Origin of the sequence: Mesorhizobium carmichaelinearum, assembly GCF_900199455.1 — a bacterium.
Classification (GTDB): domain Bacteria; phylum Pseudomonadota; class Alphaproteobacteria; order Rhizobiales; family Rhizobiaceae; genus Mesorhizobium; species Mesorhizobium carmichaelinearum.
Genome location: NZ_FZQR01000005.1, coordinates 114,200 through 334,500, shown reverse-complemented (window position 1 = coordinate 334,500; position 220,301 = coordinate 114,200). Strand labels below are relative to the sequence as shown.

Annotated in this window: 237 protein-coding genes and 6 pseudogenes (1 of these 243 cut by a window edge); 107 read left to right on the top strand and 136 right to left on the bottom strand. The window is 63.7% G+C overall.

Going from position 1 to position 220,301, the window contains the following annotated elements; all coding sequences use genetic code 11:
• The first annotated feature begins 580 nt into the window (after window positions 1-580).
• Window positions 581-781 carry a hypothetical protein gene (locus CKW40_RS14765; protein ID WP_095200609.1) on the top strand — a complete coding sequence of 67 codons (201 nt, stop codon included), beginning with the start codon at window positions 581-583 and terminating at the stop codon, window positions 779-781.
• 476 nt (window positions 782-1,257) lie between these two features.
• Here CKW40_RS14765 and CKW40_RS43760 read toward each other — a convergent pair whose 3' ends face one another.
• Complete coding sequence (locus CKW40_RS43760; protein ID WP_095200607.1) at window positions 1,258-1,629, bottom strand: hypothetical protein; 372 nt, start codon at window positions 1,627-1,629, stop codon at window positions 1,258-1,260.
• A gap of 353 nt (window positions 1,630-1,982) precedes the next feature.
• Window positions 1,983-2,246: pseudogene (locus CKW40_RS14750) on the bottom strand (amidohydrolase family protein); the annotation flags it as partial.
• Between the two features lie 128 nt (window positions 2,247-2,374).
• Here CKW40_RS14750 and CKW40_RS14745 point away from each other — a divergent pair.
• Window positions 2,375-2,602, top strand: coding sequence for a hypothetical protein (locus CKW40_RS14745; RefSeq protein WP_095200719.1), 228 nt, complete (start codon window positions 2,375-2,377; stop codon window positions 2,600-2,602).
• 117 nt (window positions 2,603-2,719) lie between these two features.
• Window positions 2,720-2,941: a hypothetical protein gene (locus tag CKW40_RS14740; protein WP_095200606.1), complete on the top strand. Its 222-nt coding sequence runs from the start codon at window positions 2,720-2,722 to the stop codon at window positions 2,939-2,941.
• A 52-nt stretch (window positions 2,942-2,993) separates the two neighbouring features.
• On the opposite strand, the gene CKW40_RS14735 is transcribed toward CKW40_RS14740, so the two are convergent.
• The 5 genes from CKW40_RS14735 to CKW40_RS45360 all read right to left on the bottom strand — a co-directional run bounded on the left by CKW40_RS14735 (window position 2,994) and on the right by CKW40_RS45360 (window position 7,978).
• A complete protein-coding gene (locus tag CKW40_RS14735; RefSeq protein WP_095200605.1) occupies window positions 2,994-4,238 on the bottom strand; it encodes an amidohydrolase family protein in 1,245 nt (414 codons plus the stop codon).
• Between the two features lie 337 nt (window positions 4,239-4,575).
• The gene (locus CKW40_RS14730) at window positions 4,576-5,127 is read right to left on the bottom strand and encodes an isochorismatase family protein (protein WP_095200604.1); all 552 of its coding nucleotides are present in this window, start codon (window positions 5,125-5,127) and stop codon (window positions 4,576-4,578) included.
• Window positions 5,128-5,195: 68 nt separating this feature from the next.
• Window positions 5,196-5,801, bottom strand: a complete 606-nt coding sequence (locus tag CKW40_RS14725) for a mobile mystery protein B (RefSeq protein WP_095200603.1) — start codon at window positions 5,799-5,801, stop codon at window positions 5,196-5,198.
• The gene (locus CKW40_RS14720; protein WP_095200718.1) at window positions 5,798-6,256 is read right to left on the bottom strand and encodes a mobile mystery protein A; all 459 of its coding nucleotides are present in this window, start codon (window positions 6,254-6,256) and stop codon (window positions 5,798-5,800) included. Before CKW40_RS14720 ends, CKW40_RS14725 begins: the two co-directional genes overlap by 4 nt.
• A 111-nt stretch (window positions 6,257-6,367) precedes the next feature.
• Complete coding sequence (locus tag CKW40_RS45360) at window positions 6,368-7,978, bottom strand: WD40 repeat domain-containing protein (protein WP_095200602.1); 1,611 nt, start codon at window positions 7,976-7,978, stop codon at window positions 6,368-6,370.
• Window positions 7,979-8,300: 322 nt separating this feature from the next.
• On the opposite strand from CKW40_RS45360, the gene CKW40_RS44335 reads away from it, so the two are divergent.
• Window positions 8,301-8,405, top strand: coding sequence for a putative RiPP precursor (locus CKW40_RS44335; RefSeq protein WP_198421149.1), 105 nt, complete (start codon window positions 8,301-8,303; stop codon window positions 8,403-8,405).
• Between the two features lie 4 nt (window positions 8,406-8,409).
• Here the strand turns inward: CKW40_RS44335 and CKW40_RS14710 are convergent, their stop codons facing one another.
• From CKW40_RS14710 to CKW40_RS14670, 7 genes are all read right to left on the bottom strand, one after another.
• Window positions 8,410-9,603, bottom strand: a complete 1,194-nt coding sequence (locus CKW40_RS14710) for an SdrD B-like domain-containing protein (protein ID WP_095200601.1) — start codon at window positions 9,601-9,603, stop codon at window positions 8,410-8,412.
• A 130-nt stretch (window positions 9,604-9,733) separates the two neighbouring features.
• The gene (locus tag CKW40_RS14705; protein ID WP_095200600.1) at window positions 9,734-10,504 is read right to left on the bottom strand and encodes an exodeoxyribonuclease III; all 771 of its coding nucleotides are present in this window, start codon (window positions 10,502-10,504) and stop codon (window positions 9,734-9,736) included.
• Window positions 10,505-10,691: 187 nt separating this feature from the next.
• Window positions 10,692-11,330, bottom strand: a complete 639-nt coding sequence (locus tag CKW40_RS14700) for an alpha/beta hydrolase family protein (RefSeq protein WP_095200599.1) — start codon at window positions 11,328-11,330, stop codon at window positions 10,692-10,694.
• A 286-nt stretch (window positions 11,331-11,616) separates the two neighbouring features.
• The gene (locus CKW40_RS14695) at window positions 11,617-12,741 is read right to left on the bottom strand and encodes a tetratricopeptide repeat protein (RefSeq protein WP_095200598.1); all 1,125 of its coding nucleotides are present in this window, start codon (window positions 12,739-12,741) and stop codon (window positions 11,617-11,619) included.
• Window positions 12,738-13,646: a non-homologous end joining protein Ku gene (ku, locus tag CKW40_RS14690; RefSeq protein WP_095200597.1), complete on the bottom strand. Its 909-nt coding sequence runs from the start codon at window positions 13,644-13,646 to the stop codon at window positions 12,738-12,740. Before ku ends, CKW40_RS14695 begins: the two co-directional genes overlap by 4 nt.
• 424 nt (window positions 13,647-14,070) lie before the next feature.
• Complete coding sequence (ligD, locus tag CKW40_RS14680) at window positions 14,071-16,566, bottom strand: DNA ligase D (RefSeq protein WP_095200595.1); 2,496 nt, start codon at window positions 16,564-16,566, stop codon at window positions 14,071-14,073.
• 257 nt (window positions 16,567-16,823) lie between these two features.
• Window positions 16,824-17,150: a hypothetical protein gene (locus CKW40_RS14670; protein WP_244571186.1), complete on the bottom strand. Its 327-nt coding sequence runs from the start codon at window positions 17,148-17,150 to the stop codon at window positions 16,824-16,826.
• A 111-nt stretch (window positions 17,151-17,261) separates the two neighbouring features.
• On the opposite strand from CKW40_RS14670, the gene CKW40_RS14665 reads away from it, so the two are divergent.
• Entirely contained in the window at window positions 17,262-17,561 is a 300-nt protein-coding gene (locus CKW40_RS14665; RefSeq protein ID WP_244571185.1) for an EthD family reductase, read from the top strand.
• An 84-nt stretch (window positions 17,562-17,645) separates the two neighbouring features.
• Here CKW40_RS14665 and CKW40_RS14660 read toward each other — a convergent pair whose 3' ends face one another.
• The 6 genes from CKW40_RS14660 to CKW40_RS14635 all read right to left on the bottom strand — a co-directional run bounded on the left by CKW40_RS14660 (window position 17,646) and on the right by CKW40_RS14635 (window position 23,493).
• A complete protein-coding gene (locus CKW40_RS14660; protein WP_095200716.1) occupies window positions 17,646-17,954 on the bottom strand; it encodes an EthD family reductase in 309 nt (102 codons plus the stop codon).
• 100 nt (window positions 17,955-18,054) lie between these two features.
• Window positions 18,055-18,435, bottom strand: a complete 381-nt coding sequence (locus tag CKW40_RS14655; protein ID WP_095200594.1) for a hypothetical protein — start codon at window positions 18,433-18,435, stop codon at window positions 18,055-18,057.
• Between the two features lie 102 nt (window positions 18,436-18,537).
• Window positions 18,538-19,761 (bottom strand): GNAT family N-acetyltransferase, encoded by a 1,224-nt coding sequence (locus CKW40_RS14650; RefSeq protein WP_244571184.1) that lies wholly within the window; start codon window positions 19,759-19,761, stop codon window positions 18,538-18,540.
• 28 nt (window positions 19,762-19,789) lie between these two features.
• On the bottom strand, window positions 19,790-21,022 hold the full coding sequence (locus CKW40_RS14645; protein ID WP_179297971.1) for a GNAT family N-acetyltransferase: 1,233 nt from the start codon (window positions 21,020-21,022) through the stop codon (window positions 19,790-19,792).
• Between the two features lie 3 nt (window positions 21,023-21,025).
• Window positions 21,026-22,327 (bottom strand): MATE family efflux transporter, encoded by a 1,302-nt coding sequence (locus CKW40_RS14640; RefSeq protein WP_179297970.1) that lies wholly within the window; start codon window positions 22,325-22,327, stop codon window positions 21,026-21,028.
• Window positions 22,324-23,493: a glycosyltransferase gene (locus tag CKW40_RS14635; RefSeq protein WP_095200714.1), complete on the bottom strand. Its 1,170-nt coding sequence runs from the start codon at window positions 23,491-23,493 to the stop codon at window positions 22,324-22,326. Before CKW40_RS14635 ends, CKW40_RS14640 begins: the two co-directional genes overlap by 4 nt.
• Before the next feature lie 438 nt (window positions 23,494-23,931).
• Here CKW40_RS14635 and CKW40_RS14630 point away from each other — a divergent pair, with 438 nt between their 5' ends.
• Both CKW40_RS14630 and CKW40_RS14625 read left to right on the top strand, forming a co-directional pair.
• Window positions 23,932-25,101, top strand: a complete 1,170-nt coding sequence (locus CKW40_RS14630; RefSeq protein ID WP_179297969.1) for a DUF1972 domain-containing protein — start codon at window positions 23,932-23,934, stop codon at window positions 25,099-25,101.
• Window positions 25,098-26,390, top strand: a complete 1,293-nt coding sequence (locus CKW40_RS14625; RefSeq protein ID WP_095200590.1) for a glycoside hydrolase family 5 protein — start codon at window positions 25,098-25,100, stop codon at window positions 26,388-26,390. Before CKW40_RS14630 ends, CKW40_RS14625 begins: the two co-directional genes overlap by 4 nt.
• Before the next feature lie 203 nt (window positions 26,391-26,593).
• On the opposite strand, the gene CKW40_RS14620 is transcribed toward CKW40_RS14625, so the two are convergent.
• Both CKW40_RS14620 and CKW40_RS14615 read right to left on the bottom strand, forming a co-directional pair.
• On the bottom strand, window positions 26,594-27,913 hold the full coding sequence (locus tag CKW40_RS14620; RefSeq protein WP_095200589.1) for a VpsF family polysaccharide biosynthesis protein: 1,320 nt from the start codon (window positions 27,911-27,913) through the stop codon (window positions 26,594-26,596).
• Between the two features lies 1 nt (window position 27,914).
• Complete coding sequence (locus tag CKW40_RS14615; protein ID WP_179297968.1) at window positions 27,915-30,002, bottom strand: GumC family protein; 2,088 nt, start codon at window positions 30,000-30,002, stop codon at window positions 27,915-27,917.
• Window positions 30,003-30,335: 333 nt separating this feature from the next.
• Here CKW40_RS14615 and CKW40_RS14610 point away from each other — a divergent pair, with 333 nt between their 5' ends.
• Together CKW40_RS14610 and CKW40_RS14605 are read left to right on the top strand one after the other, a co-directional pair.
• Window positions 30,336-31,835, top strand: coding sequence for a glucosamine inositolphosphorylceramide transferase family protein (locus CKW40_RS14610; RefSeq protein WP_095200587.1), 1,500 nt, complete (start codon window positions 30,336-30,338; stop codon window positions 31,833-31,835).
• Between the two features lie 95 nt (window positions 31,836-31,930).
• Window positions 31,931-33,139, top strand: coding sequence for an FAD-dependent oxidoreductase (locus CKW40_RS14605; protein ID WP_179297967.1), 1,209 nt, complete (start codon window positions 31,931-31,933; stop codon window positions 33,137-33,139).
• 304 nt (window positions 33,140-33,443) lie between these two features.
• On the opposite strand, the gene CKW40_RS14600 is transcribed toward CKW40_RS14605, so the two are convergent.
• The 5 genes from CKW40_RS14600 to CKW40_RS14580 all read right to left on the bottom strand — a co-directional run bounded on the left by CKW40_RS14600 (window position 33,444) and on the right by CKW40_RS14580 (window position 38,358).
• Window positions 33,444-34,298: a sugar phosphate isomerase/epimerase family protein gene (locus CKW40_RS14600; RefSeq protein ID WP_095200586.1), complete on the bottom strand. Its 855-nt coding sequence runs from the start codon at window positions 34,296-34,298 to the stop codon at window positions 33,444-33,446.
• 1 nt (window position 34,299) lies between these two features.
• Window positions 34,300-35,076 (bottom strand): ATP-binding cassette domain-containing protein, encoded by a 777-nt coding sequence (locus CKW40_RS14595; RefSeq protein WP_095200585.1) that lies wholly within the window; start codon window positions 35,074-35,076, stop codon window positions 34,300-34,302.
• On the bottom strand, window positions 35,073-36,065 hold the full coding sequence (locus tag CKW40_RS14590; protein ID WP_095200584.1) for an ABC transporter permease: 993 nt from the start codon (window positions 36,063-36,065) through the stop codon (window positions 35,073-35,075). Before CKW40_RS14590 ends, CKW40_RS14595 begins: the two co-directional genes overlap by 4 nt.
• 168 nt (window positions 36,066-36,233) lie before the next feature.
• Complete coding sequence (locus tag CKW40_RS14585; protein ID WP_095200583.1) at window positions 36,234-37,223, bottom strand: sugar ABC transporter substrate-binding protein; 990 nt, start codon at window positions 37,221-37,223, stop codon at window positions 36,234-36,236.
• Window positions 37,224-37,296: 73 nt separating this feature from the next.
• Complete coding sequence (locus CKW40_RS14580) at window positions 37,297-38,358, bottom strand: LacI family DNA-binding transcriptional regulator (RefSeq protein WP_095200582.1); 1,062 nt, start codon at window positions 38,356-38,358, stop codon at window positions 37,297-37,299.
• A gap of 202 nt (window positions 38,359-38,560) precedes the next feature.
• On the opposite strand from CKW40_RS14580, the gene CKW40_RS14575 reads away from it, so the two are divergent.
• The 6 genes and pseudogenes from CKW40_RS14575 (at window position 38,561) to katE (ending at window position 43,137) form a co-directional block, all read left to right on the top strand.
• Window positions 38,561-39,592 (top strand): hydroxyacid dehydrogenase, encoded by a 1,032-nt coding sequence (locus CKW40_RS14575; protein ID WP_095200712.1) that lies wholly within the window; start codon window positions 38,561-38,563, stop codon window positions 39,590-39,592.
• Between the two features lie 171 nt (window positions 39,593-39,763).
• Window positions 39,764-39,928, top strand: a pseudogene (locus CKW40_RS46190) (exopolysaccharide production repressor protein); the annotation flags it as partial.
• A gap of 69 nt (window positions 39,929-39,997) precedes the next feature.
• Window positions 39,998-40,120: pseudogene (locus CKW40_RS14565) on the top strand (hydroxyacid dehydrogenase); the annotation flags it as partial.
• Between the two features lie 97 nt (window positions 40,121-40,217).
• Complete coding sequence (locus tag CKW40_RS14560; protein ID WP_095200581.1) at window positions 40,218-40,322, top strand: hypothetical protein; 105 nt, start codon at window positions 40,218-40,220, stop codon at window positions 40,320-40,322.
• A 338-nt stretch (window positions 40,323-40,660) separates the two neighbouring features.
• Complete coding sequence (locus CKW40_RS14555; protein WP_019859538.1) at window positions 40,661-40,876, top strand: CsbD family protein; 216 nt, start codon at window positions 40,661-40,663, stop codon at window positions 40,874-40,876.
• Window positions 40,877-41,028: 152 nt separating this feature from the next.
• The gene (gene katE / locus CKW40_RS14550) at window positions 41,029-43,137 is read left to right on the top strand and encodes a catalase (RefSeq protein WP_095200580.1); all 2,109 of its coding nucleotides are present in this window, start codon (window positions 41,029-41,031) and stop codon (window positions 43,135-43,137) included.
• A gap of 111 nt (window positions 43,138-43,248) precedes the next feature.
• Here katE and CKW40_RS14545 read toward each other — a convergent pair whose 3' ends face one another.
• The gene (locus tag CKW40_RS14545) at window positions 43,249-43,428 is read right to left on the bottom strand and encodes a hypothetical protein (protein ID WP_095200579.1); all 180 of its coding nucleotides are present in this window, start codon (window positions 43,426-43,428) and stop codon (window positions 43,249-43,251) included.
• A 109-nt stretch (window positions 43,429-43,537) separates the two neighbouring features.
• On the opposite strand from CKW40_RS14545, the gene CKW40_RS14540 reads away from it, so the two are divergent.
• The 6 genes from CKW40_RS14540 to CKW40_RS14520 all read left to right on the top strand — a co-directional run bounded on the left by CKW40_RS14540 (window position 43,538) and on the right by CKW40_RS14520 (window position 46,726).
• Complete coding sequence (locus CKW40_RS14540; protein ID WP_143748293.1) at window positions 43,538-44,065, top strand: hypothetical protein; 528 nt, start codon at window positions 43,538-43,540, stop codon at window positions 44,063-44,065.
• 263 nt (window positions 44,066-44,328) lie between these two features.
• Window positions 44,329-45,018: a Crp/Fnr family transcriptional regulator gene (locus CKW40_RS14535; RefSeq protein ID WP_244571191.1), complete on the top strand. Its 690-nt coding sequence runs from the start codon at window positions 44,329-44,331 to the stop codon at window positions 45,016-45,018.
• A 101-nt stretch (window positions 45,019-45,119) separates the two neighbouring features.
• Window positions 45,120-45,329 (top strand): hypothetical protein, encoded by a 210-nt coding sequence (locus CKW40_RS14530; protein ID WP_244571183.1) that lies wholly within the window; start codon window positions 45,120-45,122, stop codon window positions 45,327-45,329.
• Window positions 45,330-45,573: 244 nt separating this feature from the next.
• On the top strand, window positions 45,574-45,750 hold the full coding sequence (locus CKW40_RS43755) for a hypothetical protein (RefSeq protein WP_179297966.1): 177 nt from the start codon (window positions 45,574-45,576) through the stop codon (window positions 45,748-45,750).
• 6 nt (window positions 45,751-45,756) lie between these two features.
• A complete protein-coding gene (locus CKW40_RS14525; protein ID WP_095200576.1) occupies window positions 45,757-46,230 on the top strand; it encodes a hypothetical protein in 474 nt (157 codons plus the stop codon).
• A gap of 304 nt (window positions 46,231-46,534) precedes the next feature.
• Window positions 46,535-46,726 (top strand): hypothetical protein, encoded by a 192-nt coding sequence (locus tag CKW40_RS14520; protein WP_095200575.1) that lies wholly within the window; start codon window positions 46,535-46,537, stop codon window positions 46,724-46,726.
• A 21-nt stretch (window positions 46,727-46,747) separates the two neighbouring features.
• On the opposite strand, the gene CKW40_RS14515 is transcribed toward CKW40_RS14520, so the two are convergent.
• Entirely contained in the window at window positions 46,748-46,969 is a 222-nt protein-coding gene (locus CKW40_RS14515) for a hypothetical protein (protein WP_095200574.1), read from the bottom strand.
• 120 nt (window positions 46,970-47,089) lie between these two features.
• The gene (locus tag CKW40_RS14510) at window positions 47,090-47,383 is read right to left on the bottom strand and encodes a hypothetical protein (protein ID WP_095200573.1); all 294 of its coding nucleotides are present in this window, start codon (window positions 47,381-47,383) and stop codon (window positions 47,090-47,092) included.
• 269 nt (window positions 47,384-47,652) lie between these two features.
• Between CKW40_RS14510 and CKW40_RS14505 the strand changes: the two genes are divergently transcribed.
• Entirely contained in the window at window positions 47,653-47,898 is a 246-nt protein-coding gene (locus CKW40_RS14505) for a hypothetical protein (protein WP_095200710.1), read from the top strand.
• 10 nt (window positions 47,899-47,908) lie between these two features.
• Here the strand turns inward: CKW40_RS14505 and CKW40_RS14500 are convergent, their stop codons facing one another.
• On the bottom strand, window positions 47,909-48,091 hold the full coding sequence (locus tag CKW40_RS14500) for a hypothetical protein (protein ID WP_095200572.1): 183 nt from the start codon (window positions 48,089-48,091) through the stop codon (window positions 47,909-47,911).
• A 126-nt stretch (window positions 48,092-48,217) separates the two neighbouring features.
• Here CKW40_RS14500 and CKW40_RS14495 point away from each other — a divergent pair, with 126 nt between their 5' ends.
• Entirely contained in the window at window positions 48,218-48,493 is a 276-nt protein-coding gene (locus tag CKW40_RS14495) for a hypothetical protein (RefSeq protein WP_095200571.1), read from the top strand.
• Here CKW40_RS14495 and CKW40_RS14490 read toward each other — a convergent pair.
• Window positions 48,477-48,689, bottom strand: a complete 213-nt coding sequence (locus CKW40_RS14490) for a hypothetical protein (protein WP_143748292.1) — start codon at window positions 48,687-48,689, stop codon at window positions 48,477-48,479. The genes CKW40_RS14495 and CKW40_RS14490 overlap by 17 nt on opposite strands.
• Window positions 48,690-48,808: 119 nt before the next feature.
• Here CKW40_RS14490 and CKW40_RS14485 point away from each other — a divergent pair, with 119 nt between their 5' ends.
• Window positions 48,809-49,153, top strand: coding sequence for a low affinity iron permease family protein (locus tag CKW40_RS14485; RefSeq protein WP_095200569.1), 345 nt, complete (start codon window positions 48,809-48,811; stop codon window positions 49,151-49,153).
• Between the two features lie 11 nt (window positions 49,154-49,164).
• Here the strand turns inward: CKW40_RS14485 and CKW40_RS14480 are convergent, their stop codons facing one another.
• Window positions 49,165-49,359 carry a hypothetical protein gene (locus CKW40_RS14480; RefSeq protein WP_095200568.1) on the bottom strand — a complete coding sequence of 65 codons (195 nt, stop codon included), beginning with the start codon at window positions 49,357-49,359 and terminating at the stop codon, window positions 49,165-49,167.
• Window positions 49,360-49,761: 402 nt separating this feature from the next.
• On the opposite strand from CKW40_RS14480, the gene CKW40_RS14475 reads away from it, so the two are divergent.
• Window positions 49,762-50,490, top strand: a complete 729-nt coding sequence (locus tag CKW40_RS14475) for a Crp/Fnr family transcriptional regulator (protein ID WP_095200567.1) — start codon at window positions 49,762-49,764, stop codon at window positions 50,488-50,490.
• 96 nt (window positions 50,491-50,586) lie between these two features.
• On the opposite strand, the gene CKW40_RS14470 is transcribed toward CKW40_RS14475, so the two are convergent.
• The 3 genes from CKW40_RS14470 to CKW40_RS43750 are packed head-to-tail and all read right to left on the bottom strand — an operon-like array spanning window position 50,587 to window position 51,673.
• Window positions 50,587-51,024: a hypothetical protein gene (locus tag CKW40_RS14470; RefSeq protein WP_143748291.1), complete on the bottom strand. Its 438-nt coding sequence runs from the start codon at window positions 51,022-51,024 to the stop codon at window positions 50,587-50,589.
• Window positions 51,021-51,347, bottom strand: a complete 327-nt coding sequence (locus tag CKW40_RS14465) for a hypothetical protein (RefSeq protein ID WP_095200709.1) — start codon at window positions 51,345-51,347, stop codon at window positions 51,021-51,023. The genes CKW40_RS14470 and CKW40_RS14465 overlap by 4 nt, the downstream gene beginning before the upstream one ends.
• A gap of 11 nt (window positions 51,348-51,358) precedes the next feature.
• Window positions 51,359-51,673, bottom strand: coding sequence for a hypothetical protein (locus CKW40_RS43750; protein WP_179297949.1), 315 nt, complete (start codon window positions 51,671-51,673; stop codon window positions 51,359-51,361).
• Between CKW40_RS43750 and CKW40_RS14460 the strand changes: the two genes are divergently transcribed.
• Entirely contained in the window at window positions 51,585-52,328 is a 744-nt protein-coding gene (locus CKW40_RS14460; RefSeq protein ID WP_095200565.1) for a helix-turn-helix domain-containing protein, read from the top strand. The two genes, CKW40_RS43750 and CKW40_RS14460, sit on opposite strands and share 89 nt — an antisense overlap.
• 54 nt (window positions 52,329-52,382) lie before the next feature.
• Here the strand turns inward: CKW40_RS14460 and CKW40_RS14455 are convergent, their stop codons facing one another.
• From CKW40_RS14455 to CKW40_RS14425, 7 genes are all read right to left on the bottom strand, one after another.
• Window positions 52,383-53,375 (bottom strand): Gfo/Idh/MocA family protein, encoded by a 993-nt coding sequence (locus tag CKW40_RS14455; RefSeq protein ID WP_095200564.1) that lies wholly within the window; start codon window positions 53,373-53,375, stop codon window positions 52,383-52,385.
• Window positions 53,372-54,397 carry an ABC transporter permease gene (locus tag CKW40_RS14450; protein WP_244571182.1) on the bottom strand — a complete coding sequence of 342 codons (1,026 nt, stop codon included), beginning with the start codon at window positions 54,395-54,397 and terminating at the stop codon, window positions 53,372-53,374. The genes CKW40_RS14455 and CKW40_RS14450 overlap by 4 nt, the downstream gene beginning before the upstream one ends.
• A gap of 5 nt (window positions 54,398-54,402) precedes the next feature.
• Window positions 54,403-56,298 (bottom strand): sugar ABC transporter ATP-binding protein, encoded by a 1,896-nt coding sequence (locus tag CKW40_RS14445; protein WP_244571181.1) that lies wholly within the window; start codon window positions 56,296-56,298, stop codon window positions 54,403-54,405.
• 61 nt (window positions 56,299-56,359) lie between these two features.
• Window positions 56,360-57,328, bottom strand: a complete 969-nt coding sequence (locus tag CKW40_RS14440) for a substrate-binding domain-containing protein (protein WP_095200563.1) — start codon at window positions 57,326-57,328, stop codon at window positions 56,360-56,362.
• A 112-nt stretch (window positions 57,329-57,440) separates the two neighbouring features.
• Window positions 57,441-58,358 (bottom strand): dihydrodipicolinate synthase family protein, encoded by a 918-nt coding sequence (locus CKW40_RS14435; RefSeq protein ID WP_095200562.1) that lies wholly within the window; start codon window positions 58,356-58,358, stop codon window positions 57,441-57,443.
• Window positions 58,355-59,290, bottom strand: a complete 936-nt coding sequence (locus tag CKW40_RS14430; RefSeq protein ID WP_095200561.1) for an amidohydrolase family protein — start codon at window positions 59,288-59,290, stop codon at window positions 58,355-58,357. Before CKW40_RS14430 ends, CKW40_RS14435 begins: the two co-directional genes overlap by 4 nt.
• Window positions 59,287-60,990, bottom strand: a complete 1,704-nt coding sequence (locus tag CKW40_RS14425; RefSeq protein ID WP_095200560.1) for an IlvD/Edd family dehydratase — start codon at window positions 60,988-60,990, stop codon at window positions 59,287-59,289. The genes CKW40_RS14430 and CKW40_RS14425 overlap by 4 nt, the downstream gene beginning before the upstream one ends.
• A gap of 272 nt (window positions 60,991-61,262) precedes the next feature.
• Here CKW40_RS14425 and CKW40_RS14420 point away from each other — a divergent pair, with 272 nt between their 5' ends.
• On the top strand, window positions 61,263-61,931 hold the full coding sequence (locus tag CKW40_RS14420) for a GntR family transcriptional regulator (protein ID WP_095200559.1): 669 nt from the start codon (window positions 61,263-61,265) through the stop codon (window positions 61,929-61,931).
• Window positions 61,932-62,448: 517 nt separating this feature from the next.
• Here CKW40_RS14420 and CKW40_RS14415 read toward each other — a convergent pair.
• The gene (locus CKW40_RS14415) at window positions 62,449-63,159 is read right to left on the bottom strand and encodes a hypothetical protein (protein WP_095200558.1); all 711 of its coding nucleotides are present in this window, start codon (window positions 63,157-63,159) and stop codon (window positions 62,449-62,451) included.
• A 150-nt stretch (window positions 63,160-63,309) separates the two neighbouring features.
• Between CKW40_RS14415 and CKW40_RS45580 the strand changes: the two genes are divergently transcribed.
• From CKW40_RS45580 to CKW40_RS14395, 5 genes are all read left to right on the top strand, one after another.
• A complete protein-coding gene (locus tag CKW40_RS45580) occupies window positions 63,310-63,555 on the top strand; it encodes a DUF2306 domain-containing protein (RefSeq protein ID WP_342202931.1) in 246 nt (81 codons plus the stop codon).
• A complete protein-coding gene (locus CKW40_RS45575) occupies window positions 63,507-63,842 on the top strand; it encodes a DUF2306 domain-containing protein (RefSeq protein ID WP_342202930.1) in 336 nt (111 codons plus the stop codon). Before CKW40_RS45580 ends, CKW40_RS45575 begins: the two co-directional genes overlap by 49 nt.
• 447 nt (window positions 63,843-64,289) lie before the next feature.
• Entirely contained in the window at window positions 64,290-66,266 is a 1,977-nt protein-coding gene (locus tag CKW40_RS14405) for an acyltransferase family protein (protein WP_095200557.1), read from the top strand.
• A 329-nt stretch (window positions 66,267-66,595) separates the two neighbouring features.
• On the top strand, window positions 66,596-67,024 hold the full coding sequence (locus CKW40_RS14400; protein ID WP_143748290.1) for a hypothetical protein: 429 nt from the start codon (window positions 66,596-66,598) through the stop codon (window positions 67,022-67,024).
• Window positions 67,025-67,148: 124 nt separating this feature from the next.
• Window positions 67,149-67,454 (top strand): hypothetical protein, encoded by a 306-nt coding sequence (locus tag CKW40_RS14395; protein ID WP_095200555.1) that lies wholly within the window; start codon window positions 67,149-67,151, stop codon window positions 67,452-67,454.
• Between the two features lie 56 nt (window positions 67,455-67,510).
• Here CKW40_RS14395 and CKW40_RS14390 read toward each other — a convergent pair whose 3' ends face one another.
• The 3 genes from CKW40_RS14390 to CKW40_RS14375 form a co-directional block, all read right to left on the bottom strand.
• A complete protein-coding gene (locus tag CKW40_RS14390) occupies window positions 67,511-68,104 on the bottom strand; it encodes a DUF6456 domain-containing protein (RefSeq protein WP_095200554.1) in 594 nt (197 codons plus the stop codon).
• Between the two features lie 243 nt (window positions 68,105-68,347).
• Window positions 68,348-68,566, bottom strand: a complete 219-nt coding sequence (locus CKW40_RS14380) for a hypothetical protein (protein WP_095200552.1) — start codon at window positions 68,564-68,566, stop codon at window positions 68,348-68,350.
• A 7-nt stretch (window positions 68,567-68,573) separates the two neighbouring features.
• Window positions 68,574-69,191 carry a YdaU family protein gene (locus tag CKW40_RS14375; protein ID WP_095200551.1) on the bottom strand — a complete coding sequence of 206 codons (618 nt, stop codon included), beginning with the start codon at window positions 69,189-69,191 and terminating at the stop codon, window positions 68,574-68,576.
• An 86-nt stretch (window positions 69,192-69,277) separates the two neighbouring features.
• Between CKW40_RS14375 and CKW40_RS14370 the strand changes: the two genes are divergently transcribed.
• Together CKW40_RS14370 and CKW40_RS14365 are read left to right on the top strand one after the other, a co-directional pair.
• A complete protein-coding gene (locus CKW40_RS14370; protein WP_095200550.1) occupies window positions 69,278-69,559 on the top strand; it encodes a DUF982 domain-containing protein in 282 nt (93 codons plus the stop codon).
• Between the two features lie 99 nt (window positions 69,560-69,658).
• Complete coding sequence (locus CKW40_RS14365; RefSeq protein ID WP_095200549.1) at window positions 69,659-69,961, top strand: DUF982 domain-containing protein; 303 nt, start codon at window positions 69,659-69,661, stop codon at window positions 69,959-69,961.
• A 194-nt stretch (window positions 69,962-70,155) separates the two neighbouring features.
• On the opposite strand, the gene CKW40_RS14360 is transcribed toward CKW40_RS14365, so the two are convergent.
• Window positions 70,156-70,839, bottom strand: a complete 684-nt coding sequence (locus CKW40_RS14360; RefSeq protein ID WP_095200548.1) for a GcrA family cell cycle regulator — start codon at window positions 70,837-70,839, stop codon at window positions 70,156-70,158.
• A 129-nt stretch (window positions 70,840-70,968) separates the two neighbouring features.
• A complete protein-coding gene (locus CKW40_RS14355; protein ID WP_244571180.1) occupies window positions 70,969-71,346 on the bottom strand; it encodes a hypothetical protein in 378 nt (125 codons plus the stop codon).
• Window positions 71,347-71,420: 74 nt separating this feature from the next.
• On the opposite strand from CKW40_RS14355, the gene CKW40_RS14350 reads away from it, so the two are divergent.
• Complete coding sequence (locus tag CKW40_RS14350) at window positions 71,421-72,125, top strand: XRE family transcriptional regulator (RefSeq protein WP_095200546.1); 705 nt, start codon at window positions 71,421-71,423, stop codon at window positions 72,123-72,125.
• Between the two features lie 364 nt (window positions 72,126-72,489).
• Here CKW40_RS14350 and CKW40_RS14345 read toward each other — a convergent pair whose 3' ends face one another.
• Window positions 72,490-72,792 (bottom strand): hypothetical protein, encoded by a 303-nt coding sequence (locus CKW40_RS14345; protein WP_095200545.1) that lies wholly within the window; start codon window positions 72,790-72,792, stop codon window positions 72,490-72,492.
• A gap of 173 nt (window positions 72,793-72,965) precedes the next feature.
• Here CKW40_RS14345 and CKW40_RS14340 point away from each other — a divergent pair, with 173 nt between their 5' ends.
• Both CKW40_RS14340 and CKW40_RS14335 read left to right on the top strand, forming a co-directional pair.
• Window positions 72,966-73,328, top strand: coding sequence for a hypothetical protein (locus CKW40_RS14340; protein WP_095200544.1), 363 nt, complete (start codon window positions 72,966-72,968; stop codon window positions 73,326-73,328).
• Between the two features lie 97 nt (window positions 73,329-73,425).
• Entirely contained in the window at window positions 73,426-74,004 is a 579-nt protein-coding gene (locus CKW40_RS14335; RefSeq protein WP_244571179.1) for a flagellar basal body-associated protein FliL, read from the top strand.
• A 74-nt stretch (window positions 74,005-74,078) separates the two neighbouring features.
• On the opposite strand, the gene CKW40_RS14330 is transcribed toward CKW40_RS14335, so the two are convergent.
• The 3 genes from CKW40_RS14330 to CKW40_RS14315 all read right to left on the bottom strand — a co-directional run bounded on the left by CKW40_RS14330 (window position 74,079) and on the right by CKW40_RS14315 (window position 77,837).
• Entirely contained in the window at window positions 74,079-75,095 is a 1,017-nt protein-coding gene (locus tag CKW40_RS14330; RefSeq protein ID WP_095200543.1) for an ABC transporter permease, read from the bottom strand.
• Window positions 75,092-76,669 (bottom strand): sugar ABC transporter ATP-binding protein, encoded by a 1,578-nt coding sequence (locus CKW40_RS14325; RefSeq protein ID WP_179297964.1) that lies wholly within the window; start codon window positions 76,667-76,669, stop codon window positions 75,092-75,094. The genes CKW40_RS14330 and CKW40_RS14325 overlap by 4 nt, the downstream gene beginning before the upstream one ends.
• 220 nt (window positions 76,670-76,889) lie before the next feature.
• The gene (locus tag CKW40_RS14315; protein WP_095200542.1) at window positions 76,890-77,837 is read right to left on the bottom strand and encodes a substrate-binding domain-containing protein; all 948 of its coding nucleotides are present in this window, start codon (window positions 77,835-77,837) and stop codon (window positions 76,890-76,892) included.
• 335 nt (window positions 77,838-78,172) lie between these two features.
• Here CKW40_RS14315 and CKW40_RS44605 point away from each other — a divergent pair.
• From CKW40_RS44605 to CKW40_RS14300, 3 genes and pseudogenes are all read left to right on the top strand, one after another.
• Window positions 78,173-78,250, top strand: a pseudogene (locus CKW40_RS44605) (type II toxin-antitoxin system HicA family toxin); the annotation flags it as partial.
• Window positions 78,251-78,255: 5 nt separating this feature from the next.
• Entirely contained in the window at window positions 78,256-78,657 is a 402-nt protein-coding gene (locus CKW40_RS14305) for a type II toxin-antitoxin system HicB family antitoxin (protein ID WP_095200704.1), read from the top strand.
• 36 nt (window positions 78,658-78,693) lie between these two features.
• Window positions 78,694-79,392, top strand: coding sequence for a RibD family protein (locus CKW40_RS14300; protein WP_095200541.1), 699 nt, complete (start codon window positions 78,694-78,696; stop codon window positions 79,390-79,392).
• A 12-nt stretch (window positions 79,393-79,404) separates the two neighbouring features.
• Here CKW40_RS14300 and CKW40_RS14295 read toward each other — a convergent pair whose 3' ends face one another.
• Window positions 79,405-80,289 carry an SDR family oxidoreductase gene (locus CKW40_RS14295; RefSeq protein WP_095200540.1) on the bottom strand — a complete coding sequence of 295 codons (885 nt, stop codon included), beginning with the start codon at window positions 80,287-80,289 and terminating at the stop codon, window positions 79,405-79,407.
• An 88-nt stretch (window positions 80,290-80,377) separates the two neighbouring features.
• On the opposite strand from CKW40_RS14295, the gene CKW40_RS14290 reads away from it, so the two are divergent.
• The gene (locus tag CKW40_RS14290; RefSeq protein WP_095200539.1) at window positions 80,378-81,211 is read left to right on the top strand and encodes a helix-turn-helix transcriptional regulator; all 834 of its coding nucleotides are present in this window, start codon (window positions 80,378-80,380) and stop codon (window positions 81,209-81,211) included.
• Window positions 81,212-81,240: 29 nt separating this feature from the next.
• Here CKW40_RS14290 and CKW40_RS14285 read toward each other — a convergent pair whose 3' ends face one another.
• Genes CKW40_RS14285 through CKW40_RS14275 form a run of 3 tightly spaced genes read right to left on the bottom strand, consistent with a single transcriptional unit; the run spans window position 81,241 to window position 83,702 of the window.
• Window positions 81,241-81,687: an SRPBCC family protein gene (locus CKW40_RS14285; RefSeq protein ID WP_095200538.1), complete on the bottom strand. Its 447-nt coding sequence runs from the start codon at window positions 81,685-81,687 to the stop codon at window positions 81,241-81,243.
• Complete coding sequence (locus CKW40_RS14280; protein ID WP_095200537.1) at window positions 81,684-82,466, bottom strand: IclR family transcriptional regulator; 783 nt, start codon at window positions 82,464-82,466, stop codon at window positions 81,684-81,686. Before CKW40_RS14280 ends, CKW40_RS14285 begins: the two co-directional genes overlap by 4 nt.
• 36 nt (window positions 82,467-82,502) lie before the next feature.
• Window positions 82,503-83,702: an adenosylhomocysteinase gene (locus CKW40_RS14275; RefSeq protein WP_095200536.1), complete on the bottom strand. Its 1,200-nt coding sequence runs from the start codon at window positions 83,700-83,702 to the stop codon at window positions 82,503-82,505.
• Window positions 83,703-83,882: 180 nt separating this feature from the next.
• Between CKW40_RS14275 and blh the strand changes: the two genes are divergently transcribed.
• From blh to CKW40_RS14250, 5 genes are read left to right on the top strand one after another with little or no spacing between them, the layout of a single operon-like run.
• Window positions 83,883-85,178: a bifunctional sulfur transferase/dioxygenase Blh gene (gene blh / locus CKW40_RS14270; RefSeq protein WP_095200535.1), complete on the top strand. Its 1,296-nt coding sequence runs from the start codon at window positions 83,883-83,885 to the stop codon at window positions 85,176-85,178.
• A gap of 26 nt (window positions 85,179-85,204) precedes the next feature.
• Window positions 85,205-85,510, top strand: a complete 306-nt coding sequence (bigR, locus tag CKW40_RS14265) for a sulfite-sensing transcriptional repressor BigR (RefSeq protein WP_095200703.1) — start codon at window positions 85,205-85,207, stop codon at window positions 85,508-85,510.
• Window positions 85,507-85,917, top strand: a complete 411-nt coding sequence (locus CKW40_RS14260; RefSeq protein WP_095200534.1) for a YeeE/YedE family protein — start codon at window positions 85,507-85,509, stop codon at window positions 85,915-85,917. The genes bigR and CKW40_RS14260 overlap by 4 nt, the downstream gene beginning before the upstream one ends.
• Window positions 85,918-85,946: 29 nt before the next feature.
• On the top strand, window positions 85,947-86,348 hold the full coding sequence (locus CKW40_RS14255; RefSeq protein ID WP_439330980.1) for a DUF6691 family protein: 402 nt from the start codon (window positions 85,947-85,949) through the stop codon (window positions 86,346-86,348).
• Window positions 86,345-87,127, top strand: a complete 783-nt coding sequence (locus CKW40_RS14250) for a sulfite exporter TauE/SafE family protein (RefSeq protein ID WP_095200532.1) — start codon at window positions 86,345-86,347, stop codon at window positions 87,125-87,127. The genes CKW40_RS14255 and CKW40_RS14250 overlap by 4 nt, the downstream gene beginning before the upstream one ends.
• 21 nt (window positions 87,128-87,148) lie before the next feature.
• Here the strand turns inward: CKW40_RS14250 and CKW40_RS14245 are convergent, their stop codons facing one another.
• The 9 genes from CKW40_RS14245 to CKW40_RS14205 form a co-directional block, all read right to left on the bottom strand.
• Window positions 87,149-87,736 carry a class I SAM-dependent methyltransferase gene (locus CKW40_RS14245; protein WP_439330979.1) on the bottom strand — a complete coding sequence of 196 codons (588 nt, stop codon included), beginning with the start codon at window positions 87,734-87,736 and terminating at the stop codon, window positions 87,149-87,151.
• Window positions 87,737-87,972: 236 nt separating this feature from the next.
• Window positions 87,973-89,214: an arsenite efflux MFS transporter ArsK gene (arsK, locus tag CKW40_RS14240; RefSeq protein WP_095200530.1), complete on the bottom strand. Its 1,242-nt coding sequence runs from the start codon at window positions 89,212-89,214 to the stop codon at window positions 87,973-87,975.
• Window positions 89,211-90,602, bottom strand: coding sequence for an NAD(P)/FAD-dependent oxidoreductase (locus CKW40_RS14235; RefSeq protein ID WP_095200529.1), 1,392 nt, complete (start codon window positions 90,600-90,602; stop codon window positions 89,211-89,213). Before CKW40_RS14235 ends, arsK begins: the two co-directional genes overlap by 4 nt.
• Window positions 90,603-90,645: 43 nt before the next feature.
• Complete coding sequence (locus tag CKW40_RS14230) at window positions 90,646-90,966, bottom strand: ArsR/SmtB family transcription factor (RefSeq protein WP_095200528.1); 321 nt, start codon at window positions 90,964-90,966, stop codon at window positions 90,646-90,648.
• Window positions 90,967-91,031: 65 nt separating this feature from the next.
• On the bottom strand, window positions 91,032-91,454 hold the full coding sequence (arsC, locus tag CKW40_RS14225) for an arsenate reductase (glutaredoxin) (RefSeq protein WP_095200527.1): 423 nt from the start codon (window positions 91,452-91,454) through the stop codon (window positions 91,032-91,034).
• Window positions 91,451-92,137, bottom strand: a complete 687-nt coding sequence (locus CKW40_RS14220) for an aquaporin (RefSeq protein ID WP_095200526.1) — start codon at window positions 92,135-92,137, stop codon at window positions 91,451-91,453. Before CKW40_RS14220 ends, arsC begins: the two co-directional genes overlap by 4 nt.
• A 7-nt stretch (window positions 92,138-92,144) precedes the next feature.
• On the bottom strand, window positions 92,145-92,477 hold the full coding sequence (locus tag CKW40_RS14215; protein ID WP_095200525.1) for an ArsR/SmtB family transcription factor: 333 nt from the start codon (window positions 92,475-92,477) through the stop codon (window positions 92,145-92,147).
• Window positions 92,478-92,543: 66 nt separating this feature from the next.
• Window positions 92,544-94,457, bottom strand: coding sequence for a diguanylate cyclase (locus CKW40_RS14210; RefSeq protein ID WP_095200702.1), 1,914 nt, complete (start codon window positions 94,455-94,457; stop codon window positions 92,544-92,546).
• Between the two features lie 270 nt (window positions 94,458-94,727).
• Window positions 94,728-95,561 (bottom strand): SDR family oxidoreductase, encoded by an 834-nt coding sequence (locus CKW40_RS14205; protein WP_095200524.1) that lies wholly within the window; start codon window positions 95,559-95,561, stop codon window positions 94,728-94,730.
• A gap of 97 nt (window positions 95,562-95,658) precedes the next feature.
• Between CKW40_RS14205 and CKW40_RS14200 the strand changes: the two are divergent.
• Window positions 95,659-96,543: pseudogene (locus CKW40_RS14200) on the top strand (LysR family transcriptional regulator); the annotation flags it as partial.
• A 14-nt stretch (window positions 96,544-96,557) separates the two neighbouring features.
• On the opposite strand, the gene CKW40_RS14195 reads toward CKW40_RS14200, so the two are convergent.
• Entirely contained in the window at window positions 96,558-97,463 is a 906-nt protein-coding gene (locus CKW40_RS14195; RefSeq protein WP_095200522.1) for a LysR family transcriptional regulator, read from the bottom strand.
• 93 nt (window positions 97,464-97,556) lie between these two features.
• Between CKW40_RS14195 and CKW40_RS14190 the strand changes: the two genes are divergently transcribed.
• The 6 genes from CKW40_RS14190 to CKW40_RS14165 all read left to right on the top strand — a co-directional run bounded on the left by CKW40_RS14190 (window position 97,557) and on the right by CKW40_RS14165 (window position 103,317).
• Entirely contained in the window at window positions 97,557-98,438 is an 882-nt protein-coding gene (locus CKW40_RS14190; protein WP_095200521.1) for an aldo/keto reductase family oxidoreductase, read from the top strand.
• 385 nt (window positions 98,439-98,823) lie between these two features.
• On the top strand, window positions 98,824-100,731 hold the full coding sequence (locus CKW40_RS14185) for an alpha/beta fold hydrolase (protein ID WP_179297963.1): 1,908 nt from the start codon (window positions 98,824-98,826) through the stop codon (window positions 100,729-100,731).
• A 107-nt stretch (window positions 100,732-100,838) separates the two neighbouring features.
• The gene (locus tag CKW40_RS14180) at window positions 100,839-101,174 is read left to right on the top strand and encodes an ArsR/SmtB family transcription factor (RefSeq protein WP_095200519.1); all 336 of its coding nucleotides are present in this window, start codon (window positions 100,839-100,841) and stop codon (window positions 101,172-101,174) included.
• A complete protein-coding gene (locus tag CKW40_RS14175; RefSeq protein ID WP_095200518.1) occupies window positions 101,171-101,665 on the top strand; it encodes an SRPBCC family protein in 495 nt (164 codons plus the stop codon). Before CKW40_RS14180 ends, CKW40_RS14175 begins: the two co-directional genes overlap by 4 nt.
• Window positions 101,655-102,479, top strand: coding sequence for an alpha/beta fold hydrolase (locus CKW40_RS14170; RefSeq protein ID WP_095200517.1), 825 nt, complete (start codon window positions 101,655-101,657; stop codon window positions 102,477-102,479). The genes CKW40_RS14175 and CKW40_RS14170 overlap by 11 nt, the downstream gene beginning before the upstream one ends.
• An 88-nt stretch (window positions 102,480-102,567) precedes the next feature.
• Window positions 102,568-103,317, top strand: coding sequence for a pseudouridine synthase (locus tag CKW40_RS14165; RefSeq protein ID WP_095200701.1), 750 nt, complete (start codon window positions 102,568-102,570; stop codon window positions 103,315-103,317).
• Window positions 103,318-103,410: 93 nt separating this feature from the next.
• On the opposite strand, the gene CKW40_RS14160 is transcribed toward CKW40_RS14165, so the two are convergent.
• Window positions 103,411-103,800: a hypothetical protein gene (locus CKW40_RS14160; protein WP_143748289.1), complete on the bottom strand. Its 390-nt coding sequence runs from the start codon at window positions 103,798-103,800 to the stop codon at window positions 103,411-103,413.
• A 211-nt stretch (window positions 103,801-104,011) separates the two neighbouring features.
• The gene (locus tag CKW40_RS14155) at window positions 104,012-104,299 is read right to left on the bottom strand and encodes a hypothetical protein (protein ID WP_095200515.1); all 288 of its coding nucleotides are present in this window, start codon (window positions 104,297-104,299) and stop codon (window positions 104,012-104,014) included.
• 63 nt (window positions 104,300-104,362) lie between these two features.
• On the opposite strand from CKW40_RS14155, the gene CKW40_RS14150 reads away from it, so the two are divergent.
• The 3 genes from CKW40_RS14150 to CKW40_RS14140 all read left to right on the top strand — a co-directional run bounded on the left by CKW40_RS14150 (window position 104,363) and on the right by CKW40_RS14140 (window position 106,715).
• Window positions 104,363-105,109: an SDR family NAD(P)-dependent oxidoreductase gene (locus tag CKW40_RS14150; protein ID WP_095200514.1), complete on the top strand. Its 747-nt coding sequence runs from the start codon at window positions 104,363-104,365 to the stop codon at window positions 105,107-105,109.
• Window positions 105,110-105,151: 42 nt separating this feature from the next.
• On the top strand, window positions 105,152-106,216 hold the full coding sequence (locus CKW40_RS14145) for a sigma-70 family RNA polymerase sigma factor (RefSeq protein ID WP_095200513.1): 1,065 nt from the start codon (window positions 105,152-105,154) through the stop codon (window positions 106,214-106,216).
• 97 nt (window positions 106,217-106,313) lie between these two features.
• Window positions 106,314-106,715: a VOC family protein gene (locus CKW40_RS14140; RefSeq protein ID WP_095200512.1), complete on the top strand. Its 402-nt coding sequence runs from the start codon at window positions 106,314-106,316 to the stop codon at window positions 106,713-106,715.
• 20 nt (window positions 106,716-106,735) lie between these two features.
• Here CKW40_RS14140 and CKW40_RS14135 read toward each other — a convergent pair whose 3' ends face one another.
• Both CKW40_RS14135 and CKW40_RS14130 read right to left on the bottom strand, forming a co-directional pair.
• Window positions 106,736-107,167 (bottom strand): nuclear transport factor 2 family protein, encoded by a 432-nt coding sequence (locus CKW40_RS14135; RefSeq protein ID WP_095200511.1) that lies wholly within the window; start codon window positions 107,165-107,167, stop codon window positions 106,736-106,738.
• An 82-nt stretch (window positions 107,168-107,249) separates the two neighbouring features.
• Window positions 107,250-107,831, bottom strand: coding sequence for a histidine phosphatase family protein (locus CKW40_RS14130; RefSeq protein WP_095200510.1), 582 nt, complete (start codon window positions 107,829-107,831; stop codon window positions 107,250-107,252).
• A gap of 197 nt (window positions 107,832-108,028) precedes the next feature.
• On the opposite strand from CKW40_RS14130, the gene CKW40_RS14125 reads away from it, so the two are divergent.
• The 7 genes from CKW40_RS14125 to CKW40_RS14100 all read left to right on the top strand — a co-directional run bounded on the left by CKW40_RS14125 (window position 108,029) and on the right by CKW40_RS14100 (window position 112,170).
• Complete coding sequence (locus CKW40_RS14125) at window positions 108,029-109,561, top strand: alkaline phosphatase family protein (protein ID WP_095200509.1); 1,533 nt, start codon at window positions 108,029-108,031, stop codon at window positions 109,559-109,561.
• Window positions 109,562-109,653: 92 nt separating this feature from the next.
• Window positions 109,654-109,803 carry a hypothetical protein gene (locus CKW40_RS43745; protein WP_179297962.1) on the top strand — a complete coding sequence of 50 codons (150 nt, stop codon included), beginning with the start codon at window positions 109,654-109,656 and terminating at the stop codon, window positions 109,801-109,803.
• 92 nt (window positions 109,804-109,895) lie between these two features.
• A complete protein-coding gene (locus CKW40_RS14120; RefSeq protein ID WP_095200508.1) occupies window positions 109,896-110,345 on the top strand; it encodes a universal stress protein in 450 nt (149 codons plus the stop codon).
• 105 nt (window positions 110,346-110,450) lie between these two features.
• Window positions 110,451-110,726: a type II toxin-antitoxin system TacA family antitoxin gene (locus CKW40_RS14115; RefSeq protein WP_095200507.1), complete on the top strand. Its 276-nt coding sequence runs from the start codon at window positions 110,451-110,453 to the stop codon at window positions 110,724-110,726.
• Window positions 110,723-111,241, top strand: coding sequence for a GNAT family N-acetyltransferase (locus tag CKW40_RS14110; protein ID WP_095200506.1), 519 nt, complete (start codon window positions 110,723-110,725; stop codon window positions 111,239-111,241). The genes CKW40_RS14115 and CKW40_RS14110 overlap by 4 nt, the downstream gene beginning before the upstream one ends.
• A gap of 87 nt (window positions 111,242-111,328) precedes the next feature.
• Window positions 111,329-111,886, top strand: a complete 558-nt coding sequence (locus CKW40_RS14105; RefSeq protein ID WP_095200505.1) for a sugar O-acetyltransferase — start codon at window positions 111,329-111,331, stop codon at window positions 111,884-111,886.
• Window positions 111,887-111,984: 98 nt separating this feature from the next.
• A complete protein-coding gene (locus CKW40_RS14100; RefSeq protein ID WP_095200504.1) occupies window positions 111,985-112,170 on the top strand; it encodes a type II toxin-antitoxin system TacA family antitoxin in 186 nt (61 codons plus the stop codon).
• Window positions 112,171-112,179: 9 nt separating this feature from the next.
• On the opposite strand, the gene CKW40_RS14095 is transcribed toward CKW40_RS14100, so the two are convergent.
• Window positions 112,180-112,929, bottom strand: a complete 750-nt coding sequence (locus CKW40_RS14095; protein WP_095200503.1) for a sulfite exporter TauE/SafE family protein — start codon at window positions 112,927-112,929, stop codon at window positions 112,180-112,182.
• Between the two features lie 21 nt (window positions 112,930-112,950).
• Complete coding sequence (locus tag CKW40_RS14090; protein ID WP_095200502.1) at window positions 112,951-113,160, bottom strand: hypothetical protein; 210 nt, start codon at window positions 113,158-113,160, stop codon at window positions 112,951-112,953.
• A 148-nt stretch (window positions 113,161-113,308) separates the two neighbouring features.
• On the opposite strand from CKW40_RS14090, the gene CKW40_RS14085 reads away from it, so the two are divergent.
• Window positions 113,309-114,181 (top strand): LysR substrate-binding domain-containing protein, encoded by an 873-nt coding sequence (locus CKW40_RS14085; protein WP_095200501.1) that lies wholly within the window; start codon window positions 113,309-113,311, stop codon window positions 114,179-114,181.
• A gap of 25 nt (window positions 114,182-114,206) precedes the next feature.
• On the opposite strand, the gene CKW40_RS14080 is transcribed toward CKW40_RS14085, so the two are convergent.
• Window positions 114,207-114,938, bottom strand: a complete 732-nt coding sequence (locus tag CKW40_RS14080) for an SDR family oxidoreductase (RefSeq protein WP_095200500.1) — start codon at window positions 114,936-114,938, stop codon at window positions 114,207-114,209.
• Window positions 114,939-115,073: 135 nt separating this feature from the next.
• Here CKW40_RS14080 and CKW40_RS14075 point away from each other — a divergent pair, with 135 nt between their 5' ends.
• The 7 genes from CKW40_RS14075 to CKW40_RS14045 all read left to right on the top strand — a co-directional run bounded on the left by CKW40_RS14075 (window position 115,074) and on the right by CKW40_RS14045 (window position 121,070).
• Entirely contained in the window at window positions 115,074-115,970 is an 897-nt protein-coding gene (locus tag CKW40_RS14075; RefSeq protein ID WP_095200499.1) for an AraC family transcriptional regulator, read from the top strand.
• A gap of 262 nt (window positions 115,971-116,232) precedes the next feature.
• Window positions 116,233-116,736: an Lrp/AsnC family transcriptional regulator gene (locus CKW40_RS14070; protein WP_095200498.1), complete on the top strand. Its 504-nt coding sequence runs from the start codon at window positions 116,233-116,235 to the stop codon at window positions 116,734-116,736.
• The gene (locus CKW40_RS14065) at window positions 116,733-117,893 is read left to right on the top strand and encodes a saccharopine dehydrogenase family protein (protein ID WP_095200497.1); all 1,161 of its coding nucleotides are present in this window, start codon (window positions 116,733-116,735) and stop codon (window positions 117,891-117,893) included. Before CKW40_RS14070 ends, CKW40_RS14065 begins: the two co-directional genes overlap by 4 nt.
• Window positions 117,894-117,996: 103 nt before the next feature.
• Entirely contained in the window at window positions 117,997-118,785 is a 789-nt protein-coding gene (locus CKW40_RS14060; RefSeq protein ID WP_095200496.1) for an ABC transporter substrate-binding protein, read from the top strand.
• A 142-nt stretch (window positions 118,786-118,927) separates the two neighbouring features.
• Entirely contained in the window at window positions 118,928-119,599 is a 672-nt protein-coding gene (locus CKW40_RS14055; RefSeq protein ID WP_095200495.1) for an amino acid ABC transporter permease, read from the top strand.
• Window positions 119,596-120,270: an amino acid ABC transporter permease gene (locus CKW40_RS14050; protein ID WP_019859628.1), complete on the top strand. Its 675-nt coding sequence runs from the start codon at window positions 119,596-119,598 to the stop codon at window positions 120,268-120,270. Before CKW40_RS14055 ends, CKW40_RS14050 begins: the two co-directional genes overlap by 4 nt.
• Before the next feature lie 71 nt (window positions 120,271-120,341).
• Window positions 120,342-121,070: an amino acid ABC transporter ATP-binding protein gene (locus CKW40_RS14045; RefSeq protein WP_095200700.1), complete on the top strand. Its 729-nt coding sequence runs from the start codon at window positions 120,342-120,344 to the stop codon at window positions 121,068-121,070.
• Window positions 121,071-121,124: 54 nt separating this feature from the next.
• On the opposite strand, the gene CKW40_RS14040 is transcribed toward CKW40_RS14045, so the two are convergent.
• From CKW40_RS14040 to CKW40_RS14010, 7 genes are all read right to left on the bottom strand, one after another.
• Window positions 121,125-121,370: a type II toxin-antitoxin system ParD family antitoxin gene (locus CKW40_RS14040; protein ID WP_095200494.1), complete on the bottom strand. Its 246-nt coding sequence runs from the start codon at window positions 121,368-121,370 to the stop codon at window positions 121,125-121,127.
• A gap of 69 nt (window positions 121,371-121,439) precedes the next feature.
• Complete coding sequence (locus CKW40_RS14035; RefSeq protein WP_095200493.1) at window positions 121,440-123,830, bottom strand: tetratricopeptide repeat protein; 2,391 nt, start codon at window positions 123,828-123,830, stop codon at window positions 121,440-121,442.
• Window positions 123,831-123,958: 128 nt separating this feature from the next.
• Window positions 123,959-124,348 (bottom strand): DUF6314 family protein, encoded by a 390-nt coding sequence (locus CKW40_RS14030; RefSeq protein WP_095200492.1) that lies wholly within the window; start codon window positions 124,346-124,348, stop codon window positions 123,959-123,961.
• 64 nt (window positions 124,349-124,412) lie between these two features.
• A complete protein-coding gene (locus CKW40_RS14025; protein WP_179297961.1) occupies window positions 124,413-126,068 on the bottom strand; it encodes a tetratricopeptide repeat protein in 1,656 nt (551 codons plus the stop codon).
• Window positions 126,065-128,125 (bottom strand): tetratricopeptide repeat protein, encoded by a 2,061-nt coding sequence (locus CKW40_RS14020; protein ID WP_179297960.1) that lies wholly within the window; start codon window positions 128,123-128,125, stop codon window positions 126,065-126,067. Before CKW40_RS14020 ends, CKW40_RS14025 begins: the two co-directional genes overlap by 4 nt.
• Window positions 128,126-128,390: 265 nt before the next feature.
• Window positions 128,391-129,506, bottom strand: a complete 1,116-nt coding sequence (locus tag CKW40_RS14015; protein WP_095200489.1) for an alkene reductase — start codon at window positions 129,504-129,506, stop codon at window positions 128,391-128,393.
• 44 nt (window positions 129,507-129,550) lie between these two features.
• On the bottom strand, window positions 129,551-129,841 hold the full coding sequence (locus CKW40_RS14010) for an ArsR/SmtB family transcription factor (protein WP_013894257.1): 291 nt from the start codon (window positions 129,839-129,841) through the stop codon (window positions 129,551-129,553).
• 207 nt (window positions 129,842-130,048) lie between these two features.
• Here CKW40_RS14010 and CKW40_RS14005 point away from each other — a divergent pair, with 207 nt between their 5' ends.
• The gene (locus CKW40_RS14005; protein ID WP_027044330.1) at window positions 130,049-130,303 is read left to right on the top strand and encodes a type II toxin-antitoxin system Phd/YefM family antitoxin; all 255 of its coding nucleotides are present in this window, start codon (window positions 130,049-130,051) and stop codon (window positions 130,301-130,303) included.
• Window positions 130,300-130,554 (top strand): Txe/YoeB family addiction module toxin, encoded by a 255-nt coding sequence (locus CKW40_RS14000; RefSeq protein ID WP_095200488.1) that lies wholly within the window; start codon window positions 130,300-130,302, stop codon window positions 130,552-130,554. The genes CKW40_RS14005 and CKW40_RS14000 overlap by 4 nt, the downstream gene beginning before the upstream one ends.
• 110 nt (window positions 130,555-130,664) lie before the next feature.
• Here the strand turns inward: CKW40_RS14000 and CKW40_RS13995 are convergent, their stop codons facing one another.
• The 10 genes from CKW40_RS13995 to CKW40_RS13945 form a co-directional block, all read right to left on the bottom strand.
• Window positions 130,665-131,363 (bottom strand): RES family NAD+ phosphorylase, encoded by a 699-nt coding sequence (locus CKW40_RS13995; RefSeq protein ID WP_095200487.1) that lies wholly within the window; start codon window positions 131,361-131,363, stop codon window positions 130,665-130,667.
• The gene (locus tag CKW40_RS13990) at window positions 131,357-131,767 is read right to left on the bottom strand and encodes an MbcA/ParS/Xre antitoxin family protein (RefSeq protein ID WP_027030275.1); all 411 of its coding nucleotides are present in this window, start codon (window positions 131,765-131,767) and stop codon (window positions 131,357-131,359) included. Before CKW40_RS13990 ends, CKW40_RS13995 begins: the two co-directional genes overlap by 7 nt.
• Window positions 131,768-131,833: 66 nt before the next feature.
• Window positions 131,834-132,229: a hypothetical protein gene (locus tag CKW40_RS13985; protein WP_143748288.1), complete on the bottom strand. Its 396-nt coding sequence runs from the start codon at window positions 132,227-132,229 to the stop codon at window positions 131,834-131,836.
• Between the two features lie 266 nt (window positions 132,230-132,495).
• The gene (locus CKW40_RS13975; RefSeq protein ID WP_095200485.1) at window positions 132,496-133,929 is read right to left on the bottom strand and encodes an aldehyde dehydrogenase family protein; all 1,434 of its coding nucleotides are present in this window, start codon (window positions 133,927-133,929) and stop codon (window positions 132,496-132,498) included.
• Between the two features lie 176 nt (window positions 133,930-134,105).
• Complete coding sequence (locus CKW40_RS13970) at window positions 134,106-134,489, bottom strand: ACT domain-containing protein (RefSeq protein ID WP_095200699.1); 384 nt, start codon at window positions 134,487-134,489, stop codon at window positions 134,106-134,108.
• 27 nt (window positions 134,490-134,516) lie between these two features.
• Window positions 134,517-134,984 (bottom strand): GNAT family N-acetyltransferase, encoded by a 468-nt coding sequence (locus tag CKW40_RS13965; RefSeq protein WP_095200484.1) that lies wholly within the window; start codon window positions 134,982-134,984, stop codon window positions 134,517-134,519.
• A gap of 533 nt (window positions 134,985-135,517) precedes the next feature.
• Window positions 135,518-136,258: an SDR family oxidoreductase gene (locus CKW40_RS13960; RefSeq protein WP_095200483.1), complete on the bottom strand. Its 741-nt coding sequence runs from the start codon at window positions 136,256-136,258 to the stop codon at window positions 135,518-135,520.
• Between the two features lie 17 nt (window positions 136,259-136,275).
• Window positions 136,276-137,265 (bottom strand): aldo/keto reductase, encoded by a 990-nt coding sequence (locus CKW40_RS13955; protein ID WP_095200482.1) that lies wholly within the window; start codon window positions 137,263-137,265, stop codon window positions 136,276-136,278.
• A 38-nt stretch (window positions 137,266-137,303) separates the two neighbouring features.
• On the bottom strand, window positions 137,304-138,722 hold the full coding sequence (locus CKW40_RS13950) for an MFS transporter (RefSeq protein WP_095200481.1): 1,419 nt from the start codon (window positions 138,720-138,722) through the stop codon (window positions 137,304-137,306).
• Window positions 138,723-138,737: 15 nt separating this feature from the next.
• Window positions 138,738-139,133 carry a (R)-mandelonitrile lyase gene (locus tag CKW40_RS13945; RefSeq protein WP_095200480.1) on the bottom strand — a complete coding sequence of 132 codons (396 nt, stop codon included), beginning with the start codon at window positions 139,131-139,133 and terminating at the stop codon, window positions 138,738-138,740.
• Window positions 139,134-139,287: 154 nt separating this feature from the next.
• On the opposite strand from CKW40_RS13945, the gene CKW40_RS13940 reads away from it, so the two are divergent.
• The 4 genes from CKW40_RS13940 (at window position 139,288) to CKW40_RS13925 (ending at window position 143,124) form a co-directional block, all read left to right on the top strand.
• Window positions 139,288-140,181, top strand: a complete 894-nt coding sequence (locus CKW40_RS13940; RefSeq protein ID WP_095200479.1) for a LysR family transcriptional regulator — start codon at window positions 139,288-139,290, stop codon at window positions 140,179-140,181.
• 75 nt (window positions 140,182-140,256) lie between these two features.
• Window positions 140,257-140,634: an ester cyclase gene (locus CKW40_RS13935; RefSeq protein WP_095200478.1), complete on the top strand. Its 378-nt coding sequence runs from the start codon at window positions 140,257-140,259 to the stop codon at window positions 140,632-140,634.
• 181 nt (window positions 140,635-140,815) lie between these two features.
• Entirely contained in the window at window positions 140,816-141,880 is a 1,065-nt protein-coding gene (locus CKW40_RS13930; protein ID WP_095200477.1) for a YeiH family protein, read from the top strand.
• A 197-nt stretch (window positions 141,881-142,077) separates the two neighbouring features.
• The gene (locus CKW40_RS13925; protein WP_095200476.1) at window positions 142,078-143,124 is read left to right on the top strand and encodes an alpha/beta hydrolase family protein; all 1,047 of its coding nucleotides are present in this window, start codon (window positions 142,078-142,080) and stop codon (window positions 143,122-143,124) included.
• A gap of 221 nt (window positions 143,125-143,345) precedes the next feature.
• On the opposite strand, the gene CKW40_RS13915 is transcribed toward CKW40_RS13925, so the two are convergent.
• The 6 genes from CKW40_RS13915 to CKW40_RS13890 form a co-directional block, all read right to left on the bottom strand.
• Window positions 143,346-143,843, bottom strand: a complete 498-nt coding sequence (locus CKW40_RS13915) for a free L-methionine (R)-S-oxide reductase MsrC (protein WP_095200475.1) — start codon at window positions 143,841-143,843, stop codon at window positions 143,346-143,348.
• Window positions 143,844-144,015: 172 nt separating this feature from the next.
• Complete coding sequence (locus tag CKW40_RS13910) at window positions 144,016-144,330, bottom strand: GYD domain-containing protein (protein WP_095200474.1); 315 nt, start codon at window positions 144,328-144,330, stop codon at window positions 144,016-144,018.
• 258 nt (window positions 144,331-144,588) lie between these two features.
• On the bottom strand, window positions 144,589-145,467 hold the full coding sequence (locus CKW40_RS13905) for an AraC family transcriptional regulator (protein WP_095200473.1): 879 nt from the start codon (window positions 145,465-145,467) through the stop codon (window positions 144,589-144,591).
• Window positions 145,468-146,044: 577 nt separating this feature from the next.
• Window positions 146,045-146,203 carry a hypothetical protein gene (locus CKW40_RS43740; RefSeq protein ID WP_179297959.1) on the bottom strand — a complete coding sequence of 53 codons (159 nt, stop codon included), beginning with the start codon at window positions 146,201-146,203 and terminating at the stop codon, window positions 146,045-146,047.
• A 146-nt stretch (window positions 146,204-146,349) separates the two neighbouring features.
• On the bottom strand, window positions 146,350-147,981 hold the full coding sequence (gene groL / locus CKW40_RS13895) for a chaperonin GroEL (RefSeq protein WP_095200472.1): 1,632 nt from the start codon (window positions 147,979-147,981) through the stop codon (window positions 146,350-146,352).
• A 92-nt stretch (window positions 147,982-148,073) separates the two neighbouring features.
• A complete protein-coding gene (locus tag CKW40_RS13890; RefSeq protein ID WP_095200471.1) occupies window positions 148,074-148,409 on the bottom strand; it encodes a co-chaperone GroES in 336 nt (111 codons plus the stop codon).
• Window positions 148,410-148,656: 247 nt separating this feature from the next.
• On the opposite strand from CKW40_RS13890, the gene CKW40_RS13885 reads away from it, so the two are divergent.
• Both CKW40_RS13885 and CKW40_RS13880 read left to right on the top strand, forming a co-directional pair.
• Window positions 148,657-148,911, top strand: coding sequence for a hypothetical protein (locus CKW40_RS13885; RefSeq protein WP_095200470.1), 255 nt, complete (start codon window positions 148,657-148,659; stop codon window positions 148,909-148,911).
• The gene (locus tag CKW40_RS13880) at window positions 148,908-149,174 is read left to right on the top strand and encodes a DUF1488 family protein (protein WP_095200469.1); all 267 of its coding nucleotides are present in this window, start codon (window positions 148,908-148,910) and stop codon (window positions 149,172-149,174) included. The genes CKW40_RS13885 and CKW40_RS13880 overlap by 4 nt, the downstream gene beginning before the upstream one ends.
• Here the strand turns inward: CKW40_RS13880 and CKW40_RS13875 are convergent, their stop codons facing one another.
• The 4 genes from CKW40_RS13875 to CKW40_RS13860 form a co-directional block, all read right to left on the bottom strand.
• Window positions 149,175-149,399, bottom strand: a complete 225-nt coding sequence (locus CKW40_RS13875; protein ID WP_095200468.1) for a DUF6500 family protein — start codon at window positions 149,397-149,399, stop codon at window positions 149,175-149,177.
• 62 nt (window positions 149,400-149,461) lie between these two features.
• Window positions 149,462-149,653, bottom strand: coding sequence for a hypothetical protein (locus CKW40_RS13870; protein WP_095200467.1), 192 nt, complete (start codon window positions 149,651-149,653; stop codon window positions 149,462-149,464).
• 5 nt (window positions 149,654-149,658) lie between these two features.
• A complete protein-coding gene (locus CKW40_RS13865; protein ID WP_179297977.1) occupies window positions 149,659-149,865 on the bottom strand; it encodes a hypothetical protein in 207 nt (68 codons plus the stop codon).
• 616 nt (window positions 149,866-150,481) lie between these two features.
• Window positions 150,482-151,540 (bottom strand): diguanylate cyclase domain-containing protein, encoded by a 1,059-nt coding sequence (locus tag CKW40_RS13860; protein ID WP_095200466.1) that lies wholly within the window; start codon window positions 151,538-151,540, stop codon window positions 150,482-150,484.
• Window positions 151,541-152,114: 574 nt separating this feature from the next.
• Here CKW40_RS13860 and CKW40_RS13855 point away from each other — a divergent pair.
• The 5 genes from CKW40_RS13855 to CKW40_RS13835 all read left to right on the top strand — a co-directional run bounded on the left by CKW40_RS13855 (window position 152,115) and on the right by CKW40_RS13835 (window position 158,473).
• Window positions 152,115-153,158, top strand: a complete 1,044-nt coding sequence (locus CKW40_RS13855; RefSeq protein ID WP_095200465.1) for a LacI family DNA-binding transcriptional regulator — start codon at window positions 152,115-152,117, stop codon at window positions 153,156-153,158.
• Between the two features lie 64 nt (window positions 153,159-153,222).
• A complete protein-coding gene (locus tag CKW40_RS13850) occupies window positions 153,223-154,470 on the top strand; it encodes an ABC transporter substrate-binding protein (protein WP_095200697.1) in 1,248 nt (415 codons plus the stop codon).
• Window positions 154,471-154,645: 175 nt separating this feature from the next.
• Window positions 154,646-155,575 (top strand): carbohydrate ABC transporter permease, encoded by a 930-nt coding sequence (locus CKW40_RS13845; protein ID WP_095200464.1) that lies wholly within the window; start codon window positions 154,646-154,648, stop codon window positions 155,573-155,575.
• Window positions 155,575-156,432 (top strand): carbohydrate ABC transporter permease, encoded by an 858-nt coding sequence (locus CKW40_RS13840; RefSeq protein ID WP_095200463.1) that lies wholly within the window; start codon window positions 155,575-155,577, stop codon window positions 156,430-156,432. The genes CKW40_RS13845 and CKW40_RS13840 overlap by 1 nt, the downstream gene beginning before the upstream one ends.
• Window positions 156,433-156,484: 52 nt before the next feature.
• Complete coding sequence (locus tag CKW40_RS13835) at window positions 156,485-158,473, top strand: glycoside hydrolase family 127 protein (protein ID WP_095200462.1); 1,989 nt, start codon at window positions 156,485-156,487, stop codon at window positions 158,471-158,473.
• Window positions 158,474-158,566: 93 nt separating this feature from the next.
• Here the strand turns inward: CKW40_RS13835 and CKW40_RS13830 are convergent, their stop codons facing one another.
• The 11 genes from CKW40_RS13830 to CKW40_RS13775 all read right to left on the bottom strand — a co-directional run bounded on the left by CKW40_RS13830 (window position 158,567) and on the right by CKW40_RS13775 (window position 166,379).
• On the bottom strand, window positions 158,567-159,661 hold the full coding sequence (locus tag CKW40_RS13830; RefSeq protein WP_095200461.1) for an acyltransferase family protein: 1,095 nt from the start codon (window positions 159,659-159,661) through the stop codon (window positions 158,567-158,569).
• 382 nt (window positions 159,662-160,043) lie between these two features.
• Window positions 160,044-160,436: a DUF1801 domain-containing protein gene (locus CKW40_RS13825; RefSeq protein ID WP_095200460.1), complete on the bottom strand. Its 393-nt coding sequence runs from the start codon at window positions 160,434-160,436 to the stop codon at window positions 160,044-160,046.
• 34 nt (window positions 160,437-160,470) lie between these two features.
• Complete coding sequence (locus CKW40_RS13820; protein WP_095200459.1) at window positions 160,471-160,899, bottom strand: DUF1801 domain-containing protein; 429 nt, start codon at window positions 160,897-160,899, stop codon at window positions 160,471-160,473.
• Between the two features lie 11 nt (window positions 160,900-160,910).
• Window positions 160,911-161,132, bottom strand: coding sequence for a hypothetical protein (locus CKW40_RS13815; RefSeq protein WP_095200458.1), 222 nt, complete (start codon window positions 161,130-161,132; stop codon window positions 160,911-160,913).
• Between the two features lie 39 nt (window positions 161,133-161,171).
• Window positions 161,172-161,564 (bottom strand): VOC family protein, encoded by a 393-nt coding sequence (locus CKW40_RS13810; protein ID WP_095200457.1) that lies wholly within the window; start codon window positions 161,562-161,564, stop codon window positions 161,172-161,174.
• Window positions 161,565-161,640: 76 nt separating this feature from the next.
• Window positions 161,641-162,072 (bottom strand): SRPBCC family protein, encoded by a 432-nt coding sequence (locus tag CKW40_RS13805; RefSeq protein WP_095200456.1) that lies wholly within the window; start codon window positions 162,070-162,072, stop codon window positions 161,641-161,643.
• Window positions 162,069-162,392: an ArsR/SmtB family transcription factor gene (locus CKW40_RS13800; RefSeq protein ID WP_095200455.1), complete on the bottom strand. Its 324-nt coding sequence runs from the start codon at window positions 162,390-162,392 to the stop codon at window positions 162,069-162,071. Before CKW40_RS13800 ends, CKW40_RS13805 begins: the two co-directional genes overlap by 4 nt.
• 89 nt (window positions 162,393-162,481) lie before the next feature.
• Entirely contained in the window at window positions 162,482-163,213 is a 732-nt protein-coding gene (locus CKW40_RS13795) for a gamma-glutamylcyclotransferase (RefSeq protein ID WP_095200454.1), read from the bottom strand.
• A gap of 222 nt (window positions 163,214-163,435) precedes the next feature.
• Complete coding sequence (locus CKW40_RS13790) at window positions 163,436-163,957, bottom strand: Hsp20/alpha crystallin family protein (protein ID WP_095200453.1); 522 nt, start codon at window positions 163,955-163,957, stop codon at window positions 163,436-163,438.
• Window positions 163,958-164,960: 1,003 nt separating this feature from the next.
• A complete protein-coding gene (locus CKW40_RS42890; protein ID WP_143748287.1) occupies window positions 164,961-165,254 on the bottom strand; it encodes a hypothetical protein in 294 nt (97 codons plus the stop codon).
• A gap of 216 nt (window positions 165,255-165,470) precedes the next feature.
• Window positions 165,471-166,379 carry a LysR family transcriptional regulator gene (locus CKW40_RS13775; protein WP_095200696.1) on the bottom strand — a complete coding sequence of 303 codons (909 nt, stop codon included), beginning with the start codon at window positions 166,377-166,379 and terminating at the stop codon, window positions 165,471-165,473.
• A 97-nt stretch (window positions 166,380-166,476) separates the two neighbouring features.
• Here CKW40_RS13775 and CKW40_RS13770 point away from each other — a divergent pair, with 97 nt between their 5' ends.
• Complete coding sequence (locus CKW40_RS13770) at window positions 166,477-167,703, top strand: MFS transporter (RefSeq protein WP_095200695.1); 1,227 nt, start codon at window positions 166,477-166,479, stop codon at window positions 167,701-167,703.
• An 82-nt stretch (window positions 167,704-167,785) separates the two neighbouring features.
• A complete protein-coding gene (locus CKW40_RS13765) occupies window positions 167,786-168,478 on the top strand; it encodes a DUF2270 domain-containing protein (RefSeq protein WP_095200451.1) in 693 nt (230 codons plus the stop codon).
• 35 nt (window positions 168,479-168,513) lie between these two features.
• Here CKW40_RS13765 and CKW40_RS13760 read toward each other — a convergent pair whose 3' ends face one another.
• Window positions 168,514-168,693, bottom strand: a complete 180-nt coding sequence (locus CKW40_RS13760; RefSeq protein WP_179297948.1) for a hypothetical protein — start codon at window positions 168,691-168,693, stop codon at window positions 168,514-168,516.
• 246 nt (window positions 168,694-168,939) lie between these two features.
• Here CKW40_RS13760 and CKW40_RS13755 point away from each other — a divergent pair, with 246 nt between their 5' ends.
• Entirely contained in the window at window positions 168,940-169,128 is a 189-nt protein-coding gene (locus CKW40_RS13755; protein WP_095200449.1) for a hypothetical protein, read from the top strand.
• A 16-nt stretch (window positions 169,129-169,144) separates the two neighbouring features.
• A complete protein-coding gene (locus tag CKW40_RS13750; RefSeq protein WP_095200448.1) occupies window positions 169,145-169,513 on the top strand; it encodes a response regulator in 369 nt (122 codons plus the stop codon).
• Between the two features lie 185 nt (window positions 169,514-169,698).
• Here CKW40_RS13750 and CKW40_RS13745 read toward each other — a convergent pair whose 3' ends face one another.
• The 7 genes from CKW40_RS13745 to CKW40_RS13715 all read right to left on the bottom strand — a co-directional run bounded on the left by CKW40_RS13745 (window position 169,699) and on the right by CKW40_RS13715 (window position 177,159).
• The gene (locus CKW40_RS13745; protein ID WP_095200447.1) at window positions 169,699-170,634 is read right to left on the bottom strand and encodes a sigma-70 family RNA polymerase sigma factor; all 936 of its coding nucleotides are present in this window, start codon (window positions 170,632-170,634) and stop codon (window positions 169,699-169,701) included.
• Complete coding sequence (locus tag CKW40_RS13740) at window positions 170,631-171,389, bottom strand: SDR family NAD(P)-dependent oxidoreductase (protein WP_095200446.1); 759 nt, start codon at window positions 171,387-171,389, stop codon at window positions 170,631-170,633. Before CKW40_RS13740 ends, CKW40_RS13745 begins: the two co-directional genes overlap by 4 nt.
• A 90-nt stretch (window positions 171,390-171,479) precedes the next feature.
• Window positions 171,480-172,361 carry an ABC transporter permease gene (locus tag CKW40_RS13735; RefSeq protein ID WP_095200445.1) on the bottom strand — a complete coding sequence of 294 codons (882 nt, stop codon included), beginning with the start codon at window positions 172,359-172,361 and terminating at the stop codon, window positions 171,480-171,482.
• Window positions 172,358-173,311: an ABC transporter permease gene (locus CKW40_RS13730; protein WP_439330983.1), complete on the bottom strand. Its 954-nt coding sequence runs from the start codon at window positions 173,309-173,311 to the stop codon at window positions 172,358-172,360. The genes CKW40_RS13735 and CKW40_RS13730 overlap by 4 nt, the downstream gene beginning before the upstream one ends.
• A gap of 14 nt (window positions 173,312-173,325) precedes the next feature.
• Window positions 173,326-174,975, bottom strand: coding sequence for an ABC transporter substrate-binding protein (locus CKW40_RS13725; RefSeq protein WP_095200444.1), 1,650 nt, complete (start codon window positions 174,973-174,975; stop codon window positions 173,326-173,328).
• A gap of 45 nt (window positions 174,976-175,020) precedes the next feature.
• Entirely contained in the window at window positions 175,021-175,794 is a 774-nt protein-coding gene (locus CKW40_RS13720; RefSeq protein WP_095200443.1) for a DUF427 domain-containing protein, read from the bottom strand.
• A gap of 12 nt (window positions 175,795-175,806) precedes the next feature.
• A complete protein-coding gene (locus CKW40_RS13715) occupies window positions 175,807-177,159 on the bottom strand; it encodes an LLM class flavin-dependent oxidoreductase (RefSeq protein ID WP_179297958.1) in 1,353 nt (450 codons plus the stop codon).
• Between the two features lie 194 nt (window positions 177,160-177,353).
• Between CKW40_RS13715 and CKW40_RS13710 the strand changes: the two genes are divergently transcribed.
• Window positions 177,354-179,165: a dipeptide ABC transporter ATP-binding protein gene (locus tag CKW40_RS13710; protein ID WP_095200441.1), complete on the top strand. Its 1,812-nt coding sequence runs from the start codon at window positions 177,354-177,356 to the stop codon at window positions 179,163-179,165.
• Between the two features lie 179 nt (window positions 179,166-179,344).
• A complete protein-coding gene (locus CKW40_RS13705; RefSeq protein ID WP_095200440.1) occupies window positions 179,345-180,298 on the top strand; it encodes a helix-turn-helix domain-containing protein in 954 nt (317 codons plus the stop codon).
• A 157-nt stretch (window positions 180,299-180,455) separates the two neighbouring features.
• On the opposite strand, the gene CKW40_RS13700 is transcribed toward CKW40_RS13705, so the two are convergent.
• The 3 genes from CKW40_RS13700 to CKW40_RS13690 are packed head-to-tail and all read right to left on the bottom strand — an operon-like array spanning window position 180,456 to window position 182,365.
• Complete coding sequence (locus tag CKW40_RS13700) at window positions 180,456-181,301, bottom strand: class I SAM-dependent methyltransferase (protein ID WP_095200439.1); 846 nt, start codon at window positions 181,299-181,301, stop codon at window positions 180,456-180,458.
• 51 nt (window positions 181,302-181,352) lie between these two features.
• Window positions 181,353-181,652 carry a hypothetical protein gene (locus CKW40_RS13695; protein ID WP_095200438.1) on the bottom strand — a complete coding sequence of 100 codons (300 nt, stop codon included), beginning with the start codon at window positions 181,650-181,652 and terminating at the stop codon, window positions 181,353-181,355.
• Window positions 181,653-181,699: 47 nt separating this feature from the next.
• Complete coding sequence (locus tag CKW40_RS13690) at window positions 181,700-182,365, bottom strand: LysE family transporter (RefSeq protein ID WP_179297957.1); 666 nt, start codon at window positions 182,363-182,365, stop codon at window positions 181,700-181,702.
• A gap of 341 nt (window positions 182,366-182,706) precedes the next feature.
• On the opposite strand from CKW40_RS13690, the gene CKW40_RS13685 reads away from it, so the two are divergent.
• Window positions 182,707-184,464 (top strand): winged helix-turn-helix domain-containing protein, encoded by a 1,758-nt coding sequence (locus tag CKW40_RS13685; RefSeq protein WP_095200436.1) that lies wholly within the window; start codon window positions 182,707-182,709, stop codon window positions 184,462-184,464.
• A 1,110-nt stretch (window positions 184,465-185,574) separates the two neighbouring features.
• Here CKW40_RS13685 and CKW40_RS13675 read toward each other — a convergent pair.
• Complete coding sequence (locus tag CKW40_RS13675; protein WP_244571178.1) at window positions 185,575-185,910, bottom strand: DOPA 4,5-dioxygenase family protein; 336 nt, start codon at window positions 185,908-185,910, stop codon at window positions 185,575-185,577.
• Here CKW40_RS13675 and CKW40_RS13670 point away from each other — a divergent pair.
• From CKW40_RS13670 to CKW40_RS13655, 4 genes and pseudogenes are all read left to right on the top strand, one after another.
• A pseudogene (locus CKW40_RS13670) lies at window positions 185,858-186,409 on the top strand (integrase core domain-containing protein); the annotation flags it as partial. The gene CKW40_RS13675 and the pseudogene CKW40_RS13670 overlap by 53 nt on opposite strands.
• A gap of 462 nt (window positions 186,410-186,871) precedes the next feature.
• On the top strand, window positions 186,872-187,345 hold the full coding sequence (locus tag CKW40_RS13665; protein ID WP_095200434.1) for a hypothetical protein: 474 nt from the start codon (window positions 186,872-186,874) through the stop codon (window positions 187,343-187,345).
• A gap of 94 nt (window positions 187,346-187,439) precedes the next feature.
• Complete coding sequence (locus CKW40_RS13660) at window positions 187,440-188,273, top strand: SPFH domain-containing protein (RefSeq protein WP_095200433.1); 834 nt, start codon at window positions 187,440-187,442, stop codon at window positions 188,271-188,273.
• On the top strand, window positions 188,270-188,806 hold the full coding sequence (locus CKW40_RS13655) for a hypothetical protein (protein WP_095200432.1): 537 nt from the start codon (window positions 188,270-188,272) through the stop codon (window positions 188,804-188,806). The genes CKW40_RS13660 and CKW40_RS13655 overlap by 4 nt, the downstream gene beginning before the upstream one ends.
• A 99-nt stretch (window positions 188,807-188,905) precedes the next feature.
• Here the strand turns inward: CKW40_RS13655 and CKW40_RS13650 are convergent, their stop codons facing one another.
• Window positions 188,906-189,625, bottom strand: coding sequence for a class I SAM-dependent methyltransferase (locus CKW40_RS13650; RefSeq protein ID WP_179297956.1), 720 nt, complete (start codon window positions 189,623-189,625; stop codon window positions 188,906-188,908).
• 165 nt (window positions 189,626-189,790) lie between these two features.
• On the opposite strand from CKW40_RS13650, the gene CKW40_RS13645 reads away from it, so the two are divergent.
• Window positions 189,791-192,472, top strand: coding sequence for a glycosyltransferase (locus tag CKW40_RS13645; protein WP_179297955.1), 2,682 nt, complete (start codon window positions 189,791-189,793; stop codon window positions 192,470-192,472).
• Window positions 192,473-192,506: 34 nt separating this feature from the next.
• Here CKW40_RS13645 and CKW40_RS13640 read toward each other — a convergent pair whose 3' ends face one another.
• Genes CKW40_RS13640 through CKW40_RS13630 form a run of 3 tightly spaced genes read right to left on the bottom strand, consistent with a single transcriptional unit; the run spans window position 192,507 to window position 196,985 of the window.
• Window positions 192,507-193,277 carry a glycosyltransferase family 2 protein gene (locus tag CKW40_RS13640; RefSeq protein WP_095200430.1) on the bottom strand — a complete coding sequence of 257 codons (771 nt, stop codon included), beginning with the start codon at window positions 193,275-193,277 and terminating at the stop codon, window positions 192,507-192,509.
• 39 nt (window positions 193,278-193,316) lie between these two features.
• A complete protein-coding gene (locus CKW40_RS13635; RefSeq protein ID WP_095200429.1) occupies window positions 193,317-194,231 on the bottom strand; it encodes a UbiA family prenyltransferase in 915 nt (304 codons plus the stop codon).
• A gap of 3 nt (window positions 194,232-194,234) precedes the next feature.
• The gene (locus CKW40_RS13630; RefSeq protein ID WP_095200428.1) at window positions 194,235-196,985 is read right to left on the bottom strand and encodes a DUF2339 domain-containing protein; all 2,751 of its coding nucleotides are present in this window, start codon (window positions 196,983-196,985) and stop codon (window positions 194,235-194,237) included.
• Window positions 196,986-197,123: 138 nt separating this feature from the next.
• Between CKW40_RS13630 and CKW40_RS13625 the strand changes: the two genes are divergently transcribed.
• The 3 genes from CKW40_RS13625 (at window position 197,124) to CKW40_RS13615 (ending at window position 201,253) form a co-directional block, all read left to right on the top strand.
• Entirely contained in the window at window positions 197,124-197,915 is a 792-nt protein-coding gene (locus tag CKW40_RS13625) for a sulfotransferase family protein (protein ID WP_143748285.1), read from the top strand.
• Between the two features lie 422 nt (window positions 197,916-198,337).
• Window positions 198,338-200,761, top strand: coding sequence for a glycosyltransferase family 4 protein (locus tag CKW40_RS13620; RefSeq protein WP_179297954.1), 2,424 nt, complete (start codon window positions 198,338-198,340; stop codon window positions 200,759-200,761).
• A 78-nt stretch (window positions 200,762-200,839) separates the two neighbouring features.
• Window positions 200,840-201,253 (top strand): hypothetical protein, encoded by a 414-nt coding sequence (locus CKW40_RS13615; RefSeq protein WP_095200425.1) that lies wholly within the window; start codon window positions 200,840-200,842, stop codon window positions 201,251-201,253.
• A 192-nt stretch (window positions 201,254-201,445) separates the two neighbouring features.
• Here the strand turns inward: CKW40_RS13615 and CKW40_RS13610 are convergent, their stop codons facing one another.
• Together CKW40_RS13610 and CKW40_RS13605 are read right to left on the bottom strand one after the other, a co-directional pair.
• Window positions 201,446-204,556, bottom strand: coding sequence for an efflux RND transporter permease subunit (locus CKW40_RS13610; RefSeq protein WP_095200424.1), 3,111 nt, complete (start codon window positions 204,554-204,556; stop codon window positions 201,446-201,448).
• Window positions 204,556-205,620 carry an efflux RND transporter periplasmic adaptor subunit gene (locus CKW40_RS13605; protein WP_095200692.1) on the bottom strand — a complete coding sequence of 355 codons (1,065 nt, stop codon included), beginning with the start codon at window positions 205,618-205,620 and terminating at the stop codon, window positions 204,556-204,558. Before CKW40_RS13605 ends, CKW40_RS13610 begins: the two co-directional genes overlap by 1 nt.
• A gap of 130 nt (window positions 205,621-205,750) precedes the next feature.
• On the opposite strand from CKW40_RS13605, the gene CKW40_RS13600 reads away from it, so the two are divergent.
• From CKW40_RS13600 to CKW40_RS13590, 3 genes are all read left to right on the top strand, one after another.
• Complete coding sequence (locus CKW40_RS13600; protein ID WP_095200691.1) at window positions 205,751-206,329, top strand: TetR/AcrR family transcriptional regulator; 579 nt, start codon at window positions 205,751-205,753, stop codon at window positions 206,327-206,329.
• Between the two features lie 46 nt (window positions 206,330-206,375).
• Window positions 206,376-207,677 carry a beta-ketoacyl-ACP synthase II gene (fabF, locus tag CKW40_RS13595; protein WP_095200423.1) on the top strand — a complete coding sequence of 434 codons (1,302 nt, stop codon included), beginning with the start codon at window positions 206,376-206,378 and terminating at the stop codon, window positions 207,675-207,677.
• Window positions 207,678-207,744: 67 nt separating this feature from the next.
• Window positions 207,745-208,560 (top strand): oxidoreductase, encoded by an 816-nt coding sequence (locus CKW40_RS13590; protein WP_095200422.1) that lies wholly within the window; start codon window positions 207,745-207,747, stop codon window positions 208,558-208,560.
• A 98-nt stretch (window positions 208,561-208,658) separates the two neighbouring features.
• Here CKW40_RS13590 and CKW40_RS13585 read toward each other — a convergent pair whose 3' ends face one another.
• From CKW40_RS13585 to CKW40_RS13570, 4 genes are all read right to left on the bottom strand, one after another.
• Complete coding sequence (locus tag CKW40_RS13585; protein WP_095200421.1) at window positions 208,659-208,904, bottom strand: MoaD/ThiS family protein; 246 nt, start codon at window positions 208,902-208,904, stop codon at window positions 208,659-208,661.
• 233 nt (window positions 208,905-209,137) lie between these two features.
• Complete coding sequence (locus CKW40_RS13580; protein WP_095200420.1) at window positions 209,138-211,402, bottom strand: xanthine dehydrogenase family protein molybdopterin-binding subunit; 2,265 nt, start codon at window positions 211,400-211,402, stop codon at window positions 209,138-209,140.
• A 2-nt stretch (window positions 211,403-211,404) separates the two neighbouring features.
• On the bottom strand, window positions 211,405-211,881 hold the full coding sequence (locus CKW40_RS13575; RefSeq protein WP_095200690.1) for a (2Fe-2S)-binding protein: 477 nt from the start codon (window positions 211,879-211,881) through the stop codon (window positions 211,405-211,407).
• Window positions 211,881-212,741 carry an FAD binding domain-containing protein gene (locus CKW40_RS13570; protein ID WP_095200419.1) on the bottom strand — a complete coding sequence of 287 codons (861 nt, stop codon included), beginning with the start codon at window positions 212,739-212,741 and terminating at the stop codon, window positions 211,881-211,883. Before CKW40_RS13570 ends, CKW40_RS13575 begins: the two co-directional genes overlap by 1 nt.
• Window positions 212,742-212,975: 234 nt before the next feature.
• On the opposite strand from CKW40_RS13570, the gene CKW40_RS13565 reads away from it, so the two are divergent.
• Both CKW40_RS13565 and CKW40_RS13560 read left to right on the top strand, forming a co-directional pair.
• A complete protein-coding gene (locus CKW40_RS13565; protein WP_095200689.1) occupies window positions 212,976-213,419 on the top strand; it encodes an SRPBCC family protein in 444 nt (147 codons plus the stop codon).
• A gap of 360 nt (window positions 213,420-213,779) precedes the next feature.
• A complete protein-coding gene (locus CKW40_RS13560; RefSeq protein ID WP_095200418.1) occupies window positions 213,780-214,928 on the top strand; it encodes an amidohydrolase in 1,149 nt (382 codons plus the stop codon).
• Window positions 214,929-214,943: 15 nt separating this feature from the next.
• On the opposite strand, the gene CKW40_RS13555 is transcribed toward CKW40_RS13560, so the two are convergent.
• A complete protein-coding gene (locus CKW40_RS13555; protein ID WP_179297952.1) occupies window positions 214,944-216,911 on the bottom strand; it encodes a putative bifunctional diguanylate cyclase/phosphodiesterase in 1,968 nt (655 codons plus the stop codon).
• A gap of 314 nt (window positions 216,912-217,225) precedes the next feature.
• Between CKW40_RS13555 and CKW40_RS13550 the strand changes: the two genes are divergently transcribed.
• Window positions 217,226-218,260, top strand: a complete 1,035-nt coding sequence (locus CKW40_RS13550; RefSeq protein ID WP_095200416.1) for a class I SAM-dependent methyltransferase — start codon at window positions 217,226-217,228, stop codon at window positions 218,258-218,260.
• Window positions 218,261-218,594: 334 nt separating this feature from the next.
• On the opposite strand, the gene CKW40_RS13545 is transcribed toward CKW40_RS13550, so the two are convergent.
• The gene (locus tag CKW40_RS13545) at window positions 218,595-219,269 is read right to left on the bottom strand and encodes a peroxiredoxin-like family protein (RefSeq protein WP_095200415.1); all 675 of its coding nucleotides are present in this window, start codon (window positions 219,267-219,269) and stop codon (window positions 218,595-218,597) included.
• A 731-nt stretch (window positions 219,270-220,000) separates the two neighbouring features.
• Here CKW40_RS13545 and CKW40_RS13540 point away from each other — a divergent pair.
• Both CKW40_RS13540 and CKW40_RS13535 read left to right on the top strand, forming a co-directional pair.
• The gene (locus CKW40_RS13540) at window positions 220,001-220,231 is read left to right on the top strand and encodes a hypothetical protein (protein WP_095200414.1); all 231 of its coding nucleotides are present in this window, start codon (window positions 220,001-220,003) and stop codon (window positions 220,229-220,231) included.
• Window positions 220,232-220,292: 61 nt separating this feature from the next.
• A protein-coding gene (locus tag CKW40_RS13535) for a DUF1835 domain-containing protein (protein WP_095200413.1) crosses the window boundary here: on the top strand, window positions 220,293-220,301 show its 5' end (the start). Its footprint extends 981 nt past the window's final position; the window shows 9 of its 990 coding nt (coding positions 1-9); the start codon lies at window positions 220,293-220,295; the stop codon falls past the right edge of the window.

Sequence of the window (220,301 nt, the reverse complement as noted above, 5' to 3'; positions counted from 1 at the left end):
CCGGTTCCAGCCGCAACGTAGCCTGCATCAGATGCAACCACGTGGCCGTGATGACGTTCTCCCACGCATTCCCTGATGAGCCTCCAGCAAGGATGATCGCGACATGGCACCCAGACCCTCCGCCACCAGGCACCCGTTCATGCTGATGTTTGTCGTTGTCACGCTGATGACGCCCTTTGCCGGCCTCGCCTGGCGCACGCGCGAATGGATGGGCTGGTAGGCCTTACCCAGGAAGCCGCGCAGAGGGCATGCCTGGGTACCTTCCCCGGCCGCGCTATGGCTGCCTGATTATATCTCATCTAGCTAAAATAGCGGAACATCCAATGGACATTGCCGGAACCGAACAAGGCCTATCGGACCTTTTACGGACACCACCTAAGACCTTGGTCCCACAGGGAAAACCGAGCGGTTCGATGTCGCTGGAGCGAGCCCGTCAAGGGAGACATTCGGCATGAGCGCCTCTCCAGTGAAACGCCCTCGTGGGTCCAGCGCAATCTCCGCGTAATGCCCAGGAGATAGCCACCCGCGACACACCATCAGCTTCCGCTCGCCCGAAAAACGCGCTGGCAAGCGCGCCGACATGGACCGGTACTGGATTGATCGCAGCGGATGGCATGGCGGCGAATTCGGCTTTGCCATGCCGGTGCGCAGCCGCGACATGGCAGAGCCGCTCAGCCGGCGCGAGGTCTACAAGTTCGAATTCCTGGCGTTTGGCATGAGCCTGTTTGCTCCGCCGCCCGGACTGAACGAAGTTCCTCACAAAGGGCCTTTGGTCCGATGATATGTGGAGAATGGCACATCAATGTGGGCATGTCGGACGGCACCATTTTGCTCTTTTCGGCGCCCGCCTTGGCCCCTCGAGAGGGCAAGGAATTATATCTCAATTGGCTAAAATAGTGGAACATCCAATGGACATTGCCGGAACCGAACAGGACTCACCGGACCTTTGCTCCAGCCACCTAAGACCTTGGTCCCAAAAGGAAACGCAAAAGGCCGAGGCGGCTCTTCATCGGGAACATCCCGCCTCTGCCGTCGTTTGCCGCAAGGTCTGCGGGCCGGACTCGATTTCGGAGGAAGAGCGATGCACCATCGGTCCATCATCATCAGAACAGGCCACGGCCCGGGTACGGCGATCGCGGTGTTGATGGTCGGACTGGCGGCGGTGGGGATAGTATTCCTCGTGCTCGGCGGTTTGCTCTATTTCGGCGAGGCTTCTTCGGACTCACACGCCCTGTCTTCGGTGCCGGCGCGATCGTTTCAGCAAGCCGATCGCGGAGCGTCGAACTGATCGAAAGCCGCTCCGTAACGTTCCGCCGCCTTCTCATGGACATAAATTGGAGGATCCAAAGTGGAAACCATTCTGCTGTCGGCACTTCTCATTGTCTCTGTCCTGTCCCCGTCAACATCGCCCCGACGCAGGCCGCCAGCCTCGTCATCACCACGGACAATGGCATGCATAACGGCCGGCATCACTGGCGCGATCATCGCTGGCGCAAACATCACAACCGGCATTGCTTCGTGAAGATCAGAAAGCATTGGCGCCATCTCCACTGGGTTGTCGAGAAGGTACGGGTCTGCGATTTCGACCGCCGCTGAGCCATGCCAAAAATCCAATTGCCAACGCCTCATCGTCGATTCCGTCCGAACGCGAGAGTTTTGGCGGCGGCGGCGGTCTGGGGCATGGCGGCTGCCGTTTTGGTGATGATGGTTGCGGGCGCCGCCGGCTTTTAGAGCAATTCCAGGAAAAGTGTGAGCGGTTTTCCGTCCGGAATTGCGTCAAAACAAAGAGTTAGAGCGGTTCGCCGTTTCCATGAAACGGTGAAATGCTCTAGCCGGCAGCCAACGAAGCTTCGCCGCCATCTTGCAATTACATTAGATATTGCTAATGTAGAGATGCTGGCTCCCGCCAGAAGCCGGCGGGGCTCGGCGTGTCTCCCTTGCACTGACCGCCGGGCCCCATCATCCTTCGCCAAGCCATGGCTTCAGCGCGCCAGTATCGTCCCGTCGCTCGCCACCGCCCTGCCCTGGCGATAGACCGTGCGGTCCTTCGGCACGGCCACCACTGCCTCGGGCACGTGCTGTGCCCGCATGGCGACGAAGTCGGCGCCGGCGCCAACCACGATGCCGTAGCCCTCCAGCCCCAGCGCCTTGGCGCCGGCATGGGTCACGACATCGAAGGCGGCCGCCAGTTCATGGTCCTCGTAGAAGCCGGACCGGTAGCCGATCATGTTGGCTCGCGAAAGCACCGGCGACGCCGCCCCTCCATGTCGACCGAACGCAACATTACCAAACCGTAATGTTGCCGCAAGACGTCAGACAGATCGCCTCGTCACAGTGTCCAAGGGCGACTGGGGGCCAAGTGGAGGAAAATGAAATGTACAGGAAGCTTCTTTCCGCAGCGATTCTGGTGGCGTTCGCGACCGCTCCCGCGCTTGCGGCGACAGAATATTTCGTCGCCCAGAAGGCGAGCGATAAGACGTGTTCCGTCGCCACGACAAAGCCTGACGGCAAGACCGTCATGATGGTCGGCAAGACGTCCTACAAAACCGAGGCCGAAGCGACGGCAGCGATGAAGGCAGCCGCCGACTGCAAGAAAAAGTAGGGTTCCCGAGAAATGCCCGACGGCGCCGCGTGCGCCGTCGAAGCCTCTTGTTCGAACATGATCTTTTCCGAAAACGGTTTCCGTTTCGGTTCGGCGTGACCCAAAAGGAATAAACCTATGAACAAATCCATCCTCGCGGCTCTCGGCCTTGCGTTCGCGCTGGTCGTCTCGATGCCGGTTCTCGAAGCCCGCGCGGCTGCCACCACTGCCGCCGTGACCGCTGGGGCCACGACGGCTGCCCCGGCCGCCGTTCAAAAGGTCGCCGCCAAGAAGTACAAGAAACACAAAAAACACAGGAAGCATTCCAAGAAGCACAAGACAGCAGCCAAGGCCTACTGATACCCACGCGGTCATCGCCTGCGAAGACCCATCCCGGTTCCATCGGAATGGGTCAGGCTTGGACGATGCCCATCATCCGGCCATCCCTGGCCACCGCCCTGCCGCGGCGATAGACCGTGCGGTGCTTCGGCACGGCCACCACCGCCTCGGGCACGTGCTGCGCCGGCATGGCAACGAAGTCGGCGCTAGCGCCTATCACAATGCCGTAGTCCTCCAGCCCCAGCGCCTTGGCGCCGGCATGGGTCACCACATCGAAGGCGGCGGCCAGTTCGTGGTCCTCGTAAAAGCCGGAGCGGTAGCCGATGATGTTGGCTCGCGAAAGCATGTCGCCATCGCCATAGGGCCACCAGGAATCGCGGATGTTGTCGGAGCCGCTGAACACTGTGACGCCGGCCTGCCGCAGTGCCGCCACCGGCGGGAAGGCATGGTTGCCTGGCGCGTTGGTCATGATCGCCACGCCTGCCGCCGCCAGCATCGCACCGGCCTTCGCCAACGCATTGGCCGGGATGTCGCCCAGCCCATAGGCGTGGCTGACGGCGACATGGCCCACCATGCCGAGCGCCTTTGTCCGCGCCGCGATCTCCTCGACCTGGAACAGGCCGAGCGTGCCGCCATCATGCAGATGGATGTCGACGCCGGCGCCATGTTTCTGTGCCAGGGCGAACACCACATCGAGATGGCCCTTCACGTCGCGGTCGAAGCTGGCGGGGTCGAGCCCGCCGACGAGGTCGCAGCCGAGCTTCAGCGCCTCATCCAGAAGCTCCGCCGTGCCGGGAGACGAAAGAATGCCGCTTTGCGGGAAGGCGACGAGCTGGATGTCGATGAGGTCGCGGTATTTTTCGCGCACGGCCAGGATGGTTTCGACATGTTTCAGCCCGACCGAGGCATCGACCATGACATGGCTGCGCATGGCCAGGCTGCCATTGCCGATGCAGAGTTCGAGCTGGTTCTTCGCCCGCTCCGCCATCGGCGCCGCGGCGGCAAGGTTCTGCGCCTGGAAGGCGACGCGCTCGCGCACGTCGAATCCTTTTGTGCAGGGAATATGCGGGCGCCAGGCATCGCCATAAAACGAGGTGTCGAGATGGATATGCCCTTCGACGAAGGCCGGCACCACAAGCTGGCCGCCGAGATCGATAATGATGGGATCGATGGCGGCAAGATCAGCCGGCGGTGCCTTGCCGGCCGGCGCGACGGCACTGAAGCGGCCGCCGGTGACGCTGAGATCCACCCGCGAGCCATCGGCCAGTTTCGCGTTGCGGAAAATCGTCTGTTCGCTCAAAATTGTCTGCTCGCCCATGGGCGCCATCCCTGTTGAAAGCGCCAGTCCTCGCCGCCCGCCCGCCGCGGGTCAATGCGGCTGGGACGAAAAACTGTTTCACGAAATTGCCCCCGGCGCATGTTCCGGCGAGGCAGAGCGCGAATCCGCACGGCGGCTCTTGCCTATTCCGCTTTCACGGAAGTTTCGGCGGCCCCGCAATGTGCCATTGTGTTATCGCGGCGGTACGAGCCGCCCTGGTTGACGCGGGCGCCCAGCCATCCCAACAATGCGCCCCCCCCGCCCGCGTCGACCATGGCAGGAGCTTGGCATTGTGATCCGTCCGGCAGGCCGAGCTGTCATGACCTTCGCTGCCGCTTCAGCCGCCAACCAGCACCTTCGTCGTCACCAGATTGACACCGGCCTCAGCGAATTCACCATTGTGCCGGGCGATGATCTGCTCAGCCCTCTCGCTGGCACTGTCCAGCGTGCTGTGGGCATCGGAAACCACGGTGACGCCGAGCCCCCTGGCGACCGCGCTCTTGACGGTTGCCGCGACGCAAAAATCGGTCTGCGCGCCGAGGATCACCACAGCACCCGCGCCCTGCCCGGCGACCCAGTCGCCGAAGGCCGGATTGCTGAAGGCATCGCGCACGGATTTGGCAAAGGTCGGTTCATCATCGGCTTGCCCAAGGGCGCCCCACACCGGCCAACCCGGCTCACCCGGCGCCAGCGGGTCGCCCTCGGGTCCATCATGCCTGACGAAAGCGACCTTACGCCCACCCCGCCTTGCCCAGTCGATCACCGCCCGGGTCCGCTCGACAATCGCAGGCGCGTCATGGATCGGCGGCTCGTGTACCCCGTCGAACATGCCGGTCTGGAGGTCGATGACGATGAGCGGCGCGTTGTCCGCGAGGCTGGGTGCTGACATGATTTTTACATAGCACGGCGGGCTAACCGATCAAGGTTGGGCTGGCGTGATGACGGTGCCGGTCACGGCTATAGCCGCCCTGCCAGTCCGACGAAAGTCAGCAGCGGACCGATGTCGTGCCGGTCGGCTGCCTTCAATGCCGAGATATAAGCCGCCCGCCTTTCGTTCATTTTCAGCAGATCCGCCCCGGCGGTCCAATCGATCGGATCAACGCCGTAGAGCTTCTCAAGCATGGCGTCCGCCAGGATACGGGCATGGCGGCCATTGCCATTCGCAAACGGATGGATGAACACGACCCGGTGGTGAAGCCGCACGGCTGCTTCGATAGGCACATATGTGCCCCGGTCCATCCAGTAGAGCGCATCATCCAGCGCTGCGCGCAATTGCACCCCGATTTGCATGGGATCGACGCCGATGTTCTTGCCGGTGGTCCTGAAGGTTCCAGCCCAGTTCCACACCTCGCCGAACAGCCGCCGATGAAGTTCGATGGCGAAACCGTCAGTGAGGATGTCCTTTCTTCGTGTCCGGGAAAGCCACAGCAGGCCGGACGTGATGTTGGCCTGCTCCAGCTCGTTGAGCTCGGCCTGGGTTGTGATGTGCCTATGCTTCAGTCCGCCGAGCTCGTTGGGATCAAGTGGCGTCGCGCCCTCGGGATAATCGGGCGCAATCGTCATTTGTCCTGCCAGAAATCGGACGGCATTTCATACATCAGTTTGCTCGTCAGGCGGCTCACTTCCTGATCCGTCCGGTTGCCGACCACCGCCTGGTCTTCGAGTGCCATGTGTTTGCCGGCCGTGGCGACAATCGCCTGCGCCTTTTTCCGTGCCTGGGCGACAATGATGGCCTCGATGGTGTCGGGCGGGACGAACGCATAGACGAACCGGCACCCCATCGCCTCGGCCGTGGCCTGCATCGACTTCAGGGTGACGCCGCCTTCGAGTTCGGCCTGTTCTACCTGGGCAATGCGGGCGCGGGTTACGCCCATCCGCCCTGCAAGCTGGGCGCCGGACATACCGATCGCCTTGCGCACAGTCCTTATCCAACCTTCCGCAGGAATCTGGATGTTCCCGGCTTGGGCGAGATCCACCACAGCCTGGTACTGTTGGCGAACGGCCTGTTTAACGCTCATTGTAAACTCATATATTGACAAACGATGGCAATCTGTAAATACCAATATATACAAAACTACCTGAAATGTCAACTTATATATTGACATGCCAGGTACGGAGCTCTCCAGCATTCACCCCGGCGCGCCGGCAAACAGCACCACGCCATCCCCACCCGACGCCGGCCAATCCCTGATGGTGCGGTCGTAGCCGCCGGTCAGCACCGTGCCGTCTGGAGCGAAGGCCACGGCGTAGATCGGCCCGGTCTGGCTGTCGAACATGGCGATCTGGTTGCCGGTTTCCATGTCCCACAGCCGCGCCGTGCCGTCGAGCGAACCCGACAGCAGGCGCTTGCCGTCGGCGGACAGCGCCAGCGTGTAGACCGTGCCTTCATGGCCTTCGAAACGCTTCACCTCGCGGCCGCTGTCGAGATCCCAGACCTTGATGGTCTGGTCGCCGCTGCCGGTGATCACATGGTGCCCGTCGGCGGTGAACACGGCGCCATAGGTGCCTTGCTCGTGCCCATGCCAGCTGCGCAGCAGCTTGCCGCTTTCGATGTCCCAGAGCTTCAGCGTCCCGTCGATGCTGCCGCTGAGCACCTGCTTGCCATCGGGCGAGACGGCGACGGCGCTGACCGACCAGTCGTGTCCGGTCAGCACATGCAGCACGGAATTGTTGACGAGGTCCCAGACGATGACATTGCCGGTATCGTGTCCGCTGACGGCGCGCTTGCCGTCCGGGCTGATCGCCAGCTGCCTGACGCCGCCATTCTGGCCGGACTGGAAGACATGCAGCACGGCGCCATCGGCAAGTTTGCGCAGCACGATCTCGCCATCGTCGCCGCCCGTCAGCGCGCTGACGCCGTCAGGCATATAGAGCGCGGTGCGCGCCATGTCCTTGTGGACGCCGAGGTTGCGGATCAGGTTCTTGCCGCCAATGTCCCACAGCTTGATCACGTGGTCTGTGCTGGCGCTCATGATCGATCGGCCGTCCGGCGCCACCGCCAGCCAGACGACCGCGTCGCGATGGCCGTCGGGCTGCGTCGGCGCCGCCGGCGGCGGTGGCGGCAATGGCGCCACCGTGGGCGGCGGAATGACCGCGACCTCCGGCGGGGCAACGGGCGTTGGCGCAGGCACGGCCACGGGCGGCACAGGCGGCACCGGTGCGGCCGGCGGGTTGGCGGCTACAGGTGGCGGAGTGGGTGGCGCCTCTGGCGGGGCTGGCGCAGGTGGCTGCTCCGGGGCCGGCGGCGCGCTGGCGACATCCTGGCCCTTCGGCTCGGCGGGTTTGGGTTCGGCAAGTTTCGGTTCATCGGGCTTGGGTTCGACCGCCTTGGGTTCGGCTGCCTTGGGCTCGCTGGGCCGGCTGGCAATCTCGCCGGCACCCCACGGGCCGAACCGGTCGACGGCCAGCACCGCAAGCACAATCAATGGCAAGGCCAAAAAGAGCTTGCGCAGGCCGGGCCTGCCGGTCTCCTGCACTTCGGCCGCGCGGCCGAACAGCGGTGCTCCGGCCAGGTGCGCAGGGCGCCCCGGTAACAGGCCGGCCCAGAACAGCAAGGCGCCGGCCAGGCAGGCAAGTGCCGCCACGGCGAAAGCCAGAAGCCGCAAGGAGGCTGCACTCGACAGCAGCCCGGAAACGCCATGCCAGGCAAAGGCACCGGCGAGCGGATAGATCCGCACCAGACAGGCTAAGGCAACCGCGACCAGCACAAACGCCAGCACCTTGTCAGCCAATCTGTTCATCGCGCTCTCCGCCCGCGGATTTGGATGAGGTTAGCAGCGCCGGCTATATACCGCAAAGCGCCAGCCTCGCCTCCTGCCCTCATGTATATCGCCTGATATATCCTGGCTTGGGCTGGGGATACGCATAGAAACAACGGCTTAAGCGTGCCGGCGCGCGCTCTACATTGCCGATTTATGCCCGATCGGACCGAAGCAATCGGCAATCCTGAAGCCAAGATCTTCAATGTTCTGGTTGGGATAACCTGGACTATCCCCAGCGCAACATTGACAGAAGACCATGATGTGTCACACTCGCGGCGGGATATAGTGGAGAGCTTGCATCATGAAGAAGATCTACGAGCGGCCGGCTCTGATCAAGAAGGGCAATCTGAAGGCTATCACGGCTGCGACCAACGGTCCGGTCGTGACCTCAAATCCGGTACCGTAACAAGTCAGCCCGTCAGCATCAGGTCGTCCAGCACCATCTGCCAAGAGTGTTTCGTCGACAGACGGACACGGGTTACTGCCTTGAGCATCGGGGCGTAGTGCAGCGGCGTCAGCGCCGACAGCGCCAGTTGATCGCTGGCGACCAGTTGCTCGCCCAGCCAACACTCGATCAGCGCGATCTCCCCTTCAGACTTCAGCCAAGCTGCGCTCAACAGCACCGAGTGGAACCCGAACGGGGTTTCGCGGCTGAACTCGGCCGGGTAGCCGCTGCTGGTATAGGCGACGTGATCGCCCGAGACATTGCCGTTGACATAGCCTTCGCTGCCCTTGGTGTGGTCCTGCGCCATGGCGTTGAGGTTGCGCCATTGTAGTCCGGCATGGCCGCACGGGATCTTGCGTAAGCCACGGCCGGTGACGTCGTCGAAGCCGATCGTCCGCAGCGGGGCCTCGTTCGGCACTGTTTGCGATGACAACAGCCCGAGATCGGCCGGATAGGGCGAAAGCGCAAGCTGCCGGTCAAGCCCGCCGCCGCCGATCACCACCGTGTCGGCCTCGCCGGCGAGGTCGAGCCGGAAGGGTGAACCCGGCGCCAGCACCAGGCTCTCCAGCTCTTGCCCGTCCGCCATCACCGACAGCGTCGCGGTGCCGTCCGCCGCCATCTTGCCGGCCAGGCTGCGCGCCGGCGCCAGGCCGACCGGCTGGGGCAGGTCCTGCGACACCAGCCCGGCGGGCGAGCCGGCCGCCCGCCGGAAATCCTGCGATTGCGTCTCGTTGGCGCTGGGCGAGCGCCAGCCCGGCGGCACCGAAACCGCGAACCGGTAGGTGCCGGGCGCGCGGATCACGGCATTGGCCGAAGACGTCGACATGGCGAAGTTGGCAAAGCCGCCATTGTTTGTCCTGGTTGAAGCGACGAAGCCGCCTTGTTCGTCCAACAGCCGCACCATGATGCCGGCCATAGGCCGGTCGCCGACGCCGTATGTGCCGTCGCGGTCGACATCGAAATAGACGAAGGACGAGTAGTTGACGGTGCCGGTGCTGCGCTCCCAATTGGTACGCACCGCATAATCGTCGGCCGGATCCGCCCGGCGTTGGGCGCGGCGCCGGACACGCGCCTTGCGCAAAAGCCAGACGACGCATGCCGCGACCACAAGGATGGCAGCAGCCGCGAGCAGGATTTCAACGAGGCCGAAATCATGCATGGCGGGCGACCGTAGAAGGCGGCCGCTCGCGGCTGTCGGACATGCAATGCATCAAACGCCCCCCGATGCTGATCATCGCCAAACTAGCGCGAGATGTCGCCTGCGCAAAAGGACCGCGACGATGACGTCCTCACTTCAACTCCACCCACACCGGTGCATGATCGCTGGCGCCGTCTTGTCCGCGCACATCGCGGTCGATATCAGCCCCTTTCAGCCGGCGGGCGAGCGTCTTCGACAGCAAGATGTGGTCGAGCCGCAGGCCCGCATTGCGCGGCCAGCGGTTCCGCCGATAGTCCCAGAAGGTGTAGAGCGTCTCCTTCGGATAGACCTTGCGCAGCGCGTCAAGCCAGCCTTGCTCAAGAAGGGCGGCAAAGGCAGCCCGGCTTTCCGGCTGCACCAACGCGTTGTCGTCATAGGAGCGGGTGGCATAGATGTCGCGCGGCTTGGGCACGATGTTGTAGTCGCCGGCCAGCACCAGCGGCAGGCCGGTGTCGAGAAGTTGCGCCGCATGCGCCTCCAACCGCTTGTGCCAGGCGAGCTTGTACTGGAATTTCGGCCCCGGTTGCGGATTGCCGTTCGGCGCATAGAGGCAAGCGATGACGATGCCGTTGACCGCCGCCTCGATGTAGCGGCTCTGCCGGTCGGCATCGTCGCCGGGCAGGGCATCGCGGGTCAGCACCGGCTCCGCGCCGCGCGCGAGGATGGCAACGCCGTTCCAGGTTGGCTCGCCCTTCCACACCGCGCCGTAGCCGGCGTCGGCCAGCGCAGTGCGCGGAAACTGCATATCGCGCGCCTTGAGTTCCTGCAGGCAGACGACATCGGGCTTTGTGGCCGCCAGCCATGCCAGCAGGTTGTCCAGCCGGCTGTTGATGTTGTTGATGTTGAAGGTGGCGAGTTTCATGAGGGTCTGCAACGTTGGCGATTGGCGAAACCGGCGACGACAGCGTCCTTCGCCCCGTTTACGGGGAGTTGAGGAGTGATCCGCGCAGCGGACGAAAAGCCAACTGCTTGGCTTTTCGAACGACGAACGGCGGCAGCCAGATGAGGGGCGGCGCCGACAATCGAAAAGCGTGCGAGGCGTACGCGCCCTAAATCCTCTCCACCCAACCCCTCACCGTCTCCGCCAGCGTCTTCAGATGATCAGCCGTCGAGAACCCCGACACACTCTTGCGCGGCTTGAGATCATGGTCGCCATCCTCGAGCCAGATCACCTCAATGCTGTCGGAGAGCCCATACCCCGCGACCTCGTCGCGCGTGCCGAACTCGTCGCGCGTGCCCTGAAAAATCAGCGTCGGCGTCTTCAGCCCGGTCAGATGTTTGGTGCGCAACTGGTCAGGCTTTCCCGGCGGATGGAAGGGATAGCCGAGGCACAGCAGACCCGAAATCTCGCCCTTGGCAAACATCTCGTCCGCGACCATGGAAGCGACGCGCCCGCCCATCGACTTGCCGCCGACGATGAGCTTGCCAGTCACGCCCCTGGCCCTGAGGTCGGCGATCGCCTTGACGTATTCCGGGTTCACCGTTTCAGCACGCGGCGGCGGCTTGCGGTGGCCGTAGCGGCGGGCGGCCATATAGTGGAATTCGAAGCGCGCGACCTGGAAGCCGGCTGCGGCCAGCACCTTGGCGGTGGCGGTCATCGAGGGCGAATCCATCGATGCGCCGGCGCCATGCGCGAGCAGGATGGTGACGGGGGCGGTGTCGAAGCCATCGAAGAGGAAGTGGGTCATGGGGTGATGTCCTGCGCGACGGCGACGCTGCCAATCTCCCCCCTTGTGGGGGTTGAGGAATGGCCCGCGAAGCGGATGAAAGCCAATTGCTTGGCTTTCAAATGACGAACGCCCGGCAGGGCAGAGGGGGGCGCCAAGGAATGCCGGCCTTCGGTCAAATCTCTCGAGGGCGAGACCGTCCGAAATGAGCCGATCCGTCGGCGGGACAGCGCCCCCCTCTGTCCTGCCGGACATCTCCCCCACGAGGGGGGAGATTGGCTGTCATCGCGGCCTTCGCCAATCATGATCACCCCGCCGTCCGAGCCAGCTGCATGTCCACGAACTGTACGCCCTTGGCCGCCACCCCAGCCCATTCCGACTCCGCGTCAAGCTCCAGATACCGTACCCACAGCCGCCGCGCTTCTGGCAGATTGCCGGCATCGAATTCCAGCCGCGCCAAATTGAACACCGGATCGGCATAGCTCTTGTCGAGCGCGATCGCCTTCTGCAGATGCCTTCGCGCCGAGGCGTCGCGGCCTTGCTCGCTCATCAGCCCGGCGAGGTTGAACCAGGCCTCGACGAAAGCCGGATCGAGCTTTATCGCCCTGGCATAATCATGCGCGGCATCCGCCGCGTGGCCGCCGGCGCGCAGGCAGTTGGCCCGGTTGAACGCGGCGATGGCGTCGCTCGGGTCGATGGCGAGACAGCGCTGGTAAAGCGCGGCGGCGCCATCATGATCGCCGCCCTCCTCCACCGCTTCGGCCTCGGAAAACAGCTCTTCCAGCGTGTCGTCGCCTTGTACCGCGCTGCCCAGATCGAACAGCAATTGGCCGTCAAGCTCGCTCTGGCCGCCTTCGAGATAGATCGCGTCGGGCCGGCCGTGCTGCGAGCCGACATTGAGCGATTTGGCGGTGAGCGAGGCGACCGGGCCGGAGCGGTGCACCGAGCGCGCGATCGCGCCCCAGGTGGCGCCCCCGGCGATCAGCCCGGCATATTTGCGCGCCAGGATCAGGTCGCGGAAGGAATAGGGTTCCGCGTCATGCTCGAAGGCATCGAACAGCGACAAGTGGTCGAGGTCGGCGCCTGACAGCCGCGATTGCTCGATCAGCGACTGCCTGGACAGCGACGATGCCTCCGGCGCCTTCATCAGCCCGAGCAGGCGCAGGAACCCGTTCTCGCTGAGCAGAATGCGCCCGGCCGCACGCTCGGCGGCGACGTGGTGTTCGATTCCGGCATCGCCGTTTTTCGTCAATCCGGCCTTGGCCAGCAATGTCCGGCCGAACACGACATGCGTCGTGCGCCGGGTGATGCCGCGCCTGAGTTGGCCGTGCTGGCGCTCGACCTCGCGGGCGGCGAGCCGCAGCGGAAACGCCGCCAGCGCGCCGATGGTGCCAAAGACGGCCCCCGGAACCGAAACGGCCGGTGCCGTCATTTCTTGCTCTTGCCGACCGCCTTGAGCAGACTGGCCTTCAGCGGATTCTCAGGCGCGCCGCCCGCTGCCGCCTTCTTGGCGGCGGGCTTGGCCGCCACTTCGTCGGCCTTGCTCTTCGACTTGGCCGGCGGCTTCGACTGCGACAGGCTGGCCTTCAGCGCATCCATCAGATTGATGACATTGCCGCGCTCGGGCGCGGCCGCGATGATCGGCTTGTGACCCTTGAGCTTCTCGCGGATCATCGCCATCAGCGCGATCTCGTAGCGGTCCTCGTAGTTCTTCGGGTCGAAGGTGGTTTCCTTCTGCTTGATCAGCGCTTCGGCCAGTTCAAGCATTTCCTGGTCGGGGTTGCCGGCCGGGATGTTGCCGAAATATTCAGCCGTGCCGCGCACTTCGTTCGGATTCCTCAACGTGCACACGAACATGCCGTTCTCGCGCGCGCCGATCGTCACCACCCGCTCGCGGCTGGACAGCACCAGCCGCGCGATCGCCAGCTTGCCGGATTTGCGCATGGCTTCGCGCAGCACGGCAAAGGTCTCTTCCGCCATCGCGCCATCCGGCGCCAGGTAATAGGGCGCGTCCTGGTAGATGACATCGACCTCGCCCTCGTCGACGAAGGCCTCGATGTTCATGGTGTGGTTGGATTCGATACGCACCGCGTCGAGGTCGGCATCATCGATGATGATGTACTGCTTGTCCTCGTACTCATAACCCTTGACCAGATCCGAGCGCTCGACCAGCCCGAGTTCGGGATCGACCGGCTTCATGTTGATGCGGTTGTGGGTCTTCTTGTGCAGCTGATTGAACGAGATGCGCTCGCTGGTCGTCGTTGCGGGGTATAGCCGCACCGGACAGCTGACGAGGCTGAGCTTGAGGTAACCTTTCCAACTTGCCCTGGGCGCCATGATACACTCCTACGCGGCCATGCACTGACATTCTTGACTGAGCATGATCTTACCCAAAAACCGGTTCCCACTTTTTGGGATCATGCTCTCTGCAGCGCTTTTCGTCCGAAGGACGATCAAGCCTGCGCAAATCCTACACCGACACCGCACAATACCGGCAAATCCCTGACGAAATGTTTTAGGCCGCCGGAAGGTCGCGGGGAGGAAGATAATTCAAATTGTCGGAAGCGTCGATGGCGGAGCGCCAGTTCCTCGCCCCCGCGAAGGCGGGGGAGAGGTGGCTCGGCGAAGCCGAGACGGAGAGGGGGAATGGCGCGAACCTGTCCTTGGGCGGGCTCGGGGAGCCATATTCCAACCGTCGGCGCAGCCCCCTCTCCGACCGCTTCGCGGCCACCTCTCCCCCGTTTCACGAAGGCGAGGAACCCTAGGTCTTCAAGGCCGGCAAATCCCGCGCAAACTCCTCGATATCCGCCCACGGATCGCCCGACGTCTCCAGCAGCCCCGGCAGCGAGGAATAGTTCAGATCCTGCGGCGCATCGATCGCCTCCAGATCGCTCCAGCTCACCGGCGTCGAGGCCGGCAGATTGGTCCGCGCCCGCAGCGAATAAGGCGCGGCGGAGGTGTGGCCGCGGGCGTTACGGTGATAGTCGATGAAGATGCGCTTCTTGCGGTTTTCCTTGCCCATGGTGGTGGTGAAGGTGTCGGGCGCGGTTGCCGCCAGATGGGTTGATATGGCGCTGGTCGCCTGGTGCAGCTTCTTCCAGTTCTGCTTCTTCGTCACCGGCACGGTGATGTGGATGCCGCTGCCGCCGGAGGTCTTGGCGAACGGCACCAGCCCCAGCCCCTCGAGCTCGCCCTTGATGTGGACGGCGGCTTCGACCACCTCGCGCCAGGAAATCCCCTCGCCCGGATCGAGGTCGAAGACGATCTGGTCGGGTTTGTCGAGGCTCAAGCGGTGCGTGCCCCAGGTGTGGAACTCGACGACCCCGAACTGCGCCAGCGCCAGATAGCCTTTTGCCCCCTCGACCGAGAGATAGGATTTGGTCTCGCCCTCGGAGTTGGTCGCCTGGAACGTCACCACCGAAGGCGGCATGCCGGTGAAGGCGTGGCGTTGGAAGAAACAGTCCTTTGGCAGGCCGGTCGGGCAGCGCACCAGCGACACCGGGCGGCCAAGGATGTGCGGCAGCATGAAATCGCCGACCAGCGCGTAGTATACGGCGATGTCGAGCTTGGTCGGCCCGGTCTTGCCGAACAGCCGCCGCTCGGGATTGGTCACCCAGATGGTGGCAAGGTCCGCCTCGGATATCAGCCTTTTGCGCTTGGCCGAGACCGGCGTCGACAGCCCGACATCCCTGAGACCGCGAAACACACCATGGCGCAGCGCATTGTCCGCCGTGCGGTTGGCATAATGGATGCGCGCCGAAAACAACGGCTTCACCCAGTGCATCTCGCGCATGATTTCACGCGGCACGCCTTCGGGTGGCGACGCGCCCGATGTCAGCGGCTCCAGCCGGGCGAGCAGGTCGGCCGCGGTCTCGGCATCGAAACCGGTGCCGACCTTGCCGCGATAGTGCAGTTCGCCATCCTCCCACTCGGCCATACCGAGTGCGGCCAGCCCTTCCGCCGCTTGCGAAATCGTGTAGCCCGCGATGACGAAATCGTCCTTTTGCAGCGCCTTGCACTTGGTCCAGCTCTTGGTGCGGCCGCTCTGGTAGATCGCACTGGCGCGCTTGGAGACGACGCCTTCGAGCCCAAGTTCAGTCGCCTGGTCGTACAATCCCTGCCCCGAGCCTTCGACATGGTCGGAGAACTGGATGGCGGAATTCGCCCCCAGCCCGCCAAGCAATTCGCCCAGCAGCGCCTTGCGCCGGATGAGCGGCACCTTCATCAGATCCCAGCCGTCGAGATGCAGGAGGTCGAAGGCGTAGAAATGCAGCTTGCTGCCGGCGCCCTCGGCCAGCGCGTCCTGCAGCAGCGCGAAGCGGCTGATGCCCTTGGCATCCAGCACCATGATCTCGCCATCGATGATTGCCTCGCGGCACGGCAGTTTGGCGAAGGCATGCGGCAGGTCGCCATAGCGCTTCGTCCAGTCGATGCCGCCTCGGGTGATCAGCCGCACCTGCCCGTCGCTGAGATGCGCCATGGTGCGGTAGCCGTCGAATTTGATCTCGTGCAGCCAGAGCTCATTCGTGTTCTCGGCAAGGCTTTCGCCGCCCGGCGGCTTCGGCACCTGTGTCGCCAGTTGCGGCTCGATGCGGCTGAGCGCCGGCGCCTTGACGGCGCCCGGCAGCGTGCCGGGTTTCAAGGAACCCGGCTTGGGCGCGGATTTTGCGATCGGTTTCGCCACTGCCGCCAGTTCCTCGATGCAAAAACCGGATTTCACGCTTTCCGGCCGCGCTTCGAGGATGTTCAGCGCGGTGTCGGCGGCGAGGTCGCGCTCCTTGAAGAGCAGCCAGTTCTTTTTGTCCGCGTCCTCGCCGGGCTTGGGCTTCAGCCGGGTCAGCATCCAGCCGCCATTGAGCTTTTCGCCGGCGAGGCGAAACTTGAAGGCGCCCGTGCGAAGGCTTTTGTCGACATCGTCCATCGGCGCCCAGATGCCGGTGTCCCAGACGATCATCGGCCCGCCGCCATATTCGCCCTCGGGAATGACGCCCTCGAAGTCGATATATTCGAGCGGATGGTCCTCGGTCTCGACCGCCAGCCTCTTGTCGGCCGGGTTGAGCGAAGGCCCGCGCGGCACCGCCCAGCTCTTCAGCACATCGCCGACCTGCAGGCGCAGATCGTAATGGTCCGCCGTGGCATGGTGCTTGTGCACGACGAAGCGGTTGCCGTCGCCGGTGATCAGCCCGCCCGCCGGCTCCGGCGTCTTCGAGAATTCACGCTTGGCGCGATAGGTCTTGAGTTTGGGAGGGGTGGTCATGGTCAAAGACCGAAGCGCGCGACAGTTGGAAACAACAACCGCCTCGTTCCTTCACGCCCCCCTCTGTCCTGCCGGACATCTCCCCCACGAGGGGGGAGATTGGCAGCCGTGACGCCGACTCTCCCCTTACAACTTTGGAAATTGGCGAAGGCCGCCGCGACATCCGATCTCCCCCCTCGTGGGGGAGATGGCCGGCAGGCCAGAGGGGGGCGCCGTAGAGCGCTACGTTTGCACCACTCGCGATTGTTCACTTGGCCTCAATCGTCGGCGGCCGGCGTCAACTCGAGCTCGGCCGGCGTAAGCCCCTGCCGCAGCTGGGCGAGGCGGAATTCATCGACCCAGTAGGCCTCGCCGTCGACCAGCACCCGTGCCCGGTAGGCACCGTCCGAGAAGCTTTGCGCGGTGATGTAGATCTTGTGGGCGTCGAGCGCCTTGCGCACCGCGGCGCGCTTGGCATTCTGGCCGATGACGGGACTGAACATGACGCTGCCCTCGGTCGCCCTGGCACGCCGGCGACTGGCCTCAAGGATGACGGAGACGCGCCGTCCTGTCAATTTGGCGGTGCCGGGCCAACCCTTGGTCATGCCAAAAACCCGCATCCCTGTCGAAATCCGCTCATGGCAAACGACATTGGTGCGGCGCCGACGAGGCGCGATCACGTCAAACGACAGGGAGCACCATCATGGCCAAGATGCTTGTCATCTACAAAAACCCCCGCCGATCCAGCGGCCTTCGACCGGCACTATTTCGACATCCATCTGCCGCTCGCAAAACAGCTTCCCGGGCTGCGGCGCTATGATGTCAGCAAACAGCCGATCGTGAACATGTTGCAAGGCGAGACGCCCTACATCGTGGCGACCCTCTATTTCGACAGCCTGGACGCCATGCGTGCGGCCTTTGCCACCGAGATTGGCAAGGCCTGCGCCGTCGACCGTCGCAAATACGCGCCTGATGACCGTGTGACGATGCTGCTTTTCGATTCCGAGGCGATGTGAATCGTTGGTTCGCGGGCAGGCCTCAGGGGCAGAAAAAACCCGCCATCTTGCGGCGGCGGGTCACGTTGAAAGGCCGTTTGCGTCTCAGACATCCTCGCTGTCGAAGATCAGCATGTCGGCGCCGCCCGTCGCGAATATCTGGAGATCGGCTGCGGCCGCCTGCCCTTCGGCGCTGGCGAATGCATTCTGGATGGCGGCCATGTCGTCGAACTGCAAGGTGGCGATCAGATGGACCTTGGCTGGTCCCGCCGGCGTCATGACAGGGCCGCGGTTGATTTCGTAGCGCCGCAATCCCGGGATGGTCTTGGCCAGCGGAATGTGTTTTTCGCGATAATAGGCATCGAACGCCGCCGGATCGCTGGGCGTGCCGTACATCACCACCAGGCTTGCCATCATTGCCTCCTGCAATCTTTGCGCGCGGGAGCGTGATGGCTTTGGCGGGAGCTTGTCAATCTGTCTGGGCGACAGGTAGGGGGTCAGTTTGAAATTTCGGTCAAGATGGATGGCCGAAGACGGCGGTTATAAATGCGAGCGCAGCGAAACTGCCGATGAAGACAAGAGCGCCGAGCGCAATCACTCTGCGCGCTGTCAGGAAACGTGGCGACCAATAGTCAGCATACCGCCGCGCATCACGCTTTCCCCATCGCTCGCTCCATGGAAGATTCTGCTCATCAATCGATCCGTAAAAATCGGTCCGCGAAAAAATGCTCAGCATTGCAATGATGATGGCTGCGGCGCTCAGGAACGCGACAACGACGCAGACCGTTACTGGAATAAACAGGTGAGGATTGTTCGCCCATTCATACTTCAAATTTTCTGCCTCTCTGCCTCGATCAGCGACGATATTACTGATTTCCCAGAGTCTGCCAATCAAGCCAGCGGCCCGGGGTCAGCCACAAGTCGCATGGGATACGCGACCGGGTTGGCATGAGTCTCTACCTTCTTGGAAGAGCTGACCCACTACCGGGCGGCAGCCTCAGTTCTTCAATCGCCGCAAGCGGCGCATTACGCCCTGCACGACCTTGTACAGCCCCGGCTTGGAGCGCACGAAAAGCTCGGTCTTGCCGCGCAGCTTGATATAGGCGGTCGAACCCCTGCCCTTCAGCGTCACCGCCTCGCACAACTCGGCCAGCACCGCGCTCGAAGCGCCGATATGCTGCTTGTAGCCCTGGCTGCCGACCGAGAGGTCGAAATAACCGAGCCCCTGCTCGCGCGCCCACACCATCAGCTTGCCGATCGTTGTCAGGCCTGGCGAGACGTTGGGAACCGCGTCCTGGTCGATCCCGAGCAGAAGCGCGTGCAAGGTGCCCTTCATGACCAGCACGTAGATGACGGCGAGATAGGCTTCACCGACACGCAGCCCGAACAGCCGCACCGAGCCGTCGGACAGGCCCTGCAGGGCGGCGTTGCGGTAGAACTCGACGACCGGTGCCTGTGTCAGCAGGTCGAAACGCCCGAGTTCGCGGAAGCGGTTGAGCCTGAGTTCCAGAAGCGTGGAGAACTGCTCCTCCACCGCGTCAGGCGTCTCGGCTTCGACCAGATCGAGCTTGCCCAGCTGTTGGAAGCGGCGGCAATGCTTGTGGAAATTCTTGGCAAAGGACGATTTGCAGATGCGCTTGATCAGCGTCTCCGGATTGCCATCCAGGGCCAGGCCCGAGGCAATCTGGATGGAGTCGCGCGCCACCGAAAGCAGCGCCAGCGGATTGTCGATGCTGTGAATCTGTCGCGGGATTCCCGCGATGTGGAAGCGGTCCGTCGGTGGCAGCACGGCGCACACCGCCGCCCAGGCGGCGTCCGCACTCTGCCTGGTCCATGGTCTCGCATCGGCCAACAGCGGCGCCGAATAGTCGCACACGCCGCCGCTCAGCCATTCGATCACAGTGTGGCCCCGAGCCCGGCGGCGCATCAGTGGCAGCAGCATGACCGGCGCACCCGTGGCGGCGTCATTCACCTCGACGACGAGCAGCTCCGCGTTTTCGGGCATCAGCCGTTTGGCGATCCCTTCCACCCAGGCAAAGCCCTGGTGGCCGGTGCACAGGCCAGTCTCCTCAAGGCGCAACCAGAGGGGCTTTACGGTGTCGAAGCTGGTGTGCAGCCGTGCGGCAAAGCGCGCGACGGCGCCCAAACCGGCGACATCAGGGAAAAGCGGTTGGCCCGGTGCATCTTCCACCGCGACTATTCGCATTGCCTGGCCTGCCACGTACTTCTCCCGTCGTTCAGGCCCGCTCTCAACGTCCTCCACGCGAACGCCGCAAACCTCGCATCAGTGCCTGGGCCACATTGAGCAGCCGTGGTTTGGATCGCACGAAGGCCTCGGTCCGGTTGCGGACATCGATTGCGGTGTTCGCCGCCCTGCCCCGCATCGTGTAGCCGTGGCAGAGTTCCACCAGAACCGAACCCTTGGCGCCCATATTTCCCTTGTAGCTCTGGTTGCCGACCGACAGGTCGAAATAGCCAAAGCCCTGCTCGCGTGCCCAGCTCATCAACCTGCCCATGATCAAGAGGCCCGGTGAGACATTGGGCACGACGCTCTGGTCCATAGCTATCAGCAGAGCATGAACAGTCCCTTGATGGACAAGCAGATATTGAACCGCGATCAGCGCCTCGCCGACGCGCAGCCCGAACAGCCGCACCGAACCGTCCGTCAGGCCCTGTAGAGCTGCGTTGCGGTAGAAATCGACAACGGCCTCCTGCGTCAGCAGATCGAAGCGGCCAAGCTCGCGAAACCGGCTGAGCCGCATCCGGACCAGTTCGTCGAAGATATGCTCCACCTCGGCCGGCGTAGCGGCCTCGACCAGTTCCACGCCGCCGAGCCGTTCGAGGCGACGCCAGTCCTTGCCGAATTCCTTGACGAAGGATGGCCTGCAAAGCCGCTTGAGGACGGTTTCCGGGTCGCCGTCGATGGCAAGACCAAAAGTGGTTTGGATGGAACCGCGCGCGGCCGCGAGCAAGGCCAGCGGATTGGCGACGCCGCCGATCCGCTGCGGTATTCCCGTGATATGGAAGCGGTCCGCCGGCGGCAGCACGGAACGCACCGCCGCCCACGCAGCCTGCGCGGATTGTGCGGTCCACGCGCTCGCATCGGCCAGCAGCGGTGCCGAATAGTCGCAGACGCCACAGCTCAGCCATTCGATCACCCGATGGCTGAAGGCTGGCCGCAGCATCAGCGGCACCAGCATCAAGGGCGCGCCCGTCACCGCGTTGTTCACTTCAACGATGAGCAGTTCGGCACCTTGCGGCATCAGCCGCGCGACGATCCCCGCAGCCCACGCATAATTCTGGTGACCGGTGCACACACCGCTTTCCTGGAAGCGCAGCCAGAGCGGCCTGACCGCTTCGAGACTTGTGTGCAATCGCGCCGTGTAGGCGTCGTTCGCGAGAACGGCTACAGGATGGGAGGCTTCCCCTTCGGGCAAGCCGTCCACCGCAGCAATTTGCACTGCCTGGCCTGCCAAATCCATCTCCTATCGTCTCGCCGCGGCGAACGTGACCGCCCGCCGCCAGGAGCCCAAGCGGCTGTTACGCTGCTGGTCCGGGTGCTCGATGTTCCACATGCGGTGATGCACGAAATACCATGATGCCGCGAGCACGAAGATCTCGGAGACCGCGGAACCCAGCAGCGCCCACGGCGGCGACGCGATTGCCAGCAGGATCGCGATCAGCGCCAGCCCGACGATCGCGCCGCCCAAGGTGATGAAGGCGACGATGCGGAAATCGCCGAGGATCTCGAGCACGATGCGAGGCATGATGTAGAGCATGATCGGGATAAAATTCGCTGTCACGAAAAGCCCGATGAACCCGACCGAGGCATCCTGGAGAGCCTGGGATTTGATCATCGGCAGGACGAACAGGATGGCGCATCCATAGGCCAGGCCGCCGAGCCCCATGACCACCGACCAGATCTTCGCCTGCGCCCAGACGCGGCGCGTTTCACCCAGCCGCATCAGCTTGGCGAGCTCCGGCTGCGTCATGTTGACGAAGGCAAGACTGATGATGCGCAACGGGGCGAACAGCACGATCACCGCCGCCAGCGGTGCATAGGCGGCAGGCCCGGCAATGCCCGCGACCAGCAGCGCCAGGCATTGACCCTGGATGTTGGTGGTGGTGGCGCTGAACGCCGACCAGCACAGCTGGCGCCACAGCCTGGTATAGCGCCGGCGCGTCGGCATGCGGAAGGAGACGCGGACCGTGCGGCGCGCCAGCCGGACCAGAACGAAGATGCCGACCACATTGGCCGCGGCAAGCGCATAGAACACGGTCTGCAGCGCGGCCCCGGCGAACCAGATCGCCAGTCCGGCGAACACGGTGCCGGAGATCGTGAAAGCGGCATCGCTGATGGAGACGATCACCTGCTGGCGGCGCGCGAAGAATGCCGTGCGCATATGGCTGCGCAGCGACCATGCGCCGACGAAGCAGCCGGCGGCAATGCCGCTCGGGTCGCCCAGGAGATGCATCAGGACAGCCGTGCCGACGGCCATCAGCAGCGCCACGACCAGGGCCGCCGTTCCGAAGGCCACGTCATGGGCATCGACGCCGGCGCTGTTGGTGCTCTTGCCCATCCATATCGAGGCGGGAACCGCGGTGAGCGACCTGATGTAGGACAGGCCGACGCCGCCCATCACCATGGCGATGGCGAAAAGGCCGTAGCCTTGCGCCGACAGCATGTGCAGCAGCGCGATGTTGAGGGCAAAGTGAAAGCCGCTCTGCATCGCCTCGCCGCCGATCATCAGCACGAGGCGTCGTACCAGATGGATCGGGAACTTCACGGCCGTGTCTCCGCCTGGCGGGTGCTTGCCGTCCTGCCCGGCCTTGCGATCGCGGCCTTCAGCTTGTCGGCGGCGATCGCCGCGATCGCGGCGGCGGCAACCGGCTCGCTGAAAATCGTCTCGTAGCGCTTGCGCCCGGCGGCGACAAAACCGCGCCAGGCCTCGGGGGCGAGGATGATCTCCCGCAATTTCGCGGCCAACGCCGGTGCATCTCCCGGCGGAACATGCCAGCCGGTCTCGCCGTCGGCGACCACCTCAACCAGACCGCCGATCGCCGACACCAGCGGCGGACGGCCATAGGCCATCGCCTCGATGGCGACGCGGCCGAGCGATTCCGGACGCCGCGACGGCACGGTGACGATGTCGGCCCAGCGGTAATGCTCCGAAGGGTCCGGGATGAAGGGCAAGGCGCTGACCTGTCCGGTGAGCCCCATCGTTTCGACCAGTTCGGCGAGCGCGCGCTCGCGCTCGACGCTTTCGAAGGCGCCGCCGACCAGCCGCACCTCGATCCTCGACTTCAGTTCCGCCGGCAGCGAGGCGATCGCCTGCAAAAGCACTTCCTGGCCTTTGATCCGGTTGATGCGGCCAAGCAGCAGCACCCGCAGCGGGCGCTTGCCGTCATAGGTCATCGCTTGCGCCGCCGCCGGGCCGGCAACGCCATTGTAGACAACGTAGGAGCGTGCGGATCTGGGCTCGCCGAAGGTGGCGCGCGTCGCCTTCGAGTTGAAGATGAGGTCGGCATGGCTCCAGTGCATCAGGCCGACGAGGATGCGGCGCAGCACGCCTTCGGGAATTTCATGGATGTGCAGCAATGCCTTGCTGGGCAGCAGGCGCGAGGCCAGCGCATAGTCGGCGACGATCGAGGTGTTGACATAAACGAGGTCGCAAGCGCTGAGCCGTCGCCAGGCCCGCCACAGCGCCACCGGCAGCCGCGCCATCTCGACGGTCGCCAGCCTCAGCATCGCCTGGCGCCTGAGCACCCAGAGCGGCTCGAAGACGATGCGGCTGGCATGAGGTTCCAGGATTTCGACGATCGGCCCGCTGCGCGGCAAGACCACTTCGATGTCGGCGGACGGAAACGCGGCGCGCAACGCCGCGACGCTCTCCGCGAAGCTGCGGTCGGAACCGTAGAGTTCGTAGCCCTGATGGATGCAAGCAATCCGCATCTTCACATGCATCTTTCTGTCAGGGTGGTGAGACGATTCCGCCGCCTGACGCTATCGGCGGCCGGAAACTTCAAGCCAACACCCCTTTGGACTTCCCTCGTTGCCAGTGGACATGAAACGGATGTTGAAACCCGGATCACCACACCAATGCTGCACGCCCTCCGCCGATTCTGGCGCGCAGAAGTCCATTTGCAAGGATTATGCCGGGCTAATATATCCATTTGCGGGTCAACAAGCCCCGGCATCGCCTCGTTTCGATACACATACGTTGGGAAGGTTGACCGATAATGAAACAACCACGGCGGTTGGAACAAATATTTTACAACCCGGGTGCGACAATGGCCGGAATCGCGCCTGGCAGGGATATTGCAGGGCTGCGGTTTTAAGATGAGACAGCCTTCCTCAGCGGACCGAGCGGACCTGAAAGCGCCAGCAGCCATGAAATCGGAACAGCCTTCCATCCTGATCCTGGGAACGCGCGGCATCCCCGCGGCCCATGGCGGCTTCGAAACCTTCGCCGAGAAGCTGGCACTTTTTCTGGCCGGGCGCGGCTGGAAGGTCGGCGTCTACTGCCAGGACGAGGTCGAGCGGGTCGACCAGAGGGTGCGCATCGACACATGGCGCGGCATCGACCTCATCCACGTCCAGGTCGCCTCGAAAGGCCCGCGCGCGACGTTGGAATTCGACTGGCAATGCGTGCTCGACTCCGCGCGCCGGCCCGGTGTCTGCCTGGTGCTCGGCTACAATGGCGCGGTCTTCCTGACCTGGCTCAGGCTGATGCGGCGCAAGGTCATCACCAATATGGACGGCATCGAGTGGCGCCGCCCCAAATGGGGGCGCGCAGCGCGCACATGGTTCTGGCTCAACGAGTGGATCGGCGCCTGGGCCTCGCACCGCCTGGTCGCCGACCATCCAGTGATTGCCGATCACCTGGCGACGCGCCGGCCGCGCAGCGCCATCGCCACCATCGCCTATGGCGCCGACCCGGTGACAGCGGCGCCCGAGGCGCCGGTGCGCGCGCTCGGCCTCGAGCCTGGAAAATACCTGATCTCGATCGCGCGCATCGAGCCCGACAACAACATCCTGCCGATCGTCGAAGCCTTCTGCAGCCAGAAGCGCGACATGAAGCTGGTGGTGCTGGGCACGCTGTCCGACCAGATCCCCTATCATGTCGCGGTCCGCAAGGCGGCGAACGCCTCGGTGGTCCTGCCGGGCGCCATCTACGACCAGGCGGCGGTGAAGGCACTCCGCTATCACGCGCGCGCCTATATGCATGGCCACACGGTCGGCGGCACCAACCCGTCGCTGGTCGAGGCGCTGGCCGCCGGCAACATGGTGATCGCGCACGACAATCCCTACAACAGGTGGGTCGCGGGTGCGGCCGCCATCCATTTCACCGACACGCAAAGCTGCGCCGAACAGATGCAACGGGCGATGGAAGACGACGCGCTGGTCAAGGCCTGCGGCGAAGCCGCCAGGACGCGTGCCCGCGAAGCCTTCCGCTGGGACGATGTTCTGCTTGCCTATGAGAATGAAGCCTATCGGCTTCTCGGCGTGAGCGCCCCAAGAACGGCCGCGATCGACCGCCCCTCGCCCGGCGCCGTATGACGGACTGGTCGCGTCGGCGGGTCCTCGGCACAGCGCTGTCGACGGCGCTGGTGCCTGCCGCCGCTGCGCTGGCGCCGCTTTCCGTGCCGTCCGCTCATGCCGCCAGCGGCAAATGGCGGTTCCGCCGAGGTGTCAACGCCTGGCCTTGGTTTGCGCTGACGCGCGAATTTCCCGCACCGCGCACCGATTACGACTGGCCGCCCTTCCAGTCGCAGCGGCCAGTGCCGACCCCAGACGACCTCCGTCGGCTGCGCGCCACTGGGCTCGATTTCATCCGCCTGCCCGTCGATCCTGGCCCATTCCTGGCCTTTGAGGGCGAGCGGCACGACCAGTTGATAGCGATGTTGATCGACGCAGTGAACGCCGCCCTTGCCGCCGACCTCGGCGTCATCGTCAACGTGCAAGCCAACGGCGCCACCCATTACTGGAATCCCGACCGGATGTTCTCCAGCAAATTGGCGACGGAGTTCGGGCGGTATCAGATGTTCCTCGCCGAACTGGCCGTGCGGCTGAGCGAGTCTCACAAGAGGGCGCCCGGCAGGCTGGCTTTGGAGCCGATTAACGAGCCGCCGCAGGACTGTTCTTCCCAAATTTGGGCAGAAGTGCAGACGCAGTTGCTCTTCAGCGTGCGGGCTATGGAGCTGGGGGAATCCCATATCCCGCTGCTCGTCACTGGCGGCTGCGGCTCCATGGTGCGCGGGCTGACCGCACTCGACCCGGCGCCGCTGGCGTGGGCCGAGCCGATCCTGTTCACCTTCCATTTTTACGAACCCTATCTGTTCAGCCACCAGGGCGCGCCGTGGATGCGCGAGCCGGTCTATCGCGCGCTGAACAATGTACCGTGGCCGGCCTCGGCCGGCTCACTCGAACAGACGCTGGCCTCCGTCAGGGCACGCATGGCTGCGGATACCGAGACCTCGGAAGCGGACAAACAGGCCGCTTATGTAGAAACCGAGCGCGTGCTGAAAGTCTATTTCGACGCCCAGCCCGACCGCCGCTTCATCGACGGCTATCTCAGCCAGGTCAGCGCTTGGGCCGACAGGCATGGCATTGCGCCTAGCCGCATCATCATGGGCGAATTCGGCGCGCTGCGCACCGACGCCCGCTACACCGCCGCGCCCAGCCCCGACCGCGCCCGCTACATATCAGACGTCAGGCAGAGCGCCGAGTCTTTCGGCTTCCCCTGGGCCTTCTGGGACCTCTTCGACGGCATGGGCATGATGGACGGCACCACCCGCGCGCTCGACCCGGCGATGGTGGAGGCGCTGGGGTTGAGGATGCCGGGGTAGGCGCCGCGCCATACAGGCAATCGTCGAGTTCCTTCACGCCCCCCCTCTGTCCTGCCGGACATCTCCCCCACGAGGGGGGAGATCGGAGGCACGTCCGCCTTCGCCAATAGCCTATGCCGTCAGGGAGAGCCGGCGCCAAAGCTGCCAATCTCCCTCCTTGTGGGGGAGATGCCCGGCAGGGCAGAGGGGGGCGCCGTAGAGCGCTACCTTCGCCCTGCTGGCGTCCTTTGTCCCACCACACCCCTTGCCGGCCGGTAAAGCACCAGCGCGATCACCACGAATTTGGTCATCAGCGTCGTCTTCGAGGCCAGGCTTTCGGAGGTGTTGAGCAGGATCAGCCAGCCCAGCATCGTCAGCCAGATGCCGGCATGGCAGCGGCGCGCCACTTCGTGCATGAACAGGGCGAAGCCGACAAACAACAGCAAGGTGAAGAAGGCGCCTTGATAGAGGATCAGGCGGATGATCGGGTTTTCGATGCCCTGCTCGAGGCCGCTGATGCGGCGCAGGCTTTCGATGAGATCGATATCGGGCCCCACGATCAGGTCGCGCAGTTCGAAGTGTTTGAAGAGCTCGAACATCTCGACGCGGGCATTGGCGCTGCCACTGTCCGACACGAAGCGTTCGAGCAGCGCGTCGAAGAAGCCGTATGACGCCGCGACCGCGATGACCACCGGCACCAGCGCGGCAAGGATGAGGCCGAGTGCCGCGCCAAGCAGGTTGACGCGCCCCTTGCGCAGGCCGCGCAGGCCCTGGATGAGCAAATTGCAACCACCGAGCACGATCGTCGTCACCATCGCGGACCGGCCGCCGAAGGCAACGAGAGCCGCGAATTGCAGGCCGATCAGCCCGAGCCGCAGCGGCATGGACAGCGATCTCGAACCGGAGAGCAGCGCCAGCACGTAGATCGAGGTGACCGTGGCATTGGACAGCGGATGGCCCTGAAGCGCCGTCGAGCGCAGGTCGGACATGAACACCTCGCCGTCGAGGCGATAGGGAAAGATCAGCGTCTTGGTGGCGAACTCGAACAGGGCGAGCAAAGCGTTCACGGTCATGATCGCGTGAACGACGGTCTGCATCCGGGCGAATGTCTTCTCGTCGTCCTCGCCCAGCATCATCACCAGCAGCGCCGGCGCCACGAAGGTGTCGATCATGCCGGCCATGCCGGGACGCTGCCTGGCAATGACGACGAACAGCAGCACGATCGAGATGACCGCCATCAGCGTGCCGGCCGGCCGCCGGTCGGCAACGGCGACCATATAGCCGACCGGATTGCCGAAGGTGCAGGCGCGCCAGGCAAACACCAGCACGAGCAGATAGGTCGAAGGATGGATCTTGGTCGCCGGATTGCCGGTCAGGCCATCGTAATTGTAGCCCACCAGCCACAGCATGCCGCCGGAGATGCTGAACAGCAACGCCACCGTTGCGACCAGGCCAAAGCTGGTCAGCCAATCGGCGGAGCTGCCGGCGACTTGACCCGAACCGGCCCAGCCGGCCGCCGGGTTGGTGGCCCGGACAGCAGCCATGTCAGGCCGCCTCGTCGACCAGCAAGGCGCCGGTCGGCAACCGCCCCATGACGGAAATGGCCTGCGAGGCCGCCGTGACGTCGGCCATCGGCGTCGAGTTGAGCGTCGCGACCATGACGATCTCGTCGACCATGGCGACCAACGGCGAGGCGTTGAGATTGTCGGCCAGCGCGCCGCCGTCGACGACGACGAGGTCGAAGTTGCGACCCGCCTGAGCCAGCATATGCTGCGTGAAATAGACGCCCTGCGCCTCGGAGAAGACAGCCGTCTGCCGGCCCCTGCCCAGAACCGCGACATTGCTGCCGGCCGTGTAGTGGCTCAGCGCCTCGAAGGCGTATTCGCCGCGCAGCACGTCGAGGAGACCGGGCTGCGGCTCCTTCTTGCCGCTGCCGGCATTAGTGTCGATGAACAGGACGCGGCTGCCCCTGGCTGCCGCGGCATTGGCGAGCAGGCGTGCCACCCGGCCCCGATGTGCGGCGTCTTCCGGCGGCGACGTCAGCAGGACGGACGGCACCAGCGGCCAGTTCGGCGGACGCCGGCTGGAAGCAAACAGGCGCCGCAGCGCCAAGCCCGCGACCGCATCCGTCTTCTGCCCCGCCGCGGCGGTGGCGCCGCCGAAAGGCCACCAACGGCGGCCACCGCCCGACCTTGCCGGCAGCACGCCAAACACCGGCGCGTCGATGGCCGATTGCATCTGCGCGCTGGAAAGCACGGTCGGCGAGGAATATTCCGCGATCAGCGCGAGCGCGGTGCCCAGCCCCAGCCCGCCGAAGAGGGCGCCGAACAGCAGCAGCGGCAAAGGCGGCCAGCTCTTCTTCAAGGCGGGCATGGCCTCGGAGATGATGCGCGCATTGGTGCTGTCGACATTGATCTGCTCGCGCGTTTCCTGCGCCCGCTGCAGATAGGTGGCGTAGACGGAGCGCACCGCCTCGAGATCGCGCTGCAATTCGCGCAGCTTGACCGAGGCCTGGTCGGTGTCGAGCGACTTGCTCTTCATGCCGGCGACCTTGGCTTCCAGCGCCTGCTGGTTGGCCAGCGCCCGCTCGTAATCGGTTTCGGCGGCGGCGCCGATGCGGCCGAGTTCGCGCGCGATGAGCGCGCGCGTGTCGCGCAGCTGCTGCTGGGCGGCGATCATCGAGGGGTGGCGCGGCCCGAGCTCCGTGCCAAGCTGCGAAACCTGGTCGACGAGCGTCGCCTCCTGCGCCCTAAGGCTCGAAATCACCGACGAGCGCATCGCTTCCGAGGTCGCATCAGGCGCGCCGCCGGACCGGCGCAGCTGGTCGACCTGCGCCTTCAGCGCCGCGGTGCGGCTTTGCGCGGCCGAGAGCTGCGTGTTGATCTCGGTCAGTTCCTGGTCGCTGACCAGGTTGCCCGCCGCCATCACCATGTTGTTGGCGGATTTGTAGGCCTCGACGGCGTTCTCGGCTTTCTGCACGCGCTTGCGCTGTTCGTCCAGCCGCGCGGTGATGGAATCGGAAGCATCCGTGGCCATCTTGGCGCGCGCGCTCGCGTGGTCGGCGAGATAGGCTTGCGCGATGGCATTGGCGAGCTTCGCCGCCTTTTCGGCGCTCTTGGCGGTGACGATCACGTCGAGGACCAGCACCTTGTCGGCCCGCTTCACCGCCAGCACCCGGCGCAGCGCATCGAGTGTCTTGCCCGTCCTGTCGGTTTCGGCCGACCCCGAGCCCAGCACGCCGCCGAGCAAGCGGCTCAACAACCCGCCCTGCCCGTTGAATTCCGGATCCTCGGTCAGCTTGGTTGCCTCGATGGCCTTGAGCAGCACGCCCGTCGACTGGACGACGCTGACCTGGCTTTCCACCATGGTAATGCCGCCATCGGGCGGAACGCGGCTCGGATTGACGTCGTTGGTGACCACCTGCAGGTCTTGCGGATCGATGATGATTTCCGCCACCGAGCTGTACAGCGCCGGCGTGAGCAAGCCATAGGCCAGCGTCACAAGGGTCAGCAGCGCGGCGGTGGCGATGATCAGGAAACGACGGCGCACCAATATGCGCTTCAAATCACCCAGCTCGACGGTCGAGGATGCATAGGACGCCGTCGGCATGGGCTCCGGGGCAGCATATTGCATCGCCTCCGGAGCATGTTGTTGCGGCAACGAGAGCAGGGATGATTGCAAAGGTCGCTCCGACAACACTCCATGTGCCCCAAAAGATTAAATTGCGGCCTCAGCCTAGCTATTCCTTCAACTGTTAAAACACTGTTAATTATGTTGAGAGCTCTTCTGATTTTTGGCACGGAGTTTGCCTAATAAAGGCACGAGCGTGTCAACACGGGCGCGGGCGAGCGGGAGACGTATGGAAATGGGGCAGCACTTCACTCCGGCCCATCCGTGCGGCCATCCTCCCTGCCCAATTTTCGAACGCCGGCCAGACGCCGAACACCATAATGCTAGGGGTGCGACATGCAGGTGAGCCTGCGCTTGGACAGCGAGTGCGTCCGTGCTTTTCACCTGCTGTTGCTGCAGTGCCTGGCGGCACTGGCGCAGGTCGAGGTGTCAGTCGACGCCAGGCCGGCCGGGGACGGCGTTCCAGGCAGCGTCGCGGCTTTGTTTCAGCTTGAAACGGTCCTCCATGGCCTGCCGGCGGACGGGCTGGCCAAGCGCCTGCCGCTGTCGGCGCTGGCGCCCTACCGCACGCAGCCGTCCGCCTCTCCTGATCTGGTGATCGACCTCTGCGGCGATTTGAGCCTGGAAGTAACACGCGTCTGGCGCGTCACCTATGATGGCGCTGCCGGCGAAGCGGCCTTGCTGGCGCTGATCCTCGACGGCCGCACGCCGATTGCCCGCATCGAGGAGAACGGCGCCACCGTCGCCGAGGGACGCCTGGGCACCGAATATGGCGGCATCGCGCTGGCCGCCTTCCAGGACATGCTGGCGCGCACCGCAAGCCTGATCCTCGCGGCAGTGACCGGCGCGGCGCCGGCCCTGCCCGTCCTGCCCGAACCGACGCAGGTCGGTGCCTCGCCGCAGATACCCTCGCCCACCAAGCTCGGCATCAGGGCGGGCAAGGCGCTGGCGCGGCGCGTCGTCCAGAAGATCTACCACCTCTGCTACAACGCCCCGCACTGGAAGGTCGGCTGGCGCCAGACCAATGGCCGCGACCTGTTCGATCTGCGCGCGCATCCGGCATCGGGCTGGCAGGAGCTGCCCGACGACGGCAGCCGCTTCTACGCCGATCCGTTCCCGATCCTGTACCAGGGACAGGTGACGCTGTTCGTCGAGGATTATATCCACCGTCTGGGCCGGGCCATCATCTCCGCGGTGCCCTTCGGTCCGGCGGGGCCGATCGGACGTCCCGAGCCGGTGCTCGACCTACCCTATCACCTCTCCTACCCCTTCGTCTTCGAGCGCGACGGCGAGGTCTGGATGGTGCCCGAAAGCTGCGCCAACCGCACCGTCGATCTCTACCGCGCCACCGCCTTCCCCGGCGGATGGGTCAAGGAAGCGACGCTCTTGTCCGACATCGTCGCCAGCGACGCCACTCTGGTCGAGCATGGCGGACGCTGGTGGCTGTTCGCCACCGTCCGCGACCGCGGCGGCGCCTTCTCCGACGCGCTGCATCTGTGGTCGGCGCCGGATTTTCGCGGACCGTGGACGCCGCATCCCAAAAATCCCGTATTGGTCGACATCGCCTCGGCGCGGCCGGCCGGCCGCATGGTCGAACGCAACGGCCAATTGCTGCGTCCGGTGCAGGATTGCCGCAGGAGTTATGGCGCCGCCCTTGGCATCGCACGCGTCGCTCACCTTGATTTGAACGGCATGGAGCAGGTCGTCGAGACCATCTTAACTCCTGGCGCGCTATGGAATGGGCGCAAGCTGCACACGCTCAACGAGGCGGGCGGCCTGGAATTCATCGATGGCTCGGCGATCGCGCCGCGCTGGAAACAACAGGTCCGCCGTTAAGGTAAACAAGTGTTACTACCGGGCACGCGCATGGGTTGCTTGAGGTTGATAAAGGGCTGGAAGATATTTTCCACCACAGATTGTGGAGAGAAACAATGACCAGCAGAAAGGGCAGTGACATGACCCCCGCTGAGCCTGCCCCGGCTGAAGTCGACGTGGCGATCATTGGCGCCGGAATGGCTGGCACCACCTTGGCAACGGTGTTGGGAAACGCCGGCCGCAAGGTGACGCTGATCGACCCGCACCGCGTCCATCACGACGAGTTCCGGGCCGAGAAGATCGGCGCGAACCAGATGCAACTGTTCGAGAAGCTCGGTCTCGACAAGATGGTCATGCCTCTCGTCACCCCGTTTACCGACGTCGATGTCTTCCGCCTCGGTCAATTCTTCGCGCGTGAAAAGAAGTGGGAATACGCATTTTCCTACGGCGCGCTGATCAATGGCCTGCGCGATGCCTTGCCGTCGCAGGTACCGCTAACGGTTGGCAAGGTAACCGAGGTCTCGACCGGACCGGACCGGCAGCGGCTTGTGTTGGCCGACGGCACCGTCATCAATGCCCGCCTGCTGGTGGTGGCCACCGGCTATAGCGAATTGGTGCGGCGCGCCATCGGCGTCGAGCGCATCGAACTGTCGAAGGCGCATTCGCTGTCGATGGGATTTGACCTCGCCGTTGCGCCGCGTGATTGCACCTATCGCGCCGTCACCTGCTATGGCAAGCGGGCCTCGGATCGCGTCGCCTATCTCACCGTCTTTCCCATCGGCGACAGGATGCGGGCGAACATGTTCGTCTATCGCACCGTCGCCGAACAATGGACGCGGGATTTCCGCGCCGATCCGCAAAAGATGCTTTGCGAACTGATGCCCGAAATATCGGCGCAGTGCGGCAATTTCGAAGTGGCGAGTCCCGTCGAAGTCAGGCAGGTCAATCTGACCACGACGCAAGGCCATCGTCGCGACGGGGTCGTCTTCATTGGCGATGCATTCGTGACGACATGCCCGACGCCGGGCGTCGGCATCGGGCGGGTCATGATCGATGTCGATCAACTCCATTCGGTTCACATTCCGCGCTGGCTCGAAACACCAGGCATGGCGGCTGACAAGATCGGCGCTTTTTATGACGACCCGGTCAAGGTGGCCTCCGATGAGGAAGGTATGCGTGTAAGCGTCTACGCCAAGCAGATCACCACCGAAACCGGGCTGGAATGGCGCGTGCGGCGCCTGCGCAACAACACGGCGCGGCAGCTGATGATCATCGGTCGCAAGATGCGCCATTTGAGACCGCGGCGGGAGCCCGGAATGGCGTGAGGGTCCTCCCACTCTCTTCCCGCCATCAAAGGCAGAGGCGTCCTCCCTTCTCCTTTCCCTGGGAGAAGGGAAGCGCCAGTTTTTTCTTTGGGTGCAGGCCCCGCAGGATCTAGGTTCCTCGCCCCCATGAAATGGGGGAAAGGTGGCTCGGCGAAGCCGAGACGGAGAGGGGGAATGGCGCAGACGTTGCCAAATGAAGCCCTATCGACCTCTTAAGCAGGCGCCCTACGAAGCCCCCTCTCCGGCCGCTTCGCGGCCACCTCTCCCCCGCTTTGCGGGGCGAGGAACCCCAGCCTTCCACCCCTCACCCCAATTGCAGCCCCGCCTTCCTCGCTTCCTCGCGCAGGAACGGTAACCCTACACCGATCACATCATCCGGATTCTCCGCCACCGGCCGCCACACGGCGAGGCCGCCGGCGATGTCGACATCGACATGGTTCATGCTTTCGAGCGTGATGGCGCCGGTGTAGCCGATATCGGCGATGGCCTTCATGCAGGCCGCCCAGTTGAGCATGCCGCGTCCCGGCACGCCGCGATTGGCTTCCGAGACATGGACATAGCCGAGATAGGGCGCCGCCGCGCGGAAGCCGGCCTCGAAACTCTCCTCTTCGATGTGCATGTGATAGGTGTCGAGATGGATGAAGATGTTGTCGGCGCCGACGCGTTCGATGATGCGCGTCGCGTCGATGCCGCGGTTGATCAGATGCGTCTCGTAGCGGTTGCAGGGCTCGATGCCGAGCTTCAGCCCATGCGCCTTGGCGGCCTTGGCCGCGCGCACCAGGAAGCGGCACATGCCGTCGATCTCGTCTTCCGTTGGCGCCCGTCCTGATGTCTTGCCGATCGTGCCATAGGTGACGCCGCCCAGCGCCCCACTGCCCACCGCTTCACAGACGCCGAAGGCCGGCTCGAGGAAGGCCAGCGCCTCGTCCGGCCGCGCCACCACGTCGAGTGAAGCCGGCAGGCCAAGCGATGGAATAAGCTCGATATTCCACCGCTTAGCGAAAGCCCGCGTGCGCAGAGTGTCGATCTCTTCCGGACGCAGCAACGGGATTTCGAGCAGGCCGATGCCGAGCCCCTTCAGCCGCTCCATCTGCGGCTCGATCAGGTCGAGGTCCCAGACCGGGGCAATGGCGAAAGTGTGCAGTCCAAAGGTGTTCATCTCAGCCTCTCTGTTCGTGCGCCGCCGCGGCGCTGGTGTCGCCGCCACCGACAATGCGGCCGACGACTTCATTCATGTTGGTCCTGGCCGTGACCAGATTGGCCTCGGCGCGGCCGTGGCGCAGCACGACGATGCGGTCGGTGACCGCCAGCACGTCGTTCAGCCGGTGCGAGATCAGGATGACGGCGATGCCTTCCGACCTCAGCCGGCGGATCAGGTCGAGCACGCTCTGCACCTCGCGCACGGCAAGCGCCGCAGTCGGCTCGTCCATGATGACCAGCTTGGGGTTGAAGGTGAGCGCTCGCGCGATCGCCACCGTCTGCTGCTGGCCGCCCGAGAACGAGCCGACCGAGCGGTTGATCGAGGGCAGATGCGCGCCGAGCCGCTCGATCATTCTTGCTGCCTGGCGGTCCATCTCGGCCTTGTCGACAAACCACGGAAACAGGCCGAACAGCTTTTTCACCGGCTCGCGGCCGAGGAAGATGTTGGCGGCCACGTCCTGCTGCTTGGCCAGCGACAGGTCCTGGTAGATCATCTCGATACCAAGCTGGCGCCGCTGGCCGGGATCGAGCGGCAGGATGTCTTTGCCGTCGAGCTGGATGGAGCCGGAATCGGCGCGATAGATGCCGGTGATGGTCTTCATCAGCGTCGACTTGCCGGCGCCATTGTCGCCGACCAGGCCGATCACCTCGCCGGCCTCGACCGAGAGGTCGACGCCATGCAGCACGTCGACCGCGCCGAAGCTTTTGCGGATACCGTTGAGGACAAGGAGCGTCATACGCGTGACTCCTTCCTGACCTGGTACTGGTCGATGAACACCGCCAGGATCAGCACGGCGCCGATAGCCATCTGCTGGTAGTAGGATTGCACGGCGAGCAGCGTCAGCCCGTTCTGCAGGACGCCCATGATCAGCGCGCCGATCATGGTGCCGAGGATCGAGGCGCGGCCGCCGAACAGATTGGTGCCGCCGATGATCGCGGCCGTAATGGCGGTGAGCTCGTAATTGATGCCAGCGGTCGGGTCGCCGGCGTTGACGCGGGCGGTGAACAGCAGGCCGGCGAGACCGGCGAGCGCACCCGACAGCGTGTAGATGATGCGGCGGTGATGCTCGACGCGGATGCCGGCGGCGCGCGCCGCACCCTCGCTGTCGCCCAGCGCCAGCGTGTGGCGGCCAAAGCGCGTATAGGCAAGCAGGCAGTGGGCGACGATGGCCGTCAGCACCAGCAGAATGACCGGCATCGGCACGCCGAACGGACGGCCCTGGCCGATATAGACGATTTCGGGCGGCAGGCCATAGATCGCCCTGCCCTGCGAGATGACCAGCGCCAGCCCGCGCGCCAGGCCCAGCATGCCGAGCGTGACGATGAAGGCCGGCACGAAGGCGCGGGTGACCAACTGCCCGTTGATGTAGCCGGCAATGCCGCCGGCGAGGATGCAGGCGAGAACCGCCAGCGGCGACCACCAACCGAGATTGACCGCGACGAAGGCGCCGGCGACGCCGGACAACCCCATGACCGAGCCCAGCGACAGATCAAGCCCACCCGAGCCGATGACGAAGGTGGCGGCGATCGCCAGCACGCCGATCGTCGACGTCGCCAGCAGGATGTTGAGGAAGTTGCTCAGCGACAGGAAATAGGGCGACAGCACCGCCATGACGGCGCTGAGCGCCACCAGCACCAGCAGCGATTCCAGCCTGATATGAAGCCGTTCGACGGATGCGCGCTGCACCCGGGACCAGAAGCCTGGCTGGGCTGTTTCAGAAGCCATTTGTTCCACCAATCAAATTAGTGAGTAGTGAGTAGGGTGTAGTGAGTGGGAGCAGTGAGTAGCGTGGCTGGAGCAATGAGGACACAGCCTCAGAGTCGCAATTCATCACTCACCACTCACCACTCACTACTCACTACTCACTACTCACTACTCACTACTTCCCCAAAGCTACTTCACATATTCCAACATCGGCTCCTTGCCGGCGTCGATGACCTCTTTGGTCAGCACCAGGGTCGGCACGGCGATGCTGTCCTCGACCTTTTCGCCGGCCAGCGCCTTCTTGACGTTTTCGACCGCCTGCTTGCCGACGAGGTAGGGCAGCTGCGCGACGGACGCATTCAAGCGGCCTTCCTTGATCGACTTCACGGCATCGGAATTGCCGTCGACGCCGATGATCGTCACCTGCGGACCCTTGCCGGCGGCGTAGACGGATTCCACGGCACCCAGCGCCATGCAGTCATTGGCGCAGAAGATGGCGACGAGGTCGGGATGCGCGGTCAGCGTGTCGGTGGCGATCGAGGCCGCCTTGCCGCGATCCCAGTCACCCGGCAGCGAGGCGACGATTTCGAGACCGGGCGCCAGTTCCTTCAACTTGTCGGCAAAGCCCTTGGCGCGCTTCTCGCCGGTGATGTTGCCCGACAGGCCCTCGATCACCAGCACCGGACCCTTGGCGTCCTTGCCGAGCTTGGAGACGAGATATTCGGCGCCTTGCGCGCCGGCGGCATTGTTGTCGGAGCCGATGTGGAAGGTGACCTTGATGCCTTCCTTGTCGAGCACCGCCTGGTCGAGATTGTTGTCGAGGTCGACGATCTTGACGCCGGCCTCCTGCGCCACCTTCAGGCATGGCAGAAGGTTGGTGGAGTTGATGGCGGCGGTGATCATCGCCGCCGGTTTGCGCTCCAGCATGGTGTTGCAGAGGTTCAGCTGCGGCTCGGCCGCCTGGTCGCTTTCGGCCGCCTGCTCGAAGATCTTCACGCCGGCTCCCTTGGCGCCGGATTCCACGCCCTGGCTCATCGCACCCCAGAACGGATTGGCCAGCGTCTTCATCAGCACGCCGTATTCGGCATCGTCGGCCTTGGCCGAAGTCGCGGCGCAAAGCGCCATGGCGACGCCAAAAGCCAGAGTAAATCGATTTATCTTCGGGATGAACGAGGTCATTTGTTTCTCCTCCAGTTGATGTCTGATGCCGCGAGCCGAGGCCAGGCGCAGCTTTGGTTGTCGACAATGGGGGCTATTGTCGGTTTCCTCCCCCGGAATGCGGGCCGCTGCCTGGCGAGCCAACGGATTCCCGCATCAAAACCCGGCAAGGCTCGAGCCGCGCTCTCGGCGGCCCCTCCTCGCCTTCAATCCTGGCAAACAGCGCTTCCATGGCGTGGCCGGCGATCTGGCGCACCGGCTGCACCACGGCGGCGATGGCCGGCCATGTCACCTGCATCCATTCGGCATCGTCGAAACCGACCAGCGAAATATCGTTCGGACAATGCCAGCCGCGGCGGCGGAACTCCGACAGCGCCACCAGCGTGCCCTTGAGGAACAGCGAATAGACCGCCGTCGGGCGCTCGCCCTTTGCAAAATAGTCGCGCAACTGTGCCCTGAGCGGCTCGACATCGGTTTCGGCAAGCACGACATCGATGCGCACATCCGGCGCAAGGTGCAGCGCGGTGGTGCGAAACCCGTCGAGGCGGGCGCGCACCGTCGCCGCCTGCTCGCCAAGGCCGACGACCAATATGTGGCGGTGGCCCTTGCCGATCAGTTGGGCCGCCACCTCGGCGCTGGCGGCAGCACTGTCGGCCGACACGGTGTCGAAGGCGTCGTCGGACAGCACGCGGTCGATCAGCACGCCGGTCATGCCGTTCGCCTTCATGAAGGCGGCGGCCGGGCCATGCTCGTTGCGCACCGGCGCCAGCACCACGCCGGCGACGCGCCAGTCATGCATGCGGGCCAGGATCTCCGTTTCGCGCGCTTCCGATTCACGGCTCGACGCCGCCACCAGCGTATAGCCGCGCTGCTCGGCGAGGCTTTCGAGCTGGGTGACCATCTGGCCGAAGAACTCGCTTTCGAATTCCGGCATGATGGCGCCGATGATGCGGCGCTTGGCCCGGCGCATGTCCGAGGCTAGCGGATCGACGCGGTAGCCCAGCTGTTCGATGGCATCCAGGACGCGCTGCGCATTCTCGGGCTTGACCGTGGTGACGCCGGCCATGACCTTGGAGACGGTGGCGGCCGACACGCCGGCACGGCTGGCCACGTCGTGGATCGACGCACGCCGCTGCTGGTCCTGCCTATGCGCCATTGTTCCTCCTCCCGAGGCGCGGACAGAGGCATTTTCCGTCCGCTGCAGAAATGAGTAAATCGATTTTTCGCAGTTGTAAATCGGTTCATCGGCGGTATTTTAGCCGCCGAGCCGCATATCGCCCGAAACTGTACAACGGTTTTGGGATAACGATATGGGCAAAGCAAAATTGCGCGGCAGCGTCGCGCCGGGAGGAATCGTCATGCCAAACAAGGATTTGCCGCTGGTCATCAGCGCGCCGGAACCGCGCTCGCTGGAGCTGATCTTCACGCCGCCGCAGCTGGCGCGCTTCAAGGCGAAATACCGCATCGTCGAGACCACGCCCGATGGCGTCGCCAAGCTGCCGGCCGATGTGCTGGCGGAAGCCCGCTACATTGTCGGCCAGCCGCCTATCTCGCCGGAAACGCTGGCTGAGATGAAAGCGCTACGCTGCGTCTTCAATGTCGAGACCAACCTGCTCAACAACATGCCTTACGAGACGCTGTTCGCGCGCGGCATCCATGTCGTCACCACCGGTCTCGTCTTTGCCGAGCCAGTGGCCGAGCTTGGCCTTGCGATGGCGCTCAACCTTGCCCGCAATATCGTCGACGCCGACCTCGCCTTCCGCAAGGGCGAGGAGCTGTGGGGCGGCGACGGCAACCTGACGGCCCGGCTCTTGTCCGGCGCCGATGTCGGCATCATCGGTTTCGGCGATCTTGGCCGTGCGCTGAACCGCCTGCTGACGGGTTTCCGCACCCGCACCAAAGTCTTCGATCCCTGGCTGCCACCATCGATCCTGATTGACAATGGCGTCGAACCGGCCTCGCTCGACGAGGTGCTGACGCAGAGCGACTTCGTCTTCGTCGTCGCCTCGGTGACCTCCGAGAACCAGGGTTTTCTCGGCGCCGACGCTTTTGCCAGCATGCGCAAGGGCGCCGCCTTCATCCTGCTCAGCCGCGCCGGCGTCGTCGATTTCCCGGCGCTGATGGCGGCGGTGAAGAGCGGCCACATCGTCGCCGCCAGCGACGTCTTTCCGGAAGAACCGCTGGCGCAGGATCACCCTGTTCGCACCCTGCCCGGCTTCCTGCGCTCGGCCCACCGCGCCGGCGCGCTCGACATCGCCTTCAAGCGCATGGGCGACATGGTGCTGGAAGACATGGACCTGATCGACCGCGGCCTGCCGCCGCTGCGCTCCAAGCGCGCCGAGCGCGAGACGGTCTCGCGGATGCGGTCGAAGCCGGTGGATCGGAACTGATAGAAGGCAGCTGTTTCGCTGATTTGTCCGTGGCTTGAGAAACACGCACGCCATACACAGGCTCAAACCCCAATGACCGTGCTCTCGGCAGGCGATTGCACTATCACTAATTTAGTGACAACTTAATTAAAGGATGCTGGCAGTGGACAGATTCCAACCCACGGGTTGGAAATGGGGGTGGAAAGCGACATGTACTTTCCGCAATTTCTGGTCGGGATGTCTGCAACGACAATCGGCGTTGCGATCTGGGCCTATTTGGCTACCGGGTCGATCTGGGCGACCCTTGGCTGGTCGGCGCTGACGCTGGTCGTCCTGCAGGCCGGTTACTTCGGCCTGGTCATTCGCCTGCTGTTCAGGCGACCATCGGAACCATCGGACGCACGCTCACCGACAGATTCGACAAGCATGGTCGACATGGTGCTGGAAGACATGAACCTGATCGACCGCGGCATGCAACCGCTGCGCTCCAAGCGCGCCGAGCGCAAGACGGTCTCGCGCATGCGCTCCAAGCCGATGGACAAGAACTGACAGAAAGGCGCACCCGGATTTCCGCCGCCCTGCCCGCTCGCTTGACAATGAGCCGGCAAGCAAGACCCTCAGCCATTCGAACGGGCGGAGGACTCGAATGCGAAAGCCCTATGATAAGCCGACACTCGTCAAACGGCAGAAGCTGTCGGCGGTGACAGCGCAGGAAGCGGTCTCGGGCGGCCCAATCGGCCCGGCCGGTTAGTTTCTCGATTTCGAGTGATTGAAGACCTGCCGGCAGGCATCGAAGATCTGAGGCTTGAGACATATACGAGGTCTTGTGACCTCGCACGGGGGAGAGCTGGACAATCCGCAAGGCCCCAAAGCTCTCGCCCCGAGATGGCGTCCTGTTGTGATGGAACGATCGTCCCGCTGACAGGTTGTGCAAACGGCCGGGCGGTGGGACGCCCGGCCTACTCCAGAAGGCCCGTCACGATTCGCGTCGGTGGCGGGCCTTTTCGTTTGGCGTCCTCCCTTCGAGGAGCGGAACTTTCCAAACAAAGCGACGTTGGTCCCAGCAAACAATCCGCGAAAGGAAATCCCATGGGAAGCACCAGCGACAAGGCCTCGGGTCTCGCCAATCAGGCCGTCGGCAAGGCCAAGGAAGGCGTCGGCAAGGCCGTCGGCAATGACCGCCTGCGCGCCGAAGGCGCCGCACAGGAAGCCAAGGGCAAGGTCCAGAAGGCTGTCGGCGACGCGAAGTCGGCCGTCAAGGACGCGACCAACAAGACCGCCGCCGCCATCAACAAGAACCTCTGAGGGTTCTTCGCTCCTGAAAACACGCGTGAAGGCCGCCGTGCAAACCGGCGGCCTTCTGCATGTCCGGATTTGAAATCGGCGGGGAACGCATTGCCATCCCGGAGATTGAGGAACCAGCGCAGCCCGCGCATTGACCCCAGGGATCCTCAGTCATGGCGAAGCAAGCATCCAAATTGGCCGCGACGGCCGCGACCATTCACGATCAGAAACTGCAGCGCGGCGAAGGTGGCGAACTGCACCAGACAGCAATCGGTCCGACGCCGGTGCTGACCACCGCGCAGGGCGGCCCTGTCGCCGACGACCAGAACTCGCTGAAGATTGGTGCCCGTGGCCCGACGGTGCTCGAAGACTTCCACTTCCGCGAAAAGATCTTTCATTTCGACCATGAGCGCATTCCCGAGCGCGTCGTCCATGCCCGCGGCTACGGCGCGCACGGCTATTTCGAAACCTATGAATCGCTGGCCAAATACACCCGCGCCGACATCTTCCAGCGCGCCGGCGAAAAGACGCCGGCTTTCGTGCGCTTCTCCACCGTCGCCGGCAACAAGGGTTCCGCCGACCTTGCCCGCGACGTGCGCGGCTTCGCCGTCAAACTCTACACGCAGGAAGGCAACTGGGACATTGTTGGCAACAACATGCCGGTGTTCTTCATCCAGGATGCGATCAAGTTCCCCGACTTGATCCACGCCGCGAAGGCCGAGCCCAACAGCGACTTCCCGCAGGCGCAGACCGCGCATGACAATTTCTGGGATTTCATCTCGCTCACGCCTGAAAGCATGCACATGATCATGTGGGCGATGTCGGACCGCGCCATCCCGCGCTCGCTGCGCTTCATGGAAGGGTTCGGCGTCCATACCTTCCGGCTGCTCAACGCCAAGGACGAGTCGACCTTCGTCAAATTCCTCTGGAAGCCGAAGCTCGGCATGCAATCCGTCGCCTGGAACGAGGCAGTCAAGATCAACGGCGCCGATCCCGACTTCCATCGCCGCGACCTCTGGGACGCGATCCATGCCGGCAATTTTCCGGAATGGGAGCTGCAACTGCAGCTGTTCGACCAGGCTTTCGCCGACAGTTTCGACTTCGACATCCTCGATCCCACCAAGCTCATTCCCGAAGAGGTGCTGCCGCCGATCCCGGTCGGCCGCCTGGTGCTCGATCGCATGCCCGACAATTTCTTCGCCGAGACCGAGCAGGTCGCGTTCATGACGCAGAACGTGCCGCCCGGCGTCGACTTCTCCAACGACCCGCTGCTGCAGGGCCGCAACTTTTCCTACCTCGACACGCAGATCAAACGGCTGGGCAGCACCAATTTCACCCACCTCCCGATCAACGCGCCGAAATGCCCCTTCCACAACTTCCAGCAGGATGGGCACATGGCGATGCGCAACCCGGTCGGCCGCGCCAACTACCAGCCCAATTCATGGGATGAAGGCCCGCGTGAGCAGCCCGCCAAGGGATTCCGCTCCTTTGCTGAAGTCGAAGCCGGACCGAAGGCGCGGCTGCGGTCGGAAACCTTTGCCGATCACTACAGCCAGGCGCGCCAGTTCTACATCAGCCAGGCTCCCGTGGAGCAAGGCCACATCGCCGCCGCGCTGACCTTTGAGCTGAGCAAGGTGCAGACGCCTGTTATTCGCGAGCGCATCGTTTCCCATCTTCTCAACATCGATGATGCGTTGGCACGCAAGGTGGCGGATGCGCTCGGCTTGAAGGCAATGCCGAAGCCTGCCGATGCGGCGGTGCCGACGCGTCGGGACCTTCCCGCATCGGACGCGCTCAGCATCCTCAAGAACGGCCCCGGCCGCTTCGAGGGCCGCAAGCTTGGCATCCTGGTGACCGACGGCACCGACGCCGCTCTGCTCAACGCCTTGAAGCAGGCGCTGACCAAGGCCGGCGCCAAGTTCGAGATCATCGCGCCGAAGGTCGGCGGCGCCAAGGCCAGCGACGGCAGCTGGATCGACGCGCAGCAGATGATCGCAGGCGCGCCATCCGTCCTTTACGACGCGGTCGCTCTGTTGCCGGCAAAGCCTGCAATGGCCGACCTGCTGAAGGAATCCACCGCCCGCGACTTCGTCGCCGACGCCTTTGCGCACTGCAAATTCATCGGCTTCGTCGAGGCGGCGGCCCCGCTGCTGGACAAGGCCGGCGTTGCCGAGGACGAGGCGGTCATTGCGCTTGCATCCGCCAAAGATATTGCAAGCTTCGTCACCAGGCTCGGCGAGCTGCGCTTCTGGGCGCGCGAACCGAAGGTGAAGCTGGGCTGACTTCGACTGGATCTGGCTGCGCTCACGGCACTGCCGGCGCAGTCAGATCCAGCCGCATAGCCCCAGCGATTGCGAAGCCCGCTGCGAGATAGACGCCCTCGCCGGCGCAATTCAGGACGGTCCGGAGGCCTGCAGTCTCGTCAGTTGCTTCTCGGCCTCCTCGACAGCATTGGCCATCACCCTGTCGAAGTCGATCATCGCCTCGGAATGGCCATGGTCGGCAATGGATTTCCGCAGCATCCGGATTGCCAGGATCGCTTCGGCCATCGCCTGTTCGATGCTTACCACCATGGTGCGGTTCCTCGCTTCACAAATAAACCCTTACGGAAGCGAGCGGTTCCGCCCAAAGGTCCGCCGCGTCGCGGGGCTGGCGAGTTGGCCGAACAATGAAGGAGGTCGCTTGGTACGTTTCCGACAATTCGCGGCACTGGCTAACCGATTGTCGGAAGCGTACAGTCGCCTGTCGCTGGCCGTTGAATGGGCGCTGGCGCTTGAAAGAGCCGATCGCGCTTTCGCCCCACTGATGGGAAAAGCGATGATGCCAAACGGTTCGGTGGACTCAAATCAGCTTTTGATCCTGGCCAAAGTGCTCGACGAGTATTGTCGCCAGGCCGGCATTGGTGCCGGGCACGCGGCGCGGGAGCGGCTTGGCCGCCGCGTCATGGAGCTGTTTCAGGGCGGCATGGACAAGTCCGCGGAATTGCATGCCGCCATGAACTCCAGCTACGCCGAATGGCTCGGCGAGGTCGATCGCCTGCCTTCATCTTCGCAACAGCCTGTCTTGTGGGCGATCGACCCTGCAATCACGGAACCATCCTGTGCCGAGACTGTTGATTTAGGTGGCGGCGGAGCATTGCGCTTCCCTCAAGCTGATGCGGTGGAGCACTCCGCCAATTCGTCGCCACACCCCTCCACAGAAGAGTTGTAAGTAAGCAGCGCCTCCAGCTGCAGGTCCGCTTGTGTTTTCCTTGGCTATGCCCGGAATGACTCGCTATCGGAATGTCGAAAGCGTACAGTTCGTCTGTCGCTAGCCACTGAACGGGCGCTGGCGCTTGAGAGTGTCGATCGTACTCCCGCCCTTGCGGGAGCTACGCGATGAATTACGAAACTCCAAAATCGACTGTCACCGGCCAAGCACTGGCTGACGAAACCTCCGCTCAGCCAAGATTCCGAAATGAACTGTTGCGCAAGATGAGCGAGCCGGACCTTGCGCTGCTTGAGCCCGATCTGCACCGGATAGCTTTGCCGCTGAGAATGCCGCTTGTGACGCCCGGCGTGCCTATTGCAGCCGTCTACTTCATCGAGCACGGCATTGCGTCGGTGGTCGCGCGCACGTCCGGCGGCCACGAGGCGGAGATCGGGTTCATCGGCTTTGAGGGAATGGCTGGATATTCGCTGGTGATGGCCGACAACCGCTCGCCGCAAGCCTGCTTCGTGCAACTCGAAGGCGAGGCGATGCGCATCGACGCAAGCAGCTTTGACGCGGCTCTGACGACCAGCCCTACATTGCGATTGTTCCTGTTGCGCTTCGTCAATTCTCTGCAGATCCAGACCGGGTATACCGCACTTGTCAACGCGCGGCTGAAGTTGGCAGGTCGCCTGGCTCGGTGGTTGCTGATGTGCGACGACCGCGTGGTGGGCGTGCGGTTTTCCATTACCCATGAATTCCTCGCCACGATGCTTGGCGTAAGACGGCCAGGCGTCACCATCGCCTTGCAAGAATTGGAAGGTCTCGCTCTGATCCGATCGCGCCGGGGTGAGGTTGTCATCCTGGACCGGCCTGGGCTGATTGCGCTGGCGCGCGGCGGATATGGGGTACCGGAAGCTGAATATGCCAGGCTTTTGGGAGAGGTCGGTTCGGAGTCTGAATTGACTGGCTAACGGATTGTCGGAAGCGTACAATTCTCAAGTCGTCCGCCGTCTACGGCACACGGACGCTTGGGAGCCAAATCAGGTGCTTTCGCCCTTTCGGGAGGAAAGTCATGACTGAAGCAGAACAACCAAACATTATGCCGCCCAATCTTATTCCAGATGGCGTCGAAGTCACCGAGACCATGGGCGAATGGCGTGTTCGGGTCGTTATCAACGGCAAAGCGCACTTGAGCACGTTCGATGTGGAATCCTACGCCCGGTCCTTTGCCGATAGCCAGCGCATGCGCGTAGGGCTGACCCGGCTCGCTTCACGCCTTTAGTGCGAATTGCCCGCGCCCCCAGATTGTCGGTTTGGTACCAATACTAACCAAAGAAATGTCGGAACCGTACGGTTTTCACCAAGTAAACCTCGAAGTCTATAAAAATTTAATATTATTCGACCGATGCGCCATAGTTAATAGACGGCGCCTTTTTTAAGTGCTTAATCAAAATGTCATCAGCTTTTGCACGGGCGCTGGTGCTTGAGAGCGCTTAACATTCTCCCGCCCAAGCGGGAGCTATGCAGTGACCGTCAACCGGCCAAACATGTTTTCCGGAATTCCGATCGAGCGAAGTGACGGCACCATTTCGGTGCTTTGTACACTTCCTCAAATGGCCGACGCCTTGGCAGACGGCTGGCCATCCGATGGCCCCATGTTTCTGGCGGCACTTGCCGCTCCCGACAGCTACATGAAGGAGTGAACGCGAATGCCCCTCACCCTGCGCACGACACTTTGCGAAACGAGAGATGCGTTGCACGTGCTGCGACGGGCCTTGTATGTCCGTGGGCATATCGACGCCATGGAAGAGATCGACTCCCTCATAGGGGTCGCAGAAGACAAGGCAGTCCACGCGATCGGCAACATTGACCGGACGGAGATTCGTAAGCCTGTCCTGGTGGCGGTCGCACATCCGGCGGAGCCGGCGGGTATTGTTCTGCCGATTGCGGGGCCGAAGAACCTTGGCGAACTTCGCCAACAAGGCATGGGCCTCAGCGCGTATTGCGGCAATCCACGCTGCGGTCATCTGCGTTCGCTGGATCTCGATGACCTGATCGAGACCTACGGCACCCACTATGATTTCAACACCGAAAGGCGGCTGGTGTCGAAGCTCGTCTGCAAACGGTGCCAGAATGTTGGAGGGAGATTGGTCGTCGTGTCCGATAAAAGGCCCCGGTATTGAAGACCGGGCGACGGCCTAAACCTCTGAGCCGCTCGTGCTGTGCGCGGACGGAACCTTTTGCATGACAACCCGTTCCTGGTAGCGTCTCGGAAGCCCCCCGCCGACAAGGCGCCGAAAAGTTAGTCAAACAACTTTTCATTGAGCCCGCCACTGACCCCTCGGTGGCGGGCTTACATTTGTCGGTTTCGTACCAAGGCTCGCTATCGGATTGTCGGAAGCGTACAGTGTTGTTGTCGCTGGCCACTGAACGGGCGCTGGCGCTTGAGAGTGTACATCGTACTCCCGCCCTGAGGGAGTTGAGACGATGAACGACGACACCGACAGCCCGGTCTCTGCCCTCGATTTCCATACCCTTCGCAGCGCATTCAAAAGTCTGGTCGCCGAAGGCTTGCTGCCTGAAGCCATGTGGGTTGGCCATGCCGAGGAAATGGTCAGGCACCTGACCGGATCGAGTGTTGTCGACCCTGAGATTATCCTTCAGATCATCCGCAAGTGACGCCGGCTTGAAAACCCGGGATCAGTCCGCGGCATCGAGCGCGTTTGACTTGGACCGGAACGCCCGGTTTCGCTCGATCTCGAGTGACCGGATCTTCCTGCGGACCTCTTCATTTGCAACGCCGACCAGCGCATCTATCTCGAACATCGCGTCATGGTGCCCGCTGCCGGCAATCGCCTTGTGGGCTGTTGCGAACAGGAATTGCAGATGTTTGAGCAGTTCCAACAGGTCGGTGGGTTTCACAGGCTTCTCTCATCGCACAAATGTCGAGAGGCCGGTCCGATTAACGGGCCGCTCTTGTCAAAGCCTGGGCCCATTGTCAGGCAATGACCCCATGAATTGTCGGAAACGTAGAATCGAGGTTCAGGCGGCGCGGCCAAACTCGTTCTGGACGATGTCGAGAAGCAGGCCGTCATTGTCCCAGCCGACAGGCTCTTTCAGTCGCCAATCGCACCCCGAGCGGTCGAACACGACCGGTGCCGAATAGAGCTGTGCGAAGCCAAGCACCAGCCGTTCGGCGTCGGCGAACGACAGGTCGCCGTGGCGGTCGGCCAGTTGAGCGGCCAGGACCGGAACGTTCACAATTCCAAACTCATAGATTGTCTTGACCAAGGTGTAATTCAGGTCGTCGCGCAGTTCGACCGGGTGGTTGTGCATGGCAAACTCCTGTCCGAAGGACTGGGTTTTCCCTCACTTTCACCATGCGCCAGGCGCTTCGGCAAAGCAAGACAATTATCAAAAAAGTATTAATAAAATCAATTAGTTAGTATGTTTAGCCAGTGACGCAACCGAGGCACTTTGAGTAGCTGATGCAACAAATGCATTTGGCTACTTCGGAACCAAACAGGCCATTGGCAGATTGTGAGGCACATAAGTCACTTACTCATTCGGCTCACCGGCTGGATTGCCGGAAGCAGGAGGCCATGATGACCGACAATCTTGAACGCCCTGAACGACTGCAGGTCATGCTGAACGAAGAGGAATTCGCGGCGCTCGACACATGGCGTTTCGACAAGCGCATGCCGAGCCGCGCGGCTGCGGTGCGTGAGCTGCTGCGCCGCGGCCTGGCCGCCGAGGGCTTTCTGCATGCCAACAGCGGCACCCGTTCAGCCGACTTCGGTCTTCTGAGCGGCGGACAGGGCGCCAGCAAGACCAAGCGTGCGGATGGGTGAGGATATCAGGCTACCGCGCCGACGGCGGCTCGATGGCGTCCGCCGGGTCTTCCAAGCTTAAGACCTCGATCAGCATTTCGACAGGCGCGGCCAGGCCCTCGAGGGTGGCACGTATGCCCAGTGTCACCACAACAAGGTGATCTTCAGCCTCGCAATTGTCGTTCGCCAGCCTGGCGGTGAGCGGCCTCTTCACTTGCGGATGATCCACTCACTCTCAAGCACCAGCGCCCGTTTCGTGGCCGGTGACCCCTGACCTCTAAGGCGATTGCGAGCGCGCGCAACAACAAATGTGGTGTCGTTTTTGTACAGAGCGGCCCGGTTGCTGGAACGTTTTCTGTCGGCTCGCATTTTGAGTGCCACCGAAGCAAAGGAGAATGCCGTGGCCCGACTGCCTCAGGACAAGGACCGGATTGAACGCGTCACCCGCGAAGCTCAATCGATCATTGCCATCGAACGCGAGGCGCGTGAAGCAAAGACCGCCCGGCTGCGAGAGCAGCGGCTTTCATCAGAGGCCCCGGCTTCCGCCGGCGCCACTGCGGCAAAACGCAAGCCCGGCGCCCGAAAGGCGACGCACAAAACTACCGACGCGAGGTGAACTCGTGCTCGACGCTGTATTCGAACACGTCGCCCTCGTCTTCGTCGACCACTCTGAACCAGCGGTTCTGCAAGGCCGGAGTCCAAATCGTTTTGCCGGTGATCTTCTGCAGGGCATCAAGAGCGGTTGTGCCGCTGGCGAGATGCGATGCCGAAAGCTCACCGCCGTCCATTTCGTGGATCTGATAGCGTGGCATGGCTGTCCTTCCTTTCAGCCAAACTTCGAGAGGTCGCCCAGGTTCCTGGAACGAAATTCCTTCGACGAACTTGCTGGCATTATGGGCCTCGGTGCGCATCACGACCATTGGTGGGTGGCATGAACAAATTCCTTTTCGTCGCCGCAGATTTCCTGTCTCGCCCGCCGGGTTTCTACGTCATGATCATCGCCATGGTGGTGTGTACCGCTTTGGTGCCTTTCGGTCTGACAAACGCCGTCACCTATGCGCTGTCGGTCGCGGCCATCGTCATCACCGGCGTCGTCTTGATCCAGGGCTACCGCGACACCGCCGCCATCCATGCCAAGCTCGACGAGATTATCGTCGCGCTCAACGACGCCAGAAACGACGTTGTCGGACTGGAACATGCCGACCCGGAGGAGATCAAGGCAAAGCTTACCAAGCTCGAGGAAGAGGCGGCGCGAACCGCCACGGACCAGGCGTAAATCAGTAAGACCTACCTGCGCACGATCCACTCCACAATGTCCGGGTCGATCTCGTCAAGTTCGGTCAATTCGCGCGCCAGCACCCGGGCGTGCATGCGCCATTCGCGTTCCGTGATGCGATTTTCCACGACCAATTTCCTGAAGGCGCCGCGAAGAATCTCGCAGTCGAACGCCGTTACCCTTTTGCCTGAATGGTCCTCTGCCATTTCAGCCTCCGCGTCGATGGCGGGAGCACCTGAGTTGGCTACCAAGCGTCCGTGTGCCGTACAGGGCGGACGACGTGAGAAGCGTACGCTTTCGTACAAAAATAGCGAGTCAATTCGTGGTGGGAACGATGGCCCTGCTCCAAGGCAAGGGCCCAGGAGATATGTGGCCCAAGAGATATGTCGGTTTCGTACCAAGCTGAGTTTGGTACGTTTGCGACACTAACGCTGCGGTCGATCTTCTCGTATGCGAAACGGTGAGAGGGGACGCCGTGCATCGAATTCCAGACCGCATTCCTAGGTTTCTTGGTCCCGAGTCCCCATATCCATGCAATCGTCGGCACGTTGATACGGGCGCGGACGGCTGGGAGATCGGATGGCTCTTGCCCTGCATTGGGCCGCGCCATGACTGAATCTGATCTCGACCGAAATCAATTCCAAAACCAGCTGCTGCTGCGCATGAGCGCGGATGATCTCGCATTGCTGGAGCCGCATATGCAGCGTTGCGAATTGCCGCTGCGCATGATGCTTGTCACGCCCAATGTCGCGATAGAGGCCGTCTACTTTATCGAACAAGGCATTGGTTCGGTTGTCGCCAGGACGACGAGCGGCCGAGACGCGGAGGTGGGCTTCATCGGCTTCGAGGGCATGACCGGGTCCACCCTGGTGATGGGCGACGACCGTGCCGCGCATGCCTGTTTCGTGCAGCTCGAAGGCGAGGCCATCCGCATCGATGCCGCCCCGTTCAACGCGGCCCTTGCGGCGAGCCCGACCTTGCGCCTGTTCCTGCTGCGCTTCGTCAACACGCTGCACACCCAGGCGGGCTGCACCGCGCTGGTCAATGCAAGGCTGAAACTCGAGGAGCGTCTGGCCCGCTGGCTGCTGATGTGCGACGACCGGGTGCCTGGCGAACGCCTTGCCATCACCCACGAATTTCTTTCCATCATGCTTGGCGTGCGGCGGCCTGGCGTCACAGTCGCCCTGCAATTGCTGGAAGGCCGCGCGCTCATCCGCTCGCGCCGTGGCGAGATCGTCATTCGCGACCGCGCCGGGCTGCTGGAACTCGCCAATGGCAGTTACGGCGAACCCGAAGCCGAATATGCCAGGCTGATCGGTGAGATCATGCCAGGCTGATCGGGCAGATCATGCCAAGCCGATCGGGCAGATCATGCCAGGCTGATCGGGCAGATCATGCCAGGCTGATGAGCGAGATCGTCGCCGGCCGACACATCAAGCGTCGGCATCCTCGCCGAACGTCCCCGCATCCGAAGCCACGGCACTTGCGCCGCGCCCGGTCTCGTCGCTTGCCTCCATGACGACCAGCCGCGCTGGCGGCGAATAGGCAGGCATGCTGATCTGATGCCACAGTCCGTCGAACTCTTCCGCCGTGCCCGGATGCTCGAAGAATGGCACACGCGGATCGAGCGGTGTCACGTCGAAGCGCTGCCCGCTCAGGAGGTTCTCGACGATGGCATGCTTGTCGAGAATGTCGCCCGGAGACATCAGCCAGCCGCGCACCACCCGCCAGTCCGGATGTTCAGCGACAAAATCATTGCCGTTCTCGTGCGCGTCGCAGCCGTCCATGAGAGACAGGCCCAACTTGAAATATCTGTAAGGGACCAGGGCCGCCGCGCGGCTGCCGCCGCGAAGTCTGGCGAAAAGGCTCAAGGCAGGCGCCGCACGCGCGTCGCTGCGTTGCCCGCGCCCGGCTTGGCCGCCCTCGCCTGGAAGCGGGCAACAGTGCCGCTTCCGCCGACGGGCGCATCCCTGCCGACCGGCCCATCCCTGCCGACCGGCCCATCCCTGCCAACCGGCATGCCGGCATGTTCCAGGCCAGCGAGCTTGCACCTGGTCTGCTCGGCCGCCGCGCCAATCAGGCAATCGATGGCGAACATGGTGCCGGCGTGATCGCTTGCCGCGACCGCCTGGCGGATCTTGCTCAATTGAGTGTAAGTATAGTCGAGAATATTGATCAGCTCTGCGTGGTCCAAAGCACTCTCCATCATTCGATGTCGAGAGGCCGATCCAGGGTCGCTCTTCGGCTGAAACTACGCCCATTCGCATGGCTTGCATAGGCGATATGTACGAAATCGTACAGTTTCCAGGCCTCCGCGTCGGCCAGGCTATTGGCCAAAGGTCCCATTCGCGGCAGCGCGATGTTGTGCGAGATTGGCGCAATATAAGCAATTGCTGAATAATGGTCCGGACGGCTGTCGAGGGGCGGTGTCGTGCCAATCCGCAGGAATCTTGCCGCGAATCTGCGACGGCTGGTCTCCGGCCATGCGTCGGTGGCCGCCGTATGCCGCGGCTTGAACATGAACCGCACGCAGTTCGAGCGCTATCTGCAAGGCAAGAGCGTGCCCAACCGGGCCACCGCCAAGCAGATCTGCGCCTATTTCCGCATCGACGAGGATGAGCTGTACCGCGCGCCAGAAGCCCCGGCGCCCGGGCACCCGACCCTGTTGCCGATCCACCAGAGGCTTTACGAGAACATGGTGCGCGGCCCGGCTCCAGCCATCGCCGGCGGCACCTATTTCACCTACTTTGCGGTTCCCGACCGTCCCGATCTTGTGATGCGGTCGGTCACCTTCGTGCGGCGCGAGACCGAGCTGGTGACCTTCAGGCGCGTGACCCGCTGGGCCGAGGGCCTGCGCCGGAGCGGAGCGCGGGCGCCGGGCTGGCACTATGGCGTGGCGATCTCGCAGCTGAACTGGATCTATTTCGCCGGCATCAACCGCCGGCAAACCGGCGAGCCATCCATCGTTGCCGTGCAGTGGGCGCCGTTCTCGGAGCCGGTCCTGGTCGGCAACGCCTTTGTCCTGACCGGAACGAGGCCGGTCTGCGTAAAGGTCATCATGCGCCAGGAGGTCCGCAGGATCAGCCTGAGGCAGACACTGCAAATGTCCGGGATCGTCAGCCTCGACGACCCGCGCCTCGACCAGCTCGTGGCCAGCCTCTTCCGCGAAGGCTAGGCAACTCCGGGAAGGTGTGACGCGGCAATCCCCCGGGGGCATTGCGTCAGGCGATCAACCCCGGCTGCCCCAGCCATAGGCTTCGTCGACAAGGCGCAGCGTCTCGATATTGTCGGCCGGACGGTTTTCCGGGATACCGCCCGCCGACAGGCCGTCGAGGAAGCATTCGATCGTGCCGCGATATGATGCCGCGTAGTTGGCGGCAAGGTCGAGTTGCACGGTCTCGGCCGCCTCGGCGTCGAGCTGAAGCCTGTCGCGATCGAGCAGGATACGGCCCCTTCCACCGAAGATTTCGAGCCGATCGAAGGCCTCGCCGGGATAGCCCCTGGCATGCAGATTGCCGGCCAGCACGACCGGGGTTCCGTCGGCGCAGGACAAGGACAGGAAAGCGTGATCCTCGCCGATGACGGCGTCGCTCAGCCTGCCGAGCACCGCCATGCGCAAGGTGAGATCGCCAAGCAGGAAGCGCAGCGTGTCGAGATGGTGGATCAGGATCTCCTTGACCAGCATCTGTTCGAGGCCGGCCAGCATCGGCTGGCGCACCAGCGCCGGCAATCTGCCCTCGCCATCGGCAACCAGGCCGCTGGTCAGCACGCTCATCGACGCCTGGACCGGCTTGCCGATGCGGCCCTCGTCCAGCCAGCGCCTGACCTGCCGGTAATGCGGGCGGAAGCGCCAGTTCTCATGCACCATGAAGGGAACGCGCTCGCCGATCTCGCGCACCAGCGCCTCGGCCTCGGCAAAGCTCGGCGCCAGCGGCTTCTGGCACAGTATGGCAAGCCCCGCTCCGGCGGCCAGCCGGACATGCTCGGCATGCAGTTCGCGCGGCGAAGCGATGTCGACGGCGTCGAGTTTTTCGGCTGCCAGCATGTCGGCGGCGGAGGCGTAGGTGGTGGCAATGCCATAATCCGCGGCGCGCGACCGGCGCGCCGCCTCGGACGGATCGGCGATGGCGACCACCACCGCCTTGCCGGCAAGCTGGCGATAGGCATCGAGATGGTGGCGCGTCACCCAGCCGGCGCCGATCAGTCCGACGCGGAGGGTCACCTTGCGCCTCGCCGGCTGACCAGCCTTTCCACCAGCACCGCGGCGATGATGATGGCGCCGATGGCCGACCCCTGCCAGAAGGGCGAGACGCCCATAAGGTTGAGGCCGTTGCGGATCATCACCATGATGAAGACGCCGATCAGCGTGCCGATGATCGAGCCCCGTCCGCCGAACAGGCTGGCGCCGCCGATGACCACGGCGGCGATGGCGTCGAGCTCCAGCAGATTGCCGGCAAGCGGATCGACGGAGAGGATCTTGCCGGCCAAGAGCAGCGCCGAAACCGCCGACAGCGCGCCCGAGACGACATAGGGCAGGATGGCGTAGCCGACGACGTTGAGGCCGGCGGTGCGCGCTGCCTCGACATTGGAGCCGATGGCATAGATGGTGCGCCCGCCCTTGGTGTAGCCGAGATAGAGATAGGCCAAGAGATAGAGCACGATGAGCACGAAGACGTTCATCGGGATAAAGGCGACCTTGGCGTAGACGAAGTCGCTCAGCGTCTCGGGAATGGCCGAGATCGAGATGCCGCCGGAGAAGATGTAGCAGAGGCTGCGGCCGATCGACATCATGCCGAGCGTGACGACGAAGGCGGCAAGGCCGAAATAGCTGATCAGCACGCCCGAGACGAGGCCGATCGCGGCACCCGAAACAAGCGCTACCAGCGCGCCGAAGGGCAGGCCGAGCGGCTGGACGACCAGGCCGAAGATGATGCCGGTCAGCCCCGCCACCGCCCCCACCGAAAGGTCTATGCCGCCGGTCAGGATGACGAAGGTCATGCCGATGGCGACGATGCCGACGACGACCGACTGGTCGAGCAGGTTCAAGACATTGTTCGCGGTCAGGAAGTAGGGTGAGGCCAAGGACAGCGTCACGGCGATCAGCACGGCAAGCGACAGCATCCTGATCTCGAGCCGGCCGGTCAGCCATCTCACCAGCTGCAGCGGCCTGCCCTCACCGGCGGCGATGGTTTCATGTGCGGCCATGGCGGGGCGTTCCTCGTCGGTCGTGGTTGGGTCGGTCATCTCTTCTAGTCCGTCGCGGCATAGTGGGCGCGGATGCGGTCGGCGAGGCGATCCGCGGCTACCCTCGCGGCCCCTGCCGGGAGCACCAGTCCGGCCGCGCCCATCGAATGGCCGCGCGAACCCGCGACATGGACGATCAGCGTCGACAGGCCGCCATCGGCTTCGGTGACGAAATCGGCACTGCCGGCGGCAAGTGCCGCGGCGATCCGCGTTTGGTGAAACCCCACCGCCGCGCCGTCGCCGAAACCGGGCGAAGCGCTCTGGTCGGCGACCGAGGATTTCAGGCAGAACAGTCTTTCGCCCTCGATCAGCCCCCAGAAGGCGGCCCCGCCATGATCGGCAGCCAGCTCGCGCAGGAAGCGGACATTGCGTTCCATCGACGTGCGTGGTGCTGCCAGCAGCGTCAGCTTCTCCTCGTCGAGCACCGCGCTCGGCATGTCGGCGATCGACATGCCGTCGCTGATCACCACGACGCGCTCGCAAATGCCGAGCAGCTCGTCGAAATCCGAGGAGACGACCAGCACCGCCACGCCACTGTCGGCGATCTCGCGCAGCATGGCGTAGATCGATGAGCGGGTGCCGATATCGACGCCCTTGGTCGGCTCGTCCAGCAGCATCACTTGCGGCTCCAGCATCAGCCAGCGCGCGATGATGATCTTCTGCTGCATGCCGCCGGAGAAATTCAGCATGCTGGCGTCGAGCAGCCGGTCCGGTGGCAGGCCGAGCATGGCGAGCAGCTGCTTGACCTTCGCATCGCGCCGGCGATAGGCGAGCCCGAAGCCGCGATGCGCGCCGAGATGCGCAAGCAGAAGGTTTTCGCGCACGCTCATGTCAGGCACGATCGACTGGCGGCGGCGGTCCTCCGGCACGAAGCCGACGCCGGCGCGGATCGACTGCGCCGGCTTGCGCGGTGAAAACGGCCTTCCGTCGAGCCACACGCTGCCGCCGTCGCGCTGGCGCAGGCCGAAGATCGCTTCCAGCGTCTCGGAGCGGCCGGCGCCGACCAGGCCGCCCAGGCCGACGATCTCGCCGCGCCGCAGCTCGAACGAGACGTCGCGCACCAGTGGCGCGCTCTTCAGTCTCTCGACCTTGAGCACCACCGGCTTGGCGGCATGGTCGGCCGGCGCCCGCTCGCTGTAGATATGGCTGAGCTCGCGGCCGACCATATGGCGGATCAGCTCGGTCTGGGTGAGCGCGGCGGTCGCAAGGTCGGCGGCGACGGTGCGCCCTTCGCGCAGCACCGTCACCCTGTCGGTGACCGCGAACACCTCCTCCAGCCGGTGCGAGACGAAGGCCAGCGCCCTGCCCTCGCCGCGCAGCCGCAGCATGATGTCGAACAGCCGCTCGACCTCGCCAGGGCTGAGCGAGGCCGTCGGTTCGTCGAAGATGATGAGGTCGGCTTCCTGCGCCAGCGCCTTGGCGATCTCGACCAGTTGCCGCTGCGCCGCCGAAAGCGCGCGCACGTCGCCATCGAGCGGCAACTGCGCGCGCTGGCCGAGGCGGGAGAGTATGACCTCGGCTTTCCGGCGCATGGCACCGAACCGCGGCAGGCCGGGCCGGCCGAGTTCGGGCAGGAAGATGTTTTCCACCACCGACAGGTCCGGCGCCAGGCTGGTCTCCTGCATGACCAGCGCGATGCCGGCATCGATGGCGTCGCGGGGGCCACGGATGGCGAAGGGTTTTTCGCGGAAGGCGATGTCGCCGGAATCGGGCCGGATCTGGCCGCAGATGACGCGCGACAGCGTCGACTTGCCGGCGCCGTTGGCGCCGAGAAGCGCATGGATCTCGCCGCGCCGCAGCGTGATCGAGGCGTTGCTGAGCGCACGGGTGCGGCCGAACGATTTCTGCACGCCGCTCGCCGTGAACAGGGCTGTCGTCGATGCCTGCATGTGCCTGTTCATCCCTGCCGATCCGCAAGAGAAGCCGCGCCGGAGTTTGCCCGGCGCGGCCCGCCGATCCGGATCACTCCTCGCCGAAAACGTTCTTCTTGGCTTCGGGAAGGATCTGCTCGATGTTGGTGCTGGTGGCGATCATTACCGGAACCAGAACCTCCTTCGGCGGGGTCTTGCCGGCGAGATGATCGATCAGCGAATTGGCCGCCGTCTGGCCCATCAGCCAGGGCTGCTGCATGCCGGCCGCCGTCAGTTCGCCGCTCTTCAGGAGGTCGACGAATTCGGGAACGCCGTCGAAGGCACCGACAATGATGTCGCCGGCGCGGTTGCTGGCCTTGATCGCCCGCAGCGCGCCGAGTGCCGGGGAATCGGCCTCGATGAACATCGCCTTCAGGTTCGGATTGCCGGTCAGCATGTCCTGCGCGAACTTGAAGGATTCGTCCGCCGTGTAGGCCTGCATCTGCTGCAGCGCGATCTCCTTGCCATAACCGCCGGCCTCCATCGCCCCGCGGAAGCCATCGGTGCGCTTCTGGCCGTTGATGCGGGCGAGCGAGATGGTGATCATTCCATAGGGCGTTTCCTTCATGCCCTTGGCCTTGGCGGCCGCGGCGACCGCCTCGCCGACACCCTTGGCGCCGGCGGTGTTGTCGGAGGCGATGAAGGAGACATAGTCGCCTTCGGTGGTGCCGATATCGCAGATGACGACCGGGATCTTGGCGGCCGCGGCGAGCTTCAGCACGCTGGGCGCCGTCGAGGAATCGGTCGGCGAGATGACGATGCCGGCAACGCCCCGTGTGATGGCGTCCTGCGCGTTGGTGAGCTGCTTCTGCGCGTTGTTCTGTGCCTCCAGCGCCTGGAAGGAGTAGCCGCCGGCCTTGGCGCCGGCCTCGACGCCCTTGGACACGGTGCGCCAGAACGGCACGTCGAGCGCCGGCGCCAGGTAGACGATCTCCTTCGACTGCGCCAGCGCCGGCGCGATGTGCAGCGCGCCGGCTGCGACGGCTGCCGCCGCCAATGCGATCAGTGTACGTCTCTTCATTGTCATTCTCCTCCGTTGGTTTCTTCTGCGATGCACGCCCGGGGTCCGGCTGGCGCGCCTGATTTTTCAGTTCCCTCTGTCGGACCCTGTTCTGCTTCCTGAACTCCGTTTCTCAGCCGGCCGCGGCCGGCGATGCCGCGAAATCGGTCTTGCCCAGCCGGGCAAACAGCTCCGTCCGCTCGAACGACGACAGGCGGCGAAGCGGCGGCATCAGCCGCTCCCAGCCGGCATCGCCGGTCATCGCGGCAAGTGCTGCCTTGACGCTCGCCATCAGCGGAAAGCCCGCGAGCACGCCGCGGATCGCCATCGCCGAAGCCACTGCCTGACGGCCCTTCTCCCCCTCCGGATCCGACCAGGCGATCCGGGACAGCGCGCCGGTGATGTTGGTGGTGGCCGATATGCAGCCGGCAAAGCGCGAAAGCTTCCATTCGGCCAGGCTGCCTTCCGAACTCGGAAACACGTCGAAGCCAGGGAAGCGCGCGGCGAGGTCGCGCGAAAAGGCGATGTCACCGGAGGAGTCCTTCAAGCCGACGACGATATCGGCGAAGCGGTCGCGCAGCCGCGCCACCGTGTCGGCGGCGAACGGCACGCCGGTGTTCTGCGGGATATGGTAGAGGTAGATTTTCAGGCCCTGCGGACCGGCTCCCGCGATCACCGCGCCGACATGGTCGGCCAGGCTCGCGGCATCGATGCCCTTGTAGTAGAAGGGCGGCAACAGCAGCGCCCCGGCAAAGCCGAGGTCGCGCGCGGCCCTGGTCAGCGCCACCGCATCGCCAAGAGCCGACGCTCCGGTGCCGGCCATGATGCGCCCGAGCGGCAGGCCGGAGCCGGCCACCGCGCGCATGGCGGCGATGCGCTGTTCGACCGAAAACGATGTCGCTTCACCGGTGGTGCCGAGCAGGTTGATGCCGTCGCAGCCGCCCTCGCCAAGCAGCCAGCGGCAATGGCCGAGCAGCCGGTCGATGTCGATCGACAGGTCGGCCTTGAGCGAGGTTGGCGTGGCGGCGATGACGCCCTTCAGTCTGGTCATGGTGCTGGTCCGTCATGTGTCCGTGGTGCCGGGCCGGGTTCGGCCGCCCAGTAGAGCCGGCCAGGATTGTCGACGAGCACCTTGCGGCGCAGTTCCGCCGTCGGCAGCCAGTCCTGGACGAGATCGACGATGCGGTCGTCATCCGGCACCGTCTCGAAACACTCGGTGTGCGGCCAGTCGAGCGCCCACAGCAGCGCATCCGGCGCCCGCTCGACCAGCCGCTCGACAAAGGGCGCAAGCGCGTCATAGCACTCGAGGCTCTCCGTCACCCGGTTGGGCGCGCCGAGCTTGATGAAGCAGAAGCCGGCGGCGGCAAGCTCGACAAGCGCCGAGAAGGCGCGGCCCTCCGGCCCGAGCGCCAGGTTGGGGAAACCGAAATGGTCGATGACGATGGGCACGCCGGCATTGGCCGCGACCGAACCGAGATCGGCAAAATCCTCGATGCCGATCTGCAGCTGGATGTGCCAGCCGAACTGCCGGACGCGTTCGGCGACATCGGGAAAATCCTTCATCGTCAGGCCGGCCGGATTGCGCGGATTGATGCGCAGGCCACGCACGCCCAGAAGGTGCGCCCTTTCAAACAGGCTCTCGGGCGCCCTCGGCGAAATCACCGCCACGCCGCGCAGCCTGTCGGGCATCGCCTGCAGCGCCTCGAACAGCGCGCTGTTGTCGAAACCGTAGACGCTCGGATGCACCAGCACGGCCCGGTCGATGCCATAGGCCGCCATGACCTGCCGGTAGTCGTCGATGGTGACCGGCGCGGGCGTGTAACCGCGGCCGCCAGCGAGCGGGAAACGCGAGACCGGCCCGAAGACATGGGCGTGCGTGTCGCAGGTGCCCGGCGGCAGACGATTGGTGCTGCGCCGCACCGGCATGCGCGGCGGCAGGCATTGGCGGGGTCCGGCCGTCATCTGCGGCTGCGCGGCGTTCATTGCGCGGCCTCCTCGATATCGGCGGCGGCCGCCGGCGGCGCGACGAGGAAATCGAAGTCGCAGCCCTGGTCGGCCTGCAGCACATGGTCGTGGTAGAGCTGGGCGTAGCCGCGTTCGGGCCGTTCGACGGCTGGCCGCGTGGTGGCGGCGCGGCGTGCGAGTTCCGCGTCGTCGACCAAAAGGTCGATGCGCCGCCCGGCGACATCGAGCCGGATCCTATCGCCGTCGCGCACCAGGCCAAGCGGCCCGCCGGCTGCGGCTTCCGGCGAGACGTGCAGGATGACGGTGCCGAAGGCGGTGCCGCTCATGCGGGCGTCCGACAGCCGCACCATGTCCTTGACGCCCTCGGCGGCGAGCTTTTTCGGGATCGGTATATAGCCGGCTTCGGGCATGCCGGGCGCGCCCTTCGGCCCGGCATTGCGCAGCACCAGCACATCATCGGCCGCGACATCGAGATCGGGATCGTCGATGCGTTCGGCAAGGTCGGCCACCGACTCGAAGACCACAGCGCGGCCGGTGTGCTGCATCAGCGCCGGCGTCGCCGCCGAATGCTTGATGATGGCACCGCGCGGACACAGATTCCCCGACAGCACCGCCATGGCGCCCTGCGCCTTGAGCGGCTGGCCGAGCGGGCGGATGACCTGCTGCTCGTGCATGTCCTGGCGCCGCATCACCCGATCGGCCAGCGTGCCGCCACCGATGACCGGAACGCTGAGATCGAGGAAGCCGGCAAGTTCGGCGAGCAGGCGCGGCACCCCGCCGGCCTCGTGGAAATGCTCCATATAGTGCTCGCCCGATGGTTTCAGATCGACCAGCACCGGGACCTCGCGGCCGATGCGGTCGAAATCGGCCAGATCGACCGCGTGGCCGGCGCGGCCGGCGATGGCGGCCAGGTGGATGATGCCGTTGGTCGAGCCGCCGATCGCCTGCATGACCACCATGGCGTTGCGGATCGAGGCCGGTGTGACGAGTTCGCTGGGGAATGGCCTGCCGCTGACGGCAAGGGCGGCGGCGACCCGGCCCGAGGCTTCGGCCGAACGGACCCGCTCGGCGAGCGGTGCGGGAATGGAGGCGGCGAAGGCTATCGCGAGACCCATGGTCTCGGCGATGATGGCCATGGTGCTGGCCGTGCCCATCACCATGCAGGTGCCGACCGAAGGCGCCAGCCGGCCATTGACCAGTTCGATCTCGGCGGCGTCGATCTCGCCGGCGCGACGGCTCGACCACAGCCGGCGGCAGTCGGTGCAGGCGCCGAGCGTCTCGCCCTTGTGGTGGCCGACCACCATCGGCCCGACCGGCACCACCACCGTCGGCAGGTCGGCGCTGATGGCGCCCATGATCTGCGCCGGCAAGGTCTTGTCGCAGCCGCCGACGACCACCACCGCGTCCATCGGCTGCGCCCGCACCATCTCCTCGGTGTCCATCGCCATCAGATTGCGCAGCACCATCGAGGTCGGGTGGGCGAAGGATTCGTGGATGGAGATGGTCGGAAACACCATCGGCAGGGCGCCCGACAGCATCACGCCGCGCTTGACCGCCTCGATCAGCTGCGGCGCGTTGCCATGGCAGGGATTGTAGTCGCTGGCGGTGTCGATAATGCCGACGATTGGCCGGTCGAGCGCGTCGTCGGAATAGCCGGCGGCCTTGATGAAGGCCTTGCGCAGAAACAGCGAGAACGCCGGGTCGCCGTAGCTGGTCACGCCTTTTCTGAGGCCACGATATGCCAAAACCCGTCCCCTCGACCGAACCTTGCGCTCGGCGCGGCCAGGCCGCGCCGATGGAGGTAACGATAGCCGTCGCTTTCAGATTGTCAATAATCCTGGACGATTTTGTGCAGAGATGGCTGATTTACGCCAATAATGCTCGCATATTATCAATTATCCGATGACACCCGTCGGTTGCCGGAGCGCGGGAAATCGGGCTAAGGTGAGCCAGTACATCCCGGCCTGTCCCGGGACAGCAAGGGTTCGCGATGCTCAACAGTTTCGACTATGGCGGCAAGGAAGCCGACACCGTTCACGCGCTGGAGGAGGACATCATCTTCGGCCGGCTGGCGCCGGGCGAACGGCTGGTCGAGGACGTGCTGCTTGCCCGTTTCCCGGTCTCGCGCCACACCATCCGCCAGGCGCTTTACCAGCTGGAAAAGCTCGGCATCGTCACGCGCGAGCGCAACAAGGGCGCCATGGTGCGGCGGCTTTCACCCGACGAAGTGCGGCAGATCTACGAAGTGCGCGAAATGCTGCAGCGCCAGGCCGCGCTGATGATCCGCCTGCCGGCCAGCGACGAGCTGATCGCCGAATTGACCGAGATCCACCGCATCTACAGCGGCCATGTCGACGCAGGCTATCTCCGGGGCATCCACGAGGCCAATGACCGCTTCCACCTGACCATGTTCTCGGCCTGCGGCAACGCCTATCTCGTCTCCTCGATCGAACATTATATGCGCCTCAGCCTGCCGGTGCGGGCCAATTCGCTGGCCGACAAGGAAAAGCTCGACGTCTCGCGGCAACACCACGCAATGATGATCGAGGCCATGAAACGGCGCGACAACTGGGTGCTGGCACAGCTCTGCGTCGACCATCTGCAGCCGAGCAAGGTGTTTTATCTCCAGGAGATCGAGACGGCGGCTGGCGCGGGCTAGGTCGACTGAAACCTGCCGCGGCGAAAGCGCGAGCGGGCCGATTCTAGAGCAATTCCAGGAAAAGTGTGAGCGGTTTTCCCGGGAAAAGCGCATAGCGCTTTCCCTTGGGAATTGCGTCAAAACAAAGAGTTAGAGCGGTTCGCCGTTTCCATGAAACTGTGAAACGCTCTAACGGCAGCCCGAACCGACCCTTCCCCCGCCGCGAGAGCGTTGCGGATATCGGGATGTCAGGTCGCTTCCAGCACCATGTTCAGGGGCGGCTTCGACTTCACCGGCCACGGCTGGCGACCGTGAAACTTTCCGCGCGCCGTTCCCGTTGCTTTTGGGATCGCCTCCCAGGCGATCGTAGACCTCCAATCAATGCCCCGCCGGCCCTGCCGGTGGGGCTTTTTTTTGAGGCGGCCGGCACGGAACAATCCGGGAGTCGAAGTCGTAGGATACTGCAACGTCCGGCCGGCTCAGCGTCTGGTCGCGATCCGCGTCGGGTTGCGGGCGCTGCCATCCGAGCTGCGGCAGCCTATTCGTCGTAGGGATCGATAAGCTTGCCGGTGGCGACATCGCGGCGCTCGCGCCGGATGACGGTCGCCCGCAACTCCCAGTGTGGCATGTGGCGATCGAAGTCGAGGGAATCGGCAAGCGAGATGCCCTCGGCAAGCTCCAAGTGACCGAACCGCTCCGTGCGGACGATCTTGCCTTTGGCCGCCTCCGACAAATCGAAAACCTGGACCTTCCAGGTCGAATCGTCGCCCCAGATACAGCCGGCGACAAAGCCGGTGCTCAGCGACAGCCAGGGGCCGATCGACCAGCCATAATCATACGCATTGTCTTCCTGAAGCTTGTACGTTTCGGCCCGGGCTTCGAACACCCATTTCTCTTTCTGCTCGCCCGTCGCCCGTTGTGTGTACATCACCTTCCTGTAGCGCGGCACATAAAGCTCGACCGGGCAAAAGCCATCGGACGCCGGCTCCTCGCCGCCCAGATCCCGGCAATCCGGCAGGCTCATCACCCGCGTCGCAGTGTAGTCGCTGGAGTAGAGCGCATACCAGGCACCGTCGATCTCGAACGGCTCGAAGGTTTCTTCGCCGAAGCTCGGATAGTTGCGCCTGTACGCGCCAACCCAGCTGTCGCCGTCGAAGATATTGACGGTCACTTCCCCCACGAAACCTGACCGGGGCTGCTCCTCGATGACCTCGACCCGGAACCGTCTTGCGCTCAATTCTGCCTTCATGTGGCGCTCTATATCAGCAAGGGTGGCTCGTCTTCCAGAGACTGCCGTCTGGCGAGCAAGGCGGCAAGCGGTCCTGCATTCCTCCTTGCGCCCTCCCTTGCCGCTCCGGCGCCCTCTCGGCCATAATCCGTCCTCTCGCGGAGAACACCGATGTCGCTCAGCCCCTTGTTTCACGCTTCGCCCATCATCCAGCTCCATGCGCTGATCGCTATCGCCGCGCTGCTGCTCGGCGCCATGCAGCTCTGGCGCACCAAGGGCGACCGGCTGCACCGGGCGCTTGGCCGCGTCTGGGTGGCGCTGATGGCGACGGTCGCCGGCTCCGGCCTGTTCATCTGGACGATCCGGCTGTGGGGCCGTTCAGCCCGATCCACCTTCTATCGGTTCTGGTGCTGGTGATGCTGTGGCGCGGCGTGCGCGCCGCACGCGGCGGCGACATTGCCGCCCACCGCCGCATCATGCAGGGCACCTACATTTTCGGCCTGATCATCACCGGGCTTTTGACCTTCATCCCCGGCCGCACCATGTATTTCGTCGCCTTCGGCCCGCAGGGCGCGACGGCACAGAAACTGGTGGTGTTTGCCGCCCTGGTTGTCATGGTGGCCGCCGCCGGCCTCTATGCCGCGCGCGGTGCACGGGCGGCAGTGCCGCCTATGCGTGGAGAATCGCGGCCCGGAAGCGCATAAAGCCGCCGTTTGCAGGGCGGCCGACCTGTCAGCCCGGCGACGGCGGCCGGAAAGCCCGCCCTGTCGCATTGCCACCACGAACGGATCGGCGAAAATGCCCGGCTGCGCGCTCAGATCGGGGCGGACGCAACGAACGCGACGACGGCGGACAGCTTTTTGCGCTTCACGAGAACCGGCTTTTCGTAAGTCTTCTTCATGGAATGCCCCAATGCCCCGGGATTTGCCCGCGCAGGTCGCTATGGAAGCCCTTGCTTGTCAAGCAAACGCCCAACAAGGTTTCCTGATCGCCGGCCGGCATTCGCGACCGTCCCATCGTTGCGGGTCGAGGCATCCTGCCTCTTTCCCTCCTTCTTCTGGCCATGTTGCACTGCGAAAGAACTGCTGCATTGCGATATCGGCCGACCAGGCCGACATGCGCGGCGGGCTGGGCACAACGAAGGAGCTTTCGTGGCGGCATCGTTCCGGCCTGATATACAGGGATTGCGCGCGCTGGCGGTCGGCGGCGTCGTTGCCTATCATTTCGGCCTCGCCGCCCTGCCCGGCGGTTTTGCCGGCGTCGACATCTTCTTCGTCATCTCCGGCTGGCTGATCACGACGCATCTAATGCGCGAGATCACCGAGACCGGCCGGCTCGACCTCTGGCGCTTCTATGCGCGGCGCGCCAGGCGGCTTTTGCCGGCGGCCCTGTTCGTCATCGTGGCGACGCTTGCCGCCGGCACTTTCATCATGGCGCCGCAGGAGCAGGCGCTCTATTCGCGCGGCGCGATGTTCGCCTCGGCCTACGCCATCAATCTGTGGCTGCTGCGCTGGTCGTTCGACTATTTCGCTTCGGATGCCCTAAGCAACCCCTTCATCCACTTCTGGTCGCTGTCGGTGGAGGAGCAGTTCTACCTCGCCTGGCCGGCGCTGATGCTGTTCGCCGCCTGGCTGCATCCCGGCCGGCGGATGGCGGTCGCGGTGATCGGCATCGCCGGCCTCGCCTCCTTCACCGCCTGCCTGTGGCTGACCAGCCTCTCGCCGGCCTGGGCCTTCTACTTCTCGCCGCTGCGCGCCTGGGAGTTCGCGGCCGGCGGCCTGGCGACGCTGGCGCCGGCAACATTGTTGCGCAACCGCGCATGGCTGCGCGCAGCGCAGGGCTGGCTCGGCCTGGCGCTGATCGCGGCGGCCTATCTCTGCTTGAGCGAGGACCTGCCCTTCCCCGGCTGGTACGCGGTGCTGCCGGTCGCCGGCACGGTGCTGGTGCTGCTGAGCGGCGCCGGCGAAGAACACGATAAGCACACAGCCAGCCCAACCGGCTGGCAGGCCCTCACGCCCGCCGCAGCACTCTCGCTGCCGCCTCTGCAATGGATCGGGGCGCTCTCCTATTCGCTCTATCTCTGGCACTGGCCTGTTATCGTCTATGCCGGCATGCTGGCGCCGGATCTCACCATTCCGCAGCGCCTTGGCTGCGGCGCACTGGCACTGGCGCTGGCATTCCTCACCTATCATCTGATCGAGAACCCGGCGCGGCGCGGCGGCTGGCTGACCATTGGCGTTCGAGCGCTGGTTCCGGCGCTGGCGCTGACCGGCGTCGGCATGGCGGTGGCCTATGCCAATGCGCATCTCGCCACAGGCAATATCGACTCGGCCCAGCGCGGCATCGAACAGGCGGCCGAACAGCCTTCCACCGCCCGCGCCACCGACGAAAACTGCCTGCTCGACTTCCACACGGTGAAGCCCAAACCTTGCACCTTCGGCGCGGCGGACGCCGCCCACACCATCGTGCTGTTCGGAGATTCGCATGCCGACCACTGGTCGACGCCGCTGGTCGAGGCGGCCAAGCGCAACGACACCAAAGTGGTCACCTATCTCAAATCCTCATGCCGCGCCTCGCGGCTGCCGACCTTCAGCGCGGTGCTGAAGCGCGACTACACCGAATGCGACGCCTGGCGCGAACAGGCAATCGCCGACATCATCCGCCGCAAGCCGCGCCTGGTGGTGATCTCGGAATTCTCGATCAGCAATCTGACGCGCGACATGCCCGCCGCCGGCCGCAAGGCCGAGACCGCGCGCTGGCAGGCCGGCCTGCGTTCCACATTGCAGGCCTTCAGCCAGGCCGGCGTCGAGACCGCTGTCATCCGCGACACGCCGATCGGCGACAGTTTCGCCGATTCCTGCGTGGCCCGAGCGCTATGGTGGCGCGAGACCCCCTCGCGCTGCGACACGCCGAGGGTCGAGGCCGCCAATGACAGCGCCGCGGAGCAAGAGCGCGCCGTGGTCAAAAGCGTGCCCGACACGCTCTACGTCGACCTCACCGACCGCTTCTGCGGCGCCACCGAGTGCCATGTCTTCATCGGCGGCAGGCTGGCGTTTCGTGACCGGCATCATCTGGCGACGGCATTTGCCGAGACGCTGGAAGGGCCGATTGAGAAGGCGCTGTTTTAGGGTTTAGCCGCCTTCTCCCCGTTCACGGGGAGAAGGTGCCGGCAGGCGGATGAGGGGCAGCGCGGCGCTCAGCCCTTTTTTGCAGAAACATCCATCCCAACCCGGCTCATCGGGCCTCGGCCAGTTCCGCCACATAGCGCTCAAGTGTAATCTCTCTCGCGCTCAAGCCAGTTCGACAGGTTGTAGCTTCGTCGAAATGCATGCGCATAAACTGATGCCCTTGAGACAGCTTCGGTTTTGCGATTGATTGAGCAGCACTTCCCGGGCGGAATAGATTCTGAACAATTTCAACACGCCTAGGATCGAAATCCGTGCCCAGGATGGCCGCAATGGATCTGCTGAAGCGCTTGTCGCTCAACGTCATAGCACTGGCGCTAGCCACCTTTATCGGAGCAATCGCCGTCTCCCAGGCCGCCTACATTTTTCATGTCCGTATCGCAAAATACCCAGCGGCACCGCTCATCTTTGGGTTATTTATCGCGATTATTATTGCCGCGATTGCACCAAGGACAAAATTCTTGCCAAGATTTCTCGTCTTCACCGGAATATTCCTCTTGGAGCTTGCTTTATACGTTGCCTTTACAAATTCGATGCTGTTCCTGGTCAAGAACTACTGGGATGGAAATGTGGCGGCAGCCAAACCTTGGGCTTACCTGGGGGTCTTGATCCACATCATAACCTTCACGGCGGGCCTCGTAACGTTGCGCCGGTTTCGGCTGCCAAAGCCAACCGAGATCGAGGTGGATTGGGCTCGGTAGGCGATACACATTTCCGGGCTGTCGAGGGCTTTCCACACCAAGGTTCGGTCCACATCTTGCGAATCCATGGAACGAGCCCGCGTCCCGAGAGTTATATTAGATCAACCTTGAGAAGGAGGTAGCCATGAAGAAGCTCCTGCTTGCCTCGGTTATCGCCATTGCTTCGGCGGCGGCGATGATCGCCCCGGCCAACGCCCGCAGTCACGTCTTTATCGGCATCGGCGGCGGCTACAACGACTATTACGGCAACGACTATTATGATGGCTACGGGGACTATGGCGGCCGTTACGTCTACAGCCCCTACGACGCCTACGATGACGGCTACAGGCCGCGTTATTTCCACCGGCACCACCACCGTTGCCACATCGAAGTGATCAATCACTGGCGCCATCATCACAGGATCGTCGAGGAAGTCCGCGTCTGCGGATAAACTGATCCCGGTGACACGGATCCGGCCGGCATCGCCGGCCGGATCGTTGCGTCGCCTCACCGCCCCATCATCATCCCATAATGCACTGCCAGCAGGTCGAGCCCGACCTTCAAGAGCTTCGTCACCACGTCCCTTCCTTCACCGGTCTGTTCCGCCAGGCTTTTGATCGACCCGCCCGCGCAGCAGACCTTTTGCACCACCGCCGCGACCTCCCAATGGCATAGCGCCCTCGTTGCGGCGGCATGCGCCCGACCGGCGTCGAGCACGCTGTCGGCGATGCCGCCGCCATGGCGGCCGCCGTCGACGCGCTCGCTCCAGCGCATCGGTTTCACGCTGGCCTGCTGGCTGCACTGGAAATCCTCGCGGTAGCGCTGGCCGGCCTCGCGCTGCTGGCGCGACAGCGAGGTGATGCCGAGCAGCGGATCGACATTGCGCACCCGCACGATGCCGCCGGTGGAGGTGTAGCCGTCATTCGACACTTCATAGACGCGCCGCGCTTCAGCCGTGCCGGCGTTGAGCCGCTTGCGGCCGAAGGCGTCGTCGCTGAGCGCGAAATCATGGCCGACCTCCCGGCGGATGCGCACCTGCTCGGCCTCGCCCTTGGGCAATTTGGGGGCTTGCGGCTTGGCGGCTTTGGCTTTCCTGGGCATGGGGCGGCTCCTTGGGGTTTTGGGGTGTGGTGTTTTTGGTTAGAGAGGCCGGCGGGACAGCGCCCCCCTCTGCCCTGCCGGGCATCTCCCCCACAGGTGGGGAGATTGAATGCGTCGCGGCCTTCGCCAATCGCCGGCGTTGCAGAAAAGGCGGCGCGGGCGACGCTGCCAATCTCCCCCCTAGTGGGGGAGATGGCCGGCAGGCCAGAGGGGGGCGCTGTCCCGCCGACCTGTCGGAGATGATCATCCCGTCACCAGCTTCGCGGGCACTTGCGCCGCCCTTCTCGCCATCAGCTCGCGCATCACCCGCCGCTCCCGCACCTCGATGCAGAGCTGCGCGCTCGATGGGCAGAACTGGGCGTTGCCGCTTTTCACCTCGCCGCGCACGAAGCGCTGGATGGCGGCTTGCAGGTCGGCAAGTTCGGCGTCGCGCACAGCACTGAGATAGCCGCGCATCTGCATGTCGACATCAGTCAGGGCGGATTGCGGGAAGCATGAGAACATCACGGCCAGCGCCCTCGTCGCCTGCTGCAGTTCGGCTGCGGTCATGGCTGCGGATCTCCTCGATGATGGCGTTGGCGGCGTCGGTATGGGTTTTCGGCCGCTGCCAGCCGGGTTTTTTCCCCGAAAAGACGGGAGCCGTTTTGTATTTACCCGCGGGGGAAAAAGCGGACGCTTTTTCACTCTGGTTTCTGGAGTCTGGAAAATGCCGCGGCAAAGCGCCGGCACTTGCTGGGGGATGCGCCTTTGTTTTCAAGGCGGTGGCGGCACCGCCGCGTGCGCCGGCGGCGGCCCTCGCCTCGCTTTTGACCTGCGCCTTGTGCAGCTCTTTCGTCAGCCTCTTATGGCCGATCTCGCCCGCCTCGCGCTCGAAGAAGGTCAACAGGTCGCCGCTGATGGCACGCCATCTCTTGAGCGACAGCCGCGCCACCCGCGCCAGCTTGGCGTCATCGTCGGGCAGCCGGCCGCCGGCGTTCCACATCGCCATCAGGATGAGCATGTAGGCGCCGATCTGCTCGGTGGAGAGCTGCAACGTGTCGCCGACGAAATCGGAGACGTAGAGCTGCATGAACGGCCGCTCGCTCATGCCGGCCCCCTGCTTGCACGCACGCTAATGGAACCAGCCGCCGGCCCGCACGTTATGACGCGACCATGCCTGAGGGAGGTTTGCCGATGACGGCTTTCATGCCGGTTACGCTGCGCTTTTGCGACAACAAGACCATGCTGGTCGGCTCGGTCGCCGACGCCGAGACGGCGTTGCGGCACCAATGGCCCGACAAGACGGCACCCGCCTATGTCGAGGCCGCACGGCTGGTCAGGCTGGCGGTCGAGGGCAGTTGCTGCCCGCGCACCGCCTTCGAGGCCTTCAGCAAGGCCGCCCGGCAACAGGGAATATTGGTGGCCAAGCGCAGAAGCCGGGCGCATGATTGGCTCGACGCCGCCGCCAACCCGTGAAGCCCGCGCGAAGGCGATGCAACCGCCTGGCGGCCTCGCGCGTTTATAAGCGTCGGCTTGAAAGCCGCGCCGAGATCGAGGGTGAACGCCGTGGGTACGATGAAAACGCCGCTCAAAGTAAGCATGGACGGACATGTCGAGGAGATCGACAGCGTCAGCGATGCCGCCGATTTCCTGCAGCGCTGGCCGATCGATCGGCGCGGCCATGTCTACCGCAGCGCGCTCAACGCCTGCAGTGCCGCGATCGCGGCGCAGATTTCCGAATCCGACGCGATGAAAGTGTTCACCGGCTTTGCCCGCGTCGCCGGCATCCTGGTTGCCGAAGCTGGCCCGGCCATGCGGCTGGAGCCGCGCAGCGTGCAAAGCCGCATGCCCAAACAAGGCCGGCAGATACCGAAATAAGACACAAGCCCTTTCTCCCCGTTTACGGGGAGAAATGCCCGGCAGGGCAATGAGGGGCAGCGCCAGCGTTTCGGTAAGTGGCGTCTGAATCGGGTGCTTGGGGTTCATGTCTGCTTTCAATCCTGCCATGTCAGCGCTGCCCCTCATCCGCCTGCCGGCACCTTCTCCCCGTATAGAGACGGGGAGAAGGAAGCTCACGCGCAAACCCTGCGTTGAAACCGTGCCTGGTGATAACCGCAGTAGCTTTTCAGCCCTTTGGTGCGCATGCCGCAGCACAGCATGTCGGCGCCGGGCCAGCCGCCTGGCGCGTCGTTTTCCGGATCCTCTTCCAGCGTTAGGTCCAGCGGCGCGCGGCAGCGGGAAAACAGGCAGTCGATGAAGCGCATCGCCACGCCATGCGGCTGGCGGCCGATGGGTCCGCGCGGCGGTGCCGGCACCTTGAAACGGTAGGCTTCACCATCGGCGATCAGCACGCCCACCTCGCGCACGAACAGGCGCGGCGGCAGCCAGGCCGGCGAAGCGTCGCGCCTGGCCCGGGCCTTGTTCTTGCGCGGGATGGTGTCCTCGGCGGCACGGACGCGGGTGCGTTTTTCCGCAACCGCCTTGCCATTGGCCTTGTCCTTTGCCCGCTTGGCGGTCGCCGGCTTGCGCATCGTCCGTTCACCGGCAGCCTGCCTCACGGCCGGCGGCATCCCTCGGCCGTTGGCAAAGCCGATCGCGCCCAGCATGGCGTTACGGTGGACGATGCCGATGATGGCGTTGCGTGAAACCGGGCTGCCGCGCAGCGCGCTGAACGCCGCGGCGATCCGCGAGGCTGAAAGCCCCTCCTTCAGCCAGCGGGCGATCTCTTGCAGTTCGGCGTCGCTGTAGCTTGCCATGTCCAGGCTCCATCCAGGGGTCCGCCTTCGGCCGCGCTCGAGCGCGCGCCGTCGGCCAGGCGTCAGGGTGCGGGCCCGGTCCGGGCCACGGTCAGGGTGTTCGGTGCGAAAGCCGGCTTGCGGACCGGATCAGCCGGAGCGGATCGAGTGCCCGGCGGCCAGGCGCGCCAGCCGCGCCTCGGCGGTCTTTCTGTCGGGGGCGGAAACCGCCCTGCCCGTCATCGGCTCGAACAGGATGACGGTCTGCGTGCGGATGCAGGAGCGCGCATAGGGACCGGCAGCGGGCCGGTCGAATGGGGGGCCGGAGCCGAGGGGAGCGGCGGCTCCGGCCGTTCCGGGCACCGCTGACGGGCGGGCCGGACCCGAGGCATCAAAGCGCTCGGGCTTCGCCCCGGCCGGGGAGGAGGACGGCCGGGACGGAAGGGAATGGGCGGCGACTTCAGTCGCCTCGTTTGCCTCACGCGAGGCTGGCGCTACCGCGCCATCAAAGCTGGACAGGTTTTGCATGGCCAGATATAAGCATAACTCAAAAATAGATGCAAGCCATTCTTTCATAGACGAGAGCCGCTTTCATCGCTCACATGGGTGCCATGGCCAAAACGGAACTGTCGATCAAGGTCGGGGCGGCGATACGCCAGGCGCGCAAACAGCGCGGCCTGGTCATGCGCCATATTGCCGAGCACAACGACACCGATGTCGCCGCCGTCGGCAATTGGGAAACCGGCCGCAATTTGCCCAAGACCGAGAACCTGTTGAAGACCGCCGCCTTCCTGCGCGTCGACCCCGTTGCGCTGGGCAAAGGCGAGGTCGTCTTCCTCGACCATGCCGGCCCGGTGGCCGACGCCGAGATCGTCACCGATGCCGGCCCGCTGCCCGCCGGCTCAATGGATATCGAGGTGCTGGGTGCCGCGGTCGGCGGCGATGACGGCGACTTCACCTTCAACGGCGAGCCGGCCGGCTACGTCCAGCGCCCGCCGGGCGTGCGCAACCTGCCGAAAGTCTTCGCGCTGCATGTGCTGAGCGACTCCATGGTGCCGCGCTACGAACCCGGCGACCTCATCTATTGCGGCGGCCGCGACGCGGTGCCCGGCGACCATGTGGTGATCGAGACGTTTCCGGAAGAAAACGAAAAGAACGGCAAGGCCTTCGTCAAGAAGCTGGTCAAGCGCACCGCCGGCGAGCTGGTGGTCGAGCAGTACAATCCGCCCAAGACGCTGACCTTCAACCGCTATGCGATCAAGCATGTCTGGCGGGTCATACCGCTGAAGGAATTGCTGGGGTATTAGAGGCGCCTGCTTTTCCGGATGCAGCCGCCCTTACCCGTGTGACGGCGTTCTTGCGCCGTCGACAGTTGGCGAAACCATCCGCAACAGCCTACTTTCTCCCCGTCACTATACGGGGAGAAATGTCCGGCAGGACAATGAGGGGCAGCGCCAAGATCTCGGCAAGTAGCACCTCCAATGCCAAGCCTCGAAGAAAACGGCTAAACTTGGCCACACTCTCACACCATCAAAATGAAAGTTCAATTCTGCCAAATCAGCGCTGCCCCTCATCCGCCTGCCGGCACCTTCTCCCCGTATAGTGACGGGGAGAAGGGGGCCGATCGCAGCGTCGCGCAACAACGTTGGCGAAATTGTCCATGACGCACCCTCAAGCCCGCCTCGCCCCCTCCACCTGCACTTCCCGCTCGCTCAGCATCTGCGCTTCGCTGCGCACGCGCTGGCGCTCGTCGACGAAGGCGGCCTGGATCGAGATCGCCGTGCCCGGCAGCCCGTCGGCGCGGCAGGCCGAGCAGACGATGCGACCCGAAAGCTCCGCCAGCGGCGTGTTGCCCGCCACCCCGAAACGCCGGAGCTCATCCGGTTTCCACCATCTGTTGCGGCCGCAATCGGCGCACTCGACCGATATCGAGACGACATGTGCGATGACTGGTTTCCTGCCCGGCAATGCCATTGCCCATCCACCCCGTTTGTTCCTGATTTGTTCTTATATTCCCGTGTTTTGAGCCGGGAGTCGAGCCGCAGTTTTAACACTTTCCCAAAAGTTTCCCTTTTACCAATTTTTGAGTTATGCTTTTATAAACTCACAGATGTGAGTCGCGTGCCGCATCAGACCCGGGAGCAGTGATGGATGCCGCCGATTTCGCCCGCGCCTGCGGATACACCGGCGACAGCCCTGCTCTGCTCGAAGCCTTCGAGGCGATCCGCCGCAACGGCATCGGGCAGGCCCGCCACGACCATTACAGGCGCAAGGCCGTCATCGACGAACTGAAGCAGTCGGAGCTGCTGTTCCTGGCGGCGATCGGCCCGGCGCTGTCGGCTGAGGAGGCCATCGAGGACACCGCCCGCTTCATCGCCTGCTGGCGCAACATGCCGCGCTGGCGCCAGGAACGGCACCTGTCCGACCTCGCCAGGGCGAGACAGCAGCGTCTCGTGGCGCGCTTCTTCCGCCGCTACAGCCACCGCCTGTGGGCGCTCGAAGCGGCTTGAGCCGCCTGCATTTGACCACCCGGCTGGCCTGACCGGCCCTGATTCCGTCGGATTGCTGCGCTGATTGGTGCGTCGAAACCCGCCGGAAGGACCCGCCATGAAACGCCTTGTTCTCGCCGCCCTGTGGATCATGGCGCTTGCTCTGTCCGCCCACGCCGCCGGCGACAGCACATCAGGGCTTGCCGATACCACCGTGCTGATCGTGCGCCATGGCGAAAAGCCCGACAGCGGCCCCGGCCTGTCGCCCGAAGGCGAAGCCCGCGCGCAGGCCTATGTCGCCTATTTCCAACCCTTCATGCTCGATGGCATGGCGTTCCGGCCCGATGTGCTGGTGGCCAGTGCCGATTCCAAGAGCAGCGCGCGCGAACGGCTGACGCTGACGCCGCTCAGCCAGGCGCTGAAACTGCCGATCGACCAGCGCTTCGCCGACCACGAAGTCCAGAACCTCGTCGCGGCGCTGTCAACCGAAAGCCACGGCAAGTCGATCCTGATCGCCTGGCATCACGGCCAGCTGGCCAAGCTCATCAAGGCCTTCAGCGCCGACCCCAAGACGCTGCTGCCGAACGGCAAATGGCCTGATGATGTCTTCAACTGGGTGGTGGTGCTGCGCTTCGATCAGGGCGGGCAGCTGGTGCCGGGCTCGGCACGGGTGATTGAGGAGAAGTTGCCGGGGTGAAATGGTGTTCTGCTGGTGCGAGGCACCCCCTCTGTCCTGCCGGACAGAGGGGGGTGAGCGCAGACCTCTCGCCCCTATCGCCTCACCCGCGACTTCAGCCAGCGGTCGAACGCCACCGCCAGGATCAGGATCAACCCGATCACGATGCTCTGCGTGTAGGACGACACATTGTTGAACTGCAGCCCGTTCTGCAGCACGCCGATCAGCGCCGCGCCCACCACCGTGCCGCCGACCGAGCCGATGCCGCCGAACAGCGAGGTGCCGCCAATGACGACGGCCGAGATCACCGTCAGCTCATAGCCGATGCCGGCGACGGCTTCCGAGGAGTTGAGCCGCGCCGACAGCACGAAGGCCGCAAGCCCGGCGAAGAAGCCGACAATGACATAGACCGAGACCAGGATGCGGTCGACGCGCAGGCCCGATAGCCGCGCGGCCTCGGCATTGCCGCCGACGGCATAGACGGCGCGGCCATAGCGTGTGTAGCGCAGCACGATGTGGCACAGGATCGCGGCGATGGCGAAGATGATCGCCGGCACCGGCACCGGGCCGATCAGGCCGGTGCCGAACCAGCGCATCGAGGCGTCGAAGCCGGAGATCGGGCCGCCATTGGAGATGGTCAGCGTCAGCCCGCGAAATACCGTCAGCCCGCCCAGCGTGACGACGAAGGGCGGCACTTTCAGCCTGGTGATGGCGAGCCCCTGCACGCCGCCGGCGGCAGCGCCGACGATGACGGCGGCGAGCAGCGCGGCGAACCAGCCATAGCCCTGCGTGCCTGAGGTCGACAGCGACAATGTGTTGGCCGCGCCGCCCTTGGCGACGACAGCGGCGACCATGCCGCAGAAGGCGAGCAGCGAGCCGACCGACAGGTCGATGCCGGCGGTGAGGATGACGAAGGTCATGCCGAGCGCGATCAGCCCGGTGATCGAGATTTGCCTTGTGATGTTGAACAGATTGATCGGGTCGATGAAGCTCGGCTTCAGCACGGTGAAGACGATGACCAGCGCCGCCAGGAACAGCAGCGGCCCGAAACTCATCAACAGCCGTGCGATCGTCACGCCGCCGCGCTGGTCCTGTTCTTCGGCGATGCTCATCGTGCCTGCCCCTCCGCATCCCGCCCAAGCGCATCTTGGCTGTCGAGCGCCATCAGTTCCATCAGTTTTTCCTCGTTCGCCTCGACGCCCGGCATCTCACCGGTGATGCGGCCCCGGCGCATGGTGACGATGCGGTCCGACACCGCCAGCACTTCGGGCAGTTCGGACGAGATCATCATCACCGCAATGCCGCGCGCCGCAAGCTGCACCAGGATCTGGTGCACCTCGGCCTTGGCGCCGACATCGACGCCGCGCGTCGGCTCGTCGACGATCAGCACTTTCGGGTCGCGCGCCAGCCAGCGCGCCAGGATCACCTTCTGCTGGTTGCCGCCCGACAGGCCCTCGATCGCCTGCTCCGCCGAGGCCATGCGGATCGACAGCATCTTGCGAAACCCGGAAAGCGCGTCGCGCTCGCGCCGCTCGGCCATAAAGCCGAAGCCGTTGCTGAAATGCCCAAGCGAGGCGACGGAGAAATTCGGCAGGATGCCCAAAGCGGCAAAGATCGCCTGGTGCTTGCGGTCCTCCGGCACCAGGCCGATGCCGAGCGCAATGGCATCCGCCGGCGAGGCCGGCGCGATCTGTTTGCCGCCGAGCGTGATCGTGCCAGCAGCGATGCGGTCGGCGCCGAAAATGGCGCGCGCCAGTTCCGTGCGGCCCGAGCCGACAAGTCCGGCGACGCCGAGGATTTCGCCGGCCTTGACGTCGATGTCGACGCCATCGAGCACGATGGCATGCGGCGCCTCGGGATCGCGCACGGTCCGCAAGCCGCGCACCGACAGCACGATATCGCCGGCGACCGCACGCTGCGCCGGCCGCGCGTAGAGTTCGGAAGCCGCGCGGCCGACCATCTTCTCGATGATCCGCGGCAACTGGATCGGTCGCCCCTTATCGCGGTCGAGATGCCCGGCCAGCCGGCCGTCGCGCAGCACCGTCATGCGGTCGCAGATGGCGGATGCCTCCTCCAGCCGGTGGGTGACGAACATGATCGCGACCTTGTCCTGGCGCAGCCGGTCCATGATCGACAACAGCCGCTGCACCTCGGTCTCGGTCAGCGCCGAGGTCGGCTCGTCCATGATGATCAGCCGGCTTTGCAGTGACAGCGCACGCGCAATCTCGACCAGCTGCTGCTCGGCCACCGACAGCGCCGAGACCGGCGTCATCGGATCGATGGACAAGCCGACGCGAGCGATGATGTCTCGCGACGACGCCTCCATCCGCCGCCAGTTGACCAGTCCCAGCGACCCGACCGGCGCGCGGCCGATGAAAATGTTCTCGGCCACCGTCAGCGTCGGGATCAGGCTGAGTTCCTGGTAGATGGTGACGATGCCGAGCCGCTTGGCATCCTGCGGGCTGGATGGCGCGTAATCGGCGCCGTCGAAAATGATGCGCCCGCTCGACGGCGGCATGACGCCCGACAGGATTTTCAAGAGCGTCGATTTTCCCGCGCCGTTCTCGCCGAGCAGGCCGAGGATTTCGCCGGGGTGGATGTCGAGCGAGACATCGCTCAGCGCGGTCACGCCGGAGAAGTGCTTGGTGATGCTCTCGACGGCAAGCAGGGCGGCTTCAGCTGGCAAGGGTTGCTCCCGGATTGCGGCAGGCCGCGGGACAGCGCCCCCCTCTGTCCTGCCGGACATCTCCCCCACGAGGGGGGAGATTGGATGTCACGCCGGCTTTCGCCAATCTCAAACGTCGCAAGAAAGGCGCGGTCGAACAAGCTGCCGATCTCCCCCCTTGTGGGGGAGATGCCCGGCAGGGCAGAGGGGGGCGCTGTCCCGCCGGCCTCACCCAATCAGCCTACTTCGTCTCGCTCAACCTCTCGGCCTTATCAAGATTGTCCTTGCCGATGACGATCGGTGTCAGCAGCACCAGCTTCTCCTTCGGCTCGGTCTTGTTCTTGGCGTAAGCGACCGCGATCTGCACGGCGGTGCGCGACTGCTGGCCGGGGAACTGTTCGACCGTGCCGGCAAGCTTGCCGTCACGCACGGCAACCAGCGCTTCCGGCAGCGCGTCGAAGCCGTAGATCTTGACGTCGGTGAAGTTGCGCGCGGCACAGGCTTCGAGCGCGCCGAGCGCCATGTCGTCATTGGCGCAGATGATGGCGTCCGGCTTGCCGTTGGCGGCAAGCCCGGCTTCCGTCACCGACAGCGCTTCGGCCCGCGCAAAGTTGGCGGTCTGCTCGAAGATGATCTGATACTTGTCCTTCAAGGGATCGAGCACATTGTGCACGCCCTTGTTGCGGTCGATGGCCGGACCAGCACCCGGCTGGCCCTGCAGATGGAACAGCTTGGCGCCGTTGGGGAACGCCGCCACCATGGCGCTGGCCTCCGCCTCGCCGCCCTTGACATTGTCGGCGCCGACATGGGCCAGGATGCCCTCGACACCGTCGACGCGACGGTCGATCGTCACCACGGGAACGCCGGCCTTGACCGCTTCCTCGATGGCCGGCGCCAGCGCGTTGACGTCGAGCGGCGAAATGACGATGGCGTTGACCTTCTGCACCAGCGCCGCCTCGATGTCGGCGGTCTGCTTGGTGGCCGAATTCTGGCCGTCGCTCTCGGTCAAGTTGACGCCCTGGGCGGCGGCTTCCGCCTTGATCTCGTTCAGCATGTGCACGAAGAACGGAAAGCCGAGATTGGGCACCGAGCCCAGTATGGTCAGCTTGTCCTCGGCGAACGCCGAACGAGCGGCCAGCACCATCGCGCCCGCGGCCACGGACGTCATCAGGAATTCACGTCTGTTCATGGTTGATCCTCCTCCACAAGAACGCACAATCCCCAAGACCAGGATCGGTCTTGGGAAGGGATCATGCGTCGGTTCAAAGTGTTGGAGCATCCTCCTTGCGCGGGATGGCGCATGCCGCTCCAGCTGACCGCCGTTGCAAAAACTGCCTCCCATCGGCATCAGCCTGAGGATGCTAACCCAGGGTCAACCATTTGTGCAACATCGATATAACAGTGCTGGGCAGCCAATTATCGGAATTGTCGGAATTTTGGATGCTGGGCGTCCTGCCCTGCATCATAGACGCGGCGCTCCGCAGACCTTATCGGCTCTAGCTGACTTTCACATTCTGGTTGAAAGTTCCCCACCCCAAGCGCGATATCCCGATCGGCACTCTGCGCAGCATCGAAAAGCAATCCGGACTGAAACTGAGGTGACGGACATGAAGCAGTATATCGGACTTATCCATAAGGATGCCGGCAGCGACTTCGGCGTGTCTTTCCCTGATTTCCCAGGCGCGATTACCGCCGGCAAGGATCTGGATGACGCCCGGTCCATGGCCGAAGAGGCACTCACCCTCCACGTCGAAGGGCTGGTCGAGGATGGCGAAGCTATTCCCGAGCCTTCCAGTCTGGAGGCGGTGATGGCAGACGCCGATAATCGCGACGGTGTTGCAATCCTGGTCGCGGCCAGGACCGAGGCCAGGAAGGCGGTGCGTATCAACGTGACGTTGCCGGACGACGTTCTGCGGCGGATTGATGCCTTTGCCGAAGCCCATGGCTATACGCGATCCGGGTTTCTCGCGAAGGCGGCTGAGAAAGCGATGGAACTTGAATCGGCCTGATGCATGTCACCCCAAAAGTAATCCCTGGAGAATTGCATGAAGCCACACATCATCTGCCATATGCTCGCCTCGCTCGATGGCGGCCTTCACCCCAGCCGCTACACCACAAGCCCAGACGGGACCCGGGCCGAGTGGTCAGGCCTCTATGAGCAGATCCACAGCGACCTCGAAGGTGACGGCTGGATCGTCGGCCGCGTCACCATGGCCGAGATGAGCAAGGCCGGCGCACATCCGCCGGAGCAAATCGGCGAGGTCGAGCGGCCGCATCATTTCGCCCAACGCGACGCGGGGACCTATGCCCTGGCGCTCGATGCCTCGGGAAAGCTCCACTTTGCCAAGCCTGATGTCGGCGGCGACCATGTCGTGGTGCTGCTTGGGCACGGCGTCTCCGACAGCCATCTGGCCGAGCTCGCCGCCGACGGCGTGTCCTACATCGTGTCGGAAACGGCCGAGATCGATCTCGCCGCCATGCTCGATGTGCTCGGGCGCGAACTCGGCATCAGCCGGCTGCTGCTCGAGGGCGGCGCCGGCATCAACGGCTCCTTCTTCGCGGCGGGACTTGTCGATGAGCTTAGCCTGCTCGTTGCACCCGCGTTCGATGCACGGGCGGGAAACCAGGGCTTTGTCGAGTTCGGCGAAAGCGGCCTCGCCGGCAAAATGCAGTTGTCGCTGACAAGTTGCGAAACGCTGGCGCACGGGCTCATCCACTTGCGCTACGCCGTCAGCCCCGGCTGAAGCCGTAGCGCATCAATAGCGCATGGCGTCGAGGTCGGTGATCAGCGTCGGGCCGGTCGGATGCCAGCCGAGCCGGGCCTGGGTCAGCGCGCTGGAGGCTGGCAGGTCCGCCGGGGCGAACATAGCCATCCAGCCAAAGTGTTCCGCCGCCTTTTCCGGCGCGATCGAAACGACCGGCAATTTCAGGCCCCGGCCAAGCGCCTCGGCGATGGCGCGCACCTCGACACCTTCCTCGCCGACCGCGTTGTAACGCGCGCCCGGCTGCCGCTTTTCCACGGCAAGCCGGTAGAGCCGCGCGGCATCGAGCAGATGACCCGCGGAGAAACGATTGCGGCCTTCGCCGACATAGGCCGAGACCCCTTTCTGGCGCGCGATCTCGACGAGCGGCGTGATCAGCCCCTGCTTGACCGTATTGTGGACCTGCGGCAGGCGCATCACCGACACGTTGATGCCCGCCTCCAGCAAGGCATTGCCGGCAAGTTCCGAGGCGATGCGCGGATTGGGATGGCTGGCGTTGAAGACGTCCTCGACCGCCGGCTGGCCATGTCCGGGGCTGCCCATGCCGACGCCCGAAGTGATCACCAGCGGCCGGTCGGATCCGGCAAGCGCCGCACCAAGGGCTGCAATGACGCGCTTGTCTTTTTCGCAGTTGTCGGCAAAGCGCGAAAAATCATGGTCGAAGGCGGTGTGGATCACGGCATCCGCCTTCGCCGCGCCGGCGCGCAGGCTTGTCGGCTCCTCGAGCGTTCCACGATGCACCTCGGCGCCTGCGGCGGCGAGCGCCTCGGCGCCGGCATCGGAGCGGGTGACGCCCACAACCTCATGGCCGGCCTGGATGAGTTCGGGAACGATGGCCGAGCCGATGAAACCGGTCGCGCCGGTGAGAAAGATACGCATGCAAAATCTCCTGCGGTTGCCTGCGTAATATCGACGGTCTATTATTCCATTAAAGTAGTGATCTTATCATGGTATAATCTTTAACAGGATGGCTAACAGCATGCCCACCCCCGGCTCACTCGCTGCCTTCCTGAAGGACCGGCGCACCCGGCTCGATCCGGCATCGTTCGGCTTCTCCGGGCGCCGGCGCACGCCGGGGCTGCGCCGCGAAGAGGTCGCCCAGCGCGCCAACATCAGCCCGACCTGGTACACATGGCTGGAACAGGGCCGTGGCGGCGCGCCTTCGGCCGATGTGCTGAACCGCATCGCCAAGGGACTATTGTTGACCGAGGCCGAGCGCGAACATCTTTTCATGCTGGGGCTCGGGCGCCCGCCCGAGGTCCGCTACAGAGGCGACGAAGGCGTCAGCCCCCGGCTGCAGCGCCTCATCGACACGCTCGAGGCCAGCCCCGCTTTGGTCAAGACCGCGACCTGGGACGTCGTTGCCTGGAACCGCGCCGCCGAGATCGTGCTGACCGACTACGGCAGCATACCCGCCGGCCGGCGCAACATATTGCGCTTCATGTTCCTCACGCCCCACATCCGCGCCAAGCAGCATGATTGGGAGAACCTCGCCCGTTTCGTGGTCGGCGCTTTCCGGGCCGATGCGGCGCGTGCCGGCGCGGTCTCCGAGGTCACCCAGCTGGTGGACGAACTGTGCAGCGGCAGCGCCGAGTTCGCCAAGCTGTGGCAGGAGAACGACGTGCTCGCCCATGGCGACGGAACAAAGCGCCTGAAGCACCCGGAACTGGGTGACATCGAGATGGAATACTCGTCCTTCGCGGTCGACGGCCGGCCCGATTTGAACCTGACGGTCTACAACCCGATCGACAGTCAGGTCGCCGACCGCATCCGCGCGCTGGCCAGGCATCCCAAGGAGTAAAGGACTGGTGCCGCCGCGATGGCGCTTCCTCAAAGGCGCTCGCACACCGCCTTCAGGATCTGCAAGGTCGGACCCCAGTAGAGATTGGCGTGCGGGCGGATCGCCGGTTCGGCGAAGTCGCTGAGCGTCAGCGTCAGCAGCGTCCCTCCATCCGCCGGCGCCAGCGCGAAGCTGACCAGCGTGTGGTTTTCCGGCACGTCCGCCAGGCGCGAGGCCGACAGCGTGCTCCAGTAGCTGTAGGCAAAACTCTTCTCGGGCTTAAAGGCGCGGACGATGCCATGGTTCTCGAACCGCATGCCATGCAGCAGCCCGCGGATCACGATCGTGCCGCCGGCATACCCTTCCAGGCTGACGGTCAGCTCCTCGTCGGACATCCATTGCGGGATCATCCCCGGTGTCGTCAGCACCCGCCAGACTCTGGCCGGCGCAGCGGCGATGACGACGGCCTTGACGATCGGCGTGGAGGGATCGGTCACGGCGCGCTTTGGCCTGATGGCTCGGGCGCCAGCACCAGCGCGATCTCCTGCGCCGCCTGCGCCGCGTGGCGGCGTACGGTGGCAAGGTCGAGCATGCTGTAGCTGGTCGCCACATAGGGCACGGTGAGTGCTGCGACCGACTGGCCGAACGGCCCGATGACCGGAAAGGCAAGATCGATGACGCCCGGCTGCAGCCCGTCGGCGACCTCCTCATGGCCGGCGGCGCGGATGCGGGCAAGCGCGCGCTCGATATCGGGCTTTTCACCAGGAATACCAGAGGCTTGCAGCCATTGGTTGACTCTGTCCTGCGGCTGGAACGCCATCAGCGTGCGGCCGGTGGCGGTGGCAAACAGCGGAAACTCGGCGCCGACGCGGACGCGAAAGCCGAAGGCCGCCGGACTTTCCACCTGCGCCACGATCAGCACCCGTCCGGCATTGTGGACGCCGAGATTGCAGGATTGCTGGATCGCGTCGGACAGCCGCCGCATCGACGGCAGCGCCGCCTGGACGAGGCCGCGCAGCGGCTCGTGCCGGTGCGCCAGCTCAAACAGGCGCGGCGACAGGAAATAGAGCCCGGCCGGGCGATCGCGAAAAATGTAGCCGCGCCGCTCCAGCGCCTGCAGCACGCGGTAGATCTGGTGGATCGAGCGGCCGACCGCCTCGGAAATCTGGCCCTGGTTCAGCCCGTCCTTCTGCTCGGCCAAGAGTTCGATAATGTCGAATGCCTTTTCCAGGGCCGGAACCGAATAGTCCGGCGCTTCCGTAGTCTTGCCAGCCATACCCACCTTCCCAGTTAGAATCAGGAAGCAACTTAGTTACGTCGCCGCGCCCATCGTAGCCATCATCAGCCGGGCGATACGCCGGTTGATGTCGTCGGGCACCGGCTGCGCGCCTGCCGCCAGGTTTTCGCCCTTCACCACCCGCTCCAGCGACAGCGCCTGCAGCATGAAGCCGATATCCATGGATTCGATCGAATTGCCCTTTGGCTCGACGCCGGCAAGGTTGAACATGCGCCCCTCAGCAATGAGGATGACATGCCTTCCATTGGCGAGGTCGAGACGCCGCAACGTGCCGTCGAGATCGGTGGTGGCGGTGGTCATGGCGGCGAGCCCCTCAGTGTCGATCTCCCAGGGGAAATGCCCGGAATTGGCGAGCACCGCGCCATCCTGCATGGCGGCGATCGCCTCGGCGGGAAGCACGCCGGCGCGGCCTGTGGCGGTGATGAACACCTGTGCCCATGGCGCCAGCTCCGCCAGCGGCGCCACGCGGTAGCCGTCGAGGGCCGCCTCCAGCGCCTTGATTTCGTCGACCTCGACGACCGCCACGCGGCCGCCGAGTGCCCGCAGATACTGCGCGATGCCGCGCCCGCACCAGCCATAGCCGATGACGCAGAAGCGTCGGCCGGGGATCATCAGATTGGTGATGCGCATGAAGCTTTCGACCACCGACTGGCCGACCGCGTGCTTGTTCTCTCCGATCGCCTTCAGCGGGCTGTCGTTGATGACGATGGAGGGGAACGGCACCTTGCCGGCCAGTTCGCCGCGCAGCCGGTCGCCGCCCGACGTCGTCTCCTCGGTGCCGCCCAGGATGGACGCCGCCCTGCCGCGTTCGACAATGCCGGCGGCAAGGTCGGCGCCATTGTCGAGCAGCATGTCGGGCTGCGCGTCCAGCACGCGTGCCAGGTTGGCATGATGGTCGGCGAGCGTATCGGCGCGGCGGCCGAACACGCCGATACCCTGGCTTTGCAGGAAGGCGACGACATCATCCTGCGTCGAACCGTGATTGCCGGTACCAATTATCTCGGCGCCGCCTTCGGCCAGCACTTCGAGCAGCACCGCCGTCTTCGGCTCGATATGCAGTGACATGCCGATGCGCCTGCCGGCGAAGGGGCGACTGGCGCGGAACTCTTCACGCAACGTGGCCAGCATCGCCATGCGCGAACGGATCCAGGCGACACGGCCGCGGCCACGCTCGACCAGTTCCGCATTCGCCGGATTGACCTGGGCTTGGGTCATTCGAAGTCTCCGATCATGGTCTACATTTATCATATGCAAAAATGTTTTTTGCATATGGCAAATATGGCAGAAGATCGTCAGGCCGGCAACCCGGCCGCGAATTTCCAGGCAGGCCCCTTGTGCGAGTATTCATTATACATTATATGCAATTGTATATTGATAAGAATACAGGTGCTCGATATGACCATGATCCGTGTAAATGACGTGCTGAGCGTCGGTCCCCAGCCCTCGATCTCCGAAATCCGGTCGCTTGCCTTCCATGGCTTTGCGGGAATGATCAACGCCCGTCCTGACGGGGAAGAGGCCTCCCAGCCCGGAAACGCCGCCGAGCGGCAGGCGGCTGGCCACGCCGATGTTTCCTACGCTTTCATACCCGTCACGATGCCGACCATCACCGAAGCGGACGCGCGGGCCTTCCAGGCGGCCATGGCCGATGCCGGCGGCCCGGTCTTTGCTCATTGCAAGACCGGCACGCGCGCCCTGACCCTGTATGTGCTGGGCGAGGCACTCGACGGCCGCATGTCATCCCAGGATATCGCGGCTCTCGGCTTGAAACTCGGCATCGACCTGCCGGCGGCGTCGCGATGGTTCGAAGCGCACAGGCAACTGCGACCGGAGGTGAAGGGATTCTTCGACCCCCGGACAGGGAGCGTGCAATATGTGGTTTCGGACCCGGATACCCGAAAATGCGCCATTGTCGATCCGGTTCTTGATTTCGACGAGAAGTCCGGAGCGACCACGACGCGCAACGCCGACGCGCTGCTTTCCTATGTTGCCGAGAACGGGTTGAGCGTCGAATGGATTCTCGACACCCATCCCCATGCCGACCACCTTTCGGCCGCGCAGTATCTGAAGCAGAAGACAGGTGCCCCGACGGCGATCGGAGCGCCGGTGGTCGATGTCCAGCGCCTATGGCGGGGCATCTACAACTGGCCCGAACTTCGTGTCGACGGTTCGCAGTGGGACAGGCTGTTCTCGGAGGGTGACACGTTCAAGGTCGGTTCCATAGCGGCGCGTGTGATGTTTTCGCCCGGTCACACCCTAGCGTCGATCACCTACGCGATCGGCAATGCGGCCTTTGTTCACGACACCATCTTCATGCCTGACAGCGGCACGGCTCGTGCCGATTTTCCCGGTGGTGACGCGCGCATCCTGTGGAAATCGATCCAGAAGATCCTGGAGCTTCCGGACGAAACCCGCCTCTTCACAGGCCATGACTACCAGCCGGGCGGACGCGCGCCGAAGTGGGAAAGCACGGTCGGCGAGCAGAAGCGCGCCAATGCGCACCTGGCCGGCGTGGACGAAGAGGCCTTTGCCGGATTGCGCGTGGCGCGAGACCGAACGCTGCCGATGCCGAAACTCATCTTGCATGCCTTGCAGGTCAACATCCAGGCGGGGCGCCTGCCGGAGCCGGAAGCAAACGGTACGCGCTATCTGAAATTCCCCCTCGATGCATTGCAAGGAGCCGTGTGGTGAGCGAGATCCAGCCTAATGCAGTGAAAATGTCGCCCGCCGCCATGGAATCGCGCGCCGGCGAAGTCGCGGCCTTGTTGAAGACGCTGGCGCATCCAATGCGGCTGATGCTCGTCTGCACCCTTGTCGAAGGCGAGTATTCGGTCAGCCGGCTGGAAGAAATGCTCGACATCCATCAACCGAACCTTTCCCAGCAACTGACGGTGTTGCGCGATGCCAACATTGTGGAAACGCGGCGAGACGGCAAACAGATCTTCTACCGGCTGACCGCCGAGAAGGCCGCTCAATTGGTGGCGGCACTTTACACGATCTTCTGTTCGGAAGGCAGGCCATGACCTCTTATCTCGTATCCCTTCTTGGCGGGGCCCTTATCGGTCTTTCCTGCGCCATCCTGCTGATCCTGAACGGCAGGATCGCCGGCGTCAGCGGGATTGTCGGCAAGGTGGTCCAGGGCATCGATGTCTGGACAAACGCCGCCTTCGTCGCCGGATTGCTGCTTGGCCCGGTGGTGTACTTCGCGGCCTTTCATCATTGGCCAACCGTGACCGTGACGGCGTCGCTGCCATTGATCATGCTTGCGGGATTGCTGGTCGGCTTCGGATCCCGAATGGGCTCGGGCTGCACCAGCGGTCATGGCGTGATGGGCCTGGCTCGGCTATCGCCACGTTCGATCGCCGCGGTCCTGACATTCCTTGCGAGCGGCATCGCGGCCGTCGCCCTTCTTCGCGGAGCAGCCTTGTGAGACACAGCAAACTACGGCCTGTCGCCGCTTTGGCCGCGGGCACGCTTTTCGGGTTTGGCCTGGCACTGTCGGGCATGCTCGATCCCGTCCGCGTCCAGGGCTTTCTCGACATTTTTGGTGCGTGGGATCCAAGTCTTGCCTTCGTGCTGGGCGGCGCCGTTGCCGTTGCGATGGCAGGCATGGCCTGGCTGCGGCGGATGTCGCGACCGCTGCTGGCGGATCGCTTCCATGTGCCGATGAACTCGCGGATCGACGCCCCTCTGGTCATCGGCTCGGCGATCTTCGGCCTGGGATGGGGCCTGGGCGGTTTTTGCCCCGGCCCGGCCTTGGCTTCATTGTCGCTGGGGCTGACGCCCACCCTGGTCTTCGTGGCCTTCATGCTGGCGGGGATGATTGCCCATGACCGCTTCCTTGCCGGGAGGCCATCATGACAACAACCTTGTTTGCCGCCGTTGGCTCTGGCGGCCTGGTCGGTTTCACCCTTGGCCTTGTCGGCGGCGGCGGATCGATCCTTGCCACGCCGCTCCTGCTTTATGTCGTCGGCGTCGCCCAGCCGCACATTGCCATCGGCACAGGCGCGCTTGCGGTGGCCGCCAACGCATTCGCGAACTTTGGCAGTCATGCCTTGAAGGGTCACGTCTGGTGGCGCTGCGCGCTTGTCTTCGCCGCGCTGGGCTCCGTGGGAGCTTTCGCGGGATCGACGCTCGGAAAGTCGATCGACGGCGCGCATCTGCTTTTCTTCTTTGGGCTGCTGATGCTGGTGGTCGGCGGTTTGATGGTCCGACCCAGGCGCGGCACCTCGACCACGGTCCGGCCTGTCGACGCCAGAATGTGCGCGATGACCGCAGCGGTCGCCATCGTCGCCGGCGCGGCCTCCGGCTTCTTTGGCATCGGTGGCGGCTTCCTCATCGTTCCCGGGCTGATCCTGGCCACCGGAATGCCGACAATCAACGCGATCGGCACCTCCCTGCTTGCCGTCGCGGCCTTCGGCCTCGCCACGGCCTTCAACTACGCACAATCGGGAATGGTCGACTGGCAGTTGGCCGGGGAGTCCATCCTTGGCGGTCTTGGCGGCGGCCTGATCGGCATGTTGGCGGCGACGCGCCTGGCATCCTACAAGAACGCGCTCAACCGCATCTTTGCCGCGCTGATCTTTGTCGTTGCGGGCTATGTTCTCTACCGCAGCATCGGCGCGTTCACCTTGGGATAGCGGCCGGTCCGGACGTCCGCATCATCCCTTGTGTTCGAACACCGCCCCGTAGTGATACGGCGGCAGATCAACCATTCGCACAAGCCGGAAACCAGCAGCCTCCAGAACCACCAACACCGCTTCGGGTGACATGCGCATCTCCGTCCTGGGGCCGCGCGGCTGACCAAGCACGGTCGTGTGCTCTCGCGGCAGCTGATGCCAATTGACGAGTGCAAACAGGCCGCGCGGCTTAAGCGTACGGGCCACGGCTTTGACGAGGGCCGGCTGATCGGGCACACCGTGGAAGGTGTTGGCGATCAGCACGAAATCGATCTTTTCAGGGATCAGTTCCGCGACGTCGCCGGCATCCGCGACAATCCACTTCAGGACCGAAACGCCGAGCTGCTTCACCTCGGCCTTGGCCGCCACGATCATGTCCGGGTCGAGGTCGAGCGCATAGACGCGACCACTGACGATTTTCGCAAGCGGAGCGGTGAAATAGCCGTCGCCGCAGCACAGGTCCAGAGCCGTCATGCCGGGCTCGACACCCAACGACAGCAAGAGGCCCGACGGGTCTGGCCAAAGCGCCTGCCACCAATCGCGGTCAGGCATGGAGGTGGCGGGAAACATTCCAGTCATGGGCGGACGCTTTAAAGCAATTCCAGGAAAAGTGTGAGCGGTTTTCCGTCTGGAATTGCGTCAAAACAAAGAGTTAGAGCGGTTCGCCGTTTCCATGAAACGGTGAAACGCTCGAGCATTGCGCTGCGGGGCAGCTTTGACCGGCAAGCCGCCAAAGGCAACGCTTCCGTTGCCGGCGGCGGATCGAACCGATGGCCGTCAGCGAGATCTTAGAGCACCGGCGACGGTCATCCAGCCGCGTGCGGCGCGACCGCTGCCGTGCCGCTCTCCTCACCCTTGCGCGATTGCCGGCTGATCAGCGCGATGGCGGCGAAGGCGGCGATGCCGAACAGGCCGACCACGACATTGAGCCACAAGGCCGGGAAAACACCGAAGCCCGATATCATCAAGGTGAGGCCGAACGGGGCGAAGGCGGAGCTGAATTGGCGCGCCGCCGTGATCCAGCCGACATAGGAACCGTAGCGCTCCTGGCCGAACAATTCGAGCGGCAGCGTGCCGCCGACAATGCTCATCAGGCCCGAGCCGAAGCCGAAAAGCACGGCAAACAGCATGGCGCCGGGAACGGAGGGCGCCACCACAAGCAGAACCGCAAGGCCGCCGGCGAGTGCTGCGGTCGCGCCGAGCGCCCGCGATGTCTGCGTCAGGCCCCGGCCGAACAGCATGTTGACCAGCCGGCTCGCCACTTGCGATGGGCCAAACAGGCTGGCGACCAGCACCGAGGCGCCGCCGAGGCCGACAAGGGTGAGCAACGGCACCATCTGCACGAGAACAGCCGAAAGCATGAACCCCTCTATGGCAAAGCCGGCGAGCACCAGCACGAACAGGAGCGACCATCGCCGGCCGGGCACCGGCCCTGACAGGCCCGCCGTGACCGGGACGATCCTCTCCCTTGCCTTGCCGGCGCGGTCCGAAAGCCGGGCCAGCCACCAATGGATCGGCAGGCAGACAAAGGCGTTGAGCGCGGCAAAGAGAATGAGCACCTCGCGCCAGCCGAGATGCTGGTGCAGCAGCGTCGTCAGTGGCCAGAACAGGGTCGAGGCGAAGCCGGCGATCAAGGTGAGATGGGTGATGCCGCGCCGCGCGCCGCCGAGCTGCACGATGGCGACGAAGGCCGTGCTGTAGAGGACGAAGCAGGAGGCAAGCTCCATGGCCAGCACGCCGAGCGCAAAGCCGGCGCGTCCCGGCGCCAGTGCGCACAAGAGCAACGCGCCTGCCGCCGCCAGCGATCCCGGCACCATCAGGCGCCCTGCCCCGACCCGGTCCGCCAGGCTGCCCGCGAACGGCGCCAGGATGGCGCTCGCCAGCAGCGACACCGACAGCACCGCGAACACCCATTGCTGCGACCAGGCGAGTTCCGCCGCCACCGCCGGCGCCAGGATGCTGTAGCTGTAGTAGAGCGTGCCGTAGCCGATGATCTGCGTGGCGCCCAGCGCCCAGATGGCGGAAGCGGGAATCTTGGCGTCACTCACTCCGCGGCTTCCATCTTGCCAGCGCAACCGCAGCCGCCTTTGCCGGCTGCCTTGGCGTCGGCATCCGCCACGCAGCAGGCATCGATCGCCGCCGGCGCTGGCCCGCCGCAACAACCCTGCGAAGCGCGGCCCGCCGGCACCGTGCAGACGCCGGTTTCGGGCAGCACCAGTTGCACGGCGTCGGCCGCCGCCATGTCGCCGGCGAGCGCCGCCGCGACCGAGCGGACCTGCTCGTAGCCGGTCAACAGCAGGAAGGTCGGCGCACGGCCATAGCTCTTGATGCCGACCGTGTAGAAGCCGGGCTCCGGGTGGCCGAGCTCGCGGTGGCCATGCGGCGGCACGTCGCCGCAGGAATGCTCGTTGGGATCGATGAGCGGCCCGAGCGCCTTGACGCTTTCCAGCCACGGATCGAGATCGAGCCTGAGCTCCCTTGTCAGCGACAGGTCCGGGCGCTGTCCCGTGGCGGCGATGATGCGGTCGACGGGGCCGAGTTGAGCCAAGCCCTCCTCGCTTTGCCCCTCGACGATCAGCCGGCCCTCATGCTCGCGGATCGCAAGCGTCGCAAAACCGGTGACCAGCTTGACGCGGCCGCTTTCGGCGAGGTCGCGAACATCGGCGCCGAGTTCGCCGCGCGCCGGCAACTGGTCGGCGTCGCCGCCGCCATAGATGCGCACGAGGTCGGTTCCGCGCACCGCCCAGATGAAGGCGGTGCCGGGCGCGGCATCGGCCAGCCTGGCAAGGTCGAGCAAGGCATTGGCCGCCGAGTGGCCGGAGCCCGCAACCAGGGTCGTGCGGCCGGCATAAAGCGCGCGGTCGCGGCCGAGAATATCGGGGATGCCGTAGGCGATGCGGTGGGCAAACTCCGCCTCGCCCTCCGCCGCGATGCCGCCGGCACCGAGCGGATTGGGCGTGCGCCATGTCCCCGAGGCGTCGATGACCGCGCGGGCGCTGTCGCGCCTTGTGCCATTGGCGGTCTCGACCACGAGCATGAAAGGCCGCGTCGCGCGCTCGCTGCCGCGCACCTTGTCGGCGCCCCAGCGCGATATGGCAACGACACGCGCATTGGTCTCGATCGCCGGCGCAAGGTTTGGCAGCCCGGCCAGCGGCTCGAGATAGTGCGCCACGAGTTCGTCGGCGGTGGGAAAGGCTTCCGCGTCCGGCATCCGCCAGCCATGGCTTTCGAGCAGCTTGCCGGCCGCCTGGTCGACGCAATAGCGCCACGGCGTGAACACCCGGACATGGCCCCAATTGCGCAGATTGGCGGCGACACCGCTGCCGGCCTCATAGAGCTTCACCGGCAGGCCCCGGGCGATCAGATGAACGGCGGCCGCCAGGCCAACCGGGCCGGCGCCGATGACGGCGATGGGCAGATCGTTTTGTGTGGCCATAGCTTCTATCCTTCCGGTATTATCGAAATAGCAGGCAAAAAAATCAGGCGGCCGCGTCATCCGCTGCCGTATTGCAGGCGGCATCGGCGCAGCATTCGTCGGCCAGGAAGCCGATGAGATCGTTCATCATGGGATAGTTGGCGCGGCAGATCAGCGTCGTTGCCTGCCGCTCCTGGCTGACCAGTCCGGTCAGGATCAGGCGGTGCAGATGGTGCGACAGCGTCGAGGCGGCAATGCCGAGGCTCTCCTGCAGGAAGCCGACCGGCCGGCCAGCCTCGCCGGCCCGGACCAGGATACGATAGAGGTTCAGCCGCGTCGGATTGCCGAGCGCTTCCAATTGCTTCGCTGCTTGTTCGAGTTTCATGGAAGTAGCATGCGGCCAGCGACGGAAACCGTCAAGCCCTATTTCGATGTTTTTCGAAATAGACCTCAGACCACCCGCTTGCCGCCCGCATCGACGACGACCTCGCCGTCCTCCTTGGTGAACGGGCCGATATCCGGATTGGGCAGGATATCGAGCACCGCTTCAGACGGTCGGGCAAGGACGACGCCGAGCGGGCTCACCACGATCGGCCGGTTGATCAGGATCGGATGCGCCAGCATGAAATCGAGGATCTCGTCGTCGCCCCATTTGGCATCGCCGAGGTTGAGTTCGGCATAGGGAGTGCCCTTTTCGCGTAACAGCGCGCGCGGCGTCATTCCCATTGCCGCGATCAACTCGATAAGCTTTTCGCGCGACGGCGGGTTCTTCAGATACTCGATCACTTCCGGCTCTTCGCCGGACTGGCGGATGATGGCCAGCGTGTTGCGCGAGGTGCCGCAATCGGGATTGTGGTAGATGGTGATGGTCATTCTGCAGCTCTCATTTCTGGCGCAGGCCTGGGTTCGGAAAGCAGCCAGCCGGCCAGCGCCAGCGCCAGCAGCGCACCCAGCAGTTCGGCGACGATGAAGGCGGGGACATCGAGCGGCCGGATCCCGGCAAACGTGTTCGAGAAGGCGCGGGCAATCGCCACCGCTGGATTGGCGAACGAGGTCGAGGCCGTGAACCAGTAGGCGGATGTGATGTAGAGCCCGACCAGCCAGGGGATGGCGTCGCTGCGAAAGCGCAAGCCGGCAAGGATGATGAAGACCAGGCCGAATGTCGCGACCAGTTCGGCCAGCCACTGCCCCTGCCCGCTGCGCACCGTCGCCGACACCTCGAGCAGAGGCAGGTCGAACATGGCATGCGCGACCAGCGTGCCGGCGAGGCCGCCGAGAATCTGGACAGCGATGTAGCCCAGCACGGCCAGCCAGCCGATGTCGCGCCGCAGCCCGAAAACCAGCGTGACCGCCGGATTGAAATGCGCGCCGGAGACTGGCCCCAGCGTGGTGATCAGCACCACCAGCATGGCGCCGGTTGGAATGGTATTGCCGAGCAGCGACAATGCGACATCGCCCGTCAGCCGGCTGGCCATGATGCCCGAGCCGACCACCGTGGCGACCAGCATGGCGGTGCCCAGCGCTTCGGCTGCGAGGCGGCGTCGAAGGTCGGTCATGTCAACCTCAACATTTGCAGGTCACGGCCTGGAGGATCGGCTGGCACAGCTCCGGCGCGCCGTTGCAGCAATCCTCCATCAGATAGGCGAGCAGATCGCGAAACCCGGTCATGTCGGCCGTGTAGCGGATGCTGCGGCCTTCGCGCTCGGCGTGCACCAGCCCGACCTGGCCGAGGATTTTCAAATGCGCCGACATGGTGTTCTGCACCGTGCCGAGCCGCGTCGCGATCTCGCCTGCCGGCACACCCTCGGCTCCGGCCCGAACCAACAGCCGGAACACCTCCAGCCTGGTTTCCTGGCCGAGTGCTGCGAGCGCCAGCAATGCCGTTGTCTTGTCCATCAATCCATCTATCCAGATTTATGGATTAATGGCAGCGGACCATGACAATGCCGTGACAACCAGGGCTCACGCTTTGCGCCGGGAAGCGGTCGGGCGTGGTTCGCTGAGGTGCGGGCGCCAGCCATGCACGCGGTCGCGCCCCGCGGCTTTGGCGCCATAGAGCGCCTCGTCGGCGCGCCTAAGCAGATCGGCGATCTCGATCGCAGCACTGCCGTCGAAAGTGCCGACCCCGATGCTGACGGTGACGATGCCCTTTTCGCTGCCGGCATGCGCAAGCCCGAGATCGCGCACCTTGCCCCGCAGCGTTTCGGCGATGACGAAGGCGCCTCTGGCGTCGGTTTCCGGCAGGACGATCGCGAACTCCTCGCCGCCATAGCGGGCCGCCGCGTCGGCCGGCCGCCGCGCCGTCATCTCGATGCAGCGGCTGACGGCGCGCAGGCAATCGTCGCCCGCCGGATGGCCGTAATGGTCGTTGAACCGCTTGAACCAATCGACATCGATGATGAGCAGGCTGAGCGGCGTGATGTTGCGCCGGCCACGGGCGAATTCGCGCGCCAGCGCGTCGTCGAAGGCCCGCCGCGTCAACAGCTCGGTCAGCCCGTCGCGATGCGCCAAGAGGTTCAGCTTTTCATTGGCCGCCAGCAATTCGGCCTCGACCTGCTTGGCCTCGGTGATGTCGGAAAACACGCTCAGGCTGCCGCCATCGCCGGTCGGCCGGGTCCGCACATCGAGCCAGCGCCCGTCGGCAAGCTGGACTTGGCGGTGGCTGGATAATGTCTGCAGGGCCATGATGTCCGCGATCCACGCCTCGACCTCGTCGGGCGGCGTCACACTTTCGCCGCGCGCCACCGAGGCGCGCAGGATGTCACGATGGTGAGCACCGGGTACCCTCAAGTCGGCCGTCTTCGGAAACAGGGCACGGTACTGGGCGTTGCACAGCACCAGCCTGTCGTCCGGATCGAACATCACAAGGCCGTCGGCCATATGCGTCAGCGCGTCTCCGAGCCTCGCCTGGCTTTCGGCCAGCTCGGTTTCCAGCTGCTTGCGCTGGGTGATGTCGCGATTGTGCGTGATCAGGCCGATGACGGCCCCGGTCCTGTCGCGAAACGGCGCCTTCAACGTCGCCAGCCAGGCATCGGTGCCGTCCTCATGGTGCAGGCGCTGTTCGATGGTGGAGGAGACGCCGGACGTCAGCACGGCAAGCTCGTCCTCGCGGAATTCCTGCGCGGTTTCGCTGGGAAAGAAATCGAAATCCGTCTTGCCGATCAGCGCCTTGGCGTTGGCCGCCTGCATCAGTTCCGCGGTTGCCGGATTGGCGGCGATGAACCGGCCCTCGAGATCCTTGACGTTGAGGCAATCAGGCAAGGTCTCGACCACGGCCTTGAAGATGCGCCGCGACTGCAGCGCTTCGAGGCGCCGCCGCTCCTGGTAGATCGCCAGCCCCGACATCGCCACGGAGACAAAGATGAGCAATGTCGAGGGAAACACCACCTTTGGCAGGACCGTCTCGATAACGGACCGCGGCAGGACACTAAGGCCAAGCAGCGACCCACATGCGGTCGCAGCGCCCAGGATCATGATATCGCGCATGGCTGGGGCGCGGCCCCTGAGCGCAAGATTACCGGCGATGCCGACCAGCATGGTGGCGGCGATCCCCACCGCGCCGGCGAAGGCGCCGATGCCGCCCTCGAAAACCCGGAAGGCACCGGCCATGACACCTGCGATGATGCCGGCGACAGGGCCGCCGAAGAAGCCGGCAAGACCAACCATCGTCGCCCTGAGATCGATAAAAACGCCCGGCTGCAGTTGCATCGGCGTCAGCATCAGGATGACGGCGCCGGCGCCCATCAGCAGGCCGAAGGCCGCCGCCTTTACCGCGGCCGGCCTGCGGTCCAGCCACACATGCGTATGGATCCAGACCGAAACGAACATCGCAACGACCGCGAGATTGGCCAGCAATTCAGACCAGGGCGAACCCATGCTTCGTCCCCCTTCCTTCATGCGTCGAGGGCGCGTCGGCAATCAGCGACGCTGCCCTCGTGGATACGCCGGGCAAGAAAACTAAAGTGTTACGGACCGGGTTTGGATTGTTTGGATGTGCGGACGGGTGAGTTCTCCAGGGGGTAGCCTACCGCCGCCAGAAGCGGGCCAAGACTTTCCACAATGGCATAGATTCATCCATAAAACAGATACTTAAGCGCGTCGGTTGAATCGATTTCGACCCGGCGCGGTTGACGCTCGCAGCAGCGATTACCCGTCGATCGCAAGCGAGCTTGAAAGCGCGCGATAGGCTTCGATCTGTTGCTGCAGTGTCGCAATCTTCTGTTCGGCCGTGGCGATAGCATCGGCGCCGGCCAGGAAGCGCCGGGGAAGCGCGGCCTCCTTGTCCAGCGTGATCAGCGCCTGCGCCAGTTTTGCGGGGTCGCCACCCTGTGTGCCGTTCGCCCCTGTCCAGAAGGCCTCCTGCTGCGCACGGCGCTCGCTGTAATCCGTAATAGTGAGATCGGCATATCTGGTCGATTCCTCAGTGAGAAGTTCGGTGCGGAAGAAGCCCGGATTGACGATCATGGTCTCGATCCCGAACGGCGAGACCTCGATCTGCAGCGCTTCCATCCAGCCGTCGAGACCGAACTTGGACGCCGAATAGGCGGTGCAGAATTCGTAACCCACCAGGCCCGCCGTCGACGAGATCGAGATGATCCTGCCCGATCCCTGCTTGCGCATCGCCGGCAGAAAAGCGCGGGTGACATTCATCGGGCCGACCAGGCTCGTGGCCAGTTGCAGGTCCATCTGCCGAGGCGACAGTTCCTCGAAATAGCCGGCCTGGAAGCTGGCCGCGTTGTTGACCAGGACGTCGATGCGGCCAAAGCGCTCGATGGTGGCCTTGGCAGCCGTTTCGGCGTCGGCGCTGCTGGTGACGTCCAGCTTGACGACCAGAAGCCTGTCGGATTGGCCGACAGCCCCGGCCACCTTGTCTGTATTGCGGCCGGTAGCGACCACTTGATGGCCGGCGTCCAGGGCAGCCCTGGCAATATCAAGGCCCATGCCTCGCCCGGCGCCCGTGATGAACCAAACTTTGCTCATGTTCTAAAATCCCTTCGTTGCTGGGGCACAGGTAGCCTCTCCAGGACACCGGGATTAGATGGTATTATCGGCATGAACTTAGAAATGGGATTGATGAATGCGAAGGCAGAACGTCAACGACCTGTTGGCCTTTATCGCGGTCGCCCGGGAGCAGAGCTTCACCAGGGCAGCCGCCAGGCTCGGCGTGTCACAGTCCGCATTGAGCTATACCATCCGCACCCTGGAGGAGCGGCTTGGCCTTCGGGTTCTGACCCGCACGACCCGCAGCGTCGCCCTGACGGAGGCCGGGGAGAGGCTTCTGGGCAGCATCGGGCCAAGGTTCGATGAGATCGAGCGCGACATCCAGGCGCTGGGGGAGATGCGCGACAAGCCGGCCGGCACGGTCAGGATCAATTCCGTCGAGCACGCCGCTGAAACCATCCTCTGGCCGGCCATGGCGCGGTTGCTGCCGCAGTACCCGGATGTGAACGTCGAGATCATTTCGGACTATGGCTTGATCGACATCGTGGCGGAGCGCTACGACGCCGGCGTGCGGCTTGGCGAGCAAGTGGACAAGGACATGATCGCGATGCGTATCGGTCCTGATTTCCAACAGGCGGTGGTCGGGGCACCGGCTTACTTCGAAGGCCGGACGCTGCCAGGCACGCCGCAGGAGCTCACCGAACACCAGTGCATCAACCTGCGTCTGCCGACGCATGGTGGTTTCTATGTCTGGGAGTTTCGCAACGATGGCCACGAATTGAAAGCCCGCGTCCAAGGTCGTGCCGTGTTCAATTCGATAAGCTTGATACGGCAAGCAGCACTAGACGCGTTGGGACTTGCCTACCTGCCATTGGATGTTGTCGAGCCTGATATCACCGCCGGTCGGCTGCTGCGCGTATTGGACGACTGGTGCGCACCACGCCCGGGCTATCATCTCTACTATCCCAGCCGCCGCCAGCCCTCACCTGCCTTCGCGCTCGTTCTCGAAGCGCTCCGCTTCCATTCATCCACCCCTCACCCCCAGCGCATCCCACCGACAAAATCGATGAAGGCCCTGAGCGGCGCCGGCGTCAGGCGGCGGCCGGGGTAGTAGAGGAACGGGCCTGAGAATTCCTGCCACCAGGGTTCCAGCACCGGCTCCAGCCGGCCATCGTCGAAATAGGGGCGCAGCCAGTCCTCGAACAGCGAGACGATGCCGCCGCCGGCGATCGACACTTCGAGCGCCAGCGCCATGGCCGTGCCGGTGCTGACCAGCAGCGGGCCGGTCGGTTCGACGCTCACCACCTCGCCGTCGCGTTCGAACTCCCAGGCCGGTGTCAGGCCGCTGGCGAAGCGGCCGCGCAGACAGGCGTGATCGAGCAGGTCGCGCGGATGGTCGGGCCGGCCATGCCGGTCGAGATAGGCCGGTGCGGCGGCGGTGGCGAAACGCTGCCGGCGCGGGCCGATCGGCACGGCGATCATGTCTTGCTCCAGCCGCTCGTCATAGCGGATGCCGGCGTCGCAGCCGCTCGCCAATATGTCGACGAAACTGTCCTCGGCGGTCACTTCCATGCGGATGTCGGGATAGGCGGCGAGGAAAGGCGGCAACAGCCGCGGCAGCACCAGTTTCGCCGCGACGACCGGCACGTTGAGCCGCAGCGTGCCGGCCGGGCGGCCGCGAAAGCCGTTGACCACGTCGAGCGCCGCCTCGACCTCGCCAAGCGCCGGGCCGAGCCGCTCGAGCAGCCGCGCACCCGCCTCGGTGGGCGCGACGCTGCGCGTGGTGCGGTTCAAGAGCCGCACGCCGAGCCCGGTTTCCAGCCGCCGCACCGTCTCCGAGAGACTGGAGGCGCTGACGCTGCCCACCCGGGCCGCCTCGCGAAAGCCGCCGGCACGCGCCACCGCCATGAACGCCTGGAGGTCCCCAAGATCCGCTGCCATTGTTCGCCTTTCCGCACAGGCTGTGCCGATTGCACCATATTATCGTGCAGGCGCGCTTTGTCTACATTGGGCCGATCCAAAGGAGATGAGACCATGACCGACATCAGCAAGGCCGGAACCTTCAAACTCGGCGACCGCACCGTAAAACGCCTCGGCTACGGCGCCATGCAACTGGCAGGGCCTGGCGTCTTCGGCCCGCCGAAGGACCGCGACGCAGCCCTTGCCGTGCTGCGCGAGGCGATCGCCAGCGGCGTCGACCACATCGACACATCGGATTTCTATGGCCCGCACGTCACCAACCTGATCATCCGCGAGGCGCTGCACCCCTACCCGGCCGGCCTCACCATCGTCACCAAGATCGGCGCCCGCCGCGACGACAAGGGCGCATGGCTTCCGGCCATGGCTCCTGATGAGCTCCGGCAGGCCGTGCACGACAATCTGCGCAATCTCGGCCTCGACGCGCTCGACGTGGTCAATTTCCGCCGCACCGACGGCCTGCATGAACCGTCCGAAGGCTCGATCGCCAAGGAAATCTCAGTTTTGGCCGAACTGCAGCAGAAGGGGCTGGTCAAGCATATCGGGCTGAGCAACGTCACGCTCACCCAGGTCGAGGAGGCGCGCCGCATCGTGCCGATCGTCTGCGTGCAGAACCTCTACAACATCGCGCACCGCAACGACGACACATTGATCGACGCGCTTGCCGCCGCCGGCATCGCCTATGTGCCGTTCTTCCCGCTCGGCGGTTTCACGCCGCTGCAGTCGGACACGCTGGCCAGCGTCGCCAGGAAGCTCGGCGCAACCCCGATGCAGGTGGCGCTCGCCTGGCTGTTGCGCCGCGCGCCCAACATCCTGCTCATCCCCGGCACCTCCTCGGTCGGTCACCTCCGCGAGAACCTGGCGGCGGCCGAACTCGACCTGCCGGCCGACGCGCTCAAAGTGCTGAACGGCATTGCGGACGAGAAAGCAGCCGCCTGAGGCGGTTCGACCATGCTTGCCGGGGCAGCGCCGTCCCGGCAAGCTTCGCCAACACGCCTCCACGTCGCTGGCCCCTGTCAAATCGAAGACATGTAGAAGTCAAGCATCAGGAATACGCAGCCGGGACAAGACTTCAAATTCCCGTTAACCGCCCGCAATCGAATGGACTTCGGCGCCACCAGGTATAGAGTGTATCGATACTGGTGCTTGGAAGTATTTGGCGGGGAAGCAAAAGCCCGATCCTGGTGGGCAAAGCGGGATCGGAGCGTTAAATGCGCTGGTGGGGCCAGCGCAACCGGTCGCGACAGCTTGAGCCGTACCCGACGCAGGGCCGTAAGACCGGCTCCTGCAAGGCATGATTTATTGCCGAAAAAGGGGGACGGGCATGTCAGTCAAGGGCTTTATGCGCGGTACCGAGAATGCGGACGCACCACCGGTTCTGGTCGTCATCCTGCATGGCTGGCGATCCTCGCCGGAAAAGGTCGGGGATGTCGTGCGCGCTAGCCGGGAGGCGCTGGGCCGGGACGATGGCGGGCGCAGACACCGTGTCGACACCTATGTCCCGCTGCTCCCCTATCACCGGGCTCTCAGCACGAAGCGCGCCGTCGACATCGTACGGGAGATTGTGCGCGCAATCGACGGGCTGGTGGCCGAGGAGCCGGCCTATGAGCGGATCATCCTTGCCGGACACAGCATGGGCGCGACCATTGCGCGGCGGGTGTTTCTCGTTGCGGCCGGCAATCCACATGGATTTCGCACCGAAGACCATTTCCGCGATGAACGGCCGCACGCGTGGGCCGCCAAGGTCGAGCGGATTGTCCTGCTGGCAGCCTTCAACCGCGGCTGGCAGATTTCGCCGCGCTTGAGTTGGAAATATTCGATCGGCCTGAACATTTGCGGGCTGCTCGGCCATCTGGCGCCAAAGCGTGGCTGGGTTCCCACCATCTTCGACATCAGGCTGGGCGCCCCGTTCATGGTGCAGACGCGCCTGCATTGGCTGGCCTACCGCCGCCAGTGCCTTCCGGCCGGCGCCGGCAACGGCAACGATGCATCATTGCCTGCCGCGAACCGGCCCGCGGCGACATTGCCTGAACCCATCCTCATCCAGCTCATTGGCAGCCGGGACGATCTCATATCGCCGTTCGACCAGGTCGACATCGCCGTCGATGGCAATTCATCAGGCAATCGCACGTATTTTCTGATCCAGTTCAATGAAACCGACCATATGAGTGCGATCCACTTTACCGGATCCGGCAGCGAAGCGGCGGTGGCCTCGGCCCGCAAGCAGAGATTTGTGCACGCGCTGACGGACACCAGGGAAGACCTGGCGAAGATCGCTTCCGATCCGGATTTGCTGATCGACGAGATCGACAAGCCCGACGAGACCGTCGAGCAGACGGTATTCGTCATTCACGGTATCCGCGATGATGGTTTCTGGACCCATCGCGTCGCCGAAAAAGTCCGTGCGCTGACCAGGCGGCCGACGGCCTTCCGCGCCTGGACGCCGACCTACGGCTATTTCGCCATGCTGCCCTTCATCCTGCCCTGGATCAGGCGCCAGAAGGTGGAATGGTTCATGGATCAGTATGTCGGCGCGGTGGCGCAGTATCCGCGCTCGAAATTCCACTATGTCGGTCATTCAAACGGCACCTATCTCGCGGCCCGCGGCCTCCAGGACTATCCGGCCTGCGTCTTCGACCATGTCCTGTTCGCGGGCAGCGTCGTGCGCTGCAGCTATGACTGGCTGTCACTCGTCGAAAATCGCCGGGTTGCCCGCATGCTGAACGTCGTTGCCAGCGCGGACTGGGTCGTGGCTCTGCTGCCAAAGAGCCTTGAGCGGTTCAAGAAGTTCGACCTCGGAGGCGCCGGGTTCGACGGCTTCGACCAAGCGGGGCCGCAAGCCCCGCCCCATCCGGCGATTGCACAGCGCGAGTTCGTCCAGGGCAGTCATGGCGCCGGCATAGCGGAGGGTCAGTGGGAAAACATTGCACGGTTTGTCGTCCATGGCCACGTGCCGGCCGACAACGCCCCAGGCTTTGTCAGGCTACAGACACGATGGCTCAAGGCCTTGTCCAGCACGCGCGCCGTCTTGTGGGCAGGGGCGGCGATCGCGGGCCTGCTCGTGCCGGCGGCGATAATCTCGTCTCGATTTGACGAGTTGCTTTGTCTGTCCCGTTCGGAGCGGTTTTGTCTCCCTCCCCTTGCCTCGTTGACCTCCCATGAGGATGTGGTGCGGGTGATCGTTCTGGTCCTCTACCTGCTTGCCCTGAAATTCTTCATCACCCGTTTCTGATCGGCGGCAAGCCGCGCGCCTGATGCCACGCTACGACGCCAAGCCGTTGACAAGACCGGCGCGCGCTTATATAGAACCAACTAGTTCCAGAACTGATTGGTTCCATAATGGCTACTGAGTTCTCCCTCGACGACACATTCGCCGCCCTCGCCGATCCCACACGCCGGGCGATCCTGGCCCGGCTGCTCGACGGCGAAGCGTCGGTTGCCGAACTGGCGCAACCCTTCGCGCTCACCGTGCGCGCCGTCTCCAAACATGTCGGCGTGCTGGAGCAGGCCGGCCTCGTCACCCGCAGCCGGGCGGCGCAAAAACATCTCAGCCGCATCGAACTCAAGCCGCTGCGCGACATCGACCGCTGGCTGGATGACTATCGCAAACTCTGGGAAGACCGTTTCGATCGCATGGAAGATCTCCTGCGGCGCGGCGCGGACAGGCCGGAATGAGCGCGCCCGCAACCGCCGACCGCGGCTTTGCCATCGAGCGGATTTTCAACGCCCCGGTCGAACGCGTCTTCCGGCTGTGGACCGATCCGCTTCTGGTGGCGCAGTGGTGGGGCATCAGGGACTGCACCATCCCCCATTGCGCGCTCGACGTGCGCGTCGGTGGCCGCTGGCGCATCGACATGCTGACCGCGAGCGGCGCGCTCTACCGCAACCAGGGCAGCTATCTCGAAGTCATCGAGAACATCAGGCTGAGCTATGGCGACGAACCGGATCCCGAGATCCAGGAATGGGCAGGCAAGCCGCCGGGCCAGAGCCGCCACACGGTCAGCTTCACGGCCAACGGTGTGCGCACCCATGTCCATTTCGAGGTGACGCTGGCGACTGCCGCCGACCGCGAACGCCTGCTGGCGCTCGGCATGCGCGGCGGCTGGATGCAGAGCTTCGACCGCCTGGAACAGTTGATCAGCACAGGAGCCGACCATGCTGGCTGAGAACGCCAAGCCGACCACGCAAGCCGTGCTGTCGCGGGATGGAACACCGATCGCCTGCGAGCGCCGGGGCCAGGGCCATCCGCTCATCCTCGTCGATGGCGCGCTGTGCTCGCGCGCCATGGGTCCGAGCGGCCCGCTGGCCAAGGCGCTGGAAGGCGATTTCACCGTGTTTCGCTACGACCGCCGTGGCCGTGGCGACAGCGGCGACACCTTGCCCTACGCGGTCGAGCGCGAGATCGATGACATCGAGGCCGTGCTGCGGGCGGCCGGCGGTGAAGCCTATGTCTGGGGCATGTCTTCCGGCGCCATGCTGGCCCTGATGGCGGCAGCCCGCCTGCCCGGCATCAGCAGGCTCGCGCTCTACGAAGCGCCGCTGATCGTCGACGACAGCCGCGCGACCACGCAAGGCGACTGGGCAACGATCCGGCAGGCCATTGCGGACGACCGGCGCGGCGACGCTGTGAGCGCCTTCCTCAAATCGGTCGGCATGCCCGGCCTGCTGATCGCGGTCATGAAGCTGACGCCGATCTGGCGCAAGCTCAAGGCAGTGGCGCATACGCTGCCCTATGACGGCGCCATCGTTGCCGGCGACCAGCTCGGCAAGCCGCTGGATACCACGCGCTGGACCACGCTCGGCGTGCCGGTGCTGGTGACCGATGGCGGAAAAAGCCCACCGTGGATGCGCCATGGCAACAAGGGGTTGGCGCAAGCTCTGCCCAATGCCCGCTACCAGACACTGGCAGGCCAGAACCACATGCTGAAACCCGCCGCGCATGCGCCGGTGCTGACGGCGTTTTTCAACGGCCGGGATTGAGCGGCCAGCGGCTTCAGCGCAGTGCGTGTACGGCTTGCGGAGCTATCGCGGCCCGTGCCATCTGTCTGATGCAACCGACCGGATCAGCATGGCATCACGACCACCACCCACCGGCAGGCCGGCCAGCGCCGGCGTCAGCCTCAATCGCGCGCTGTCAAAGCTCGGCCTGTGCTCGCGCACGCAGGCCGAGGTGCTGATCGCGGCGGGCCGCGTGCGTGTCGGCGGCAAGGTGGTGCGCGATACCGCCCTGCGCGTCGACCTGAACCGCGACCGCATCGTCGTCGATGGCGAAAAGCTGGTCGCCGAGCGCAAGGTCTATGTCATGCTCAACAAGCCGCGCGGGCTGGTCACCACCCGCGACGACCCGCAACAGCGCGACACGGTCTATGCTTGCCTCGAAGGGCTCGATTTGCCCTTCGTCTCGCCGGTCGGCCGCCTCGACAAGGCGAGCGAAGGCCTGCTGCTGATGACCAACGACACGCATTTCGCCAATCGGCTGATGGACCCGGCCTCGCATCTGGCCAAGACCTATCATGTGCAGGTCGGCACGGTGCCCGATGAAACGATGCTGGAGGCGCTGCGCGCGGGCGTCACCGTCGATGGCGAGACCCTGACCGCCAGTTCGATCGCGCTTTTGCGCAGCGGCGGCCGTACCGCCTGGCTGGAGATCGTGCTCGACGAGGGCCGCAACCGCCACATCCGCCGCCTGCTCGCCGCGCACGGCATCGAGGTCAAGCGCCTCATCCGCATCGCCATCGGCCGGCTGCCCCTGGGCGACCTCGCCAAGGGCACGGCGCGGCATTTGACGGCGGAGGAACTGGCGTTGCTGGCGGAGTGAATGAACAGGCTGCAGGCGGCACACTGTGTGGCCGCCCGCCAATCCGCCAATCTTCAAAGTCTTTGGCCTGCCGCCGACCTGCTCCGACGAACCTTATTCGACGGTAATGTTCACCAACACGTTGCGGGCGTTTCCCGTGAATGTGTGGATCGACAGACTGACCTGATCTTGCCCTTTGAAACCTGGGGCCGACTTGTAGAACGCCTGCACTCCGTCATCGCTCTGCTGATTGCATTTGTAGCGGTCGCTGTTCTTGGGGAAATTGGGATAGACCTTGCCGTCCACGATCCGGATCGATCCGTGGCTCGGCCCCGATGTCGCCTGCACCTCGTCCAGGCCTGCGCTCGTGCAGTCCGGGTTCAGGTTGGCGTCCTGGAAAATATAAATCTCCTGCCCGGAAAGTGCTGTCTTTTCATAGGTTACCGGCCGGCTGCTCCCGGCCATCGCATAGCCAGTAAACCCAAACACCGCAGCCACTGCCATGACACAAGTCATCCGATACGCCATCTTACACACCCTCCAGATGATTGAGATTTTCTCGCCATTTTACATGATATGAGCGAGATGACATCGTATTTAAGCTGGATAAATCTATCAAACAGTCGAATTACTCTCCACACACGAGATCAATTTCTGAGCATAATCTCTTTTCATTCTAATTGTACTGATGCGCACGATCAAATTTCCGTCAGGACTAGGGGAAACAAATCTCCAACGAGGAAGAGCCCTCTTCGAGCCCGCTCGGCGCCAGGCTATTCCGGCTTTCGGCCTGCCGGGTCTGAGCCGGATAGCCAATAATAGTCACGACCTCTCCTGACAGAAAGCTGGCGGGAGGCTGGCCTCTGGATCGGTCGGGAGTTGATGTCGGGCCAAAGCTGTAGCGCTCGGCGCAAGAGAGCGAAAACCCGGCGAACAGGCCCACATCCACCGCCTGCTGGCTGCGCACGGAAAGATTTTTTGCCGCCCCAGCGATGATTTCCACCCGCCCGCGCTGTCCTCATCCATAGGCACCGGAATTGTCCGGGCCGGAAAAGCGAGGTGATCCATGGGATCGTTGAAAGGTCAAAATGTCGTCGTGGTCGGAGGCAGCCGGGGTGTCGGCCGTTCGATCGTGGAAGCTGCGCTCGGCGAAGGCGCGACCGTGCTTGCCGTCGCGCGCGGCACGGAAGGTTTGAAGGAGCTCTCCTGGGAGGCGTCAGGCGTGAGGACGCTTGCCGCCGACGCCACGCAGGACACCGCGCCCGACGCGGTGTTCGCCGCGTTGCCGCCGGATGTGCTGGTAATCTGCGCCGGCGCCTTTGCTCCGTCGGCCTGCATCCAGGACCAGAGCTGGGACGATTTTTCGGCGAATTGGGAAACGGACGTCAAGGCATCGTTCCTGTTCTGCAGGGCTGCGCTGCAGGGCCGATTGAAGCCGGGCAGCCGCGTGGTGCTGATCTCCAGTGGCGCGGCATTCAGCGGCGGACCGCCGAACTCCGGCGGCTATTCCGGCGCCAAGCAAATGCAGATGTTCCTTGCCGCCCACAGCCAGAAGGAGGCCGACCGGCTTGGCCTTGGCCTGCGCTTCATGGCGCTGGCGCCGATGCGCATCATGGCCGGCACCGGCGTCGGCCAGCGCGGCATTTCGAGCATTTCCGCCTATCTCGGCATCAGCCCGGCGGATTTCCTGGCCAGCATGAGCGATGTGCAGACACCCGCCGATGTCGGACGCGCCGTGGTGGCGCTGGCCGGCGGCAAGGTGCAGGGCACCGCCTTCACGGTGAGCGGCAGCGGCCTTGCGGCGGCGGCATGAGGCGCGCAGGATGCAAGGCGAATTGCGCACGGCAGGCTCGACATGACAGACGCTCCCGGCCCGCTTGAGCCGCTGAGCCCGACAGGCAGGCCGATCCTCGATCGGCCTGCCTTCGAGCGCCTGGCAACGACCCATCGGCGTGAACTGAAACTGCACTGCTACCGGATGATGGGCTCGCTGCACGAGGCCGACGATCTCGTCCAGGAGACATTGCTGAAGGCCTGGCGCGGCCGTGCGCAGTTCGACGGGCGCGGCTCGCCACGCGGCTGGCTCTATACGATCGCCACCAACGCCTGTCTCAACGCCATCAAGGCGCGGTCGTCGGCACACCGCATTCTCGGAGAGCCCGCACGGCCGCCGAGCGAAGGGCGCGCCGCCGCCGGGCCGGCCGCCGAGCTTTCCTGGCTGGAGCCCTACCCCGACGCCGAGCTGCCTGATATCGCCGATGGTGAGCCCGGCCCGGACGCGCGCTACGAGACAAGCGAGGCCGTGCGGCTTGCCTTCGTCGCGGCCATCCAGTTGCTGCCGCCCCGGCAACGCGCATCCCTTCTGCTGTGCGACGTGCTGGGCTGGTCGGCGCTGGAGACCGCGCAATTGCTGGGCGGCTCGACCGCCTCGGTCAACAGCGCCCTGCAGCGGGCGCGGGCGACGCTCGGCGAGCGCTATCCTGGGGGGCGCCCCTTGCAGCGATCGCAGCCCAACCCGGAAGAAGACTTGCTGCTGGAACGCTATATCAGGGCCTGGCAGGCCGCCAATCTCGACGGCTTCGTCGCATTGCTGCGCGAGGACGCCACCTACCACATGCCGCCTTGGCGCGACTGGTACCGGGGCCGCCCTGCGATCCATGGTTTCTTCAGGACCGTGTGGGCCAATTTCGCAGGCTACCGCGCCGTGGCGACACGGGCCAATGGCCAGCCCGCCGTCGCCATCTATGCGCGGCGCCATCAGGAGCCGGAATGGCGCGCGCAATCGCTGCATGTCATCGAGCCGGCCGCTGGCGCCATCGCCTCGCTGACGGTCTATGTCGCCCCGCTCGGCCCCGGCCTGTTCGCCGCCTTCGGCCTGCCGCCAATGGTGCAGGAGAGTTGGTCCGAACCGGAAGCGTAGTCATCGCGTCTCTCTCCTGACAGAAAGCTGGCAGGAGGCCTGGCCTATAGATCGGTCGGGAGCCCGGCCGCGGCTTCAGCAATCAAGGAGCCCTGCGATGAATTTCGTCTCTATCCGCATCATCACGTCAGACGTTCAGCGCCTCGTGCGCTTCTATGGCGAGATCACCGGCATGCCGGTGACGGTCTACACCGAGGACTTCGCCGAACTCGCGACACCTTCCTGCACGCTGGCGATCGGCAGCACGCGCACCTTGATGCTGTTTGGCGGCGACATCGCCCGCCCCGCCGACAACCACACCGCCATCCTCGAATTTCGCGTCGGCGACGTCGATGCCGAATTCGCCAGGCTGTCGGATTTCATCAGGGACATGACTGTGCAGAAGCCGACCACCATGCCCTGGGGCAACCGCTCGCTGCTGTTTCGCGACCCCGACGGCAATCTGGTGAATTTCTTCACGCCGGTCACCGCCGAGGCGATCCGGAAGTTCGACAAGTAGCGGGCGGACGCGGACGGGCGTCAGGCCGGCTTGTGCGGAGATCGGCTGGTGCTCGTCCAACGGTCCTGGGCGGTCGCATCCGTCCATCTCGTGTCCGGCGCCAGCATCGAAATCCAGGTTTCGGCGAGCTTGCCATTCTCGACCCGGTAGCTTTGCATGCCGACCCGACTGCGCGGCTCGCCGGTTTCCGGATCTGGCCACACGAAGGAAAAGCGAAACCATGCGCTGTCATCGGTGAAAGCGTGATCATAGACGACGACGCGGATGCCCGGCCGGCCATCCCGGACGGAAGCGAGTTCGATCGCATAGTCCTCGCGCGTCACCGTGCGGTCGCCCTTCTCGTCATGCCTGATGTAGTGCGGCTCGACGCAAGCCGGGATCAGATCATACTGGCCATCCACCCAGACCCGTTCCCACCTGTCGAACAGCTCGCGCACCAACTCTTTTGACATCGACAATCCCTTTCTCGCTCACGTCGCCGACCATACACTGGAGGCGCGGGATTTCTGTCAGGAGACTGGAGGCCGGTGACCGCTACTTCATATTCCATTTGCGCACGACCGGCTCGCTCGGATCATGCTCGTAGCCGAGCACGCTGATGCTCGCCGTATCGAGCACGAACAGCGCCCCGCCTTCCGGCGGCAGGCCGAGCCAGCGGGCGGTGAGCACGCGCAGGAAATGCGCGCTGGAGAAGATCAGGATCGAGCCGCCAGCTTCGCGAAGCTGTCTGATCACCCTGTCGGCGCGGGCGCCGACATCGGCCGCCATCTCGCCTTGCGGGCAGCCGTCGCGAAACACGTTCCAGCCCGGCCGCTCGGCCAGGATTTCCTTGGTGGTGCGCCCTTCATAGGCGCCGTAGTCCCACTCCTGCAGATCGTCGTTTCTGACGCTTGTCGCGCCAGAGCCGGCCAGCACGCTGGTGTTGTAGGCGCGTTGCGAGGGGCTCGACCACACCGCCGAGAACGACAGGCCCTTGAGCCGCTCCGCCACGCCCCGCGCGGCGGCTTCGCCCGCCGGCGTCAACGGCATGTCGGTGCGGCCGGTATGCTGCCCCGAAAGGCTCCACGCCGTCTCGCCATGCCGGACCAGGTGGATTTGGGGTAATGCGCTGCTCATACGCTCGGCCTTTCGTTGGTGTCAGGCCAAGCTGTAGCGGTCGGCACAACACTGCGAAAGACCCAAGCGGCCATCACAGCTGCATCACCGCTGGCTTACCAATCCGTAAGGTCCCTGCCACCGAGTTTTCATGAACCTGTCATGTCCGCTCGCCTACGTTGATCCATCGCGGGGGTCGCGAGACGAGGGACACTTCAATGAAAACGCTATCTCTGGCGCTGGCTGCGGGTACGCTGTCGGCGGCGTTGGCTGGCGCGCTGTCTAATTCCAGCGCCGTCGCCGCACCCTACAAGCACGTACTGCTCATCAGCGTCGACGGGCTTCATGCGCTCGATCTGGCAAACTATGTCGCCGCAAATCCGGCAAGCTCGCTCGCCGCGCTCGCCCATACCGGGATTTTCTATCCGAATGCGCTCGCCAGCGCCCCGTCCGACTCGTTTCCTGGCCTTGTGGCACAGGTAACCGGTGGCACGCCCAAGTCGACGGGTGTGTTCTATGACGACAGCTACGACCGCACCTATTTTGCACCGGCCTCGGATTGCAAGGGCGAGCCGGGCGCCGAGGTGGCTTTCGCCGAGAACATCGACGTCGACTCGACGCGCCTTGATGGTGGTGGCAAGCCGGGCGATTACCGCAGCCAGATCGACCCGGCAAAGCTGCCGATGACGCTGATCAACGGCAAATGCTCGGTGGTCTATCCGCATGATTTCGTGCGGGTCAACAACGTCTTCGAAATCGTGAAAGCGCATGGCGGCCGCACGGCCTGGTCCGACAAGCACCCGGCCTACGAATGGCTGAACGGACCTTCGGGCAAAGGCGTCGACGATCTTTACGCGTTGGAGCAGGACAGCTTGATCCCCGGCACGAAGGTCAAGACGACGGGCAGCTTCAAGGCCGAGCGTGACTTTGATGAAGCGCGGGTCCAGGCGGTGATCAACGAAATCAAGGGCCTCGACAGCACCGGCGCACACCACGTTGCGGTTCCCGCGCTTTTCGGCATGAATTTCCAGGCGGTGAGTGTGGGGCAGAAGCTTCCCAAGGCAGGCCCTGGCGACGAGGCCGGTCTGGTCGGCGGCTATCTGGATGCCAGCGGCGCGCCGAGCAATGGTCTTGCTGGGCAGCTCGCCTATGTCGACGGCGCCCTCGGCGAACTGATGGCTGCACTCAAGGGCAATCATCTGGCCGACTCGACCCTGATCATACTTGCCTCGAAGCATGGCCAGTCGCCCATCGACCCGGCGTCGTTCCAGCCTCTGGACGATGATCCCTACACGAAGACACCGGGCTATGCCTTCCACATCGCCGACGACGCCGCGCTGATCTGGCTCAAACCGCAAGACAGGGTCAAAAACCTCGCGGCCGCGCAGGACTATCTCGAGAAATCGAGCAAGGCTGAAGGCATCGCCCAGATCCAGCCGCCGAATGCGCTTGCTCTCGCTTATCAGGATCCGGCCACCGACAGCCGTACGCCGGACTTCATAGCCACCGTCAATCCGGGTGTGGTCTACACATCCGGCTCGAAGATTGCCGAGCACGGTGGCGCCAATGCGAACGATCGCAACGTGGCGCTTCTCATCAGCGCTCCTTCGCTCAAGCCGAGGTCGGTGCCGGCTCTGGTGCAGACGACGCAGGTAGCTCCCACCATCCTGCGGGCTCTTGGCTATGACGCGAACGAACTCCAGGCTGTGAAGCTCGAAGGCACCCAGGAGCTGCCGGCGGCACCATTCTAACTCTTTGTTTGACGCAATTCCCAAGGGAAAACTGTTTCACACTTTTCCTGGAATTGCTTGGGATCATAGCGTTTCACGATTGGCCGGCGGGCATGCTCGGCGGCCAATCGTTTGTGATCGGCAATGTTTGCAGCCAGGTGACCGCATCGCTGATGGCAGGCTGCACCGGAATGGCCCGACATTGGCGCGAGTTCCCAAACTGCCCTTGCCTGGCCTTCATCCGCATCAAGCTGGCCCTGTGATGGAGCCGGTAGCGAACTTATATCAAGGTCAGCCCGACAAGGCTCCCGCCACCCCGAAGGGCGCAAGCCCTTGCACAACAGGTCTGATCATCATGTACAAACATCTGCTCATCGCCACCGACGGATCGGAACTGGCCGACAAGGGCGTTGCCCATGGCCTCACGCTGGCAAAAGGCATCGGCGCCACCGTCACCTTCGTCACGGTCTCGGAACAATTCCCGATCTTCGCCTGGGGCGGCGCCATGGCCGGCTTTGCCGCCGGCGATGAACTGGCCGTCTACCAGGAAGAGGCGCGCAAATACGGCAAGGAGGTTCTGGCCAAGTGCAAGGCTTCAGCCGAGGCGGCCGGCGTGTTCGCCGAGGTGGTCCATGTCGAGGACAAACGGCCCGCCGAGGCGATCCTGGAACTGTCGCAGGCGCAAGGCTGCGACCTGATCGTGATGGCCTCTCACGGCCGCCGCGGGCTGGGCAAGCTGCTTCTGGGCAGCCAGACGGCGGAAGTGCTGTCCTACACTGAGATCCCGGTGCTGGTGGTTCGGTAATAGATCGACCGGCGCGCTCTTCGCATGCCCTTGAGGTTCATGCGGCTGGATTTATATTGTACGGATTCAATCCGTACTGTATTATCGTGAGCAAAGGAGACACCTATGCCCCGCAACGTCAGTGACAGCGGTCGAATTGATTTCCGGATTTCGCCCGAAGCGAAAGCCGTGATCGCCCGTGCGGCGGCCTTGTCGAATGTCGGCCTGACCGAGTTCGTTACGCGCTCCGCACTGCGTGACGCCCAGGCCACGATCGAGCGCGCCGAACATCTTGCGCTGTCAGAACGTGACAGCCTGCTCATCCTCGACCTGCTTGAAAACCCACCCTCCCCGACCGACCGCCTTATCCGCGCTGCCAAGGCCGGTCAGACCCTCGCGTGAGCTCCATCACGTGGCAAGAAGTGCCGATCGGTAAACAGCATGACCGTGCCGCCTTCGACTGCGGCGACGCGGACCTCAACACCTATTTGCAGCGCTTCGCCCGTCAAAATCATGAAAGCGGTGGCGCGAAAACTTTCGCTGCCGTGACGGCGCAAGATCCTTCGCGCATCCTCGGGTTCTATTCTCTCAGCCCGGCTTCGATCGACTTTGCCCGGACTCCAGCAATCGCCAGACGCGGCCTTGGCCGCTATGACGTGCCGGTCTACCGTCTAGGTCGGCTCGCAGTGGATCGTACGATACAAGGCCGCGGCCTCGGCGACGGTTTGCTGCTCGCCGCCGGGAAGCGCTGTATGGCAGTCGCGGAGGAAGTCGGCGGCGTTGCCCTGCTTATCGATGCCAAAGGGGAACAGGCGGCACACTGGTATGAGGGTTACGGTGCGGTCCGTCTCGATGACGCGCCGCTGTCCCTGGTACTGCCTTTCGCCGTGATCGCCAAGGCGATAGCTGCGTTCTGAACTGCGGTTCGCTAAGTCCTGGCCCTCAGAGGCAGAATCCGGCATGTGTCCGACATTCGTTCGACCGCGCCGGGAGGAAAACAGCGAATGGTGGATGACGGTCGCACCCGGACAATCGCCGGGAGAACGCCGGAATCGGCGGCCATGCTGGCGGACGTCAAACGGGCGATGGCGATCACCGCCCGTCTCAACCGCTTGACGTTCAACGACGCGGACGAGGTCCGCGCCCTGTTCAGCGACCTCATCGGCAGACAAGTGGATGACAGTTTTCTGCTGATCCCGCCCTTCTACGCGACCGGCGGCGCCGATACCCGCATTGGCCGCAATGTCTTCATCAATCAGAACTGCACGTTTTATGATCTTGGCGGGCTCGACATTGCCGACGATGTGCTGATCGGGCCGAATGTCAGCCTCATCACCTCAGGCCACCCGCTCGAACCGTCGCGGCGGCGCGCCTTCACCACCGCCAAGCCGATCGTGATTGAACGCAATGTCTGGATCGCCGCCGGCGCAATGGTCATCGGCGGCGTGACGGTGGGCGAAAACGCTGTCGTCGCGGCGGGCTCAGTGGTGACCAAGGACGTTCCCGCGAACACACTTGTCGGCGGAAACCCGGCGCGGGTTATCCGGTCGATTGCCGAGTGAGGGCACGACTCGTCATTGGGTAAACCAACCGGCCGGACCGACAGATCGTAGTGATATTGTCGTTATGCTATGCTGCAAAACGCAGGGAAGGAGCATCCATGTGCAAGGACTTCATGCTTGAAGCGTCGCGGCGCGCAGTTGAAGACGCGTTGTTCGACCGTGTCGTCTTTACTGTCGAGCCGGATGTCTACGCTGCGTTTCTGGCACGTCTCGACGCACCGCCACAACCGAACCAACGTTTGCGCCGGACCATGACAACAAGGTCTCCGTGGGACGCTACGTGACGCTGAGGACTAGAGCGCGGTCTCCAATACCAGATACACCCCCAGCACCAGCAGCCCCGCGAAGAACACCTTGCGAAAAGTCTCGACGCTCATTTTCTGGCGCAGCGCCTGGCCGATGAACATGCCGGCCAGCGCCGGCAGCAGCGCCAGGATCGACCCGGTCAATTGGGCCGTCGGCGACGCCAGCGCGCCCGTTCTGAACAGGCCGATGGCAAGGGCCGCCGTCGAGATGGTGAAGGACAGGCCGAGCGCCTGGATGAGGTCTTCCCTCTCCAGCCGCAGCGATTGCAGATAGGGCACCGCCGGGATGACGAAGACACCGGTGGCGCCGGTGACCAGCCCGGTCGCCACGCCGACCAGCGGTGACATCAAGGCCTCGTGGCGCGCCGGCGTGATGAAGCCAAGCTTGAGCAGGCCGAGAACGGCGTAAAGCACAAGGGCTGCGCCCAACCCTGCCGAGGCCGCGCCGGCGTGCGCGCCGGTGAGTACCCCTGCCCCGGCGACGGTGCCGAGCATGATGCCGGCCATCATCGTCCACAGCCGCTTGCACAGGCCGCCGAAAGATGGACCGGTGAACAACTGCCAGAGATTGGTGACCAGCGACGGGATCAACAGCAAGGCGGCCGCCTCGGTCGGCGGCATCGTCACCGCCAACAATCCCATCGCCACGGTCGGCAACCCCATGCCGACGACGCCCTTGACGAGACCGGCGGCGATAAAGATGGCGCCGATCCAGGCAATGATGCCGGTATTCAGCATGACGGCACCTTCACCACGGGATCAGTCATGCAGCAGCATGTCCGTCGCATCGGCATCCCGGTTGGATCTCGCCGGCGCGGCATCGGGGCTGATTGAAGCCGCCGTTGTCGTACATCCCCGCAACCCGGGCTGTGCCTGCACCATGGCAAGCGAAGCCACGGCAACGGCCAGCACGATCGCCGCGCTTTCAAGGATGCCGAGCCCTTGCCGGCCTGAGGTCTTGTCACTCATCGCACATCTCCACCGCAAAAGATTTGACGGAGATGCGGCCCGCGCACAATGTGGAAGTTGCGCTGCCAGCCTTCGGCTGAGACGAAGGCTGATCGCCGAAGTCAGCCAGCTTTCCGAACTGCCAGACCGTTTTGCAGGGAGCAAAAAAATGCGCTTCGATCTCACCGATCTCCGGCTGTTCCTGCTGGTGGCCGAGCGCGGCAGCATCACCCATGGCGCCGAACTCGCCGGGCTGGCGCTGGCTTCGGCCAGCGCCCGCATCAAGGGCATGGAGGAGCGGCTCGGCGCGCCGCTGCTGGAACGCCGCCGCCGCGGCGTCGTGCCGACGGCCGCCGGGCAGGCGCTGCTGCACCATGCGCGCGCCGTGCAGAACCAGATAGAGGCGATGGCCGGCGATCTCGGCGCCTATGCCGGCGGGCTGCGTGCCCGTGTGCGGCTGATGGCCAACACCGCCGCCACGGCCGAGCTGCTGCGCGACAGCCTGCCCGCCTTCCTCGTCGCGCATCCCGGCATCGACATCGATTTGGACGAACGCCCCAGCCACGAAATCGCCGAGGCGGTGGCCAGCGGTGCCGCCGATCTCGGCATTGCCGCGACCTGGGCCGGCCTTTCGCATCTCGAACAAAGACCGTTCTTCGTCGACCGGCTGGTGGTGATCACCGCGCGGAACTGGCCCGGCCTCGAAGGACACGCCGTCAGCCTCGCCGACATCCTGAGCGAATCCTTCGTTGGCCTCAGCCTCGGCCACGCCCTGCAGGAGCACATCACCCGCCAGGCCGCCCGGCTTGGCGGCCATCTGCACATCCGCATCCGCGTGCCCGGCCTCGACAATGTCTGCCGGCTGGTCGCGCAAGGTGCGGGCATCGCCATCGTGCCGGAAAGTGCCGCGCGCCGCTCGGCCCGTACGCTGCGCAGCCTGCGGCTCAGCGACGACTGGGCGACGCGCCAGCTCAACCTCTGCGCCCGCAGCTTCGACGAGCTGACGCCGCAGGCAAAGCTGCTGGCTGCGGCGCTAGGTTGAGCCGAAACGGGTCGCCTGGCGGGTCTCACCAGGGCAACGGACCCTCATCGTAGAAATAGCCGCCGGTCGGGCCGTTCTCGTCCAGGGTCGCCAGGCGAACAATGATCTCGGCTGCCTGCTCCACGGTGCGATAGCCGCTGTGTCCGTTGAAGTCCGTCGCGGTATAGCCGGGATCGGCTGAATTGACCTTGATATCAGCCGCGGCAAGCTCCTTCGAGAAGGCAACGGTGGCGGCGTTGAGCGCCGTCTTGGAGCTGTTGTAGCCAAGGATATTGATCGCGTAGAATTCATTGGCCGGATCGGTCAAGCCGCCGAGTGACCCCAGCCCGCTGGAAACCATCACCACATTGGCGCGCGGAGCTGCCTTGAGCAGCGGCAGGAAGGCCTGAGTGGTGCGGATCGGGCCAAAGACATTGACCTCGTAGACATCCTTGATGACATCGACGGGCTCCTCGCTGGGGGCCAGAACTGGGCCGCCCAGGATGCCGGCATTGTTGACGAGCACATCGAGACGCCCGTCTTCCTGCAGGACGCGCAGGGCGGCCGCCTTGACGCTGGCGTCGCTGGCGACGTCGATATCCAGCACGCGCACGTCATGGCCCTTTTGCCTGAGCTCGGCTGCCGCCGCTTCGCCGCGTTCCCTGTCGCGGCTGCCCAGCCAAACCCTGTAGCCCGCTTTGCCCAGCCGGCGCGCGGTTTCGTAGCCGATGCTCTTGTTGGCACCGGTCACCAATGCGGTCTTGTCGGTCATTTCCATCTCCAGTTTGATCCGTGGTTGGTCTGCGGCAGAGATGGGGCGGACCGCTGGCCGCCGCGTGCCGAAAACTGGTGAGTTCTTGCCTATTCCTGCCGGAAGCTTGATTGCCGGCCGCGCCGATGCGATCTACAGGCTGTGATGAAATCGCTCGACGACCTCAAAGCGCTGGTGATGCGCCATGCGCGCGGCCGGCTGACCGAAACCGGCATTCCCCGCGTCGCCATCATGAAGGGCGAGGCGACGACCGGGCCGTTGCCGGGCCTCTACGACCCAACGCTTTGCCTGGTCCTGCAGGGCGCCAAATCCGTCATGATCGGCGATCAGCTGCTGCATTACGACGCCGGCCGTTACTTCATCGCCGCGGTCGAGGTGCCGGCCGTCGGCAAGGTTGTGCAGGCCAGCCCGCAACATCCCTACCTCTCAGTCAGCCTGGCCTTCGACACCACGCTCATCGCCTCGCTGCTGCTCGACATGCCGCCCGTTGCCGAGCCGCCGATCGGCCATGGCTTTGCCGTCAGCCGGGCCGACGAGGCGCTGGTCGATGCATGGCTGCGCATGATCGAGCTCATCGATCATCCGGCCGAAATCCCTGTGCTGGCGCCGTTGCTCGAACGCGAAATCCTGTTTCGGCTGCTGCAGGGACCGCAAGGCGCCATGCTGCGCCAGATTGCCGGCGCCGACAGCCGCTTGTCGCAGGTTCGCCGCGCGCTGGGCTGGATCCGCGACCACTATGCCGAACCGTTCCGCGTCGAGGATCTTGCCCGGACAGCTGGCATGAGCGCTTCGGTGTTCCACCGCCACTTCAAGGCGGTCACGGCGATGACGCCGATCCAGTACCAGAAGCGCATCCGCCTCAATGAAGCGCGCCGGCGCCTGCTCGCCACGTCAGGCGATGCGGCCGGCGTCGCCTTCTCCGTCGGCTATGAAAGCGCTTCCCAGTTCAGCCGTGAATATGCCCGCCTGTTCGGTGCGCCGCCCCTGCGCGATATCGGCCGCCTGCGCGCCACGCCAGAGCCCACCGAGCTCGCCTAACCCCCTTGAATTCGAAGACGCAAGAGTAGAGCGGAAGACCACACCTTCCCAGCCTGCGCACCGCGCCCCTCGAGGCCGGCCCGTGCGGTGGCTTCGATAAATCCACTACCGAGCGCTTTATCCTGCCTCCCTGCATGGATGAGGAGAGGGTCGTGGCCCCGAGACGATACAGGCCTTGCTGTTATTAAAAATTACCCATAAGGTATTTTCACATAAGAAAGAAAAATCCGCCAATTTATCTCATTTATGAAAGACGGACACTTTGCGGGAACATCTCGATCTGACCGATCGACGGCTGGTCAAACAGCTGTCGCAGGACGCCCAGCCGGGCATCAACCGCCTCGCCGAGATCTTGGCGATTTCGGTGCCGACGGTGCGCTCGCGGCTGCGCAATCTGCTTGACCGCAATTTGCTCAAGATCGTCGGCCTGTTGAACTTGACCGAGCGGCCCGAGCTGATCTCGGCCATTGTCGGCATCAACGCCCAGGGCCGCGGCCGGGCCCGCGAGCTGGCGCAGCGCATTTCCGAACTGCCCTTCGTCAACTCGGCTTCGGTGGTCACCGGGCGCTTCGACATCATCGTCGACGTGACCGTGGCCGGTGACGTCGCCGATCTCTACCGCGTCACCAGCGAGCTGATCCCCGGCGCCGGCGAGCCGGGCGAGGTCATGCGCAGCGAGACCTTCGTCGTCATGGCGTCCTGTAACAAATGGGTCAGCCTGCCGGAAGGCTGCTGGTCTGAAGACGCGCGCAAGGAGCCGGCATGAAGATCGCGGTTCTCGGCGGCCTCGGCCTGCAAGGCCGGGCCGCCATCGCCGATCTCGTTGCCAGCGGTGTCGACGAGGTGATCTGCGTCGATACAGCAGCCGACGGCGCGGCCCGGCTGGCTGATCTGACCGATCTTTCCCGCGTGCGCTTCGTCGTGCCTGAAGGCTCGATCGGCCCGGCGCTTGCCGATGTGCTGGCTGACGCCGACGCCGTCATCGATTTGCTGCCGCAGCCGCTGATGCGCGAGGCGGTGCAAGCCGCGATCGCGACCCGCACGCCGCTGGTCACCACCAACTACGGCAAGGCCATCGCCGACCTGGCGCCGGAAGCCGAACGGGCCGGCGTTTCGATCATGACCGAATGCGGGCTCGACCCCGGCATCGACCTCGTGCTCTACGCCCGCGCCGCAAGGCAGTTCGACACCATCACATCAATCGATTCCTATTGCGGCGGCATTCCCGAACCGAAGGCGATGGCGAAGCCCCTCTGCTACAAGGTGAGCTGGAACTTCGACATGGTCCTGGTCAGCCAGAACCGCGACAGCGTGATGATCGAGGACGGCAAACGCGTCGCCGTGCCCGCCGCCCGCCAGCACGACAGCCCTTTCATCCACGAGATCGAGGTCGCCGGCCTTGGCCGGCTGGAAGCCTTCCCCAATGGCGACGCGCTGCACTATGTCGAGATGCTTCCCGGGGCAGAAGGGCTGCGCCGCTCGGGCCGCTACACGCTGCGCTGGCCGGGATGGTCGGCCTTCTGGGCGCCGCTGAAGGAGCTTGGCTTCCTCTCGGAAGACAAGGTGCCCGGCACCTCCAGCAGCCCACGCGAATTCCTCGGCCGGCTGCTCGGGCCGCAACTGCAATATGGCCCTGGCGAAAAGGACCTGTGCGTGATGCGCAATGTCTTTTCCGGCCTCGAAGGTGGCCGCGCCAAGACGGTGACATCCGATTTGATCATCGAGCGCGACCTGGCGTCGGGCCTGTTCGGCATGAGCCTCGGCGTCGGCTACCCCGCCAGCATCGTGGCGCAGATGCTGGCGCGGCGCGAGATCACCACACCAGGTCTTTTGAACCCGCTGCTGCATGTGCCCGACGAACCCTTCTTCGACGCGCTGGCCAAACGCGGCATCAAGGTTGCCGAGACAGTGGCCTGGGACTGAGGATTTTCGAACGGCCCGCCGGCAAACGGCGCCGCCGCTCAAAAAAGCGCCCAAGGAAACCCGCGGGCAAAACAACAAGACGACAACAGGGAGGAATATCAAAATGAAGATTGCCAGACTTTTCATCGCCGGGCTGGCCCTTGCCGGGCTCGCCACGGCAGCGAGCGCCGGAACGCTCGACGAGATCACCAAGCGCGGCGAACTGCGCGTCGCCGTGCAGACGCAGGGACCGCCCTTCTCGCTGGTCGGCGCCAATGGCGAACGCACCGGCAGTTCGGTCGAACTCGCCGAGTTGATGGCCAAGGAAATGGGCGTCAAAATCAAATTCCTCGACTTCGACTGGGACGGCCTGATCCCAGCGCTCTTGTCGGGCAAGGCCGATCTGCTGGTCGCCGACATGACGCCGACGCTGGCGCGCGGCATGAAAGTCGCCTTCACCACGCCTTACATGTATACGGGCAGCACCGTCTTCACCAAGGCCGACAGCAAGTTCAAGACCACCGAGGACTGCAAGGCCAAGGGCACCAAGATCGCCGTGCTGCTCGGCGCCACCGGCGAGAAGGAAGCCAAGACCGCCTTCCCCGATGCCGACATCAAGAGCTACAAGGGCGGCGGCCCGCTGCTGCTCGACGCCGTCAACAACGGCCAGGCCGATTGCGGCGTCAACGACGTCTCGGCGGTCAAGGGCCAGTCGACAGCCTATCCGGCCGGCAGCTTCACCATCATGCCGGACTTGCTGTCGAAGGAGCCGCTTGCCTTCGCCACCCGCTATGACGAGCCGGACCTGCTGGTCTGGATGAACCTGTTCCTCAACCAGGTCACAATCGACGGCCGCCTGCAGAAGAACCTCGACCACTGGGTGAATTCCGACGCCTGGAAGAAGGATCACTGAGGAATAGGGTTAGTGAGTAGTGAGTAGGAATTAGTGAATAGTGAATGGCCATTCCTGACGCTACTCACTACTCGCTACTCGCTACTCACTACTCCCTACTGCCTCTTCCCTCTTCCCTCTTCCCTCCCACCGCCGCGCACCCATGCTCGAAAATTTCAGTTTCCGCACCATCGTCGAATATCTGCCGCTGTTCGGGCAGGGCCTGGTCACGACCGTCTGGCTGTCTGCGCTCTCCTTTGTCGGCGCGCTCGTCGTCGGCATCGTGCTGTGCGCCATGAATTTGCAGCGTGGCTGGCTGTTTCGCGCGCCAGCCAAGGCCTATATCGACGCCGTGCGCGCCACGCCCCTGCTGGCGCAGCTCTATTTCCTCTATTTCGGCTTGCCCCGGCTCGGCTTCGTCCTGCCGGAACTGGTCGTCGGCATCCTCGCTTTGTCATTGAACAGCGGCGCCTATATCGCTGAAATCATTCGCGCCGGCATTCTGTCGATCCCGCGCGGCCAGGTCGAGGCGAGCGTCGCTTCCGGCATGACCTATGTCCAGCGCATGCGCCTGGTCGTGCTGCCGCAAGCCTTCAAGGTGACGATCCCGCCGCTGCTCGGCCAGGCGATCGTGCTGGTCAAGGATTCCGCGCTGCTGTCGCTGATCTCGGTCGCCGAGCTGACGCGCGCCGGGCAACTGCTGGCGTCCGACCGCTTCATGCCGGCGGAAGGTTTTGTCACCATCGCCGCCTTCTATTTGCTGCTCTACTATTGCCTGAAGGGACTGGCCGTTGTCTCCAGCCGCTGGCTCGGCTCGGCGGGGGCACGCGCATGATCTGGCAACAATTCCTCAGCCTCGCCGGCTCCTATCCCCTCGCACTGCGCGGCCTCGGCATGACCGTGGTGCTGTCGCTGATCAGCCTGGTGCTGGGCACCTTGCTCGGCTTTGGCCTCGGCATCTTGCGCACCGGCGGCAACCGGCTGATCTCGAGCGTCATCGGCGCCTGGGTCGATCTCATCCGCGGCACGCCGTTCCTGGTGCAGATTTTCCTGATCTTCTTCATCCTGCCGGAATTCGGCATCGAGCTCGACGCCTTCACCGCCGGCATCATCGCGCTGACCAATCTCGCCGCCTGCTTCATCTGCGAGATCGTCGCCGCCGGCATCCGTTCGGTGCCGACTGGCCAGGTCGAGGCAGCACTGGCGTCCGGCCTGTCGCGCTGGCAGCGCATGCGCCAGGTCGTGCTGCCGCAGGCCATGCGCATCGTGCTGCCGCCGCTGGTCGGGCAATATGTGCTGCTGATCAAGGATTCTTCCGTCGTCTCGGCCATCGGCCTGACCGACCTCACCCGCGTCGGCTGGCTGGTGGTGCAGCGCGTACCCAACGGGCTGCTGGTCTTCTTCCTGGTCGGCGTCGGCTATTTCATCGTCTGCTATCCCCTGATCATGCTGGCCCGTCGGCTCGAGCGCCGCATGGGCGCGGCCCATGGCGAGGTGCAGCTGTGACATCGAACCCTAGAGGTGCGGCCAACATGACCAAGCCAACCCAAACCAAAACCGGCCCAGCCAAAACCGGGATGATCGACTTTCGCGGCGTCAACAAATGGTTCGGCGCGCTCAACGTGTTGAAGGACATCACGCTCAGCGTCGAGCCGCGCGAAGTGGTCGTCGTCTGCGGCCCGAGCGGCTCCGGCAAGAGCACGCTGATCCGCTGCATCAACGGCCTGGAGACGATCAAGGACGGCGATCTCGTCGTTGACGGCCAGCGTGTCGGCGACCCCGCCACCAACATGACGCAGCTGCGCACCGAGATCGGCTTCGTCTTCCAGTCCTTCAACCTCTACCCGCACAAGACCGCGCTCGAAAACGTCACGCTGGCCCCCGTCCATGTCCGCAAGATCCCACGCGCAGAGGCCGAAAAGGCCGGCCGCGAACTGCTGGCCAAGGTCGGCCTGGCCGACAAGGTCAATGCTTACCCCGCACAGCTCTCCGGCGGCCAGCAGCAGCGCGTGGCGATCGCCCGCTGCCTCGGCATGAGGCCGAAAATCATGCTGTTCGACGAACCGACCTCCGCGCTCGACCCCGAGATGATTTCGGAAGTGCTCGACGTCATGGTGGCGGTCGCCGAGGAAGGCATGACCATGATGGTGGTGACACACGAAATGGGCTTTGCCCGCAAGGTCGCCCAGCGTGTCGTGTTTATGGACGCCGGCGCCATCGTCGAAAGCGGTACGCCCGACGAGTTCTTCTCACACCCCAAGACAGATCGCAGCCGCGCTTTTCTGAGCAAGATCCTCAGGCATTGAAGCCAGCGACTTAGGGGTTTCCCTCCGGCGCCATCGGATCGATATTAGCGGCGCTCACCTGGCATGTTTGGCCCGCGCCTTGCTCAGGAACGAAGCGCTGTCGAAGGCAATGGGCGCACCAGATTCTTCGCCGGCGATGAGGGCGTTCTGCAACGCACGGACCTTGGCCTCATGCTCTTCAAGCAACCGCAGACCGGCACGCACGACATCACTTGCCGAACCATAACGGCCGGTCTCAACCTGCGTGTCGATGAAATCAGCGAAATGATCGCCAAGGGAGACAGAGGTATTTCGGGGCACGGGATCATCCTTTGATCAATGATGCCAGCATATACCAAAAATTGGTATACGCCATCTCCAATGCCTTGATTACAGCGACACGCCCAGCTCGCGCAGCGCGGCCTTGGCCGCTTGATATTCGTAGAAGCCTTTGGGGCAGCCGCTGATGGCGGCCCGGTAAAGCTGCAGCGCTTCATCGTTTTGGCCCTGTAACCGGCTGAGTTCGGCCGTATAGAAATTGGCCTCGCAGACCTGCCCGGTTTTCGTGGTCGCATCCGGATCGTCGGCGGCCTTGAGTGCATCGGCTGGTGTCTGTTCGCCAAGCAACATCCGAACCACAGGTGCCGGCCATTTGGTCATGTCGACCTTGCCGATCCAGCCCGGCAAATGACTGCCCAGGCCAGCGCGCCGATTGGCCAAATCCAGCCATATCGCGGAATAGGCAAAGTCGGGCTTGAGCGTGGCCACCTGTTCGAAATCGGCCCTCGCCTTGGCCAGCGCGCAGGAATAGAAGGAGACGATCCCCCGGCTATAATAGATGGCGGCATCTTTTGGATTGAGGGAAATCCCTTTGTCGAGATCGGCCAAGGCTCGCGCATTGTCGCCCTTGTCAGCCCATGCCATCCCTCGACCGCCGTATGCTTCGGCAAATTTTGGATCGATACTTATGGCCTGGTTTTCATCGGCAATGGCTTGATCGTCATTGCCCTTGTTTGCCCATGCGATGCCTCGGTTGAAATAAGAGATGACATGTTTCGGATCGAGCCTAAGCGCCTGATCATAGTCGGATATGGCGCGGTCATTGTCCCCCTTGGCAACCCACGTCTTGCCTCTGTTGTTGTAGCCATCGACCATCTTGGGATCGAGGCTGATCGCCTGATCGTAATCCGCCATCGCGTTGTCATTGTCGCCCTGAAACGACCTGGTCCTGCCTCTGTTGTAGAACGCCATGGCATTCTTTGGATCGAGGCTGATTGCTTCGTTGTAGTCGGCGATGGCACGGTTATTATTGCCTTTGTTCGCCCATGCGGCGCCGCGGTTGGAATAAAACACGGCGCGTTTCGGATTGAGGTCGATCGCCCGATCGTAGTCTGATATGGCGCGGTCGTTGTCACCTTTGGCAACCCACAGCAGGCCTCGATTGTTGTTGGCATCGGCGCTTTTCGGATCGAGGCTGATTACCTGGCTGTAGTCCGCGATCGCGCGGTCATTGTCGCCCTTGTGGGCCCATGCCATGCCTCGGTTGAAATAAGAGAGCGTATTTTTCGGATCGAGGCTGATCGCCTTGTCGAAGTCGGCAATGGCACGGTCATTGTCGCCCTTCCTCACCCATGCGATGCCTCGATTGGAATAAGGGACGGCATGTTTGGGATCAAGGCCGATGGCTTGATCATAGTCGGCAATGGCGCGGTCGTAATCGCCCTTGGCAGCCCACAGCAGACCTCGATTGTTATAGGCATTGATGATCTTGGGATCGAGGTTGATCGCCTGGTCGTAGTCGGTCATCGCGCGGTCATTGTCGCCCTTGCGGGCCCACGCCAAGCCTCGGTTGAAATAAGAGAATGAAGATTTCGGATCGACACCCACCGCCTTGTCGTAGTCGGTAATGGCGGCGTCATCGTCGCCCTTGCGGGCCCATGCCATGCCTCGGTTGGCATAAAAGGCGGTATGCTTGGGATCGAGGCTGATCGCCTGGGTATAGTCGCCGATGGCGCGATCGTCGTTGCCCCTGGTGGCCCAGATCAGACCTCGATTGTTATAGGCGGCGGCCGCTTTCGGATCGAGGCTAATTGCCTGGTCGTAATCGGCCATGGCGCCATCGTTGTCGCCCTTGGCAGCCCGGATCACACCTCGGTTGTAGTACACAGCGGCGAATTTCGGGTCGAGACTGATCGCCTGACCATAGTCGGCAATGGCATGGTCATAGTCGTTCTTGTTCGCCCATGCGATACCCCGGTTGTAATAGGAAATCGCATGCTTCGGGTCGAGGCCGAGCGCCTGGTCATACTCGGCGATGGCACGATCATTGTCACCCCTGGCAACCCACACCAGGCCCCGATTGTTGTAGGCATCGACAATTTTGGGATCGAGGCTGACCGCCTGGTCGTAGTCGACCATCGCGCGATCATTGTCGCCCTTGTGCTGCCATGCCATGCCTCGGTTGTAGAACGCCTTGCCGTTTTTTGGATCGAGCCCAATCGCCTGGTCATAGTCGGCAATGGCATGGCCGTAGTCTCCCTTTGACACCCAGCCATTGCCGCGCATGACGTAAGCGACGCTGCGCCTGCCGACGGCGCCGTGTTCGATGACTTGCGTACAGGCCGCGATTTGCCGGGCTGTGTCGACCTTTTGGCCGATGCAATCGGTATAGTTCGGGTCAGTCTGCAAAAACCGCGCGAATACCACCCCGACAACAAAGATCACCAGTGTGGTAAGCCAGCTCCATTTGCGGGCCCACGCGATCAACTCGCCCTTGCTCATCGAGACCTCAATTCGATTTTCGGCCAAGTGCTTCGACCTGTCGCTGCCGCCTTGAGCTTATTAGCCAAGGTCGAGCATTGCTTCCAACCACTTCCAGGTGATCTCAGGATTTTCGCGATCCGCGGCTCTTACTGGCGGCAAAACCGGCCAAGGCTCGCATAATTCTTGCGCGGGCCCTTGACCCGCCACGCCTCGGCCCATTCGTCCGGCCCGCGAAAGAAGAAACGCCCGACATAGAGATCGGCGCCGCAGAGATGGCGCACGGCCTGCGCCGCCTCCGGCTCCAGCTCGACGAAGTCGCGGCCGTCGGCATGCAGAATGCGCGTCGAACGCTCGCCCGGCTCGAGCCGGTAGCGCCTGCTTGCCGGCACTTCGCGGGAGCCGATCCGCATGATCCCATGCTCGGTGAAGGCATCAGCCGTGACCACGGCGTCGCCGGCGAAGCGGTAGGTCGCGCCTGTCAGGAAATCGATCATGGTGCGGCGGACTTTCCAGCCGCCGACAAGGCTGTCTGCCATTGGCTTCAATCTTCGCTGTCCTCGGCGGGCGCAGGAAGCGCAACCAACACACTTAGTCTAGGCATCACGGCAGCATGCCCAGCGAGCGCAGGCCGGCAACGGCGCCACGATATTCGATGTAACCCTTGGGGCAGGTCCTGGCGGCGACACGGTAAAGCCGCACTGCCTCTTCGCTGCGGGCCTGCAACCGGTCGAGTTCGGCGGTGTAGAAGTTAGCCTCACACACTTGCCCGCTTGTTTGCGCGGGGTCTCCGGTGGCGGCATCGGCAAGGGCCTCGGCGGATGTCTTTTGCCCCAGCAGCATCTTGACCACCGGCGCTGGCCATTTCGACATGTCGAGCTTGGCAATTGCTTCCCGCAAATGACTGGTGCCGCCACTGCGCCGGTCGATAATGTCGAGCCAGATCGCCAAATAGGCATTGTCGGGCGCGAGCGCGGCCGCCTTGGCAAAATCGGGCTCTGCCTTGGCCAGCATGCCGGAATAGAAATTCACGAAACCCCGGCCCGCATAAGCGTTGGGAAAGTTCGGATCGAGAGCGATCGCCTGATTGTAATCGGTCACAGCGCGAGCAAAATCGTCTTTTGCCGTCCAGGCAATCGCCCGGTTGCTGTAAATCTTTGCCTGTTTCGGATCGAGACCGATCGCGCGGTCCAGGTCGGCAAACGCACGCTCATAGTCGCCCAACTCGTTCAGGACGAAACCCCGATCGTTCAACGCCATGGCGTTTGTCGGTTCGAGCGTGATGACCTCGCTGTAATCGGTGATGGCGCGGTTCCTGTCGCCCTTTTTAAGCCATTCGGTGCCCCTGTCGTAATAGGCCGCCGCCATTTTGGGATCGAGGCTGATCGCCTGGTCGAAATCGGCGATCGCACGATCGCCATCGCCCTTGCGCGCCCACGCCAGACCTCTGTTGTAGCGGATGCTGGGGTCTGTCGGATCGAGGCTGATGACCTGGCTGTAGTCCGCGATGGCCCTCCCATCGTCGCCCTTGCGCCACCAGATCAGGCCACGGCGATAGTAGGCATGGACGTTTTTCGGATCGAGGTCGATCACCTGGTTGTAGTCGGCCATCGCGCGATCATCGTCGCCCTTGCTGTCCCAGGCGTCGCCCCGGTTGTTGTACGAGCTGGCGTTTTTCGGATCGAGCGAGATGGCCTGGCCGTAATCGGCTATGGCGCGCTCGTTATCACCCTTCCGTGCCCAGCTCAGGCCCCGGTTGTGATAGGCTCTGGCATCTCCGGGATTGAGCTTGATCGCGGCATCGTAGTCGGCGATCGCGCGCTCGTCATTGCTCTTGTAAGACCAGGCAACGCCTCTGTTGTAATAGAATTCGGCGCTATCCGGATCGAGGAAGATTGCCTGGTCCAGGTACGTTATGGCGCGATCATAGTCGCCCTTGAGCACCAGGATGATGCCGTTGTTGTAGTAGGCGGCCGACAGCCCCGGATTGATGCCGATCGCCTTGTCGAAATCGGCGAACGCATCGTCCTTGTCGCCTCTCCTGGCCAGAACGCTGGCACGATTGAAATAGGCCGCAGCTTGGTTATCCGAAGTCTCCGTCTTGTCTTCGATGATTGCCGTGCAAGCGGCAATCTTGCGGGCGGCTTCCACCCCTTCATTGACACAGTCGGCATGGTCCTTGCCGGCGGCCGTCGCCGCCGTGCCGAGCGCGAACACCACTGCCACAGCAGTCAGGCCGGAACGCCAATGGAACCTCACGGCGCCTTGCCCATGGCGCGCAGCGCGTTGGTGGCCGCGGTGAATTCCATGAAATCGCGGGGACATCCGCTCAGGGCCAGCCGGTAGAGCCGCAAGGCCTCGTCATCGCGGTGCTGCAGCCGCTGGAATTCCGCGATGAAGACATTGGCCTCGCAGACATGCTCGTTCTTCGTCGCGCTGTCGGGGTCATCGGCGTTGGCCAGCGCCATTTCGGGCGTCTGGTCGCCCAAAAGCATGCGCACCAGCGGCGCCGGCCATTTCGTCATGTCGAGCCTGGCCTCGCGCAGAATGCTCGGCAGGCCATTGTGGCGGCGGGCGAGGTCGAGCCATATCGCATAATAGGCGTTGTCGGCCTTCAACGCCGCCGCCTGCTCGAAGTCGGCCTGCGCCTTGACAGGCGAGCCGGAATAGAAGCCGAGCATGCCCCTGTCGCCATAGACATCGGGGTTTTTCGGATCGAGGCGGACGGCTTCGTCATAGTCGCCACGCGCGCCGTCGTAGTCGGCTTTGTGCTGCCGCACGAGGCCGCGGCATTCAAAGCCGTCGGCATTTTTCAGACTGAGGCTGATGGCCTGATTGCAATCGGCGATGGCGTGGTCGTAATCCGCCTTGTAGAACCAGACGCGGCCGCGGCCGCTATAGGCATCGGCATATTTGGGTTCGAGGCTGATCGCCTGATCGTAATCGGCGATGGCGCGGTCACACTGGCCTTTGCGGCCGAACACCCAGGCCCGGCTCCTGTAGGCGGCGGCATAGTGCGGGTTGAGGCGGATCGCCTGATCGTAGTCGGCGATGGCGCTGTCGTACTGAGCCTTGCGGCTGAAAACCCAGCCCCGGTTCCTGAAAGCGCTCGCCATATCAGGCTTTATCATGATGGCGACGTTGTAGTCTGAAATGGCGCGGACGTATTCGCCCTTGGATGCCCAGGCCCGGCCCCTGTCGTTATAGATCCAGGCATCTCCAGGCGTGATGATGATTGCCTGATCGTAATCCGCGATCGCCCGGTCGAGGTCACCCTTGTCAGCCCAGATCAGGCCGCGATTGTTGTAAGCCCTGGCGTAGCTCGGATCGATGCCGACCGCTTTGTCGAAATCCGCCATGGCGCGGTCGGCGTCGTCCTTCAGCGACCACGTCCAGCCACGATTATTGTAGGCCACCGCGTCTCGGGGATTGACATCGATGGCTTGCCCGTAGTCGGCAATGGCACGATCGTAATCCTTCTTGCCGCGCCAGACGTCGCCGCGATTGCGAAAGGTCTCGCCATCCCTGGGATCGATCCTGATGGCCTCGTCGTAGTCCGATATGGCGCGATCGGTGTCACCCTTCCTGGCCCAGGCATCGCCACGCCGGTGCCAGGCATTGACATGCTTCGGGTCGAGGCTGATCGCCTGGCCGAAGTCGTCGATGGCGCGCGCGTCATTGCCCTTGTACGCCCAGGCAAGGCCAAGGTTGAAATATTGATCGGGATCTTGCGGATCGAGAAAGATCGCCTGGCTGTAACTGGTGATGGCTTGGTCGTAGTCACCGGTGCGCAAAAAGGCATTGCCGCGGTTGTTGTAGGCTGAGCTGTTTGCCGGGTCGAGGCTGATTGCCTTGTCAAGATCCGCGATGGCCTTGACGTAGTCGCGCTTGATGTCGTTCCAGATCATGCCCCGGTTGCCGTAGGCGACAGCAAGTTGCGGATTGAGGCTGATGGCCTGGCTGTAGTCGGCGATGGCGCGGTCGTAGTCATTCTTCTGGCCCCAAGCCAGCCCACGGTTGTTGAAGGCGTCGGCGTCTTTCGGATCAAGGCTGATCGCCTCGCCGTAATCGGCAATGGCAAAATCATACGCGCCCATATCCGCCAATGCGTTGGCGCGGTTGAAAAAGGCGAGCGCCCGATTGCTTGAAGTCGTCGCCTTGTCCTCGATGACGCTCTTGCAGGCGGCAATCCGCTTGGCGGTACCAAGTTTGTCGTTGGCGCAATCATCCAGGCGGCTGTCGGCGGCCATGGCGGGAGCGCCGAGCGCAAACAGGATGGCGAGACCGGCGAGAGGTTGCCACGCCCCCGAAATCAATCGCAAAAATCCATGAAGCATCATGTCAGTGGAATCTGGACCATGTCTGGCGGTTGTTGACCTTACGCCGACTTGATCAGGCAAATTCTTGATCGCCGCAAGTCACCGCAAAAAAGAAATCCGCTCAGCCAGGCCCGGTTCCACGCCCGTGCGTCCCGGCCAGATGTTCATCCGATCGCGCATAGCGCGATGGCTGACCGGCCCCCCGTGGGGAGCCGGCTGTCTTGTGGGCAGGCGGAAGGCCAGCCCACCTGGAATGGGCGGCTCAGGCCGCCGTCGGATAATCCGTATAACCCTTGGCGTCGCCGCCATAGAACGTCGCCTTGTCCGGATCGTTCAGTCCGGCGTTCCGCTTCAGCCGGCTGACGAGGTCGGGATTGGCGATGAACAGCTTGCCGAACGCGACAAGGTCGGCATAGCCGTCCCCGACCGCCTTTTCGGCCAGTTCCTTGTCGTAGCCATTGTTCACCAGCCAGGCGCCAGTGCCGCCGGCCTTGCGATAGGTGGCCTTGAGCTCTTCGTAGTCGAACGGCCGGTCGCCCTGGCTGAAGTCGCGCGCGCCGCCGGTCGCGCCTTCGACGATATGGACGTACGCCAGGCCGCGACTGCCCAGGCCGGCCACGACATGGTTGAACAGCGGCTGCGGATCGGCATCCCAAGTGTCGTTCGCGGGCGTTACCGGCGACAGCCTGATCCCGGTCCTGCCGGCGCCGACGGCGCCCGTGACCGCGTCGACCACCTCGAACAGGAAGCGCGTCCGGTTCTCGATCGAGCCGCCATAATCATCGGTGCGATGATTGGTGCCCGAGCGCAGGAACTGGTCGACGAGATAGCCATTGGCGCCATGGATCTCGACGCCGTCGAAACCCGCTACCTCGATCGCCGCCTTGGCGGCGCGGCGGAAATCATCGACGATGCCGGGGAGTTCGGCGGTTTCGAGCGCGCGCGGTTCGGAGGTCTCGGCGAACTCGCCGCTGCCATCCGGCTTGACCAGGAAAGTCTTGGAGTTTGCCCTGATCGCCGACGGCGCCACCGGCTTGCCGCCGCCGGGCTGCAATGTATTGTGCGAGATGCGTCCGACATGCCAGAGCTGCACCACGATCGTGCCGCCGGCCTTGTGAACGGCGTCGGTGACACGCTTCCAGCCGGCAAGCTGATCCGCGCCATAGAGGCCGGGCACGTTGGCGTAGCCCTGGCCCTGATGGCTGATGGCGGTGGCTTCGGTCACGATAAGACCAGCCGTGGCGCGCTGGCCGTAATAGGTCACCGAAAGGTCGCCGGGCACCGCATTGGGCGAGCGGTTGCGCGTAAGCGGCGCCATGACGATGCGGTTCGCCAGCGCGAGATCGCCGGCCCGCAAGGGATCAAAGAGGGTAGCCATGAGAAATGCCTTTCATGCATTCGGGGGGAGGATGGGGAGGATCGTCAGAGATCGGACAAGGCGGCCTGGAAGGCGGCGATGGTTTCTTCGTTACGCTTGTAGAACACCCATTGGCCGACCCGACGCGTTGTCACCAGGTCGGCTGACGCCAGCGTCGCCAGATGCGCCGAGACGCTGGACTGCGCCAGGCCGCGATGGTCGAACTGGCTGGCGCAGACCCCCATTTCGAGCGGATGCGCCTGCGCGGCGAAGTGCTGTTCAGGCTCCTTCAGCCACGCCAAGACATCGCGCCGAAACGGGTGCGCCAGCGCCTTCAATATGATGTCGTGGTCCATCTTCACCTCGCATCGATCTCAACCGATATATAGATCGGGTGGAGACGATATGGCAGGTAATCCATGCCATTCCTTGGGGTGATCGGAGAATGCGTTTCCGATCGCACGGGACCGGGCCAACGCTGGCGAAGGGTGCCAATCGCGTTAGGCCATTGAGCGATCTCAAAATCCTTGCCATCTTGTACGTAAACGCGTACAAGATGGCCCATGCGAACCACTTCCTACAGCGACTTGCGGCGCAACTTGGCCGCTACGATAGACAGCGTGAACGCCGATCATGAACCGGTCATCATCACGCGCGACCGTGGCAAGCCAGCGGCAGTGCTGATGTCGGTGGAGGATTTCGCCTCTTATGAGGAAACCCGACATCTCCTGCGCAGCCCGCGTAATGCCGAGCGCTTGCTTGAGGCGACGCAGGGATTGGACCAAGGCGAAGGGACAGAGCGCGAGCTTCCGGAGTGAGGCTGATCTTCCATGAGCGCGCATGGGAGGATTATCTGCACTGGCAGGCGACCGACACAAAACTGCTTGCACGCATAAATGCACTCATCAAGGAATGCACCCGCACGCCGTTCACCGGCACCGGCAAGCCGGAACCGTTGCGCGGGCCACTATCGGGATGGTGGTCACGGCGTATCACGCAGGAGCATCGTCTGGTTTACCGCGCAGGCGAAGACTGCCTGTTCATAGCGCAATGTCGCTATCACTACTGAGAGAAGGCGGACTCGCCTTCCGGAGCGGCGGCTGTGGTCTCTATCCCCGCCGGCGCGTAACAGCGTTCATGACCGGCGTTTGACCGCGCCTGTGGAGAGCCCGTGGACCATCATGTGACCGCCAGCACCTTGCCCGTATCGTGCTGGCGCACGAAATCCACACGCTTGCCGTCCCAGTGGTAGGAGTAGTGCCGGCCTTGCACCGGCACGGGGATGACGTCGGGCCAGAAGATGCCGATGCATTGCCCGTCCGGCATGCGCACGCTGTTCCAGAGAAGCCCGTCGCTGCCGGCCGCCCGCAGTGCCCGCCCTTCCGCCTGCGAGGCGGTGTAGTCGTCGGGGTCGAGCACGCCGGGCACCGCGTTGACGTCGTCGAGGTCGCGGTCGACGCTGCCGATCAGCACGCGAAAGTCAGCTGTCCAGCCCGGATCCTCGCTGGTGGCGCGCATGAAATTCTGGTGGTGGTGGATGGTTTCGGCCAGCGCCACATCCTCGCTATCGCCGGCATAATAGAGGCCATAGCTGCCATCCGAGAAACGGCCGGGCCGCAGCGTCGAACAATGCACGAAGGGCGCCATCACGAAGCTGGCGCCGGGGCCGGACACCCGCCTTGCCGCCGCCACCTTGCCGAGGTCGCCGATCTCCAGGCGGATGCGCGGATTGGTCTTCTCCTCGACGGAGGCCAGCGCCTCCCAGTCGCGCGGATCGGCAATGTCCTCGAACAGGTCGATCGGCGGATGGATGGAGCGGATGATGCGAAACGTCTGCTGCCAGTGGACGCGGCGCCGGACCGCGAGCCCACTCACCATGCACCACGCTCCGCATCGAGCCATTCGCGCATCGCGGCAAGATCGGAGATTTCACCGCGCAGCATCAGGTCGAGCGCCGACTGGCCGCCGAAGGTGGCATTGGGCTTGCGGATCCAGGCATAGCCGCGCGCCGGCTCGGTGAAGAGATAGCGCAGACCTTTGTGGATGCCCATCAGATGCGCCATGCGGGTGCGCAGGTCGCGGTCGATGCGGCCGATGCCACCCTCCTTCCAGCGTGCCCAGGTCCGCGCCGACATGCCGCCAAGCAGGATGCAGGCCTCCAGATCGGTCAGGTTCCACGCCTTGAACAGATTGACCGTGGTGCGCGCCAGGGCGCCCGCCTCTTCCTCCGAAATGGCTGACCCGACCGTGGCCGGCGTGGTGACGATGGACTGAAGCTGCATGTTGCTCACCTATGCTATTGGCAGAGATATAGCATGTATTTGCCAATTGGCAAGAAGAACCCAAAATCAGGCTTCTGGAATGGCAGCGTCGCGAGGCAGGATTCCGCACCGCTCCTTTGCATAATCCCAAGCGGAAAAAGGCGGATCGACCCGTCGCCCGGGCGGTGACTTTATGAACGGATCCAGGCCAAACAAACTGTATGTCTCAAACCGCTGTTCGGCGGTTGCTCCCGGTTTGAAAGCATTATCCAGTTCGCCGTCGACTATGGCGCGACAGTGCGCCACCGCCTCTTCATAGGTTGCGAACTGTCCGTCCAGATACCGATGACTTTCGTCACGATAATGGAAATTGTCGTCGACGAAGACCTGGTAGAGGCTCTCGTCGGGCTCTGACATTTCCAGCTCCGGCTCATCCGCTGATGGCAACCAGGCTACCACCAGCCACTTGCTGCGGGCAAGCAAGCACGCGCCCCCGTCCGAACGTTAGCGCTGCCCCTCATTGCCCTGCCGGGCATTTCTCCCCGTATAGTGACGGGGAGAAAGACGCAGTGATCGATGATTTCGCCAATTGCCAACGTTGCAAGAAAAGCGCCGAAGGCGCCGCTGCTTCCCTTCTCCCCGTCACTATACGGGGAGAAGGTGCCGGCAGGCGGATGAGGGGCGGCGCCGGCTTCGAACTATTGACGCTAGGTAGATGCGCTGCCTGTCGCGGTGCACTTTATCGACGCCTACTCAGCCGCCTCATACCCCGCGATGCCCTTGATCTCGAGGAAATCCTCAAGGCCGTATTCGGCGTATTCGCGGCCGTTGCCCGACTGCTTGTAGCCGCCGAAGGGCAGGCCGGCGTCCCAGGTCGGGTAGTTGATGTAGACATTGCCGGAGCGCATGCGCGCGGCCACGTCGCGGGCCTTCTGGATATCCTTGGCCTGGATGTAGGAGGCAAGGCCGTAGACGGTGTCGTTGGCCTGTTCGACAGCCTGTTCGACCGTGTCGTAAGGCAGGATCGCCAGCACCGGCCCGAAGATCTCCTCACGCGCGATGCGCATGTCGTGGGTGACGTCGGCGAACACCGTCGGCCTGACATAGTAGCCGCGGTTGAGTTCGGCCGGGCGGCCGGGGCCGCCGGCGACCAGCGTCGCACCCTCGTCGATGCCGGCCTGGATCAGGTCCTGGATCTTGTCGAACTGGACCTGGCTGACGACAGGGCCAAGCTTGGTGTTGGCGCCGTCGGCCGGGCCGACCACGAACTTTTCCGCAGCCGCCTTGGCGTGAGCGGCAGCCTCGTCATGACGGTCACGCGGCACGAACATACGGGTCGGCGCATTGCAGGACTGGCCGCTATTGCTGAAGCAGCCGGCGACGCCCTTGGTGACGGCGCGGGCGAGGTCGACATCCGGGAACAGGATGTTGGCCGACTTGCCGCCCAGTTCCTGATGCACGCGCTTGACCGTGTCGGCGGCGGCCTTGGCCACCAATATGCCGGCCCGCGTCGAGCCGGTGAACGACATCATGTCGACGTCGGGATGGCTGGACAGCGCCTGGCCGACGCCGGGACCGTCGCCGTTGACGAGGTTGAACACGCCCTTCGGCACACCGGCCTCGTCGATGATTTCGGCGAAGATGATGGCATCGAGCGGCGCGATCTCCGACGGCTTCAGCACCATGGTGCAGCCGGCGGCGAGCGCGGGACCGACCTTGCAGGTGATCTGGTTCAGCGGCCAGTTCCACGGCGTGATCAGGCCGACGACGCCGATCGGCTCCTTGACGATCAGCGCGCTGCCCTTGACGTGGCGGAACTGGAAGTTCTTCAACACTTCGGCCATCTTGCTCAGATGCGCCAGCCCAATGCCGACCTGGCTGTCGAGCGCCATCTGGCGCGGCGCGCCCATTTCGCGCGACACGGCGAGCGCTAGGTCCTTGCTGCGCTTCTTGTAGACCGCGATGATACGGTTGAGGATATCGAGGCGCTCTTCCACCGAGGTGAAACCGAATGTGTTGAAGGCGCGCTTGGCGGCGGCCACCGCCTTGTCGACATCGGCCTTGGAGCCGAGCGAGATCTGCGCGAAGGCATCCTCGTTCGAGGGATCGATGACATCGAGCGTGTTGGGCACAACAGGATCGACCCACGCGCCATCGATATAGAACTGCAGATTGTGTGACATGGTTTTCTCCCTGGGGGTGCCGCATGGCCGTTCCGGCCGTGATATCCAGCTAGAGATAACGATGCACAAACCGCGCTGTCAAACGCAACCCCCGAAGTGGTTGAGCCAGCGTGGCAGTGATTGAGCCAGAGGCGTTGGGCCAGCGAACCCAGCCGTTTTCGATGGCGTGGGATGAATTACAGCAGCGTGTGTCCTGCCTCGACCAGATGCCGTCTCGCCGCATCCTGATCCGCCGCTTTCACCAGCAGATGATCGCCGTCGAAGGTGGACACCAAGAAGATGCCCAGCTCGTTTTCCGACAGCGGCTGGATGACCGACAGCACGATGCCGGTTTCGTCGAAAGCAAAGGGCCCCTGCAATTTGAAGGCGACCCAGTCGCCATCGTGCTTGACCGTGCCTGGAACGCGATCCTGCAGGCACGTGATCGAAAGCTCGTCGTCGGTCCTGGTGATGCTGACGAAGCCCGGCCCGTCCGCCCAGCCGGGAATGCTGTCGCCCGCCCCGAGCCGCGAGATCGCGTACGATCCGGGCAGTTGCCTCAATTTAACCCTGGCAGCCATCGTCGTATCCATACCTCCGATTGCCCGCTATCGCGTCAATCTCTTGCTCATATAGACCGTCATGCCGCCCATGAACGGCTCCTCCCGGTCGATCGTATAGCCATGCCTTTTGTACAACAACACATTGGCCTCGAAGGCGCCATTGGTCAGCAGGCGCAGCTCGGGGCGGCCGGCCTCTAGTGCTTTCTGCTCTGCCCGCTCCAGCAACAGCCGGCCGATGCCCCTGCCCTGCGCCTGTGGCGCGACGCAGACATTCTCGATCCAGAGGTGGTCGTCGGCCAGCATGGTTTCGATCATCCCGACAATGCGGCCGTCCGCGACGGCGAGCTCGAACGGATGCTCGGCAACGGCCTTTTCATAATCGGCGCGCATCGGCAGAGGCTCGCGGCCGATCACCGGCACCCATTTGCCATAGGCGGCGCGCACGATGTCTCTGATGGCCGCGGCGTCAGCGGGTTCGGCCGGCCGAAACCGGATGGAAGAATTGGAAGTCATAACAGTGCTCCAGGCATGAAAAACCCCGCCGGCGTTGTCGCGGGCGGGGCTGGAAACGAACGAACCGGATCTATCCTGCCGGTCTTTGTCGTCGCGCACTCAACGTGCCGCCCCGTGCTGCGCAGGGTGGCGTCGCTGGGTGTGGGTGGGCGCGAGGGGCGAACATGACGGCAGGCTGGCGCAGGAAGTGTGGAGCTGTCAAGGCCGGGCGAACGTGTGGCGGAGACCACCAATGCCAAAGTCGGCGCCGCCCCTCATCGCCCTGCCGGGCACTTCTCCCCGTATAGTGACGGGGAGAAGGGGCTGGCAGCAACGCCGGCGCCCTTCTTGCAGCGTTGGAGATTGGCGAAACCGGCGATGGCAGCGCCCCTCTCCCCGTCACTATACAGGGAGTTGAGGAGGGGTCCGCATAGCGGACGAAAAGCCAATTGCTTGGCTTTTCGAACGACGAACGCCGGCAGGCAGGTGAGGGGCAGCGCCAGCGTTCGGAAAAGGTGACGGGCAAATTCGAAATCCGGAGCGATTGCTCTGTTTCAATACTCCTGCGCCGTCGGCCGAAACAGGATCTCGTTGATATCGACCTCGTCGGGCTGGCTCATGGCGAACGCCACCGTCCTGGCGAAAGAATCGGCGGGGATCGCCACCCGGTCATAGAGCGCGCGCACGCCCTGGGCGACATCGGGCTCGGTGACGCTGTCGGGCAGCTCCGTCGCCACGGCGCCGGGCGAGATGATGGTGGTGCGGATGTTGTAGGGTTTCACTTCCTGCCGCAGCCCTTCGGAGATGACGCGCACCGCGTGCTTGGTGGCGGCATAGACCGCACCACCCGGCCCGACCTTGTGGCCGGCGACCGAAGACACATTGATGATATGGCCGCTCTTCTGCGTCTTCATATGCGGCAGTGCGGCGGCGATGCCGTAAAGCACGCCCTTGATGTTGACGTCGATCATCCGGTCCCAGTCGTCGACCTTGCCGCGCTCGAGCGGCGAGTGCGGCATCAGCCCGGCATTGTTGATGATGACGTCGACGCGGCCATGCGCCTTCACAGCATGGTCGACGAGACGCCGGACCTGGCCGACATCGGTCACGTCGGTCGCAAGGATCGCGTCCTTGCCGAGCGAAAGCTCACCTGCCAGCACTTCCAGCCGGTCGAGGCGGCGCGCGCCCAGCACCAGCTTCGCACCCTCTTTCGCCAAAAGCCGTGCGGCTGCTTCGCCAAGCCCGCTGCTGGCGCCGGTGATGACGACGACCTTGCCCTTGATGTTATCGGTCATGGGATTTTCCTTCCGCCTCAGCGATCGATCCGTGCCGCCTGTTGCGGCGAATAGCGCTCACCCTGCACGGCGATCGCCGAGACCGCGTTCTCGATGTTCGCAAGATCGTCCACCGTCAGCGCGACAGCAGCCGATCCGATATTCTCCTCGAGTCGATTGAGCTTCGTCGTGCCGGGGATCGGAACGATCCACGGCTTTTGCGCCAGCAGCCAGGCAAGCGCGACCTGCGCCGGAGTCACCTTCTTCTGCGCCGCGATCGCGACGATCGCATCGACCAGCGCCTGGTTGGCCTTGCGCGCCGCCTCCGCGAAACGCGGCACGGTGTTGCGGAAGTCGCTGCTGTCGAACGTCGTGCTGGCGTTGATGGCGCCGGTCAGAAAACCCTTGCCCAGCGGACTGAAGGGCACGAAGCCGATGCCCAGTTCTTCGAGCACCGGCAGGATCGCCTCCTCGGGTTCACGCCACCACAGCGAGTATTCGCTTTGCAGGGCCGCGACCGGCTGCACCGCATGGGCACGCCTTATGGTGCGCACGCCGGCTTCGGAGAGACCGAAATGCTTGACCTTGCCTTGGCTGATCAACTCCTTCACCGCGCCCGCCACCTCTTCGATCGGCACGACCGGATCGACGCGGTGCTGGTAGAGAAGGTCGATGCGGTCGGTCCTCAGCCGCTTGAGCGAGGCCTCGACGACGTCGCGAATGTGCTGCGGCCGGCTGTCCATGCCCTCATGTCCGGCTGTGCCGGCGATGTCGATGCCGAATTTGGTGGCGATCACCACCTGGTCGCGGATGGGCTGCAGCGCCTCACCGACGACCTCCTCGTTCTTGAACGGCCCATAGACCTCCGCGGTGTCGAAGAAGGTGATGCCGCGCTCGAACGCCGAGCGGATCAGGCGGACGGCATCCGCCGTCTCCATCGGCGCCCCGTAGGACTGGCTCATTCCCATGCAGCCAAGGCCGATGGCCGAGACTTCGAGGCCGCTTGTTCCAAGTGTGCGCTTTTGCATTGTCTTGCTCCTTTTCGATTCCTGTTGAAGCCCGGCCTTCAGGCGTTCGCCCCGGTCGCCACCGCTTGCACCGCCTTGCGGGGCCGCACGATCAGGGCGCAGACGAACAGCAGCGCCAGCGCCAGCATGGCCGAGCCGGCGGTCAGCGCGGTGCCGAAGCGATAGGCGAGCAGTTCGCGGCCATCGAGCGCACCGGCACCGACCGCCGCCACCGCAACCAGCACGGCGAGGCCGAGCGAATTGCCGAGCTGATGGGCGACGTTGACGACGCCCGAGGCGGCACCGGCATCCCCAGGCGCGACGCCGGCAATGCCCGATGTGGTCAGCGGGCTGAGCGTCAGGCCTTGCCCGGCGCCGATCAGCACCATCGGCAGCGCCACGCCGGTCAAATAGGCCGTGTCGAACGAGGCGCGGCTGAGCCACGCCATGCCGAGCAGGCAGAGCGCAAGGCCGCCGGCCAGCAGCCGGCCATTGCCGAACCGGCGCGTCAGCTGCGGCACCACCATTGCCACCGCGAAATTCACCATGGTCATCGGCAGGAACGCCATGCCGGTCAGCGCCGCCCTGTAGTCGAGCACGCCTTGCAGATACTGCGTGGTGAAGAAAAAGAAGCCGATCATGGCGCCCAGGAACAGGATGCGGGCGGCATAGGCGCCGGCACGCTCGCGGCTGACGAACAGCCTGAGCGGCATGATAGGCTGCTTCGCCTTCCATTCATTGGCGACGAAGACGCCAAGCAGCAGCGCGGCACCCGCCAGCGACGCGATGGTGCCGGTGTTCGTCCAGCCGGTGTCGGCCGAACGGATGAAGCCATAGACAAGCGCCGTCACGCCGACGGTCGAGGTCAGGGCGCCAACGACGTCGAGTTCGCCGGCGCGCCGCTCCGTTTCCACGATGTACTTGCGCGCGGCGATGATCATGGCGATGCCGATGGGCAGATTGATGAAGAAGCCGACGCGCCAGGAGATCCAGTCGGCAAGCACGCCGCCCAGCACCAGGCCGACGCTGGCCGCTACACCGGCCACGGCGCTGTAGTAGGACACGGCGCGGGTGCGCTCGGGACCTTCCGCGAAGGTGGTCTGCAGCAGCGCCAGCGTCGAAGGCGCCAGGATGGCGGCACCTAGGCCCTGGATCGCCCGCGCGCTGATCATCCAGGCCGCCGATTGCGCGGCACCGATCGCCAGCGAAGCAAGCGTGAACAGGCCAAGACCGACGATGAGCATCAGCCGGCGTCCCAGAATGTCGCCCGCCCTTGCCCCGAGCAGCAGGAAGCCGCCGAAGGTCAGTGTATAGGCGCTCTGCACCCAGGCCAGCCCGGCATCGGTGAAGCCGAGGCCTTGATGGATCCTGGGCAGCCCGGTGAGCACGATCGAGGTGTCGAGCACGATCATCACATAGCTGACGAGAATGATCGCCAGGACGGCCGTTTTGTGTGGTGCGGTGGCGGGCGTGGACATTTGTGGCTCCGGCGTTCAGGCCTGGTATTGCGCGTCGCTGACATGCTCCATCCAGTCGACAGCCTTGCCGTCGAGCGCTTCCTGGATGGCTACGTGGGTCATGGCGGTGGTGGGTGCCGCGCCGTGCCAGTGCTTTTCGCCGGGCTCGAAGCGCACCACGTCGCCCGGCCGGATTTCTTCTATCGGCCCGCCTTCGCGCTGCACGCGGCCGCAGCCGGCGGTGACGATCAAGAGCTGGCCGAGCGGATGGGTATGCCACGCGGTGCGCGCGCCGGGCTCGAAGGTGACGGCATTGCCGGCGGCGCGGGCCGGCGCGATGGCCGCGAACAGCGGGTCGATGCGCACCGTGCCGGTGAACCAGTCGCCCGGGCCCTTGCCGGAGGCCTGCGAGCCGCTTCGCTTGATATCCATCGTTTTTTCCCTTCTCGACGCCGGGCAGGACACTGCCAACGGCTTCCAGCGCCGCCGATTTCGGGCAGCCGATTGTGATGGGGCCTATTTAGCGTCTGCGATTGGCCTGGATTAGGTGCTATATCCGGCATGTACTTATGAGGAATTCTCATCAATGCCGCGAGACAATCTCAACGAACTGACCGCCTTCCTCGCCGTGGCGCGCGAAAAGAGTTTTACCCGGGCGGCGGCACAGCTCGGCGTCTCGCAATCGGCGCTCAGCCACACGGTGCGCGCGCTGGAGGAGCGGCTGGGCGTGCGGCTGCTCACCCGCACCACGCGCAGCGTCTCGCCCACCGAGGCCGGCGAGCGCCTGGTGCGCTCCGTCGGGCCAAGGCTCGACGAGATCGAGGCCGAGCTCACCGCGCTCAGCGCCTTGCGTGAAAAGCCCGCCGGCACCATCCGCATCACCGCCGGCGAGCATGCCGCCGACGCGGTGCTGTGGCCGGCGATCGCGCGGCTTTTGCCGGACTATCCCGACATCAAGGTCGAGATCATCGTCGATTACGGCCTGACCGATATCGTCGCCGAGCGCTACGATGCCGGCGTGCGGCTCGGCGAACAGGTGGCGCACGACATGATCGCGGTGCGCATCGGCCCCGACATGCGCATGGCGGTGGTCGGCGCGCCGGCCTATTTCGCGAAGCGGCCAAAGCCGCGCGTGCCGCAGGACCTGACCACCCACAATTGCATCAACCTGCGCCTGCCGACTTATGGCGGGCTCTATGCCTGGGAATTCGAAAAGGCCGGCCGCGAGCTGAAGGTGCGCGTCGAGGGCCAGTTGACCTTCAACACGGCAGGGCTGCGCATGAATGCCGTGCTCGCAGGCCTCGGCCTCGCCTATCTGCCCGAGGACCAGGTGCGCACGCAGTTGGCGGACGGCCGGCTGGTGCGGGTGCTGGCCGACTGGTGCGCGCCCTTCCCCGGCTACCACCTCTATTACCCCAGCCGCCGCCAGGCGACGCCGGCCTTCTCGCTGCTGGTCGATGCCTTGCGGTATCGGGGCTAGAACGTCTGGACTGTATTCGCGGTCGTTCTATCTTCCTGCCGGAACGCGATCTGACGAAACCTCGGAGCCATCGCCGTGACCGAGACCGACCTCTATCGAGGCTATATCGACTGCCTCAACAATCAGGATTGGCAGCGACTGCATCGCTTCGTCCATGACGAGGTGCACTACAACAGTGAGCAGGTCGGGCTCTCAGGCTACCGCGCCATGCTGGAACGGGATTTTCGCGAAATTCCGGACCTCTATTTCGACGTCCAGCTGCTGGTCTCCGAGCCACCGTTCATCGCCAGCCGCATCCGGTTCAACTGCACGCCGAAGGGAACCTTCTTCGGCCTGCCCATCAATGGCAAAAAGGTCTCCTTCAGCGAGAACGTCTTCTATGAATTTCTGAACGACCGGATCAGGAACGTCTGGTCGGTCATCGACAAGGCGGCGATCGAGGCGCAGCTTTGAGGCTAGCTGCCTTCTCCCCGTTCCACGGGGAGAAGGTGCCGGCAGGCGGATGAGGGGCAGCGCCAACGCTGGTCAATGATCCCAACCGTTCGTAAAAATCGATCATTCCAACCAGAACAATTCGTTGGAAAGATCGTTTCAGGAATGGCATTCTCGAGGGGTACTTGCCTGGAGAATTGCATTGTCTTCCGCCACCCACATCGCGAACGACATTCCGAAAAGCCTGATACCGGCCGATCTGGCCACGGGCCGCAAGCGCCTCGATTCGGTGTGGAACGGCGTCATCCCCGGCATCGTGCTGGTGGCGATGATCACGGCCGTGGCCTTCTCGGCGCACAATGTCTCCGGTTTTGCCCTGTTCAGCCCGATGATCCTCGCCGTCGTCGCCGGCATGGTCTATTCCAACGTGCTCGGCACCCCGGCGCACGCCAAGGCCGGCATCGCCTTCTCGCAAAAGCGCCTGCTGCGCTTCGCCATCGTGCTGCTCGGCTTCCAGCTGACGCTCGGCCAGGTCGTCTCGATCGGCGCCGGCGGCGTCGGCATCGTCGCGGCGACGCTCGGCGCCACCTTCCTCTTCACCGTCACGCTCGGCCGGCTGATCGGCGTCGACCGCAAGCTGGCGCAACTGATTGCCGCCGGCACTTCGATCTGCGGCGCCTCGGCCATCGTCGCCACCAACATCGTCACCGATGCGCGCGACGAGGACGTCACCTATGCCGTCGCCTCGATCACCTTGTTCGGCACCGTCGCCATGCTCGGCTTCCCGCTGCTGGCCCCTACGCTCGGCCTCGACCAGCATGCGTTCGGCCTGTGGGCCGGTGCCTCCATCCATGAGGTGGCGCAGGTCATCGGCGCCGGCTTCCAGAACGGTACCCAGTCCGGCGAGATCGCCACCGTGGCCAAGCTGACGCGCGTTGCCATGCTGGCGCCGATGGTCATCGCGCTCGGCCTGATGGCGCGTCGCAAGACCAGCGGCGACCAGTCTGCTGCACGGCCGCCGATGCCGTGGTTCGTCGCCGCTTTCGTCGCAGTCGTGGCGCTGAACAGCCTGGTCACCGTGCCGGCCGAAGTGAAGTCGGCGATGGCTCTCGCCACCACCATCATGCTGACCATGGGGCTGGCCGCCATGGGCCTGCAGGCCGACATTTCGCAGCTGCGCTCGCGCGGCCTGCGCCCGCTGGCGCTCGCCTTCTCCGCCTTCCTGTTCATCGGCTGTTTCAGCCTGATGCTGGTGAAGTTCGCCTAAGGCCCGGAGGCAGCGCTCCACGGCAACGCTGTCCGCGCCGGTCCTCAATCGCGATCAAGCACGTCCTCGATCATGATCGAGGTCTCTCTCTGCGTTCGTATCCGCCGATATCGCGGCATGAACGCAGCAACCGAACCGCCCGGGCGCCAAACCTCCAGCCCCCAGCCTTGGCGCCACGTTCGGCAACGGAGATCTCAATGAAGTTCTGGACCATGCTTTGCACCATTCTTGTTTCGACAATACTGATGCACCCGGCCAGCGCCGGCGACACCGTCGGCGTTCGCCACTTCCTTGCCCCGTCCAGGGAACGCGGCACCGATCTCGACGTCACGGTCTGGTACCCGGCGCAGCCAGGTGGCGAGGCGGTCAACCTTGGCGACAGCGAGCTGTTCGTCGGCACATCGGCCATGCGCGATGCGCCGATATCAGGCGGGAAATTTCCGCTGATCCTGCTGTCGCACGGCGCCGGCCTGGCGGGGACCCCGCAAGCACTGAGCTGGATTGCAACGCCCTTGGCGAGGCAAGGTTTCGTCGTCGCCGCTCCCACCCATCCGGGAAATGGCGGGAAAAACAGATCCGCCGCCGAGACGATGAAACTCTGGCTGCGGCCGGCCGACCTCGCGGCGACACTGGATGCAATCGGCAAGGACACGTTCTTCGGCGCTCACCTCGAGCAAGGCAAAGTCGGCGTTCTCGGTCTTTCCATGGGCGGCAACACGGCACTGGCGATTGCCGGCGCCCGGGTCGACCCCAAGCTGCTGGCGGCCTATTGCGATACGGACGCGCTCAATGCCTCGCTGTGCCAGTGGATCAGGCAAAGCGGCGTCGATCTCCACGCCATGGATCTGCAGCCCGCCGGCCGCGACAACACAGACGACCGCATCCGCTTCGCCATGGCGATCGATCCCGCCCCGGTCGATGTCCTTGACGCCAAAAGCTTCGCCGAGATCAAAATTCCGCTCGCCATCTTCAATCTTGGCCGGCCCGGGAAAATCCCTGCAACCGCCGACGCTTCCGGCATCGCGAAGGCGATTGCAAATGCGAGCTATGCGACGATCGAGGATGCGAGCCACTACAGCATGTTCGGCGCGTGCAAGCCCGGTGCGGCGGAGATCATCGCGTCCGAAGAGATCGGTGATCCCCTGTGCGATGATGGTGCGGGGCGCTCGCGCGGCGAGATCCATGCGCAGCTGATTGATATGACCGTTGTGGCGTTCAGCAGAGCGTTGAAGGCAGGGCAGTAGGGCTTGCGAGGTAGCACCCTACGGCGCCCCCCTCTGTCCTGCCGGACATCTCCCCCACTTGGGGGGAGATTGGCTGTTTTGGCGCCCCACTCTTTCTGCAATGTTGAGATTAGCGAAGGCCGCGATGACTGCCGATCTCCCCACCCGTGGGGGAGATGTCCGGCAGGACAGAGGGGGGCGCCGTAGAACTCGACGTCGACGCTTATCGCAATGACGAGCGCTCAATCCTCGAAAGAACTCGCAGCCGCATAGATCGCCGCCAGCGTCTCGATACCCGCCTGGTCGGCCTGGTCGAAGCGGCCGGGCAGCGGGCTGTCGAGATCGAGCACGCCGAAAACGCCTTCATCATCTTCGAGCAGCACCACCAGCTCCGAGCGCGAGGCGGCATCGCAGGCGATGTGGCCGGGGAAATCATGCACGTCCTTGATCAGCATCGAGGTGCCGAGTTGAACCGCCGTTCCGCACACGCCCTTGCCGACGGCGATGCGCACGCAGGCCGGCTTGCCCTGGAAAGGTCCCAGCACCAGTTCCTCGTCCGAGGCCAGGAAATAGAAGCCGGCCCAATTGAGGTCGGGCACCATCTGGAAGATCAGCGCCGCCGTGTTGGCGGCATTGGCGATCGAGTCGCTTTCGCCTTCGAGCAGCGCTTTCAGCTGAGCGGCGAGGTCGCGATAGAACGCGGCCTTGTCTGACGTATCGATGGCCTTGGCCGCGAACATGGCTTGTCTCCGAACTGAGAATCGCGGTTCCGTTTCCGCAAGCTGCACCAAACGACCACCGGACGACATTAGCGTGAATTCCAGTCGCCGCGAAAGTCGGAAGAAGATGCCCTGTCCGGCATTCGGCAGCACGGCATCGAACCGTGCTGCCTTGATCAAGAAGGCAAGTCCATCAGCCGGCGGGTTTGTACGCGCCGGCAGCCTTGTTGGCGGCCGCGAGCACCGCCTTCATGTCGAGTTCTTCCAGCACAACCATCTCGGTCAGCGAGCCGCTCGCCCGCACCGCAAGGGACATGCCAATCCCCGCTGATTGGTCCGGCACCTCGCCATTGACAACGACGTCATAGATGCCGCGCGTGAACATCACGCTGGTCACCTTGCCGCCAACGCTTTCAAAAAGCGCCTTGACCGCAGCCTGCCTGTCCGAACCTTGCATCAATCCTTTGGCGGCATGAGGCGCATAGTTTGCCAAGATAGTCACTTTCATGGGTATTTCCTCCAAATGTCATTGTCTCGTGCTGCTCCATAATTCGAGCGGCACGGAGTGATTTATTTTTCGGAACAATTGCAGGCGCCCTTGGACGCGTTGGCGGCCAAGGGCCTACTGCCGGATGAATATGCGCTTTGGCTAATATAATGACAATACCGGACAGGCCGATACTGCCGACAGGAAGGTGTCTGGCTCGATCCCGGGTTGGCCCACGACATCGAACTCGCGCCGCTGACGCGTGATGTGGTGCTGGGGCTATTTCAGGGGCAGAAAAAGCTCAACGACCACTTCGTGCAGCGGCCCTTCCGCGACGAGGGACAGGTGTCGTTGGCAATAGACCGGAAAGTCGCGCACTTCCTCGCCGCTGGCCGGAAGCCATTCACGATAAAGGTAAAGTGCCGCGGGTTCGAGATTGTTGGTGTTGCCGGGGTAGCGCAGCACGGCACAGCGTCCGCCGGGGATCACGCCAGCCTTCATCTGCTTGTCATTCTCATCGATCGGCCGATCGGTCCCGACACAAATATCCATGCTGTAATCGGCCGCGACCGCGGGCTCCCTTTCGGAACGGAAGATGTTGAAGGTCGGGCTTGTCTCGGGCGACAGGCCGGCAGCCTTGCGCCAGGCGATGAACCGCTGGATGGTGTCCTGGAGTGTTGCCCGGTCGCCGCGATGCTCCATAACAGCCACCGGCGTGGGCGGCACGTCGCGGATCGTCACGTCGTTATGGTCGAAGATTATCTGCATGAGCGTGTTCCTTGCTTTGTCGAAAGGCCCGAAGGCCATCAGCCACGCTCCCCAGTCGGGAGATTTCCGAAACGACGAAGGCGATTGCCCGAACCGTTGCCGAAAGGCGCGGGCGAAGGCATCCGGTGCGTCGTAACCGGCATCCATCGCTATGTCGGTGACGCTTTCGCTCCCGGCAAGCCTGTACGAAGCACGCTTCAAGCGGGCGAGCTGGACATAGCGATGCACGGACACCCCGAAGGTTGACGTGAACTGCCGGTGGAAATGGTATTTCGAGAACGCCGCGACGCCGCTCAAGGCTTCCAGATCCAGATCGCCATCCAGATGCTGGTCTATGTGGTCCAGCACCCGCTGCATCCGGGCATGGTAGTTTTCAAGCGCCGCCTTCAACGTCTCTTCTCCGTGGCAACACCAGATAGTCGCTCCCGCACATGTCACGCTCGACCGATCTTGCGGTTTGACACGGGATCCACCGGTGCCGCCAGCGGCCTCAGGCCAGTCGCGGTGCATGCCAGGATCGACCAGCGCACGGTGGGCTGGACCGCGGCGCCGGTTCGTCACTGTATCATGGAGCGGAGGAGCAGAATGGATGTAGGTCAACGACCAAGCGACCGGCTGCTTCCGGCGATAGACCAGAGGCAGCGCTCTACGGCGCCCCCCTCTGGCCTGCCGGCCATCTCCCGCACGAGGGGGGAGATCGGCTGTCACGTTCGCTTTCGCCAATCACCAACGTTGAAAGCGTAGAGAGCCGGCGCCAAAGCTGCCAATCTCCCCCCTTGTGGGGGAGATGTCCGGCAGGACAGAGGGGGGCGCTGGCCCGCCAACCCCGCGAAACTTAGCTAGTCCGTTCGAATTCGTCGGCCCGACCATGGTTTATGCCTGGATGCAGGCGGGTCGGCATCGTCGATCACGCCACCGGCTGCTCCGGCGATCGCAAGTCGCGCTTTGAACCCGGCGATGTCGGTGCTCACATCGGGCGCTTGGGCTCACTCTTTGGCGACGTTGCCGTGTCGGAATCGGATTTCTTGTGCTTGTCGGCGGCAATCCTGCGGATGCGGTCGAAGCGGCTTTCTTCGGTGGTTTCGGTCGTTACGACCGTCTGTGGCTTCTGCACGAACGTGATCATGGATCCGTCTCCTGGGCTAGAGGCCTGCGCGCCGGGAGAGAATCCCCCGGCGATAATATCTAACTTCAGTGAGCAGCCGGCGTGGCTGATTCAGATAGGCCCGGAGGACAGCTTCGATGAAGCCACCCCGTAGACCGGCTGAACCGTTAGTAGCCGCCCATGCCGCCGCCGCCACCACCCGCCGGTGCCGCATCCTTGGCGGGAATGTCGGTGATCATCGCTTCGGCGGTGATCAGAAGGGCGGCGATCGAACCAGCGTCCTGCAGCGCGGTGCGCACCACTTTCGCCGGGTCGACGATGCCGGCCTTGATCATGTCGACATAGGTCTCGTTCTGGGCGTCAAAGCCCTGATTGTGGTCCTTGCTGTCGGTGAGCTTGCCGACGACGATCGAGCCTTCGACGCCGGAATTCTCGGCGATCTGGCGGATCGGCGCTTCCAGCGCACGCAACACGATCGAAATGCCTGCGGTGACATCGTCATTGGCGCCGTTCAGGCCAGCAAGCGCCGACCGGGCGCGCAGCAATGCCACGCCGCCGCCAGGCACGATGCCTTCCTCGACCGCCGCACGCGTTGCGTTCAGCGCGTCGTCGATGCGGTCCTTCTTTTCCTTCACTTCCGACTCGGTGACGCCGCCGACGCGGATGACGGCAACGCCGCCCGACAGCTTGGCCAGCCGCTCCTGCAGCTTTTCCTTGTCGTAGTCGGAGGTGGTCTCCTCGATCTGGCCCTTGATCTGGGCGACGCGCGCCTGGATCGTCGCCTTGGTGCCGGCGCCGTCGATGATCGTGGTGGTGTCCTTCTCGATCAGCACGCGCTTGGCGCGGCCGAGCATCTCGATGGTGACGTTCTCGAGCTTGATGCCGAGATCCTCGGAGACCATCTGGCCTGCAGTCAGCACGGCGATGTCTTCCAGCATCGCCTTGCGGCGATCGCCAAAGCCCGGCGCCTTGACCGCCGCGACCTTGAGGCCGCCGCGCAATTTGTTGACGACCAGCGTGGCCAGAGCCTCGCCTTCGACGTCTTCCGAGATGATCAGCAGCGGCCGGCCGCTCTGCACCACCGCTTCGAGGATCGGCAGCATTGCCTGCAGATTGCCGAGCTTCTTCTCATGGATGAGCACATAGGGCTCTTCCAGCTCGACGCGCATCTTGTCGGCATTGGTGACGAAATACGGGCTGAGATAGCCGCGGTCGAACTGCATGCCCTCGACGACGTCGAGCTCGGTTTCTGCGGTCTTGGCTTCTTCGACGGTGATGACGCCGTCATTGCCGACCTTGTCCATCGCCTTGGCGATCATGTCGCCGACGGTGGCATCGCCATTGGCGGCAATGGTGCCGACCTGGGCGATCTCGGCCGACGACTTGACTTTCTTGGCTTTCGCCTTGATTTCGATGACGACGGCGGCGACCGCCTGGTCGATGCCGCGCTTGAGGTCCATGGGGTTCATGCCGGCGGCAACCAGCTTGGCGCCTTCGCGCAGGATCGAGGCGGCCAGCACCGTCGCGGTGGTGGTGCCGTCACCGGCGAGGTCGTTGGTCTTCGAGGCCACTTCGCGCACCATCTGCGCGCCCATATTCTCGAACTTGTCGGCAAGCTCGATTTCCTTGGCCACGGTGACGCCGTCCTTGGTGATGCGCGGCGCGCCATAGGCCTTGTCGATGATGACGTTGCGGCCTTTGGGGCCGAGCGTCACCTTGACGGCGTTGTTGAGAATCTCGACGCCGCGCAGCATGCGGTCACGCGCGTCGGTGGCGAATTTGATTTCCTTGGCAGACATGATTTTTATCCAGTTCGGTTGATGAAGGCAGAGCCTCCATGATCAATCTCTGAGCGTCCTTGCGCGTCCCGAAGGACACGCGGGCGCGCTGATCAGGCAGCCTTCTTGGCGGCGACAGTCTTCTCGGTGGCTGCCTCGCTCTTGTCGATGACACCCATAATGTCGGCTTCCTTCATGATCAGCAGGTCCTCGCCGTCGATCTTGACCTCGGTGCCCGACCATTTGCCAAACAGGATCAGGTCGCCGGCCTTGACGTCGGGCGGAACAAGCGCGCCGTTTTCGTCGCGTGCGCCGGGGCCGACGGCGATGACTTCGCCTTGCTGCGGCTTTTCCTTGGCATTGTCGGGAATGATGATGCCGCCCTTGGATTTGATATCGCCTTCGGCGCGCCGGATGACGACGCGGTCGTGGAGTGGCCGAAACTTCATGAAAACTTCTTTCTGGGGCCAGCTTAGGCGGCCGCTTCCCCCATATAGGCGCTTTGGCACTCGATAGATAGGAGTGCCAAAAATTATTCGCGGACCCGATGAAATATTGAAAAGTATTATTTCGACCGGCGATTTGGTGATATCGCGAATGGCATAAATAATTCAAAAAATTGAATTTTGCCGATCAAGCGCCTATTTATCGGACAAGTTCACTTTCACGATTTCAAACGCAAGGGAGATTTGTTCGATGGCCGACGGCAATCAGACGATCATGGAAAAAGCTGAAGCCCGCTTCGTCGACAAGCAGAAGAAGACGGCGGAGAAAAACAAGGCAACCGCCGAGTACATGTCCGAAGCGAAGGCCAGGGAGATCAAGACGGCGAAGCTCAGGATTTTGCGGCTGGCCAAGGAAGAGGCCGACCGTGTCGCCGAAGCCTTGAACCCGACGCCGAAGAAGAAGCGGGCGACCAAGAAGGCCGCCACAACGGAGGTCAAGACATGAGCCTGACATTCCCCAACCGCAGCCGCAGCTATGACGAAGCCGGCAAGCGCATCCGTTTCGTCGGCCATGACGGCATGTTCCAGATTTCCTTCTCGGTCGCCGCCGATGCGATGACCCGGATGCAGCCGGCAACCGCGGCCAACGAGGCAGGTTACCTCGCGACATTCGACACCGAGAGCAGCGTCATCCGCGGCGTGGCGTCGAAGGCCTACGACCGCACCCGCAAGAGCATGTATGTGCTCACGGCCGCCGACTTCGGCTGATCAGCCGAGGTCCATGCCCTCGATCATCGTGCGTATCTTCGCGGCCTTTTCGAAATGATCGAGGCGGTGGGTTCTGATCCACCATTCCGCTGCTTCCATCAGCAGTTCGGGGTCGTCATTCCTGTTGGCGAAAAACGCGTAGAATGACACGCCGACGGCAGGCCCTTTCTCGGAGATCTTGCGGTCGCAAACCTCCAGTATCTTTTGCCTCAGGCTCGCTCTCACGGGAATCCTCTGGTTTTGGTTCGGTGGGTCTTGGCGCACCCTTTGAGCCGCAGCCGGAACGTTCAATCCTTGCGCTCCGCCCTCTCCCGGCGCTTGATGTCGCGGACATTCATCTGATCGAGCATGGCGTTGGCGTCGCGCGGGGTCATGCCGACCATCACTCTTTGCCGGACTTCGACCGGCTGGCCGGTGAAGACATCGATGATGGCCCAGCTCTGGGGCAGATCCATGCGCAGCGCGTAGCGATTTGCCATGGTCCTCAGCCCTGCATCATGAAAAACACCGCACCCAGGACCATCATCGTCCAGGCGATCACCGACAGCTTCAGCGCTATGCCACCATGCGTGGCCAGAGCCTCCCGCAAGCGCGGCACGATGCCCGCCGAAGCGACGGGCGCCGCCACGACGGCGACGGATGCCTTGGCGCCCAGTTTCCCAAAGACCGGCAGCAGTGACGGTTCACGCACGAAATAACCTCGAATGTCGGGGGAAATCGGAGCGAGCATGCTCGCGCCCTTCCATAGCACTCTTTTCGCGGGCGCCCTGCATGCCAAATGCAAATAGGTGGTTTTAACCTCGGCTCTGCGCCGCCTGGGACGATGGCGCCGAGATGTCCCTGCCCAAGCCGCCAAAGATGCAAGTCGGCAGGTCGTCGCCTTCGCTCTCGAAGGTTCGACACAGCTTCACCGCCATGCGATTTTTGGAGGCCTCGCCTCGGGATCGAACCGAGGCTTCAGAGATTTGCCGTCTCCAGCGTAGCCGCTCCGCCACGAGGCCATTGCCGTCGACCTAACGGGCAAATGGTTGCGGAAAAGTTAAGCCCGAAGGTTCTTCTGTCGGCACTTTGCGAAATGTCGCCTGGCGTCGTCGCGGCACCGCTGTTCGGCAGGCACTGCGCCACCGAAACCCAAAAGGAACGCGCGGCGCCAAGGGAGTTGAAACGCCGATCCGCGCGGGCAACAGGTGACCGGCAAGCCACGACTCAACGGGTGATGCAAAACATCAACTCTCAGCCTTAACTCTTTGTTCTCAAGAAATTCAGGGCGGGAAGCCGCTCCGGCTTTCCTGAAAGCCTGCAGCCCCTTACGCCGCGGCACTGCGGCCTTTCGCGCCGGCCTCGGCCTTGAAGATGCGGAACGTGTTGCGGCCTGCCGCCTTGGCGGCATAGAGTGCGGTGTCGGCCTGCGCGAACAGGTCGCAAGGCGCGCCTTGCCCGGCAAACGCAATGCCGACCGAGGCGCCCAGCCGCAGCGACTGGCCGCGCACCACGACCGGCTTGCCCATCCTCTCGATGATCTCGCGGGCCACGCCGGAGACGGCAGCCCGGTCGAGATGCGACCCAAGCAGCACCGCGAACTCGTCGCCGCCGACGCGCGCCACCAGATCCGCCGCGCCGCAGCCTTCGGCAAGGCGCTCGGCCGCCGCCTTCAGGCACTCGTCGCCGACGACATGGCCGAACGTGTCGTTGACCGCCTTGAAGCCGTCGAGGTCGATCAACAGCAGCGCGCCGAGCGGGCGGTTGGCATCCGCCTGCGCCAGCCGCGCCTGGAAACGCGCGCGGTTGGCTAGCCCGGTCATGGCGTCGAATTCGGCGAGATAGCGCATCCGGTCCGACAGGATCTTCTCCTCGGTGATGTCCTGCTTCATGCCGAAGATGCGCACCGGCACATCAGCCTCGCACTCGACGGTCGCGGTGATGCGGATCCAGCGGCTGTGTCCGGCGAAGGTGGTGATCTCGGCATCGAGCGTGAAGCCGCTGCGCTCGGCGATCGCAAGGCCGCGCAAACTGTCCAGCGCCTTGCGCGACTCCGCCGGATAGCACTTGATGATTTCCGAGCGGTCAAGCGCGGCGCCGGGCGGCAAATCGAACAGATCATAGACCACATCGGTCCAGTGCAGTTGCTCGCCAGGCAGGCTGCATTCCCACACGCCGATCCGCGCGGCCACAGAGGCGCGGTCGAAGATCTTGCGGCTGTGCGCCAGCGCAACCTCTTGGCCGGCGATCAGCGCCGCCTGCGCGGCAAGTTCGGCCTTGAGCTTGCCGATGGTGGCATCGCGGTGCCGTTCGTCGACGCTGCCTTGCCCCACCCGCTTGCCGGGCTGCGAGGCCGGGCCTTTCGGGGTGTATGACGTATCGGGCATGGCGGGACTCCTGGCGGGCGACCACCATGGCGCAACAGCCCTTAAGACTTCGCTGACGGCCGGCCTGCTTTGCCGGGAACAGGCTGGAAAAATGGCCGCTGGTTTAGGCGAGATCGGCAATCGTCGAAGTCGGCGCTGCCCCTCATCCCCCTGCCGGGACCTTCTCCCCGTGAACGGGGAGAAGAGGGCTGGACGCGACCTCGGCGCTCTTTTCTGCAGCGTTGACGATTGGCGAAATCGGCAATGGCAGCGTCCCTTCTCCCCGTTTACGGGGAGTTGAGGAGTGGTCCGCGCAGCGGACGAAAAGCCAACTGCTTGGCTTTTCGAACGACGAACGGCGGCAGCCAGATGAGGGGCGGCGCTAGCGCTTGGAAATAGGGAGAGGGACAATCCACCCCCTAAATCGCTTGGCTTGATCCTCTCCACTTTTCCCCTTGAACACTCTTCCAATCTGGCCTAGCCTTGACTTGAGAAAAGGTTTTTTCAAACAGTTTCGATCGGGCTCGGCCATTGGCCGGGCCTTATTCCGGTCTGTAAGAGAAAACCTTTTCCCAACTAAGGATTTTCTTGCGCGATGGCAGCGGACGATCAGCCTGTTCCGGTCTTTCCCAAGCCCGTCACCCTGCGTGACGTGGCGGCGCGGGCCGGCGTCAGCGTCGCCACCGCCTCGAAGGCGCTCAACGACCAGGGGCGCATGACCGCCGAGACCCGCGAGCGCATCCGCGAGACGGCGCGCAGCCTGGGCTTCCGGCCCAACAGCCTGGCGCAGAGCCTGCTCCGGCGCCGCTCCTTCACCGTCGGCCTGCTCACCAACGATACCTATGGCCGCTTCTCGCTGCCGCTGATGTCGGGCATTTCGGACGCGCTGGTCGACAACGGTGTCTCGGTTTTCCTGTGCAATGTCGAGGAGGATCCGCGCCTCGGCCAGCTGCATGTCGAGGCCATGCTCGACAAGCGTGTCGACGGCATCATCGCCACGGGCAAGCGCATCGACCGCCATCTGCCCGTCGACCTCGCCAATCTGCGCATCCCGGTGATCTATGCCTTCACCCAGCCCGATCCCGACGCCGTCGCCTTCGTCTCGGACGATGCCGGCGGCGCGCGGCTGGCGGTGGAGCATTTCTGCCGGCTTGGCCGCCGGCGCATCGCCCATGTCAGCGGGCCGGCAAGCTTCGCCGTGGTGCATGCCCGTGCCCAGGCCTATCGCGATGTGCTCGCCGAAAACGGCCTGCCGGTCACCGAGCCGCTGCTCGGCTCCTGGTCGGAAGCCTGGGGACATGAGGCGGTGACGCAGCTGTTCGATGGCAAAAGCGAAAGCCCGGACGCCGTCTTTTGCGGCAACGACCAGATCGCGCGCGGTGTCATCGATGCCTTGCGCGAGCGCGGCCTCAACGTTCCCGGCGATGTCGGCGTCATCGGTTTCGACAATTGGGAGATTGTCGCCGAAGCCACGCGCCCGCCGCTGACCTCGGTCGACATGAACCTGGCAGCCCTCGGGCGCGAGGCCGGGCTGACCCTGCTTTCCCTGGTCGGCGGCCGTTCCGCCGCGCCGGGCATTCGAAAACTGCCGTGCCGGCTGGTGGTGCGTCAGTCCTGTGGCCGCTCACCGGACGGCTGAAAACGCAGCGCCGCGTGATCGGCGCCAAGCCGCGCACAGCGGCCAACCCTTGGAGGAGGAAAAGATGAGGAACCTGATTGCCAAACTGGCCCTGGCCACTGCCGTTCTGGGCAGCGGTCTCGGTGCCGCTGCCGCCGACACCGCCAACATCTGGGTGCGCGCCGACGGCTCGAATTTCATGCCGCGCATCGTCGACGCCTACAACAAGGCGCACAAGGACCAGATCAAGCTCGACATCATCCCCAATGCCGAGATCATCCCGAAATATGGCGCGGCCGCCGCCGGCGGCACGGCGCCCGACGCGCTGTCGCTCGACCTGATCTACACGCCGTCCTTCGCCGCCGCCGGCCAGTTGGAGGACATCACCGACTGGGCGAAGTCCCTGCCCTATTTCGCCAGCCTGTCACCGGCGCATGTCAAGACCGGCACCTACAAGGACCACATCTATGGCCTGCCCTTCTCCGCCGACGCTTCGGTGCTGATCTGGAACAAGAAGCTGTTCAAGCAGGCCGGTCTCGACCCTGAAAAGGGTCCCACCAACTGGGCCGAAATCGCCGCCGATGCCGAGAAGGTCAACGCGCTTGGCGGCAACATCAAGGGCTTCTACTTCTCCGGCAATTGCGGCGGCTGCAACATCTTCACCTTCACGCCGCTGATCTGGGCCTCGGGCGGCGATATCCTCAGTGAGGACGGTTCCAAGGCGACGCTGGACAGCCCGCAATTGCGCGGTGCCATCGATCTCTACCGCTCGATGGTCAAGAAGGACCTGGTGCCGGCAGGCGCGCAGACCGACACCGGCGCCAATTTCTTCGCCGCCTTCGCCGCCGGCAATATCGGCATCTCGCCCTCCGGCGCCTTCGCCATCGGCGCGCTCAACACCCAATACCCAAATGTCGATTACGGCGTCACCTTCCTGCCGGGCAAGGATGGCGGCTGGTCGTCCTTTGCCGGCGGCGACAATTTCGTCGTCACCAAGGGCACCAAGAAGCTCGCCGTGGTGAAGGAGTTCCTGGACTTCGCCTATTCGCTGGAAGGCCAGACCATCCTCGCCAAATATGGCAGCCTGCCGGTGCGCGGCGACATCGCCAAGGATGCGCTCAGGGAACTCGACCCGCGCTACCAGATCGCCGCCGAGGCCATGGCCAAGGGCAAGACGCCCTATTCGGTGGTGTTCAACGATCTGATCAACTCGGCCAACGGCCCGTGGACGCAGATGGTCAACGAGGTCTTCTTCGGCGACGATGTCGACGGCGCGATAGCGAACGCGCAGGAGACCATGCAGTCGATCATCGACCAGGCGCCGCAGAAGTAAGCGCCGACCCCACCTCCCCCTCGAGGGGAGGTCGGACCGCAGGTCCGGGTGGGGTCACCTCGGCAGTGCTCGACGCCTCTTTTCAGGTCGGCGCGCTGCGGAGAGGACCCCACCCCCGGCCTTCGGCCGGACCCTCCCCTCAAGGGGGAGGGGGAGCCTCACCCGGAGACCACGCATGACTACCATCACAGCCACAACCACCGCCCCGCCCCGCGCCCGAAAACTCGTCGGCGCCGGGCGGCGGCAGTGGATCGGCCTCATCTACGTCGCGCCGGCGGTTGCGCTGGTCATGGTGTTCTTCGTCATCCCGCTCGGCATGACGGCGTGGATGTCGCTGCACAACTGGCCGCTGATGGGCGAGCACTCCTTCATCGGCCTCGACAACTACGTCGCCATCCTGCGCGACACCCGATTCTGGAACGCGCTGAAATTCACCGGCTATTACACGGTGATCGTCACCATCGCGATCTTCGCCATCGCCTTTCCCCTGGCGATCTTCATCGAAAAACCGCGCCCGTTCACCAACCTCTACCGCACCTTCTTCTTCATGCCGGCGGTGGTCGGTTTTGCTTCGGCGAGCCTGCTCTGGTCCTGGCTGCTCAACGTCGATTCCGGCCTGTTCAGCCCCGCCGCTTACGACCTCGGCCTGATCGACAAGAAGTTCAACCTCTTGGCCACGTTCCAGCCGGCCTTCTGGTCGATCATCGCCATGGTGGTGTGGAAGGTCGCCGGCTTCACCATGATCATCCTGATGACCGGCCTGCAATCGATCCCGCAGGACCTGCAGGAGGCCGCCGTCATCGACGGCGCCGGACCGTTCGCGCGGTTCCGCGCGATCACCTTGCCGCTGATGCGCCGCACGCTGGCGCTGGCGCTGATCCTGTCGGTAGCGGGCTCGATCCTCGCCTTCGACCAGTTCTACATCATCCTGCGCGGCGGCCCGCGCAACCAGACGCTGACGGCGGTCTACTGGATCTTCAACCAGTCCTTCGTGTCGTTCAAGCTCGGCTATGGCGCCGCACTCTCCATGGTGCTGCTGGTGATCCTGGTGGCGCTCAGCCTCATCCAGCTCTGGCTGCTGCGCAAGCCCGAGGGGCTCGACTGATGGCGCAGGCGATATCAGCCAGGGGCAAGCTCGCCGCGCGCTTCGCCCGGCATTCCACCGGCATCATCGCCTCGGTGCTGTTCGTGGCGCCGATCGTGTGGACGGCGCTGTCGGCCTTCAAGCCGGCGGCCGAAGCGCGCCTGCCGCCGCTGCCGCCCTGGCCGACCACGGGCTTCTCGCTCGAGAACTACGCCACGCTCAACTCCTTCGGCGACGGGCTGTGGGCCTCGGCGCAGAACAGCATCTACGTCTCGGTGATGACCGTCATTCTGTCGGTCATCGTCAGCGTGCTGGCCGGCTACGGCTTTTCGCGCTTCCGCTTTCCGTTCAAGGACCTGTTCTTCGTCCTCATCCTGTCGACGATCATGATCCCGTTCCAGTCGATCCTGACGCCGATCTTCCTGGTGCTGACCAAGCTTGGCCTGCACAACACGCTGACCGGCCTGGTCGGCGTCTATGTGACGCTGCAATTGCCGTTCTCGATCTTCATGATGCGCAACGCCTTCGACGCGGTGCCGCGCGAGATCGAGGAAGCCGCCCGCATGGACGGCGCCGGCAACGCCACCATGCTGGTGAAGGTGATGCTGCCGCTGGTCTGGCCGGGTGTCGTCACCATCGCGCTGTTTGCCTTCCTCGGTGCCTGGAACGAGTTCCTCGCCGCCCTGGTGCTGATGACCGACCAGTCCAAATTCACGCTGCCGGTGATGATGACCGCGCTGCAGTCGGGTCGCTTCGGCGCCATCGACTGGGGCGCCGTGCAGGCGGGCGTCACCGTGATGATGGTGCCGTGCCTGATCCTGTTCCTCGCTTTGCAGCGCTTCTACATCCGCGGCCTGATGGCCGGGGCCGTCAAGTAACCGCCTGACGGCCGAGGCCGTCAACCAATCGATAGAATAATGGAGTGAGTTCATGACCGCATCGCCATCCCCCCGCCCCGCCACAAAGGGCAAGCCGAAACTTGCCTTCCGCCCGCTGCCGATGCCGCAGGTCGACGTGCACGGTTTTTGGGGCGACCGCGCCGACGCGGTCGCCACCCGCACCGCCGACATCCTCCACGACCGCTGCGTGGAAGCGCGCATGCTGGAGCAGATCGACCCGGACTGCCCCTCGCCCGGCGTCGTCATTCCCTTCCACTCGCCCTCGCCCGATGAAGCCAACCGCCAGGGCGCCGAATTCACCGGCTCGACGGTGACGACGCAGATGTTCTGGGATTCCGATCTCGGCAAGACGATCGAGACCGCGGCCTATTCGCTCTACCGGCGCAAGAATCCGGAGCTGGAGAAGAAGATCGACGCCGTCATCGACATGTATGGCAGACTGCAGCAGGAGGACGGCTATCTCTCCAGCTGGTACCAGCGCATCCAGCCGGGCAAGCGCTGGACAAACCTGCGCGACTGCCACGAGCTTTATTGCGCCGGCCATCTGATCGAAGGCGCGGTCGCCTACTACCAGGCGACGGGCAAGCGCAAGCTGCTCGACATTATGTGCCGCTATGCCGACCACATCGCCTCGGTGCTGGGGCCGGAGCCCGGCAAGAAGAAGGGCTATTGCGGCCATGAGGAGATCGAGCTGGCGCTGGTCAAGCTGGCGCGGGTGACGGGCGAGCAGAAATACATGAAGCTGGCGAAGTACTTCATCGACCAGCGCGGCCTTGAGCCGCATTATTTCGACGAGGAGGCGCGCGCCCGTGGCGCCGACCCCAAGGCCTATCATTTCAAGACCTATGAATACAATCAGTCGCACAGGCCGGTGCGCGAGCAGGACAAGGTCGTCGGCCATGCGGTGCGGGCCATGTACCTCTATTCGGGCATGGCCGACATCGCCACCGAATATGGCGACGACACGCTGCGCGTGGCGCTCGACCGGCTGTGGGACGATCTGACCACGAAAAACCTCTACATCACCGGCGGGCTCGGCCCGTCGGCGCACAATGAGGGTTTCACCAGCGATTACGACCTGCCCAATGAGAGCGCCTATGCCGAGACCTGCGCGGCGGTCGGCCTGGTGTTCTGGGCGAGCCGCATGCTCGGCATGGGGCCGAACGCCCGCTATGCCGACATGATGGAGCGCGCGCTCTACAATGGCTCGATCTCCGGCCTGTCGCTCGATGGCTCGCTGTTCTTCTACGAAAACCCGCTGGAAAGCCGGGGCCGGCACAACAGGTGGAAATGGCATCGCTGCCCCTGCTGCCCGCCCAATGTCGGGCGCATGGTCGCCTCGATCGGCAGCTATTTCTACAGCCTGGCGGACGATGCGCTGGCCGTGCATCTCTACGGCGACTCCACCGCCCGCTTCGACATTGCAGGCACGCCGGTGCAGCTCACGCAAGCGAGCCGCTATCCCTGGGATGGCGCCGTCGAGGTCACGGTCGACCCGCAAGCGCCGGTGGAGTTCACGCTGCATCTGCGCATTCCGGCATGGAGCAGCAGTGCGACGCTTGTGATCAATGGCGAGGCGGTCGATCTCGAAGACATGACCAGCGACGGCTATGCCGCGATCCGGCGCGTCTGGAACAAGGGCGACCGCGTCCGGCTCGACCTCGAAATGCCGATCGAGCGGCTCTACGCCAATCCCGAGGTCCGACAGGATGCCGGCCGCGTTGCGCTGTCGCGCGGGCCGCTGATCTACTGCGTCGAGGCATCCGACAATGACAGCCGGCTGCATCGCCTGACCCTGCCGCGCAACGCAGGCATAGAGGCGCATGAGGCACCCGAACTGCTGGGCGGCGTGGTGACGCTTTCAGCCACGGCGCGAGCCGATGCCGGCGACGGCTGGCAGGATGGACTCTATCGCTCCGAACCGCCGGCCAGCGTCGAGACGCGGCTGACCGCCATCCCCTATTTCGCCTGGGACAATCGCGAGCCCGGCGAGATGCTGGTGTGGCTACGCGACGGCTGAGACTCTTGTTATGACGCAATTCCCAAGGGAAAGCGCTATGCGCTTTTCCCGGGAAAACCGCTTCACACTTTTCCTGGAATTGCTCAGGCTCGACTATGTCCGGCTTGATTGGGCGGCGGCAGCGGGCAGCGCCGTTTTTGGTGCTGCCTGCGGCACGCTGTTGTCGATATGCGCCCAGGCCGGCCGCTCGAACAGGAACATGCCGAAGCCGACGCGCTGGATGATGAGGTAGAGCACCACCGGGCTGATGGTCGAGACCAGCAGCACCGCCAGGCTGAGCATGCCCGTGTCGGTCAGCAGGCCGCTTGCCAGTGCGGCGCCACGGAACAGCGACATCGGGATGGTGAAGGCGACATAGACGACCAGCGAATGTTCGCCGAGCCAGCGCAGCCATTCCATCGCGGCGAATGTCGACAGAAAGCCGCCAAGCACGCAAAGCGCCACGGCGCCTGCGACGGCCAAAGTGAGATGCAGCGGCGGCCATGTCGCCAGGCCCATCTGCATGCCGACCGGCTGCATGGCATAGCCCGGCGAATAGACAAGCAGGCCGTTGACGATCGCCCACACTAGCAGGCCGGCGACGGCCAGCGCCGGGCGGGGCTGCGTCCACTCAACGAGCCGGAACACCAAAGGTGCCATGACGAAGCCGACATAGAAGAACACGAAATAGGCCGCGAATTGTTCAAGCGCATAGCTGTCGGGATGCGGCGCCCACATCTGCAAGGCGGCCGCACACGGGATGACGATCCAGGCGGGCACGCGGAACTGCCGCAGCAGCTTGGCGACAAGGCCGAACACCGCCAGCATGTAGATGAACCACAGCACGCCATAGGGCTGGACGACGGCCATTGCGAGGTCGTGCAGCATGCCGCCGGGATCGCGGCTGAAGATGCCGATCTTCAGCCCGATCGAGATGATCGCCCACAGCACGTAGAAATAGAGATAGTGGACGGCGCGCCGGTCGATGTAGCGCCGCCACGGCCGGTCGATCACCTGCGACAGGAACAGGCCTGAGATCAGGAAGAATTCCGGCATGCGGAACGGCGTCGCGAAGCCGATGACATAGTGCAGGAAACCGACGCCGCCCGTATACTCGCCGGTGTTGTAGGCCGAATACATCATGACCACGAGGATGATCGAGAGGCCTTTGGCCGTGTCCACCCACGGCATGCGCATCGGGCTGTTCATGGCGAATCCATCCGGGGCCGGCCAAGGTGGCCAGCCGTCACTCCAAGATGTCTAGCACCATCAAGCTTCCCAGATCGTAAACATGGGCTGGTTTTGGGGTGGCAGGCTGGGGCCACTCTTACCTGCTGTCTTGCAGCGTCAAAGTCATTGGCAATCTTCTGGCTTCGGCGCTGCCCCTCACTGTCCTGCCGGACATCTCTCCCCGTAAACGGGGCGAGAGGGGCTGGCCGCAACGCCGGCGCCTTTCTCGCAACGTTGGCGATTGGCGAAAGCGGCGACAACAGCATCCTTCGCCCCGTTTACGGGGAGAAGATGCCGGCAGGCAGATGAGGGGCAGCGCTGACGTCGACGGTTATGCGCAAAGGGCTATGACGCAGCAGAATTACCTGCGGCCCTTCGACTTGTTCAAAGCCACCGCAGCCCGCACCAACGCCTTCAGCGCATCCTCATTGACCTCTTCACCCTTCTGAAAATCAATAGCCCGCCGCGTGTTGCCTTCGAGGCTGGAGTTGAACAGCTTCGCCGGATCGGGCAGCGCAGCACCTTTGGCGAAGGTCAGCTTGACGACGCTCTTATAGGTCTCGCCCGTGCAGATCATGCCGTCATGCTCCCACACCGGCACGCCGCGCCACTTCCATGTCTCGACCACGTCGGGATCGGCTTGATGGATGAGCGCGCGCAGCCGGGCCAGCATCTCGCCGCGCCAGTCTCCGAGTTCCGTGATCCTGCCGTCGATCAGCTCCGAGGGAGATTTGCTCTCCTGCGATCCGGTCATGCTGTCTCTCCTCAAAATATGAACAATAGAGCGCTCACATGCGCTCGCCAGGCAATTGGCTGGCCTGCTTCACCCAGGCGCTGAATTGCGCCTCGTCGAATGCGTCGTCCTCATGGATGTTGAGGTAGCGCGTGTCCTGGCTCCGGGATTCACCCGGCGGCACCGGCTGCAGCGAGGCGCCACGAAAGAAGGCCACCTTGATGTATTTGGTGAAGCAATGGACGCCGAGGAACCAGCCCTCGCCCTCGACGCCATAGAGCGGCGAGTTCCATTTGACCGCCTTCTCGACACCGGGCACGGCACGCGAGATGAGCGCGTCGAGCCGCTCGCCCATCTCGCGCTTCCAGCCAGGCATCGCCGCGATATAGGCCTGCACCGGAGCATCACCATAACCCTTGGCGATCCGCGGGTTGCCGCCGGAAAGCAGTTTTGGCTCAGCCTTGGCGGCGGTCGACTTGGCCATAGGCTTTCATCCTATCCGTTGACGCGCTGCACGCTGCGTCCTTTCCCGACATAGGGCAGCACGAACATATAGAGGCCGCTGAACAGCATAAGGAAGAGCGGCGGCAGTGGCGAATAGACCACCCAGGCGGGCGGCTGTCCAAACGCCATGGTGACGAAATTGGCGACGACGGTCGCCGTGAAGATGATCGACAGCCAGCGATGCGTCTGCCCGATCCAATTGCTCCAGTCCAAGATGACCTCCTCTGAAAAAATGCGTGAAACCGGGCGCTGCTACCAACGCGCCAGTTGGGTGATCTGGATGAGATTGCCGCAGCCGTCGTTCAGCTTGGCGATGGTCGAACCGGTCACCTCGGTCGGCGCCATGGCGAAGGTGCCGCCGCGCGCCGTGATGCGCTCATGGTCGCCCTTGACGTCGTCGGTGAAGAACATCACCGCCGGCTGGCCCTGCTCGAACATCGCCTGCTGGTAGGCCTTAGCGGCCGGCTGGTTGTTGAGCGCCAGCTGCAGCTCGGTGCCCTCGGGTTCATCCGGCGAGGCGACCGTCAGCCAGCGGAACGGCCCGTTGCTGAAATCAGCCTTCTTGGTCAGGCCGAGCACGCCGGTATAGAAGGCAAGCGCCTTTTCCTGGTCGTCGACATAGATGCTGGTCAGTTTGATCTTCATCGTCTTTCTCCATAGGTTTTTGCTGGCGGCAAGCCGCCTGGTTCGTCAGTTGCGGTTTTCAATCTGGCCGGCGGATCTAGTCCGTGCGCTCCAGAAGCTGTTCCAGCTTCTCCAGGAATTGCGGCCAGCCCATCTTGGCGCCGCCATAGGCCCGCCGCTGATCGGGGCGGAAGCCGGATTGCTCCATGCGCAGATGCGTTCCGGTTGGCGTCGGGGTGAGCGTGAAGGTCACCACGCTCCTGAGATCGAACGCCGGATCCGGGTGCGCGAGGTTCCAGGTGTAGGACAGCGTCTTGTTGGGTTCGACGGCCAACACTTCGCAGTCGAGCACGCCGCCCCAATCGGCGCTGATGTTGAAGCGGTGGCCGACAGCGGGCTTGAAATCGTTCTTCATCAGCCACTCCTCGATCAGATGCGGTTGCGTCAGCGCGCGCCAGAGTTTTTCCGGCGGATGGGAAATCTGCCGCTCGACGACGACAGTGCGGGTCTCCTGGGCACTATCGTTCAATGGTCCATCCTTTTGAGCAAATCCTCGAGATCATCGAACCGGGCCTCCCAGAACCCGGCCATCTCACGTGTCCAGTCCATCAGCGGTGCCAGCGCACCGAGCTGCGCGCTGTAGTGCGTCTGGCGGCCTTCATGGCGGTCACGCACCAGCCCGGCCTGCTTGAGCAGGCCGAGATGCTTCGACACCGCCGGCTGCGAGACGCCGGACTGGCTCGTCAGCGCGCCCACCGTCTGCTCCCCCTGGCGGCACAGTCGCTCGAAGATCGCCCGCCTGGTCGGGTCGGCGAGCGTCCTGAAGAGCATGTCGTGAGCGTCCGGCATCTGCAATCGATAACCCGTTGGCTATTGGTTGACGTATAACCACAGGGATATATGTTCGTCAAGCGGAAGATTGGAAGAGGCGGAAATGGCTAGACGACCGCATCGACGCGGCCGATCTCCTGCGCCACCAGTTCCTGCAACTGCCAGAGATTGCGGTCGCGTATGCCGCAGGCGTCGAGATGGCGGATGGTCTCGAACAGATATTGCGCACCTGAGCCCCAGTGGCCGACGGCCTTGGCCAGCGTCGCCGCGACCGCAGGTTTGTCGAGCTTGCCGGCGTAGCGCGGATTGGCGGGATCGACGACGAACCCGAGCGCCCGGCTCGCCCCGCTCTCGGTGCTGACCTGCAGCCAGCGCGGCACGTTGACGGCGGGCAGGATGGTCATCTCGCGGCGCAACAGCGCTTCGAGATTTTCGGCGACCGGCTCGGCGATCTCGAACACCATGCCCTGACACTGGCCGCCGCGGTCGAGCGCCATCATCAGGCCGGGCTGCTCAAGCGTGCCGCGAAAGCGCTGCACCGTGAAGCAGAACGACCGGTGCCAGCCCCGCGCCACCGCGCGTTCGCCACCCGTCACCTCGCCGGCCGGCTTCCACAACAGCGAACCATAGGCGAACAGTTTCAGCGGTCCAGGCGGTGCGCTGGCCAGGATCTCGTCGCGAAACCGCGCGTAGTCGGCGTCCAGCATATAGACCATGCCCGGCGTCGGCCCGGCATCCTCGACCACCCGCATGGTCCGCGCCACCAGCGCCTCGGTCAGCGCCATGGGTGGTTTGCGCGGTGCGGACTTGCCCGGTGCGGCGGAAATGGCCTTGCTCATCCTTGCGCTCCCAGCCTTGCCGCCATGTTGCCGAAGGCTGGGGGATTCTCAAGGGCGACCGGCGCGAAATCCGCCGGTCAATGCCGGGCGTGCGCGGCACGCACGCCCGGCTGGTCTGTTCTAGAGCAATTTCAGGAAAAGTGTGAAACGGTTTTCCGTCCGAAATTGCGTCAAAACAAAGAGTTAGAGCAGTTCACCGTTTCCGTGAAACGGTGAACTGCTCTAGTGCTTGGTGCTCTTGCCGCCGATGGGGATGCGCTTCGCCTTGCTCTGCGCCTTCTCGGACTTCGGCAAGCTCACGGACAGCACGCCGTTGCGGAAATCCGCCGCAACCTTGTCCTCCGCGACTTCGAACCCGATCGGGATGCGACGTTCGAAGCGGCCATAGAACCGCTCGGAGAACTGACGCTCCTTGTCCTCGGTTTCGGCGTGTTTTTCGCCGCGCAACGTCAGGACCCCGTCATCGAGCAACACCTCGATGTCCTTCTCCTCCATGCCGGGTATCTCGGCTGTCACGCGGATCTCCTTGTCGGTTTCGGAGATTTCCACGCTGGGCCAACCGGTGCCGGACGAAGAGAACCTGCCCATGGATGGAAGCCGCGACTCGAAGCCGCGGAACATGTCGTCGACCAGGCGGCTCATCTCGCGATGCAGGCCCATGAACGGGTCCCGGTCGCCTTCGCGAAAGAGGGTCGGAGACTGGCTGGTGTCGCGGCTCCACGGCATGAGATCACGAATGGTCATTGCACTTTCTCCTTTCTTGATCCTGTTTCTGGTACGTTTGTATGCACTGCCTGCCATGCTCCGGAGGATAATGCGCCGTTCTGAAGCCGGCATCGCCGCCAGCCCCATCTGTGCTTGCTGTTTTCGCTCTGCTTCTGGTCCGATCCGCTCAACCTTCGGGAACGCCCTCGCCCGTCACGGGTCTCCCGCAACATCATCGCCTCCGGCACATGATGCCCGAGTTCGATGGTCATAAGACCATCGTCCAGCGCGGCGCCGCCCATGAAGCTGGCGCCCCGCGTCTGCACCGGCCCCATCTGGCGCCGGCATGGTCGATCTGGGGTTCGTTGCGGAGGGGTCAAGACCTGGTAATGCAATGTGATCGTCGAATGCAAAGCGTACCTAACACCTCATGCACCTGGCGATATCCTCATGGGCCTGCTCAGCATTCGAAAACATGGGCTTGAACGACAGCCTGCACGATGTGCGCGAGCAAAGCCGTTATGTTCGACGATCGTTGCAACCGCCTGATTGGATTCAGGAATGCCGCGACACAGGCTAAGGGCTTTTGGCCTGGGTTGAATCGTTCTGCCGTATCGGCTCCACTGTCCATCCGAGCTGATCCATGAAGCGCATGAACCTCGGCACGACAGCATCGGGCGTCGTCTCCCTCTGCCACTGTCTTCGCGCGATTGCCGTATCAACATACCGGAACTCTATCAGCCCCGAATGCAACGGGCTCACCCTCAGGTAAGGTCCGGAATAAGGCTCGACATCGACTGCTGGATGCACAGGTCAAACATGGACGTCCACCCATACAGAACCGAGTTCAAGGAACCGCTTGCTATGAACGATGCAAGCGTCTCCACACCGCCAAACGCCACAGCGACTGGATCGGCTGGGTTCAAGCGCCTGTCTCGAATGGAAGCGACAATGTCTGGCCAGCAGTTCTGCATCGACTGAAGGTGTTGGGCGCGAAGTGGCTTGTCAACATGATGAGCAAAAGCGTGTGGCACTACGATCTTTATTCCTTCTCCATGAAAGACGACGCCGCTTCGTTAACCCAGAGACGACCTTGGGTGCCTAGCACTTGTTGCCCTCCTATGCCGCGACCTGCTGGCCCCAACCCGCTTTGCGACTGGTAGAAGGCGAATTGGACATGGCTCGAATCCCAAGGCGCGCTAGCGGGATGCCCGCCATGGACATATCGCCAGATCGTCCCCCAGACAGGTTGCCATATGTCGATGGCTTCCCGGAACACATACAGAAGAACACCAACTGCAAGCCCTTCTTTGTTCGGAAAGCTGAGTTCGAGCAAGGCATTGTTCTGGCTGTCTTCGGACAGATATTGCGAATAGGCACCGCAATGGACCGAGGTCGACGCTTCTAGATTCCCATGACGCTGGTTCCAAAGTGAGAGGTCGTTGCCTGGGACCCCAATAAACGCAAATGCTGACCGACACGACACCCTCCCACGGAGTGTTCACCCTATTGAGGTGCCTTTCTCTCGACAACGGAGAACTGGCCACCGGGCTCACGACAGCAACGGCATCGGCACCTTCAGCCCGTCGATCAGCGCATCTCGAAACAGCGCGATGGGCCGGCTCAGCCGTCCCGCCGGCGGGCGGTGCAGCACCCAGGCGCGTACTTGCGGTTTGAAGTCCGGGCAGTCGATGACCTCCACCTTGTCTCGCCAGCGGCTGTCGGCGAAGGCGCCCGGCGTGACGATGCCGATGCCGTGGCCGCGCGCCACCAGCGACATTCTGAGGTCGACGCCGAGCGCTTCCACACCGACCTGGAACGGCAACCTTGCCGCCTCGAGACTCTGGCGGATGAAGGCGCGAAAACCGCAGCCGTTTTCGCTCATCACCCAGGCAAAGCGCGACAGGTCGGCGAGCTTCGCCGGCTTCGGCACGCCGAGGCTGGGGGACGCGACCAGCAGCACCGATTGCGTGCCGAGATCGTCGCAGACCAGTTCGTCCGGCGGCGCCAGGCCTTCGGCGAGGCAAACGGCCACCGCGTCGAGCTCGCTGCGCGCCACCTGCTCCACCAGCCTAGGCGACCAGCCCGAGGTGATGCGCAGCGTCAGTTGCGGAAAGGCGGCACGCAGGCTGTCGAGCGGCAGCGCCAATGCCGCATCGGAGAGATAGGGCATGATGCCCAGGCGGAATTCGCCCTTGACCTCGCCCTGCGGCGACACGCCAGCCTTTAAATCCTCCAGCGAGCGCAGCACGCGCCTGCCATGCTCATAGGCCTCGCGCCCGGACGCCGTCGGCTTCAGCGGCTTCGACTGACGGTCGAGCAGTGCCGTCGCCAGCCCATCCTCGAGGTTCTGGATGCGCCGGGTGACACCCGGCTGGGTGAGGTTGAGCCTGGCCGAGGCGCCAACGATCGAGCCGGTTTCCACCACGGCGATGAAGGCTTCGAGGTCATGGATGTTCATGCGCATCTCGCATAATCATTATCGATTTGATTGAATTGTAGCATGATAATTCTTTGGCATAAAGTCCCCTCACAATATGCAACTTCTTGAGGACTCCATGCCCAATACCAATGATGGCCAGCTGTGCGAACGGTTGCCCGCGGCGAGCACCATCACCGGCCCGCAGACGCTGCTCTTTGCCGCCTCCACCGGCATCATCGTCACCAATCTGTTCGCGCCGCAGACCCTGGTCGGGCTGATCGGGCCATCGCTCGGCGCCGGCGCCGCCAGCGTCGGCCTCGTCGCCATGGCCACGCTGCTCGGCTATGCCGCCGGCCTGTTTTTCGTGGTGCCGATGGCCGACCTTGCCGAGAACCGCGCCTTGATCCTGCGCATGCTCCTGACGGCCGCCCTTGCGGCCGCCATCGCCGTCTTCGCACCCACCATCGCCTCGCTGCTGATCGTCCTGTTCGTTCTGGGTGCCGCCTGTTCGGCGATCCAGATACTGGTGCCGATCGCCGCCTCGATGGCGCCGCCCGGCGAGGCCGGCCGCGTCATCGGCGATGTCATGAGCGGGCTGATGATCGGCATCCTGCTGGCGCGGCCGCTGGCCAGCCTCATCGCCGATTCCTGGGGCTGGCGGGCTTTCTACGGCCTCAGCACCGGGGCACTCCTCCTGCTCGCCTGCGTGCTCGCCTTCACCTTGCCGCAGCGGCGCCCGCAGGCGACATCCTCCTATGGCGCGCTGATCGCCTCATTGTTCGGCCTGCTGCGCGACGAGCCGGTGCTGCGGCGGCGCGCACTGACGGCGGCGCTGGTGATGGCGTCGTTCAGCCTGTTCTGGACGGCGGTCGCCCTACGCCTCGCACAGCCGCCTTTCGGCCTTGGCCAGCGCGGCATTGCGCTGTTCGCGCTCGTCGGCGCGGGCGGCGCCGTGGTCACGCCGCTGTTCGGCCGCGCCGGCGACCATGGCTGGACGCGATCCGCCACCATCTTCTGCCATCTCGTGCTGGTCGGGGCGATGGCGCTCGCCGCCTGGGCCGGCGCCTTTCAGTCCGGAGCCTCATGGCTGCCGCTTGTGCTGATGGGCGTCAGTGCCGTGCTGCTCGACATCGGCGTCACTGGCGACCAGACGCTCGGCCGCCGCGCCGTCAACTTGCTTCAGCCCCAGGCTCGCGGCCGCCTCAACGGCCTGTTTGTCGGCATCTTCTTCATCGGCGGCGCCATCGGCTCCTTGCTGGCCGGCATCGCCTGGAGCTGGGGTGGATGGCCAGCGGTCTGCGCCATCGGCGGCACCTTTGGGCTCGCCGCCCTGCTGGTCGACTGGATCGGCGGACCGGAATAACCCGACGTTCTCAAAATCGCGCCGAGTGGCGCCACGGAACAATGTTGCCGGCAAAGCGTTTTGGTCCTTGCCGGAGGACGTCATGAACGATGCGTCGGCAAAACCCGTGGGGCCTGTCCTTTCATCGACGGAGCGTGTGAACACGCTGTCGCATTTCCACCGCGCCGAGATCGCGCGCATGGCGGGATGGCGCGATCGCCTCGACAGGACCACGAACTGGGCGATCACCGTGGTGGCGGCGATGCTTTCGGTCTCCCTGTCGACGGCCAGCGCGCATCATGGCGTGCTGCTGTTCGCCATGCTGCTGATCCTGCTGCTTTTGTGGATCGAGGCGCGCCGCTACCGCTTCTTCGACTTCTACCGGGCCCGCGTGCGCCAGTTCGAGCGCCACTATTTCGCGCAGATATTTTCCCCGCAGCCTGACTTCGCCTCGGATTGGCTGCTTATTGTCGGCGAAGGCCTGCGCGCGCCAAAGTTCCTGCTGTCGCACCGGGCCGCGTTGGCGCGCCGCCTGCGGCGCAATTACATCTATCTCTTCATGATCCTGCTGCTGGCCTGGGTGCTCAAAATAACGACGCCCAGCCTTCAGGTCGGCGGTGTCGGGACCGGCTTCGTCGGCTCGCTGCGCTATGCCGTCGACAGCGCCGCCCTTGGCCCCATTCCCGGTGTGGCCATCGTGATTGTCGTGGCGGCATTTTATGCCTGGCTGCTCGCCATCGTCCTTTTCGCGTCCGGCGGCGACGGCGAACTCACCTTCGGCGACGTCCATGTCTGAGGCGTCCATGTCTGACATGGACGCCCGACATCGCTCTATATGCCGAAAAACTGCCTGCCGATCATGTATCCCAGCGCCGCCACGACCAGCGGAAACAGCGCTGGTGCCGCCTTGCTGAGAAAGGAAGGCTTTGTGTCATTGGGCGGCACATAACGTGCGTTGCCGAGATTCTTGGTCATTGCGTACCCCGCGCCAAACCAACCAGTTTCGCGCATGCCGTTGTCCCAAAACCGCGAAGCAGTTCCGGTCGACATGCATTAGAAGGCGCTCATTAACAGCATTGCCGAATTAACGACTTGCAAAGAAATTCGCTCGAATAGCCGACCATTGGCTGGCGAAGCCCCGATATCCAAAGGAAAATCCCTAGGCATCGGGAACCGATCGGCCCGTCCGGGGTTTTGGACCTCGGGGCATGCATGATCGCAATTTCATCAAATACAAGAAATTTCGGCAGCGCGCCGATGGCACAAGGCCACGGGGGCGGTGACGGACGATCGTCGCCGCCCAGCCGGCGCGGCTTCGGCCGCTTCCTGATCGAACGGGTCTTCGGCACCGACTTCGGCGGATCGGTCCGGATCGACTACCACCCCGACGGCGTCGAATGCGTGCTGAACGCACCGGCACCCCAATTGCCGACAGCACCTTACTGACCACATAGGGCATGCCATGACCAATCAGAGCCTCGTCACCGTCCTCGTCGTCGAAGACGAAGCCTTTCTGCTGTTCGCCATCGCCGATGAATTGCGCGAGGCGGGGTTCGGCGTGCTGGAGGCGAGCAATGCCGACCAGGCGATCGATATATTGGAGAGCCGGCAGGACATCGCCATCCTGTTCACCGACATCGACATGCCCGGCTCCATGGACGGACTGCGCCTGTCGGCGGCCGTGCGCGACCGCTGGCCACCGATCAAGATCATCGTCACCTCGGGCAAGCAGCAGCCGGCCCGGGACGCCATGCCGAGCGGCGGCGTCTTCCTGCCGAAACCCTATGCCCCGGCGGCCGTCGCGGCGACCATCCAGGGGCTGCTCGATTAGAGCAATTTCAGGAAAAGTGTGAACGGTTTTCCCGGGAAAAGCGCGTAGCGCTTTCCCTAGGGAATTGCGTTAAAACAACAACTTAGAGCAGGTTTCCGTGAAACGGTGAGCTGCTCTGGCGCTCGTCCGAGGAACTGGTGGAACGATTTGCAGGCATTTGGTGTCGTCGGCAGCGCCCAAACGGATCAGAACCTGCTTCCGCGATCCCAGGATCCGGTTTCCCGTGCCAGCACCAGCCCGGCATCGTCGGTGACATAGCCGACATAACGATAGTCGCGGATGAAGCTGATCCGCCCGGCGCGCCACTCCAGCCACATGAAATGAACAGGCTTGGTGTCGGTCCTGTGTTGGAACACCGCAATCACCTCGCGGCCCTCGACCCAGCCCGGCTTGAGGAATACCTCATCGCTGCTGGCATAGATGGTGAAGAACGTACCGACATCGGCGGCACCGGAGCGCGGCGGGTGCATGGACTGTTGAAGTCTCACGTCCTCGGCAAGCAGCGCGCGCAATCCGTCCCAGTCACGCTGGTTGAACAGGGCGACATAACGCACCACGGCGGCCGACGCGATGCGCGCATCGGGAAGCCGGTCGGTCTTGGCGTTGATCTCCCGAAGCCGGGCGCGGCCGCGTGCCAGATGTGCTTTGACCGCATCGACCGTAATGCCAAGCAAAGCGGCGATTTCGGTCAGCGGTTCGTCGAGTACATCCTTCAGGATGATGACGCTGCGCTGGACCACCGGAAGCTCCACGAAGCGCGACACAGCAGTCCCTATCGCCTCCCTGCGCATCAGGATCTCCACGGGGTCGGGTTTGCTGTCGTCGGCAATTTCAAATGCCGCCTCGATGGGCTCGGCTATACGGATCGCGCGGCTGCGCAGCAGGTCCAGCGCGCGGTTGTGAGCGATGCGGAACAGCCAGGGCCTGAGCTGCGCCACCTCGCTCAGTTCGTCCAGCGCAACGGAGGCTCGGGCAAACGTGTCTTGCACGACGTCCTCGCCGTCGATGACCGACCCCATCAGCCGCGCGCAATAACGGTGCAGTTCCGGCCGCAACGCGGCGGCAAGGGCAAGCAGCCCTTCGCGTCGGTCGCGTTCCACGCCAGGCTTCCCGCCGCTCAAGCCGCAGCACCCTCCATGATCGTGACGCCGGCGTCGCCATTGAGGCCGAAGACCACACCCTCGGCATATTGCGGGTCCTCCAGCACCGAAACCACCCTGTCGCCGAACGCGCGGGGCGGCATCGGCGCGCCGAAGCGGGTCACGAATTGTTCCGGCGTGATGCCCATCGAGCCGGCATAGGCGACTGCCGCCTCGTCCCCGATCCCTGTTCCGAGAATTATCTGGCGCGGCAAGATTGCCTGGAAGCGGATGCCGAGCTTCTTCTCCTGCGAGACCCCATTGGCATATTTGGCCATGAACCAGAGCATACGTTTGGAACCGCCATAGCCGCCAGACATCTGCGATCCGGTAACGGCAGCGCCGCTCGACCCCACCAGAACGCGGCTGCCAGGCTTCAGCGGCAGGTTCAGTGCCGCCTGCAGCCAGTACAGCCCGGCCTTGACGTCGGTCTCCCAGGCGATGGAGAAATCCTCCCACCTCAGCTGGTCCAATCGCCCCATCCGGGGCTTCGCACCGGCATTCAGCACCAGTATGTCCGGGCGGACCTCGCCAAGAATGCGATAGGCGGCGTCCTCGTCGGTGACGTCAGCGGAAATGGTGGCGACCCCGAGCCGCGAACCAACCGCCTCCAGCGCCTCGGCGCCGCGCGCAACGACGGTCACCTCAGCACCTTGCTCGACCAGCGCTTCGACCAATCCGAGGCCCAGCCCACGGCTGCCGCCAGTGACCACGATTTTCTTGTCCTTGAGGCTCATTGACCTTGCTCCAATGTTTCACTGTAGCAAAGACGTTTGAGTATCGGGAAAAGAGTCAGCCCCACACCGATCAACCTGTTCGGCTACCGCCTACTTGTCGCTGTTCTCGAAGGCGCCGATGCCTTGCGCGATGAGGTTGGTGGCCATCACCAGCGAGATGATGGCGGCCGAATTGAACACCACCACCCACCATTTGCCGGCGGTGAGGAAGCCGTAGCCGTCGGCGATCGCCAATCCCCAGTCGGCCGAAGGCGGCTGGATGCCGAGGCCGAGGAAGCTCAGCGTCGCGATCGAGAAGAAGGCGTAGCCGAGCCGGGTGATCAGCTCGATCAGGATGGTTTCCCGCACATTGGGCAGGATTTCGAGGAACATGATCGCCAGCCGCCCTTCGCCGGCGAGCCGCGCGGCGCTGATATAGTCGCGCTCGCGCTGTTCGCGCGCCGCGGTGCGCACCGTACGCGCCACCAGCGGCGCATAGGCAAGGCCGATCACCAGGATGACGGTGAGGTTGGACGGGCCGATCGCCACCAGCGCCATCGTCACCAGCACGATGAAGGGCAGCGACATGACGGCATCGAGCAGCCGCGCGCCTACAGCATCGACCAGGCCGCCAAAGGTGCCGAGCACCAGGCCGATGACGCTGCCGGTGGTGACACCCGCCAGCGTCGCCAGCGGCGCCACCAGCAGGATGTCGCGCGAGCCGACGACGATGCGCGAAAGCACGTCGCGCCCGAGCTGATCGGTGCCGAACCAGTGCACCGCGTCGGGCGCCGTCATCATCGAGAGGAAATCCTCGGCACAGGGATCGAACGGCACGAATTGCGCGCCGGCAATCGCGCAGGCGACCCAGAACAGCAGCACCGCCGAGCCGATCACGGTCGACGGCGCCAAATCAGGCAGAAGACCACGCAGCCGGCCGATCCAGGAGAGTCTGATGTCGCTGCGCACCGGAGATTGGGCAAGATCGGTCATGGCGCGTTCCGGCGGCGCTGGCGCGGATCGAGCAGCGCCTGCAGGAGGTCGCCGATCGCCGCCGTCGACACGAAGATCGCAGCCATCACCAGCACGCCGGCCTCGAGCATCGGGAAGTCGCGTGCCTTGGCCGCACTCAGCACCAGATTGCCGAGGCCCTGAATGCCGAACAGCGCCTCGATCACCACCAGGCCGCCGAGCAGGAAGCCGCTCTGCGTGGCAATGACCGCCACCGTCGGCACCAGCGCGTTGCGCAGCACATGCTTGAACAGCACCTGTGAGGGGCTGAGGCCCTTGAGGATGGCGGTGCGCGTATAGTCCGCGCCGCGCGCCTCGATCACCCCTGCCCTGGTCATGCGCGCGACATAGCCGATCAGGTTCAGCACCAGCGGCAGCGCCGGCAGGATGAGATGGTAGCTGGACGTCCAGAAGCCGGCCCCGTCCGGTGCGGCACCGGAGATCGGAAACCAGGCCAGCCACAGGCCGAAGACCATCAGCAACAGAAGGCCGGAGACGAAGTCCGGCACGATCGAGAGCGAGACGCCGGTCAGCACGATCAGCCTGTCGGCAAGGCTCCCCGAGCGCAGCCCCGCGACGACGCCGGCACCGATGCCGATCGGCACCAGGAACAGCAGCACGATACCGGCCAGTGCGGCGGAATTCTTGATGCTCGACAGGACGAACGGCGCCACCGGCGCGCGCATCGACAGCGAGTCGCCGAAATCCCCCGCGATCGCCCGGCTGAACCAATGCCAGTATTGCTGAAGGATCGGCTGGTCGGTGCCGAGCTTGCGGTTGAGCTCGGCGACCGCCTGCGCATCGGCGAACGGGCCGAGCATGACGCGGCCGACATCGCCGGGCAGCACCTGCCCGGCGAGGAAGACCAGCGCGCTGACCAGCCACAGCGTCAAAAGCAGCGCGCCCGCGCGAGCCGCCAGTGGCCGCACGATCGCCATCGAGGCGGTCACACGAACGACACCTTGTCGAGCAGCAGATGCGAGATGGCGGTGAAGCGCACGCCCTCGACCTTCGAGGAAACGATGCGGCTGTATTGCGAGAAGTAGCTGATGATCAGCGGCGTCTCGTCGAGCAGCAGCGTCTGGATCTTGCCGGCGGCAAGCCGTTGCGCCTGCAGGTCGCGCGCCTTGCCGTAGTCGAGCAGCAGCGCGTCATAGTCCGGGTTGTTGAAATGCGCCGCATTCCAGGCGCCCGAGCTCTTCAGCGTCGCGTTGAGGAAGATGTCGGGCGTGCCGCGATGGCCGAAATCGGTGATGCCGAGATTGGAATCCAGCCATGGCGAGCTGCCGAACGTCGCCGAGCCGTAATAGGCATCCTGCGGCAGCACGTTGAGCTTGATGTCGATGCCGGCCTTCTTGGCGAAGTTCTGGATGATCACGGCATAGTCGGGAATGTCGTAGGCACGTTCGGTGGTCAGCGTCACCTCGAAGCCGTTGGGCACGCCGGCCTCGCCGAGCAGGCGCTTGGCCTCTGCGATGTCCTGCTTGCGCTGCGGTACCGCCGGATCGGCCGACGGGAAGATCGGCGCGAACGGCGTGTCGTTGCCGACGATGGCACGACCCTTCAGCAGGCCCTTGACCACGGCCTCGCGATCGATGGTCAGCGCCAGAGCGCGGCGCACGCGCTTGTCGGTGAACGGCGCCTGGTCGGTTCTGAGATGCGCCGGATCATGCGAGCTGGCCTGCACGCTGAGCAGCTTGAAGTTGGGATTGCCCTCGATCGCCAGTTCCAACCGCGTGGTGCTGGGGATGACGTCGAGCTGGCCGGCCTGCAATGCCAGCACCTGCGCCTGCTCGTCGTCGAAGAACTTGATCTCGACCCGGTCGGGCAGCGCCTTGTCGCCCCAATAATCCGGGTTGCGCACGAAGCTGGCGCCTTGCTTGGGGCGGAAGGATTCCAGCTTGAACGGGCCGGTGCCGTTGAAGTTCTTCTCGAAGTCGCCGGCATAGTCGGCCGGCACGATGACGGCGTTGTAGACGTCGGACGAGACATAGAACGGGAAGTTGCTGTTCGACTGGTCGAGATCGAAGGCAACGGTCTCGTCGTCGACGATCTTGGCGCCACCCTTGGAGAGGATGCCCTTGTAGGCCGACAGAGCGGACGAGCCGCTGGCCGGATCGACCAGCCGCTCGAAGCTCGCCACCACGTCCTTGGCCGTGACGGTGCGGCCGTCATGGAACTTCACGCCGGGCCTGAGCTTGAACGTCCAGCGCTTGGCCGTCTCGTCGGCTTCCCAGGACACGGCAAGCTTCGGCTGCAGCCCGTCCTTGGGATCGTCGAGGATCAGATATTCGCCGACCTGGCTGATCACGCCGATGCTGGCAGGATCGGTGATGGTGACGGGATCGATGGCCTTGGTCGGCTGGCCGAGCCCGACGCGGACCGTGCCGCCGGTGGTCGCCGCGCGTGCGCCTGATGTAAACGGCCCCTGCGAGGCGGCAAAGCCGGTGAGGCCGAGCAGTGCCGCGTATTTCAGGAGATCGCGGCGCTTGAGGAAGCCCTGCGCATATTCATCCACGGCGACATTCCAGATGTCGCCATTGGTGCCGCGCGTCGACTGGTTGCGCAAAAGATCGATGTCGGAACGTTTCGTCATTGTCAGTCTCTCATGAACTGGAGGATGGGGAGAAAAAGGCCGCCGTCAGGCCGGCTGGCCGTCGAGATGGATGCGGTCGACCGCTTGCGGATAGAAGGCGATCAGTCCTTTGATTTTCGGCATTTCGTCGATCGGGTCGCGGTAGCTCCAGGCAATGTCGGGACGGATCGAACCGTCCTTCAGCAGACCCGACCAGTAGGAGGCGATGCCCTTGTAGGGACATCGCGTCGTCGAATTGGACACCGTCAGCCGCTCCAGTCGGACATCTTCCGGAGGCAGGTAGAAACGCGTCGGCAGATGGGTCTCGAACAGCAGCACCGGGCGGTGGCTGTCGGCGATGATCTCGCCGTCGAACCAGACCTGGACATGGCTGGAGCTGTGCAGCACGTCGATGCGCGCATAGGGATCGCGGGCGTGGACGAAGACCTCCTCTTCCTCCTCAAACCATTGGTCCACCGCCTTCCAGGTGAAGGCAATGCGGCCGGCGAGCGGCGCCAAATTTTCATCCGGCGGTGCTGTGAACGACCACGCCGCATTGGCGGCGCGCCTGTCGCCGCTATCGATGTCCCAGTAGGCGGTTTCGCCGCCAACCGCATGCGGCTCGCGATGCAGCGACGGTTTCAGCACCGATGGGTCGACCGAGGACGGCGGGAAGAAATAGATCGGCAGGAAATGGTTGGAGCGCAGCACCAGCACATTGCGGCTGTCGGCGATGGTGCGGCCGCCGAATTTGACGCGGATGCGCTTAGGGCTGTGCAGGACATTGACGAGACGCGGAGCGGTGGCTTCGCGGGGCTGAAGGTTTGGCGCGGCGGTCATGGCTGTTTCCCCTCAGGACACGGCGCGCGCATTGGCGCGCTGCTCGGCGAAGCGGTTGGCGGGACGGGCGAGGCCGAAGCGGTCGCGCAACGTGCCCGGCGCATACTCGGTTGGCACCAGGCCGCGCCGCTGCAATTCCGGCACCACCTGCTCGGCGAAATTCACCCAGTCCTCGGGCAGCAGCGGGAACATCAGGTTGAAGCCGTCGGCCGCACCCGCGACGAACCAGTCTTCGAGCTGGTCGGCGATCTGCTTCGGCGTGCCGGCGACCGTCGGCACCGAGCCGCTGTTGGCGAGCTTGCGGGCGATGTCGCGCAGGCTGAGGTTCTGCTTCGACCATTGCTTGACGCGGTTGAGGGAGGTGCGTCCGCCATTGAAGGTGCTCTCGTCCGGTAGCGGCGGCAGCGGGCCATCAGGCGGATAGGCCGAGAGGTCGATGCCGCTCCAGCTCGACAACAGGTCGATGCCGACCTGGTCGGGAAGCAGGCTCTGCAGATACTCCTGCTTGTCGCGACCTTCAGCCTCCGAAGCGGCGACGATTGGCAGGATGCCGGGCAGGATCTTGAAGCTCTCCGGCCGCCTGCCATGGCGGGCCAGCCGCTCATTGATGTCCTGGCGGTATTTGATGCCGTCTTCCCTGGTGCTGTAGATGGCGAAATGCGCATCGGCATGGGCGGTGGCGAAATTCTTGCCGTCCTCGGACGAGCCGGCCTGGACGATCAACGGATGGCCCTGCGGCGGCCGCAACACGTTGAGCGGCCCGCGCACCTTGAAATGCTTGCCCTTGTGGTCGATCGGATGGACCTTGTCGGGGTCGGCGAAGTAGCCCGTCTCCTTGTCGATGAGGAGCGACTCGTCTTCCCAGCTGTCCCACAGCGCCTTGACGATATCGAGGAATTCGCCGGCCCGCTCATAGCGGAAGGCGTGTTCGATATTGCCGTCGCGGCCGAAATTGCGCGCTTCCTCGTCCATCGCCGAAGTGACGACGTTCCATGACGCCCTGCCCTTGCTTATATGGTCGAGCGAGGCAAACAGGCGCGCGACATTGTAGGGCTCGCTGTAGGAGCTCGACGCCGTGGTGATCAGGCCGATATGTTTGGTCACGCCGGCCAGCGCCGATAAGAGCGTCAGCGGCTCGAGCCGGGCATTGGCGTAGTGCGCGACGCCACTTTTGACCGAATCCCAGATCGACACGTGGTCGGCGACGAAGATGGTGTCGATCCTGGCCCGTTCGGCCGCCTGCACCAGCTCGCGATAATAGTCGAAATCGAGCACTTCACGGCCCGGCGCACGGGGGTGGCGCCATGCCATGCGATGGTCGCCCTGCGGGTTGAAGAAGAACGCGCTGAGGATCATGTGCGACATCTCGATTCCTTCCCTGCGGATGCGGAAAATCGCCGGCGCGGCAGCCTGTGGCCGTGCCCCGAAAATCTTCCAGTCAGCGAAAGTTAGATTGCGCTCGAGCTTAATTCGAGTAATTTTATAGAGATTGTTCCCTATGAAAGCGGAAGCGATTGCCCCTGATCGCGGCGCGCGCAGAAAGTGGTTTCCGGTCCTCCATGTCTTCGGTTTTAAATGTCGAGCACCTCTCCGTTTCCTATGCCGGAGCCAGGCGCATCCACCGCGCGGTCGATGACATATCGCTTGAGATCGGCCAGGGCCAAGCGCTCGGGCTGGTCGGCGAGTCCGGGTCGGGCAAGAGCTCGGTGGCGCTGGCGGTGCTGCGCTATCTGCCCAAACACGCCCGCGTGGAAGCCGCGCAACTGGCCTTCGAAAATCGCGAGATCCGCGACCTCTCGACCAACGAGCTGCGCCGGCTGCGCGGCGACCGCATCGCCGCCGTCTACCAGCATCCGGGCTCGGCGCTGAACCCGAGCATGACCATTGGCGGCCAGATCACCGAGACCATCCTGCGCCATCGCCCGATGCATCATGACGATGCGCTTAGCCGCGCGGCCCAGCTGCTCGGCCGCGTCCGCGTCGCCAACCCCGAGCGGGTGCTGCGGCTTTATCCGCACGAGCTGTCGGGCGGCATGCAGCAGCGCGCCAACATCGCCATTGCGATTGCCCTCGACCCGTCGCTGCTGGTGATGGACGAGCCGACCACGGCGCTCGACGCCAGCGTCCAGTCCGAGATCATCGCCATCCTCGACGATCTGCGCCGCGAGCACCGTACCTCGATCCTTTTGATCAGCCACGACATCAATCTGATCCGCCGCTCCTGCGACCGGGTCTCGGTGATGCAGGCGGGCTCGATTGTCGAAACCGGTGCCGCAGGCGAGGTCTTCGACAATCCGCGTCACGCCTACACAAAGGCGCTGGTCGCCGCCATTCCGACGCTCAACCGCACCAAGCGCGACGGCAGGTTGGCCGAGGATGCCAGCCCCATCGACCTCGCTTCGGATGCACCAGCCGAAGAACGACAGGACAATGCCCTGCCCGCGTCGCAGCGCGAAATCGCCGTCTCGTGCCGGGGCATCAAACAATCCTTCGGTGGCCAGCCTGTGCTGCACGGCATCGATCTCGACATCGCCAGCGGCGAGACCTTTGGGCTGATCGGCGAGTCCGGTTCCGGCAAGTCGACATTGGCCCGCATCGTCACCGGCCTGCAGCCGCCGACGGCGGGTACTGTCGAACTGTTCGGCAAGACCGTGGCGCCGCTGGTCGAGCGGCGCCAGGCGAGCGAGCGGCGTGACGTGCAGATGGTGTTCCAGTCGCCCGACCGCACGCTCAACCCGCGCCAGCGCATCAGCCGCATCCTTGGCCGCCCGCTGCGCCGGCTGGCCGGCCTGCCGCGCCGCGCCGTACCGCAGCGCGTCGGCGACCTCCTTGCCTCGGTCCGCCTCGCTCGCAGCACGGCGGAACAAAAGCCTGGCACGCTCTCAGGCGGCCAGCGCCAGCGCACGGCGATTGCGCGGGCCTTCGCCGGCCTGCCGCGGCTGGTCGTGCTGGACGAGCCGACTTCGGCGCTCGACGTCTCGGTGCAGGCAACCGTGCTCAACCTGCTCAACGATTTGCAGAAGAAAGAGGACACCGCCTACCTCTTCATCAGCCATGATCTCAGGGTGGTGCGCTACATGGCCGACCGCATCGGCGTGCTCTATCGCGGCCGGCTGGTCGAGACCGGTTCCTCCGACCAGATCTTTGCCGGCCCCAACCATCCCTACACGCAGATGCTGCTGGAGGCGTCTTCCAATGATGGGCAGGCGACGACCATGGCCGAAGCGCAAGCCGCCATCGAAGCCGGCCCTGGCGGCTGCGCCTTCGCCGGCCGCTGTCTCTTGGCCGATGCCGGTTGCCATGCCGCCGAACCAGCCGCTCGCGAAGTCGAAGCAGGCCATTTCATCGCCTGCTGGAAAAGTGCCGGCTGATCGAGCCTATCCGCCAGCACGACATTCCAGCCTATCCGCCCTGCCCTGTCCGGTCGGATACTTCTCTGCCGTTGCGGCAGAGATAATTATCATGTTAAGTTCTTGATCGTTGCATCGGGGCATAAGCCCGCGCCACAATCCCGCGCCAAGACGGGAAGGCTTGTTTGGAGGAGGAACACATGCACGCTGCCGCCCACCATGTGAGCGTCGCCGATGGCGAGGCTTTCCTGTCGACATCGCGCCTGCTGTTCGGCCCGATCACCCAGCGCTTCCCGCGCGGCACGGTGCCGTCGATCCCGCAGCTGGTGTCGGTCAATCTCGGCGCTTGCCGGCTCTCCGAGATCAAGGCCAATTCGCATCTGGTGGTCAACGACCGGCTGTTCTGGCGCAGCTTCGATCCCGACGCGATCAAGATCCTGATGCAGATCAGAGGCCGCAGCCGCTTCGAGCAGCAGCAGGTCGCCGTCGATCTCGGCCCGCAATCGGCGATCATCTATGACCCCGTGCGCAGCTATTCGCTGCAGAACCTCAGCGACGTCGACCAGTTGATCCTGCAGGTGCCGCGCTCGACCTTCGGCGACGACACGCTCGCCCGCCTCTCGGCACCCTTGCCGCTGCCCGGCAAGGAAGACAGCCTGACCCACATCGTCTCCGGCCTGATGCAGATGGCGATCGGCGAGGCGCACAGGCTCGACGAGGCCGGCAGCCGGCGCGTCGGCGACAGCCTGATCCAGCTCGTCAACGGCCTGATCCAGGCGAAGCCGATGGCGCCGGAATTCCGCCGCTCGCCGCTTGAGGCGCTGCGTGAGCGCATCGTCGCCTATATCGACGCCAACCTGGCGCGCAGCAGCCTCTCGGCCGAGGACATAGCCCGCCACATGGGCTGCTCGCGCCGCTATTTGCACCGCGCCTTCGAAGGCGAAGGCGCGACGCTCGAACGCTTCGTCTGGGATCGCCGCCTGGAGCGCAGCAAGGAGGAATTATTGTCCCCCGCCCGGGCCGCGGCCTCGATCTCCGAAATCGCCTTCGCCTGCGGCTTCAATTCCAGCGCGCATTTCTCCCGCGCCTTCAAGAGCCGCTATGATGTGGCGCCGCGGGAACTGCGCGAGCGATTAAGGGCGGTGGTGCATTAGGGGCGAATGCGACTCTGAATGACGGAGCTTGAGCCGAGGTCGTCCTTTGCAGACCAATGCTGGATCGCTGCTTTTGCGTCATATCACGGCCGCTGGGGTCAACTTCGCCTGCTCACCGAATCGACCTTGCCACTAGTGGTGAGCGACGAAGATTGCCTTAGCACTTCGACACGATACCCAGACTGAGAACCCACATTTCGCGATAGCAGAAGTCGAGGTTGGAAATCAGGCGCTCCGGCTCTTCGCCGATCGCCTTCCATTGGTGATGATCCGCTTCTGGCAAGTCGCACGTTCGAGCGAGCCCGGATAAGAATTCGAGATTGTTGCGGATGTATTCGCGCTCCACGGGCCTGAGTGGCTGACGCCGCTCTGCCAGCGTTGTGAGGGCAGTGACGTTCTTGAGGCCCGCCGTTCGAAACCAGGCTGACAAGCGAGTTCCCCTCATGGCGCCGGATATCTGTACATCATCCGATAGTGCATCGAGCAGGCGCCACGTCAGTTTGGGATCCTGTGGCTGATACTGCCAAACCGAGATATCGACCTCCTTCACGGCAACAAGCCCACCCGGTTTTACGACGCGGCAGAACTCTTTGATCGCTTGGGTGAGATCTTCATCACTCAGATATTGGGTGGCGTTCGCGCTCCAAACGGCATCGAACGTGCCCGTCTCATATGGCAGCGCGGTGATGTCACCGGTTCGCGTACCTATCGGACAGGCAAGCTGCTGGCTTGCAATCAAACCTTCGATTGCCTCGACATTTTCCTGCGCCAAATCGAGCGCCTCGATATGTCCCTCTGCGCCCAGTAATTCCGCCATCAAAGGCAGGAAGACCCCATTCCCCGCACCCGCGTCAAGCACTGACCAGCCCGGTCGAATGCCGGCGGCGCGAAGAGTGGCGTCATACTCGTCCTTTAGCGCCAGATAGTGGACGTCGAGATGCGCGCCGGCGCTGAGCTTGTGCCCGGTCGATGTGATCTGTTCGGAAGGTGAGGCGTTGTTCATTTTGTCCACCAGCTCTTGGATCCAAATGGCGGCAATCCGACTTGGGTTTCTTCAACACCTGTCTCGGCGATGCAGCTGGCCTGGGCGGAGTTGGTGAAAGAGCGTGCCGCTTCGGGCGGTGACGTCTGCTTGAAAAGGAGACAACGCGCTGCACCGCAGGCCGGCATCGGCCGTGTCGGCTGGTCCGGCTTGCGCGGCTATGTTGGCCGCCCCGGCGCCACCATCCGTGTCGCCATCCATTGGCGCCCCGGCGAGGAATGGATGGAGTTCGGGGACGCCGTCAAAGGTACAGCGCTCGACGTCATAGTCGATGCGGCTGATGGTGCCTCTGAACTCGGTGAACCGCTTCATATCGGATCTCCTTTGAAGGTAGCTGCGAAGGTTCGGCGGAGGCAGGCTTACGGGCTTATGCAGCCGCCGAAGGAACCTCGACGCTCATTGGGCAACGAGCCCGGCCGCCATGTCAGCGCGACGGCGGAGAGGATCAGGCCGGAAATCAGATCGAAGAGGCGCAGACTGGCGCGGCTGCGCAGAAGCGAGGCCATCATGCCGCCGCCGAGCGAATAGCCGTAGCAACACAGCGCCGCCATCAGGATAAGCGCCATGACGAATTCGAGCCGTGCGCCACCCGCCGCGAAGGACTGGCCGAGCGCGGCCGGCACGAGCAGCAATTCGACATAGGTCAGCGGATTCATCCACACCACGCCCATGACGCGGGCGAGGCACGAGCGGCCGGTCTCGGCCCTACCGGAGCGATCCTCAATACGGCCGGCGACCGATGCGGCACGAAAGGATTGCAGCGCAAACCATGCGAGGGCCACCAGACCGATCCAGGAAAGGACCGCCCTGAACGCCGGGTCGACACTGGCGATCGATCCGCCGAGCAAATAAGAGGCGGCGATCAGGGCGACATAGGTTCCCCAGACAAGGCTGGCGACGAACATCACCCGTCCGCGCAACAGGCCTTCCCTGATCATCATCAAATTGTTCGGCCCGACCGAGGCCATTGAGGCCATGCCGAGCGCGAGCCCGGTCTGGAATCCTCCCGCGGCGACAATGCTCATGGTGTTTCCTCCAGAGGTACGACGGCCGTTTTGGCCAACTTGCCCATCCCGGTGGGCGACAAAAAGGATGGTGCCGAGCATCGTCGTGGCGCCGGGCGCGACCCAGAGCCTCTGACTCAAACGCGGCAAGGCGATCTGATTTGAGCGATCCTGTGCCCGGACACTCGTCGGCCCCGGTCGAGCATCGGCGTGAGCGCGCGAGACATGTCCGTCGTCCGTTCCACCACGCGTTACTTGCCACTTTCGTCGTTGAGTGCGACATTACACTGTCCGAGGAGTAAGTCCGGAGATAAGCCTGAAAGACCGCTGAAGAAGTCCTGAAAAAGCGAGGGGCAATTGGGATGACGGCCGGGCCGATCTACCGCTTCGCCGGCTTCAGCCTCGACACCGGCGCCTGCCTGCTGCGCAATGGTTCGGGGGAAATCGCCCTACGGCCGAAATCGTTCGATCTGCTGAGTTACCTGATCCGCAACGCCGGCCGCGTCGTGCCGAAGGCTGAGCTGATGGACGCCGTCTGGCCGAATGTCACCGTGACCGACGATTCCCTCACCCAATGCATCTCCGACATCCGACGCGCGCTCGAGGATGCAAATCATGTGCTCCTGCGCACCGTTTCGCGGCGCGGCTACCTGCTTTCGGGCGAAGCGATCGAGGGCAACGATTCAGCTTCGACGCTCGCATCGAAATCGGGAAGCGCGCAAGGCGGCGGCGATGTCGCGGGTTGGGGGCTGGGTATCGCTGCTTGGCCGGTGGATGACGCGATGCCGAACGAAACGGCGGACGGCCGACGACTGCTGCACGCGCTCGTGACGGAAAGCCTGTCGGCCGATCCGCTCGATGATCTCTATGCCGATCCATTGACAGGCATGGAGCGGACCGCCAATCCCCCGCCGCAGCCAAGCCCGACGCGCAGCTCGGGCCGTACGCGAGCCGCGATAGCGATCCTGCCCTTCTCCGCCGATGTGGAGCTTTCGGTAACGGCGGACGGCGTGACGCGGGACGTGGTTCGAGCCCTTTCGCGTTCGCGCGGCCTTTTTGTCATTGCGGCGAACTCCACCAGCGTCCTGCGCAGCCAAGGGGTGGAGGCACGCGATTCTGGAAGGCTTCTCAAGGTCGATTATGTCTGCTCGGGCAGTATATCGGCGACAGCGTCCGACCTTCGGCTGGACGTCGAGTTGATCACGGCGGCCGAAGGGCGCGTGCTTTGGTCGGAGGGGTGGAGATTTCCAGCCACGGATGCGGTCTCGGCCGGCGAGGCGATCGCAGCGGAATGCACCCAAGCCATCGCGGCCCATGTCGACCTGAACGAGCGACATCTGGCAATTCGAAAGCATGCCGGCGAGCTCGATGCCTGGGAGGCCTATCATCGCGGCCTTTGGCATATGCACCGTTTCACCCAGGCAGATAACATCGCCGCACAGCGTCTGTTTGATCTCTCCATCCGACTCGATCCAAGCTTCTCTCAACCGTATGCCAGCCTTTCCTTCACCCACTGGATGAGTGCCTTCATGCTGACGCCCGGCTCGGAAGACGAGGAGGCGGGCCTTGCCTTCGACACTGCCGCGCGAGGCGTAGCGACGGACGCTTTTGACCCTGCCGCCCAAGCGGCGCTAGGTCGGGCATTGTGGATCAAAGGCGCCCCCGATGAAGCGGTTGCGGCCCTCGACACGTCGGTCCGACTTAGCCCGAATTTCGCTTTTGGGCATTATTCAATGGACTTTATCCAGTCTTTTAGCGGTGATCCGCAAGATGGCATCGACGCCATTGATCGTGCCAGGGAGCTGTCGCCCTTCGACCCGTTTCTTTGCGCCATGCATGTCGCCCGCGCCGCGGCGCTCCTGCGGTTGGGCCGAACAAAGGAAGCCGCGGCGTGGGGGGTCCGGGCCGCGCGGCAGCCGAACGCTCATGCCCACATTCAGCGATTGGGTGCCATATGCCTGGCAAGCGCGGGAAAATCCGACGAGGCAAACTCCTTGGCCCGATATGTCTCGGCTCGGTCGCCGGGCAATGGCGGCGAACATTTCTTTCGTTCTTTGCGACTTGGCCGCTCGGATGAGGCACTCATTCGGCGCCTCGCCCGTCAATGCAATCTGGACTGAATGGAATAGGTTCATCTCCGAATGATCAACAGCTCCGACGACTTTAACTCAGGTTGGACGTCCGAAATAGCGAGTTGAGGTCAGAACTGATCTGCCGCTCCGCCGACTCCCCCTCGACACGATCAGGAAAGGTGGCCGGGCTTTTACACACTTCGCTTCAATTTAACGTTGTAGGCTTCCAGAATCGACAACAACCTCAGAATGTCAGCTCGCTTGAACACCGTTGTATTTATGAACACGCTGCTATGGAGGCCATTAATGCTTGATAATCTCAATCGCCGCCAGCTGCGGAAGACATCTGACCGCCGTTGAACGCCCGACTCGAAGGCTGCCGAAGTAACGCCGCTCAAAGAAATTTGCGCGCGGCCAAACAATGTGCGGTAGATCAAACGTCCGCCCCTAACTTGGATCCGAAGGCCGAGAGCCAAAGCCACGCCAAAATCAATAGCGTGGCTGGGTAAAGAAGGGGAAGAAGCCCGGTCCTGTGAGACAAGACATTGTAACCATAGAGCAGTACGAGCGGCCCCAAAAGCACACCTACAATGACGTACCCAAACGTGGTCGCCCTTATTTCAATTTCGTCCATAGACCATCAACTCGAACAATTTTTTAGATGTTCTGAGTGTAGAATGAGCTCCTCGATTCATCATTCGTAACCCGGAAACCAGTTACCGGCAACATGGCTACTGCTCTGTACACGCAATTGTCGCCGCAATTCAGAATTTTCTCATTACATGCGTTGTGCCATTCTGGTTAACAATGTCTGAGTATCCCGTTCGCTCAGTGACATACACCATCTTGGAGCTTGAGCGCCCTCATCGAGCTGCAGCCGACCGTCTCCGGTGCAGCGGGAGGACCGAGCGACAGCTTGTTTAAGAAGACGCTCGCGGTCGGTCGCTGAGCGTGATTCAGTGTGCGAAAAGATCCGGAGGCGATGGGTGCGGAGCGACGGCGATCAGTGCGATGAGTTGTTCAGGTAGTTGACCTGGGGGTCTCACGCCCGGCGGCTAATGGCGCAACCACGACTGTTGGTGCGCCGCTGGAATGTAGGCGAACAGGACATGGCAGGGTCAATCTCAACGTCCGACATGGGGGCCGGGCCACGCCGGTCTACGCCGGCAGCGACGGCTCGGTGTTAACCTCCAGCGCCTCTTCCGCCTCGTGATCGTCCGGAAGGACATCGCCGTGCACACCCAGCGGCCGGCCGATCCAGACCGGATCGACCAGATGGTCGCGCTTGGGGTTCTCCGTATTCGGGTGGATGAGGATGCTGAGGCCGCCATGGTTCAGCATCAGCCACGGAACGAGCGTGCCAAAAATCTCGTTGGCGAAGGAGACCTGGTACATGGGCTGGTCATGCGGGCCGACCTGTTTGTCGTGCCAATTGCCCAGGCGCACACGGAACCGCTCGCCGATGCGCAGCCGCAGCCATTCGGCGCGCTTCATCAAGCTCGGTATCACGCTGGAGCGGATTGCGCCCGGCAAGCCGCAGCAGAACGGACGCCATGAGCGCTTTCATCTGACCATGCTGCCGATGGCTAAGGAACCCGCGGCCGACAGAACAGCCCAGGGCCAAGCCTTCGAGGCCTTCCGGCGCAGCTACAATGAGGAACGCCCGCATGAGGCACTCGCCATGGACACCCCAGCCCAGCATTACCGCCCCTCACGGCGCGCCATGCCAAGAACGCCGCCCGAGCCCGATTATCCGGACGAGGCGGCGGTGCGCCGTGTGCGCCACAATGGCGAGATCAAGTGGAATGGCGGCTTCGTCTATGTCTCGCAAACACTGGCCGGCGAAGCGGTCGCCGCCGCAGAGACCGAAGACGGCGAATGGATGCTCAGCTTCCATGCTCATCCGCTCGGCATCATCGACACCAGGCGCATGAAGCTTGTCCGTCGCAGCGCCGCGCCAACCAAACCGCTTGGCGCTGCGACGGACGCATAGGGGGAGAACTGTTACCCATGTATCCGGTTTAAAGTGTTACCCATCTATCGGCTGGACACCGCGAAGCGGACGGAGAGGGGGCTGGCGCTGCCCTATGTGACAGCCCCCTGCCCCGACCCGGGAGAACGCGTCTTGCTGTCAGAGACGGCGCCCCATCAGGAACACCAGCAACGCCCGCGACCATATTCGCTCTCGATAATGTGTATGGCTGCCCTTTGAGACTTCCCTTATCAACGACGCAGCTTTTGCCCATCCATGGTTCCCGGACAGCCCCGTTCGGGAAAGAAATGTGTTTGACGCGTTAACTGGGAGGGAAGTCGACAGGCGCCGCCATTGATCCGCTGAACAGCGGAAGGTGGATCATTCGTGCCTGAGGACGAGCGTGCGGCGCCAAAGGCGCGCTGGACGGGCGGAACATATCAATCCTGCAATCAACGCGGACCACGGAACGGGGCTGGTCGAATGTCGTTTTTTGTCTTTGCACTCATCTTCGCATTCATCCTCTGGCGCCAGCTGGGCAAGAGCCGGCGCCCGGAAAAGGGCGTGCCGTCGGGCGCTTCGCCGCTGACCGCGTCCACCGACGACGATCAGGTCGAGGACATCGCCACCGATGTTGCCGGGCTGGTGTCGAGCTTCCTTGGCCAGAACAGCAAGGACCTGATCGAGCAGGCCGTCGGCCGGGCCATGCAGGACTCTGGGATCAGGACCGACCGCAGGTCCACCGAGGCGATAGAGCCGATCAGGAAAGCAGTCTCGTCAAAGACGACGGCATCGCAGCCGCGTGAAAAACAGCGGGCAAAATATCTGCTCGATGGCGACGGCGGCTACCGCCAGCGCACCGACCGCACCGCACGGCTGCAGCAGGCCTTTGGCGGCAAGGGCCTCTGTTCGCCCAGTCATTCAGGGCCGGCGAAAGCGCGGCAGACAAATCGCTGAGCGGGCTGGTGGGGCCATCCGGCTCCGCCTGGCCGCAAGTCAACAGGATCGGGCACGCGCAGGGCGTGCCGGTACATCAGGAGGGGAATTCACTATGGCAATCACCAGACAGGTCATCACGTCGCTGCAGCGCGACGGCACGGACGCGCTCGGCACCAGGACCGTGGCGATGAAGATCGTCGACGAGAGCATCGTCTCGGGCTCGCTGCTGACGGTCGAAAGCAACCATTTCTGCATCCTGAAGTCGCGCGGCGCGGTGCTCAACGTCTACGAGACCGGCCAATATGCGCTGCAGACGCCGGACAAGCCGCTGGTCGGGTCGGTCGTCCAGGGCTTCTTCGGCGGCTCCTCGCCCTGGGTCTACGAGGTCATCTACATCAATCGTTCCAAGCTGCTGGTTCGCAACGAGGGCGTCGCCACCAGCGCCGAGATGGCGGAGATGTCCTATGTCGTCGACTACTACATCCACATCGACAGCAAGGAAGCGGCGCTCGATCTCATCACCCACATGCCGTTCGCCGGTGCCGTGATCGACACCAAGGAAATCGCCGACTATGCCGGTCCGGCCATCGAGCAGGCGATCAACCAGATCATCCAGATCACCAAGATGGAGAACGTCAACGAGCGCATCAGCGACGTGCGCGAGGCGGTGAAGGCGCATCTCACCGATTTCCTCAAGGTCTACGGCATTATGCTCAACGACCTCAAGGTGCTGATCATGCCGCGCGACGAGCGCATGCGCGAGCTGATCTCGCTGCAGGCGATAGGGCTCACCCCCATCGAGTCGGTCCGCTATTATCTGGCCTTGCGCATGGCCGACAAAGGCCTGGTTTCGGCGCCCAATGCCGCCGCCGGCGTGCCCTTCCACATCGGCGGCCAGCCGACGGGCTTCTATCCCCTGGGCGATGAGGTGGGCGCGACAAGATGAGCCGCTTCTACGAAGCCGGCCCGCTCGCCAGGGTCGGGATCAACCTGTTCTACGGCTATGGCTACAATTTCTACCGCCAGGAAAACCAGCTGCGCGCCGACGACCAGCGCGTGCGCCAGATGGCCTGCTCGCTGCTCAACCGCGCCCGGGCGGGCCTCGACGACGCCGAGGCCCGCTACCGCCGCGAGAACATCCCGCCGCCGACCCGCGCCAACCCCTTCCCCGACGCGACGATCGTCGCCAACGCCCAGGCGCTCGAGCGCCTGGGCCGCGAGGTCGGCGCGCTGGAAGGCCTGATCCGCCACCAGCCGGTGCCGGAAAACGACCGCATGACCCAGCGCTACCGCCAGGAAGCCGCCACGCTCGCCGCGCTGGCGGAGAAGGATGCGGTGCTGGTCGGCCAGGCGGAGCTGCTGCGCTCGATGCTGGAAGGTGTGGCGGGGGATGCGATCCTGGCGGGTAAGCGCGAGATCGAGGAGGGGATTGCGGCGATTGCGGCTACGTTGCGGGAGAGGCAGACGTTTTTGTTGTGAGGCACTCGAAACGGCACCGTCCGGATCGAAACAGCAACACCTCGCCAAGGCGAGTTCGACTACCTGCCGTTGCCGGTCGGGATTTCATTCCTCGACCCTTCAACCCGGAATCAAGCCGTAGGCGAGGTCCATCTTCCTCGTGTTTGTCTTGAAGCGCGAGCTGTCGACCAGCAGGCGCTTGCCCCAGCTATCTTCTCGCCTCATATGGAAGCCTGTATCCCGCAAAATCGCAAAGAGACATTCCCTGTTCGGCACCCAGAAGTTGGTGATGTCGTTGGCGAGCGTGCCGGCTTCGTAATATCGCGCCACCGCCACGCCGGGCATCAGGTCCGGCTCGAACTGCGTTTCGACAAGCAGGCGGCTGCGGCACAGCCGCGCGACAATATCCAGAGCACGAATCATGTCAGGCAGGTGATAAAGAACGCCTAGAAACAGCACGAGATCGAAGTCGCCAATATCTGAGGCGGGTATGTCGTACAGGTTCATCTGCCTGTAATCGAACTCCAGGCCGGTGAGTCGCTCCATGGCCCCAAATCCGTGACCGTCCTTCGCTCGGTAGTCGACTGCCGTGACCCGGGCGCCACGACGCGCCATATTCATCGAAAAGAACCCGTCCGAAGGGCCGATATCCAACGCTCGCATGCCGGTCATGTCGGTCGGCAACTGCAGCTTTTCGAGCAGAAATTGAGGATCGTAGCTGCCTGGGGTCACCACGCCAGGGAACACTTCGAACCTGTGATGCCAGTGCGGCACTTGCGAGACGATCGCCTGGGCGCGCTCCCTTTCAGCCGAACTCGACGCTGGTGCTTGGTAGTGCATCTCTCTAATCTCCAACCAAAGTCCTGCGTCAATCAGGAGATGAACGTTTGATCCAAGGGTGCCATTTCGGTCAGGACACTGCCAGGCGACTATGCATGTGCATCCTGCCGTTGCCAAAAGACCAGCCCAATTCGCGCTTAGGAAGCATGTATCGGTGGAAATATCGTGACCAGCAGAACCGCCATAGTCGTCGTTGGAATGCATCGCAGCGGCACGTCCGCCTTGACGCGAATGCTCAGCCTTCTGGGCGCGTCCTTGCCGCGCAACCTCTACGTCGAGGAATTGGGCAACGAGACCGGCCATTGGGAGCCCGAAGCCGCAATTCGTCTCAACGACCAGATCCTGGACCTGGCTGGATCGCCGGTGAACGATGTCCACGGGCCGTCTCCCGCCTGGCTCGAAACGCCTGCCGCAACGGCATTCGTTGATACGCTGAAAGACATGATCGCCGCCGAATACGCAGACGCTCCGCTCTTGGTGTTGAAAGATCCACGCATCGCACTGCTGTTCCCGCTATGGCAGGCCGCGTTGGCCAAGTTGAATATACGCTGCGTCGCCGCAATCATTTCGCGCAATCCGGCGGAAGTCGCACTTTCGCTGGCCAAGCGGCAGGGCCTGGCGGGAGACAGGCAGTCCTGGTCCTTGGAGCGCGGCGGTCTGGTGTGGTTGCGCTACAATCTGGCGGCGGAGGAGCATACGCGGACGATCGACAGGGCGTTCTGCGATTATGCGCAGCTGCTTGACGACTGGAGATCCGTCGCGGCCCGCCTGAGTGAAGACCTCGATATCCCGTGGCCAATCTCCGCCGCTGACGCTGCCTCCGAAATCGACAACTTTCTTTCGCAGGAGCTCCGACACCATCGCGAACCCGATGACCTTGGCTCGCGTCCAGGCATCTGGTCGGCATGGATCGCGCCTATCTTCGCCGAACTGCGCGGCGCCGGTCGAGGCCACCAGCCCGATCCTGCCATTTTCAGCGCGGTAAGGCAGTCGTTTGATGAGGTCTATGACGGCATCTGGCATCCAACCTCGCAACGATCCATAGTAGCTGGCAGCCAGCGTTGCATAAGGGTCATGCGCCGTGGGCAGGGTCGACGAAGATTATGTCTTGTCGGCGACCTGTTTTGGAAACCTGCCCCCGGCGCCAAGGATGAGAGAGCCGCGATCGACGCTGCCATTGCCAGCGATATCGATATCTCCATTGTCGAAATCGGCACGTTCCAGCCGGCGGATGTGGACGCCTTTGCCGCGTTCGCCGCAAGCCGCGGCTTCGACGTTGAATATCTCGGTATCGATGCCCCTCCGATCCAGCCCTCGTTCCTGGCATCGACAATCCAATTGCTCAGATACGCCCGCGGCCAGGCATTCGATGCAATTCTTTTTCAGGATCGGGATGGCCTGGGCTACGCCAGCACCGTCGCCAAGCAGACGGATATGGCCTTTGGCGGAGTGCCGCTCGCCGTAGTGGCCATGGGAAGCTCCGGTTTCACCCGGCAGCAACGCGGCGAGTTTCCGTCGAACCTGATGACGATCGGCATCGAGTATCTGGAGAAAATGGCGGTCGAGTTTGCCGATTTCGTCATCCTGCCGCGCCCCGAGATCACCCAATGGATGACCGAGCAAGGATGGCGGACGACCTCGACGCTCGCAATCGGCGATGTGGCGTCCGAAGACGATTGGCGGCGGGCTTTTCAGCGGATCCTGCCGGAGAAAACCGGAACGTCGGTCAAGCAAACGCCGCGCAGGGATGCAGCCGACACCACGATCTTGATCATATCGTACGAGCAGCCGCGCCTTTTGGAGCAGAATCTGCAGGGCTTGATGCGGCAGACGGAAAGGGGCTTTTCCGTTGTCGTGGTCGATGATGGAAGCAAAGGCGTGGAGGCCCGGCAATATCTGGAGACGGTCGAGGATCGGTACCGCTCGCTGAAGCTGAAATTGATAAGGCAGGAGAACAAATATCTCGGTGCCGCGCGCAATACCGGCATAAGGGCGGCGGCGACCGAGTTCGTCATCCTGCTTGACGACGACAATGTGGCGTTTCCGGACATGGTCCGGACCCTTTGCAACGCCGCCCGAACGTCCAGGGCCGATGTGGTGACCTGTGGGATCAAACATTTCCATGATGAAACCCAGCCACCAGACGCCGCGACGCACGGGAACGGAACGGAGCATTACTTTTCGGCGGGCCCAATTCTGCTCGGCTCCATCCATAACTGCTTCGGCGACTGCACTGGCATTTATCGAACCGGCATATTTGGCCAGGTCGGCGGCTTCCACGAAATTCACGGCGTCACTTACGAAGACTGGCAGATGCATCTGCGAATTGCCGTCGCGGGATTTCGTATCCTGAGCCTGCCGGAGCCTCTGCTTTGGTACCGGATACGTAAGGGCAGCATGCTGCGCTCGACGCGGCCCTACACAAATGCGCGCGTCATAGCGTCGGTGATCGACTCGCTGCCCTCTTCAGCTCTGGCCCCCCTCTCCGACTACCTTATCGGCACGGAGTTGGAGCAAAGCAGGCTCAACCGGGATTTGGAGCGGCTTGGCGTTCGGGCAATGCTCGAGCGACAGACCGCTCAAGCGATCATAGCCACCGGCTTGACGGGCGAGGTTGGCCAATATGTGCGCAGCTTGCAGGCTGCCTTGGAAGAGCGATCGAAAAGTGCTTCGGAAGCCGCGCGCTACGCGAACTCCCTGGAAAGCACGTTGGCCCAGGTGCGGGCAGCGAATGAAACCGCGACCGAATACGCCAAGGGCCTCGAAAAGTCGCGGGCCGAGATGGAAACCTACGCCAAGGCGCTCGAGGCCGAACTGAAGAAAATCAACTCGGTCGGCAGGAAATGACAGCCGGTCGTCCCCGGAGCAGTCCGGTGGTAGCTCAGGAAAAGAACCGGAAGCGGACAAGATACCAGATCGCCTTGACGCCATCGCGCCAGCCGATCTTTTTGCCCTCCTCGTAGGTGCGGCCGAAATAGCTGATGCCGACCTCATAGATACGCCAGCGGTTGGCCAAGGCGATCTGGGCGCTGAGCTGGATCTCGCAGCCAAAATCGTTGCAGCTCAGGCGAAGGTGTCTCATGACCTCCCGCGTGAGCATCTTGTAGCAGCATTCGATGTCGGTGAGCGTCTGGTTGTAGAGAAGATTGAACACCAGCGAGATGAAGCGATTTGCGACATAGTGGTGGAAATAGAGCGAGCGATGAGGTCGGCCGTAAAACCGGGAGCCGTAGACGACGTCCGCCACCTTGCGCCGGTTGATGAGGTCATACATGACGACCCAATCGGCAGGATCGTATTCCAGATCCGCGTCCTGAACCACGATGACATCGCCATTGGCTGACGCCAGCCCGGTCTGCAGGCAAGCGCCCTTCCCGCTGTTCCTCTCGTGATAGAGCGGCATCATGGTGACGCGGGCAGACGCTGGTTCATCGGTGACGACGAGGTCTCCGTCGACCCCGACGGTTATACAGGTGCCATTGCGGGCGCCGGTTGGAAAATTGGCCCGCAGCCACTCCCGCGTACCATCGCGGGATCCGTCGTCGACGATGATGATCTCTTTCTCCACCGTGGGGAGTGCCGCGCTTGCCATCGCCAGCACGAGTGGCAACGTCGCGACTTCGTCGTAGACCGGTATGATTACAGAAAGCATGAGACCTCGGGCCTATGATGTCGGAGCCGACAATGCCTGTCAGGACAGGACGACCGCCACGATCATGACTATACCGACAGTGGCGAAAAGCACGCGGTAGCATCGTTGCAGCCGGCGAAGACTTTGAGGCGTCAGACCGGCCCGTATGGTCTGGAAGGAAGCCAACAGGTGCACCGGAATGAGCCCGGCGGCAAAGATGAGTATGGGTGGCACAAATCGCAACGCGCCCAAGGCAGCCACAAACGCATAGGCCAGGATGAACAGGACGAGGCCGGCGCCGAAGCTCCGCGCCTTGCCGAAGGCCACGGCGTTCGTCCTGATCCCGTTGAGGCGATCGACCTCATGATCACTTGCCTCATGCGTGAAATGGCCGGCGGTGAACACAAGCCCGAAGAAACAACTCACGGCAAGCGCCCGCGCATCGATGGCGCCGAAAGCCGAATAGCCCAGCAGGAAATGGACGGACCCGCCGACAAAATGGAGGACCGAGTTGAGGAGTGGAGACCCTTTCCAATGCAACGCGGGAGCGGAGTACAGGGCGCTCAGTGCGGCAATCACCACGGCGAACAGGACGACTCTCGCGTTCAACAGCCCGAACAGGACAAGGCTGATCGCGAGCAGCAAGCCTGCAAGATAGCCGACTTCCGCTCGCGTCAGACCTTTTGCGGCAAATGTTCTGTCGGCTCGGTCCGGGTCCTTGAGATCGCCGTCGATTCCCGACCAGTCGTTGAGGACAAAGACATGCGCAACCAGGCAGACATTTGCAGCCATCATGACGGCCAGGGCCACGACATGGGTCGCTGAGAAGGACCCAATTGCAAAAACCGCACCGATCAGCGGTGTCGCCTGCAGCGCGGCGACTTCGTCGAACCGGATGCAGGACAGCCAGCGTGCCGCAAGCCGGTACGCTGCGGGGCGACTTTGAATGGCTGTGTCCGCCGTGATCTTCGTCAATTGTCACCCGCACTTCTGCTCTGGGCCGCCGGAGGCACAGGGAAGCTTCGCCCGCATGATCTCATTCTCGAAATAAAGCCGCAACCAGAGCGCATATCCGAAATCCTGTGACCAATAGAAGCGTTTTACCGTTGCGGTAAGATCATTGTGATAGAGCAGCGGCGGCGCCTGGCTGAGCAGGGCGAAGTCATCCGCGGCAATCGCACGCAGCAAGTCGCTGGTTTGCTGATAGAGCTGATACGAGCCACCATTGGTCTCCATCCGCCGCAGCTGGTCCGCGGCCTGAACCCAGATTTCTTGGCCGGGCGTTTCAGTCTGCAGTCGCGCCTGCGGAAATTGCGGCACGCACCCTGCGTTTTCGAGGTCCGCCAACCGCAGCGTGATCATCAGCGGCGCGTCGGCATAGTAGACCCAGATATCGTCGTCGGAGGCCTTTCGCGAGAGCGCCTCGCAGAGCGCGAGCGCGGCTGGCTTGTCCACCTGTTCGAGAAACAGCAAGATATGCATCTGGATCCCGACATCGGCCGGATTGGGGTCATGTCCAGGATCGAGGCATTGGTATTTGTCGCGCGGCGCGAGCCAGGTCCGATAGAGCCCGTCCGCCCGCTTGAATTGTGTCATCGTGGCAAGCGCGGATTGCCGCAATTCCGTCCTGTCGCCGGGCGCGACACGCCAGGTGAGAGCGGTATCGTCCGAATCCGGCGTGATGGCGCAGCCAAGAGTTCCAATCGTCGGCGCATCCGGTCGTCCGTGATAGCGGACAAGTCCGCCTTGCTCGATCTGGGCGGTCAGGAACTGGCGCACCCTTGCCAGCATGTCGCTTGCGCCCGCCGCCTCAGCCACCGGGTTCAGCACATCGAGGATGACGGCATTGAGATAGGTGTTCATCTCCTGGCGCGGCTGCCCGTATCGCGTCGCGTCCGAATAGTCCGTCAACCAGTAGCCGCTGGCTTGCTGGCGGCTGGCAAGCATCTGCCGGGCGCGCCGTGCCGCGCTCGGCAGGTCCGTGACATGCTCGAAAGCCTCGTTGCCCTGCGTGATCAACAGCGAAGTCTGCTTTAGCAGGCGTGGTTCGCCGCCTTCGGTGGCGCGCACCAATACCGCCAAAAGATGCTCCCCCGGAGCCAGCTGATCGATCGGCACGGTCACGCGCCATCCGGCCGGGCTCGATTGCCCAAGCGTCTTTTCGACATCGGCCCGCGCGAAGAAGTCCCTGGTGCCAGCACCAATCCGGCCGTCGATCAACACCGTAACGTCGCTTGGCGAATGGTTGTTGGTGAGTGCCCATCCCAGGACCTCGACCTGCCGGCGTGCTTGCCCGCCAGTAATTGCGTCGCCCGGCAGGATATTCACGGCATCGATATTGCCGCGCAGATCAACGATCAGGTCGGGTTGGACATGCGGATGTCTGAGTTCCGCGATGAAGGCGGCATTGCGAATGTCCCATGCCGGCCGCATCCGGTCTGGTCCCTGGGTGGAGACGACGGCCATATCGGCAACGCCCGTGTACCAGAACGCGCCAACCGTCTGGATCGAGATCGCGACGAGCGATGCCAGTGCGAATGCCAGGCGCCCGCTCCGGGAAAGCGCCTGCACCACCGGCGGAAGCATCCAGATGAGCATGGGCAGCATGTCCGTCAGCCACCGCGGGCCCCAGGACAGGCCCTGCCGCCAATCGATCATGGCGTAGAGCAGCAGCTGGACCACCATGGCGCAGCCAACAGCCGCGGTGAGACCCCGCCCTTGGCGCTCGCCTGCTATGCGTCGGCAAAAGATCAGGACGAACAGGAGGAAGGGCGAAAATACGAACAGCCCCCGGGTCGGGCTGAAAAGAAGGCCTGCAATACCCCCCAGCATGCTGTCGTTGAAATTGTCGGGTCGGACATGGACCGCGTAGGCCCCGGCGACATTGCCGACGAGCATGATGTTGTAGGCCAGGACCAGAACGACGGGGATCAGGCCCGACAGGACGAGCAAGGGTCGCATGCGGCCGGCCCACCATAGGCCGTAGAGACCGAGCCCGGCCGCCAGTATGGCATCGGGCTGGCGGTTCGCCGCGATAAGTCCACAAAGCAGGCCTGCCAGGAAAATCCGCCACGCCGTGGCAGGTCCCGTGAGCAAGAGCATCGTGGCCACGATCAGCACCTGGGCGAGCCCGTGCATCCACAGAGCCTGACTGCTGATGACCCACGTCGTCGTACCGAATGCATAAAGCAGCGTCAGAATGGCGGCCATGCCTTCATCGCTGCGCCGCCGCAAAAGCAGATAGATCAGAGCGACCGACAGCGCCGCCAGCGAAGAAGCACAGAGCTTCTCCATGATGCGCGCGACCTTGTCGAAGACCTGTGGGTCGGAACCATGATGGTTCAGGTAAATGACGGCCGGCAGGTAAAACGGCGAGAGGATGACGGGAACGACGATGGGAAACTTCGAGACATAAACGTCTCCGCGCACCTTCAGGATCCAGTGAGCAGTATCGCCTTTCTCCAGCGTTGCCGGGGGCTTTCGCCCCTGAGCCACGATGGTCAGGATCGGGTTCAGGGTCAGGCTGTGGTTCTGCCAGATTGAAAAAGGCAAATAGCGCGCCGCATAGCTGTCGGCCGCCGTTATCGAGCGCAGGTTTGCATTGTAGACAAGAAGGCAAAGCAGCCCGAGCAGCAGCGCCACGGCGACATCGCGGGCGCGGCTGCGCCGAAACGCCGGCTTCGATACCGCCTGGTCCGGGACACGGGTCGTGATCGTCCCAGTCGCCACAATCTTCCCCGTTGTGATTTTCCGCCAAAGGTCATAGGGGCACGGGCAGTGTTCGACAACGATCGTCTTGGCGCTTCAACAGGATCGTCTAAGATGCCGCAGTCGCGCCTGGGTTACCGGCCTTCCGGGGGGATATAATTGCTGGCATTGAACGAGCAGCGCCCAAGGCGGGCAAATCTCATCGGTATCGGCGCGCCGCGAACAGCCACCAGCAGCCTGGCTAGAATGCTTGGCGCCACGCGCAAGGTTTTCATACCCGCGGAAAAAGAAGTGAACGGCTTCGGCATCGATCCCGATATGACCGAAGCCCGCTACGGAACGCGCTTCGCCGACGCACGCAGGGACTGCCGCTATCTGGCGGACATCTCTCCGGTTTACCTTTCGAGCCAGCAGGCGGCTGAACGGATACGATCCTACAATCCCGAGGCGAAAATCATAGCCACGCTGCGAGAACCCGTCAGCCGTGTGATCTCACAATACAGGCACATGAAGGCAAAAATAGACGCCTCCCTCGGCCCGGAACTCGCGCTTGATATCGATGCGTATCTGAGAGCCGGGCTCGCCGAGATAAAAACGGCGCAACATCAGGAAAACTCCTGGTATTCGGCATCGCTGAATATCGCCCACTCGTTCTATGGAAAGAACCTGCGCCGCTACTACGATCTCTTCCCCAGGGATCAGATCATCGTCCTCATCTATGAGGATCTGATACGGCCCCGCCGCTTCTGGGAGAAGGGGATATGGGAGCAGGACCTGCAGAAATTCCTGGGCATCAAAGTCAGCCAGAGATTTTGGGACAACCGCGCCAAGGGGTCCAAGACGGCTGTTTCGGATGAAGTCGCGGGCGAGCTGAAAGCATTGTTCGCGGCCGAGGTCACCACAACCAGTGACCTTATCGGACGCGATCTGAACCGGATGTGGGGCTATTAAAGCGCGCCGCGTCGAAGCGTTGCCAAATAGCCTCAACTTGCACCCTACCCTGGTCCCAGTTCGGATTTTGCATCGCGACCGTCGATCCGCGGCGAGACTTCCCCTTTCACCGAGTACCTGGCCAGGCTTATTTGATGCGCGCCGTCCCCGGTCTTGGTGCCTGCTGTCGATGCCGGCTCATTTGCCACGCCTGTCGCCTTGCGTTTGAATTGTGGGGGTTCATCGCATGCGCTATGCGATATTTCTAATGTGCCGGCGAGGGAAGATTCGGGCCACTTATGAGGAATGCGTTTTTTACGATTTCGTCGTGGAACTACCTCCACTATTCCCGGACCGTGGCATCCTCCTTCGCCCGCCATCATCCTGACTTTTCATGCGTGATCGCGATCTGCGACACGCCTCGCGCTGACCTGGGAAAAGACATGTTTCCCGAGTTCGACGATCATGTTTTTTTCGACGATCTCGACCTTCCGGATCGCCGTGCCTTGAGCTTTCGCTACGATGTCATGGAACTGAACACGGCGATCAAGCCGACCATGTTTCGTCGACTGTTCGCCGAAGGTTTCGACCGTGTCATCTACCTCGATCCCGACATCTTCGCCTATCGCCGCTTCGACGAGCTGCTGGCGGCGTTCGACGCCAGAGCGTCCTCGATACTGACGCCGCATGCGCTCGAACCAAACCTTCATGCCGAAAGTCCCAACGACCTGACCTTCATGCGCGCCGGCGTCTACAATCTGGGATTTCTGGCCCTGGCAAAGACGAAGGAGACGCTGGCCCTGCTGGAATGGTGGGAGACACGCCTGCAAAAGGAATGTGTCTGGACCCGGATATCCGACGGGATCTTCGTCGATCAGAAATTCATGGACCTGTGGCCGGCCTATTGCCCCGGCACGCACATCCTGCGCGATCCGGCCTACAACGTGGCGTACTGGAACCTGGATTCGCGCACCATCACGAAGAAGGGCGACGACTACGACGTCAACGGTTCGCCGCTGGCGTTCTTTCACTTCAGCGGCATCATGCCCAGCGATCGAAATGTCCTCTCCAAACATCAGCAGCGCTGGAAGCCGAATTCCACCAGGGAATTGGCGACATTGCTGGCGGACTATCACCAGCAACTGGAAGATCACGGCGCCGGCAGATTTTCTTCGATACCTTACGGCTTCGGGGCATTCGCCGACGGAACCGCAATTCCGATCTTGGCGCGCGTGCTGTTTCGCGAGAAGCTCGAGCCGATCGAAGGTGACCCCTTCGCCATCATGCCCGACTATCTCGATCGTCCGGCCGATGTCGATCCAAATCCCGGTGGCGTGGTCACGGAACTCGCGCGCACACTTTGGGCGGCGCGGCCGGATCTGCAGTTCCACTTCCCGCTCAGGGAAGTCCAGGCGCAGGTCAACTTCGCCGACTGGTATGTCACCGGCGGTGCCGCGTCGGCAGGAATTCCGGCGCGGTTCATCGACACTGTTGCCGGGAGAATTGACCGGCTCGGCGCATCCATCACCACCCCGGATGGCGCGGCCTCAGGCAAAGCGGTATGGATCACCACGCGTCGTGTCGCGCGGGGCATCTATCGCGCCCTGCTGAGGGCCGAGCCGCATATCCGGTGGCTCTACAGAAAGGTGCCGGCGGCCAGGCGCAGGCAGGTTCTCGACGCTCTGCTGCGGCGCGGCTGGCCCACCAATTTCGACGCGACGACAAAGGCCACGCTTGTGCCCGGCCTGTCCTTGATCGGTTATCCCTTTTCAGAGACCGGCGTTGGCGAAGGCATGCGCCTGTTGGCAAGCTCGATCGAAAGCGCCAGCATCGACTACGATGTCACGGACTTCAATCGGCAGGTGACCTCGTCATACAGGGATCGCACGCTGGCGCCTCGCGTCACCGGGCGGCCGTCGAAGACGGTGAACGTCTTCTGCGTCAACGCCGACATGCTGGGAACGACCATCCAGGGCATAGGCAACGACATCCTTCCCAACCGGTACAATGTCGTTCGCCCGTTCTGGGAATTGCCCAACATCAACCCGCAGTGGCTGGATGCCTTGCAGCAGGTGGACGAAATCTGGGCCCCCACCACCTTTGTCCGCGACGCGTTCGTGGCAGGGACGGATCGCCCCGTCACGCATATTCCGGTCGCCATATCCATCCCGCCCGACATCGCCCCGAACCGCGAGCGGTTTCACATTCCCGCCGCCTCGACCGCATTCCTCTTTGCGTTCGACTTTTCGTCCTACCCGGACAGGAAGAACCCGGACGCCGTGCTGCAGGCATACCTGCACGCCTTCGGGCAGGACTCCAGCCGTGAGGTATCCCTCGTCATCAAGACAATGGGAACCAGCCCGCAAAAAACGGCGATCCTGAATTCAATCCGCGGCCTGGCACGGGCGGACAGCCGGGTCATCCTGATCGACGAGGTTCTCACTCGATCCGAAACATACAGCCTGACGGCATCGTGCGATGTCTTCGTCTCGTTGCATCGCGCGGAAGGCTTCGGATTGGGCATCGCCGAGGCCATGGCCATGGGCAAGGCGGTGATCGCGACGGACTATTCGGGAAGCAAGGACTTCGTCAGCCCGCAGACGGGATTTCCGATTCCCTACCGGCTGATCGGCGTGGAACCCGAACAATATCCGTATTTCATCCCGGGCCAGAAATGGGCCGATCCCGACATCACCGAAGCCGCCCGGGTGATGACATTGCTGGCCGAGCAAAGCGACCTGATTACCGCCATCGGAGAGCGTGCCCGCTCGTATATGGCTGCAATGCACAGCCCGCAGGCCGTGGGCAAGATGATCGCAAACCGCCTTCAGGACATTCACGGGTACAGGAATCTGTTTTTGACGTAGTGGCGGCGGGAAGGCGGTGAGGTTCACCGATTTCCTTAAGGCCTACGGCATCGGCTGCGCGCCGGCGACCGGCGCCAGATGGCCTGCTCGCTGCTCGGCCGCGCCCGGGCGGGCCTCGACGACGCCGAGGCCCGCTACGGCCGCGAGAACATCCCGCCGCCGACGCGGGCCAACCCCTTCCCCGACGCGACGATCGTCGCCAACGCCCAGGCGCTCGAGCGCCTGGGCCGCGAGGTCGGCGCGCTCGAAGGCCTGATCCGCCACCAGCCAGTGCCGGAAAACGACCGCATGACCCAGCGCTACCGCCAGGAAGCCGCCACGCTTGCCGCTTTGGCGGAGAAGGATGCGGTTCTCGTCGGCCAGGCGGAGCTGCTGCGCTCGATGCTGGAAGGTGTCGCGGGGGACGCGATGTTGGCGGGCAAGCGCGAGATCGAGGTGGGGATTGCGGCGATTGCGGCGACGTTGCGGGAGAGGCAGACGTTTTTGTTGTGAAACGGTCGAGGGGCGGCCGACCTTCGCAGGCCGATCCTAAATGGCGGCCTTGCGCCTCATCTCCGGACATTAACGGCGACCGCACTGGCGGCCGCCGGTGCGCCAATTCAAGTCATTAGCGACCATCCTCCAGACCTAACATTTGGCAACCCAGCGGGTTAGGATTTGAACCGCCTCCGCCAATATCTTGGCCTACTCGGCAGCCAATGCTAGTCGCGGTTCCGGTTCCTCCGTAGCAACCTCCTGGACCTCATCCGCAGTCGGCTTGATCCGGAACCACGCAGTGTAAAGCGCGGGAAGGAAGAGCAGGATCAACACCGTGCCGGCCGCCGTGCCGCCGATCAGCGTATAGGCCATTGATCCCCAGAAGACGGAGTGCGTGAGAGGGATGAAAGCGAGCACGGCGGCAAGTGCGGTCAAAATGACGGGCCGCGTGCGTTGCACCGTCGCCTCGATGACGGCGCGATAATCGTCAATGCCGGCAGCACGATTCTCCTTGATCTGTTCGGTCAAGATCAGCGTGTTGCGCATCAGGATGCCGGCCAGTCCTATCATGCCCAGAATGGCGTTGAACCCGAAGGGCTGGTGGAAGGTAAGCAGCATCGGCACGACACCGACAAGGCCAAGCGGTGCCGTCAGCATGACCATGAACATCGTTGAGAAGGATCGCACCTGCAGCATGATGACGATCAACATGGCGGCTATCATAGCCGGGAAGACCTTGCCCAGCGCGGTGTTGGCCTTTTCAGCCTCTTCGATCGATCCGCCCATTTCGATGCGATAGCCGACCGGAAGGGACGCAATCAGCGGCTGAAGGGCCTTCATGATCTGCTTGGAGACCTCCGGAGGCTGGGTCGCCTCATTGATGTCTGCGCGGATCGTGACAACGGGCGTCCGGTCGCGGCGCTTCAGGATTGGCTCTTCCTGACGGATTTCCGAATGCCCTATCTGGTCGAGCGGAATCGATCGGCCGTCTCGGCTCACGAGTGAGAAGTCCGCCAGACGCGCCGGATCCAGCCGCTCGCCACCGGCGCTGCGTGCCACGATGGGGACATTGCGGATGTCCTCGCGAACCTGCGTAACGGGGATGCCAGTGAGAAGGAATTGCAGTTGCTGTGCCACCTCCGCCGGCGAGAGGCCAATGAGGTTCAGTCTATCTTGATCCGGGACGAACCGAAGTACGGGCGTGCGATTGCCCCAGTCGCGGTTGGCCTGCCGCACGTCCGCGACGCCCCGCATGATGTCGAGGGCCTTTTCGGAAATGCTGTAGAGTTGAGTGGAATCGGGTCCCATGACCCGGAACTCGACCGGGAACGGCGTGTAGGGGCCGAACACAAGCTGCGTAACGCGGACATACGCCTCGGGTGCAAGCCCCTGCGCCACCGCCTCCCGGAGCCGGTTCTTCAACGCCTCACGCGCCTCGGCGTCCGGGGTCAGCACGACGATCTTGGCGAAAGCGGGATCGGGCAGTTCCGGGGCCATCGCGAAGAAGAAGCGCGGAGCGCCCTGACCGACATAGCTCGTGACGATCTTGGCCTCGGGCTGTCTGTCCAGCCAATTTTCGAGCTTCTCGACCGCTGCGGTCGTTGTCTCGATGCTACCACCTTCCGGCAGGCGAACCTCCACCAACACTTCGGGACGGTCGGATGTCGGGAAGAACTGCTGTTTGACGCCGGCCATACCGACGACGGAAAGCGCGAAGGCGATGCCAACGATACCGCAGGTCACGAACTTATGGCGCACGGCAAACGTGATGGCCCGCCGCAAACGTCGATAGTTACGCGTGTCGTAAATAGCGTGGTGACCGCCTTCGACCGGTTTGATCGCGGGCAGCATCTTGACGCCGAGATAGGGCGTAAAGACCACCGCTACGATCCATGAGACGATGAGGGCGAACCCCACGACCCAGAAGATGTTGCCGGCGTATTCGCCGGCCGTCGAGCGCGCAAAACCCACCGGCACGAATCCGGCAATCGTCACCAGGGTTCCCGATAGCATCGGCGCCGCAGTGTGGCTCCATGCATAGGCCGCCGCCTTGATGCGGTCCATGCCCTCTTCCATCTTCACCACCATCACCTCGATGGCGATGATGGCGTCGTCCACGAGAAGACCAAGCGCCAGGATGAGGGCGCCGAGCGTGATGCGATCGAAGAACCGGCCTGTTTCCAGCATGATGAGGAACACGACGGCGAGCGTCAGAGGGACGGCAGCCGCTACGACGATGCCGACGCGCCAGCCCATGCTGAGCAGGCTGATCAGCAGCACGACGCCGAGCGCCATTGCGAACTTCAACATGAATTCGTCGACCGCCGAGGTGATGTTCACGGCCTGGTCGGACACCTTGTCCAACGTCATGCCAAGCGGCAGGGTCTGTGCGATCGTGGCAGTCTTGTCCTCCAGGGCCTTGCCGAGCGCGCGACCATCCCAGCCCTCCTGCATAACCGCCGCAAGCATGATGGTGGGCTCGCCCTGGCGCCGGATGAGGTATGTGGGAGGGTCCTCATAGCCGCGGCTGACCTCTGCGATGTCGGAGAGCTTCAGCGTCCGCCCCCCAGCGACAATCGGCGTGTCGGCGATCGCCTGAACGCTATCATAGGCGCCGTCGACCCGAATGAAGAGGCGCGGCCCCAGGGTGTCGATCGAGCCTGCGGGCGTGACGGTGTTCTGCCGCTGCAAGGCAGCGACGATGTCCTGTGCCGACACGCCGAGGGTTGCCAGCTTGGCGTAGGAAAACTCGACAAATATCTGTTCGGGACGTTCACCAAGGATGTTGATCTTCTTGACGCCGGGCACGTGCAAGAGGTCCTGGCGGATCACCTCCGCCTGCCTCGCCAGTTCCCGCATCGGCATGCCTTTGGCCTTCAGCGCATAAAGGGCGAAGCTCACATCCGAATATTCATCGTTCACGAAGGGGCCGAAGACGCCGGGCGGCAGGTTGCGGGCTTCATCCCCGAGCTTCTTGCGAGCCTGGTAGAACTCCTCCTGCACGGCTGATGACGGTGTGCTGTCCTTGAGCGTGATCGTCATATACGCATAACCTGGCCGTGTGGTCGTCTCCACCCGGTCGTACCAAGTCAGCTCCTGAAGGCGCTTCTCCAACGGTTCGGCGACCAGGTCCTGCATCTCGCGCGCCGTCGCGCCCGGCCACGCCGTCGTGACCGTCATGGTCTTGATGGTGAAGCTAGGGTCCTCCGCCCGGCCGAGCATCAGGAAGGCGTAGGCGCCGGCAGCCACCAGCAGAAGGATGAAGAACAGGGTGACGGCGCGTTCGCGAACAGCGATCGCGGAAAGATTGAAGCTCATCAGTTGCTCCCACTTTCGGACTCAGTCCGGACGCGAGCGCCTTCCTGCAGGAGGTGGGCACCGAGCGACACGATAGGAACGTTGGAGTTCAATCCGGAGATCACGGCGGTTTCGCTGGTAACACGAACAAGCTGGACGGGCTGAAAGTGTACGGTTGAGGTAGCGCTGTCCAACACCCAAACGCCGGTCTTCCGGCCGTCATCAAGCACGGCTCCCAGTGGCACCTGAACCTCTAGCTGTTTCACCTGGCTTGCGAGCCGAATGGTTACCGTCGCGCCAAGCGGTGCCGCGGCAGCCTCGCCGTCGAGCACATAGCGCGCCTCATACGTGCGGGTCTGGGCATCGGCGGAGTCCGACAGCTGCCGTAGATGCGCCGAATAACGACGCTCATCGCCACCATACACGCTGGCCTCGGCTACCGAGCCTATCGCCGGCCGGATCGTTTCGGGAAGCGCGACAACCGCTTCGCGCGGGCCGGCCTTGGCGGTCCGGATCACGGGCTGGCCGGCAGCGACAACCTGCCCCGGCTCGCCAAGCGTTTCAACCACTGTTCCATCCGCGTCCGCCAACAGGACTGCATAGGCCACCTCGTTCTCGGCGACCCGTGCGTCGGCTTCGGCGGCGGCAAGTTGCGCTTGGGCGGTATCCATCGCAGCCTTCGCCTGCTCGTAGCGCTGCCTTGGAACCCACCCACTGGCGAGCAAACTGGCGTACCGCCGTTCATCCGGCTGTGTCTGAACGACTGTTGCACGCGCAGCAGCAACGGCATTGCGTTTCGCCGAAAGCGCGAGGCGCAGATCGGTATCGTCAATTCGCATCAGCGGCTGACCGGCTTTGACCTCCTGACCGACGTCTACCAACCGTTCCACGATCTTGCCGGGAACCCGAAAGCCGAGATTGCTCTGCACCCTCGCCGCGATGACGCCGGTGAAGCCGCGATCTGATCCGGTCACTGGCGCTGCTGACACAAGTCTGACGAAAGGCGCTTCCTGCCTTGGGTCGGTCACCAAGGGGGCTTCCTGCGCGGGAGTGGCAAACGTGGCGAATGCCGCCGCCCATGACATCGCCGTCAGGGTCGATCCCAATACGATAACGGTTCTCTTTTTCACGCTCGTCGCCTCATCTCAAATTAGATTGCGTTCGACTTCTATATCGATTATAGATTACGAACGCAATCAAAAAAGGAGACCGATGATGCGCGTGAGCCGAATTCAAGCCGCGGAAAACCGCGAGACCGTCATCAATGTGGCAAGCCGCCTTTTTCGCGAGCGCGGCTTTGACGGCATCGGCCTCAAGGATCTGATGAAGGGTGCAGGACTGACCCAGGGCGCCTTTTACAAGCAATTCGCGTCAAAGGAGGACTTGGCAGCACAGGCGTCCAGGCGGGCGATGGAGAGCGCCACCCAGCGATGGTCGGCCGCAACAGCGGCAAACCCTGAGAATCCGGTCGACGCAGTGACCTCATTCTATCTCAGCATGGGCCATCGCGGAGAAAGGATGGACGGCTGCCCGGTCGTTGCGCTCGGCTCGGATGCTGCCAGACAGGGCGCCGAGGTGAAGGCGTCATTCGAGGCCGGGATCAGGGAATACCTTGAAATGCTCGGCAGTTGGGTTGGCGGGGCCGACAATGATGAGGCCGGCGGCAAGGCCAAGGCCATTCTCTCGACAATGGTCGGCGCGGTCCTCCTCTCGCGCGTCGTCAACGATCCCGATCTTGCGCAGGCTTTTCTGGATGCGGCGACCGATCAGGTTCGCGCAGCAGTCGCCGCTTGAACGGCGTGGGCAGCGCTGTCGGCGCACCCAAGTGATAGGAGAATAGATGCGACGGATTGTTGTTACAGGCATGGGAGCGGTCACGCCCCTAGCTGCCAATGTCGAAGCCTCATGGTCGCGCCTGCTGGCCGGTCGTTCGGGCGTCCGTAGGCTTCCGGACGATGTGGTGGGAGACCTGCCGGCGAAGATTGGCGGCGTGGTTCCCTCCTTGAAGGAAGACCCCGACGCTGGCTTCGATCCTGATGGCGTCCTGTCCGCGAAGGATCAGCGCAAGGTAGATCGGTTCATTCTCTTTGCGCTGGCGGCGGCGGAAGAGGCGCTTGCGCAGGCGAAATGGAAGCCTGCCTTGGAAACGGATCGCCTGCGCACGGCAACGATCATCGCTTCGGGGGTTGGCGGCTTCCCCGCCATCACCGAGGCGGTGCGCACGGTCGACCTGCGTGGCGCCCGCCGCCTGTCGCCCTTTACGGTGCCGTCCTTCCTGGTGAACCTCGCAGCCGGCCAGATCTCAATCCGTCATGGCTTCAAAGGTCCATTGGGCGCACCGGTGACGGCGTGTGCGGCCGGCATCCAGGCGATCGGCGACGCCGCCCGTCTCATCCGCGCGGACGAGGCTGATATTGCCGTGTGCGGGGGCACGGAAGCATGCATGAACATAGTCAGTCTCGGTGGGTTTGCTGCCGCACGCTCTCTTTCAACCGGCTTCAATTGGGCGCCGGCTCAAGCCTCGCGTCCCTTCGACATATCGCGGGACGGCTTCGTCATGGGCGAAGGAGCCGGCGTGCTGGTCATCGAGGCGTTGAGCCATGCGCTGGCGCGCGGCGCAAAACCGCTCGCCGAACTCGTCGGCTACGGCACGACGGCGGATGCCCACCACGTCACCTCTGGTCCCGAGGACGGCGGCGGTGCGCGCCGGGCCATGGAGATCGCAATCGCGCAAGCAGGGATTTCGGCGCGCGAGGTTCGTCATCTCAATGCGCATGCGACGTCCACGCCAGTCGGTGACCTGGGTGAAATCGAAGCGATCAAGAGCGTATTCGGGCGCGATTTCGCGATAGCGGTCAGCGCAACGAAATCCGCGACCGGGCACCTGCTTGGCGCGGCCGGCGGGCTTGGTGCCATTTTCTCGATCCTGGCGATCCGGGACCAGGTGGCACCACCGACACTCAACCTGAGCGCTCCCGATCCGGCCGCCGATGGCATCGACTTCGTCGCAAACGAGCCCCGGCCAATGGAGATGGAGTACGCCATCTCCAATGGCTTCGGCTTTGGCGGCGTGAATGCCACTGCCTTGTTCAAGCGCTGGAACCACCAGCCCGACGCGAGTGCCAGAGGCAGTCAGGACTGACGCCCTTTGCTCCGACTTTTCACTCTTTCTCCCACTCCGATCCAACGCAAAGAAGGAAATGATTTCCATGAACAAGACCAATCCTGGTGTCGCCTTGGTCACAGGGGCGTCCTCCGGCATCGGGCGCGCAACCGCCAACACCCTACGGAACGCGGGCTTTCACGTATTCGGAACCAGCCGTCGCACGGCCTCCAAACAATCCGACGGCGTTACCATGCTGACCTGCGACGTGACCGACGACGCGTCCGTTGCGAAAATGGTCGATGACGTTTTGGCCAAAGCCGGACGCATCGACCTGCTTGTCAACAATGCCGGCATGGGTCTGTTTGGCGGCGCGGAGGAGTCCTCGACCGCCCAGGCCCAGGCGCTGTTCGACGTCAACGTCTTCGGCGTCCTTCGCGTGACCAACGCGGTGTTGCCGGCAATGCGACGCCAAGGGAAGGGCAGAATCGTTAATTTGAGCTCGGTACAGGGGTTTATCCCCGCCCCCTATTTCGCGCTTTACTCGGCGACCAAACATGCCATTGAGGGTTATTCCGAATCGCTCGATCACGAATTGCGCCCGTTCGACATTCGCGTTTCGTTGGTGGAGCCCGCCTATACCCGTACGTCATTCGAGGACAATCTCGCCGCCCCCGATCAGTCGCTCGAAATCTATGACTCCGCGCGCGCCGGCATGACTGCATCAGTGCGGAAGTCGATGGAAAAAGGCGATGCGCCTGAAGTGGTAGCGAAGACTGTTTTGGCCGCTGCGACCGATCCCGCTCCGAAGAAACGCTATGCGGCCGGGAAAATGGCGCGCCAGGTCAGTTTCCTACGCCGTTTCGTCCCCGCGTCCGCCTTCGACAAGAGCCTGAGAAAACAGCTGGGGCTGCCAGTCTGACGCCTCCATCGTTTCGATGAGCTTCGATGCATAGGGCGCCGGCCCTGCCAAGACGTTCGAGACCCTGGTGCCAAGCGATGGCAGGGCGGCGCCCACACCTACCCCCCAGCCAGCCGCGGCAGCAGAAAAATCTCCGCCCCCGGCGGCAGCTCCTTGCTCCACGTATCCCGATAAATCACCCCGTCGATCGCAACCGCAATCCCGCGATCGATCCATGGCTCGAAGCCGGGATACTGTTCAGCCAGTTTCCTGAACAGCTCCCTGATGTCCTTGGCCTCGACCTCGACCTTGCTCTTGCCACCGGCGAGCTGGCCGAGCGCGCCCCAAAGGGTGACTTCGACCATCGGCGCTACGGTGTGCTGATATTCAGGTGAGGCCGGCCTGCAAATGGCAGGTTCCTGCGCTTCCGGCCTTCGCCGGCCGAAGCACTCGTACCTCGCCGCGCAGTCAAGGCTACGGCCGGCGAAGGCCGGTGCTCACGTACTTCAAGTACGCTCCGCTCCGGTTCTCGGAACCCGCCACTTTCGGCTCGGCCTGACCTGAATCTCAACACACCTTATCCCTAACTTTCGCCCCGTCAGCCTCCCCGTTCCGCCTCGATGGCCGCCAGGATGCGCGGCGGCGACATCGGAATGTGGGTCATGCGCACGCCGGCGGCGTTCGACACCGCGTTGGCGATCGCCGCCAGCGGCGGCACGATCGAGGTCTCGCCGACGCCGCGCACGCCATAGGGGTGGTTGGGGTTGGGGATTTCCAGGATCTGCGTGTCGATCATCGGCAGGTCGGAGCAGACCGGGATGCGGTAGTCGAGGAAGCCGGCGTTCTGCAGCCTTCCGTCCTTGCCGTAAATATACTCCTCGTTGAGCGCCCAGCCGATGCCTTGCGCCGCACCGCCCTGGTACTGGCCCTCGACATAGGTCGGGTGCACCGCCTTGCCGGCATCCTGCACCACCGTGTAGCGGATCACCCTGGTCGAGCCGGTCTCGGGGTCGACCTCGATGTCGCATATATGGGTGGCGAAGGAGACGCCGGCGCCGTCGGCGACGAGCTCGCTGTGGCCGGCGATCGGCCCGCCGGTCTTGCCGGATTCGGCGGCGATCTCCTTCAGCGACAGTTTGCCGAGATTGCCGTGCTTCTCGCCCTTGGCGACCGCGTGGCCCTGTTCCCAGACCACGTCGTCTACGGAAATGTCCCACATCTGCGCGGCGCGCTCGCGCAGGATCTTGATCGCGTTGCGGGCGGCCGAGATGGTCGCCATGGAGGAGGAGAAGGTGCCACGGCTGCCGTCGGTCATGTCGTTGTAGCCGAGCGAGGAGGTGTCGGCGACGATCGCCTTGAGCTGCGAATAATCGATGCCAAGCTCCTCCGCCGCCACCAGCGACAGCGAGGCGCGGGAACCGCCGACGTCCACCGTGCCGACGGCCAGCGACACCGAGCCGTCCATGCCGATGTTGAGGTCCACGCAGGTCTGGCCGCCGAAGTTGAACCAGAAGCCGCAGGCCATGCCCCTGCCCTGGTTCTTGGCCAGCGGCGCCTTCATGTGCGCATGGTTCTTCACCGCCTCCAGCGTCGGCCCGATGCCGATCGGGCCATAGACCGGGCCATACGACGAGCGTGTGCCTTCCTGGGCGGCGTTCTTGATGCGGAAGTCGACCGGGTCCATGCTGAGCTCCTTGGCGAGCTCGTCGACGGCGCTTTCCACCGCGAAGGCCGCCATCGGTGCCGACGGCGCGCGATAGGCCGCGGTCTTGGGCCGGTTGACCAGCACTTCGTAGCCCACCGTCTTGACGTTATCGAGCTTGTAGCAGGCAAACGCCGTCATCGCGCCGATCTCGGCCCAGGAGCCGGCATAGGGGCCGGCGCTGTAGCGCAGCGTCGCTTCCGCCGCGGTGATGGTGCCGTCCTTGCGGGCGCCGATCTTGACGTCGATCGAGGTCGCGCTGGTCGGGCCCGAGGCGCGGAACACCTCGTCGCGGGTCATCACCAGCTTGACCGGGCGTCCGGCTTTCCGTGACAGAGCAAGCGCCACCGGCTCGGCCCAGACATGGGTCTTGCCGCCGAAGCCGCCGCCGATCTCCGACGAGGTGACGCGCAGCTTCGAGGCTTCCATGCCGAGCAACTGGGCGCAGTGCTGGCGATAGACGAAATGGCCCTGCGTGCAGACCCACAGGTCGGCGGTGCCGTCGGACGAGACGCTCGCCACGCAGGCATGCGGCTCGATATAGCCCTGGTGCGTCTGCTCGGTCTTGAAGGAGCGCTCGACGATGAAGTCGGCGTGGCCAAAGCCCTGATGGACATCGCCATGGCCGAACTGGCTGCGCTTGGTGACGTTGGAGGGTTTTACCGGCTTTTCCTCGAGCCCTTCGGTGAAGATCGTGTCGTTGATCAGCGGGGCGTGGTGCTGCATCGCCTCGTCGACATCGGTGACATGCGGCAGGATCTCGTAGTCCACCTCGATCAGCTTCAGCGCCTGCCTGGCCGTGCGGGCATCGATCGCCGCGACCGCGGCCACTGCATGGCCGTCATAGAGCGCCTTTGTGCGCGCCATGCAATTGTCGAGGATGTCGTACATGGCGGCATCGCCATCGGTGAGGTCGGGCAGATCAGCAGCCGTGATCACCGCCTTCACGCCCGCAAGCTTTTCCGCTTTCGACGTGTCGATCTTCCTGATGATCGCGTGCGCATGCGGGCTGCGCAGCACGCGGCCGACCAGCTGGCCGGCCATGTTGAAGTCGGCGCCGTAGCGGGCGCGGCCCGTCACCTTGTCGACGCCGTCGGGGCGGATGGGGCGTGTGCCGACGGATGCGAATTTACGCCCGGAAAAACGCGGATCGAAATTCATCTTCAGGCTCCCTTCATCACATGTGCCGCGTCCTGGACGGCGCGCACGATCTTGTCATAGCCGGTGCAGCGGCAGAGGTTCCCGGCGAGACCAAAGCGGATTTCCTCCTCGCTCGGGTCGGGGTTTTTCGCCAGCAAATCCTTGGCGGCGATCAAAAAACCCGGCGTGCAGATGCCGCATTGCAGGGCCGCATGCTCGAGGAATTTCTGCTGCAGCGTATGCAGCTGGTCGCCATGCGCCATGCCTTCGACGGTCTCGATGCGGCGGCCTTCGGCCTCGGCGCCGAGCACCAGGCAGGAGCAGACCAGCCGGTTGTCGAGGATGATCGAGCAGGCGCCGCAGTCGCCGGTGCCGCAGCCTTCCTTGGCGCCGGTCAGCCCGAGCCGGTCGCGCAGCACGTCGAGCAGCGTCTCGTCAGGCTGGCAAAGGTATTCTGTTATGTCGCCGTTGATTGTCGTCGAGACTGCAATACCAGCCATCATTTGCCTCCTGCACGTGCGTAGGCGGTCGTTGCGGCCCGCTTGGCCAGCACACCCGCAACTTTCCGTCTGAACTCGATGGTGCCGCGCTTGTCGTCGATGGGGCGGCAGGCGCCGGCGCAGACTTTGGCCAGCCGCTCGAGGGCGGCTTCGTCGAGCTTCCTGCCGATAAGCGCCTCGGCGGCCTCCTCGACCAGCAGCACCGTCGGTGCCGCCGCGCCCAGCGCGATACGGGCCGCCGTGACAACGCCGTGTTCGTCGATCGTCAAATTCACCCCGGCGCTGACCACGGCGATGTCCATCTCGGTGCGTGGAATGAACCTGAGATAGGCGTCGCCCGAACGCGGCGCCTGGCTGTCGAGCAGGATCGCCTCGATGATCTCGCCCTTGGCGAGCGACGTCTTGCCCGGCCCGACCGGCACGGCCTCCACGGCGATGGTGCGCTTGCCAGTCGGCCCGGCAATCACCGCCCTGGCGCCAGCCGCCACCAATGCCGGCACGCTGTCCGCCGCCGGCGAGGCGTTGCAGAGATTGCCGGTTATCGTACAACGGCCCTGCACCTGCTTCGAGCCGATCAGCTTCGCCGCCTCGACGACACCGGGCCAGGCCTTCTTCAAGGCGGCGTTCTCGCCCAGCACGGCGCAGGGGACGGCCGCCCCGATGCTGAAGCCATCGGCGGTTTCGCGGATTTCACTCAAGCCGGCGATCGACTTGATGTCGACGATCAGGTCGGGCTCGACAAAGCCGCCCTTCATCCTAACCAGCAGGTCGCTGCCTCCGGCCAGGATGGCCGCCGTGCCAGCCGATCCGGCCAATTGGCCAACGGCATCTTCGATTGAAAGCGGACGTATGTAGCGCATCGTCTCCCCTTGGATATGGCAATCTGAGCGACCGTTATAAACAATCGCCTTATAATGGCTATCCGGTTCGTCATTTGCGACGATTGGTCCAGCCGCCGCAAAATCGAGTCCCAGATCGACCTGAATTGGCCTACGCCAGTGCATGGCGCCCAAAAAAATCTAGGCGCCTGTGTCGGACTGGCCAGACCCCGTTCGTCCTTGGGACATCGAACAAGCATCATGAAAGGACAGGATATGCCCGGAACCGTACGTTTGCACCGTGTTCTCACCACCAGCCCGCAAAAGGTCTATCGCGCCTTCATCGAAGCCGACGCGCTGGCCAAGTGGCTGCCGCCGAACGGCTTCACCTGCACCGTCCATCAGTTCGAGGCCAAGGTCGGCGGCACGTTCAAAATGTCCTTCCGCAACTTCACCACCGGCGGCAGCCATGCCTTCGGCGGCGAGTATCTCGAACTCGTTCCGGGCGAACGCCTGCGCTACACCGACAGGTTCGACGACCCCAATTTGCCCGGCGAGATCCAGGTGACGGTCATCTTGAAAAAAGTCTCGGTCGGCACCGAAATCGACATCACCCAGGCCGGCATTCCCGACGTCATCCCGGTCGAGGCCTGCTATCTCGGTTGGCAGGAATCGCTGCGGAACCTGGCAAAGCTGGTCGAGCCCGAAATCAATCAATAGGCAATCCGCCGCTGCGGGCGATGACAAACAAGGGCCTTGACCGCGCCATCTTGCGCGTGAAACCTCTCCGGCCAAAGGGCAGTGCAATCGCATATGGCAGCGCCAGCCCCCTCTCCGTCCGCTTCGCGGCCACCTCTCCCCCACTTTGTGGGGGCGAGGAAACGCCAATCTCCGAAGTCGCGGCTTTGGGAGGCTTGGGTTCCTCGCCCCCACAAAGTGGGGGGTCCGAAGGACGGGCGAGACCCGTGGCTCGCCCCGGCAAGGTGGCTCGGCGAAGCCGAGACGGAGAGGGGCGCCCTATGCGATTGTCCTCGCCTTGTGACTGGCATGTCACGAACAACGCAGCGGAGGCGCAAAAACATGACCCTGACCAACCGGGATATCATCGAGATCACCGAGTGGCGGCGCAAGCTGCACCGGCAGCCGGAAATCTCGAACGAGGAGGAGAACACGGCGCAAGAAGTCGTCTCCTTCCTCGCCGACACGGCGCCGGACAAGGTGCTGACCGGCCTCGGCGGGCATGGCGTGGCGGCGGTCTACGACAGCGGCAAGGCCGGGCCGACCGTGCTGTTCCGCTCCGAACTCGACGCGCTGCCGATCGAGGAACTGTCCGGCGTGCCGCATGCCTCGCAAGTGCCGGGCAAGTCGCATATGTGCGGCCATGACGGCCACACCGCGATCCTGGCCGCGCTTGGCCGCCAGCTCGGCCGCGAGCGGCCGGCCAGCGGCCGGGTCGTGCTGATGTTCCAGCCGGCGGAGGAAACCGGTAATGGCGCGGCCGGCGTCGTCGCCGATCCGCGCTACGGCGAGATCGCGCCCGACTTCGCCTTCTCGCTGCACAATCTGCCCGGCGTGCCGTTCGGCGAGGTGCGGCTCAAGCCCGGCGTCGTCAACTGCGCCTCGCGCGGCATGCGCATCGTGCTGGAGGGCAAGACCGCGCATTCCTCCATGCCCGAGACCGGCATCTCGCCCATGCCGGCGATCTCGGAGCTGATGCCGGCGCTGCCCGCGCTCGGCCGCGCCACCTTCGCCGACGACGATTTCTCCATGGTCACCGTCACCCACGCCGAAATGGGCGAAGCCGTGTTCGGCATCGCACCCGCGCATGCGCAGGTCTGGGCGACGCTGCGCACCCGCCGCGATGAGCGCATGGCGGACCTCTGCGCCGCTGCCGAAGCCCTGGTCAAGGACATCGCCGGCCGGCATCGCCTTGTCGCCCGCTGGGATTACCACGAAATCTTCGTCGCCAGCGTCAATGCGCCCGATGCGGTGGAACATCTGCAGCGCGCCCTCGACGAGGAAGGCGTCGTGCACGGGCAGGAAGCCCTGCCGATGCGCGCCTCGGAAGATTTCGGCCTGTTCGGCCACAGCGCCAGATCGGCGATGTTCTTCCTCGGTGCCGGCGAGCGCCACCCTTCCCTGCACAATCCGGACTATGATTTTCCCGACGATCTGATCCCGATCGGCTCGAGGATCTTCATGCGCACGGCGCGCAATCTGCTGGGATGAGTTCGCCCGAGGTCGTTACGCGGACCTCAGGTAAGGACGTTTTTGGACGCCCCGCTTTGCCTGGTAACTCGCGGCGGGAACCGGACGGCCGACGCGAAAGCCCTGGATTCTGTCGATGCCGAACTCGCGCATGAGCGCGATCTGCTCGTCGGTTTCCACGCCTTCGACCAGGATCTGGTGGCCGCGGTTGCGGACCAGCGCAATGATGTCCTGCAGCATGGCCATGCCCTTCGGCGTGCCGCAATCGTGCAGGAACGAGCGGTCGATCTTGACCGTGTCGAAATCGATCAGGCGCAGCCACGACAGGCCGGCAAAGCCGGTGCCGAAATCATCGAGCCAGATCTTGATGCCCAACAGCTTCAGGTCGCTGATGCAGCGCAGAATGTCCGAGTGCATCTCCATCTCGAGGCCTTCGGTGATTTCGAAGGCCAGCCTGTTGCCGGTCACGCCGGTCTCGCCCAGGATGGTGGCGACGGACGCCGCGAAACCAGGCGTCTTGAGCTGGATCGGCGAGACATTGACGCTGACGACACGCACATGATCGTCCGCCAGCAGCTCGGTACAGACCGTCCTGATCGCCCAGCGGCCGAGTTCCAGGATCGCCCCGGTGCGTTCCGCGACGGGAATGAACAGGCTCGGGGGAACCAGGGTTCCGTCCAGCATTTTAAGGCGCATCAGCGCCTCCACCGCCTCGACCCGGCCCGAAACGACATCCTGGATCGGCTGATAGACGAGTGAAACCAGGCCCTGCGCGATCGCGATCTTCAGAAGCGCCGCCAGGTTCTCGCTCTCGTCGCTGCTCTGCGGATCGGTCGGGTCGAACAGCCGGACGCAATTGCGACCGCCGGCCTTGGCCAGATAGAGCGCGCGGTCGGCCTCGTGGATGATCTTCTCCAGCTTGGCGCCGGCCTGCGTCCTGGTGAACGCGGCACCCACGCTCGCCGTCACGATCGAGACCCCGTCGCGCCGCAGCTCATGGGTGATCGCCAGGCTCTCCACCGTGCGGCAAATGGCTTCCGCCAGCTCCGTGACCTGTTCCTTCTTGTCCATGCGGGCGAGGACGATGAATTCCTCACCGCCATAGCGCCCGATCGAGCCATTGTAGTTCTTGATCAGATCGCTCAGCGCATTGGCGACATGGATCAGGCAGCGGTCGCCTTCCTGGTGGCCGTAGCAGTCGTTGAACTTCTTGAAGAAGTCGACGTCGATGAGGATCGCCGCGAACTTGCTGCCGAGCTTTTGCCAGTCGCTCCAATAATCGCGCAGCTTCTCGTCGATGGCGCGCCGGTTTTCCAGGCCTGTCAGCGGATCCGTGCGCGACAGTCTGAGCAGCGCCTTGCCGCGTTCGGTGGCCTCCTTGTGCTGGATCTTGGCTTCCAGCGCGTTCAGGAAGACGTTGTAGCGCTCCTCGTTCAGCTTCCAGTTCACATAGGAGGTGAAGGTGAAGCATGAAACGTAGAACGTCCCGAACACCATCTTGTATGTCAGCGACGCCGGTAAAAAGTAGTTCACCACGTACAGAATGCACAGGATGATTGTCGACGTTATGATCGACACCTTGAAGCTGAATGTGAAGAAAAGATTGGCACTCATCATGAAAATGGTGCCGAAAACCATATAGTAGGCGACGCTTTCCTTGTCCGCCCCCAGGGATGCCGGGCACAGCCAACCGATATAGCCAAAGATGATGGCCGCGGCACAGGTCACATCAAGCCATTCCGTGGCGACGCCCCGGCGAAGCTGGGTTTCCAGGGTCAGCAGAGCGGTCAATCCGACAGCGAAGCGCGCTGTGATCGTATAGGCCGCCACGTCAGGTATCAGCAGCAGGTCCGATACCGAAAACAGCACATAGATGACGACGGCGATCCACAGCCCGGGCCTGGCGTCCTTCCTTCGCTTCGCCAGGGCTTCGACGCGGTAAAGGATGCGCAGTTCCGCCGCCCCCAATTCCTGGCGCGGATCATACGGTTCCACATCCGCCATATCGGCCAATCTGGATGACGCGCGTTCGTTCACAAACCCCTGCGAAAGGGGGTTTTGCGCTCCGAACTCTTTTCCAGCTTCTGCCCCCACGCAGGACGACTCCTTGGGACGCGACACGATTGCCACGCGCTAAAATGCGATGGCTCCAGACAAGTTTGCGTTAACTCGAACCCAGAATCTTATCTGCAAGATCGCTAATAAATTGAGATGGTTAGCGGGAAATTAATCATAACGATAAAATGCCCCCAGGTGCCGTTGGCAAATGAAGTATTCTACGCAATAAGTTAACTGACTGTTAACCAAGGAGTCCTGGTGTGCAAACCGTGTTTGATGGCCAAAGCCTGATTACCGCCGAGATGATCGCCGGCAGTCTGCGTAAAGGTACGCTCGAGCAACATGGCGAAGCGTTCGAGACCGCCCGCGCCGAGTTGGCCCTCATCCTCCACGCGACACAGCAGCAGATCGAGCAGCAGAAATTTCCCGCCGAGATCGTTCGCCGGCTGCTGTCGCTGCTCAGCGCGCTGCGCGCCAAGGTGCATCCCGACGTCTGGCAGGCCTTGATCCCGGTGGCGCAGAACCACCCGATCCTGAAGTACTTTCTCGAGGATCCGCTGACGCACTGGTCCTTCACCAAGCCAAGGGGCTATTCCGGCGACGCGCAGCTGCTCGACTACATCTATTGCGACCCGCACGTGGCCGAGAGCGTGGCCAGCGCTTCGGAGATCGGCAAGGCGCTTTACAGCCACACGCAGAACGTTCCGTCATGCGTGGCGGCACGCGAACGGCGCGATCTCCTGACCCGCTATGTCGATGAGACCGCGGCCAAGAACGGCCCTGACACCGAGGTGCTGGCGATCGCTGCCGGCCATCTGCGCGAAGCCAATCGCTCCGTTGCCTTGGCCGAGGGCCGTCTCAAGCGCTGGGTGGCGCTCGACCAGGATCCGCAGAGCGTCGGACTGATCGCGCGCGACTTCCAGGGCACCGCGGTCGAAGCCATCGACGGCTCGGTGCGGACAGTGCTGACCAGAAGTCACAAGCTCGGCAAGTTCGACCTCATCTACGCCTCAGGCCTCTACGACTACCTCCAGCACAACGTCGCGGTGAAACTCACCAAGACCTGCCTGCAGATGCTGAAGCCGAACGGCACGTTCCTGTTCGCCAACTACGCCGAAGGCACCCCCGACGCCGGCTACCGGGAAACCTTCATGGACTGGGTGCTGCTGCTGCGCTCGGAAGTCGACATGTGGAACATCGTCAACGCCAGCGTCGACCGCAACGCGGTCGAGGCAAAGGTGTATTTCGGCGAGAACCGCAATGTGCTGTACGCGGTGATTGAAAAGCGCGGGTAGCGACGGCGCCCAACACCCGGCGGGCGCGCTGCGTGAATTATCGATTGCACCAGGCCCAAAGGCGACCTTCGTTGCCTTTGGGCGAATTGCCGCTTCGCGCCCAATGTCGGCTGTAGAACTCAGTCCTGCCAACCACTGAAAGCAGACACTAGCGGCAACCACGCTGGAGGTCGCAGTTGCGCCTCATGTCAGCCGAAGAGGCACGCAGTTGCTCGAACCGGCAGCCGCGGCCTTTGCCGCAACCAATGCCAGCGCAACGAACTGGACGGGCCCTATCAGGCAACAGCCGCCAACTCGCGTAATCCTGCGCCTGGCCCACTACCGAAGCTGCGCCTTACCTTCCGATTTGCGACGCTGCCGACATCAGATCCTGAGTGTTCGGGGCGCCGAATAGGCCGCCATCGAGCACCTCGTTGGAAGTCCAGCGAACGACGCCATCGCGGTCCAGCAAGAACTGGCCGACGAGCTGCGCAATGCCGGTGGCCATCATCTGTTGATCCGCTTCCGTTATATCGTAGCTGTCCTTCTTGTTCAGATATTCGAGCGCCGCAAACGGGTTCATCGGCTCCGGCATCTCGCCCGGCAAGTCGACCCGCATCGACTTCACATCGCTCATTGAAACCTTTTGCGGCCATGCGCTCTCGTCTTCGGTGATCTGCATATTCGGCAATCCAAAGGCGCGGTGTGAAGTCCGCTCCGGATCGGATGCCGCGAGCAGGCCGAGCATTGGATGATACCGCAGGTAGAGGCGCGCCCGCTCGATGGGCGTGTTGACCACTGTCAGGCTTTCTATGCCCTTTTCGTTGAGGGCTGGGGTGATTTTCCAAAGCATGGCGATTTGGCGCCTGCAAAAAGGACAATGGAGACCTCGATACAGCCCAACCAGCACTGGTTTCTCGCCTCGGAAATCGTCGATGGCGATCTTGCCCTCGCGGGTAATCGCGTCGAGCACGACATTGGGCGCCGTTTCGCCAAGTTGCAGCGGGCCTATGTTGAGACGTTCTGACATGCTGATCCCTCCTCGCGGGTCAATCCACAACGGATGTGCGGGCGGGTGGCTTGAGCCCATGTGCGGCACATACGTCCTTGGGCATGCTGAAATGGCGGTCGGCCTTAGGACGGCGTCGAGGTCGGCGTCGATAGTCAATTTATAGCACGGAGAGGGCGGACGCTAGTTCTTAGGGAGGGCAACGCTTTTACTAGATGGCGCCCCACGAGCCGAGCAGGCTCTTGATACCCAGGTGCGCCAAGGTCTGGAAGTGCCCGACCGCTTATGGCCGAGCGTTACAGTGTAACCAACGGCAGCCTGCCGAGAAAGACCCTAAGCGCCCTTAGCGGCGAACAGCCGCTTTGGGTCGCAAGCAGAACGGCAGCCTTTCGAGGGTCTGCCTCGATTGCGGCCGGTCCGCTTCCGGCCCCATTCCTGACATCAGCAACCAGTCGATTTGAGCCCACCCCCTTCCTCCTCAAGTCACCCTCGCCGCAAAACTCCGCATCAGCCTCTTCGGCAGAAACAGCATCGCTAGGATAATGGTCAGCCCCGAAATCACCGGGTGATAATTCGGGACCACTATCCGCGCCAGGTCGAACACCGCTACATCACGAAGGCACCCAGGATGGCCCATACGCAGATTGCGGCACCAAAACCCGGGCGCTGCGCGGTGACGCTGCCATCGGTATCGCGGAGCCGCGAATCTGTGCTAAGCCGCCGCCCGATCAACCAACCAAAGGACGACACCCGTGAGCGAACTGACCGTGGCCGAGGCGACCGAAAATATCTATGCCTCGCTCCGCGCGGACAATGCCGAGATCGACGCGCATATCGCGGCGCTCAAGGCAGCGCTGGCACGAGAGGGGCTGAAACAGGCAGTGTTCGATCCGACCAAACTGGCGCAGAGCAACCGCTCGGGCCGCAAGTTGATGCAGGCCTATTTTCGCCAGCGCGGCGTGAGCGTGAGCTTTTCGGAGTAGCTGACCGCGCGCGGGCGATCTCGAGCCGTTCGAGAATGAGCAATGGCGAGGATCAAGGCTGATGGAGGAT

Excerpts from the sequence above, each read along its gene's own strand:
- CKW40_RS14765 (WP_095200609.1), top strand. The coding sequence starts at position 581 with ATGGACCGGTACTGGATTGATCGCAGCGGATGGCATGGCGGCGAATTC.
- CKW40_RS43760 (WP_095200607.1), bottom strand. The coding sequence starts at position 1,629 with ATGAGGCGTTGGCAATTGGATTTTTGGCATGGCTCAGCGGCGGTCGAA.
- CKW40_RS14745 (WP_095200719.1), top strand. The coding sequence starts at position 2,375 with ATGTACAGGAAGCTTCTTTCCGCAGCGATTCTGGTGGCGTTCGCGACC.
- CKW40_RS14740 (WP_095200606.1), top strand. The coding sequence starts at position 2,720 with ATGAACAAATCCATCCTCGCGGCTCTCGGCCTTGCGTTCGCGCTGGTC.
- CKW40_RS14735 (WP_095200605.1), bottom strand. The coding sequence starts at position 4,238 with ATGGGCGAGCAGACAATTTTGAGCGAACAGACGATTTTCCGCAACGCG.
- CKW40_RS14730 (WP_095200604.1), bottom strand. The coding sequence starts at position 5,127 with ATGTCAGCACCCAGCCTCGCGGACAACGCGCCGCTCATCGTCATCGAC.
- CKW40_RS14725 (WP_095200603.1), bottom strand. The coding sequence starts at position 5,801 with ATGACGATTGCGCCCGATTATCCCGAGGGCGCGACGCCACTTGATCCC.
- CKW40_RS14720 (WP_095200718.1), bottom strand. The coding sequence starts at position 6,256 with ATGAGCGTTAAACAGGCCGTTCGCCAACAGTACCAGGCTGTGGTGGAT.
- CKW40_RS45360 (WP_095200602.1), bottom strand. The coding sequence starts at position 7,978 with ATGAACAGATTGGCTGACAAGGTGCTGGCGTTTGTGCTGGTCGCGGTT.
- CKW40_RS44335 (WP_198421149.1), top strand. The coding sequence starts at position 8,301 with ATGAAGAAGATCTACGAGCGGCCGGCTCTGATCAAGAAGGGCAATCTG.
- CKW40_RS14710 (WP_095200601.1), bottom strand. The coding sequence starts at position 9,603 with ATGCATGATTTCGGCCTCGTTGAAATCCTGCTCGCGGCTGCTGCCATC.
- CKW40_RS14705 (WP_095200600.1), bottom strand. The coding sequence starts at position 10,504 with ATGAAACTCGCCACCTTCAACATCAACAACATCAACAGCCGGCTGGAC.
- CKW40_RS14700 (WP_095200599.1), bottom strand. The coding sequence starts at position 11,330 with ATGACCCACTTCCTCTTCGATGGCTTCGACACCGCCCCCGTCACCATC.
- CKW40_RS14695 (WP_095200598.1), bottom strand. The coding sequence starts at position 12,741 with ATGACGGCACCGGCCGTTTCGGTTCCGGGGGCCGTCTTTGGCACCATC.
- ku (WP_095200597.1), bottom strand. The coding sequence starts at position 13,646 with ATGGCGCCCAGGGCAAGTTGGAAAGGTTACCTCAAGCTCAGCCTCGTC.
- ligD (WP_095200595.1), bottom strand. The coding sequence starts at position 16,566 with ATGACCACCCCTCCCAAACTCAAGACCTATCGCGCCAAGCGTGAATTC.
- CKW40_RS14670 (WP_244571186.1), bottom strand. The coding sequence starts at position 17,150 with ATGACCAAGGGTTGGCCCGGCACCGCCAAATTGACAGGACGGCGCGTC.
- CKW40_RS14660 (WP_095200716.1), bottom strand. The coding sequence starts at position 17,954 with ATGGCAAGCCTGGTGGTGATGTACGGCACGCCCAGCGATCCGGCGGCG.
- CKW40_RS14645 (WP_179297971.1), bottom strand. The coding sequence starts at position 21,022 with ATGGATTTGGCAGGCCAGGCAGTGCAAATTGCTGCGGTGGACGGCTTG.
- CKW40_RS14635 (WP_095200714.1), bottom strand. The coding sequence starts at position 23,493 with ATGCGGATTGCTTGCATCCATCAGGGCTACGAACTCTACGGTTCCGAC.
- CKW40_RS14630 (WP_179297969.1), top strand. The coding sequence starts at position 23,932 with ATGAAATCGGAACAGCCTTCCATCCTGATCCTGGGAACGCGCGGCATC.
- CKW40_RS14625 (WP_095200590.1), top strand. The coding sequence starts at position 25,098 with ATGACGGACTGGTCGCGTCGGCGGGTCCTCGGCACAGCGCTGTCGACG.
- CKW40_RS14620 (WP_095200589.1), bottom strand. The coding sequence starts at position 27,913 with ATGGCTGCTGTCCGGGCCACCAACCCGGCGGCCGGCTGGGCCGGTTCG.
- CKW40_RS14615 (WP_179297968.1), bottom strand. The coding sequence starts at position 30,002 with ATGCAATATGCTGCCCCGGAGCCCATGCCGACGGCGTCCTATGCATCC.
- CKW40_RS14610 (WP_095200587.1), top strand. The coding sequence starts at position 30,336 with ATGCAGGTGAGCCTGCGCTTGGACAGCGAGTGCGTCCGTGCTTTTCAC.
- CKW40_RS14605 (WP_179297967.1), top strand. The coding sequence starts at position 31,931 with ATGACCAGCAGAAAGGGCAGTGACATGACCCCCGCTGAGCCTGCCCCG.
- CKW40_RS14600 (WP_095200586.1), bottom strand. The coding sequence starts at position 34,298 with ATGAACACCTTTGGACTGCACACTTTCGCCATTGCCCCGGTCTGGGAC.
- CKW40_RS14595 (WP_095200585.1), bottom strand. The coding sequence starts at position 35,076 with ATGACGCTCCTTGTCCTCAACGGTATCCGCAAAAGCTTCGGCGCGGTC.
- CKW40_RS14590 (WP_095200584.1), bottom strand. The coding sequence starts at position 36,065 with ATGGCTTCTGAAACAGCCCAGCCAGGCTTCTGGTCCCGGGTGCAGCGC.
- CKW40_RS14585 (WP_095200583.1), bottom strand. The coding sequence starts at position 37,223 with ATGACCTCGTTCATCCCGAAGATAAATCGATTTACTCTGGCTTTTGGC.
- CKW40_RS14580 (WP_095200582.1), bottom strand. The coding sequence starts at position 38,358 with ATGGCGCATAGGCAGGACCAGCAGCGGCGTGCGTCGATCCACGACGTG.
- CKW40_RS14575 (WP_095200712.1), top strand. The coding sequence starts at position 38,561 with ATGCCAAACAAGGATTTGCCGCTGGTCATCAGCGCGCCGGAACCGCGC.
- CKW40_RS14560 (WP_095200581.1), top strand. The coding sequence starts at position 40,218 with ATGCGAAAGCCCTATGATAAGCCGACACTCGTCAAACGGCAGAAGCTG.
- CKW40_RS14555 (WP_019859538.1), top strand. The coding sequence starts at position 40,661 with ATGGGAAGCACCAGCGACAAGGCCTCGGGTCTCGCCAATCAGGCCGTC.
- katE (WP_095200580.1), top strand. The coding sequence starts at position 41,029 with ATGGCGAAGCAAGCATCCAAATTGGCCGCGACGGCCGCGACCATTCAC.
- CKW40_RS14545 (WP_095200579.1), bottom strand. The coding sequence starts at position 43,428 with ATGGTGGTAAGCATCGAACAGGCGATGGCCGAAGCGATCCTGGCAATC.
- CKW40_RS14535 (WP_244571191.1), top strand. The coding sequence starts at position 44,329 with ATGAGCGAGCCGGACCTTGCGCTGCTTGAGCCCGATCTGCACCGGATA.
- CKW40_RS14530 (WP_244571183.1), top strand. The coding sequence starts at position 45,120 with ATGACTGAAGCAGAACAACCAAACATTATGCCGCCCAATCTTATTCCA.
- CKW40_RS14525 (WP_095200576.1), top strand. The coding sequence starts at position 45,757 with ATGCCCCTCACCCTGCGCACGACACTTTGCGAAACGAGAGATGCGTTG.
- CKW40_RS14520 (WP_095200575.1), top strand. The coding sequence starts at position 46,535 with ATGAACGACGACACCGACAGCCCGGTCTCTGCCCTCGATTTCCATACC.
- CKW40_RS14510 (WP_095200573.1), bottom strand. The coding sequence starts at position 47,383 with ATGCACAACCACCCGGTCGAACTGCGCGACGACCTGAATTACACCTTG.
- CKW40_RS14505 (WP_095200710.1), top strand. The coding sequence starts at position 47,653 with ATGACCGACAATCTTGAACGCCCTGAACGACTGCAGGTCATGCTGAAC.
- CKW40_RS14490 (WP_143748292.1), bottom strand. The coding sequence starts at position 48,689 with ATGCCACGCTATCAGATCCACGAAATGGACGGCGGTGAGCTTTCGGCA.
- CKW40_RS14485 (WP_095200569.1), top strand. The coding sequence starts at position 48,809 with ATGAACAAATTCCTTTTCGTCGCCGCAGATTTCCTGTCTCGCCCGCCG.
- CKW40_RS14480 (WP_095200568.1), bottom strand. The coding sequence starts at position 49,359 with ATGGCAGAGGACCATTCAGGCAAAAGGGTAACGGCGTTCGACTGCGAG.
- CKW40_RS14475 (WP_095200567.1), top strand. The coding sequence starts at position 49,762 with ATGACTGAATCTGATCTCGACCGAAATCAATTCCAAAACCAGCTGCTG.
- CKW40_RS43750 (WP_179297949.1), bottom strand. The coding sequence starts at position 51,673 with ATGTTCAAGCCGCGGCATACGGCGGCCACCGACGCATGGCCGGAGACC.
- CKW40_RS14450 (WP_244571182.1), bottom strand. The coding sequence starts at position 54,397 with ATGACCGACCCAACCACGACCGACGAGGAACGCCCCGCCATGGCCGCA.
- CKW40_RS14445 (WP_244571181.1), bottom strand. The coding sequence starts at position 56,298 with ATGAACAGGCACATGCAGGCATCGACGACAGCCCTGTTCACGGCGAGC.
- CKW40_RS14440 (WP_095200563.1), bottom strand. The coding sequence starts at position 57,328 with ATGAAGAGACGTACACTGATCGCATTGGCGGCGGCAGCCGTCGCAGCC.
- CKW40_RS14435 (WP_095200562.1), bottom strand. The coding sequence starts at position 58,358 with ATGACCAGACTGAAGGGCGTCATCGCCGCCACGCCAACCTCGCTCAAG.
- CKW40_RS14430 (WP_095200561.1), bottom strand. The coding sequence starts at position 59,290 with ATGAACGCCGCGCAGCCGCAGATGACGGCCGGACCCCGCCAATGCCTG.
- CKW40_RS14420 (WP_095200559.1), top strand. The coding sequence starts at position 61,263 with ATGCTCAACAGTTTCGACTATGGCGGCAAGGAAGCCGACACCGTTCAC.
- CKW40_RS14415 (WP_095200558.1), bottom strand. The coding sequence starts at position 63,159 with ATGAAGGCAGAATTGAGCGCAAGACGGTTCCGGGTCGAGGTCATCGAG.
- CKW40_RS45580 (WP_342202931.1), top strand. The coding sequence starts at position 63,310 with ATGTCGCTCAGCCCCTTGTTTCACGCTTCGCCCATCATCCAGCTCCAT.
- CKW40_RS14400 (WP_143748290.1), top strand. The coding sequence starts at position 66,596 with ATGGATCTGCTGAAGCGCTTGTCGCTCAACGTCATAGCACTGGCGCTA.
- CKW40_RS14395 (WP_095200555.1), top strand. The coding sequence starts at position 67,149 with ATGAAGAAGCTCCTGCTTGCCTCGGTTATCGCCATTGCTTCGGCGGCG.
- CKW40_RS14390 (WP_095200554.1), bottom strand. The coding sequence starts at position 68,104 with ATGCCCAGGAAAGCCAAAGCCGCCAAGCCGCAAGCCCCCAAATTGCCC.
- CKW40_RS14380 (WP_095200552.1), bottom strand. The coding sequence starts at position 68,566 with ATGCAGATGCGCGGCTATCTCAGTGCTGTGCGCGACGCCGAACTTGCC.
- CKW40_RS14375 (WP_095200551.1), bottom strand. The coding sequence starts at position 69,191 with ATGAGCGAGCGGCCGTTCATGCAGCTCTACGTCTCCGATTTCGTCGGC.
- CKW40_RS14370 (WP_095200550.1), top strand. The coding sequence starts at position 69,278 with ATGACGGCTTTCATGCCGGTTACGCTGCGCTTTTGCGACAACAAGACC.
- CKW40_RS14365 (WP_095200549.1), top strand. The coding sequence starts at position 69,659 with ATGAAAACGCCGCTCAAAGTAAGCATGGACGGACATGTCGAGGAGATC.
- CKW40_RS14360 (WP_095200548.1), bottom strand. The coding sequence starts at position 70,839 with ATGGCAAGCTACAGCGACGCCGAACTGCAAGAGATCGCCCGCTGGCTG.
- CKW40_RS14355 (WP_244571180.1), bottom strand. The coding sequence starts at position 71,346 with ATGCAAAACCTGTCCAGCTTTGATGGCGCGGTAGCGCCAGCCTCGCGT.
- CKW40_RS14350 (WP_095200546.1), top strand. The coding sequence starts at position 71,421 with ATGGGTGCCATGGCCAAAACGGAACTGTCGATCAAGGTCGGGGCGGCG.
- CKW40_RS14345 (WP_095200545.1), bottom strand. The coding sequence starts at position 72,792 with ATGGCATTGCCGGGCAGGAAACCAGTCATCGCACATGTCGTCTCGATA.
- CKW40_RS14340 (WP_095200544.1), top strand. The coding sequence starts at position 72,966 with ATGGATGCCGCCGATTTCGCCCGCGCCTGCGGATACACCGGCGACAGC.
- CKW40_RS14335 (WP_244571179.1), top strand. The coding sequence starts at position 73,426 with ATGAAACGCCTTGTTCTCGCCGCCCTGTGGATCATGGCGCTTGCTCTG.
- CKW40_RS14330 (WP_095200543.1), bottom strand. The coding sequence starts at position 75,095 with ATGAGCATCGCCGAAGAACAGGACCAGCGCGGCGGCGTGACGATCGCA.
- CKW40_RS14315 (WP_095200542.1), bottom strand. The coding sequence starts at position 77,837 with ATGAACAGACGTGAATTCCTGATGACGTCCGTGGCCGCGGGCGCGATG.
- CKW40_RS14305 (WP_095200704.1), top strand. The coding sequence starts at position 78,256 with ATGAAGCAGTATATCGGACTTATCCATAAGGATGCCGGCAGCGACTTC.
- CKW40_RS14300 (WP_095200541.1), top strand. The coding sequence starts at position 78,694 with ATGAAGCCACACATCATCTGCCATATGCTCGCCTCGCTCGATGGCGGC.
- CKW40_RS14295 (WP_095200540.1), bottom strand. The coding sequence starts at position 80,289 with ATGCGTATCTTTCTCACCGGCGCGACCGGTTTCATCGGCTCGGCCATC.
- CKW40_RS14290 (WP_095200539.1), top strand. The coding sequence starts at position 80,378 with ATGGCTAACAGCATGCCCACCCCCGGCTCACTCGCTGCCTTCCTGAAG.
- CKW40_RS14280 (WP_095200537.1), bottom strand. The coding sequence starts at position 82,466 with ATGGCTGGCAAGACTACGGAAGCGCCGGACTATTCGGTTCCGGCCCTG.
- CKW40_RS14275 (WP_095200536.1), bottom strand. The coding sequence starts at position 83,702 with ATGACCCAAGCCCAGGTCAATCCGGCGAATGCGGAACTGGTCGAGCGT.
- blh (WP_095200535.1), top strand. The coding sequence starts at position 83,883 with ATGACCATGATCCGTGTAAATGACGTGCTGAGCGTCGGTCCCCAGCCC.
- bigR (WP_095200703.1), top strand. The coding sequence starts at position 85,205 with ATGTCGCCCGCCGCCATGGAATCGCGCGCCGGCGAAGTCGCGGCCTTG.
- CKW40_RS14260 (WP_095200534.1), top strand. The coding sequence starts at position 85,507 with ATGACCTCTTATCTCGTATCCCTTCTTGGCGGGGCCCTTATCGGTCTT.
- CKW40_RS14250 (WP_095200532.1), top strand. The coding sequence starts at position 86,345 with ATGACAACAACCTTGTTTGCCGCCGTTGGCTCTGGCGGCCTGGTCGGT.
- CKW40_RS14245 (WP_439330979.1), bottom strand. The coding sequence starts at position 87,736 with ATGTTTCCCGCCACCTCCATGCCTGACCGCGATTGGTGGCAGGCGCTT.
- CKW40_RS14235 (WP_095200529.1), bottom strand. The coding sequence starts at position 90,602 with ATGGCCACACAAAACGATCTGCCCATCGCCGTCATCGGCGCCGGCCCG.
- CKW40_RS14230 (WP_095200528.1), bottom strand. The coding sequence starts at position 90,966 with ATGAAACTCGAACAAGCAGCGAAGCAATTGGAAGCGCTCGGCAATCCG.
- arsC (WP_095200527.1), bottom strand. The coding sequence starts at position 91,454 with ATGACCATCACCATCTACCACAATCCCGATTGCGGCACCTCGCGCAAC.
- CKW40_RS14220 (WP_095200526.1), bottom strand. The coding sequence starts at position 92,137 with ATGACCGACCTTCGACGCCGCCTCGCAGCCGAAGCGCTGGGCACCGCC.
- CKW40_RS14215 (WP_095200525.1), bottom strand. The coding sequence starts at position 92,477 with ATGGACAAGACAACGGCATTGCTGGCGCTCGCAGCACTCGGCCAGGAA.
- CKW40_RS14210 (WP_095200702.1), bottom strand. The coding sequence starts at position 94,457 with ATGGGTTCGCCCTGGTCTGAATTGCTGGCCAATCTCGCGGTCGTTGCG.
- CKW40_RS14205 (WP_095200524.1), bottom strand. The coding sequence starts at position 95,561 with ATGAGCAAAGTTTGGTTCATCACGGGCGCCGGGCGAGGCATGGGCCTT.
- CKW40_RS14195 (WP_095200522.1), bottom strand. The coding sequence starts at position 97,463 with ATGGCAGCGGATCTTGGGGACCTCCAGGCGTTCATGGCGGTGGCGCGT.
- CKW40_RS14190 (WP_095200521.1), top strand. The coding sequence starts at position 97,557 with ATGACCGACATCAGCAAGGCCGGAACCTTCAAACTCGGCGACCGCACC.
- CKW40_RS14185 (WP_179297963.1), top strand. The coding sequence starts at position 98,824 with ATGTCAGTCAAGGGCTTTATGCGCGGTACCGAGAATGCGGACGCACCA.
- CKW40_RS14180 (WP_095200519.1), top strand. The coding sequence starts at position 100,839 with ATGGCTACTGAGTTCTCCCTCGACGACACATTCGCCGCCCTCGCCGAT.
- CKW40_RS14175 (WP_095200518.1), top strand. The coding sequence starts at position 101,171 with ATGAGCGCGCCCGCAACCGCCGACCGCGGCTTTGCCATCGAGCGGATT.
- CKW40_RS14170 (WP_095200517.1), top strand. The coding sequence starts at position 101,655 with ATGCTGGCTGAGAACGCCAAGCCGACCACGCAAGCCGTGCTGTCGCGG.
- CKW40_RS14165 (WP_095200701.1), top strand. The coding sequence starts at position 102,568 with ATGGCATCACGACCACCACCCACCGGCAGGCCGGCCAGCGCCGGCGTC.
- CKW40_RS14160 (WP_143748289.1), bottom strand. The coding sequence starts at position 103,800 with ATGGCAGTGGCTGCGGTGTTTGGGTTTACTGGCTATGCGATGGCCGGG.
- CKW40_RS14150 (WP_095200514.1), top strand. The coding sequence starts at position 104,363 with ATGGGATCGTTGAAAGGTCAAAATGTCGTCGTGGTCGGAGGCAGCCGG.
- CKW40_RS14145 (WP_095200513.1), top strand. The coding sequence starts at position 105,152 with ATGACAGACGCTCCCGGCCCGCTTGAGCCGCTGAGCCCGACAGGCAGG.
- CKW40_RS14140 (WP_095200512.1), top strand. The coding sequence starts at position 106,314 with ATGAATTTCGTCTCTATCCGCATCATCACGTCAGACGTTCAGCGCCTC.
- CKW40_RS14135 (WP_095200511.1), bottom strand. The coding sequence starts at position 107,167 with ATGTCAAAAGAGTTGGTGCGCGAGCTGTTCGACAGGTGGGAACGGGTC.
- CKW40_RS14130 (WP_095200510.1), bottom strand. The coding sequence starts at position 107,831 with ATGAGCAGCGCATTACCCCAAATCCACCTGGTCCGGCATGGCGAGACG.
- CKW40_RS14125 (WP_095200509.1), top strand. The coding sequence starts at position 108,029 with ATGAAAACGCTATCTCTGGCGCTGGCTGCGGGTACGCTGTCGGCGGCG.
- CKW40_RS43745 (WP_179297962.1), top strand. The coding sequence starts at position 109,654 with ATGCTCGGCGGCCAATCGTTTGTGATCGGCAATGTTTGCAGCCAGGTG.
- CKW40_RS14120 (WP_095200508.1), top strand. The coding sequence starts at position 109,896 with ATGTACAAACATCTGCTCATCGCCACCGACGGATCGGAACTGGCCGAC.
- CKW40_RS14115 (WP_095200507.1), top strand. The coding sequence starts at position 110,451 with ATGCCCCGCAACGTCAGTGACAGCGGTCGAATTGATTTCCGGATTTCG.
- CKW40_RS14105 (WP_095200505.1), top strand. The coding sequence starts at position 111,329 with ATGGTGGATGACGGTCGCACCCGGACAATCGCCGGGAGAACGCCGGAA.
- CKW40_RS14100 (WP_095200504.1), top strand. The coding sequence starts at position 111,985 with ATGTGCAAGGACTTCATGCTTGAAGCGTCGCGGCGCGCAGTTGAAGAC.
- CKW40_RS14095 (WP_095200503.1), bottom strand. The coding sequence starts at position 112,929 with ATGCTGAATACCGGCATCATTGCCTGGATCGGCGCCATCTTTATCGCC.
- CKW40_RS14090 (WP_095200502.1), bottom strand. The coding sequence starts at position 113,160 with ATGAGTGACAAGACCTCAGGCCGGCAAGGGCTCGGCATCCTTGAAAGC.
- CKW40_RS14085 (WP_095200501.1), top strand. The coding sequence starts at position 113,309 with ATGCGCTTCGATCTCACCGATCTCCGGCTGTTCCTGCTGGTGGCCGAG.
- CKW40_RS14080 (WP_095200500.1), bottom strand. The coding sequence starts at position 114,938 with ATGGAAATGACCGACAAGACCGCATTGGTGACCGGTGCCAACAAGAGC.
- CKW40_RS14065 (WP_095200497.1), top strand. The coding sequence starts at position 116,733 with ATGAAGATCGCGGTTCTCGGCGGCCTCGGCCTGCAAGGCCGGGCCGCC.
- CKW40_RS14060 (WP_095200496.1), top strand. The coding sequence starts at position 117,997 with ATGAAGATTGCCAGACTTTTCATCGCCGGGCTGGCCCTTGCCGGGCTC.
- CKW40_RS14055 (WP_095200495.1), top strand. The coding sequence starts at position 118,928 with ATGCTCGAAAATTTCAGTTTCCGCACCATCGTCGAATATCTGCCGCTG.
- CKW40_RS14050 (WP_019859628.1), top strand. The coding sequence starts at position 119,596 with ATGATCTGGCAACAATTCCTCAGCCTCGCCGGCTCCTATCCCCTCGCA.
- CKW40_RS14045 (WP_095200700.1), top strand. The coding sequence starts at position 120,342 with ATGATCGACTTTCGCGGCGTCAACAAATGGTTCGGCGCGCTCAACGTG.
- CKW40_RS14035 (WP_095200493.1), bottom strand. The coding sequence starts at position 123,830 with ATGAGCAAGGGCGAGTTGATCGCGTGGGCCCGCAAATGGAGCTGGCTT.
- CKW40_RS14030 (WP_095200492.1), bottom strand. The coding sequence starts at position 124,348 with ATGGCAGACAGCCTTGTCGGCGGCTGGAAAGTCCGCCGCACCATGATC.
- CKW40_RS14015 (WP_095200489.1), bottom strand. The coding sequence starts at position 129,506 with ATGGCTACCCTCTTTGATCCCTTGCGGGCCGGCGATCTCGCGCTGGCG.
- CKW40_RS14010 (WP_013894257.1), bottom strand. The coding sequence starts at position 129,841 with ATGGACCACGACATCATATTGAAGGCGCTGGCGCACCCGTTTCGGCGC.
- CKW40_RS14005 (WP_027044330.1), top strand. The coding sequence starts at position 130,049 with ATGCGAACCACTTCCTACAGCGACTTGCGGCGCAACTTGGCCGCTACG.
- CKW40_RS13995 (WP_095200487.1), bottom strand. The coding sequence starts at position 131,363 with ATGGTGAGTGGGCTCGCGGTCCGGCGCCGCGTCCACTGGCAGCAGACG.
- CKW40_RS13990 (WP_027030275.1), bottom strand. The coding sequence starts at position 131,767 with ATGCAGCTTCAGTCCATCGTCACCACGCCGGCCACGGTCGGGTCAGCC.
- CKW40_RS13975 (WP_095200485.1), bottom strand. The coding sequence starts at position 133,929 with ATGTCACACAATCTGCAGTTCTATATCGATGGCGCGTGGGTCGATCCT.
- CKW40_RS13970 (WP_095200699.1), bottom strand. The coding sequence starts at position 134,489 with ATGGCTGCCAGGGTTAAATTGAGGCAACTGCCCGGATCGTACGCGATC.
- CKW40_RS13965 (WP_095200484.1), bottom strand. The coding sequence starts at position 134,984 with ATGACTTCCAATTCTTCCATCCGGTTTCGGCCGGCCGAACCCGCTGAC.
- CKW40_RS13960 (WP_095200483.1), bottom strand. The coding sequence starts at position 136,258 with ATGACCGATAACATCAAGGGCAAGGTCGTCGTCATCACCGGCGCCAGC.
- CKW40_RS13955 (WP_095200482.1), bottom strand. The coding sequence starts at position 137,265 with ATGCAAAAGCGCACACTTGGAACAAGCGGCCTCGAAGTCTCGGCCATC.
- CKW40_RS13950 (WP_095200481.1), bottom strand. The coding sequence starts at position 138,722 with ATGTCCACGCCCGCCACCGCACCACACAAAACGGCCGTCCTGGCGATC.
- CKW40_RS13945 (WP_095200480.1), bottom strand. The coding sequence starts at position 139,133 with ATGGATATCAAGCGAAGCGGCTCGCAGGCCTCCGGCAAGGGCCCGGGC.
- CKW40_RS13940 (WP_095200479.1), top strand. The coding sequence starts at position 139,288 with ATGCCGCGAGACAATCTCAACGAACTGACCGCCTTCCTCGCCGTGGCG.
- CKW40_RS13925 (WP_095200476.1), top strand. The coding sequence starts at position 142,078 with ATGAAGTTCTGGACCATGCTTTGCACCATTCTTGTTTCGACAATACTG.
- CKW40_RS13915 (WP_095200475.1), bottom strand. The coding sequence starts at position 143,843 with ATGTTCGCGGCCAAGGCCATCGATACGTCAGACAAGGCCGCGTTCTAT.
- CKW40_RS13910 (WP_095200474.1), bottom strand. The coding sequence starts at position 144,330 with ATGAAAGTGACTATCTTGGCAAACTATGCGCCTCATGCCGCCAAAGGA.
- CKW40_RS43740 (WP_179297959.1), bottom strand. The coding sequence starts at position 146,203 with ATGATCACGTTCGTGCAGAAGCCACAGACGGTCGTAACGACCGAAACC.
- groL (WP_095200472.1), bottom strand. The coding sequence starts at position 147,981 with ATGTCTGCCAAGGAAATCAAATTCGCCACCGACGCGCGTGACCGCATG.
- CKW40_RS13890 (WP_095200471.1), bottom strand. The coding sequence starts at position 148,409 with ATGAAGTTTCGGCCACTCCACGACCGCGTCGTCATCCGGCGCGCCGAA.
- CKW40_RS13885 (WP_095200470.1), top strand. The coding sequence starts at position 148,657 with ATGGCCGACGGCAATCAGACGATCATGGAAAAAGCTGAAGCCCGCTTC.
- CKW40_RS13880 (WP_095200469.1), top strand. The coding sequence starts at position 148,908 with ATGAGCCTGACATTCCCCAACCGCAGCCGCAGCTATGACGAAGCCGGC.
- CKW40_RS13870 (WP_095200467.1), bottom strand. The coding sequence starts at position 149,653 with ATGGCAAATCGCTACGCGCTGCGCATGGATCTGCCCCAGAGCTGGGCC.
- CKW40_RS13860 (WP_095200466.1), bottom strand. The coding sequence starts at position 151,540 with ATGCCCGATACGTCATACACCCCGAAAGGCCCGGCCTCGCAGCCCGGC.
- CKW40_RS13855 (WP_095200465.1), top strand. The coding sequence starts at position 152,115 with ATGGCAGCGGACGATCAGCCTGTTCCGGTCTTTCCCAAGCCCGTCACC.
- CKW40_RS13850 (WP_095200697.1), top strand. The coding sequence starts at position 153,223 with ATGAGGAACCTGATTGCCAAACTGGCCCTGGCCACTGCCGTTCTGGGC.
- CKW40_RS13845 (WP_095200464.1), top strand. The coding sequence starts at position 154,646 with ATGACTACCATCACAGCCACAACCACCGCCCCGCCCCGCGCCCGAAAA.
- CKW40_RS13840 (WP_095200463.1), top strand. The coding sequence starts at position 155,575 with ATGGCGCAGGCGATATCAGCCAGGGGCAAGCTCGCCGCGCGCTTCGCC.
- CKW40_RS13835 (WP_095200462.1), top strand. The coding sequence starts at position 156,485 with ATGACCGCATCGCCATCCCCCCGCCCCGCCACAAAGGGCAAGCCGAAA.
- CKW40_RS13830 (WP_095200461.1), bottom strand. The coding sequence starts at position 159,661 with ATGAACAGCCCGATGCGCATGCCGTGGGTGGACACGGCCAAAGGCCTC.
- CKW40_RS13825 (WP_095200460.1), bottom strand. The coding sequence starts at position 160,436 with ATGACCGGATCGCAGGAGAGCAAATCTCCCTCGGAGCTGATCGACGGC.
- CKW40_RS13820 (WP_095200459.1), bottom strand. The coding sequence starts at position 160,899 with ATGGCCAAGTCGACCGCCGCCAAGGCTGAGCCAAAACTGCTTTCCGGC.
- CKW40_RS13810 (WP_095200457.1), bottom strand. The coding sequence starts at position 161,564 with ATGAAGATCAAACTGACCAGCATCTATGTCGACGACCAGGAAAAGGCG.
- CKW40_RS13800 (WP_095200455.1), bottom strand. The coding sequence starts at position 162,392 with ATGCCGGACGCTCACGACATGCTCTTCAGGACGCTCGCCGACCCGACC.
- CKW40_RS13795 (WP_095200454.1), bottom strand. The coding sequence starts at position 163,213 with ATGAGCAAGGCCATTTCCGCCGCACCGGGCAAGTCCGCACCGCGCAAA.
- CKW40_RS13790 (WP_095200453.1), bottom strand. The coding sequence starts at position 163,957 with ATGACCATTCGTGATCTCATGCCGTGGAGCCGCGACACCAGCCAGTCT.
- CKW40_RS13775 (WP_095200696.1), bottom strand. The coding sequence starts at position 166,379 with ATGAACATCCATGACCTCGAAGCCTTCATCGCCGTGGTGGAAACCGGC.
- CKW40_RS13770 (WP_095200695.1), top strand. The coding sequence starts at position 166,477 with ATGCCCAATACCAATGATGGCCAGCTGTGCGAACGGTTGCCCGCGGCG.
- CKW40_RS13765 (WP_095200451.1), top strand. The coding sequence starts at position 167,786 with ATGAACGATGCGTCGGCAAAACCCGTGGGGCCTGTCCTTTCATCGACG.
- CKW40_RS13760 (WP_179297948.1), bottom strand. The coding sequence starts at position 168,693 with ATGCGCGAAACTGGTTGGTTTGGCGCGGGGTACGCAATGACCAAGAAT.
- CKW40_RS13755 (WP_095200449.1), top strand. The coding sequence starts at position 168,940 with ATGGCACAAGGCCACGGGGGCGGTGACGGACGATCGTCGCCGCCCAGC.
- CKW40_RS13750 (WP_095200448.1), top strand. The coding sequence starts at position 169,145 with ATGACCAATCAGAGCCTCGTCACCGTCCTCGTCGTCGAAGACGAAGCC.
- CKW40_RS13740 (WP_095200446.1), bottom strand. The coding sequence starts at position 171,389 with ATGAGCCTCAAGGACAAGAAAATCGTGGTCACTGGCGGCAGCCGTGGG.
- CKW40_RS13735 (WP_095200445.1), bottom strand. The coding sequence starts at position 172,361 with ATGACCGATCTTGCCCAATCTCCGGTGCGCAGCGACATCAGACTCTCC.
- CKW40_RS13725 (WP_095200444.1), bottom strand. The coding sequence starts at position 174,975 with ATGACGAAACGTTCCGACATCGATCTTTTGCGCAACCAGTCGACGCGC.
- CKW40_RS13720 (WP_095200443.1), bottom strand. The coding sequence starts at position 175,794 with ATGACCGCCGCGCCAAACCTTCAGCCCCGCGAAGCCACCGCTCCGCGT.
- CKW40_RS13715 (WP_179297958.1), bottom strand. The coding sequence starts at position 177,159 with ATGTCGCACATGATCCTCAGCGCGTTCTTCTTCAACCCGCAGGGCGAC.
- CKW40_RS13710 (WP_095200441.1), top strand. The coding sequence starts at position 177,354 with ATGTCTTCGGTTTTAAATGTCGAGCACCTCTCCGTTTCCTATGCCGGA.
- CKW40_RS13705 (WP_095200440.1), top strand. The coding sequence starts at position 179,345 with ATGCACGCTGCCGCCCACCATGTGAGCGTCGCCGATGGCGAGGCTTTC.
- CKW40_RS13700 (WP_095200439.1), bottom strand. The coding sequence starts at position 181,301 with ATGAACAACGCCTCACCTTCCGAACAGATCACATCGACCGGGCACAAG.
- CKW40_RS13695 (WP_095200438.1), bottom strand. The coding sequence starts at position 181,652 with ATGAAGCGGTTCACCGAGTTCAGAGGCACCATCAGCCGCATCGACTAT.
- CKW40_RS13690 (WP_179297957.1), bottom strand. The coding sequence starts at position 182,365 with ATGAGCATTGTCGCCGCGGGAGGATTCCAGACCGGGCTCGCGCTCGGC.
- CKW40_RS13685 (WP_095200436.1), top strand. The coding sequence starts at position 182,707 with ATGACGGCCGGGCCGATCTACCGCTTCGCCGGCTTCAGCCTCGACACC.
- CKW40_RS13675 (WP_244571178.1), bottom strand. The coding sequence starts at position 185,910 with ATGAAGCGCGCCGAATGGCTGCGGCTGCGCATCGGCGAGCGGTTCCGT.
- CKW40_RS13665 (WP_095200434.1), top strand. The coding sequence starts at position 186,872 with ATGTCGTTTTTTGTCTTTGCACTCATCTTCGCATTCATCCTCTGGCGC.
- CKW40_RS13660 (WP_095200433.1), top strand. The coding sequence starts at position 187,440 with ATGGCAATCACCAGACAGGTCATCACGTCGCTGCAGCGCGACGGCACG.
- CKW40_RS13655 (WP_095200432.1), top strand. The coding sequence starts at position 188,270 with ATGAGCCGCTTCTACGAAGCCGGCCCGCTCGCCAGGGTCGGGATCAAC.
- CKW40_RS13650 (WP_179297956.1), bottom strand. The coding sequence starts at position 189,625 with ATGCACTACCAAGCACCAGCGTCGAGTTCGGCTGAAAGGGAGCGCGCC.
- CKW40_RS13640 (WP_095200430.1), bottom strand. The coding sequence starts at position 193,277 with ATGCTTTCTGTAATCATACCGGTCTACGACGAAGTCGCGACGTTGCCA.
- CKW40_RS13620 (WP_179297954.1), top strand. The coding sequence starts at position 198,338 with ATGTTTCCCGAGTTCGACGATCATGTTTTTTTCGACGATCTCGACCTT.
- CKW40_RS13615 (WP_095200425.1), top strand. The coding sequence starts at position 200,840 with ATGGCCTGCTCGCTGCTCGGCCGCGCCCGGGCGGGCCTCGACGACGCC.
- CKW40_RS13610 (WP_095200424.1), bottom strand. The coding sequence starts at position 204,556 with ATGAGCTTCAATCTTTCCGCGATCGCTGTTCGCGAACGCGCCGTCACC.
- CKW40_RS13605 (WP_095200692.1), bottom strand. The coding sequence starts at position 205,620 with ATGTCATGGGCGGCGGCATTCGCCACGTTTGCCACTCCCGCGCAGGAA.
- CKW40_RS13600 (WP_095200691.1), top strand. The coding sequence starts at position 205,751 with ATGCGCGTGAGCCGAATTCAAGCCGCGGAAAACCGCGAGACCGTCATC.
- fabF (WP_095200423.1), top strand. The coding sequence starts at position 206,376 with ATGCGACGGATTGTTGTTACAGGCATGGGAGCGGTCACGCCCCTAGCT.
- CKW40_RS13590 (WP_095200422.1), top strand. The coding sequence starts at position 207,745 with ATGAACAAGACCAATCCTGGTGTCGCCTTGGTCACAGGGGCGTCCTCC.
- CKW40_RS13585 (WP_095200421.1), bottom strand. The coding sequence starts at position 208,904 with ATGGTCGAAGTCACCCTTTGGGGCGCGCTCGGCCAGCTCGCCGGTGGC.
- CKW40_RS13580 (WP_095200420.1), bottom strand. The coding sequence starts at position 211,402 with ATGAATTTCGATCCGCGTTTTTCCGGGCGTAAATTCGCATCCGTCGGC.
- CKW40_RS13575 (WP_095200690.1), bottom strand. The coding sequence starts at position 211,881 with ATGGCTGGTATTGCAGTCTCGACGACAATCAACGGCGACATAACAGAA.
- CKW40_RS13570 (WP_095200419.1), bottom strand. The coding sequence starts at position 212,741 with ATGCGCTACATACGTCCGCTTTCAATCGAAGATGCCGTTGGCCAATTG.
- CKW40_RS13565 (WP_095200689.1), top strand. The coding sequence starts at position 212,976 with ATGCCCGGAACCGTACGTTTGCACCGTGTTCTCACCACCAGCCCGCAA.
- CKW40_RS13560 (WP_095200418.1), top strand. The coding sequence starts at position 213,780 with ATGACCCTGACCAACCGGGATATCATCGAGATCACCGAGTGGCGGCGC.
- CKW40_RS13555 (WP_179297952.1), bottom strand. The coding sequence starts at position 216,911 with ATGGCGGATGTGGAACCGTATGATCCGCGCCAGGAATTGGGGGCGGCG.
- CKW40_RS13545 (WP_095200415.1), bottom strand. The coding sequence starts at position 219,269 with ATGTCAGAACGTCTCAACATAGGCCCGCTGCAACTTGGCGAAACGGCG.